Annotated in this window: 205 protein-coding genes, 2 tRNA genes and 1 pseudogene (2 of these 208 running past the window's edge); 102 read left to right on the plus strand and 106 right to left on the minus strand. The window is 64.1% G+C overall.

Translation table 11 applies throughout. The annotated features are described in order from the left end of the window. Positions 1–352: the 5' end (the start) of a DMT family transporter gene (locus ACZYTC_RS16100; protein WP_488990066.1), read on the minus strand. Its footprint begins 557 nt before the window's first position; 352 of the gene's 909 nt are visible here — the first part of the coding sequence; its start codon is at positions 350–352; the stop codon falls past the left edge of the window. Between the two features lie 120 nt (positions 353–472). Here ACZYTC_RS16100 and ACZYTC_RS16105 point away from each other — a divergent pair, with 120 nt between their 5' ends. Next, a complete protein-coding gene (locus ACZYTC_RS16105) occupies positions 473–907 on the plus strand; it encodes an Lrp/AsnC family transcriptional regulator (protein WP_434959482.1) in 435 nt (144 codons plus the stop codon). Positions 908–930: 23 nt separating this feature from the next. Here the strand turns inward: ACZYTC_RS16105 and ACZYTC_RS16110 are convergent, their stop codons facing one another. The 3 genes from ACZYTC_RS16110 to acnA form a co-directional block, all read right to left on the minus strand. After that, positions 931–1,203, minus strand: coding sequence for a hypothetical protein (locus ACZYTC_RS16110; RefSeq protein ID WP_488990067.1), 273 nt, complete (start codon positions 1,201–1,203; stop codon positions 931–933). 356 nt (positions 1,204–1,559) lie between these two features. Beyond that, positions 1,560–2,228 (minus strand): carbonic anhydrase, encoded by a 669-nt coding sequence (locus ACZYTC_RS16115; protein WP_434959480.1) that lies wholly within the window; start codon positions 2,226–2,228, stop codon positions 1,560–1,562. A gap of 178 nt (positions 2,229–2,406) precedes the next feature. Beyond that, complete coding sequence (gene acnA / locus ACZYTC_RS16120; protein ID WP_434959479.1) at positions 2,407–5,088, minus strand: aconitate hydratase AcnA; 2,682 nt, start codon at positions 5,086–5,088, stop codon at positions 2,407–2,409. Between the two features lie 486 nt (positions 5,089–5,574). Here acnA and ACZYTC_RS16125 point away from each other — a divergent pair, with 486 nt between their 5' ends. Further along, positions 5,575–5,862 carry a hypothetical protein gene (locus ACZYTC_RS16125; protein WP_488990068.1) on the plus strand — a complete coding sequence of 96 codons (288 nt, stop codon included), beginning with the start codon at positions 5,575–5,577 and terminating at the stop codon, positions 5,860–5,862. A 38-nt stretch (positions 5,863–5,900) separates the two neighbouring features. Here ACZYTC_RS16125 and ACZYTC_RS16130 read toward each other — a convergent pair whose 3' ends face one another. Beyond that, on the minus strand, positions 5,901–6,803 hold the full coding sequence (locus ACZYTC_RS16130) for a LysR family transcriptional regulator (RefSeq protein ID WP_434959477.1): 903 nt from the start codon (positions 6,801–6,803) through the stop codon (positions 5,901–5,903). 113 nt (positions 6,804–6,916) lie between these two features. Here ACZYTC_RS16130 and ACZYTC_RS16135 point away from each other — a divergent pair, with 113 nt between their 5' ends. Further along, positions 6,917–7,639, plus strand: coding sequence for an SDR family NAD(P)-dependent oxidoreductase (locus tag ACZYTC_RS16135; protein ID WP_441773344.1), 723 nt, complete (start codon positions 6,917–6,919; stop codon positions 7,637–7,639). Continuing rightward, positions 7,633–8,130 (plus strand): RidA family protein, encoded by a 498-nt coding sequence (locus tag ACZYTC_RS16140; RefSeq protein ID WP_441773345.1) that lies wholly within the window; start codon positions 7,633–7,635, stop codon positions 8,128–8,130. The genes ACZYTC_RS16135 and ACZYTC_RS16140 overlap by 7 nt, the downstream gene beginning before the upstream one ends. 24 nt (positions 8,131–8,154) lie before the next feature. On the opposite strand, the gene ACZYTC_RS16145 is transcribed toward ACZYTC_RS16140, so the two are convergent. Next, the gene (locus tag ACZYTC_RS16145) at positions 8,155–9,036 is read right to left on the minus strand and encodes a LysR family transcriptional regulator (RefSeq protein WP_441773346.1); all 882 of its coding nucleotides are present in this window, start codon (positions 9,034–9,036) and stop codon (positions 8,155–8,157) included. Positions 9,037–9,159: 123 nt separating this feature from the next. Here ACZYTC_RS16145 and ACZYTC_RS16150 point away from each other — a divergent pair, with 123 nt between their 5' ends. Both ACZYTC_RS16150 and ACZYTC_RS16155 read left to right on the plus strand, forming a co-directional pair. Further along, a complete protein-coding gene (locus tag ACZYTC_RS16150; RefSeq protein WP_441773347.1) occupies positions 9,160–10,374 on the plus strand; it encodes a YbfB/YjiJ family MFS transporter in 1,215 nt (404 codons plus the stop codon). 160 nt (positions 10,375–10,534) lie between these two features. Further along, positions 10,535–12,202: an amidohydrolase gene (locus ACZYTC_RS16155; protein ID WP_441773348.1), complete on the plus strand. Its 1,668-nt coding sequence runs from the start codon at positions 10,535–10,537 to the stop codon at positions 12,200–12,202. Between the two features lie 176 nt (positions 12,203–12,378). Here the strand turns inward: ACZYTC_RS16155 and ACZYTC_RS16160 are convergent, their stop codons facing one another. The 7 genes from ACZYTC_RS16160 to ACZYTC_RS16190 all read right to left on the minus strand — a co-directional run bounded on the left by ACZYTC_RS16160 (position 12,379) and on the right by ACZYTC_RS16190 (position 18,607). Continuing rightward, positions 12,379–13,773 carry an amidohydrolase family protein gene (locus ACZYTC_RS16160; RefSeq protein WP_434959471.1) on the minus strand — a complete coding sequence of 465 codons (1,395 nt, stop codon included), beginning with the start codon at positions 13,771–13,773 and terminating at the stop codon, positions 12,379–12,381. A 177-nt stretch (positions 13,774–13,950) separates the two neighbouring features. Beyond that, a complete protein-coding gene (locus ACZYTC_RS16165) occupies positions 13,951–14,808 on the minus strand; it encodes a LysR family transcriptional regulator (RefSeq protein ID WP_441773349.1) in 858 nt (285 codons plus the stop codon). 192 nt (positions 14,809–15,000) lie between these two features. Continuing rightward, a complete protein-coding gene (gene irrA / locus ACZYTC_RS16170; RefSeq protein WP_434959469.1) occupies positions 15,001–15,510 on the minus strand; it encodes an iron response transcriptional regulator IrrA in 510 nt (169 codons plus the stop codon). A gap of 113 nt (positions 15,511–15,623) precedes the next feature. Continuing rightward, complete coding sequence (locus tag ACZYTC_RS16175; protein WP_441773350.1) at positions 15,624–16,811, minus strand: lytic murein transglycosylase; 1,188 nt, start codon at positions 16,809–16,811, stop codon at positions 15,624–15,626. 144 nt (positions 16,812–16,955) lie between these two features. Beyond that, positions 16,956–17,540 (minus strand): cob(I)yrinic acid a,c-diamide adenosyltransferase, encoded by a 585-nt coding sequence (locus ACZYTC_RS16180; protein WP_434959467.1) that lies wholly within the window; start codon positions 17,538–17,540, stop codon positions 16,956–16,958. Positions 17,541–17,979: 439 nt separating this feature from the next. Then, positions 17,980–18,309, minus strand: coding sequence for a hypothetical protein (locus ACZYTC_RS16185; protein ID WP_434959466.1), 330 nt, complete (start codon positions 18,307–18,309; stop codon positions 17,980–17,982). 106 nt (positions 18,310–18,415) lie between these two features. After that, entirely contained in the window at positions 18,416–18,607 is a 192-nt protein-coding gene (locus tag ACZYTC_RS16190; protein ID WP_434959465.1) for a twin transmembrane helix small protein, read from the minus strand. 207 nt (positions 18,608–18,814) lie between these two features. Here ACZYTC_RS16190 and ACZYTC_RS16195 point away from each other — a divergent pair, with 207 nt between their 5' ends. Next, the gene (locus ACZYTC_RS16195; RefSeq protein ID WP_488990069.1) at positions 18,815–19,762 is read left to right on the plus strand and encodes a PfkB family carbohydrate kinase; all 948 of its coding nucleotides are present in this window, start codon (positions 18,815–18,817) and stop codon (positions 19,760–19,762) included. Then, a complete protein-coding gene (gene eda / locus ACZYTC_RS16200; RefSeq protein ID WP_434959463.1) occupies positions 19,759–20,400 on the plus strand; it encodes a bifunctional 4-hydroxy-2-oxoglutarate aldolase/2-dehydro-3-deoxy-phosphogluconate aldolase in 642 nt (213 codons plus the stop codon). The genes ACZYTC_RS16195 and eda overlap by 4 nt, the downstream gene beginning before the upstream one ends. Before the next feature lie 87 nt (positions 20,401–20,487). Here the strand turns inward: eda and ACZYTC_RS16205 are convergent, their stop codons facing one another. Together ACZYTC_RS16205 and ACZYTC_RS16210 are read right to left on the minus strand one after the other, a co-directional pair. Continuing rightward, the gene (locus ACZYTC_RS16205) at positions 20,488–21,261 is read right to left on the minus strand and encodes a transporter substrate-binding domain-containing protein (protein WP_434959462.1); all 774 of its coding nucleotides are present in this window, start codon (positions 21,259–21,261) and stop codon (positions 20,488–20,490) included. A gap of 91 nt (positions 21,262–21,352) precedes the next feature. Continuing rightward, positions 21,353–24,403, minus strand: coding sequence for an aminotransferase class III-fold pyridoxal phosphate-dependent enzyme (locus ACZYTC_RS16210; RefSeq protein WP_488990070.1), 3,051 nt, complete (start codon positions 24,401–24,403; stop codon positions 21,353–21,355). A 138-nt stretch (positions 24,404–24,541) separates the two neighbouring features. Here ACZYTC_RS16210 and ACZYTC_RS16215 point away from each other — a divergent pair, with 138 nt between their 5' ends. Beyond that, positions 24,542–24,979: an Lrp/AsnC family transcriptional regulator gene (locus ACZYTC_RS16215; RefSeq protein WP_434959460.1), complete on the plus strand. Its 438-nt coding sequence runs from the start codon at positions 24,542–24,544 to the stop codon at positions 24,977–24,979. Between the two features lie 34 nt (positions 24,980–25,013). Here ACZYTC_RS16215 and ACZYTC_RS16220 read toward each other — a convergent pair whose 3' ends face one another. The 3 genes from ACZYTC_RS16220 to ACZYTC_RS16230 form a co-directional block, all read right to left on the minus strand. Further along, positions 25,014–26,126, minus strand: coding sequence for a DUF4272 domain-containing protein (locus ACZYTC_RS16220; protein ID WP_488990071.1), 1,113 nt, complete (start codon positions 26,124–26,126; stop codon positions 25,014–25,016). Between the two features lie 311 nt (positions 26,127–26,437). Further along, the gene (locus ACZYTC_RS16225; RefSeq protein ID WP_434959458.1) at positions 26,438–29,221 is read right to left on the minus strand and encodes a DNA translocase FtsK; all 2,784 of its coding nucleotides are present in this window, start codon (positions 29,219–29,221) and stop codon (positions 26,438–26,440) included. 369 nt (positions 29,222–29,590) lie between these two features. Next, the gene (locus ACZYTC_RS16230) at positions 29,591–31,135 is read right to left on the minus strand and encodes an OpgD/OpgG family glucan biosynthesis protein (RefSeq protein ID WP_488990072.1); all 1,545 of its coding nucleotides are present in this window, start codon (positions 31,133–31,135) and stop codon (positions 29,591–29,593) included. A 392-nt stretch (positions 31,136–31,527) separates the two neighbouring features. Here ACZYTC_RS16230 and nhaA point away from each other — a divergent pair, with 392 nt between their 5' ends. From nhaA to ACZYTC_RS16245, 3 genes are all read left to right on the plus strand, one after another. Continuing rightward, complete coding sequence (gene nhaA / locus ACZYTC_RS16235) at positions 31,528–32,691, plus strand: Na+/H+ antiporter NhaA (RefSeq protein ID WP_441773359.1); 1,164 nt, start codon at positions 31,528–31,530, stop codon at positions 32,689–32,691. Between the two features lie 101 nt (positions 32,692–32,792). Continuing rightward, the gene (locus ACZYTC_RS16240) at positions 32,793–33,827 is read left to right on the plus strand and encodes an aspartate-semialdehyde dehydrogenase (protein ID WP_434959455.1); all 1,035 of its coding nucleotides are present in this window, start codon (positions 32,793–32,795) and stop codon (positions 33,825–33,827) included. 67 nt (positions 33,828–33,894) lie between these two features. Beyond that, entirely contained in the window at positions 33,895–34,797 is a 903-nt protein-coding gene (locus tag ACZYTC_RS16245; RefSeq protein ID WP_488990073.1) for a DMT family transporter, read from the plus strand. Positions 34,798–34,818: 21 nt separating this feature from the next. On the opposite strand, the gene ACZYTC_RS16250 is transcribed toward ACZYTC_RS16245, so the two are convergent. The 6 genes from ACZYTC_RS16250 to proB all read right to left on the minus strand — a co-directional run bounded on the left by ACZYTC_RS16250 (position 34,819) and on the right by proB (position 38,894). After that, positions 34,819–35,358 carry a YbhB/YbcL family Raf kinase inhibitor-like protein gene (locus ACZYTC_RS16250; RefSeq protein WP_434959453.1) on the minus strand — a complete coding sequence of 180 codons (540 nt, stop codon included), beginning with the start codon at positions 35,356–35,358 and terminating at the stop codon, positions 34,819–34,821. A gap of 34 nt (positions 35,359–35,392) precedes the next feature. Beyond that, positions 35,393–36,286 (minus strand): helix-turn-helix transcriptional regulator, encoded by an 894-nt coding sequence (locus ACZYTC_RS16255; RefSeq protein WP_488990074.1) that lies wholly within the window; start codon positions 36,284–36,286, stop codon positions 35,393–35,395. A 67-nt stretch (positions 36,287–36,353) separates the two neighbouring features. Beyond that, a complete protein-coding gene (locus ACZYTC_RS16260) occupies positions 36,354–36,959 on the minus strand; it encodes a class I SAM-dependent DNA methyltransferase (protein ID WP_488990075.1) in 606 nt (201 codons plus the stop codon). A gap of 29 nt (positions 36,960–36,988) precedes the next feature. Further along, positions 36,989–37,288, minus strand: a complete 300-nt coding sequence (locus ACZYTC_RS16265; protein WP_434959450.1) for a hypothetical protein — start codon at positions 37,286–37,288, stop codon at positions 36,989–36,991. Positions 37,289–37,315: 27 nt separating this feature from the next. Beyond that, positions 37,316–37,741: a VOC family protein gene (locus tag ACZYTC_RS16270; RefSeq protein ID WP_434959449.1), complete on the minus strand. Its 426-nt coding sequence runs from the start codon at positions 37,739–37,741 to the stop codon at positions 37,316–37,318. 4 nt (positions 37,742–37,745) lie between these two features. Continuing rightward, a complete protein-coding gene (proB, locus tag ACZYTC_RS16275; RefSeq protein ID WP_434959448.1) occupies positions 37,746–38,894 on the minus strand; it encodes a glutamate 5-kinase in 1,149 nt (382 codons plus the stop codon). Positions 38,895–39,181: 287 nt separating this feature from the next. Between proB and ACZYTC_RS16280 the strand changes: the two genes are divergently transcribed. The 3 genes from ACZYTC_RS16280 to ACZYTC_RS16290 all read left to right on the plus strand — a co-directional run bounded on the left by ACZYTC_RS16280 (position 39,182) and on the right by ACZYTC_RS16290 (position 42,509). Continuing rightward, on the plus strand, positions 39,182–39,886 hold the full coding sequence (locus ACZYTC_RS16280; protein WP_488990076.1) for a cysteine hydrolase family protein: 705 nt from the start codon (positions 39,182–39,184) through the stop codon (positions 39,884–39,886). Between the two features lie 112 nt (positions 39,887–39,998). Next, entirely contained in the window at positions 39,999–40,958 is a 960-nt protein-coding gene (locus ACZYTC_RS16285; protein WP_434959446.1) for an amidohydrolase family protein, read from the plus strand. 87 nt (positions 40,959–41,045) lie between these two features. Further along, entirely contained in the window at positions 41,046–42,509 is a 1,464-nt protein-coding gene (locus ACZYTC_RS16290) for an aldehyde dehydrogenase family protein (protein ID WP_441773364.1), read from the plus strand. Positions 42,510–42,635: 126 nt separating this feature from the next. Here the strand turns inward: ACZYTC_RS16290 and ACZYTC_RS16295 are convergent, their stop codons facing one another. Continuing rightward, complete coding sequence (locus ACZYTC_RS16295) at positions 42,636–43,670, minus strand: DUF4424 family protein (protein ID WP_434959444.1); 1,035 nt, start codon at positions 43,668–43,670, stop codon at positions 42,636–42,638. A 299-nt stretch (positions 43,671–43,969) separates the two neighbouring features. Here ACZYTC_RS16295 and ACZYTC_RS16300 point away from each other — a divergent pair, with 299 nt between their 5' ends. Continuing rightward, positions 43,970–44,701, plus strand: coding sequence for a FadR/GntR family transcriptional regulator (locus ACZYTC_RS16300; protein ID WP_434959443.1), 732 nt, complete (start codon positions 43,970–43,972; stop codon positions 44,699–44,701). A gap of 85 nt (positions 44,702–44,786) precedes the next feature. On the opposite strand, the gene ACZYTC_RS16305 is transcribed toward ACZYTC_RS16300, so the two are convergent. The 4 genes from ACZYTC_RS16305 to ACZYTC_RS16320 all read right to left on the minus strand — a co-directional run bounded on the left by ACZYTC_RS16305 (position 44,787) and on the right by ACZYTC_RS16320 (position 49,005). Continuing rightward, positions 44,787–46,289 carry a L,D-transpeptidase family protein gene (locus ACZYTC_RS16305; RefSeq protein ID WP_488990077.1) on the minus strand — a complete coding sequence of 501 codons (1,503 nt, stop codon included), beginning with the start codon at positions 46,287–46,289 and terminating at the stop codon, positions 44,787–44,789. A gap of 363 nt (positions 46,290–46,652) precedes the next feature. After that, a complete protein-coding gene (locus ACZYTC_RS16310) occupies positions 46,653–47,534 on the minus strand; it encodes a 3-hydroxybutyryl-CoA dehydrogenase (protein WP_149252375.1) in 882 nt (293 codons plus the stop codon). 217 nt (positions 47,535–47,751) lie between these two features. Then, on the minus strand, positions 47,752–48,483 hold the full coding sequence (locus ACZYTC_RS16315) for an SDR family oxidoreductase (RefSeq protein ID WP_434959441.1): 732 nt from the start codon (positions 48,481–48,483) through the stop codon (positions 47,752–47,754). A gap of 36 nt (positions 48,484–48,519) precedes the next feature. Further along, positions 48,520–49,005: a VOC family protein gene (locus ACZYTC_RS16320; RefSeq protein WP_434959440.1), complete on the minus strand. Its 486-nt coding sequence runs from the start codon at positions 49,003–49,005 to the stop codon at positions 48,520–48,522. A 107-nt stretch (positions 49,006–49,112) separates the two neighbouring features. Here ACZYTC_RS16320 and gcvA point away from each other — a divergent pair, with 107 nt between their 5' ends. From gcvA to ACZYTC_RS16340, 4 genes are all read left to right on the plus strand, one after another. Then, a complete protein-coding gene (gcvA, locus tag ACZYTC_RS16325) occupies positions 49,113–50,006 on the plus strand; it encodes a transcriptional regulator GcvA (protein WP_488990078.1) in 894 nt (297 codons plus the stop codon). A 205-nt stretch (positions 50,007–50,211) separates the two neighbouring features. Then, entirely contained in the window at positions 50,212–50,961 is a 750-nt protein-coding gene (gene map, locus ACZYTC_RS16330; protein WP_488990079.1) for a type I methionyl aminopeptidase, read from the plus strand. Between the two features lie 30 nt (positions 50,962–50,991). After that, positions 50,992–51,384 (plus strand): ester cyclase, encoded by a 393-nt coding sequence (locus ACZYTC_RS16335; RefSeq protein ID WP_441773371.1) that lies wholly within the window; start codon positions 50,992–50,994, stop codon positions 51,382–51,384. Positions 51,385–51,448: 64 nt separating this feature from the next. Further along, positions 51,449–52,078 (plus strand): LysE family translocator, encoded by a 630-nt coding sequence (locus ACZYTC_RS16340; protein WP_488990080.1) that lies wholly within the window; start codon positions 51,449–51,451, stop codon positions 52,076–52,078. 36 nt (positions 52,079–52,114) lie between these two features. Here ACZYTC_RS16340 and ACZYTC_RS16345 read toward each other — a convergent pair whose 3' ends face one another. From ACZYTC_RS16345 to ACZYTC_RS16355, 3 genes are all read right to left on the minus strand, one after another. Next, entirely contained in the window at positions 52,115–52,459 is a 345-nt protein-coding gene (locus tag ACZYTC_RS16345; protein WP_488990081.1) for a hypothetical protein, read from the minus strand. Positions 52,460–52,648: 189 nt separating this feature from the next. Next, positions 52,649–53,866, minus strand: a complete 1,218-nt coding sequence (locus ACZYTC_RS16350; protein ID WP_434959434.1) for an MFS transporter — start codon at positions 53,864–53,866, stop codon at positions 52,649–52,651. Between the two features lie 426 nt (positions 53,867–54,292). Then, complete coding sequence (locus tag ACZYTC_RS16355) at positions 54,293–54,883, minus strand: TetR/AcrR family transcriptional regulator (RefSeq protein WP_488990082.1); 591 nt, start codon at positions 54,881–54,883, stop codon at positions 54,293–54,295. A 167-nt stretch (positions 54,884–55,050) separates the two neighbouring features. Here ACZYTC_RS16355 and ACZYTC_RS16360 point away from each other — a divergent pair, with 167 nt between their 5' ends. From ACZYTC_RS16360 to ACZYTC_RS16370, 3 genes are all read left to right on the plus strand, one after another. Further along, a complete protein-coding gene (locus ACZYTC_RS16360; protein ID WP_488990083.1) occupies positions 55,051–55,452 on the plus strand; it encodes a RidA family protein in 402 nt (133 codons plus the stop codon). A gap of 135 nt (positions 55,453–55,587) precedes the next feature. After that, complete coding sequence (locus ACZYTC_RS16365) at positions 55,588–56,274, plus strand: hypothetical protein (RefSeq protein WP_434959431.1); 687 nt, start codon at positions 55,588–55,590, stop codon at positions 56,272–56,274. A 104-nt stretch (positions 56,275–56,378) separates the two neighbouring features. Then, a complete protein-coding gene (locus ACZYTC_RS16370; protein WP_434959430.1) occupies positions 56,379–56,855 on the plus strand; it encodes a hypothetical protein in 477 nt (158 codons plus the stop codon). Between the two features lie 132 nt (positions 56,856–56,987). Here the strand turns inward: ACZYTC_RS16370 and ACZYTC_RS16375 are convergent, their stop codons facing one another. Further along, positions 56,988–57,875 carry a LysR family transcriptional regulator gene (locus tag ACZYTC_RS16375; protein WP_488990084.1) on the minus strand — a complete coding sequence of 296 codons (888 nt, stop codon included), beginning with the start codon at positions 57,873–57,875 and terminating at the stop codon, positions 56,988–56,990. Between the two features lie 122 nt (positions 57,876–57,997). On the opposite strand from ACZYTC_RS16375, the gene ACZYTC_RS16380 reads away from it, so the two are divergent. Continuing rightward, positions 57,998–58,351, plus strand: a complete 354-nt coding sequence (locus ACZYTC_RS16380; RefSeq protein WP_434959428.1) for an antibiotic biosynthesis monooxygenase — start codon at positions 57,998–58,000, stop codon at positions 58,349–58,351. A 5-nt stretch (positions 58,352–58,356) separates the two neighbouring features. Continuing rightward, positions 58,357–59,559: an MFS transporter gene (locus ACZYTC_RS16385; protein WP_434959427.1), complete on the plus strand. Its 1,203-nt coding sequence runs from the start codon at positions 58,357–58,359 to the stop codon at positions 59,557–59,559. Positions 59,560–59,617: 58 nt separating this feature from the next. Here the strand turns inward: ACZYTC_RS16385 and arsH are convergent, their stop codons facing one another. The 11 genes from arsH to ACZYTC_RS16440 all read right to left on the minus strand — a co-directional run bounded on the left by arsH (position 59,618) and on the right by ACZYTC_RS16440 (position 69,405). Next, positions 59,618–60,331, minus strand: a complete 714-nt coding sequence (gene arsH, locus ACZYTC_RS16390) for an arsenical resistance protein ArsH (protein WP_434959426.1) — start codon at positions 60,329–60,331, stop codon at positions 59,618–59,620. After that, positions 60,331–61,383: an ACR3 family arsenite efflux transporter gene (gene arsB, locus ACZYTC_RS16395; protein WP_434959425.1), complete on the minus strand. Its 1,053-nt coding sequence runs from the start codon at positions 61,381–61,383 to the stop codon at positions 60,331–60,333. The genes arsH and arsB overlap by 1 nt, the downstream gene beginning before the upstream one ends. Before the next feature lies 1 nt (position 61,384). Further along, entirely contained in the window at positions 61,385–62,215 is an 831-nt protein-coding gene (gene arsN2, locus ACZYTC_RS16400) for an arsenic resistance N-acetyltransferase ArsN2 (protein ID WP_475422027.1), read from the minus strand. Between the two features lie 102 nt (positions 62,216–62,317). Beyond that, positions 62,318–62,680, minus strand: a complete 363-nt coding sequence (locus ACZYTC_RS16405) for an ArsR/SmtB family transcription factor (protein WP_434959424.1) — start codon at positions 62,678–62,680, stop codon at positions 62,318–62,320. A gap of 197 nt (positions 62,681–62,877) precedes the next feature. After that, positions 62,878–63,195, minus strand: a complete 318-nt coding sequence (locus ACZYTC_RS16410) for a hypothetical protein (protein ID WP_475422026.1) — start codon at positions 63,193–63,195, stop codon at positions 62,878–62,880. Between the two features lie 193 nt (positions 63,196–63,388). Beyond that, on the minus strand, positions 63,389–63,757 hold the full coding sequence (locus ACZYTC_RS16415) for a helix-turn-helix domain-containing protein (RefSeq protein WP_488990085.1): 369 nt from the start codon (positions 63,755–63,757) through the stop codon (positions 63,389–63,391). A 313-nt stretch (positions 63,758–64,070) separates the two neighbouring features. Next, complete coding sequence (locus ACZYTC_RS16420) at positions 64,071–65,393, minus strand: C4-dicarboxylate transporter DctA (protein WP_488990086.1); 1,323 nt, start codon at positions 65,391–65,393, stop codon at positions 64,071–64,073. Positions 65,394–65,637: 244 nt separating this feature from the next. Continuing rightward, complete coding sequence (locus ACZYTC_RS16425; protein WP_488990087.1) at positions 65,638–66,522, minus strand: LysR family transcriptional regulator; 885 nt, start codon at positions 66,520–66,522, stop codon at positions 65,638–65,640. Between the two features lie 151 nt (positions 66,523–66,673). Next, complete coding sequence (locus tag ACZYTC_RS16430) at positions 66,674–67,471, minus strand: alpha/beta hydrolase (protein WP_488990088.1); 798 nt, start codon at positions 67,469–67,471, stop codon at positions 66,674–66,676. 223 nt (positions 67,472–67,694) lie between these two features. Then, positions 67,695–68,636 carry an electron transfer flavoprotein subunit alpha/FixB family protein gene (locus ACZYTC_RS16435; protein WP_434959418.1) on the minus strand — a complete coding sequence of 314 codons (942 nt, stop codon included), beginning with the start codon at positions 68,634–68,636 and terminating at the stop codon, positions 67,695–67,697. A 19-nt stretch (positions 68,637–68,655) separates the two neighbouring features. Further along, positions 68,656–69,405, minus strand: coding sequence for an electron transfer flavoprotein subunit beta/FixA family protein (locus tag ACZYTC_RS16440; protein WP_488990089.1), 750 nt, complete (start codon positions 69,403–69,405; stop codon positions 68,656–68,658). A gap of 591 nt (positions 69,406–69,996) precedes the next feature. Between ACZYTC_RS16440 and ACZYTC_RS16445 the strand changes: the two genes are divergently transcribed. Beyond that, a complete protein-coding gene (locus ACZYTC_RS16445) occupies positions 69,997–70,647 on the plus strand; it encodes a hypothetical protein (RefSeq protein ID WP_488990090.1) in 651 nt (216 codons plus the stop codon). A gap of 162 nt (positions 70,648–70,809) precedes the next feature. Further along, positions 70,810–72,030: a nucleotide disphospho-sugar-binding domain-containing protein gene (locus ACZYTC_RS16450; RefSeq protein ID WP_488990091.1), complete on the plus strand. Its 1,221-nt coding sequence runs from the start codon at positions 70,810–70,812 to the stop codon at positions 72,028–72,030. Between the two features lie 153 nt (positions 72,031–72,183). Here the strand turns inward: ACZYTC_RS16450 and ACZYTC_RS16455 are convergent, their stop codons facing one another. Further along, complete coding sequence (locus ACZYTC_RS16455) at positions 72,184–72,933, minus strand: rhomboid family intramembrane serine protease (RefSeq protein ID WP_434959414.1); 750 nt, start codon at positions 72,931–72,933, stop codon at positions 72,184–72,186. A 208-nt stretch (positions 72,934–73,141) separates the two neighbouring features. On the opposite strand from ACZYTC_RS16455, the gene ACZYTC_RS16460 reads away from it, so the two are divergent. Then, on the plus strand, positions 73,142–74,446 hold the full coding sequence (locus ACZYTC_RS16460; RefSeq protein ID WP_488990092.1) for a glutamate carboxypeptidase: 1,305 nt from the start codon (positions 73,142–73,144) through the stop codon (positions 74,444–74,446). A 46-nt stretch (positions 74,447–74,492) separates the two neighbouring features. Here the strand turns inward: ACZYTC_RS16460 and ACZYTC_RS16465 are convergent, their stop codons facing one another. Together ACZYTC_RS16465 and ACZYTC_RS16470 are read right to left on the minus strand one after the other, a co-directional pair. Beyond that, on the minus strand, positions 74,493–75,572 hold the full coding sequence (locus ACZYTC_RS16465) for a polyamine ABC transporter substrate-binding protein (RefSeq protein WP_488990093.1): 1,080 nt from the start codon (positions 75,570–75,572) through the stop codon (positions 74,493–74,495). 424 nt (positions 75,573–75,996) lie between these two features. Continuing rightward, complete coding sequence (locus tag ACZYTC_RS16470; RefSeq protein WP_488990094.1) at positions 75,997–76,677, minus strand: TetR/AcrR family transcriptional regulator; 681 nt, start codon at positions 76,675–76,677, stop codon at positions 75,997–75,999. A 377-nt stretch (positions 76,678–77,054) separates the two neighbouring features. Here ACZYTC_RS16470 and ACZYTC_RS16475 point away from each other — a divergent pair, with 377 nt between their 5' ends. Beyond that, positions 77,055–78,479: an aminotransferase gene (locus ACZYTC_RS16475; protein ID WP_434959410.1), complete on the plus strand. Its 1,425-nt coding sequence runs from the start codon at positions 77,055–77,057 to the stop codon at positions 78,477–78,479. Positions 78,480–78,709: 230 nt separating this feature from the next. Here the strand turns inward: ACZYTC_RS16475 and leuB are convergent, their stop codons facing one another. Further along, positions 78,710–79,810, minus strand: coding sequence for a 3-isopropylmalate dehydrogenase (leuB, locus tag ACZYTC_RS16480; protein ID WP_434959409.1), 1,101 nt, complete (start codon positions 79,808–79,810; stop codon positions 78,710–78,712). 126 nt (positions 79,811–79,936) lie between these two features. Continuing rightward, entirely contained in the window at positions 79,937–80,992 is a 1,056-nt protein-coding gene (locus ACZYTC_RS16485) for a suppressor of fused domain protein (RefSeq protein WP_488990095.1), read from the minus strand. Positions 80,993–81,263: 271 nt separating this feature from the next. Here ACZYTC_RS16485 and ACZYTC_RS16490 point away from each other — a divergent pair, with 271 nt between their 5' ends. Further along, the gene (locus ACZYTC_RS16490) at positions 81,264–83,438 is read left to right on the plus strand and encodes a primosomal protein N' (RefSeq protein WP_488990096.1); all 2,175 of its coding nucleotides are present in this window, start codon (positions 81,264–81,266) and stop codon (positions 83,436–83,438) included. Positions 83,439–83,474: 36 nt separating this feature from the next. Here the strand turns inward: ACZYTC_RS16490 and ACZYTC_RS16495 are convergent, their stop codons facing one another. After that, the gene (locus ACZYTC_RS16495; RefSeq protein ID WP_488990097.1) at positions 83,475–84,368 is read right to left on the minus strand and encodes an SDR family oxidoreductase; all 894 of its coding nucleotides are present in this window, start codon (positions 84,366–84,368) and stop codon (positions 83,475–83,477) included. Between the two features lie 92 nt (positions 84,369–84,460). Here ACZYTC_RS16495 and ACZYTC_RS16500 point away from each other — a divergent pair, with 92 nt between their 5' ends. From ACZYTC_RS16500 to ACZYTC_RS16530, 7 genes are all read left to right on the plus strand, one after another. Further along, entirely contained in the window at positions 84,461–85,303 is an 843-nt protein-coding gene (locus ACZYTC_RS16500; protein ID WP_488990098.1) for a helix-turn-helix transcriptional regulator, read from the plus strand. A gap of 283 nt (positions 85,304–85,586) precedes the next feature. Further along, positions 85,587–86,438, plus strand: coding sequence for a DUF1963 domain-containing protein (locus tag ACZYTC_RS16505; protein WP_488990099.1), 852 nt, complete (start codon positions 85,587–85,589; stop codon positions 86,436–86,438). An 86-nt stretch (positions 86,439–86,524) separates the two neighbouring features. Next, a complete protein-coding gene (gene amaB / locus ACZYTC_RS16510; protein WP_434959402.1) occupies positions 86,525–88,060 on the plus strand; it encodes an L-piperidine-6-carboxylate dehydrogenase in 1,536 nt (511 codons plus the stop codon). A 20-nt stretch (positions 88,061–88,080) separates the two neighbouring features. Continuing rightward, positions 88,081–88,842, plus strand: a complete 762-nt coding sequence (locus ACZYTC_RS16515; protein ID WP_488990100.1) for a transglycosylase SLT domain-containing protein — start codon at positions 88,081–88,083, stop codon at positions 88,840–88,842. 177 nt (positions 88,843–89,019) lie between these two features. Beyond that, positions 89,020–89,763, plus strand: coding sequence for a glycosyltransferase family 2 protein (locus ACZYTC_RS16520; protein ID WP_441773399.1), 744 nt, complete (start codon positions 89,020–89,022; stop codon positions 89,761–89,763). Between the two features lie 151 nt (positions 89,764–89,914). Further along, positions 89,915–90,898 (plus strand): TAXI family TRAP transporter solute-binding subunit, encoded by a 984-nt coding sequence (locus ACZYTC_RS16525; protein ID WP_434959399.1) that lies wholly within the window; start codon positions 89,915–89,917, stop codon positions 90,896–90,898. A gap of 208 nt (positions 90,899–91,106) precedes the next feature. Further along, positions 91,107–93,470, plus strand: a complete 2,364-nt coding sequence (locus ACZYTC_RS16530) for a TRAP transporter permease (RefSeq protein WP_488990101.1) — start codon at positions 91,107–91,109, stop codon at positions 93,468–93,470. A gap of 33 nt (positions 93,471–93,503) precedes the next feature. On the opposite strand, the gene ACZYTC_RS16535 is transcribed toward ACZYTC_RS16530, so the two are convergent. The 3 genes from ACZYTC_RS16535 to ACZYTC_RS16545 form a co-directional block, all read right to left on the minus strand. Continuing rightward, positions 93,504–94,436, minus strand: coding sequence for an ATP-grasp domain-containing protein (locus ACZYTC_RS16535; RefSeq protein WP_488990102.1), 933 nt, complete (start codon positions 94,434–94,436; stop codon positions 93,504–93,506). Between the two features lie 10 nt (positions 94,437–94,446). Next, entirely contained in the window at positions 94,447–95,562 is a 1,116-nt protein-coding gene (locus ACZYTC_RS16540) for a glycosyltransferase family 2 protein (RefSeq protein ID WP_488990103.1), read from the minus strand. Between the two features lie 127 nt (positions 95,563–95,689). Next, positions 95,690–95,866 (minus strand): hypothetical protein, encoded by a 177-nt coding sequence (locus tag ACZYTC_RS16545; protein ID WP_488990104.1) that lies wholly within the window; start codon positions 95,864–95,866, stop codon positions 95,690–95,692. A 392-nt stretch (positions 95,867–96,258) separates the two neighbouring features. Between ACZYTC_RS16545 and ACZYTC_RS16550 the strand changes: the two genes are divergently transcribed. After that, positions 96,259–96,972, plus strand: a complete 714-nt coding sequence (locus tag ACZYTC_RS16550; RefSeq protein WP_434959394.1) for an outer membrane protein — start codon at positions 96,259–96,261, stop codon at positions 96,970–96,972. 104 nt (positions 96,973–97,076) lie between these two features. Further along, entirely contained in the window at positions 97,077–98,030 is a 954-nt protein-coding gene (locus ACZYTC_RS16555) for a GDP-L-fucose synthase family protein (protein WP_488990105.1), read from the plus strand. A gap of 18 nt (positions 98,031–98,048) precedes the next feature. Here the strand turns inward: ACZYTC_RS16555 and gmd are convergent, their stop codons facing one another. Then, entirely contained in the window at positions 98,049–99,107 is a 1,059-nt protein-coding gene (gene gmd / locus ACZYTC_RS16560; RefSeq protein WP_488990350.1) for a GDP-mannose 4,6-dehydratase, read from the minus strand. Positions 99,108–99,291: 184 nt separating this feature from the next. Between gmd and ACZYTC_RS16565 the strand changes: the two genes are divergently transcribed. After that, positions 99,292–99,933 (plus strand): YceH family protein, encoded by a 642-nt coding sequence (locus ACZYTC_RS16565; RefSeq protein ID WP_488990106.1) that lies wholly within the window; start codon positions 99,292–99,294, stop codon positions 99,931–99,933. Positions 99,934–99,966: 33 nt separating this feature from the next. On the opposite strand, the gene ACZYTC_RS16570 is transcribed toward ACZYTC_RS16565, so the two are convergent. Together ACZYTC_RS16570 and ACZYTC_RS16575 are read right to left on the minus strand one after the other, a co-directional pair. Further along, a complete protein-coding gene (locus ACZYTC_RS16570; protein WP_434959391.1) occupies positions 99,967–100,299 on the minus strand; it encodes a hypothetical protein in 333 nt (110 codons plus the stop codon). Between the two features lie 92 nt (positions 100,300–100,391). Further along, entirely contained in the window at positions 100,392–101,135 is a 744-nt protein-coding gene (locus ACZYTC_RS16575) for an XRE family transcriptional regulator (RefSeq protein ID WP_434959390.1), read from the minus strand. Between the two features lie 512 nt (positions 101,136–101,647). On the opposite strand from ACZYTC_RS16575, the gene ACZYTC_RS16580 reads away from it, so the two are divergent. The 3 genes from ACZYTC_RS16580 (at position 101,648) to ACZYTC_RS16590 (ending at position 105,452) form a co-directional block, all read left to right on the plus strand. Beyond that, positions 101,648–102,052, plus strand: a complete 405-nt coding sequence (locus ACZYTC_RS16580) for a hypothetical protein (protein WP_441773407.1) — start codon at positions 101,648–101,650, stop codon at positions 102,050–102,052. Between the two features lie 128 nt (positions 102,053–102,180). Further along, positions 102,181–102,687: a hypothetical protein gene (locus ACZYTC_RS16585; protein WP_434959387.1), complete on the plus strand. Its 507-nt coding sequence runs from the start codon at positions 102,181–102,183 to the stop codon at positions 102,685–102,687. 428 nt (positions 102,688–103,115) lie between these two features. Then, the gene (locus ACZYTC_RS16590; protein ID WP_488990107.1) at positions 103,116–105,452 is read left to right on the plus strand and encodes a D-Ala-D-Ala carboxypeptidase family metallohydrolase; all 2,337 of its coding nucleotides are present in this window, start codon (positions 103,116–103,118) and stop codon (positions 105,450–105,452) included. 53 nt (positions 105,453–105,505) lie between these two features. Here ACZYTC_RS16590 and ACZYTC_RS16595 read toward each other — a convergent pair whose 3' ends face one another. Both ACZYTC_RS16595 and ACZYTC_RS16600 read right to left on the minus strand, forming a co-directional pair. Beyond that, positions 105,506–106,096, minus strand: a complete 591-nt coding sequence (locus ACZYTC_RS16595) for a hypothetical protein (protein WP_488990108.1) — start codon at positions 106,094–106,096, stop codon at positions 105,506–105,508. Further along, on the minus strand, positions 106,083–108,314 hold the full coding sequence (locus ACZYTC_RS16600; RefSeq protein WP_488990109.1) for a hypothetical protein: 2,232 nt from the start codon (positions 108,312–108,314) through the stop codon (positions 106,083–106,085). Before ACZYTC_RS16600 ends, ACZYTC_RS16595 begins: the two co-directional genes overlap by 14 nt. Here ACZYTC_RS16600 and ACZYTC_RS16605 point away from each other — a divergent pair. The 6 genes from ACZYTC_RS16605 to ACZYTC_RS16630 all read left to right on the plus strand — a co-directional run bounded on the left by ACZYTC_RS16605 (position 108,298) and on the right by ACZYTC_RS16630 (position 116,494). After that, a complete protein-coding gene (locus ACZYTC_RS16605) occupies positions 108,298–109,620 on the plus strand; it encodes a hypothetical protein (RefSeq protein ID WP_488990110.1) in 1,323 nt (440 codons plus the stop codon). The genes ACZYTC_RS16600 and ACZYTC_RS16605 overlap by 17 nt on opposite strands. Before the next feature lie 30 nt (positions 109,621–109,650). Then, positions 109,651–110,544 carry a DUF4951 domain-containing protein gene (locus ACZYTC_RS16610; protein ID WP_488990111.1) on the plus strand — a complete coding sequence of 298 codons (894 nt, stop codon included), beginning with the start codon at positions 109,651–109,653 and terminating at the stop codon, positions 110,542–110,544. 1,525 nt (positions 110,545–112,069) lie between these two features. Further along, a complete protein-coding gene (locus ACZYTC_RS16615) occupies positions 112,070–112,543 on the plus strand; it encodes a hypothetical protein (RefSeq protein ID WP_488990112.1) in 474 nt (157 codons plus the stop codon). Between the two features lie 256 nt (positions 112,544–112,799). Continuing rightward, a complete protein-coding gene (locus tag ACZYTC_RS16620; RefSeq protein ID WP_488990113.1) occupies positions 112,800–114,035 on the plus strand; it encodes a hypothetical protein in 1,236 nt (411 codons plus the stop codon). 499 nt (positions 114,036–114,534) lie between these two features. Beyond that, a complete protein-coding gene (locus ACZYTC_RS16625) occupies positions 114,535–114,744 on the plus strand; it encodes a hypothetical protein (protein WP_488990114.1) in 210 nt (69 codons plus the stop codon). 19 nt (positions 114,745–114,763) lie between these two features. Continuing rightward, the gene (locus tag ACZYTC_RS16630) at positions 114,764–116,494 is read left to right on the plus strand and encodes a hypothetical protein (protein WP_488990115.1); all 1,731 of its coding nucleotides are present in this window, start codon (positions 114,764–114,766) and stop codon (positions 116,492–116,494) included. Positions 116,495–116,739: 245 nt separating this feature from the next. On the opposite strand, the gene ACZYTC_RS16635 is transcribed toward ACZYTC_RS16630, so the two are convergent. After that, complete coding sequence (locus ACZYTC_RS16635) at positions 116,740–117,666, minus strand: glycosyltransferase family 2 protein (protein WP_488990116.1); 927 nt, start codon at positions 117,664–117,666, stop codon at positions 116,740–116,742. Between the two features lie 733 nt (positions 117,667–118,399). Here ACZYTC_RS16635 and ACZYTC_RS16640 point away from each other — a divergent pair. From ACZYTC_RS16640 to ACZYTC_RS16655, 4 genes are read left to right on the plus strand one after another with little or no spacing between them, the layout of a single operon-like run. Further along, positions 118,400–119,203, plus strand: coding sequence for a glycoside hydrolase family 108 protein (locus ACZYTC_RS16640; protein ID WP_488990117.1), 804 nt, complete (start codon positions 118,400–118,402; stop codon positions 119,201–119,203). Beyond that, on the plus strand, positions 119,200–119,469 hold the full coding sequence (locus ACZYTC_RS16645) for a hypothetical protein (protein WP_441772867.1): 270 nt from the start codon (positions 119,200–119,202) through the stop codon (positions 119,467–119,469). Before ACZYTC_RS16640 ends, ACZYTC_RS16645 begins: the two co-directional genes overlap by 4 nt. Further along, positions 119,456–119,587: a hypothetical protein gene (locus ACZYTC_RS16650; RefSeq protein WP_441772868.1), complete on the plus strand. Its 132-nt coding sequence runs from the start codon at positions 119,456–119,458 to the stop codon at positions 119,585–119,587. Before ACZYTC_RS16645 ends, ACZYTC_RS16650 begins: the two co-directional genes overlap by 14 nt. After that, positions 119,584–119,898: a hypothetical protein gene (locus tag ACZYTC_RS16655; RefSeq protein ID WP_488990118.1), complete on the plus strand. Its 315-nt coding sequence runs from the start codon at positions 119,584–119,586 to the stop codon at positions 119,896–119,898. Before ACZYTC_RS16650 ends, ACZYTC_RS16655 begins: the two co-directional genes overlap by 4 nt. 133 nt (positions 119,899–120,031) lie before the next feature. Here ACZYTC_RS16655 and ACZYTC_RS16660 read toward each other — a convergent pair. The 8 genes from ACZYTC_RS16660 to ACZYTC_RS16695 all read right to left on the minus strand — a co-directional run bounded on the left by ACZYTC_RS16660 (position 120,032) and on the right by ACZYTC_RS16695 (position 128,024). Next, a tRNA-Arg gene (locus ACZYTC_RS16660) sits at positions 120,032–120,108 on the minus strand. 58 nt (positions 120,109–120,166) lie between these two features. After that, positions 120,167–120,889 carry a DUF2461 domain-containing protein gene (locus tag ACZYTC_RS16665; RefSeq protein WP_488990119.1) on the minus strand — a complete coding sequence of 241 codons (723 nt, stop codon included), beginning with the start codon at positions 120,887–120,889 and terminating at the stop codon, positions 120,167–120,169. Positions 120,890–120,965: 76 nt separating this feature from the next. Then, on the minus strand, positions 120,966–122,975 hold the full coding sequence (locus tag ACZYTC_RS16670; protein ID WP_488990351.1) for an ASKHA domain-containing protein: 2,010 nt from the start codon (positions 122,973–122,975) through the stop codon (positions 120,966–120,968). Positions 122,976–123,181: 206 nt separating this feature from the next. Continuing rightward, the gene (locus ACZYTC_RS16675; RefSeq protein ID WP_434959368.1) at positions 123,182–124,081 is read right to left on the minus strand and encodes a methyltetrahydrofolate cobalamin methyltransferase; all 900 of its coding nucleotides are present in this window, start codon (positions 124,079–124,081) and stop codon (positions 123,182–123,184) included. Positions 124,082–124,223: 142 nt separating this feature from the next. Beyond that, positions 124,224–125,153 (minus strand): prephenate/arogenate dehydrogenase family protein, encoded by a 930-nt coding sequence (locus ACZYTC_RS16680; RefSeq protein ID WP_488990120.1) that lies wholly within the window; start codon positions 125,151–125,153, stop codon positions 124,224–124,226. 197 nt (positions 125,154–125,350) lie between these two features. Beyond that, the gene (locus ACZYTC_RS16685) at positions 125,351–126,055 is read right to left on the minus strand and encodes a glutathione S-transferase N-terminal domain-containing protein (protein WP_441772871.1); all 705 of its coding nucleotides are present in this window, start codon (positions 126,053–126,055) and stop codon (positions 125,351–125,353) included. Between the two features lie 65 nt (positions 126,056–126,120). Continuing rightward, entirely contained in the window at positions 126,121–127,212 is a 1,092-nt protein-coding gene (locus tag ACZYTC_RS16690) for a pyridoxal phosphate-dependent aminotransferase (protein ID WP_434959365.1), read from the minus strand. Positions 127,213–127,229: 17 nt separating this feature from the next. Next, on the minus strand, positions 127,230–128,024 hold the full coding sequence (locus ACZYTC_RS16695; RefSeq protein WP_441772872.1) for a chorismate mutase: 795 nt from the start codon (positions 128,022–128,024) through the stop codon (positions 127,230–127,232). Positions 128,025–128,362: 338 nt separating this feature from the next. Between ACZYTC_RS16695 and ACZYTC_RS16700 the strand changes: the two genes are divergently transcribed. Continuing rightward, positions 128,363–128,668 carry a hypothetical protein gene (locus ACZYTC_RS16700; protein WP_441772873.1) on the plus strand — a complete coding sequence of 102 codons (306 nt, stop codon included), beginning with the start codon at positions 128,363–128,365 and terminating at the stop codon, positions 128,666–128,668. Positions 128,669–128,818: 150 nt separating this feature from the next. Here the strand turns inward: ACZYTC_RS16700 and ACZYTC_RS16705 are convergent, their stop codons facing one another. The 3 genes from ACZYTC_RS16705 to ACZYTC_RS16715 form a co-directional block, all read right to left on the minus strand. Beyond that, the gene (locus ACZYTC_RS16705; RefSeq protein WP_488990121.1) at positions 128,819–130,180 is read right to left on the minus strand and encodes an ABC1 kinase family protein; all 1,362 of its coding nucleotides are present in this window, start codon (positions 130,178–130,180) and stop codon (positions 128,819–128,821) included. A 107-nt stretch (positions 130,181–130,287) separates the two neighbouring features. Then, positions 130,288–130,746 carry a YaiI/YqxD family protein gene (locus ACZYTC_RS16710; RefSeq protein WP_434959361.1) on the minus strand — a complete coding sequence of 153 codons (459 nt, stop codon included), beginning with the start codon at positions 130,744–130,746 and terminating at the stop codon, positions 130,288–130,290. A gap of 89 nt (positions 130,747–130,835) precedes the next feature. Continuing rightward, positions 130,836–131,528 (minus strand): hypothetical protein, encoded by a 693-nt coding sequence (locus ACZYTC_RS16715; protein ID WP_488990122.1) that lies wholly within the window; start codon positions 131,526–131,528, stop codon positions 130,836–130,838. A 148-nt stretch (positions 131,529–131,676) separates the two neighbouring features. Between ACZYTC_RS16715 and ACZYTC_RS16720 the strand changes: the two genes are divergently transcribed. The 3 genes from ACZYTC_RS16720 (at position 131,677) to ACZYTC_RS16730 (ending at position 135,479) form a co-directional block, all read left to right on the plus strand. Further along, positions 131,677–133,011, plus strand: coding sequence for an RsmB/NOP family class I SAM-dependent RNA methyltransferase (locus ACZYTC_RS16720; protein WP_488990123.1), 1,335 nt, complete (start codon positions 131,677–131,679; stop codon positions 133,009–133,011). 342 nt (positions 133,012–133,353) lie between these two features. Beyond that, on the plus strand, positions 133,354–135,066 hold the full coding sequence (locus ACZYTC_RS16725) for a heparinase II/III family protein (protein WP_434959358.1): 1,713 nt from the start codon (positions 133,354–133,356) through the stop codon (positions 135,064–135,066). A 5-nt stretch (positions 135,067–135,071) separates the two neighbouring features. Then, positions 135,072–135,479: a hypothetical protein gene (locus tag ACZYTC_RS16730; protein WP_488990124.1), complete on the plus strand. Its 408-nt coding sequence runs from the start codon at positions 135,072–135,074 to the stop codon at positions 135,477–135,479. Positions 135,480–135,594: 115 nt separating this feature from the next. On the opposite strand, the gene ACZYTC_RS16735 is transcribed toward ACZYTC_RS16730, so the two are convergent. Both ACZYTC_RS16735 and ACZYTC_RS16740 read right to left on the minus strand, forming a co-directional pair. After that, positions 135,595–136,287 (minus strand): DUF899 domain-containing protein, encoded by a 693-nt coding sequence (locus ACZYTC_RS16735; RefSeq protein ID WP_488990125.1) that lies wholly within the window; start codon positions 136,285–136,287, stop codon positions 135,595–135,597. A gap of 2 nt (positions 136,288–136,289) precedes the next feature. Beyond that, a complete protein-coding gene (locus ACZYTC_RS16740) occupies positions 136,290–136,583 on the minus strand; it encodes a hypothetical protein (RefSeq protein ID WP_488990126.1) in 294 nt (97 codons plus the stop codon). A 378-nt stretch (positions 136,584–136,961) separates the two neighbouring features. Here ACZYTC_RS16740 and tehA point away from each other — a divergent pair, with 378 nt between their 5' ends. Further along, positions 136,962–137,945, plus strand: a complete 984-nt coding sequence (tehA, locus tag ACZYTC_RS16745; protein ID WP_488990127.1) for a dicarboxylate transporter/tellurite-resistance protein TehA — start codon at positions 136,962–136,964, stop codon at positions 137,943–137,945. Between the two features lie 177 nt (positions 137,946–138,122). Here the strand turns inward: tehA and ACZYTC_RS16750 are convergent, their stop codons facing one another. Continuing rightward, on the minus strand, positions 138,123–138,530 hold the full coding sequence (locus tag ACZYTC_RS16750) for a hypothetical protein (protein WP_488990128.1): 408 nt from the start codon (positions 138,528–138,530) through the stop codon (positions 138,123–138,125). A gap of 294 nt (positions 138,531–138,824) precedes the next feature. Here ACZYTC_RS16750 and ACZYTC_RS16755 point away from each other — a divergent pair, with 294 nt between their 5' ends. Continuing rightward, complete coding sequence (locus tag ACZYTC_RS16755; RefSeq protein WP_488990129.1) at positions 138,825–140,762, plus strand: ATP-binding protein; 1,938 nt, start codon at positions 138,825–138,827, stop codon at positions 140,760–140,762. 417 nt (positions 140,763–141,179) lie between these two features. Here the strand turns inward: ACZYTC_RS16755 and ACZYTC_RS16760 are convergent, their stop codons facing one another. After that, positions 141,180–142,946, minus strand: coding sequence for an RNA-directed DNA polymerase (locus tag ACZYTC_RS16760; RefSeq protein ID WP_488990130.1), 1,767 nt, complete (start codon positions 142,944–142,946; stop codon positions 141,180–141,182). Between the two features lie 243 nt (positions 142,947–143,189). Next, the gene (locus ACZYTC_RS16765) at positions 143,190–144,086 is read right to left on the minus strand and encodes a LysR family transcriptional regulator (RefSeq protein ID WP_488990131.1); all 897 of its coding nucleotides are present in this window, start codon (positions 144,084–144,086) and stop codon (positions 143,190–143,192) included. Between the two features lie 129 nt (positions 144,087–144,215). Here ACZYTC_RS16765 and ACZYTC_RS16770 point away from each other — a divergent pair, with 129 nt between their 5' ends. The 5 genes from ACZYTC_RS16770 (at position 144,216) to ACZYTC_RS16790 (ending at position 148,653) form a co-directional block, all read left to right on the plus strand. Next, on the plus strand, positions 144,216–144,695 hold the full coding sequence (locus ACZYTC_RS16770; RefSeq protein ID WP_488990132.1) for a carboxymuconolactone decarboxylase family protein: 480 nt from the start codon (positions 144,216–144,218) through the stop codon (positions 144,693–144,695). 152 nt (positions 144,696–144,847) lie between these two features. Further along, positions 144,848–145,765: an MBL fold metallo-hydrolase gene (locus tag ACZYTC_RS16775; protein WP_488990133.1), complete on the plus strand. Its 918-nt coding sequence runs from the start codon at positions 144,848–144,850 to the stop codon at positions 145,763–145,765. 226 nt (positions 145,766–145,991) lie between these two features. After that, positions 145,992–146,744, plus strand: a complete 753-nt coding sequence (locus tag ACZYTC_RS16780; protein WP_488990134.1) for an SDR family oxidoreductase — start codon at positions 145,992–145,994, stop codon at positions 146,742–146,744. Positions 146,745–146,841: 97 nt separating this feature from the next. After that, a complete protein-coding gene (locus tag ACZYTC_RS16785) occupies positions 146,842–147,252 on the plus strand; it encodes a cupin domain-containing protein (RefSeq protein WP_434959348.1) in 411 nt (136 codons plus the stop codon). Positions 147,253–147,609: 357 nt separating this feature from the next. After that, positions 147,610–148,653: a mechanosensitive ion channel family protein gene (locus tag ACZYTC_RS16790; protein WP_488990135.1), complete on the plus strand. Its 1,044-nt coding sequence runs from the start codon at positions 147,610–147,612 to the stop codon at positions 148,651–148,653. Here ACZYTC_RS16790 and ACZYTC_RS16795 read toward each other — a convergent pair. Further along, positions 148,559–149,047, minus strand: coding sequence for an RrF2 family transcriptional regulator (locus ACZYTC_RS16795; RefSeq protein WP_488990136.1), 489 nt, complete (start codon positions 149,045–149,047; stop codon positions 148,559–148,561). The genes ACZYTC_RS16790 and ACZYTC_RS16795 overlap by 95 nt on opposite strands. Before the next feature lie 239 nt (positions 149,048–149,286). Here ACZYTC_RS16795 and purH point away from each other — a divergent pair, with 239 nt between their 5' ends. The 4 genes from purH to ACZYTC_RS16815 all read left to right on the plus strand — a co-directional run bounded on the left by purH (position 149,287) and on the right by ACZYTC_RS16815 (position 152,672). Next, positions 149,287–150,876 (plus strand): bifunctional phosphoribosylaminoimidazolecarboxamide formyltransferase/IMP cyclohydrolase, encoded by a 1,590-nt coding sequence (gene purH / locus ACZYTC_RS16800; RefSeq protein WP_488990137.1) that lies wholly within the window; start codon positions 149,287–149,289, stop codon positions 150,874–150,876. Positions 150,877–151,230: 354 nt separating this feature from the next. After that, positions 151,231–151,695: a hypothetical protein gene (locus ACZYTC_RS16805; protein WP_441772888.1), complete on the plus strand. Its 465-nt coding sequence runs from the start codon at positions 151,231–151,233 to the stop codon at positions 151,693–151,695. Beyond that, positions 151,692–152,375, plus strand: a complete 684-nt coding sequence (locus ACZYTC_RS16810; protein ID WP_441772889.1) for an OmpA family protein — start codon at positions 151,692–151,694, stop codon at positions 152,373–152,375. The genes ACZYTC_RS16805 and ACZYTC_RS16810 overlap by 4 nt, the downstream gene beginning before the upstream one ends. A gap of 57 nt (positions 152,376–152,432) precedes the next feature. Continuing rightward, complete coding sequence (locus ACZYTC_RS16815; protein WP_434959343.1) at positions 152,433–152,672, plus strand: hypothetical protein; 240 nt, start codon at positions 152,433–152,435, stop codon at positions 152,670–152,672. A gap of 14 nt (positions 152,673–152,686) precedes the next feature. Here ACZYTC_RS16815 and ACZYTC_RS16820 read toward each other — a convergent pair whose 3' ends face one another. The 5 genes from ACZYTC_RS16820 to ACZYTC_RS16840 form a co-directional block, all read right to left on the minus strand. Further along, on the minus strand, positions 152,687–153,073 hold the full coding sequence (locus tag ACZYTC_RS16820; RefSeq protein ID WP_434959342.1) for a VOC family protein: 387 nt from the start codon (positions 153,071–153,073) through the stop codon (positions 152,687–152,689). A gap of 112 nt (positions 153,074–153,185) precedes the next feature. Further along, positions 153,186–153,551, minus strand: a complete 366-nt coding sequence (locus tag ACZYTC_RS16825; RefSeq protein WP_434959341.1) for a RidA family protein — start codon at positions 153,549–153,551, stop codon at positions 153,186–153,188. Between the two features lie 237 nt (positions 153,552–153,788). After that, a complete protein-coding gene (locus ACZYTC_RS16830) occupies positions 153,789–154,628 on the minus strand; it encodes a carbohydrate ABC transporter permease (protein ID WP_434959340.1) in 840 nt (279 codons plus the stop codon). Further along, entirely contained in the window at positions 154,625–155,494 is an 870-nt protein-coding gene (locus ACZYTC_RS16835; protein WP_488990138.1) for a carbohydrate ABC transporter permease, read from the minus strand. Before ACZYTC_RS16835 ends, ACZYTC_RS16830 begins: the two co-directional genes overlap by 4 nt. A gap of 184 nt (positions 155,495–155,678) precedes the next feature. Continuing rightward, a complete protein-coding gene (locus ACZYTC_RS16840; RefSeq protein ID WP_488990139.1) occupies positions 155,679–156,914 on the minus strand; it encodes an ABC transporter substrate-binding protein in 1,236 nt (411 codons plus the stop codon). Between the two features lie 270 nt (positions 156,915–157,184). Here ACZYTC_RS16840 and ACZYTC_RS16845 point away from each other — a divergent pair, with 270 nt between their 5' ends. The 4 genes from ACZYTC_RS16845 (at position 157,185) to ACZYTC_RS16860 (ending at position 160,283) form a co-directional block, all read left to right on the plus strand. Next, the gene (locus ACZYTC_RS16845) at positions 157,185–157,979 is read left to right on the plus strand and encodes an SDR family oxidoreductase (RefSeq protein ID WP_488990140.1); all 795 of its coding nucleotides are present in this window, start codon (positions 157,185–157,187) and stop codon (positions 157,977–157,979) included. Position 157,980: 1 nt separating this feature from the next. Next, positions 157,981–159,048, plus strand: coding sequence for an ABC transporter ATP-binding protein (locus tag ACZYTC_RS16850; protein WP_434959336.1), 1,068 nt, complete (start codon positions 157,981–157,983; stop codon positions 159,046–159,048). 246 nt (positions 159,049–159,294) lie between these two features. Continuing rightward, positions 159,295–159,783, plus strand: coding sequence for a hypothetical protein (locus ACZYTC_RS16855; RefSeq protein WP_481273554.1), 489 nt, complete (start codon positions 159,295–159,297; stop codon positions 159,781–159,783). 86 nt (positions 159,784–159,869) lie between these two features. Continuing rightward, on the plus strand, positions 159,870–160,283 hold the full coding sequence (locus ACZYTC_RS16860) for a hypothetical protein (RefSeq protein ID WP_488990141.1): 414 nt from the start codon (positions 159,870–159,872) through the stop codon (positions 160,281–160,283). A 51-nt stretch (positions 160,284–160,334) separates the two neighbouring features. Here ACZYTC_RS16860 and ACZYTC_RS16865 read toward each other — a convergent pair whose 3' ends face one another. From ACZYTC_RS16865 to ACZYTC_RS16895, 7 genes are all read right to left on the minus strand, one after another. Then, positions 160,335–161,906, minus strand: a complete 1,572-nt coding sequence (locus ACZYTC_RS16865) for a GMC family oxidoreductase (protein ID WP_434959334.1) — start codon at positions 161,904–161,906, stop codon at positions 160,335–160,337. 188 nt (positions 161,907–162,094) lie between these two features. After that, a complete protein-coding gene (locus ACZYTC_RS16870; RefSeq protein WP_434959333.1) occupies positions 162,095–162,631 on the minus strand; it encodes a twin-arginine translocation signal domain-containing protein in 537 nt (178 codons plus the stop codon). A 94-nt stretch (positions 162,632–162,725) separates the two neighbouring features. Then, a complete protein-coding gene (locus ACZYTC_RS16875; protein ID WP_454812107.1) occupies positions 162,726–163,100 on the minus strand; it encodes a VOC family protein in 375 nt (124 codons plus the stop codon). A gap of 30 nt (positions 163,101–163,130) precedes the next feature. Further along, on the minus strand, positions 163,131–163,511 hold the full coding sequence (locus tag ACZYTC_RS16880; RefSeq protein WP_434959331.1) for a c-type cytochrome: 381 nt from the start codon (positions 163,509–163,511) through the stop codon (positions 163,131–163,133). Between the two features lie 183 nt (positions 163,512–163,694). Beyond that, on the minus strand, positions 163,695–164,006 hold the full coding sequence (locus ACZYTC_RS16885; RefSeq protein WP_068289590.1) for a ribbon-helix-helix domain-containing protein: 312 nt from the start codon (positions 164,004–164,006) through the stop codon (positions 163,695–163,697). Between the two features lie 143 nt (positions 164,007–164,149). Further along, entirely contained in the window at positions 164,150–165,562 is a 1,413-nt protein-coding gene (locus tag ACZYTC_RS16890; RefSeq protein WP_434959330.1) for an MFS transporter, read from the minus strand. Positions 165,563–165,699: 137 nt separating this feature from the next. Beyond that, the gene (locus ACZYTC_RS16895) at positions 165,700–166,449 is read right to left on the minus strand and encodes a sulfite exporter TauE/SafE family protein (RefSeq protein WP_434959329.1); all 750 of its coding nucleotides are present in this window, start codon (positions 166,447–166,449) and stop codon (positions 165,700–165,702) included. Positions 166,450–166,531: 82 nt separating this feature from the next. Between ACZYTC_RS16895 and ACZYTC_RS16900 the strand changes: the two genes are divergently transcribed. Then, positions 166,532–167,437, plus strand: coding sequence for a LysR family transcriptional regulator (locus ACZYTC_RS16900; protein WP_441772896.1), 906 nt, complete (start codon positions 166,532–166,534; stop codon positions 167,435–167,437). Between the two features lie 3 nt (positions 167,438–167,440). Here the strand turns inward: ACZYTC_RS16900 and ACZYTC_RS16905 are convergent, their stop codons facing one another. Then, complete coding sequence (locus ACZYTC_RS16905; RefSeq protein ID WP_441772897.1) at positions 167,441–168,211, minus strand: hypothetical protein; 771 nt, start codon at positions 168,209–168,211, stop codon at positions 167,441–167,443. Between the two features lie 297 nt (positions 168,212–168,508). Here ACZYTC_RS16905 and ACZYTC_RS16910 point away from each other — a divergent pair, with 297 nt between their 5' ends. Further along, a complete protein-coding gene (locus ACZYTC_RS16910; RefSeq protein ID WP_441772898.1) occupies positions 168,509–168,820 on the plus strand; it encodes a hypothetical protein in 312 nt (103 codons plus the stop codon). Positions 168,821–169,018: 198 nt separating this feature from the next. Here ACZYTC_RS16910 and ACZYTC_RS16915 read toward each other — a convergent pair. Continuing rightward, a tRNA-Ala gene (locus ACZYTC_RS16915) sits at positions 169,019–169,094 on the minus strand. A gap of 116 nt (positions 169,095–169,210) precedes the next feature. Between ACZYTC_RS16915 and cbiB the strand changes: the two genes are divergently transcribed. Next, positions 169,211–170,194: an adenosylcobinamide-phosphate synthase CbiB gene (gene cbiB / locus ACZYTC_RS16920; RefSeq protein WP_441772899.1), complete on the plus strand. Its 984-nt coding sequence runs from the start codon at positions 169,211–169,213 to the stop codon at positions 170,192–170,194. A 90-nt stretch (positions 170,195–170,284) separates the two neighbouring features. On the opposite strand, the gene ACZYTC_RS16925 is transcribed toward cbiB, so the two are convergent. Continuing rightward, positions 170,285–171,748 (minus strand): cobyric acid synthase, encoded by a 1,464-nt coding sequence (locus ACZYTC_RS16925; RefSeq protein WP_441772900.1) that lies wholly within the window; start codon positions 171,746–171,748, stop codon positions 170,285–170,287. Positions 171,749–171,753: 5 nt separating this feature from the next. Further along, positions 171,754–172,524: a class I SAM-dependent methyltransferase gene (locus tag ACZYTC_RS16930; protein ID WP_434959323.1), complete on the minus strand. Its 771-nt coding sequence runs from the start codon at positions 172,522–172,524 to the stop codon at positions 171,754–171,756. 241 nt (positions 172,525–172,765) lie between these two features. Here ACZYTC_RS16930 and ACZYTC_RS16935 point away from each other — a divergent pair, with 241 nt between their 5' ends. From ACZYTC_RS16935 to ACZYTC_RS16960, 6 genes are all read left to right on the plus strand, one after another. Then, positions 172,766–175,429, plus strand: a complete 2,664-nt coding sequence (locus ACZYTC_RS16935; protein ID WP_488990142.1) for a TIGR02302 family protein — start codon at positions 172,766–172,768, stop codon at positions 175,427–175,429. 246 nt (positions 175,430–175,675) lie between these two features. After that, positions 175,676–176,275: a DUF2585 domain-containing protein gene (locus ACZYTC_RS16940; protein WP_434959321.1), complete on the plus strand. Its 600-nt coding sequence runs from the start codon at positions 175,676–175,678 to the stop codon at positions 176,273–176,275. A gap of 160 nt (positions 176,276–176,435) precedes the next feature. After that, positions 176,436–177,578, plus strand: a complete 1,143-nt coding sequence (locus ACZYTC_RS16945) for an MGDG synthase family glycosyltransferase (RefSeq protein WP_434959320.1) — start codon at positions 176,436–176,438, stop codon at positions 177,576–177,578. Beyond that, the gene (locus ACZYTC_RS16950) at positions 177,575–178,105 is read left to right on the plus strand and encodes a hypothetical protein (RefSeq protein WP_488990143.1); all 531 of its coding nucleotides are present in this window, start codon (positions 177,575–177,577) and stop codon (positions 178,103–178,105) included. The genes ACZYTC_RS16945 and ACZYTC_RS16950 overlap by 4 nt, the downstream gene beginning before the upstream one ends. Positions 178,106–178,156: 51 nt before the next feature. After that, on the plus strand, positions 178,157–178,852 hold the full coding sequence (locus ACZYTC_RS16955) for a hypothetical protein (RefSeq protein WP_434959318.1): 696 nt from the start codon (positions 178,157–178,159) through the stop codon (positions 178,850–178,852). 14 nt (positions 178,853–178,866) lie between these two features. Next, a complete protein-coding gene (locus ACZYTC_RS16960; protein WP_434959317.1) occupies positions 178,867–179,556 on the plus strand; it encodes a hypothetical protein in 690 nt (229 codons plus the stop codon). Positions 179,557–179,620: 64 nt separating this feature from the next. Here ACZYTC_RS16960 and ACZYTC_RS16965 read toward each other — a convergent pair whose 3' ends face one another. Together ACZYTC_RS16965 and ACZYTC_RS16970 are read right to left on the minus strand one after the other, a co-directional pair. Further along, the gene (locus ACZYTC_RS16965) at positions 179,621–182,047 is read right to left on the minus strand and encodes a GcvT family protein (RefSeq protein WP_434959316.1); all 2,427 of its coding nucleotides are present in this window, start codon (positions 182,045–182,047) and stop codon (positions 179,621–179,623) included. 151 nt (positions 182,048–182,198) lie between these two features. Further along, a complete protein-coding gene (locus tag ACZYTC_RS16970; RefSeq protein WP_434959315.1) occupies positions 182,199–183,752 on the minus strand; it encodes a trimethylamine methyltransferase family protein in 1,554 nt (517 codons plus the stop codon). A 401-nt stretch (positions 183,753–184,153) separates the two neighbouring features. On the opposite strand from ACZYTC_RS16970, the gene ACZYTC_RS16975 reads away from it, so the two are divergent. The 4 genes from ACZYTC_RS16975 to ACZYTC_RS16990 all read left to right on the plus strand — a co-directional run bounded on the left by ACZYTC_RS16975 (position 184,154) and on the right by ACZYTC_RS16990 (position 188,589). Then, positions 184,154–185,314: an iron-containing alcohol dehydrogenase gene (locus ACZYTC_RS16975; RefSeq protein ID WP_488990144.1), complete on the plus strand. Its 1,161-nt coding sequence runs from the start codon at positions 184,154–184,156 to the stop codon at positions 185,312–185,314. Positions 185,315–185,412: 98 nt separating this feature from the next. Beyond that, positions 185,413–186,912, plus strand: coding sequence for an aldehyde dehydrogenase (locus tag ACZYTC_RS16980; RefSeq protein ID WP_488990145.1), 1,500 nt, complete (start codon positions 185,413–185,415; stop codon positions 186,910–186,912). A gap of 19 nt (positions 186,913–186,931) precedes the next feature. Continuing rightward, positions 186,932–188,038, plus strand: coding sequence for a mandelate racemase/muconate lactonizing enzyme family protein (locus ACZYTC_RS16985; protein ID WP_454812082.1), 1,107 nt, complete (start codon positions 186,932–186,934; stop codon positions 188,036–188,038). 182 nt (positions 188,039–188,220) lie between these two features. Further along, complete coding sequence (locus ACZYTC_RS16990) at positions 188,221–188,589, plus strand: hypothetical protein (RefSeq protein WP_488990146.1); 369 nt, start codon at positions 188,221–188,223, stop codon at positions 188,587–188,589. 240 nt (positions 188,590–188,829) lie between these two features. On the opposite strand, the gene ACZYTC_RS16995 is transcribed toward ACZYTC_RS16990, so the two are convergent. After that, positions 188,830–189,252 (minus strand): hypothetical protein, encoded by a 423-nt coding sequence (locus ACZYTC_RS16995; protein ID WP_488990147.1) that lies wholly within the window; start codon positions 189,250–189,252, stop codon positions 188,830–188,832. Positions 189,253–189,350: 98 nt separating this feature from the next. On the opposite strand from ACZYTC_RS16995, the gene ACZYTC_RS17000 reads away from it, so the two are divergent. Both ACZYTC_RS17000 and ACZYTC_RS17005 read left to right on the plus strand, forming a co-directional pair. Next, the gene (locus ACZYTC_RS17000) at positions 189,351–189,671 is read left to right on the plus strand and encodes an MmcQ/YjbR family DNA-binding protein (protein WP_488990148.1); all 321 of its coding nucleotides are present in this window, start codon (positions 189,351–189,353) and stop codon (positions 189,669–189,671) included. 89 nt (positions 189,672–189,760) lie between these two features. Then, entirely contained in the window at positions 189,761–190,594 is an 834-nt protein-coding gene (locus tag ACZYTC_RS17005) for a hypothetical protein (protein WP_488990149.1), read from the plus strand. A gap of 5 nt (positions 190,595–190,599) precedes the next feature. Here the strand turns inward: ACZYTC_RS17005 and ACZYTC_RS17010 are convergent, their stop codons facing one another. Then, positions 190,600–190,974, minus strand: coding sequence for a hypothetical protein (locus ACZYTC_RS17010; protein WP_488990150.1), 375 nt, complete (start codon positions 190,972–190,974; stop codon positions 190,600–190,602). A gap of 103 nt (positions 190,975–191,077) precedes the next feature. Beyond that, entirely contained in the window at positions 191,078–191,968 is an 891-nt protein-coding gene (locus ACZYTC_RS17015; protein ID WP_488990151.1) for a DMT family transporter, read from the minus strand. 529 nt (positions 191,969–192,497) lie between these two features. On the opposite strand from ACZYTC_RS17015, the gene ACZYTC_RS17020 reads away from it, so the two are divergent. After that, positions 192,498–193,436, plus strand: coding sequence for a LysR substrate-binding domain-containing protein (locus tag ACZYTC_RS17020; RefSeq protein WP_434959306.1), 939 nt, complete (start codon positions 192,498–192,500; stop codon positions 193,434–193,436). Further along, a pseudogene (locus tag ACZYTC_RS17025) lies at positions 193,367–194,665 on the plus strand (MFS transporter); the annotation flags it as partial. The gene ACZYTC_RS17020 and the pseudogene ACZYTC_RS17025, both read left to right, overlap by 70 nt. Before the next feature lie 70 nt (positions 194,666–194,735). On the opposite strand, the gene ACZYTC_RS17030 reads toward ACZYTC_RS17025, so the two are convergent. The 5 genes from ACZYTC_RS17030 to ACZYTC_RS17050 form a co-directional block, all read right to left on the minus strand. Continuing rightward, the gene (locus ACZYTC_RS17030; RefSeq protein WP_488990152.1) at positions 194,736–195,689 is read right to left on the minus strand and encodes a glucokinase; all 954 of its coding nucleotides are present in this window, start codon (positions 195,687–195,689) and stop codon (positions 194,736–194,738) included. Positions 195,690–195,938: 249 nt separating this feature from the next. Then, positions 195,939–196,568 (minus strand): glutathione S-transferase family protein, encoded by a 630-nt coding sequence (locus ACZYTC_RS17035; RefSeq protein ID WP_454812065.1) that lies wholly within the window; start codon positions 196,566–196,568, stop codon positions 195,939–195,941. Between the two features lie 365 nt (positions 196,569–196,933). Further along, positions 196,934–197,221 (minus strand): aa3-type cytochrome c oxidase subunit IV, encoded by a 288-nt coding sequence (locus ACZYTC_RS17040; RefSeq protein ID WP_434959303.1) that lies wholly within the window; start codon positions 197,219–197,221, stop codon positions 196,934–196,936. A 98-nt stretch (positions 197,222–197,319) separates the two neighbouring features. After that, on the minus strand, positions 197,320–198,855 hold the full coding sequence (locus tag ACZYTC_RS17045) for a trimethylamine methyltransferase family protein (RefSeq protein WP_488990153.1): 1,536 nt from the start codon (positions 198,853–198,855) through the stop codon (positions 197,320–197,322). 102 nt (positions 198,856–198,957) lie between these two features. After that, positions 198,958–199,545 (minus strand): hypothetical protein, encoded by a 588-nt coding sequence (locus ACZYTC_RS17050; RefSeq protein WP_434959301.1) that lies wholly within the window; start codon positions 199,543–199,545, stop codon positions 198,958–198,960. A 105-nt stretch (positions 199,546–199,650) separates the two neighbouring features. On the opposite strand from ACZYTC_RS17050, the gene leuD reads away from it, so the two are divergent. From leuD to htpX, 3 genes are all read left to right on the plus strand, one after another. Beyond that, entirely contained in the window at positions 199,651–200,256 is a 606-nt protein-coding gene (gene leuD, locus ACZYTC_RS17055) for a 3-isopropylmalate dehydratase small subunit (RefSeq protein ID WP_434959300.1), read from the plus strand. 475 nt (positions 200,257–200,731) lie between these two features. Further along, the gene (locus ACZYTC_RS17060; RefSeq protein ID WP_488990154.1) at positions 200,732–201,430 is read left to right on the plus strand and encodes a L,D-transpeptidase; all 699 of its coding nucleotides are present in this window, start codon (positions 200,732–200,734) and stop codon (positions 201,428–201,430) included. 217 nt (positions 201,431–201,647) lie between these two features. Further along, entirely contained in the window at positions 201,648–202,610 is a 963-nt protein-coding gene (htpX, locus tag ACZYTC_RS17065; RefSeq protein WP_488990352.1) for a zinc metalloprotease HtpX, read from the plus strand. A 130-nt stretch (positions 202,611–202,740) separates the two neighbouring features. Here htpX and ACZYTC_RS17070 read toward each other — a convergent pair whose 3' ends face one another. The 4 genes from ACZYTC_RS17070 to ACZYTC_RS17085 form a co-directional block, all read right to left on the minus strand. Continuing rightward, the gene (locus tag ACZYTC_RS17070) at positions 202,741–203,292 is read right to left on the minus strand and encodes an invasion associated locus B family protein (RefSeq protein WP_441772913.1); all 552 of its coding nucleotides are present in this window, start codon (positions 203,290–203,292) and stop codon (positions 202,741–202,743) included. Between the two features lie 23 nt (positions 203,293–203,315). Next, on the minus strand, positions 203,316–214,037 hold the full coding sequence (locus ACZYTC_RS17075) for a hypothetical protein (protein ID WP_488990155.1): 10,722 nt from the start codon (positions 214,035–214,037) through the stop codon (positions 203,316–203,318). 805 nt (positions 214,038–214,842) lie between these two features. After that, entirely contained in the window at positions 214,843–216,951 is a 2,109-nt protein-coding gene (locus ACZYTC_RS17080) for a CHASE2 domain-containing protein (RefSeq protein ID WP_488990156.1), read from the minus strand. Further along, a complete protein-coding gene (locus ACZYTC_RS17085) occupies positions 216,917–217,660 on the minus strand; it encodes a Crp/Fnr family transcriptional regulator (protein ID WP_441772916.1) in 744 nt (247 codons plus the stop codon). Before ACZYTC_RS17085 ends, ACZYTC_RS17080 begins: the two co-directional genes overlap by 35 nt. Before the next feature lie 179 nt (positions 217,661–217,839). On the opposite strand from ACZYTC_RS17085, the gene ACZYTC_RS17090 reads away from it, so the two are divergent. From ACZYTC_RS17090 to ACZYTC_RS17135, 10 genes are all read left to right on the plus strand, one after another. Next, on the plus strand, positions 217,840–218,610 hold the full coding sequence (locus ACZYTC_RS17090) for a ComF family protein (protein WP_434959294.1): 771 nt from the start codon (positions 217,840–217,842) through the stop codon (positions 218,608–218,610). A gap of 19 nt (positions 218,611–218,629) precedes the next feature. After that, on the plus strand, positions 218,630–219,733 hold the full coding sequence (locus ACZYTC_RS17095) for a DUF1963 domain-containing protein (protein WP_488990157.1): 1,104 nt from the start codon (positions 218,630–218,632) through the stop codon (positions 219,731–219,733). A gap of 131 nt (positions 219,734–219,864) precedes the next feature. After that, positions 219,865–220,122 (plus strand): glutaredoxin 3, encoded by a 258-nt coding sequence (gene grxC / locus ACZYTC_RS17100; RefSeq protein WP_434959292.1) that lies wholly within the window; start codon positions 219,865–219,867, stop codon positions 220,120–220,122. Positions 220,123–220,244: 122 nt separating this feature from the next. Beyond that, entirely contained in the window at positions 220,245–221,087 is an 843-nt protein-coding gene (locus ACZYTC_RS17105; protein ID WP_322433494.1) for a carbon-nitrogen hydrolase family protein, read from the plus strand. After that, the gene (locus ACZYTC_RS17110; protein WP_434959291.1) at positions 221,084–221,554 is read left to right on the plus strand and encodes a DUF1178 family protein; all 471 of its coding nucleotides are present in this window, start codon (positions 221,084–221,086) and stop codon (positions 221,552–221,554) included. Before ACZYTC_RS17105 ends, ACZYTC_RS17110 begins: the two co-directional genes overlap by 4 nt. A 340-nt stretch (positions 221,555–221,894) precedes the next feature. Then, positions 221,895–222,569: a response regulator transcription factor gene (locus ACZYTC_RS17115; RefSeq protein ID WP_434959290.1), complete on the plus strand. Its 675-nt coding sequence runs from the start codon at positions 221,895–221,897 to the stop codon at positions 222,567–222,569. After that, the gene (locus tag ACZYTC_RS17120; protein WP_488990158.1) at positions 222,556–225,099 is read left to right on the plus strand and encodes a sensor histidine kinase; all 2,544 of its coding nucleotides are present in this window, start codon (positions 222,556–222,558) and stop codon (positions 225,097–225,099) included. The genes ACZYTC_RS17115 and ACZYTC_RS17120 overlap by 14 nt, the downstream gene beginning before the upstream one ends. 275 nt (positions 225,100–225,374) lie before the next feature. Beyond that, positions 225,375–226,334 (plus strand): Bug family tripartite tricarboxylate transporter substrate binding protein, encoded by a 960-nt coding sequence (locus ACZYTC_RS17125; protein ID WP_441772919.1) that lies wholly within the window; start codon positions 225,375–225,377, stop codon positions 226,332–226,334. Further along, positions 226,331–226,846 carry a tripartite tricarboxylate transporter TctB family protein gene (locus tag ACZYTC_RS17130; protein WP_441772920.1) on the plus strand — a complete coding sequence of 172 codons (516 nt, stop codon included), beginning with the start codon at positions 226,331–226,333 and terminating at the stop codon, positions 226,844–226,846. The genes ACZYTC_RS17125 and ACZYTC_RS17130 overlap by 4 nt, the downstream gene beginning before the upstream one ends. 154 nt (positions 226,847–227,000) lie before the next feature. Next, positions 227,001–228,070, plus strand: the 5' portion of a protein-coding gene (locus tag ACZYTC_RS17135; protein WP_488990159.1) for a tripartite tricarboxylate transporter permease. The gene runs 445 nt beyond the window's last position; only the first 1,070 of its 1,515 coding nucleotides appear in the window; it begins with the start codon at positions 227,001–227,003; the stop codon falls past the right edge of the window.

Raw genomic sequence — 228,070 nt, forward strand, 5'->3', positions numbered from 1 at the left:
GCTTCTCCGAGAAGAACAGCACGCCGAACCCCACCAGCATGAAAGGCTGGGTGTTGTAGACGGCGGTGGCAATCGAGATCGAGGCGCGCGGATAGGCGGCGAACAGCATCAGCCAATTCGCCACGATGGCGACGCCGCCGATCACGGCGAGCCCGATCTGCCGCACTGTAATGACATCGCGCCTGTAGAGGCCAAGCCCCAGGCAGATCAAGGCGAGCGTGCCTGCCCCGAACAGGCAGCGCCAGAACACTACGTCGATGACGGGCTGGCCCGACAGGATGACGAACCAACCGATCGTCCCCGATATGATCATGGCCGCCGTCATTTCGGCCGTTCCGCGGAGCTTGTCCATGGCATCTACCTCTCAATGGAGGCTCAATTCTATTCGGGCTCTTTGCGAATTTATATGGATCGGATAAGGTTGAATATGGCATCCTCCTAAATTACGAAGGACAAATAACGGATCGACATCATGCTTGATGAAGTGGACAAACGCATCGTCGACATCCTGGTCGAGAATGCCCGTATCTCGCTGAAGGAATTGGCGGGCCGGGTGAACCTGTCCTCTCCCAGCACCTCCGAGCGTCTCAAGCGCCTGGAGGAGCGCGGCGTAATCCGGGCCTTTACCGTGGACGTCGATCCGCACGCCCTCGGCTATACACTACAGGCGATCGTGCGCATCCGCCCCCTGCCCGGCCAGTTGCAGCGGGTGCAGGGCCTGATCGAGGAGATCCCGGAATTCTCCGAATGCGACAAGGTCACCGGCGACGACTGCTTCGTCGCTCGGCTGCATCTGCGCTCGATCGAGCAGCTCGACGAGATCCTCGACCGCCTGATCGACAAGGCCGAGACCAACACCGCCATCGTCAAGGCGCAACCGGTGAAGCGGCGCCTGCCGCCGCTGTGAAGGACTGCCTCATAGCGGCGAAATCACCGCAAGAACAGCAGCGTGCCGGTCGCCACCAGCAGCAGCCAGGCGACGCCGTCCCATTCCGTCAGCGAGGAGGATGGCGCTCGGCGGCGCGCGCCAAAAGCCGCCATCACCTGCAACAGCGCGAGGAAGGTGAGCAGAACGGCAAAGGTCGGCGCAAAGGCCTTCGAGCCGGAAGCCGCCAGCAAAGCCGCGAACAGGACTTCGGCGACAAAGACGTGAATGGTTACTCTGGATACGAGGTCCAGTTTTCTCGAGACTGAATTCGACATGATAGGAGCAGTTCTGAAAATACCTTGTTCTCGCGCCGGCACGCAAAGCATTCGGCCGCGCGAAGGAAGAAACGGTGTCATCTTGCCCCGCGACGATTGTCCGACGAGGCTGACATCCAAGGCATTTTACGAAATATAGAGTATATTTCACAAATAAATATTGTGTATTGTTTTGAGTGCGACACGTAAACAAGGTATAAGGATGCAGACCTTGCTTCACGCGGGCGGCGCAATTCCTGGGGCCACAGGCGTCTCGCCCATAGGCACCAACTCAACGGTGGAGCGAGGAGGCGGGTGGTGTTGCACCTCTCGCCTTAAGTTACACCTATGGGCGTGACGCCCGCAGTCCCAAAGGCTCAATCGCAGCGAAGCAAGGACGGCGGCGTGCCGATCTCGGAAACCACCGGCTCGAAGCGGCGGGTTTTTGGGTCGCGTACCAGGAGATGGCCGGAAGCGATGCCGAAATAAGCGCCGTGGAGCTGTAATTCCCCGGCATCCACGCGCCGGCGCACGCTGCCGAAGGTCGTCAGATTGGCAAGGCTCTGCTCCACTGCGGCAAGGCCAAGCCGAGTGATATAATCCTCGGACGGCGTCTCGCCAGGGTCCTCCAGCGTATCCACCGCCGGGGCGATGATCGACATCCATTTGCCGATGAAATCCCCCGAAGAAAGCGGCGCGCGCTTTTCGGCAAAGGAACGGATGCCGCCGCAACTGGCGTGGCCCATGATGACGATGTGCTTGACCTTGAGCGCCTCGACCGCAAATTCCAGCGCGGCGCTGGTGCCATGGAACTGGCCGCCCGCCTCATAAGGCGGCACGATATTGGCGACGTTGCGCACCACGAAGAGTTCGCCCGGCCCCGCGTCGAAGATCACCTCCGGCGAGACACGCGAGTCGCAGCATCCGATCACCAGGACTTCCGGGCTCTGCCCTGTGGCCGCCAGCGTCTCATAGCGTTGGCGTTCCCGGGAAAAGCGGTCGCCGAGGAAGGACTTGTAGCCGGCTATGAGACTGTCGGGGAACATGGAATCTCCTCGGAACGCGGACATCTCAGCGACATGTTCGCATGTCGCGATGTCCGCTCTTGGGCGTTGACGAATGCGGCAAGAGACGAGGACCGAAAGAGAGGCGAGACGGCCCTCTCTACGAGATGCCGCCATGCCCTCAATATCGGAAGAGCGGGCAGAGCCCGCACTCCCAGGATTACGCCGCCAAATTGCGCAGCACGAACTGCAGGATGCCGCCGTTCTTGAAGTAGTCGAGCTCGTCCAGCGTATCGATGCGGCAGAGCAGCGGCACCTTGACGACCTTGCCGTCGGCGAAGCTGATCTCGGCCTCGATGGTGGCGCGCGGCTTGATCGTCTCGATCCCTTCGATCGTCACCATCTCGTCGCCCTTCAGGCCGAGCGTCTGCCAGGAGGTGCCTTCGGCGAAGGTGAAGGGCACCACGCCCATGCCGACCAGGTTGGAGCGATGGATGCGCTCGAAGCTTTGGGCGATCACGGCGCGCACGCCGAGCAGCTTGGTGCCCTTGGCCGCCCAGTCACGCGATGAGCCGGTGCCATACTCCTTGCCGGCGAACACCACCAAGGGCACGCCCTCGGCCTTGTAGCGCATGGCGACGTCGTAGATCGGGGCTTCCACGCCATCGGGATAATGGATGGACAGGCCCCCTTCGATACCCGGCAGCATCTGGTTCTTGATGCGGATATTGGCAAAGGTGCCACGCATCATCACCTGGTGGTTGCCGCGGCGCGTGCCGTACTGGTTGAAGTCCACCGGGCGAACCTGGTGGTCGCGCAGATATTCGCCCGCTGGGCTCGCCGCCTTGATCGAACCGGCCGGGGAGATGTGGTCGGTGGTGATCGAGTCGAGGAAGAGGCCGAGGACACGGGCCTTGTGCACATCCGTCGGCGGCACAGGCGTCTTGGTCATGCCTTCGAAATAAGGCGGGTTCTGCACATAGGTCGAACGCTCGTCCCAGGCATAGGTCTGCCCTGCTGGTGCCGAGATCTTCTGCCAGTTCTCGTCGCCCTTGAAGACGTCGGCATATTTAGACTTGAACATCGCCTGGGTGACGTATTCGTCGATCACCGCCTGGATCTCGGCGCCATCGGGCCAGATGTCGGAGAGAAAGACGGGCTTGCCGTCGCTGCCAGTGCCGAGCGGCTCCAGCGTCACGTCGACCTGGAGGGAGCCGGCCAGCGCATAGGCGACGACCAGCGGCGGCGAGGCCAGGTAGTTGGCCTTGACGTCGGGATTGACGCGTCCCTCGAAGTTGCGGTTGCCCGAGAGCACGGCCGCGGCGACGATATCACCCTTGTTGACGGCCTCCGAGATCGGCTCGGGCAGCGGGCCTGAGTTGCCGATGCAAGTGGTGCAGCCAAAGCCGACCAGGTTGAAGCCGAGGGCGTCGAGATCCTTCTGCAGGCCGGACTGGCTGAGATAGGCTTCCACCACCTGCGATCCCGGTGCGAGCGAGGTCTTGACCCAGGGCTTGGACTTCAGGCCCTTGGCCGCCGCCTTGCGGGCGAGCAGGCCGGCCGCGACCAGCACGGAGGGATTGGAGGTGTTGGTGCAGGAGGTGATGGCGGCGATCGTCACGGCGCCATGGCCGATGGCATAGTCGGTGCCAGCGACGGCCTGCGCCTTGCCGGCTTCGCCCGGCTTCTTGAACTCACCTTCCAGTGCGGCGAGGAAGCCGGTCTTGGCGTCGGAGAGCAGCACGCGATCCTGCGGGCGCTTGGGGCCGGCGAGCGAGGGGAGCACAGTGGCGAGATCGAGCTCGAGAATGTCGGTGAACACCGGATCGAAGCTCGCCGAGGTCCGGAACATACCCTGTTCCTTGGAGTAGGCTTCGACCAAAGCGATGCGATCGGCATCGCGGCCCGACTTGTCGAGATAGCGCAGCGTCTCGGCATCGACTGGGAAGAAGCCGCAGGTCGCGCCATATTCCGGCGCCATGTTGGCGATGGTGGCCTTGTCCTCCAGCGTCATGGCGTCGAGGCCCTGGCCGAAGAACTCCACGAACTTGCCGACGACGCCCTTCTTGCGCAGCATCTGGGTGACGGTGAGCACGAGGTCGGTGGCGGTGACGCCTGCCGGCAGCTTGCCGTTGAGACGGAAGCCGATCACTTCGGGGATCAGCATCGAATTGGGCTGGCCGAGCATGGAAGCTTCCGCCTCGATGCCGCCGACGCCCCAGCCGAGCACGCCCAGGCCGTTGACCATGGTGGTGTGGCTGTCGGTGCCCACCAGCGTGTCGGGATAGGCGACGGTGACGCCGTCTTCTTCCTTGGTCCAGACCGTCTGGGCCAGATATTCGAGATTGACCTGGTGGCAGATGCCGGTGCCCGGCGGCACCACGCGGAAATTGTCGAAGGCCGACTGGCCCCACTTCAGGAAGCGGTAGCGCTCCTGGTTCTGCTCATATTCGCGGGCAACGTTGTTCTTGAAGGCGTCGTTGTTGCCGAAATAGTCGACAACGACGGAGTGGTCGATGACCAGATCGACCGGCACCAGCGGGTTGATCAGGGTGGGATCGCCACCCAGGGCCTTCATGGCGTCGCGCATGGCGGCGAGATCGACTACGGCCGGCACGCCGGTGAAGTCCTGCATCAGCACGCGGGCGGGGCGGAAGGCGATTTCGCGCTCGGCTTTGCCGCGATTGGTGAGGAAGGCGGCGATGGCTTCGATATCACCCTTGGAAACGCTGCGGCCATCCTCGAAACGCAGGAGGTTCTCGAGCAGGACCTTCATGGAGACCGGCAGGGCGGAAATGCCGGGAAGACCGTTCGCTTCCGCTGCTTTCAAGGAATAATAGGTATAGGTCTTCGAGCCCACCTGAAGTGTCTTGCGGGCTTTGAAGCTATCGAGAGAGGCCATGGCAGGTTCCCTGAAAAAGGCCGGGGAACGCCCCCAAGCCTATGATACGTCAGCGGAATTCGCGCTCACGAGGCGGTTTGTGCGGCGCGGTATGGTGCGTTTATAGAAGGATTCCAGTCAGGCCGCTACTGCCTATTTGACGACGTCTGCCATGCCAGGAATGCGGGGTTTGCCGCCTAAAGCGTTTTGAGATTGGACGAAATCGTCAAGAATCGCAAAGACGCGTCGAAACAAAGAATTAGAGCAAGTGAGCGTTCACGCCTGAACGCCCTTTGCTCTAGCCGACGGGGTGTGGCAGCAACAGACAAATCGGTTCGATTTTTTACGCTTTGTTAAGGCTGATCCGGGATTCCCAGGCCTGACACCACGATTCCTCGCGATTTCCGCCGTGTGACCATCGGCACGGCACGCTCGCGCCGCAATCGGCATCTACTCCGCCAACTTCAATTTTCAGACCGCGGTCGGACTTTCGATCCCGAGGATATCATGCAGCCATTTGCTCCCTTGCTTGCCAAGCTTCGCACCGAATTCCGGCACGCCTGGTTCCCCACCTTGCTGATCTGCAGCATGGTGATCCTGCATGACCTCGCCACGGGCATCCAGCACAGCAGCCTGGTGGTCGCGCTCCTGATCGCCACCTTCATCCTCGCCCGCCCCGCCATGCTGCGCCGGCGCTCGCCACTGCAGAGCTGGCGCCACAGCCTGATCTATGCCGGAACCATCCTGGTTGCGACCCTGGTCTCCCTGGGCACGCTCGACTGGCTGAAGCTGTGAGGCCGATGACGATGACGATCATGCTGCGGTAACCAGCGTCACCGCAGCATGATCCAAAGCGGGCTCTTCCAGGCCTTCAGGGCGTCAAGGAAGACCTGCAGCTTGGCAGGAAGGAAGCGCCGCGTCTGGTAGACGGCGTGCACGAAGATCTCCGGCGAAGACCAAGCCGGCAGGAGGCGCACGAGGTCGCCGCTCTCGATGCGCTCGTCGCAATAGGTCGAGGGCAGGAGACCGATGCCATGGCCCTTATAGGTGAAGGCGCTCACGGCCTGGAAGTCGCGGCTGGCGATCGGCCCGGAGACCTGGACCTTCACCGCCTTGCGGCCGCTGACCAGATGCCATTCGGCTTCGTTGTTGCGCCCGTTCATCAGGACGCAGCGATGGCGCGCGAGATCCTCCGGCCTGTCCGGCACCTCTCGATCCCTCAGATAAGCCGGCGTCGCCACGACATAGCGCACGCTCTTGCCGATGCGCTGAGCGATGATGCTGGAATCCGGCAGTTCCCCGAAACGGATGGCGACATCGACATTCTCGGCGATCAGGTCGAGAAAGACATTGGTGACGACGAGGTCGACCTGGATGTGCGGATAGGCCGTCAGGAAGGACGAGATGAAGTCGTAGAAGGGCTCCTGCCCCATGATCACCGGCACCGAGACCCGGAGCAGGCCCTCCGGCCTTCTTTGTGCCTGGACGAGGACCCGCTCGGCGTCCTGGAGCTGGCCGAGCGGCTCGCTGCATTGCTGGTAATAGGCGCGCCCCTGGGCCGTGAGGGTCAATTTGCGCGTCGTGCGCTGCAGCAGCGTCACGCCCAATTGCTCCTCGAGGGCGCTCACCTTGCGGCTGACGGTGGAGACCGGCATGCCAAGCGCATGGGCGGCCCGGCTAAAGCTGCCGAACTGCGCAACCTTCACGAAAACGGCGATGTCGTTGAGATCCGCCATGTCATTATTTTTGCATGAGTGGAAAATTAATTCCAGATATTTCCATCTAATCAAAGAACCTGCCGCGACGCACATTCCTGCCACGAGAACAAACCAACTCGTGGAGAACGCAAATGACAAACAAGGTCGTCATCGTCACCGGCGCCTCGCAGGGCATCGGTGCAGGCCTCGCCAACGCCTTCCTCGAACGCGGCTACGACGTGGTAGCAACCTCGCGGCGGGTTTCGCAGACGAACGAGATCCGGGCCTCCGATCGGCTGGCCCGTGTCGACGGCGATATCGCCGATCCCGCCACCGCGCAGCGTGTGGTGGAAACCGCGCTGGCCCGCTTCGGGCGGATCGATGCTCTGGTCAATAATGCCGGCATCTTCTTCACCAAGCCGTTCGTCGACTACACGCTGGAGGATTACCGCAGGCTCGCCGCCACCAATGTGGAAGGCTTCCTGCATCTCACCCAGGCGGTGGTACGGCAGATGCTTACCCAGAAGAGCGGCGGCAGCATCGTCAGCATCACCACGCCCCTGGCCGGCCACCCGATCGCCGGTGTCAACGCCTCCGTCGCCATGGCCACCAAGGGCGGCATCGAGGCCCTCTCCAAGAACATCGCCATGGAATATGCGCATGAGGGCATCCGCGTGAACACGGTCGCGCCCGGTGTGGTCGACACGCCGCTCCACAAGGACAGCCCAAGGGATTTCATCAATGCCTTGTCACCCATGCCCGGCATTTCCGGTGTCGGGGAAATCGTCCAGGCGGTTCTCTTCCTGACCGAGGCTCCGCGCGTAACCGGGGAGGTGCTGCACGTCGATGGCGGCGCACATCTGGGCAAATGGTAAACTTCGGCAACGGCCCCACTGGAAAAGGCGCCGGTGCGGAGCAGCGACTTCGGGAGTTCGGCATCACCCTTCCGCCATCACCGACCCCGTTCGGCGCCTATGTCGAGGCAGTCAGGATCGGGAGGCTGATGTTTCTCAGCGGCATGCTGCCGGTGATCGATCGCAAGCCGCAATTTCTCGGATGCCTCGGCGGCGAACTGACGGTAGAGGAAGGCTACAGGGCGGCTGAACTCGCCGCCCGTAGTGCGCTGGCGGCGATCAGGGAGGAACTCGGTTCGCTCGACAAGGTGACCGGCGTCGCCAAGCTCGGCGTCTACATCGCCACGCAAGGTGATTTCCGGGACCACCCGAAGGTGGCCGATGGCGCCTCCGAGCTCCTTCTCAAGGTTTTCGGCGCGGACATGCTGTCGGGCCGGGTCGTGCTCGGCGTCGCCAGCCTGCCCCTAGGGTTGCCGGTCGAAATCGAGCTCGTGGTCGAGATCGCCGATTGAGCGGCTGCCCATCGGAGCGGCGCGTTAGGTGCCGCTCACGCTGAAACTCGCATGTGCCATGTCGAGAAAGGCCGAGAGCGCGCTCGAGACATAACCGTCGGCCCGGCGCACGAACAGCGTGTCGACCTCCGCCCGCTCGGGCGGGAGCTTGTGGATGGCAATCCTGCCCTCCTGCCAGGCGCCGGCGACCACGCTTCTCGGCAACAAGGTGATACCGACGCCGGCCGACACGCAGCTGATGATTGCCTCCAGCGAGCCGAATTCCAGCGGCCTTGCGGTCACGATCCCCCTCTCGGCCAGCAAGGTTTCGAGCCGCTGGCGATAGGAGCAGCCGACCTGGAAAACGATCGTCTTCAACTCCGGGACCGAGGCCAACTCGTCGGGGCTCCGAAGGTTGCGGGCGGTGACGAGGACGAGTTCCTCCCGGAAGACGACCTGCTGGTGCAATTCGGGATGGCTGACGGGGCCGGCAACAAAGGCGCCTTCAAGGCGGCAGGCGATCACTTCGTCCAGGAGCTTGCGCGTAGTGCCGGTGGTGAGGACGAGCCGGACGGCGGGATGGGTCTTGGCAAATCGGCTGAGCAGGCCGGACAGCCGCAGCGCCGCCGTCGTCTCCAGACTGCCGAGGGACAGAGCGCCGCTCGGCGCGCCCTCGTCCTGCGCGGCCGTTCGGGCATCCGCCAGCAGCCTGGCGATACGGCCGACAAAAGGCAGCACACGCTGCCCCGCGGGCGTGATCGACACACCGCGCGCATGGCGCTGGAACAGACTGACGCCAAGGTCCTGCTCGAGGGTACGGATACGGGTCGTCACATTGGATTGGACGGTGTTCAGCTCCTGGGCGGCCCGGTTCATGCTGCCGAGCCGGGATACAGCTTCGAACACCCTCAGATCGGATATATCCATGCCGGTCGCATCCACTGCAAACATAGATATCTCAAATAGAGATATCTCGTATCCTTTATATTCGTTTTTATAGATTGATACGGTCCCTTAAGTTCGTCAAGAACGACAATCGAGGGTCGACGAATGGCCGGTACCATCATCTTGGACCGTGACGGGAATTCCAGCGAGCGCAGCCCGAACATGTGGCGCGCGATCCTGTCCGCCTTCTGCGCCAGCCTGATCGGCATTGGCCTTGCCCGCTTCGCCTATACGCCGCTGCTGCCGGCAATCGTCGATGCGCACTGGTTCGAAGCCTCGACGGCCGCCTATCTCAGCGCTGCCAACCTGGCAGGCTATCTTGCCGGTGCCCTTATCGGCCGTCCGCTGGCCGCGCGTTTCTCGACCATTGCCATTCTCAGGATCATGATGGCCCTGGCTACCTTTACCTTCTTCGCCTGCGCCTATCCGCTCGGCTTTGCCTGGTTCTTCGCCTGGCGCTTCGTCGCCGGCTTGGCGGGCGGCACGCTGATGGTCCTGGCGGCTCCGACCGTACTCGCCCATGTCGCACCGGCGAGGCGGGGGCTTGCCGGCGGCGCCATCTTCATGGGGATCGGCGCGGGTATCGCCGCCTCCGGCACGCTGGCGCCACTGTTGCTGCAACAGGGGCTGCGGCAAGCCTGGTTCGGTCTCGGCGCGCTTTCGCTATTGTTGACGGCTGCCGCCTGGACCGGCTGGCCGCGAGGCGAGAATGCGGTAGGCCAGCCCCCCGCCCAATCCGGCCATGCCCCCAGGACGGCAAGCCTGCGCGCCCTCTATGCCGAATATGCCCTCAATGCCGCCGGCTGGGTGCCCCACATGATCTTCCTGGTCGATTTCGTCGCGCGGGGATTGGGCGAAGGCGTCGAGGTCGGCGCGCTTTATTGGGTCATCTTCGGCATCGGCGCCACCATCGGCCCTCTCCTGGCCGGTCACCTCGCCGATCGCATCGGTTTCGGCGCTGCCTTGCGCACCTCCTTCCTGCTCGAAGCCGTCGCGGTAGCCCTGCCCGCCGGCGTCATGGGCCAGCCATGGCTGATCGCCTCCAGCCTCGTGGTCGGCGCCTTCGTCACCGGCACGGTGCCGCTGGTCATCGGCCGCATCCATGAACTCCTGCCGCACCATCCCGCTCAGCAAAAACGCGCCTGGAGCCTGGCGACAGTGTGGTTCGCTCTGTTCCAGGCCGGTGCTGCCTATGCCTTGTCCTTCCTCTTCGCGCAGAGCGGCGGCAATTACCGCCTGCTCTTTGTGATCGGTTCGGTCGCGATGATCCTGGCCCTGGCGATCGACCTTATCGCAAACAGAAGTGGTCCTCGCCGATAAGGGCGGAGGGAACAAACTAGCCGTTCACTCGCGGAGGCGGGCCGGTCGGGCTCACCGCGAGACGATGCAGGCCGGGTTCTTCCCCGACGGTACCTTTACCTCTCTGCCGCCGCATGGAACATGATCCCTGCGAGGGGAATCACACTGGGGGAAATTTGGCATGAGGAAGGTCGGTTTCGCGACCCTCGTCGCGGCTGCCGCCATGGCGGCCACGCCGACGCTGGCTGCGTCGGTCCTGATTGAAAATATCAGGGGTTATACCATCCGGGACGGCGAACTCGTCCGTTTCGACGCGCTCGTCTTCGGTGAGGACGGCAAGGTCATCGCCACCGGCGCGAGCAAGGAACTCGCCAAGGCCCATGCCGATGCGGCCAGGCGCGACGGTCGCGGCAAGGTGCTGCTGCCGGGCCTGATCGACGCCCATGGCCATGTCGGCGGCCTCGGCGAAACGCTGACGACGATCGACCTGTCCTCGACTGCCAGCCTCAAGGCCGGCCTCAAGCTGGTGAGCGCCTATGCGAGCGCCAATCCCAAGGCAGCCTGGATCCGCGGCGGAGGCTGGAACCAGGTGGTCTGGAAGCTCGGTCGCTTCCCCAACGCCGCCGAGCTCGACGCCGTGGTCAGGGATCGGCCGGTCTGGCTCGAACGGGTCGACGGCCATGCCGGCTGGGCCAACGGCAAGGCGCTCGCCCTCGCCGGCGTGACCAAGGATACCAAGGATCCCGATGGCGGGCGCATTGAGCGCGACGCCCAGGGCAATCCCACCGGGGTACTGGTCGACAAGGCCATGGACCTCGTCGTCAAGGTGCTGCCGGCTAAGACCGAAGCTGATCGTGCCGCCAATCTCACCGCCGCCCTCGCCCACATGGCCAAGCTCGGCCTGACTGGTGCGCATGACGCAGGCGTCGAGGCTGCCGACATTGCGGTGTACAAGCGCTTCGCCGACGAGGGCCGCCTCACCGCCCGCATCTATGCCATGGTCGGCGGCGTCGGTGAGGATTTCAAGACCGTCTCGGCTGGCGGACCGCTGCTCGGCTATGGGCAGGACCGGCTGACCGTGCGCAGCGTCAAGCTCTACGCCGATGGCGCGCTGGGCAGCCGCGGTGCCGCGCTGATCGAGCCCTATAGCGACGATCCCGGCAATCGTGGCCTGCTCTTCCGCAAGCCCGAGGAGATGCAGGCCGATATCGAGACGGCGCTGAAGGCCGGCTTCCAGACCAATGTCCATGCCATCGGCGACGCCGGTAACCGCGAGGTGCTCGATGCCTTCGAGGGCGCCTTCGCCAAGGTGGGCGGACGCGATTTGCGCAACCGCATCGAGCATGCCCAGGTGCTGGCGCTCACCGACCTGCCGCGCCTCAAGAGCCTCGGGCTCGTCGCCTCGATGCAGCCCACCCACGCCACCTCCGACATGAACATGGCTGAGGACAGGGTCGGTCACGAGCGTATCCGCGGCGCCTATGCCTGGCGTACCGTGCTCAACCAGGGCACGGTGATTGCAGGCGGTTCGGACTTTCCGGTGGAATCGGCCAATCCTTTCTTCGGCCTGCACGCGGCCGTCAACCGCACCGACCATCAGGGCAAGCCCGTCGCCGGCTGGCATGCCGAGCAGGCGATGACGCGGGTGGAGGCCTTCCGCGCCTTCACCCTGGACGCCGCCTATGCCGGACACCAGGAGAAGAGCCTCGGCAGCCTGGAACCGGGTAAATGGGCCGATTTCATCCTGGTCGACCAGGACATCTTCGCCGTCGATCCCCAGTTGATCTGGAAGACCAAGGTCGCGGAAACCTGGGTCGGCGGCAAGAAGGTATATCCCGCCGGGAAGTAAGGCGCCTGCGAGCCTGAAAGGCAGCTGAAGCGCCGCCCCTTGTCATCGCCGGGCTTGACCCGGCGATTCAGGGAAACGCAACAACTGCGATGCTGGCAAATAGATGCCCGGGACAAGCCCGGGCATGACAAAACCGGAGTCCCTCGCGGCGCCAAGGCCGCTTTTCGCGCAGAGGCTCAGGCCTGCCCCACGCTGCCATAGACCATGCGGCCCTGGTGGAAGGTGGCCGTGCGCGCCGGCATGCGGGCTACCGCTTCGGCCGAGCAACTGGCGGGAACAAGTGTGAAGGCCGCGTCGTCGCCGGCCTTCGGCCAGGCGCGCTTGCCGCTGTCATCCAGTGGCAGCACGCCACCGGTGGCGATCGACAGGGAGCGAGAGAGATGGAACTCGTCCGAGCCATGGTAGAGCTGCGCGTAGAGATTGGCCTTTTCGAGCATGTCGCCGCTGCCGAAAGGTGACCAATGATCGATCACGCTGTCGGTGCCGGTCATCACGAAGACGCCCTTCTCGCTGAGCTGCGGCAGCGGCATCACCAGGCTGCCGATCGGCACCGTCGAGGCAATGGTGATGCCCTGGGCGGCAAAGCGCGTGGCAATCTCGGACAACGCCTCCGGCGAGAGCGTGGTGAGGGCGAAGGCATGGCTGATGGTGACCTTGCCCTTGAGCGCCGGGTTCTTCTCCACCGTATCGACCATGTAGTTGATCGCGGCCACGCCGGCCGGGCTGGTCTCATGCAGATGGATGTCCACGCCCTTGCCGCTATCGAGCGCGATCTGGAACATGGCGTCGAGCGATTTTTCCATGGCGCCGTCGACATTGGTCGGGTCGAGCCCGCCGACATATTGCACGCCCATGCCCATGGCTTCGCGCATCAGGCCGTCAACCTTGGAATGCAGGAGGCCGTGCTGGGGGAAGGCGACGATCTCGCAGCTGAAGTCGCTTCGATGGTTCTCCAGCGCGCGCTGCAGATGTTCCAGGCTCTTGAGCCCGCTGACCGGATCGATGTTGCAATGGCTGCGCGCCACCGTGCTGCCCTTGGACTGCAACAAGGCAATCAGCCCTTCGGCGCGCTGCTGCGAGGTCGGCAGTAGCTTGGGCAGCAATTTCTGCTCCCGCGCGATCATGTCCATGATGGTCTTGCCTTGGCGCGGGCGCGGGGCCTGCCAGGGACCGCCATAGAAGGTCTTGTCGAGGTGGATGTGCATGTCGCGCATCGCCGGCAGCAGGAGTTGGCCATGCGCCTGGTAACGCGGCAGGCCGTCGTCCAGCTTGGCGCCGGCCGCATGCAGGGCAGCGATCTTGCCGTCCTTGATCTCCAGCGTATAGAGCGCCGTGCGGGTGCCGATCACCGTCTCGCCCTCATATTCGAAGCCTTCTTCGAGGCGCACGTCGCTGAGATAATAATGGCGATCGCTCAGCGTGCTGGCGCCTGCTTCACCGGCCGGACGGCTGGTGCCGGCTGTCGCGGCCATGGCGCTGCCGCCTGCCATGCCGACGACCGCCCAGGCCGTGGTGAGTTTTCCGGTCTGGCTGAGAAAGGCTCTGCGGCTCGGCTGCTGCTGGTTTTCCACGGTGTTTCCTGCCCTCGATTGGTTGCTTATGCTGCCAATTTACGAAAGGGCGGCTGCGGTTGGCAGCGACATTTGCCAATGCTGATCATTCGATTCGGCAATGATGGGACCTGAATGCAGAGCATGAATGAATGGCCAGGCCTTTCATGCCAAGAGGGCGGCGGAGATTTCCGCGCTTTATGCCTCCAACCCGCAGAAGGTGACCAGCCGCTCCGCCAGGGTCATGACAGCATCGGCAGCGCCGTCACGGAAATAGAGCGCCAGCTCGAAATCGGTCACCGGCTGCAGTCCTTCGGCCTCGCCCAATATGCGGTGACTCGGCAGCCGGCAGCCGGCGGGCAACAGGGTGACGCCGAGGCCGGCGGCGGATGCGGCGGTGAGCGCGGCCAGGCTGGCGCTGCTGTAGCCGACCCGCCAGCGCCGGCCGAGAGCGTCGAGTGCCTGGCATAATTCCTCGCGATAGAGCCCGTTGGGCGGGAAGACCGCCAGCGGCACCGGGGCCTGCTCGATGGCCGGGTGGGCCAGGCTATCCAGCCACAGCAGGGGTTCGGGCCTGGCGGCGCGCGGCGGCTGGCTGCGACGCTGCTTGACCAGGATGAGATCGAGCTCCTCGCGCCCATAGGCGCCATGCAGATCCGCACTCAGCCCGCTGGTGACATCCAGCCGCAAATGCGGGTGCTCGCGGCTGAAGGCTGCCAGCAATTCGGCAGTGGGCACCGTATAGTCCTCGGGCATGCCCAGTCGCAGCACGCCATCGCGCCACAGGCCCGTCAGGGCGTCATGCGCCTCCTCGTTCAAGGCAATGATGCGCCGGGCATAGCCCAGCATCTTGATGCCCTCTTCGGTGAGTTGCACCTGATGCGAGGAGCGCTCGAACAGGGGCCTGCCCAGCATCTCCTCCAGCCGGCGGATCTGCTGGCTGACCGTGGACTGCGACAGCGACACGATCTCGGCCGCGCGGGTGAAGCTCACCGTGTCGCACACCGCCACGAAGCTGTTCAGGAGTTGCGGATTGAACATCGGATAGCGATTCATGCACCCACCGCCGGCACCCCTCCGTTCGATCGCTCACTTGTAGACGACAGTCGAGCTTGATTGCAGCGCAGCGACACCGTCAATTTGCCGAATGCACCGTTCAGAACGAAGATGTGCGATGACCAAAACATGCGCAAACGAAAACGGCGCGGCCAAGCCGCGCCGTTTTCATAAAAATCAAGGGATAATGCCTCAGTCCTTGCGGCGCAGGCGCACGATCACGTCGACGCGGGCGACCTCATAACCATCAGGCACCTTCGGCATCTCGGCCATGTTGACCTCGCCGGGAATGTCGAGCACCTCATTGTCGCCTTCGACATAGTAATGATGGTGCTCATGCACATTGGTGTCGAAATAGGTCTTCGAACCATCCACGGCGAATTCGCGCAGCAGACCGACTTCCGTGAACTGGTGCAGTGTGTTGTAGACGGTGGCCAGCGAAACAGGCACGCGGGCCTTGGAGGCCTCGTCATGCAATATTTCGGCCGTGATGTGCCGATCGCCCTTCTGGAACAGCAACCAGCCCAACGCCAGGCGCTGTCGGGTGGGCCTCAGACCGACGTCACGCAGCATAGAACGCACGTCGTGGAACGGGCAGCCCGTGCGCTGGTGGTCGCGAGAGGGAAGCTCGCGCGAAGGCGCTGCATCCGGCGTGGCCGCCTTGGCGGAACGATCGAAGTGAATGACTGTGGTCGCTGACATGATGCGTTTCTACAACTTTTCTCGGCGACATTCTAGGGCAAGTGATGCCGCAGGCGCAATCATCATAATGGCTGATGGCAACTATGCCCTGGAAAAATAGCCCTTTTTGGCGATCACCCCCGTTTAAGGGCCGTCAGGACCTTCAGCCCAGGGTGGCCGGTGACCGGCAGGCCGAGCCGGCGCTGCACATCGCGTATCGCCTGGATGGTCTTGTTGCCGATCGAGCCGTCGGGCGTACCCACATCGTAGCCCTTGCGTGCCAGTAGGGCCTGAAGTTCCTTGCGTTGCGCCCGCGACAGGCCGGGATCATCGGTTGGCCATGGCGTTGCGAAGGGGCTTCCACCCCGGATACGGTCGGACAAATGGGCGATCGCCAGCGCGTAGGACTCGGCGGCGTTGTAGGAATAGATCGCATCGAAATTGCGGAACACCACGAAAGCCGGCCCTTCCGGTCCGGCCGGCAGCAGGATCGCGGCCCGGGCATTGCCGCCCTGCAGCGGAGCGCCATCGATACGGGTCACGCCCATCGCGGCCCAGGAGCCGAGCGGGCGCTTCTTGGTGCGTCCGGCCAGCCCCGCCTTGAAGCCGGGCGGCAGGCGCACCTCATAGCCCCAGCGCGTGCCGGAAGCCCAGCCAGACCGGGCCAGATAGTTGGCGGTGGAGGCGAGTGCATCGGGCACGGAATCGACCACATCGCGCCGTCCGTCGCCGTCTCCGTCCACGGCGAGGCGCAGGAAGGTCGAGGGCATGAACTGGGTATTGCCGAAGGCACCGGCCCAGGAGCCAACCAGATGATCGGGATTGACGTCGCCGCGCTGGATGATCTTCAGCGTGGCGATGAGCTCACCCTGGAAATAGGCCTGGCGGCGGCCGGCATAGCAGGAAAGCGTGGCCAGTGACTGCACCAGCGGGCGCGTGCCCTTGCTCTCGCCGTAGTTGGACTCGACGCCCCAAACCGCGACCACCACGGCCGGGTCGACGCCATAGCGCCGCTGCACGCCCGAAAGCACCGAACCATATTTGGCCAGCATCTGCTTGCCGTCGGCCACGCGTTGCGTATCGACCAGCGAGGCCATGTAGTCCCAGATCGGTGTCTTGAACTCGGGCTGCTTGTTCATCGCATCGATCACGGTCATGTCCGGCTGCAGGCCGCTGAACTGCCGGTTGATCACGGACGACGATACCCCCGCCGCACCAGCGCGCGCGCCGATGGCTGAAAGGCACTGTTGGAAGGAAGCTGATGACGCCGGCAGAGCCGAGAGGGCGAGCAGCGCAAGGGCGGGCAGGACTGACTTTTTCATGGCCTCGATCATGATTCATCAAGGTAAATGAAAGATGGCCAAACCGGCCGAAATGGGGTGGGGCCGGATTAATTACGCGCAATGATTGCGCGGACATGACGGAGGCGGGCGCAAATACCTTCTCCCCTTGCGGTAAAAGGGAGCTCACCCGTTTGCGCCGGGTACCCAGAGCACGTCGCCGCTTGCCTTGTGGTTGAGGTAGCGGCTGGCTACGAACAGATGGTCGGAGAGGCGGTTGACATAAGCGAGCGCCTCGGCGGAAACCAACTCGCCCACAGATTGCGACAGCGCCACCATCACGCGCTCGGCCCTGCGGCTGACGGTGCGGGCCATGTGCAGATAACTGGCGCAAGGCGTACCGCCCGGCAGCACGAAGCTTTTCAGCGGCGCAAGATCGGCATTCATGGCGTCGATCTCCTGCTCCAGCCGGTCGACCTGGGCCTGCACGATGCGCAGCGGCGCCCAGGTGATCTCCTTCTCGCCGCCCTCGGGCGTGCATAGATCTGCGCCAAGATCGAACAGATCGTTCTGGATGCGGGCGAGCATGGCATCGACATCGACATCCTCGCGGCCGGAATACTGGCGGGCAAGGCCGACCACGGCATTGGCCTCGTCAACCGTGCCGTAGGCCTCGACCCTCAGATCGGCCTTGGACCGGCGTTCGCCGGTACCGAGACCGGTGGAGCCGTCATCGCCGGTACGGGTGTAGATCTTGTTGAGACGAACCATTGCGCTTGCCTGACACTGTTTCGATTTCAGGGATCATTGTCATTGCGAGCGCGAGGAAGCAATCCAGGGACCGGGAAACGCAGGGGCTAAAATCGTCGCCCACTCGCCTGCCGTCCGGTTAGTGGCCCGGCCAGGAGAGCATCCGGCCGGGCCTTTTGCCAGCGCCACGTTATCCCCAACAGGCGCCAGCCGGGCGGACCGTAGGGGGCGGAAGTAACTCAAACGTAAACGCAGGAAGATTTACGGCGCCGACCGCGCAATGGATGGGATCCATTGCCGCGCGAAATCTCGGCCCCACTTCCTCTGCCCGGCGGGAAACCAAGCTCCCGACGCTATATATCGATTAGAGTGACGAAATATCGCGCTCTGATGGGGCGATTCCATTGGCCAATGCGGGTGACGCGACGAAGTCTCAGGCCGCCGGGTATCCCAGATATGATCATTGGCTCAGAGCACCGCCAAGAATGGCGCCAAGGGCGAACGCTGCCGCCGGGTACCACAAGCCGTCGCGGTTGCGACGATAACCGGGCCGGTAGTCACGATAGCCGCGATATCCGCGGTAATAGCCGGCGCCATCAGGCCTGCGATTTGGTCCCCAGCCCCTGGGATAACGGTCAGGCCCCCTGTGTTGTCCACCCCATGTGCCGGAACGATGATCTCTCCAGTCACGCTGCTGTTGTTCGCGTGGAAAGAAATTTTGCGCCTGGGCGCTTGCCAATGGAGCAGCAATTACCAATGAAGCCAACGCAATCTTCAAAAAATTCTTCATGAATCGTTCCTCGGTTAATACGCGAGCCGAGGTTACGTTACGAAATCTGAATGTAAGATGAAGCCTATATTCAGGACATCACAGGCCTGAGGAAAATTTCCGTCACTTATTTGTGAGCAAAATAGATCGCCGCCATGATGATGACGATCGCCACGGCCTGCAGCAGCACGCGCAGTTGCATCAGGCGCTGGGAACGCCAGCCATCGCCGCCCTTGAGCATGTTGTGCAGGCCGAGGCCAAGCACGATGGCAACCGCCAGGATGGCGAAGGGCACGAGAATATAGAAGAACTTGGCCATCTGGCGGTTCTATGCCCTCGTTTAGCCCACGTCGAGACCGATCTGGGGCACGGTCGAAAAAGTCGCGGGCCTGACTGTGCCCGATTACGTGCGTGGCCTTTCGTCCCGGGCCGGTGCAATGCTATGACAAATGCGATCATCAGCTCGAACACCGCGCCGCGGCCCCCTTCGTCCGATGACACAGCTTCATCGCGCAGGGAGACAAGGGTGCCCGATTCAGCCGGCAAGGTCGTGCATGTGGTGTGCTGCGGCGCCTCCTCCTTCGATTCGATCTTCCAGCTCGACACGCTGCCGACCGGTCCTGGCAAGGTCCTGCCCAGCCGGGTGACCGAGGTGGCCCACGGCATGGCCGCCAGCGCCGCCGCCGCGATCGCCAGGCTCGGTGGCCACAGCGCGCTGTTCTCGCGTGTCGGCGATGATGCCATCGGCGAGCGCATCGTCGCCGATCTCAGCGCAGCGGGCATCGACTGCCGCTTCATCCGTCGGGCGCAAGGCGCACGCTCGCCGATCTCGACCGTACTGGTCGACCGTCATGGTGAGAGGCTGGTGGTGCCCTATTATGATCCAGCGCTCGGCCAGGATCCGTCCTGGCTACCGCTCGAACTGGTCGCCCGCGCAGATGCCGCCCTCGTCGACATACGATGGCCCGAAGGCGCGGCCGCCGTGCTGAAGGCCGCACGCGCCGCAGGCCGCCCCGCCGTGCTCGATGCCGATACCGGCCCAGCCGTCGTGACGGTGGAACTTGCTGCGCTGGCGAGCCATGTCGTCTTCTCCGAACCGGCGGCGCTGGCGCTAAGTGGTGCTTCGAGCCCCAGTCAGGCCCTGCGCGCGCTGGCCGGACGTTTTGGCGGATTCCTCGCCGTCACCGCCGGCCCGGAGGGCTGCTTCTGGCTCGATCGCGAAAGTGACCGGATCGAGCAGTTGCGCCCACCTGCGGTTGATGCGGTTGACACGCTGGCGGCTGGCGACGTCTTCCACGGCGCCTTCACTCTCGCTATCGCCGAGGGCACCGACATCCCACGCGCCATCGCCTTCGCCAATGTCGCCGCCGCCCTGAAATGCCGCAGCTTCGGCGGGCGGCTGGGCACGCCCGACCGGACCGAGGTGGAGGCGATGCTGTCGAGTTTGAAAAAAACAGGTCTGGAGGAAAGATGACGACCATTGCCGAATTGCGGGCCTGCCTCGCCGAAACCCCGATCCTGCCGGTGATGGCGATCAAGGATCCGGACGAGGGCCTCGCCGACATCGATGGCCTGGTGGCGGCGGGTGCGCCAGTGATCGAGATCCTTTTCCGGACGCCTGAGGCCCCGGCAGCGCTCAAGGCGGCCAAGGCACGCCATCCCCATTGCCTGTTCGGTGCCGGCACCATGCTGCTGGCGAGCCATGTGCGCCTCGCCCTCGACGCCGGCGCGGATTTCACGGTCAGCCCCGGCCTCACGCCCGCTCTGCAAGCGCTGGTGGCGGGCAGTGGCCTCCCGCATATCCCCGGCGTACAGACGGCCTCGGAGACGATGCAGGCCTACGAATATGGCTATACGCTGATGAAATATTATCCCTCGGAGGCCTCCAACGGCCCTGCCGTGCTGGCTGACTACGCCAACATCTTCGAGGGCGCCGGCTTCGTCACCACCGGCGGCATCGATACAACCCTGCTGCCGGCCTATGGCGCGGTGCGCAACATCGTCGCCGTCGGCGGCTCCTGGATGCTGCCCTCGCGCCACACGCCCGGCTCACCCTGCCTGCGACAGCAGGCCGCCATCTTCAAGGCGGCGCGCACTGCCGCCGAGGGATGAGAGGAAGGAAGATTCCCGGATGCGCGGACATCGCAGCACCATGCATGCCGTGACACCCGCGTATCCGGGAATAATGGTGTCTCTATTTCACTTCGGCGGCGTGCCAACCTCGAACTTGAAATATTTCTTGGCCATCGGTTCGAATTCGCCATTCTTGTAGATGGCGCGGATGGCGTCGTCGAAGGCCGCCTTCAGCTTGGTGTCGTCCTTGCGCATGCCGCCGCCGATGCCGGTATCGAAGCTCGGATCCTTGGGGAAATCCTTGACCTCGCAGCAGGCACCGTCAGAGCTTGTGAGGAAGCCCTGCATGCCCACGGCATCGCCGATGATCAGGTCGATGCGCCCGGCCGCCAGGTCCGAATTGGCGGTATCCTGCTGGCTGTAGACCTTCAGGGTCGCCTCCGGATGGGCTTTCTCGATATAGGCGGCATGGATGGTGCTCACCTGCGCGCCGATGCTCTTGCCGGCGAGGCCGCCGGAGCCGAAGTCGAACTTGTCGGCCTTGTTGCCGATGAACACGGATGGTGTGTTGTAGATCGGAAGGGTGAAGGCGATCTGCTTCTGACGCTCCGGGGTGATCGACATCGAGCCCCAGATCACATCGATCTTGCCGGCCTGCAGAGCCGGCATCATGCCGTCCCAGGCCATGGGCGTGATCTGGCAGTCGAGCTTCGCGGTCTTGCACACCGCCTTGGCATAGTCGAGCGCAAAGCCTTCCCACTCGCCCGAGGCATTCTTATAGGCGATCGGCGGGTAGGGTTCGGCAGCGATACCGACCTTCACGGGATCGGCCTGGGCCGTGGCGGTGACGGCGATCATAGCCGCGCCGGCGAGCAGTGTCGCGAGCGTCTTGGTCTTCATGGCAGGTATCCTCTCTCTGGTTTTTCCCGAATACATTCGAGGCATCCGGGTCGTCTTGGTGTCGGATAGCGGTTGACAAAAGCCTTCTCCCCTATCTCCGCGCCGCTACCTCCTCGAAGGTCTCTTCCAGGACCTCCATGAGCAGATCGGCATCGGCCTTGGCGAAGATCATTGGCGGGCGCAGCTTGAGGACGTTGTCATGCGGCCCCTCGGTGCCCATCAGCACGCCGCGCCGGCGCGCGCCGTTGTTGACAGCCCGTGCGAAGTCGGTCGCCGGCTCCTTGGTTTTGCGGCCGGTGACCAGCTCGATGCCGAGGAAGAGCCCCTGCCCGCGCACGTCGCCGATGATCTCGTACCGCTCCTGCAGTTTGCGGAAACGAGCCAGGAGATAGTCGCCCATCCCGAGCGCATTGGCGCGCAGATCCTCACGCTCGATCACGTCGAGCACGGCAAGACCGACGGCACAGGAAACCGGATTGCCGCCGAAGGTGTTGAAATATTCCATGCCGTTGTTGAAGGAGGCGGCGACGTCCTTGGTCGTCACCACAGCGGCCATTGGGTGGCCGTTGCCGATCGGCTTACCCATGGTGACGATGTCGGGCACCACGTCCTGCAGCTCGAAGGCCCACCAATGGCTGCCGACGCGCCCGAAGCCGACCTGCACCTCGTCGGCGACGCACAGGCCTCCGGCCGCCCGCACCATGGCGTAGACCTGCTTCAGATAGCCCTCCGGCAGGAAGACCTGGCCGGCGACGCTGGGGATGGACTCGGCCATGAACAGGCCGGGCGCCTTGCCCTGCCGCTTCATCTCATCGATCTGCTCGGCCACGCTCTGCGCATAGCGGCTGGCGATCTCCTCCACCGGCCAGTCCGCCGGGGCACGATAGCTGTCGGGGATGGCCGCCTCGAAGACATGCGCCTTGCGGCCCTCGCCGCCCTTGCGCTTGTACTTGTAGGGGCTGAGGTCGATCAGGGCCTGGGTGGTGCCGTGATAGGCCCAGTCCAGCACGATCGCTTCGTCCCGGCCGGTATGGGTGCGGGCCATGCGCAGCATCAGGCTGTTGGCCTCGCTGCCGGTGCAGGCAAAGCTCGCCACCGTCAGGTCGCCGGGCAAGGTGGCGGTGAGCCTTTCGGCATAAGCAACGATGTTGTCGTGCAGATAGCGCGTATTGGTGTTGAGGATTCCAGCCTGCCGCGCCAGAGCCTCCACCACCTCGGGATGGGCGTGGCCGAGATGGCAGACATTGTTGAAGCAGTCGAGATAGGCCCGGCCGCGATCGTCGATCAGCCAAACGCCCTCGCCGCGCACGAACTTGATCGGCTCCTGATAAGAGATCGAGAGGTTGGGCAGCAGCCCGCGCTTGCGCTCGGCCACGATCGCCTCGCGGCTGCGGCCGCTCTGGTGGAAGGTCTCGGGCGGTACGCCGGCGAAATCGGCCGGATCGGGGAAAAGCTCGGCCCATACAGGCAGATAGGGCGCTTCGCCGACGCCGAGGATCTCGGTGGCCGTGAGACCGGTCGCGGTTGAAAGCTGCAGGTGCAGATGCGGCGCCCAGCCGCCATTCTCGCTCGGTGCGCCCATTTCACCGACGAGGTCGCCGGCTTCCAGGCGGTCGCCCGGCTCGAGGCGCCCGACCGCCTCATGGGCCAGATGGCCCCAGAGGCTGACGAAGGGCGGGCAGCCCTCCGGCCGATGTTCGAGCTTGATCAGACAGCCATAGCCGAGCGCCTCGGTCTCGATCACGACTTCCTTCACCGTCGCGGCGAGAGGCGTGAACAGCTTGGTGCCGGCAGGCAGGAAGAGATCGAGGCCGAGATGGCGCGTGCGCCGCGTGCCCGCTATCAGGCGGGATTCGAACATCGGGCTGGTGTAGACGGTGCGTTCTTCGCCCCAGGGACCGATGCCGAGATCGATGCCCTCGCTCTGGCAATGTGCATCCCACCAGGCTGTCGCCTTCCCCGGCTCTTCGGCCGCCGAGGCCACGGTCATGGGATTGGCCGGGTCGCCATAAGGCACCAGCCCCTTGCGCATCCGGGCCGGATGCTGCGACAGGACGGAGCGGAAGCGCTTGGCCTCGGCGCGGATCCAGCCGATCGCGGCCCTGGAGCCCGGCACGGCATCAAAGCCGCAGGCCTGGCGCAGGATCGCGGTCGCGAAGACCGGGTTGATGGCATCGAGCCGCTGCAGCAGCGCCCAGGCCGGGGCTTCGCTGACGGTGAGATAGGGATTGTCCGCGACCTTGTCGTGACGCTGGGCCGACATCGTCACACTGGTGGCGAGGCGCATGGCGATCAGGTCGAAGAGGACGTCGATCTCCTGCTCCTGCAACGGATAGGCGCCGTGGAAGCCGGCGACGATGGCGGCGGCGGCCCCGATCGGATCGGGAAGATCGAGGATCGAATAGGCGCAGGCGACGGCGACTTCCGCGATCAGCAGGGAATGCAGGGCATCACCGAAATCGATCAACCCGGCGACGCGGCCCGAGCCATCTGCATCGACAAGCACGTTCCAGTCATTGGCGTCGTTGTGGATGACGGCGGCGCGCAGGGTCGGCAGGCTCGGCGCCACCTTCGCGTCGAAACGGTCGAGGAAGCGGGTCAGCAAGGCCCGCTTTTCAGGATCGGTGACGAAATCGAGGCGCTGGCGCGACTGGCCCGCCGTACGGATGTCCCACTCGAAGGTCCGGAGCGCGCCAGGATGGATGAAGCCCTGCATGGCGCGGTCGAGCTCACCGAGCACGCGGCCGAGATCGGCGAGGGTCTCGAGCGTACGCTCCGCCTTGGCAAGCGGCTCGCCGAGCTGCCAATGCACCATGCGCGCCCGGAACGGACCGCCTTCAGCCTCGATTTCGGCGAGGGCTTTTCCGTCACGCGTGCGCTTGAGCCGAGGCACGGAGAGACCCGGCGCATGCTCGGCGAGATGCTCGAGCAGGGCGGTCTGGAAGTCGCTCTGCTCCTGCGGCTCGCTCGCATTGACGATCTTGAGCACGAAGCCCGGCTCGCCCGGCACGACGATGCGGAAATTCTGGTCGCGCTCGCTGGCGAGAGGGCTGATGTCTCCCTCGACGCCAAAAATGTCCCGCGCGATCGCTTGCGCCTCGGCTGGAGACAGGGACGGCGCGGGATGAGTGAGATCGGTCATGGAAACAGCTTTTCGGCGAGGCTACGATGGCGCCAAGCTTCACCCGGACCGCCCGGCGAGGCATCCGTTTATCGGCCGGTTCGACCGGACGTTTGCCGGCTTTGACCGGCAATCCGTCGGCGGCTATGAAAGGCCGCGATGAAGGATCTCGACGACAAAGACCGCGCCATTCTCAGCATCCTGACGCGCGATGCCAAGATTCCGCTGAAAACCCTGGCGGGCCGCATCGGGCTGTCACGCAGCGCCACCAGCGAGCGCGTGCTGATGCTGGAAAAGGCCGGCATCATCCGCGGCTACCGCGCCGATGTCGGCTCGCTCGACGAGGGCACGGTCGGCGCCTTCCTGATGATCAACCTGGTGCGAACCCCCGCCCCCCGCGTGCTCGACCAGCTCGCCGCCTATCCGGAGGTCAGGCGCGTCTCCTCGATCGGCGGCCAGCTCGACCTCGTCGTCGAGGTAGAGGCCCCCTCGATCGGCCGCCTCAACACCATCCGCGACAGCGTCGCCTTGCTCGAGGAGGTCGACGACCTCACCACCGCGATCGTGCTGCGGCGCGACATCGACAGGACGGGGTGACGGCGTTTTCCGGGTGCCCGGGCATCCCTTCCCCTCAGGTGGGCGTATCCGTATCGTCCCAGGCCGTACCGGGCGGATTATGAAAGCCGGTCAGCCAATTGAGGGCGAAATGGCGTTCCATCACGATGTCGGCGTTGAGGCCCGCCACGGCGGTGCCGCTCTGCTGGGCCTGCCTGACGATCCAGTGCTGGCGCCAGGTCAGATCGAGTGCCTCGAGTATCGCTTCGGCCGGCCGCAGGCTGGCACGTCCAGGTAGGGCATCGTCATGCGCCGCCTCCAGCATCGTTTGCGACAGGGCAGCGGCATCAGCCGGCCGGTCGGCCGGGCCAAGTTCCGCGCCCTCGAGCGACAGGGCCCAGGCCAGCACGTTGAGGGCCTCGTAGCGCCAGCTCATGGCCATGGCCGCCTCACGGTCGGGCTCGGCAGCCTTGATGAAGGCTGTTTCCTTTGGGGTCAGTGCCGCGATGCCGGCGGGATTGCGCTCACGCAACTGGGCCAGCAAGCTCCCCTGGCCGGCGCCGACCGACTCGCCCTGTACCGCCACGCAGACCAAGGCAAGGGCGCGTTGCAGAACCTCGCTCGCCGGCCGCTGCGCATATTCCCCAACGCCGAGAGCGGGCGGCATGCCGCCGGGGGGCTTGGGGGTAAAGCCATCCAGCGCCGCAAGCGTGCGTGCCCGACGCTCCAACGCATCGGGCGGATAGGGCAAGGCAGCATCCACATCGGCGTCGCCATCGGCCGCCATCAGAACATCCATTTCGGGTGTACACACCGAGCCGTCGGGCAGGAACAGCACGGCATTGGCCCGACGCACCCAGTTCCCCATCGCCGGCAAGTCGTCATCGGCAACGGTGAAGCTCGCCTGGTTGCGTACACGCTGGATATGGCGCCACAGGTGATAGCGCAGCGCCGTCATCCTGCCATCGCCGCGGCCGAGGACATAGCCGGCAAAACCTTCGAGATGGCCGGCCATCTCGGGATCGGACAGGTCGCGCCGGTTGATCAGCTGATGCGGAAAGTCGAGCGGCGGCAATTCGCGCAAAGTGGCATAGGCATTGACGAGCCAAGGTTCGTCATCTGCCTCCGCCTCAACCTCCATGGCGGGTTTTGCCGCGCCGCGCCCGAAAATCCGAGAAAGAATGCCCAACCGCCGCGCCTCCCGCCGTCGAATGTCATATCGCAACGGCAGCAGGCCAATCGACTCAGGTCAAGCAGGATTTGGCGATTGCGCCATGCTCAGGTTCCCCGGGATACAGGGCGCCGTTCGATCTGGTGGCTAGCCTCCTCTGGGGTGGGCTTGCGATTCCAGGCCTGTCAGCCGAAACGAATAAGGCTGGTCGCGCCATCCCTCCCGGTGTACGGGCATCGTGCCCGTTCCTGGAATCGCTGCGGTGCGGATCGGAGGAACGAGCTTCGCCACATGCAATCCGGTCGCCGTGATACCCGTGCACCGGCTTCCTATTCCTCTTCCTCCCCGGCTTCCTCCTCGCCGTTCCGCACGTCACGGCTGTAGACCAGGATCTCGCGCTTGCCGGCGTGGTTGGCCGGGCCGACGATGCCTTCCTTCTCCATGCGTTCCACCAGCGAGGCGGCGCGGTTGTAGCCGATCTGCAGGCGGCGCTGGATGTAGGAGGTCGAGCACTTCTTGTCGCGCATCACCACCTTGAGCGCCTGGTCGTAGAGATCGCCGCCCTCTTCGGCACCCATCGCGGTCTTGTCGAACACGGCACCGTCGGCGGCATCGTCGTCGCCTGAATCGTCCTCGTCGGCGGTGACGGAGTCGAGATAGTCAGGCCGGCCCTGGGCCTTGAGATGGGTGACTACCTTCTCCACCTCCTCGTCGGAGACGAAGGGGCCGTGCACGCGCGAGATACGCCCACCGCCGGCCATGTGCAGCATGTCGCCCTGGCCGAGGAGCTGCTCGGCGCCCTGCTCGCTTATGATGGTGCGGCTGTCGATCTTGCTGGCGAGCTGGAAGGAGATGCGGGTGGGGAAGTTGGCCTTGATCGTGCCGGTGATGACGTCGACCGACGGGCGCTGCGTCGCCATGATCAGATGGATGCCGGCGGCGCGCGCCATCTGGGCCAGACGCTGGATCGACCCTTCGACGTTCTTGCCCTCCTGGATCATCAGGTCGGCCATTTCGTCGACGATGATGACGATATAGGGCACCGGCGAGAGGTCCATCTCCTCCTGTTCGTAAAGGGCCTGGCCCGTCTCCTTGTCGAAGCCGGTCTGCACCGTGCGCAGCACCGTCTCTCCCTTGGCCTTGGCCTCGGCGGCACGCTGATTATAGCCGTCGATGTTGCGCACGCCGAGCTTGGCCATCTTCTTGTAGCGCTCTTCCATCTCGCGCACTGCCCATTTGAGCGCGAGCACCACCTTCTTCATGTCGGTGACGACGGGCGCCAGCAGATGGGGGATGCCGTCATAGATGGAGAGTTCGAGCATCTTGGGATCAACCATGATCATGCGGCACTCCTCCGGCTTCAACCGGTAGAGCAGCGACAGGATCATGGTGTTGATGGCGACCGACTTGCCCGAGCCGGTGGTGCCGGCCACCAGCAGATGGGGCATCTTCTCGAGCTGAGCCATCACCGGCTCGCCGCCGATGGTCTTGCCCAGCGCCAGCGCCAGCTTGAACTTCGACCTCTCGAAGTCTTCCGAGGCCAGAAGCTCACGGAAATACACCATTTCGCGCTTCGAATTGGGCAGCTCGATGCCGATGACGTTGCGGCCAGGCACCACGGCGACGCGGGCCGACAGCGCCGACATCGAGCGGGCAATGTCGTCGGCGAGGCCGATCACGCGCGCAGCCTTGATGCCGGCGGCGGGCTCGAGCTCATAGAGCGTCACCACCGGCCCGGGGCGCACATTGATGATTTCGCCGCGTACGCCGAAATCCTCCAGCACGCCCTCGAGCAGGCGGGCATTCTGCTCCAACGCTTCCTGGGAGACGCCGACGCCGCTCTGCTTGCGCGGCTCGCTCAGCAGGGATAGCGGCGGCAGTTCGTAGCGATGCTCGAAAGGAAAGTCGGGCTCGCTCTCGCGCATCAGGCGCTTGCCCGGCTTCACCGCCGCGCTCGGCTGCGCTACCCGCGTCGTGGTGATCGCGGGCTCGATCCGGCGCGCGGCTTCCTCGGCGCTGATCAGGGGCCGGCGCTGCGGCTGCAACGGCGGCAGATCGTCGTCGTCGTCATAGGGCCGATAGTTCGGCTGGTTGCCGGAATATTGATCGATCGCCTCGGGCAATTCCTCGCCATCAAGCGAAACAGCCTCATGCGGGCGCCTGGCATCGGCGCGCGGGGCAGTGCGAGGCATAAAGGCCGGCTCGCGGCGCGCGGGCTCGGGTTCGGCCTGCGCGGAGACGGGACGGGCGATCAGATGGGCCGCGGCCTTCACACGCGCGAAAAGGTCGGAGATGCCGCCGGGGCGGTACATCGGCGGCTCGCGACCATTGCGATCCAGACGCTGGCGGTCGATCCGGCTGGGCGTGACCTTGACGCGCTTGCGGAAGAGCGCGCTCTTGGCCATCAGGCCCCAATGCATCAGGGCACCGAGCACGGCGGAACGCTCGTCGTCCTCGTCCTCCTCCTCGCTCATGCGGCGCGGCTGGCCGCGGATGCGCATCGGCATTTCCGGCGCCGGACGCTCTTCTTCGCGATATTGGAAGAAGAAGCCGGCGGCGATGGCCAGGGTGAAGAAGGCCCCCAAGCCGAGCGCCAGCGTCAGCACGGCCTGGCCGATCACCGACTTGCCGGCGAAGAACAGCGGCGTGAACAGATAGAACACCCAGTCGCCGACGGCGCCACCCAGGCCCGTGGGCAACGGCCAGCGCGAGGTGACCGGCAGGCCCGAAAAAAAGCCGGCCGCCAAAAGAACGCCCCCCACCAGACAGATCAGACGCATGCGCTGGGAATCGAAGGCCTTGTGCGCCAGCAGGCGCCAGCCAAGGAAGGCGATCGGTGCCAGTAGCGCGATCGAGGCAATGCCGAACATCTGGGTGAGGAAATCGGCGGTGACGGCACCGGAAAAGCCGAGCCAGTTGCGGATCGGCAGGGCGCCGCCGACATGGTTGTAGCTGGCATCCTGCACCGACCAGGTCGCCAGCGCGATCGCGGCCAGACCCGACAGGCCGATCAGCGCCATGCCGAGCAGTTCGTTCAGCCTGCGCGTCAGCATGCTCTTCAGTTCGTCGGGAAGAGCGTAGCTTTGTGCAAAGCCGCGTCGCATGGTCCGCATTGCCGTAACCTCAAAGTTGCAAGGTGCGGCAATCCGGATCGGATCGAGATGTCCTCACGGAAATCTGACGGGAACGCAACACCACTAGCCCAGGCTCACGCTAGGCAAGGTGGGTTAAGGGCCGGTTTATGGCAAGGCAGCGCCTATTCGCGGTTGGGCGGCGGTCTTTTTGTGCCGTTTTCCTACCATGTGCAGCGTTTCCAAGAGGCGGATGAGACGTCCGCGCACCCGGGACATGAGCCTCCCCTTCCCCCAACGGAGCCGGAAGTTACGGGGATGGTTTATACGGCGTAAATTTGGTGCCCCTCGGAGCGCGGACATCTTGTCCGCCTCTTCTTCACCCGCGCAGCGCGTCCGCGCTCCACTCCATCACACAGGCTGCGCCGAATCGAGCCGGTAGGTCCAGGTTTCCGTCAGCGTCTCCGAGCCCAGACGCAGGAAGGCGCGCAGGTCGATATCTTCGCCGGGCGGCGGCTCGGCATCGAAGCTGGCGCGTACGCCGTTGATGGCGGGATTGGCCACCACCACCGGGTTCGACACCGTGCCGCTGGAGCCCCAGATCACCAGTTCGACCTTGCTGACGTCGAGGGCGACATCTCCAAGCCGGTCGCCGACGAAATCGATCAGGAAGCGGGTGACGTTGGGCTTGCCGACCGTGGTGGCGGCGGCATTGTGGGTCTCGAACGTGGCGTAGACCTGGCCGCCCTGGTGCAGCGGGCTCGAGACGGCATGGATGACATAGGAAATCTGCGTCTCGCTGCCGGCCTTGGGCTGGATGTCCGGCACCCAGGAAGCCACGACATTGTCGTCGGTCTCGGCGTTCGAATGCAGTTCCACCAGCACCACGCGCCCCTGCCCGAGCCGGTTCTTCATCTCGACCCAATAGCCGGGGCGCTTGTCGTAGAGGGCCTCGAGATCCTGATAGTTGCCGAAGGCGCGGTCACGCTGGATCAGGCCGAAGCCCTTGATGTCCTTGGAAAAGAAATTGGCGACGGAATTGCGCGTGGGATTGCGCAGCGGGCGCCACAACCATTCCCCGCCCTCGGACTGGATGGCCAGGCCATCGGAATCATGCACTTCGGGGCGGAAATCCCGCGGGCGATTCAGGGTATTTTCGCCATAAAGGAACATTGAGGTCAGCGGTGCCAAGCCCATCTCCTTGAGGTCCTTGCGTGCGAAGAGCGTGGCCTGCACCGCAACGTCGTCGCCGGTACCCGGTTCGAAGGTGAAGCGATAGGCGCCGGTGACGGAGGGGCCGTCCAGCAGGGCATGCACGGCGATGCTGCCCTGGCCCGCTGTCGGAGTCTCGACCCAGAATTCGACGAAATCGGGAAATTCTTCCCCCGGTCCGCCCGAACCCAGCGAAAGACCGCGCGCGGAGAGGCCGTAATGCTGGCCCTTGCCGAGGAAGCGGAAATAGCTGGCGCCCAGGAAGGCGGCGAGTTCATCCATCTTGCCGCTGTGATTGAGCGGATAAAGCAGGCGGATGCCGGCAAAGCCCAGCGAGGTCGGCAGGCCCTGAGGCGGCCCCCTGTCACCGAAATCGAACAGATCGGGCGAATATAACAACGGGGTGACCACACCATTGGCCACCAGATTCACGCGGGCCTGATGCTTGAAGATGCTGCCGCGATGGAACAGCTGCAGGCCAAAATTCGAGCCACCATCCCGCAACAGGGTGCGGTCGGTGCGAAAATTGATGCGGCGGAAATCGTCATAGCTCAGCCCCTTCAGGCTCTCCGGCAGGGCTTCGCCCGGGCCGACATAGGGCTTGCCCGCCAACTCCCTCGCCTTGGCGATCACCGTCTCCGGGCCAAAGGCATCCGTCGCCGCCAGGGCGCTGCCCCATCCGCTCGCCAGGCTCGCACAGGCCGTTCCGGCCAGTTGCAGGGTGGCACGTCTGGTGAGGTCCATTTCAAAGCATTCCCATTTCAAGGCCGAAACATCGATGAAGACAGTCACGGCTGCAATTTCACGTTGCAGGAATTGGGCCCTGCCAAAATGGCTGGATTTTGTTGCAAAAATGACGCGGCGGGGGTGCTGTTCCCTAAGGATCGCAGGCATTCTTCGCCGAATAGGGCATAGAAATGCAGTGGGCCGGTCTTTGGACCGGCATCGCGCGCACCAATGGACGCCCTGTGCGGGATATCCGATTTGCAAATGCCGGTCTGAAGACCGTCACACCGAACCCTCCCGAAAACGCTGTCAATTGCGGCGGGTTTTTTCTACCCTTTCAGGATACTCCGACGATTCCTGGGAAATGCGCAGCCTGAGACGGGTTTCCCGAACTGTAAGGACCCTGATTCATGCCTCAGACCCGCCGCCCATCCTTTCTCAGGAGCTTCCTCGCCACCGAGGCGGCCGGCGGCATCATCCTGATGGCGGTGGCGGCGCTTGCCTTGATCGTGGCCAATTCACCGCTGGGCGAAGCCTATTTCCACACGCTCCATCGCTATGTCGGCGGCCTCAGCCTGCTGCACTGGATCAATGACGGGCTGATGGCGCTGTTCTTCCTGCTGGTCGGCCTGGAGATCAAACGCGAGGTGCTGGACGGCCAATTATCGAGCTGGCCGCGCCGAGCCCTGCCGGGCATCGCCGCGATCGGTGGCATGGTGGTACCGGCCCTGATCTTCGTGGCGATCAACTGGCGAGCCGAAGGCACGCTGCAGGGCTGGGCCATCCCCTCGGCCACCGACATTGCCTTCGCCCTCGGCGTGCTCGCTTTGCTCGGCCCGCGCGTGCCGGCCTCGCTGAAGATCTTCCTGACCGCGCTGGCCATCATCGACGACCTCGGCGCGGTGGTGATCATCGCGGTGTTCTATACCGCCTCGCTCAACATCTGGATGCTCAACGGCGCGTTCGCAATCTTGGTCGTGCTTGCCATCATGAACCGGCGCGGCGTCACCTTCCTGCCCGCCTATCTTGCGCTCGGCGCCGTGTTGTGGGTGTTGACCTATCTGTCGGGCGTGCACGCCACCTTGGCCGGCGTGGCCCTGGCCTTCACCATTCCCCTGCGCCGCAAGGGCGGGCATGAACACGACCACACCCCGCTGCACAAGCTCGAGCACGGATTGCACCCCTGGGTGACCTATCTGATCGTACCGATCTTCGGCTTCGCCAATGCCGGTGTCGCCCTCGGCGGCCTGTCACTCGGCAGTCTCGCCGATCCGGTCACCCTCGGTGTCACGCTCGGTCTGTTCGTCGGCAAGCAGATCGGCGTCTTCCTCTTCGCAGCCTTCGCCATCCGGATGAACTGGGCCGAACTGCCGGCCAACGCCAATTGGCGCCATCTCTATGGCGTGGCACTGCTCTGCGGCATCGGTTTCACCATGAGCCTGTTCATCGGTGGCCTCGCCTACGCCAATGCGCCCACCCTGCTCGACGAAACCAAGATCGGCGTGCTGCTGGGCTCGATCCTCTCGGCCGTGTTTGGCGCAATCTTGCTGCGAACGACCAAGCCGGAACATTAAACGTTCAATTGCATGCGGCGGCGCACAATGATATTCCAGCCCGCCGTCCCCATATGGGATCGGTTGTACATCCGACAATTCACGGAGAAGGACTTAAGACAGTGGGTTACAAGGTCGCCGTCGTGGGCGCCACAGGCAATGTGGGCCGCGAAATGCTGAACATTCTGGCCGAGCGGGCATTCCCCGCCGATGAGGTGGTTGCACTGGCTTCGCGCCGCAGCCTGGGCACGGAAGTTTCGTATGGCGACAAAACGCTGAAAACGCGGGACCTTGCGACCTATGACTTCTCCGATACCGACATCGCCCTGATGTCGGCCGGCGGCGACGTGTCCAAGGAATGGTCGCCGAAGATCGGCGCGCAGGGCTGCGTCGTCATCGACAACTCCTCAGCCTGGCGCTACGACGCCGATGTGCCGCTGATCGTTCCGGAAGTGAATGCCGACGCCATCGTCGGCTTTACCAAGAAGAACATCATCGCCAATCCCAACTGCTCCACCGCCCAGCTCGTGGTGGCGCTGAAGCCCCTGCATGATCGCTTCGGTATCAAGCGCGTCGTCGTCGCCACCTACCAGTCGGTCTCCGGCGCGGGCAAGGAGGGTCTCGACGAGCTCTTCGCCCAGACCAAGGCTATTTATGTCAACGGTGCGATCGAAACCAAGAAGTTCCCCAAGCGCATCGCCTTCAACGTGATCCCGCATATCGATGTCTTCATGGAGGACGGGTACACGAAGGAAGAGTGGAAGATGGTGGCCGAGACCAAGAAGATCCTCGACCCCAAGATCAAGCTGACCGCGACCTGCGTGCGCGTGCCAGTGTTCATCTCCCATTCGGAAGCCGTGAACATCGAGTTCGAGAAGCCGGTGACGGCCGACGAAGCCCGCGACATCCTGCGTTCGGCGCCGGGCTGCCTGGTGATCGACAAGCGAGAGCCTGGCGGATACATCACGCCCTACGAGGCTTCCGGCGAGGATGCCACCTATATCTCGCGCATCCGCGAGGACATCACGGTGGAGAACGGCCTGGACATGTGGGTGGTCTCCGACAATCTGCGCAAGGGTGCCGCGCTCAACGCGATCCAGATCGCCGAGGTGCTAATCAACCGCAAGCTGCTCCGGGCCAAGAAGAAGGCGGCCTGAAGGTCTGAGGTTTGAAAGCCGCCGTTCGGGCAACCGGGCGGCGGCTTTTGTTTTTTCGAGAGCGATCATGTCCAGCGCCGATTCCGCCGCTCACCGCCCCGCTTTGCCCTCCTCCGTGCTGGCGGCCCTGTTCGTACCCCTATGGTCGACAGGCTTCGTCACGGCACGACTGGTAGCGCCACACGCCGAGCCCCTGACCTTTCTCGGTCTGCGCTTCGTGGCGGCGGGCTTGCTGCTCGGCCTCTATGCGTTGTGGAGCGGTGCCTCTTGGCCCCAGAGCGGCCGGGCCTGGCTGGATGCCCTCGTCGCTGGTTTCCTGATCCATGGCCTCTATCTCGGCGGCGTGTTCTGGTCGGTGTCGCACGGCTTGCCCTCGGGCATATCGGCCCTCATCGCCGGCCTGCAGCCGCTGCTCACCGGCCTGCTGTCCAAGCCCTTGCTTGGGGAAGAAGTCTCGGGCAGGCGCGCGCTCGGCATCGTCATCGGTGCTGTCGGCGCGGGACTGACCCTGGTTCCCAAGCTCGGGGCTGGTGGCGACGGCGGCATTCCACTCCTGCCGCTCGCCGTCTGCACCCTCGGCATGGTGGCGATCACGCTCGGTACCATCTGGCAGAAACGCCGCGGGCGCGGGGCCGATCTCGCCACCAACACCGCCGTGCAATATGCCGGCGCCATGGTGCCGATCGTCATCGGTGGCCTGCTGACCGAGAGCGGTCATTTCGACTGGACCTCCGCCGCCGCCTGGACGGGCCTGATCTGGTCCGTCTTCGGCATGTCGATCGGCGCCATCCTGCTCCTGATGGTACTGATCAAGCGCGGCGCAGTCGCCCAGGTCGCGGCCCTGCTCTATCTCGTGCCCGGCGTCTCCGCCTTGATGGCCTGGGGCATGTTCTCAGAGGCGCTCACGCCCCTCCAGATCGCCGGCCTCGCCATCGCAGCGCTCGGCGTGGCGGTAGCCAACAAGGGATAAGAGGGCCGCGCCTCGCTCCCTCTACTGCCCATAGGTCGCCGTGAGCGTGGCCGAGGCCAAGGCATTGGCGTGGACCATGAAGCCGATCATGGCGCCACTGGCAGTGGCGGGCAGATCGAGCTTGGCCACCTTCAGCGCGGTGATCGTCAGGACATAACGATGGGCCGGGCCCGGCGGCGGGCAGGCCCCCATGAAGGCGGGCATGCCCGCATCGTTGCGCCCCTGCACGGCGCCCGACGGCAGCGACTTGCCATCCCCAGCGCCGGACTGCAGGGATGTCGCCGAGGCCGGGATGTCGAACACGATCCAGTGCCACCAGCCCGACCCCGTCGGCGCGTCGGGATCGTAGAGCGTCACCGCATAGCTCTTGGTGCCTTCAGGCGGATCCTTCCAGCTCAAGGCGGGCGAGACGTTTCCGCCCGAACAGCCAAAGACATTGGACACCTGTGCCTTGGTGAGGGTAGCGCCCTCGCCAATGTCGGTGCTGGTCAGTTCAAAAGCTGAGGCCGGCTGGGTCGCGGCCAGTCCCAGCGCCAAGGCGCCGGCCAGGATGTGTTTCATGATCAAGCTTCCTTCGTTCAGGGAAGCCATCCTGTCATCCCGCTATGATCGCGGCAGCGCCGTCCAGCTCAAATTTCGTGCTGTTTCGCTCAAAGTCGCGATGATGCCCCCTGATCTCACTAGGCGCAAAACCAAAGCGATTGCGAAACCGCACGGAAAAGCGCGACGCCGACTCATAGCCGACATCGAGGGCAATCTGCGTGACCGGCTGGTCTGTCGACTGCAGCAGATAGAGCGCCGCCGTCATGCGGACATCGATGAGCAGGTCGGTGAAGCTGGTGCCTCGTTCCGCGAGATGGCGGCGCAGGCTCGGCTCGCTCATGCCGATCGAAGCGGCGACAGGGGCCGCGCGCCATGAACGGGCAGGCTCGGCCACCAGCATCCGGCGCAGACGCACCACGAGATCGTCGCCGCCAGGCTGCTCGAAGCGATAGCCGAAGCCGTCGAGCCAGAGCAGTATCTCGCGGACACGGGCAGCGGCCACCGGCTCAGGCAAGGCATCCCGATCCGCGATGGCCCGGATGGCTACGTCACAGGCCAGCCGGAACGCGGCCGGCGAATCAGTGAGAACCTCAATCCTGCGGAGGGGCGGTGCGCCGCCGGCCTGGAATTCACGAGCGAGACCGGGAGCGAAATTCAGGGCAAGGGCGCGATAGGGGCCATCGGCGGCCGGCTCGTTGATCACGTCGAAGTCGCAGCCATCCGGCACGAGCACCACCTGGCCGACGGATGCCGTCAGCTCCACATTACCGCTGCGGATGATCTTGCGGCCGCTCTCGACCAGCACCAGACCGGGACCGTCGGAGGCGAGCCTGCGGCATAAGAGAGAGGCATGCTGCACGACCTCCGCCACGCTGCCGATGCCGGACCGCGAACGGATCGTCCGACCCAGCGCCAGATCGTCCTGGGAGGTGTCGATGTTGCTCACGCTTCTCGCCCCGTATCAAAGCAGCGGCGGCCATCCGGGAATATGGCTTCAAAAGCTAAATACCGGTTCAGGCGAGCCGGGCGAACCAGATTGTCGACCCGCCGCAATCGGGATCCTCCACCATATGTGAGACGATATCAAAGCCATTGGTCTCCAGCAGCCCGCGATAGTCTCCCGGGTCCAGGCTGCCGTGATAGAGCGACGCGCCCTGGAAGGCACCGATTGCCTCGCCATGCCCGGTGCCGCTGGTGAAGATCAGCGCCGCCTTCGGATTCGCATGGCGGCGGAAGATCGGGAACATGCCCCGCTGGTCTTCCGGAGGCAGATGGAAAAAGCTGTTCCAGGCGATGATGCCGTCGAAAGTCCGCCCGAGCGCCAATGTTCGCATGTCCCCAACCAGCCAATCATGGGCCGGGAAGCGCGCCTTGCAGAGTTCGACCAGGGACGGAGCGGCATCCAGGCCGGTGACCCGATGCCCCCGTTCGATACAATGGCGGGCGATCGGTTCACCGGCTCCACAGCCGATATCGAGGACCGAAGCTCTCTCGGCAGGCAGAAGCGCCAGAAAGCGATCGAGCCAGGCGATTTCGGGAAAATTGCGGCGCCGCAATTCGTCCCAGGCACCGGCATGGGCTTCATAAAGGCTCACGACCTGGTCTGCGGCGCCGCCCATTGTTTTGCCTGATGGCGCAGACGGCAGCCTCAGCCGCCCTGGTAGATATAGTAGCGCACGCCGTTGCCCGGGTCGACGAAGCTGGTCTTGGTGCGGTCGCGCACCTTCTGCCCGGCCGTGAAGCGGCGGCAACGGCCATCGGCCATGTGGTTGTCGAACTCGCGCTGGAACTTCTCCCCGGAGGCATGCAGCGTGCCGACATGCTGCTGGGTGCGGCAGGCCACGAGAGGCCGCTCCAGCCCGCGCGTGACCGTCTCCACCTTTGGCGGCGTCGTGGAACAGGCGCCCAGCATGGCCAGGGGGGCGAAAAGCGTGCAGAGACGGAGCATGAACTGTCCTTGAACGAGGTGGGAGGCCTATTCTTCCACAACGGCGTCGTGGCAGCATACGCAGAGCTTGTTGCCGTCGAGATCGCGGAAATAGGCACCGTAATAATGGACATGATACTCGGGCCGCAGCCCGGGTGCACCCTCGCTCGTGCCGCCATGGTTAAGGGCTGCTTGCCAGGCCCGCTCAACCGCCGGCCGATCGGGAGCCAGCAGCGCGATCATCGGACCGTTACCAGGCGCCGGCGCCTGCCCATCGAAGGGCCGCCCGATCAGGAAGATCGGGCGCGAGGCGCCCGGCCTGATCCAGCCTGCCCAAGAGCGTTGATTGGAGCGTTGATTGGGAGGTTCGTCCTCGCGAAAGCGCAGCACCAGTCCGAGTTCCCCGAGCACCGCCTCGTAGAAGCGGAAGGCCGTGTCGAAATCACGGACGCCGAGGAAGGTGTGCGAGATCACCGCCCTACTCCACCGTCACGGTGCTGAGGTCCTCAAAGCGGCTGAACAGCGCCATGTCGTCGCGATGGATCATCTCGCTCGGGCCGGCCCAGCCGAGGATGTCCTCGATGCTGCGGCTCTTCTTGCCGGCGATCTGGGCGGCTTCGCCGATATCGTAGGCCACCAGGCCGCGGCCGACTTCGGCGCCGGAGGGATCGCGAATGATCACGGCATCGCCCTGCGAGAAGGTGCCTTCCACCCGCTTCACCCCGGCCGGCAGCAGGCTTGCGCCGCCCCGCAGCGCCTTGGCGGCGCCGGCATCCACATGCAGCGTGCCGCGCGGTTCGAGATGGCCGGCGATCCATTTCTTGCGAGCGGTAACGGGATTGGAGGGTGTCAGGAACCAGGTGCAGGGCCCGCCTTCCTCGATGCGCAGCAGGGGCGAATCAACCTTGCCCGAAGCGATCACCATGGTGGTGCCGCCGCCCACGGCGATCTTGGCCGCTTCCACCTTGGTGCGCATGCCCCCGCGCGAGAGCTCGGAGCCGGCATCCCCAGCCACGCCCTCGATCGCAGCAGTGATGCGCTGCACAACCGGGATCAGGGTGGCGGCGGGGTCCAGATGTGGCGGCGCGGTATAGAGGCCATCGATGTCGGAGAGCAGCACCAGGCAGTCTGCCCCCGCCATGGTGGCCACCCGGGCGGCCAGCCTGTCATTGTCTCCATAGCGGATCTCGGTGGTGGCGACGGTGTCGTTCTCGTTCACCACAGGCACGCAATGCATCTCCAGGAGCTTGTCGATGGTGCGGCGAGCGTTGAGATAGCGCTTGCGCTCCTCGGTATCGCCGAGCGTGACCAGGATCTGGGCTGCTGTCAGGCCTTGCGCCCCCAGGGTCTCGGCCCAGGCCTGCGCCAGGCCGACCTGGCCGACCGCTGCCGCTGCCTGGCTCGATTCCAGCGCGAGCGGCCCTTTCGGCAGTTGCAGCAGCGTGCGCCCCAGCGCGATGGCGCCCGAGGAGACCACGATCACCTGAGCACCGCGCTCAGTGTGGCGGGCGAGATCGGCCACCAGGGACGCCAGCCATTCGCGGCGCAACTTCCCCTTGGCCTGGTCGACCAGCAGGGAGGAACCGATCTTGACGACGATGCGACGGAAGGAACTGAGTTCGGGCATGGCGGGACGGAGCTGAAGCGTGGCGGGAGGCGCGGTGGCAACGCCACCATGCCTGATAACACGGCCTAATGCGGCAATCGCCGTTCGACAAGCGCAAACACGATGCAGCGGACGAACAGGCAGGCGTGGGAACGCCCTCTCCCGTGCGCAGCATAGCCAGACCACTGTCTTATCTGCGCGAACACCGTGTTCGACCGGCCGACCTTCCGCGCTCCCGCGGGCCGTAGCTAGATATCCCGCAGGATAACCCGCCTCGCGGCGGGCAAACATCAAAAGGTACCCCGCAAATGTCCGCTACCGGTTCCACGGTTCATCTCGACGCAACACCGGCGCCGATTTCCTTCGACCCGGCGAAAAGCGCCGTCATCGTCGTCGACATGCAGAATGACTTCTGCAGCAAGGGCGGCATGTTCGATCTGGCCGGCCATGACATCGGCCTGGCACGCGACACCATTCCCCCCATCGCAAGGCTGCTGGCCGGAGCCAGGCGCGCCGGAATGCATGTCGTCTATCTCGTCCATGGTTTTCTACCCGACCTGTCCGATGCCGGCGGCCCGCGCAGCAGGAACTGGCTGCTGAACAAGGATCTCAATATCGGCAAGGAGATCATTGCCCCGGACGGATCGAAGGGAAGGATTCACATCCGCAACACCTGGAATACCAAGGTCGTGGACGAATTGAAGCCCGAGCCTACCGACCTCATTGTCTACAAGAACCGTTTCAGCGGATTCTATGCCACTGACCTCGACGAACAATTGAGAGCGCTCGGCGTCGACACGCTCTTCCTTACAGGAACGACCACGAGCGTCTGCGTGGAATCCACGCTCCGGGATGCAAGTTTCAGGGATTATACCTCCGTATTGCTGGCCGATTGCATGGGTGAAGCCCTCGGCGAAGAATTTCATGCTGCGTCCCAGACGGTGATCGCGACCCGGTTCGGCTGGGTTTCGCAGTCGTCCGACCTGCTTCGGCAGCTCAGCGGCGCACGCTGAGCGAGCCTGAAGACCCGGTCGGTTCCCGGCCTTGCTTTGCAACATGAGTGGATCATCCGATATGGCGAGCTCCCGGATTTTGAGTCAGGCACCATTGCCCGTCGACGGGGGGATGCGGATAATCGACATCCACCGGCATCCGCTGCCGGAATGGTATCTTGCCAATCTGGCGCGGATTGGCGTTGCCCAGCTCGGCGGACAATCGCTCGCCGACCCGGCCCTGCGGTGGACGCCCGAAATAATGCTGGCGCAAATGGACGAGCACGCCATTGCCGCAAGCATGCTCTCCTTTGCCGGGCCCGGCGTTGCAATAGGGGATGAAGGCTTCCGGCGAGAACACATCCGGCAGTCCAACGAATATCTCGCCTCGCTCGTCGCCGAAATGAACGGGCGCGTGCGGGGCCTGGCGGTACTGCCGCTGCCAGCCATCGGCGATGCCCTTGCCGAGCTTCGCTATGCCATCGACGAACTCCGTCTCGACGGCGTAGCGATCCTGACCAATTACGATGACCTCTATCTAGGCGACCGGCACTTCGAGCCGCTCCTTGCCGAACTTTCACGCCGGCGGCTTCCGCTCTTCATCCACCCGACCAAGCCGGACTATGACGCGCCCCTGTCCTATCAGCCCTGGATTCTCGAATTTGCGGTGAACACGACCCGGGCCGTCATGCATCTCATCTACAGCGGCACGCTCGACCGATATCCCGGTATTCCCATCATCCTGGCCCATGGCGGCGGGGCGATACCCTTCCTCTCCTCCCGCCTCGACATCGGGCAGCGCAATTCCCGTATCGAGCTTGCCCATCCGGTTCGGCATTATCTCAGCCATTTCTATTACGAAACGGCCTTCACGGCGGCACCCGAACCCCTCGCGGCCTTGCTTGCCCTGGTGGAGCCTACGCAACTGCTGTTCGGTTCCGACCTCCCATGGGCGGGCATGGCCGCAGCCGAACTGTGCCTTGCCGGCGTCTCTGGTTCGCCGCTGCTGGGGCCGTCCGAACGGGAGGCCGTCCTGCATGGCTCGGCGCGCCTGCTGTTTCCAAAGTTCGGGCCCCCCGAAAAGGCATCGTGACGCGGCGCCCTCGTCGGGGCGTGCGGCGATACGCCGACGCCCGCACTTCCACTCGAAATATATTGAACCTCATTTGGAGCAATCATTATGAACGGACATTTCCGCACCCCGGCGCGACATTGGATTGACGGCGAGTGGGTTGCGACTGGCTCGGAGGCCGAGAGCATCGACCCGGCAACGGGCGATGTCATCGGCACCTATCTGGACGGTGGGCTGGAGGAGGCGGAGGCGGCCATCCGGGCTGCGGAAAAAGCACTTGGCGACCAGACCTGGACAGGCGATCCCAACCGGCGCGCCGCGGCCTTGTCTCACTTGGCCGATGCCTATGCCGCGCGGCTCGACGAGGTGATCGACACCCTCTGCCTGGAAAACGGCAAGGTCAGGGCCGAGGCAACATTCGAGGCGGAACTGATCGTGCGGGCCCTGCGCTTCGTGGCCGGCCTGGCGACCCAGAGCTTCGGCAGGGCGCTGGACCCGAGCCCGGGCAGAAGCGTCGTCAGCCTGCGTCAGCCGATCGGCGTGGCAGGGCTGATCATCCCGTGGAATTCACCCGCCTATCTCGCCATCCGCGCCCTGGGGCCAGCTTTGGCGGCCGGGTGCACAGCGGTCGTGAAGATGCCCCACAAGGCGGCACAGACCGCCGCCCTCATGGCTGACATCCTGGCGTCGATACCGGACCTTCCCCAAGGCAGCGTCAATATCTTCATCGAGTCGGGAGCGGCGGGCGCGAAGCTTCTGGTGGAATCCGCCAAGGTCCGCGCCATCAGCTATACCGGGAGCACCCATACGGGCCGAGCCATCGCCCAGACGGCTTCGGCGAGCTTGAAGCGGATCAATCTGGAGCTTGGGGGCAAGACGCCGCACCTCATCTTCGACGATGTCGATCTCGACAGGCTCCTGCCCATCCTCACCAAGTCGTCGACGGTGTTCGCCGGACAGTTCTGCATGACCGGCAGCCGGATTCTGGTCCAGCGCAACATTGCCGACCAGCTACGCGACAGGCTGGCCCGCAGCCTCGAGGCGGTAAGGCTGGGCCCCGCCGCCAGCGCCTCGAGCGACATGGGCCCGTTGATCGACAAGGCCTCGGTTTCACGCGTTGACAGGATCGTCAAGGAGGCGATCGCCGCGGGCGCAAAGGTCATCCTGAGAGGCGGCCCCGTCGCCGATGGGCCGCTCGCCAAGGGCGCGTTCTATCGCCCCTGCCTTCTCGAGGTTCCCAATTCCAGGCTCGAGATCGTGCAGATGGAAGTATTCGGGCCAGTGCAGACGCTCCAGCTTTTCGATAGCGAAGAAGAGGCCATCGAGCTTGCCAACGACACCGAATTCGGCCTGAGCGCCTGCGTCTGGAGCAGCAATGCGGACAGGTTGTTCCGTGTTTCGCGCAAGCTCGATGCCGGGCTCGTATCGATCAACAACTGGGCCAATCATGTCGTCGAATTCGAGGAAGGTGGCTTCAAGGCCAGCGGCCTTGGACGGCTGGGTGGAATCGGCGCTATCGACGATTTCACCGAAATCAAGCAAATCGCCTACAACTACGCCACGACCGCCTGAAACGGCCTGCCCGAGCCCGGTCCGATGGTTGCGACACCCTGTCTTTACCCTCTCCCCGCATATAGAGAGGAAAGGGTCAAGCTTGGTAAGGTGATCGTAGCCGGCGCCTCGCTTGGCGATATCACCTCATTTGTGCTCTTCGCTCACCAGGAGCAGCACCTTGATGTCGGTCTTGGGCACGTAATTCTTCACCACCATCTCGAACGTGGTCGGGCCGATCTTCTTCACGCCTTCGCCGCAGAAGGACACCAGCGTCTTGGGATCGCCCTTGTCGACCACCAAGCGAAAATCGCCGATCGGGCCGGCCCAGTTGCCGCCCGAGGTGATGACATAGGCCAGATATTGCTCATAGCTGGCGAAGGTCTTGCCCTCGTCGGCCAAGGCGCGCTTGCGCAACGCTGCCGCCGCCTTGGTGAAAGCCGCATCGGTGCAGAAATCTTTCTGGTAGGACTTTCGCTGCTCGGCATCGAGATCGGGCGAGCCGAATACCAGGGACGACACGCCGCCATGGCTGGGCACGTAGTCCTGCTGGACGATCACGTCCTTGCCGGCCGGGAACACCTGCTTGCGCCAGAATTTCGAGCGCAGAGTCCAGGACGGATAATAGACCTGACGTTCGCCCTTGTCGTCATTGTAGCTGTCCTGATAGACGATACCGGCATCGACGAGCGCCTTGCGGTCGGCTTCGCTGAGGGCGTTGATGGCCTTCTCGGTCGCTTCCACGGTCGGCAGCAGCGGAAGCTTGAGTGCCTTCAGCCTGTCGGTGACTTCGACCTCGGGTTTGCCCTCCGATCCCAGCAGGAAGACGCGCTGCTCCACCTGGGAGTCGACCGCCTTGCCGTCGACCTTGGTGGTGAATTTCAGGAAATTGTCGCTGCTGGGATCTGGAATGTCGGTGATGCCGGCCGGTCCTTGCCCGGAAATGTCCGGCATCGGAAAGGCCACCAGGGCTTCGTAGTCGGCATTGGTGAGATTGCGGAAGCGATAGGAGATCTTCACCGCCTTGATCGAGAGGTAGAGATCTTCCGAGACCAGAGCGATCTTGTCGGTCTTGGTGAGCACCAGCCCGCCCGCATCGAGGGAGGCCATGGTGTCGTCGGCCCGCGCAGGCGAAGCCAGCAGGGCGGCAAGAACGGCAATGGCCGGAATGAAACGGGGCACGGTCGACTCCTTCGGCAATAATATCAAACAAGCGCGGCGAGCATATAGGCGTCACTACACCGGACACAACGTCACCTCACCGCGCCACGGACTGTTTACGCCCGGTAATCGTGATCACAGTCTTTCTAATCTTTGCGACTCTATCTTGTGGCTAAGCTCAGCGGAGCAATCTTAGGGCTTGGCTGTATGGTAGGAGGAATGCAACAAATAGATCGGGGAACATGAAACGTCGGGCTTCGGCGGATAATGATACCGACAAATCGGTCAAAGTCTGTTTCGAACAAAACAAGGGGTCGTCGATGGCACGCAGCGCAAGCCGCTCTCGCTCCGGTGCAACACAAACCCGCCACAGCCAGGCGGCCGCGCTGATCGGCCAGCGCATCGTTGCCGGAGAATGGGCGGTTGGCATGGCGCTGCCGACGGAGGCCGACCTCTCGCGCGAACTCGACGTCTCCCGCGCCTCGCTGCGCGAGGCCATCAAGCTCCTGGCCGGCAAGGGCCTGCTCTCCTCCACCCCGCGCCGTGGCACCATCGTGCAGCCCCACGCCAATTGGAACCGGCTCGATGTCGACGTGCTGGTCTGGCAGACCTCAGGCGGCGCCACCAAGAGCTTCGTCAAGGACCTGTTCGAGCTGCGCCGCATGATCGAGCCGGAGGCGGCGGCCCTCGCCGCTTTGCGTGCCTCGCCGGAGCAGCGGGTCGCCATCGCCCAAAGCTTCGAGGCGATGGCCAACGCTACCGACATCCAGCTTTCGATCGACGCGGACCTCGCCTTCCACCGCGCCATCATGCAGGCCACCAACAACATGCTGCTGGCCGCCTTCCAGCCGGCAATCGAGGCCTCGCTCGCGGTGTCCTTCAAGGTCTCGCGCGCCGGCAACGTGCTGCTGCCCTATACGGTGCCGATGCACCGGGCGGTGGCCGAACCTATTCTCGCCAGCGATGCCGACGGCGCCCGCAAGGCGATGATCGCCCTACTCGACCGCTCCGAGATGGACGCGGAAAGCGCCGCGGTGGATGACAAGAAGTAAGACGGTCTGGAAAAGACGCGACCCGCCTCCTCCACTGCAGGAGAAGGCGGGTCGCGTCTTTTCATTGATCCGGTGACCTGGCCGATCAGTAAGGATTGACCACCTGTGCATCGGCGATGCGCGAGGCCGAGCCGAAGTCGAGATTATAGATGTCCGGGCGGAAATGGGCGGTACCGTCAGGCGTGACATAGGCGGTCATGTAAACCCAATGCACCGGTACGCGGTCCGGAATGGCCTGGTCCTTGCGGGCTCCGGTGGCGATTTCCTGGCCGACGCGCTTGGCGTCCCAGCCCGAGCCGAGCAGCCAGGCGGCGAGATCGTTCACGCCCTGCACGCGCACGCAGCCATGCGAGAAGAAGCGATCGACCGAGCCGAACAGGCGCTTGGAGGGCGTGTCATGCATATAGACCGAATCCGAATTCGGCATCTGGATGCGCAGCTGGCCGAGCGAATTGCCGGCACCATAGGCCTGCCGGACAGTGTAGTTGGCGGCCTTGCCGCTCGACCAATCGATGGACTTGGGATCGACGGTGCGGCCTGAGCCATCGATCACCGACATCCTCTGGCGCGCGAGATAGGAAGGATCGCGCACCATATGCGGGCCGATTTCCTTCTTGATGATGGATTGCGGCACGGTCCAGGTCGGGTTGAAATTGATGGCGCTGATGGTGGCGTCGACCTCGGGCGAGGGGTTCTGCGGGCGGCCGACCACGGCGATGTAGCGGCGCGCCACCTCGCCATTCTCGATGGCCTCGACCTGGGCGCTCGGGATGTTCACCACCACATAGCGGCGGTTGAAATCGATGAAGCGCGCGCCGACGCGTTCCATGTTGTGGCCGATCTGGACCAGGCGGTGCTGCACGGGAACCGCCATCTGGGCCCGGGTGCGCTCGTCGATCTTGCCGGTGGCCTGCAGGCCGTAGCGCTGCTGGAAGCGGTTGACGGCGGCGGTGAGCCCAGCGTCCCATTTGGGGTTGTCGCGCTCGGTTTCCGGCAGATCCTTCTCCATCACTAGGCGCTGGCGCAGCGCCTGCACGGCACTGCCCGTTGCGCCGGCGGAGAGACCGACGGGGGGGGCGGCCGGGAAGCCGCCATTGCGGGCAATCTGGGCATAATATTGCGACAGGCCGTTGAGACGGTCAAGCGAGCCGGCATCGAAGGTCGGCATCGAGGACCAGGGCGTGGCCGGAATCTTGATCGGAGTCGAGGCGGCGTAGGAGGGCCCGGCCGGGACCGGCTTCTTGGCGACCTTGGGCTTGGCGGGCGTGGCGGCGGGCACCGCGGGTGCGGCGTCGGCCGCAGCAGGGGCCGTCGGAGCCGCGGGAGCGGCAGCATCGGGGGCCGCAGCCGTCGCCGGTGCGGGAGCTGCCGGTTCGGGAGCAGCCTGCGCGGCCGGAGCCGGAGCGGGGCTGGCGGGCTGGGGTGCCTCGGGAGTGACAACTGGAGCTTCGGGAGCAGCAGGTGCCGCCGGCGCGGTAACCGGAATGTCGGCCGTGGGCGGGGTGGCCTCCTGTGCCAGTGCTGGCGAGGCCAGAACCAGGGCCAAAACGGAAACGGCGGCCAGAACAAGGGGGGTAGGCTGCTTCATAGCAGGAACTTCCACGCTGGTTGCCGAAACGTAAGGTCCGGCACAAAAAGGGATCATAGGCAGCCCTCTATCACGCGGCCGGGCCGCGCGGTATGGCCGCCACAGTCTTGCCGCACGATTGTCGGACGGCGTGTCCGATTAACCACATCAGCACTATGCGCTCCGACCATAGTCCGAAGTTTTGGCCTCAAAAGGGCAGAGCGTCTTCATAGCCTGATCGAGTTAACAAGAAGATATGCCGATCGAAGGCCTCCTCCCCGCGATATTCCCCTGGCCGATTCCCTTGGCCATGACAAAAAAGGCTGCCTCCTCCCTTGGGAGAGAAGGCAGCCTTCTTTTGAATTGGGAAATGCGGGCGTGCAGTCAGCGGGTGGCGACCGGCTTTTCGCCACGATAATCGTAGAAGCCGCGCTTGACCTTGCGGCCAAGCCAGCCGGCTTCGACATATTTCACCAGCAACGGGCAAGGCCGGTATTTGGAATCGGCCAGCCCCTCATGCAGGACCTGCATGATCGACAGGCAGGTGTCGAGGCCGATGAAATCGGCAAGCTGCAGCGGGCCCATCGGATGATTGGCACCGAGCCGCATCGCCATGTCGATGGATTCGACCGTGCCGACGCCCTCATAGAGCGTGTAGATCGCCTCGTTGATCATCGGCAGCAGGATGCGGTTGACGATGAAGGCCGGGAAGTCCTCGGCCACCGCCACCTGGCGATCGAGCTTGGTGATGAAGGCCTTGGCGGATTCGAACGTGCCGTCATCCGTGGCGATGCCGCGGATGATCTCGACCAGTTGCATCACCGGCACCGGATTCATGAAATGAATGCCGATAAAGCGCTCCGGCCGGTCGGTGGCCGCCGCCAGCCGCGTGATCGAAATCGACGACGTGTTGGTGGCGAGGATCGCTTCCGGCTTCAGATGCGGGCAGACGCCGCCATAGATCTTGACCTTGACCGCCTCGTTCTCGGTGGCTGCTTCGATCACCAGATCGCAGACGCCGAGGCCCTCCACATTGGGTTCGGCCTTGATGCGGGAAAGTGCCTCGTCGTTCTGGGCCTGCGTGATGAAACCCTTGGAAACCTGACGCTTGAGATTGCCATTGACGGTGGCCAGGCCATTGTTGACCCGATCTTCCGATACGTCGTTGAGCACCACGTTCAACCCGGCCAGAGCGGCGACATGCGCGATGCCGCTGCCCATTTGCCCGGCGCCCACAATCCCAACCGTCCTGATATCCACCGTCATTTCAAGTTCCCTGCCATTTGCCCGATCTTATCGAGGCAATCGGCGCGTGGGAAGACCGCAGTCGCAGCTTTCATGCACGCCTGTCGGTCGAAATGGTCGCATTCGGGTGTTGGCACCTTGCGAGCAGGAGCGCCTCCCCATGCGGCCCGAACTGCCGGTAGAATACCACAAAACGAGGGGCCGGGAAAAAGGCAGCTCGATGGAACCGTGATTTTGTCTAGATCAGGCCCTGCCCGCCATCAATATGGATGGTCTCGCCCGTCGTGAAGGCGCTCTCCATCAAATAGAGATAAGCGGGGGCAATATCAGCGGGCTTCGCGATCCTGCCCACCGGCAGGCGGCCGGCCATGCCGGCGAAGAAGTCCGATTTGGCCTCCCCGACGATCTCGTCCCACATCGGCGTATCCACCCAGCCGGGCGAGACGATATTCACGCGTGTCGGCGCCAGTTCCAGCGCCAGGGCGCGGGCGAAAAAGCCGAAGGAGCCGGCGATCGCCGAAACGACCGCGCCGCCGGGAACCGGCGGCCGGTCCTTGTTGATTCCGGAGGTGAAGGTCATGGAACCGCCCCGCCTCAGGGTGGCCACGGCGTGCTTGGCCAGCATGACGGCGCCGATCAGCTTGTTGTCGACGAAACACCGCACCGTCTCCATGTCGGTGCGCCCGATGGGATCGCCCGGTGGCGGCGTTCCGGCCGTCGACACCAGGTGATCGAAAGCGCCGGCCTCCTGGAAGAGCCGGGCAAGACCGGCTTCGTCTGTCATGTCAGCGGCAAAGCTTCGCACGCGCCGGCCTGCATCGAGGCTTCGCTCCGCGGCCTGCAGCCTGCCGGGCGAGCGGCCGACGATCAACACCTCCGCACCGCTCTCGAGGGACGCCTTCGCGACGCCGAGGCCGATGCCGGAACTGCCGCCGACGACGATGATCTTCTGGCCCGTGAGCGCTGCCATGGGAAACCTCCGGTTCTCTACGGTCATGGGAATGAGTTAAGCCCGGCCGGCATAGGCCGCTTCGAGATCGGCGACGACGATCTTGGTCATCTTGTATAAGGCCTGCCTGACCCGATCCGCCTTCTCGCGGTCGGGATCGGCCATCAGCCGCAGCGTGACCTCGGGAATGACCTGCCAGTAGACGCCATATTTGTCCGTCAGCCAGCCGCAGGGCTTCTCGGAGCCGCCATCAGCCGTGAGCGCCCTGTAGTAATAGTCGGTCTCGGCTTGGTCGGAGGTCTGGATATAGAGCGAGAGCCTTTCATTGAAGGCAGGCATCCGCCCGGCATTCAGGGCCGTCAGGTGCAGCCCTTCGAGTTCGAAATCGAAGGTGGCGTGCGGAACCGTCTTGTTCGTGCCGGCGACCCAGTCGGTGAACTCGGTGTCCCTAAGCGCCTTGGCATTCTTGAAGACCGACAGATAGAAGTCCCGGGCCTCTCGAGCGTTCAGGTTGAACCAGAGAAAGGGATGGATCGTGGCCATGTTGTCCTCGTGAGGATTCATCACAAATCATAGCCATTTTGAGCAGTATACTATCGACACACAAACCAAAACTTGGCATATATCTGTGATCAAAACTCACACATGCCATGCCCCGCAAACTTCCACCCCTCCATGCCCTGCCGAGTTTCGAGGCCGCAGCCCGGCATCTGAGTTTCTCCAGGGCGGCGGAAGAGCTCAATGTCACCCATGGAGCCGTCAGCCGGGCGATCAAGCATCTCGAGGACCGGCTCGGCGTCCTCCTGTTCGAGCGCACGAGCCGTTCGGTGCGCCTGACCGCTGTCGGTGAACCCTATGCACGGGCGGTTCGCGACATGCTCGACCAATTGGGGATGGCCACCGCTGCGGCGACGGCCCACCAGTCGAGCTCGACCCTGAACGTCAGCACCTCCGACGGCTTTGCGGGGCGATGGCTGGTGCCGCGCCTCTATCGTTTTCACCGCGCAAACGGCGATATCGACGTGCGGGTTTCGACCACCGGCAGGCTCACCAATTTCCTGGGCGACGGCATCGACATTGCCGTCCGCTATGGCAGCGGCACCTATCCGGGGCTCACTTCGGAATTCCTCACCGACGAGGAAGTCTTTCCCGTCTGCAGCCCGAGACTGCTGGAGGGGAAGCATCCGCTACGCCGCCCCGTGGACCTCAGGCACCACACGCTGATCCATGACGGTTTTCCGATCGATTGGGCAAGCTGGCTTTCCAGCGCCGGGATTGAGGGCGTGGACCCGCATGGCGGCCTCACCTTCGATTCCTATTCCTTTGCCGTCGAGTCTGCCGCGCAGGGCGAAGGCGTGGTGCTCGGCCGAACCATGCTGGTCGCCGCCGATCTCGCCGCCGGACGCCTGGTACGCCCGTTCACACACGCCCTCAGATCCCTCTCCAGTTTCTATGTCGTCTATCCCCCCGACGCCATCCGCCAGCGCAAGGTGAAGGCCTTTCGCGACTGGCTCTTTGCGGAGATGGCGCCGCCGCCCGATTGATGAAGGCCTCGCCCCTTGCAGCCGAGGCCTTGCGTGCAATATTTACGGCTGAGAAGTCTCGGGACGGCGATGCGCGCGGAGCGAGCGGCGAAATAGGGAAGGCTAACGGCCCTCTGCCTGCCCTCGCTTTCCGGCGGAGGGAAGCGGGGACGCCGGTCCACCGCACTTCCTCTTGTTCAAATTCTTTGAGAACGCACGGTATATCATGACGATTTCGAACGAAGACGAATTGCTCAAGCTGAAGGAGATCGGCCGCATCGTCGCCAATACGCTGGCGGCGATGGGAGCGGCACTCGAACCGGGCATGACCACGGCGGAGCTCGACGTGATCGGCCGCAGGCTCCTCGAGCAGGAAGGCGCCCGCTCCGCACCCGAGCTCTGCTACGGCTTTCCCGGCGCGACCTGCATCAGCGTGAACGAGGAGATCGCCCACGGCATACCCGGCCATCGCCGGATCGAGCCGGGCGATCTCGTCAATATCGATGTCTCCGCCGAGAAGGACGGCTTCTTCGCCGATACCGGCGCGTCCTTTGCGGTGGAGCCCGTTTCCAAGGCGGCCCACCGTCTCCTCAGGGACGGCAAGCGGGCGATGTGGACGGGTATCCGCCAGGTGGGCGCCGGCCTGCCGCTCGCCAATATCGGCAATGCCATCGGCGAATTCGCCCGCAAGAACCGCTATACGCTGGTGCGCAATCTTGCCAGCCACGGCGTCGGCCGGTCCCTGCATGAGGAACCCAAGGAACTCGCAACCTGGCCCGACCGCTCCGAGCGCCGGAAGATGCAGGAAGGCCTGGTGTTCACGGTGGAGCCGTTCCTCTCTTTGGGCGCGGAATGGGCGGCGGATGGCGAGGATGCCTGGACACTGTTCAGCGAACCGCGCGCCCCAACCGTGCAATATGAACATACGGTGGTGGCGACCCGCACCGGGCCGCTCGTCCTCACGCTGCCGGCGTGACACCCCGGCGCCATGCGCGGAGCAAGCACGATGGAATCTACAACTCTCGCCGACCTCTATCGCGCATATATCGCTTGCCTCAACCGGCAGGACTGGAGCGAGCTCGGACGCCATGTCGATGAGGAGGTCGTGCACAATGGCCGGCGGCTGGGGCTGTCAGGCTATCGCGGCATGCTCGTCAAGGATTTCGAGGACATTCCCGACCTCGCCTTCCACATCGAGTTCCTGGTCTGCGAACCACCCCTTGTGGCGGCCCGGCTCGCCTTCGACTGCACGCCGAAGCCGGGGTTCCTCGGCCTGAAGCTCGATGGACGCAAGGTCGCGTTCACGGAAAACGTATTCTACGCCTTCAAGGCCGAAAAGATCGTCTCGGTTTGGTCTGTAATCGACAAAGCCGCAATCGAGGCCCAGCTGGGGCGCTGACGACAGGGCCGATATCGGGTGCTATGGTCGCCGCCAGATCCCGCAGCCGATGGAAGACCCCGATATGCCCTCCTTTGACGTGTTGCTCGCCTTCATCGTCACGACGGCCTTGTTTTCCGTGCTGCCGGGTCCCTCCATGCTCTATGCGGCGGCCAGGACCATGGCGGGTGGGCGGCAAGCCGGGCTGATGGCAGCGCTCGGCCTGCATCTGGGTGCCTATGCCCATGTCGCCGCCGCAGCCGCCGGCCTATCGGTGCTGTTCCATGCGGTGCCCATCGTCTATGCTAGCGTCAAGCTCGCCGGCGCCCTCTATCTGATCTGGCTCGGCATCACCTTGTTCCGGGCGCGGCAAAGCGCGGATGCCGGGACGATCGGCGGCACTCGCTCGGCCCGCCAGGCCTTCGCGCAGAGCATCACCGTCGAGGTGCTCAACCCGAAGACCGCGCTGTTTTTCCTGGCCTTCCTGCCGCAATTCGTCGACGGCGCCGCATCTTTCCCGCTCTGGCTGCAATTTGCCATCCTGGGCACGGTCGCCAATGTCCTGTTCGGGCTCGTCGATATCGTCGTCGTGATGCTGGCCGCCGTGATCATCGGCCGGCTCAAGCGCTCCTCCGGCGTGCAGCGGCTGATGCGCCGCGTGGGCGGGGCGATCCTGGTCGGGATGGGCGTCCATCTCGCCTTGCAGAGGGGCTAGCAAGGCCGCGGCGTTGATCGCGCAAACCGGGCGGGCTCAGCCGCATTGCTGCGCGACGAGCCCCTGATAGAAGCCGAGTTCGGTCGCCCGTGCCGACCAGTCGGCATCGGCATTCAGCTGAGCCGTCCCACACCGCCGCATCACGGGAGCCGCTGTTTTCAGCATCTCGACACGCCGCCGGTAGACTTGGCAGATAGCCCCTTTGTCATTCGCGCTGACGGCTCTCAACTCCCGATCCGAAGCATGCATGGCCTGTTCCGCCTCCACGACCTCAGTGGTGCAGGCGGATCTATAGGGCGAGAGGACGACCCACGAGGCCAGGAAGGCGGTCGAGACTGCCGTCACGAGAAGGGGTGTCTTCCACTTCGTGAGTAACGGCATGGAGATGACCTCCGGTTTTGCTTTTTCTCGTCAATCGGATTCGTAACGTTGTTACCCCTTGGATCAAGGACTTCCTCAATGGATGAAATTCCGCCACGCCCCCTATGATGGCAGCCAAGTAGCATGCGGGCGCCGGCGTGCTCAGGGAGCCGAAGGGTCCCCTGACACCGGCGCGGTATCGAAGATCCCTCACCCGGCAGGAGCCAATTGCTCCCTTGTCTTGGAGAAAGGCCGGAAGGTCAGGGCGATCAGCGTGGCCGCGATGCCCATGCCCCAGGAGCCGACATAGAGCCACATATAGGTATTGAAGTGGTCGTAGATCATGCCTCCCAGCAGCGGGCCGAGTGACATGCCCAGGCTGCCGGCCATCGCCGTGCCGCCGATGATGGTGCCCATCATCTTGAGCGGGAAGTTCTCGCGCACGATCACGGCATAGAGCGGCATCACGCCGGCATAGATGAAGCCTACCACCATGGCCACGGCGTAGAACTGGCCAAGCTGGTTGGCAAAGGCATAGAACAGCACGCCGAACGCCTGGGCGAACAGTCCGATCACCAGCATGCGCTGGGCGCCGAAACGATCGCCCATCAAGCCGAAGCCGATGCGCCCGAACATGCCTGCCAGGCCCTCGACACTGTAGATGGTGACGGCGGCGATCATCGGGATGCCGCAGGTCACCGCATAGCTCACCGTGTGGAAGATCGGCCCGGAATGCGTGGCGCAGCAGAAGAAATTGGCCAGCATCAGCACGATGAACTGCGGCGAGCGCACTGCCTGGCGCACAGTCATATCCGATTGCGGCTCGTCGGCCAGTGCCGCCTCATTGCCTTCGATGAGCGCAGGCGGCCGCCGTAGGAACAGGGAGGCAGGAATCATGGTGGCGGCGGCAATGCCGGCAAGAATCAGCATCGAGGTGCGCCAGTCATACTTCGTTACCAGCCATGCGGCGAGCGGCGCCATCGTCATCGGCGCCATGCCCATGCCGGCCGAGACCAGCGACACGGCGAGGCTGCGCTGCGTGTCGAACCAGCCGGTAACGCAGGCCATCATCGGCGCGAACATCGCAGCAGTCGCCGCCCCTACCAGTACGCCGAAGACGAGCTGGAATTCGATCAGCGATCCGGCCTGGCTGGCCAGCGCCAGGCTGGCAACGAGGCCGATCGAACCGGCCAGCACCACCGGACGCGGGCCAAAGCGGTCGGACAGGCCGCCCCAGACCATGCTGGCCAGCGCCATCGCCAGGAAGCCGAAGGTCATGGCAGTGGAAATGCCGGTCACCGACCAGCCCGTCTCCGCCGACATGGGTTTGAGGAAAACCGGCAGCGAAAACATCGCGCCGATCGCAACGCATCCAAGCAAGCCGCCCGCGGCGACGATCACCCAACGATAGGAATTCTTGTCCATCATGGTCCACCCGTTCCTGTGCCGCGGGCCATCGCGTCTCGCGCTCTGCCGCACGGCGGCAGGAAACGCAAAGACGTGGTGAAACGAGGTGCCGGAGCAAACGAGCATTCAAATCTGAACAAGGCCTGCTCCAGGCCACCGCGGCGATACCTCAAGGACGCACGAACAACTGAAAATCCGACATGCGGTTGCAAAAATATTCTGGTTGCAAGATGCTATCAGAATATTCGCCAAGCGCAAACCGGGCATGGCGAATGAAGAGCGAACTGGTCAGTCTCCCCCTGCCGCCACCTCAGACCGGATTCGTCGTCGCAAGCCTCCCATTCGACCGATCCTTGCCCTCGACCGGTGAGCGCGACCCTGCCATTGGCGATCAAGGAGGTGGGAGTAACAAATCCGGCGATATTCCAGGATGAGCGGGAAATAGTTCTAGGGACGGCGCAAGCCCGTCGCCAGGGCGCGGAAAGTCTCCACGGCCTTCGGCAAGACCTTCTCGGGCTCCTCGCTCGCCGCGATCCACAAGGCCGCATTGAGCGCGGACGCGCTCAAGAGCCGGGCCGCGGCCTCGGCATCCACCGGCTTCATGATGCCCTGCCCGATGAGGCGCTCGACGGTTCGTTTGGTCGCCTGCAGGCAATTGTTCTGGCTGGGCCATTGCGAGGGATCGCCAAGGACAGCCGGCCCGTCGCGCAGAACGATGCGCTGTACCTCGGGATCGAGCGCCATCTCGATATAGGCCACGCCCTCGATCAGAAGGCCTTCCCATTCGTCCTGGGCAAGGGCAGCGGCCTCATGTGCGCGCTCTGCCATCTCGGCGTCGATCTGGTTGACCACGGCCGCCAGAAGCCCACGCTTGTCGCCGAAATTGTGGTAGAGCGCCCCACGCGTCAGTCCGACCTCGGCCGTCAGTTCATCCATCGAGGCCGCGGCATAGCCGGTTTTCGCGAAAGCCCTGCGCGCGGCCGTAATCAACTTGGCGCGATTCTTCTCCATCGTCTCGGCCCGGCTTCCGGCAACCATCTCAGTCCCCTTCATATACGCGACGTATTTGGGTTGACATACAGCACGTATGTCCATAGATCCAAATACGGAACGTATATCAAATGCGACAGGGCCATGTGAAGCCCCTGCGGTTGCCGATCGAGGCACCGCACGTCAGCGGATCATGAAAAGAAGAGGACTGAAAAATGGCACAGCGTGAGGCAGTTTTCCCGGCGGATCGGCATGCGCTCTACGAGGCGCATGGCTATTCGGCGGCGATCCGATCGGGCGACCTTCTGTTCGTTTCGGGCCAGGTCGGCAGCCGTGCAGACGGTACGCCGGAGCCCGACTTCAAGCGCCAGGTGCAATTGGCCTTCGACAATCTGCAGGCAACGCTGAAGGCGGCGGGCTGCGGTTTCGACGACATCGTCGACGTGACCACCTTCCACACCGATCCCGAAAACCAGTTCGAAACCATCATGGCGGTCAAGAACCAGATCTTCGACCGGCCGCCCTACCCGAACTGGACGGCAATCGGCGTGAACTGGCTGGCGGGTTTCGACTTCGAGATCAAGGTCATCGCCCGCATTCCCGAAAGCGCAGACTGACTCGGGGGCAATACACGCGCGCGTCACGGCAGGAAGAGTATTCGCAGGATCTCGAAGTGGCTCCGACGCCTTGGGCTCAAGGGCCCAGGGCGTTGAGATGCGACCTCCCCTCACCAGCTAGGCTGCCGGGCGTTCATGAGCATCGCCAAACTCTTGAAATCCTTTTGGGGGCTTCCGGCAACCCTGGGGGCGGGAATCGTTGAAAGCGCAATGCAGCTTTCCAACCTCGGTTTGGAATGGCGGCTTATCCTGGTTGCCTTCATCGATGCCTGCCTGATCATAGCGGTCCTGCAACTGCTTTATCGATGGGCAAGACCAGCTGGAGCAGCCAGCCCTGCTCCAAATACTGCCTTCTTTGTCGTCGCCGCAGGCCTTCTCATGATCTTGGCCAGCACAGCGAGTTATTTTCTGGCCCACGCCGTGATCGCCCGGACGTCGGTGCGCATCATCGAGAGCCCCTCCGCCGTCGGCAATCACCTGGAGATCTTCGGCTCCAACAGCATCGTGCAGGCTTTCATCTCCGTGCCGCCCAACGTGGCCTGCCGCACCTATGACGTTACCGGCTGGGATCGGGCCGCCAGCCTGAAGGTCAACGCCGGCGGACCTGCTCCCGGCTATCAAATCCAGGGCCTGGTTCGTCCGCAGGCGATCATCGTCGACTGCGGGGCAAATACACTGACCGACCAAAGGGTGCAGGTGACACCGGCAGACGCCCAAGTTCTGCGGACTGCGTACGTTGATGGACTAGGCTGGACGATCTGGATGGTGGGAGGGATCATATGGTTTATCGGCATCTGCCTTTCTTGGCGATTTTTCCGATAGTGGCGTCACTGACGATAGTCTCATCCGCCACGAGCGACGAAAATCAGCTCCCTCATCGGGGACGCGTCGTTGACCAGGACACCACACAGCCGCTGCGAGCCGAAGTGCGAGCCTGGGCCGCCGGGGTCCAGGTCGTGCCGGACGGCTCCTGCCAAAAGGAAGCGAGTGCGGACGCCAAGCGCCTGGACGTTGCCCGCACATCCGAACAGGGAAACTTCGACATCCGGCTCGGTTCCCAAACCCGCCTCTACACCGTCGTCGCCTGCGCCGACAACTATCAGCCTGCCCTCGAGGAGAACCTGCCGAACACCAAGAGCCGCAAGACCGTGGTGCCCTATCCGATCACCCTGGCGGCCCTCGGTACCGCCTATGCCAAGAGTGGTGAATTCCAGGACGACGTTCAGCTGACGGTGGCATCCACGCTCAACCGCCTGGCCAATCTGCGCAGACAGAACCCCGAGGGCTTCGATAGCGCCATGGCCGACTACACCAAGCAACTCTCCGAAATCAGGCCCGATTTGGCAAAACAGCTTTCAGTGCTCGGTGACATCGTGCGCAACTGGCGAGGCAAAGTCGAATAAACGCCAAGTGGAATCCCGGATCCGATTAGGGAACGACGAAGCAATCCGGTCTTGGCGGGGTGCGTCGCCTGCGGCCTTGGATCGCTTCGCTGCGCTCGCAATGACTGAAAGCGTGCCCTTCTGCTCCGTTGATCAGGCCGCAAACAGGTTCGCGGCCATATAGTCGACGAAAACCCGCACTTTCGGGGAGAGATAGCGATTGGTCGGCCACAGCACGCGGAAGGTGCCGGCCTCGGCCAGATGCTCTTCCAGCAGCGACACCAGGCTGCCTTGCGCCAGTTCCGAGGCGACGGCGAAGGGCGGCAGGCAGGTGATGCCGAAGGCGCGCTCGGCCAGGTAGATCAGGGGCTCCAGCGTGCTCGCCACCGTGGTCTGGGGCAGGTCGAGCTTGAGTTCTTGCCCGTCCCGCACCAGTGGCCAGGGTTCGAACCTGCCCGAATTGGCGTAGCGATGATGAAGGCAACGGTGGCCGAGCAGGTCTTCCGGCGCTGTCGGCACGCCATGGGCAGCGAGATAGGCGGGCGCCGCGACGATCCGGTGCTTGAAGGTTCCGAGCTTGCGGCTCATCAGGCGGGTATCCCTGACCTCACCCGTCCGGATCACCGCATCGAAGCCCTCCTCGATGACGTCGACCAGCCGGTCGGTGAAGTCGAGGTCGAGATTGATCTCGGGATATTCAGCCATGAAGGCGGCGATCGTCGGCATCAAGAGCATGCCGGCGAGTGGCAGGCTTACGCGCAACTGCCCACGCGGCGTTGCCTGCGCTCGGGACAATTGCGCCTGCGCCGCCTCGAAATCGGACTGGATGCGCCGGCAGGTGTCGAGAAAGAAGCTGCCCTCTTCGGTCAAGGCCATGCTGCGGGTCGAACGGTGAAACAGGCGCACGCCCATCTCTTCCTCGAGCCGCGCGATAGCCTTGCCGATAGCCGAGCCCGACAGACCCAGGCGCTGTCCCGCTGCCACGAAACTGCCGGCCTCCGCGACCTGGATGAAGATACCGAGGGTGCCGAGCTTATCCATGATCTGACGATTGCGGAATAATTTTCCGATTTGATGTGAATACCGGCTCGTTTATCCGCTATTTCGCCACCGATATCCAGATGTCGCTGCGGCCGGCTTGCCGCACCTCATCGGAGACCATCATGGATATCAAATCACCCGCCGCCTTCACGGGCTCCCCCACGCCGACGACCTTCATCGTCAACGTCATTCACGCCAGTCCCGGCAAGCAGGAGGAGGCCTTCGCGGTCATCCAGGACGTGGTGCATTATGTGGCCGAACGCAAGGAAGGCTTCCTGTGGAGCACCCTGGCCAAAAGCGCCGACGGACTGACGGTCGTCAACATCGAGGCGATCCAGGGCGCCGGCAATGTCGAGGAGTTCTTCTCCGACCCCGTCTTCGTGGCAAAGTTCCGTAAGCTCGACGAGGTCTCCAGCAGCGAGTTTCACACCTACACCGTCGGCGACCTTGTCTTGCCGAAGCGCACGGCCGCCTGATCGCCATGACGCATTCGACATCGGGCAGGCCCGTACCCGATCGGGCACTGGCCGGCGGGGGCAGTCTCCCGCTACCGGCCTTGATCGCCCTGGCCCTCGCCGGTTTCATCACCATCCTGACGGAAGCCCTGCCGGCGGGGCTTCTGCCCGAGATCGCGGGCAGCCTCTCTGTTTCACAATCCTATGCCGGCCAGATGGTCACGATCTACGCGCTCGGATCGTTGCTGGCCGCCATACCGCTGACGAGCGCGACGCAGCGCCTGCGCCGCCGTCCCTTGCTGCTGTTCGCCATCGCCGGTTTCGCCCTCGCCAACAGCGTCACGGCGATCTCGCCTTTCTACGGACTGACCATGGTAGCCCGATTCCTGGCAGGCACCTCGGCGGGCCTGCTTTGGGCGCTGCTTGCCGGCTATGCCGCACGCCTGGTGCCCGACCACCAGAAGGGAAAGGCGATCGCCATCGCCATGATCGGCACGCCTGTGGCACTGTCGATCGGGGTTCCCGCCGCCACCTTCCTCGGCAAGGCCATCGGTTGGGGCACTTGCTTCGGTGTGCTCAGCGCCATCGCGGCCCTGTTGATCGTCTGGATTTCGATGAAGCTGCCCGACTTCCCGGGACAGGACGGGGCAAGGCGGTCCTCCCTCGCTGCGGTGCTGGCCATGGCGGGCGTGCGACCGATCCTGTTCGTCACGCTGGCCTTCGTGCTCGCCCACAATCTCCTCTACACCTATATCGCCCCCTTCCTCCGCCTGGCAGCCCTGGCGGACCAGGTCGACATTATCCTGCTCACCTTCGGCCTGTTCTCGCTTGTCGGAATCTGGATCGTCGGTGCCTTCATCGATCGCAAGCCGAGGGCCTTGGCTCTGCTCTCCAGCGCTCTCTTTGTCCTGGCTGCGGCAATGCTGGGGCTGTGGCCGGCTTCCGCCCCCTTCGTCTACGCCGCCGTCGCCATCTGGGGCCTGGCGTTCGGCGGGGCGGCGACCTTGTTCCAGACAGCACTCGCCCACGCAGCCGGTGACGCCACCGACATCGCCCAGTCGATGCTCGTCACCGCCTGGAACCTGGCGATTGCAGGCGGAGGATTGCTCGGCGGCCTGTTGCTCGACCAGGCCGGCGCCGGCAGCTTCCCTCCGGCCCTGCTCGCGCTTCTCATTCCCTGCCTGCTGGTCACCTGGTCAGCGCGGCGGCACGGCTTTCCGTCGTCGTAGCGCTCGCCACGACATGAAGCCGGTAGCTTCGGAGGAAGCGGCCGGCGTGGGGTTCCGGTCATCGCACTTGCGCCAGCTTCAGACGGGCCTCGAGAGCTTCGTGCTCTTCCCTCCGCTCGCTGTAGCGGTCTGTGAGATAGTCCGAGGCATCACGCGTCAGCAGGGTGAACTTGACCAGTTCCTCCATCACGTCGACGACACGCTCGTAATAGGATGAGGCTTTCATCCGCCCGCCGGGCGTGAACTCTTCATAGGCCCTGGCCACCGAGGACTGGTTGGGAATGGTGATCATCCGCATCCAGCGGCCGAGCACGCGCATCTGGTTGAGGGCATTGAAGGATTGCGAGCCGCCAGAGACCTGCATCAGCGCCAGCGTCTTGCCCTGGGTCGGCCGCACCGCCCCGATCGCCAGCGGGATCCAGTCGATCTGTGCCTTCATGATGCCGGTCATGGCGCCATGACGCTCGGGGCTGCACCAGACCTGCCCCTCCGACCACTCCGAGAGCTCCCGCAATTCGCGTACCTTGGGATGGTCTGCCGGTGCGGCATCGGGAAGCGGCAGGTCGAGAGGATCGAAGATGCGGGTTTCCGCCCCAAAATGCTTGAGAAGCCGTTCCGCTTCCAGGGTCAGCAGCTTGCTGTAGGAACGTTCCCGCAGCGAGCCATAGAGCAGCAATATGCGCGGCGGGTGTGTCGAGGCCTTCGGCCGCAGGCGATCGAGCGAAGGGATCCGCAGGCAATCGGGCGTGATATTCGGGAGATCCTCGATCATCAGCGGCGTCCTTCGGCGGCGGCTACGGCAGAACCGCGCTCATACCAATCCTTGGACCGGTTCACGATCCAGACGACGGACAGCATCACCGGCACTTCGATCAGCACGCCGACCACGGTGGCCAGGGCTGCTCCCGAGTGGAAGCCGAACAGGCTGATCGCGGCGGCGACGGCAAGCTCGAAGAAGTTGGATGCCCCGATCAGGGCCGAGGGGCCGGCGACGCAATGCCGTTCGCCGGCAACGCGGTTGAGCAGATAGGCAAGCCCCGCATTGAAATAGACCTGGATGAGGATCGGCACGGCAAGGAGCGCGATCACCAGAGGCTGCGCGATGATCTGCTCGCCCTGGAAACCGAAGAGCAGCACCAGGGTCGCCAGCAGTGCCAGCAGGGAGACGGGGCCGAGGCGGGCGAGCAGATGGTCCAGGGCCGCCTGGCCGCCGGCAGCCAGCAGACGACGACGCAGCCCCTGCGCCACGAGCACGGGAATGACGATGTAGAGCCCGACCGACAGGACGAGCGTGCCCCACGGCACCGTGATTGCCGAGAGCCCCAGCAGCAGGCCGACGATCGGCGCGAAGGCGATAACCATGATCGCATCGTTGAGCGCAACCTGGCTCAAGGTGAAATGCGGCTCGCCTCTGGTAAGGTTCGACCAGACGAACACCATGGCGGTGCAAGGCGCGGCGGCGAGGATGATCAACCCGGCGATATAGCTGTCGATCTGCGTGGCAGGCAGAGAGGACCGGAACAGCCAGCCGACGAACAGCCAGCCGAGCAGCGCCATGGAGAAGGGCTTGATGGCCCAGTTGATGAAGAGGGTCACCCCGATGCCGCGCCAATGCCGGCCGACTTCGCGCAAGGCGGCAAAGTCGATCTTCAGCAGCATCGGGATGACCATCAGCCAGATCAGCACGGCGACCGGCAGATTGACCTTGGCGATTTCGGCAGCGCCGATCGCCTGGAAGGCTGCCGGCATCGTATGGCCGAGCGCGATGCCGGCGAGGATGCAAAGGGCCACCCAAAGCGTCAGATAACGTTCGAATATGGACATATCAGAAGCTGATCTCGCGGCGCATCAGGATGGCGCTGGCCGGGCAGAGGGATGAGGCCTGGCGCGTCGCCAGGACGGCGGTGGGTGCTTCGGCCCGCTCCACCGGCTTGAAGCCGAGGCGCGAGAAGAAATCGGACGCGGACGTCGTCAAAAGCCAGGCACGCTTTGCGCCGGCCTCATGGGCTCGGAACAACAGCAAGGGCACGATGTTGCGGCCGATCCGGGCTCTTCTCAACTCCGGCGAGACCACCACGGATCGGACCAGCGCATCGGCGCCCAGAAGCTCATAGCCGCCAAATCCGACGAGTTGACCGTCGAGCGTTCGGTAAGCAAAGAAAATGCGATCCGTCTCGGCAAGATCGTCGACGGGGAGGTCTTCCGCCCGCAGGGCAGCGATGAGAACCGGATCGCTCGGATCGATCTGTACGTCCTTCAGGAAGGGCGCTCCGTCTTCCTTTTGCATGCTTGACGGCATGGCTGCTGGCGGAAGCAGATCGAGCACGACATCGGAAGGGCGGCAGAGCTTCACGCCCAACGGGCTGACGACGATGGGGCGGTTGATCAGCAGCGGATGCGCCATCATCGCATCCAGGAGTTGGGCGTCCGTCAGATCCGGAGCCTCCAATCCGAGCTCGGCATAGGGCGTGCCCTTTTGCCGGACGAGGTCCCGGACGCCAATGCCCATGCGCGCGACGAGCTGGGCCAGCAAAGTGCGCGAGGGCGGCGTCTTCAGATATTCGATGACATGGGGCTCGATACCCCCCTGCCGGATCAGCGCCAACGTATTGCGCGAGGTGCCGCAATCGGGGTTGTGATAGATGACGATATCCATGTCGGCGTTCACGCCGCGCTGTTGCGGGGCGAGGTTGCCCCCTTGGATTGACCGATCTCGGCAAGCGAAAACGCGCTGCGCGCCGGCGAAGGCGCATGCGGATCAGGCATGGGTGGTTTCCTTTCGAGGGGCGCAGCAGGCGGAAAGCGCAGCGACGGCGGGATTGCAGACTTCCGGATGCCCCTGGCAGCAATCGCGCATCAGGAATTCGATCAGGCCGGCGAGGGCGGGATAGGCGGCGCTGTAGAGGATCGAGCGCCCTTCCCGGCGCGATTCGACCAAGCCGGCCTGTTCGAGGTGACTGAGGTGGAACGACATGCGCGAGGAGGAAGCCCCATCCATAGCCTCGCCGATCACCCCGGCCGCCATGCCGTCCGGTCCAGCCGTCACCAGCAGCCGGACGATTCGAAGCCTGGTTTCCTGCGAAAGGGCCGCAAAGGCATCGAGGGCTTGCTTTTCATCCATCTTTATCTCAATATCTCAAGAGTCATTGAAATATTCAATACAACAACATGAACGCGACCGCTAGCCCCCTGACGATCGAATTGGCGGCGATGCCTCACTGGGACATGTGCCTGCCGCCCTCGAACCGCATGCCGGCAAGGCACGGGTGCTGCACTATGGCGAGAGGATGGTATGGCCCGGCTACCATGTGACCGAGGTCAAGGCGGCTCCTTCGTCACCTTGGATTGCGGTGCAGCCCCGATTCCTGGCGCGAGACGATCCTGCAGGTCGAAGATCTCGCTCCTGCCGGCACTCACGAGTTTCTGGCCGTCGAGAAGTTCCGGAGCATCCTTCGGCAGGTCGATCGGCATCTCCCCCTGGACCCCGATGCGCGCCTCACTTTCGAGATCGGCCCGCCCGGCGCGGCGATGCAGGTGTTCGATGTAAACAGCATGCGGGTCGACAAGGATAGCATCGTCCAGGCGCTCGGCGCCCGGTCGGCGATTTGCAAACCCAGGTACAGATCGCAGCAGCAAGCTGGTCAATCTGCTTGCTGTGCGCCCTCGCAGACGGCACGGTCAGGATGCTGTTAGGCGGAACAAGCCAGTGCTGAAGACACGCCCGGCCGGATCTCTGCCGAAAACCTCCATCGATATCGACCGGGCCGATGGACGGTGCGCGGAGGAGAGCTGACATGCCAGTCGTAAGGGAGAGGCGACGCTCAGCCTTTTACGAAAACACCCGCCGCCTCTGCGGGTGGCAGGCGATACCGACCAGATGGGCGCTGGGGCCGACGAACCAGCGCAAGGCCGCAGCCTCGAATTGCACGAAGCCCTCGCTCTGAAGCGTGGTGAGCAGGCGATGCGCCGTCGATGGAGCCAGGCTGGTGCCGCGAACGACTTCCGCAAGCGTCATGCCGCGCTGGTCCTGAGCAATGCATCGGAGAATCGACAGGGCCCGCAACACGGCCTGGACGCAACCATGAGCGACAGGAATGTCGCGATCTTCACGAAATTCCGGAGAATGACCGAAAGGCAGCCCCGGCGTTTCTCCAGCGACATGGCCAAGATGGTGCTCGATTGCTTCCAAAGCAGACACCGGTTCTCCCTCCCGTTGTTTTGTGGATGCCTCCCGGTTATGTTGCTATTCCTCTTATACGTCCAATATATCATTTGGATCGGGTGATATTCCTAAGATATTTATTGGCAGGACAATCGACCCGCCGCGCAGCCGTCGTACGGACCGGATCATCCCTATCAGCCACGCAATGTCCCCAAGAAAAAGCCCCCCTTTGCTGGACGCAGAGGGAGGCTCGAGAAGCGTTGAGGCAAAGTGCGTTCAGCGAAGTGCCGCTTCTTCCAACGCCTTGTTTTCGGCGCGCCTTTGCGAACCCGCTGGAACGAAGAACGTTCTAGCGGGTCGATGAAGCCTCTTTGCTGGGCCGGGCGGCCTCCTGCGCCGCTTTTTCGTAGGGATCGGAGCGCTCGCCGTTCAAGACGCGGTTGGCCTGAGCCCTGTCGATATCACCTTCCCAGACGGCGATGACGACGGTGGCGACGCAGTTTCCAATGAGATTGCCGAGCGCCCGCGCCATTCCCATGAACCAGTCGACCGACAACACCAGGACCAGGCCGATCACCGGAATGACGGGCAGTGCGGACAGGGTGGCGGCAAGAACGACGATGGCCGATCCCGGCACGCCATGCGCCCCTTTCGAGGTCAGCAGTGCGACGCCCAGCACGACCAGAAGATCGGTTTCCGAAAGCGGCGTGTTGGTAGCCTGCGCAATGAATACCGCGGCCAGCGTGAGATAGATGGAAAAGGCATCGAGATTGAAGGAATAGCCGGTCGGGATGACCAGGCCGACAGTGGAATCCTTGATCCCCATCTTCTCGAGCTTGCGCATGACCTGCGGAAGCACAGCGTCGGATGAGGCGGTGCCCAGGACGATCGTCAGTTCTTCGCGCAGATAGACCAGGAACTTGAACAGGCTGAAGCCGGCAAGCCGCATGATGGTGCCAAGCACCGCCAGCACGAAGAAGATCACGCTGACATAGAACAGGAGGACGAGATAGCCCAGTTGCTGCAGGGAACCGACCCCGTATTTGCCGACCGTGAAGGCGATGGCGCCGAACACGCCGAGCGGAGCAAGCCGGACGATGAAGCCGATGATCTTGAAGAGAACGTCGGTGGCGATGTGGATGAAGTCGGCCACGGGCCGGCCACGTTCGCCGAGCAGGGACAGCCCGGCGCCGAACAGGATGGCAATCAGCAGGACCTGGAGAATGTCACCCTTGGCGAAAGCGTCCGTGACAGTCGTCGGGATGACGCGCAGCAGAAAGTCGACCCCGCCGGTGACTTCGCGCACATGATCGGTGTAATTGGCGAGCGCGCCGCCATCGAGTGCCTTGGGATCGATGTTCATGCCAACGCCCGGCTGGAAGAAATGGGCCATCAGCAAGCCCAGGCACAGGGCGATCGTCGTCACCACCTCGAAATAGACGATGGCCTTGACGCCGACCCGGCCAACCTTTTTCAGATCCCCCGCCCCGACGACACCATGGACGACGACGCCGAAAACCAGGGGCGCAATCACCATCTTGATCAGCTTGATGAAGGCATCGCCAAGCGGCTTCAACTGGCTGGCAAAGCCAGGCCAGAGGATGCCGACCACTATTCCCAACACAAGCGCTATGACCACCTGCCCGAACAGGGATCTGAAGAATCTGAGCATATATTTCCTCCACGGTCGGCACCGTTGTTGTTTCTGATTTTGCCGAAGTAGCTGTCGGTTCCCGGGAAGGGTCCGGCGACGGCACGTTCTCCCAAACGTCCGCCACACTCCCGATCTCAATGGTGCCGTATGCAGCAATGCTTAGAGCATAAAATCTCCAGGTCAGAAGGCGCGATTCCGCATCATGGAATCGGATGCCACAGCACCGCCGCCGAGAGATTACGCCAAGGCATCCCCGCTGCGCCTAGGGCGAGCTTTGAAAATATTCGCGCGTTTCACTCAGGAATCGGGTCACGACAGCGCTGCGATCCGGTCGATACAGCATGATGACATCGGCAACCGGCGCCGGCTCCACCAAGGCCCGGTAGACGACACCGGGCCGCAGCATTTCCTTCGCCGCCTCCGGCACGAGCGCAACACCCAGGCCCGCAGCAACCAGGCTGAGCAGCGAATAGGATTCGACGACCTGCTGGGTAATATTGGGGTCAAATCCCGCCTCGATGCAGCATTCCTTGAGATAGCGGGCAAACCGCGAATTCTTCATCCTCAGAAAAACGAACTGCTCGTTTCTCAGTTCGGACAGCTCGATCCGGCTATTGCCCGCCAGCGGATGCGATTGCGGTAAGGCCACGCCGACTTTTTCCTTCCATGCCAGTTCGGTGACCAGATCGGGGTCGCCGACCGGCCCGCGCAAGAAGCTGATGTCGATCTTGCGGGTGTGAAGGGCAGCCTCCTGCTCGAGCGGCGGCATCTCGCGAATGCGCACCTGGACCTCCGGCACTTGCAGGCGAAACCTGGCGATCAATCCGGCCAGCGGCCCCATCAGCACCGATCCGGTGGTGGCGAGGTCGAGGGTTCCGATCTGCCCCCGGCCAATGGCGAGGGTCTGTTCGGCGGCCTCATCCACCTGCGCGATGATCGCGGTCGCATAATTGCGAAAGGCCAGGCCTGCGGTGGTCAATTCGACACGCCGCTTGTTTCGCAGGAAGAGCTGGGTTTTGAGTTCGTATTCCAGGTCTTGAATCTGCGTACTGAGAGGCGGTTGGGAAACGCCGAGCCGAGCGGCGGCTGCCCTGAAATTGAGCTCTTCAGCGACAGCGAGGAAATAGCGCAGATGACGCAGTTCCATGGTCTCCCCCTGTCCGGCAGCTTGGCCACCCCTCGTTGAATCGAGGCTAGCGCGTCATCTTCGAGTCTTGTTGATATTTCACAACACTACCCGATCCTATTGCTGCCCAGTGCGCGATGGGCGGCTCGCCAGTTCTGTGTGAGGAAATCGATCAGCGCGCCATCACGCCGCCGATCCATGCCCGCACCTCGGGCAGGACATAGCCGAGGCTAAGATGGCCGGCCCCTTCCACGGGCACGAAGGTCTTGGGCTGGTTGGCGAGTTCATAGAGAGCCTTGCCGAACTCGAAAGGAATGACGCCGTCGGCAGTGCCGTGGACGACGAGCAGCGGCACCTTCACCTGGCCGATGCGCTGGTCGGAGGGAAAGGGATCCAGCATCACCCAGCGCACCGGGAACATGCCGTAGAGGCGGGAAGCCACGGCGAGAGCCGAGGTAAAAGGCGAATCGAGCACCATTGCGCCCACCTTGTGGCGGGCCGCCAGGGCGACCGCCACGCCCGAGCCCAGGGATTGGCCGACCACCACGATGCGCTCGGGCGCGATGCCGAGGGCGAGCACCTTCGCATAGGCAGCCTCGGCGTCGAGCAGCAGCCCCTGCTCGGAGGGCGAACCGGTGGAACCGGGATAGCCACGATATTCCACTGCCATCAAACCGTTGCCGCCGGCGGTCAGCGCCTGCAGCAGCTCGGTCTGCAAGGTGAGATTGCCGCCATTGCCGTGGAAATAAAGCAGGAGGGGCTTACCCGGCGCGGGCGCGACATGCCAGGCGATCAACGTCTCGCCGTCTTCGGTGCGCAGCTTGACGACTTCGGCACCGGCGATGGCGGGCGCGAGTACCTCGCCGCTCGGCTGAAAGACGAAGGAGCGCTGGGCAAAGGCCAAAGCGGCAAAGGCCGCCAGATAGAGCGCCGCGGCCAGGGCGGCGATGACAATCAGGAACTTCGACACCAGACAGACTTCCCAGGACGGCACAGGAAGCGCAATTCGCCATGGGCCGGCAGGGAACGCAAGGGCGAAGGGAACAACGGAGGAAAACCTTTCAACTCCACTGCGGGCGCTGCAATCGAACAGCGCGTGGGCCTGGCTGGTCTTCCAAAGATAATGTGCCGGCCCGCGAGGACCGGCACATCGAAATCATCCGATGAGGACGGGCGGATGCCGCCCGCTCTCCTTACTTGCCGAGCTTGGCGAGTTCGTCCTTGAGTTCCGGCAGGGCCGTGTAGAGATCCGCCACCAGGCCATAATCGGCAACCTGGAAGATCGGGGCCTCTTCGTCCTTGTTGATGGCGACGATGACCTTGGAGTCCTTCATGCCGGCCAGATGCTGGATGGCGCCGGAGATGCCGACGGCGATGTAGAGGTCGGGAGCGACCACCTTGCCGGTCTGGCCGACTTGCCAGTCGTTGGGGGCATAACCCGCATCGACCGCGGCGCGCGAGGCACCCATGGCGGCGCCGAGCTTGTCGGCCACCGGCTCGATATAGGTGGCGAAGTTCTCGCGGTTGGCCATGGCCCGGCCGCCCGAGATGATGATCTTGGCCGAGGCCAGTTCCGGACGGTCGGATTTGGCCAGTTCCTCGCCCTTGAAGGTCGAGAGGCCGGGATCGGCTGCGGCCGCCGCCGGCTCCACCGCCGCCGAACCGCCCTCGCCCGTCGCGGCGAAGGAGGCGGTGCGCACGGTGATCACCTTCTTGGCGTCGGCCGAGGTCACGGTCTGGATGGCGTTGCCGGCATAGATCGGCCGCTCGAAGGTATCGGGCGAGACGACCTTGACGATGTCGGAGATCTGCATGACGTCGAGCAAAGCGGCAACGCGCGGCAGCACGTTCTTCCAGGCCGCAGTCGAGGGCGCGACGATGGCGTCATAGCCGCCGGCCAGACTGACGATCAGGGCGGCCGTCGGCTCGGCCAGGCGATGCTCATAGGCGGCATCGGCCACCAGGACCTTTTCGACCCCGGCGAGCTTGGCAGCAGCCTCGGCGGCAGCCTGGGCGTTGGCGCCAGCCACCAGCACATGCACCGGGCCGCCGAGCTCGATGGCCGCGGTGAGGGCGCGGTTGGTAACGTCCTTGAGGCCAGTGGCGTCGATTTCTGCGATGAGAAGAGTGGTCATGATATCAATCCTTCTCGGCTCAGATGACGCCGGCTTCGTTCTTGAGCTTGTCGACCAGCTCGGCCACCGAGGCGACCTTCTTGCCGGCCTGGCGTGCCGGCGGCTCCACCGTCTTCACCACGGTCAGGCGCGGCGCGATGTCGACGCCGAGCGCTTCGGGGCTGGTCTCGTCGATCGGCTTCTTCTTCGCCTTCATGATGTTGGGCAGCGAAGCATAGCGCGGCTCGTTGAGGCGCAGATCCGTGGTGATGATCGCCGGCAGGTTGAGCGAGACGGTCTGCAGGCCGCCATCGACCTCGCGCGTGACGTCGACCTTGTCGCTGCCGACATCGAGTTTGGAGGCGAAGGTGCCCTGCGGCCAGCCCAGCAGCGCCGCCAGCATCTGGCCGGTGGCGTTCATGTCGTCGTCGATCGCCTGCTTGCCGAGGATGACCAGGCCCGGTGCCTCATTGCCGATCACCGCCTTGAGCAGCTTGGCCACGGCGAGTGGTTCGACGGTGGCGTCGGTCTTGACCAGGATGCCGCGGTCGGCGCCCATGGCAAGACCCGAGCGCAGCGTCTCGGCCGCCTGGGCCGGACCGATCGAAACAACCACGACCTCGGTCGCCTTGCCGGCTTCCTTCAGACGCAGCGCTTCCTCGACGCCGATCTCGTCGAAGGGGTTCATCGACATCTTCACATTGTTGAGATCGACACCCGTGCCATCGGCCTTGACGCGGATCTTCACATTGTAATCGACGACCCGCTTCACGGGCACGAGCACTTTCATGGAGCTTCTCCAGACGGGGAACCGGAACGATGAGCGATATGAAACGACCGCATAATGGCCTTGCCCCTCCCGCGCTGTCGGCGAACCGACACGTCACGTCGCGGCAAGACCGCCGCCGCTGAACTTGATGACGCAAGTCAGCTAAAGGGCGCGGCTTTTTGTGTCAACGCGACATTTGTGTGAAGCGACCGCGCGAGCGCCAGTCACGGGCTTTCTCGGCGGCGAGTGGGTCGCATCACCGACCGCGATAGGCGAGACAAGTCGAACACGGGTATCCCGCCCAACCCGATCGGCTTCTCCCAATGAAGTAATACCGTACCATTATATGTTTTTATTGTCGAACAACCTATCTCTCGCATTCCTCATACCCAATTGAAAACAACAACAAGCTGTTGATAAGCAAACATCCTGCAAAACACGGCTTGCGCGAAGCATAGTCGATCGCTGTTTTCGGACTCAGGTTTGCTCGCTACTCCCTAACCTACGCAATGACTGGCGCGGTGTCTCTTCACCGCGGCTTTGGCGGCAAAGGCATGGAGCACGAACAAGAAGACGATCTCCAGCCCCGCTCCCAAGGAAAGCACGTTCCCAATGTTTGATACAGGTTTGAAAGTCGTCGGCGCCCTTTTCGTTGCAACCAGTCTCGCCAGTTGCTCAACCGCCGGCATGTTTCCCAAGCCCGGCGAGGCCTATGTCAAGGACGTGACGGTGACGACCATTGCCTCTGCGCGCAATCCAGTGCCGGCAAGCTTCGCCCCACGGCTGACCGAAGCTGTGCGCCAGGACGTGCGGCGCCTGCCGCAAACCGGCGCGGCCAAGCACCTGTCGATCACCCTGACCGATTATCATTTGAAGAATCCCGCCCTGTCCCTGCTGGTCGGTGATGCCAATTACGTCAAGGGCACACTGACGGTCACGGATCTGGCAGGCGGGCCCGCCAAGACGGCGCCGTTCACGGTCGGCAATCAAGGACAGGTCAATGGCGTGGTCGGCGCCATCGTAGCCGCCAACCAGGATCCGGGCCTGATCGAAGGCGTTCTGGTCGTGCAGTCGAGCCGCAAGGCGCTGGAAAATTTCTATGGTTCCAAGCTCTTGAAGACCTATGCGGAAAACCCGCCGGCGGCCACGCCTGCTGCCACCGCTGCGCCGGCTCCAGCCAGCCCCGTCAAGGTCAAGGCCTCAAAGCCTCCTGCCGCCAAGACCAAACCCGTTGCACCGGCGGCCGCACAGCCCGGCGCCTAAACAAAACGGCGCCCTGGGGCGCCGCGATATCGCATGGAGATCCGGAGGAGGCAGTCTGCCTTCCTCCGTTTCTTATATGTAGCGCACAAGGGCCTTGCGGCAAGCCCCCGTTCCGGCGCTATCAACCCAACCCTCGACCGCAATCAAGGGAAAGGGTGCCGGATGCGTGTATTGTTGACGAGCTTTGGATCGCGCGGCGATGTCGAACCGGTGGCGGCGCTGGGGGCGCGGCTCGGCGATCTCGGCGTCGAGGTGCAGGCCTGCGTGCCGCCGGATGAGGAGTTCGAGGCAGTCCTGGCTCGCGCCGGTGTAAGGCTGGTGCCGGCCTTCCGGGCATTGCGGCCCTGGCTGGCCGAAGTGCGCGAGGGACCGGTCGACTTGCCCCGGGTGGCGGCAGAGGTCCTGGAGGGGCAATATCGGGTGATGGCCGCGGCGGCCGAGGGTTGCGATGCCGTTGTAGGCTGCGGTCTGTTTCCCTCCACCGCCGCGGCACAGGCGGTGGCCGAAGAACGGGGCCTTGCCTATGTCCATGTCAGCTATTGCCCGCTCTTCATCCCCTCCCCGCATCATCCGCCCTATGCGTATCCCGGCCACCCCCACCCGCCGGGGGTCACCGACAACCGGGCCTTGTGGGACCACAATATCGGCGTCATGAACGCCCTGTTCGGTGGTGCCGTGAATGGCCTACGTACCCGGATCGGCCTGCCGACGCTCACCAATGTGCGCGACCACGTCTTTACCGACAGCCCCTGGCTGGCTTCGGACCCGATCCTGAGCCCCTGGCCGCCGGCCGCAAGCACGGTGGTACAGACCGGCGCCTGGATCCTGCCGGACGAGCGCCCGCTGCCGGCCGATCTCGAGGCCTTCCTGGCTGCCGGTCCCCCGCCGGTCTATGCAGGCTTTGGCAGCATGTCGATGCCGACGGCCCAGGCGGCCGGCCCCGTGGCGATCGCGGCGATCCGCGCCCAGGGCCGCCGCGTCCTGCTTGCTCGCGGCTGGGCCGAACTCGCTCTGGCGGAGGCAGATGACGATTGCTTCCTGGTCGGCGACGTCAACCAGCAGGCCCTGTTCCCCAAGGTCGCGGCGGTGGTGCATCATGGTGGTGCCGGCACCACCACGGCGGCGGCGCGGGCGGGCGTGCCGCAGGTGATCGTGCCACAGGTGGTGGACCAGCCGTTCTGGGCCGGACGGGTGGCGGCGCTCGGCATCGGTGCGTCCCATGACGGCCCGGCCCCGAGCCTCGACTCGCTCTTGGCCGCGCTCGCTATTGCACTGGCGCCGAAAACCAGCGCCAGGGCCACCGCCTTCTCAGCCACGATTCGCCGCGATGGAGCGGCAGTGGCCGCAAGACTGCTCCTCGACATGAAGCGTTCAGCGACCTGAATGAATCACTTTGAATCGCAAAGATGCGTCGAAACAAGGAGTTAGAGCAAAGCGGCGGAGGGATGCAGGAAAGTCGTCGAACCGCGCCCGTTCAAGCCTGCCCGCAAGCTTGATCATTCCAGGCGCATTTGCAGGCTCGTCTTGCGGACCTGCTCAATCAAACGTGTCGCGCCAGTCGTTCTGCGCCTGGGGCGGCGCGTTATCGAACAAGGGCGCGTCCGCGCGCTTGAGCGGCAGCACCAGAATGGCGCCGGCGACCAACCCACCAAGATGGGCGAACCAAGCGACATCGTCGGTCGAGGTAATGAAATAGGCATAGAGGGCGAAATAGGCCTGGTAGAGGATCCAAGCCCCGATCGCCCAATAGGCCGGCAGCTTCAGCGGAATGCGGAAGAACAGGAGCACCCAGATCTTCACCTTGGGATGGAGCAGCACATAGGCGGCCACCACCCCCGATATCGCCCCGGAGGCTCCGATCAGAGGGCTGGTGGAGTCCTGCGCGGTGAGGGCGTAGGCGAAGGAGGCCAGCACGCCGCAGGCGAGATAGAAGAACAAATAGCGCCAGCGCCCGAGATCGTCCTCGACATTGTCGCCGAACACCCACAGGAACAGCATGTTACCGGTCAGATGCATCCATGACCCGTGCACGAAGGACGAGGTGATCGGCGTCAGCCATTCCGGCACCCTTATATATTCGGGCGGGAGCTGCATCTTCTGGAACAGCACCACCGGAATCATGCCGTAGGAATAGGTAAAGCCGGCCGTATCCGCCACGAAGGTGCCGGGCACATAGCCGGACTGAAAGAACACGAACACCAGCACGTTGGTGGCGATCAGGCCCCAATTCACATAGGCTCGGGTGATGCGCCGGTGCGGGTTGTCATCGTAAAGCGGTATGATCATCTCGCGCCCCGTATCGCATGCCGATGCAAGTCGCGTGACGGCAACACCAATGTAAGGCGAGAAGCAGCGGGAATAAAGGTCGGACAGCGGGCAGAACCGTTGGCACAGGCTATTTACCGTCATCCCGCATACTATTTTGATAATGCGCGGCATTTATGCATCATCCGCCCAGGTCATTGGAGGGTGATCGCAGTCCGAGAGGAACCAGATGCTTCGTTGCTCGCGATCTCGCGCCGCTGCCCTTGCCGTCGTCATGGCCGCGCTGCCGGCCCTGGCCATCACCGCCGAGACCCTCCCCGCCTCGGCCGCCCCACAGGAGGCCGTGCTCAAACAGGCCAAAGCGCAGCGCCAGTCCTTGATCGATACCATGAAGGCACTGGTCTCGATCGAATCGGGCAGCAAGGACCCCGATGGCCTGGCTGAGATCGCGACCCTGATCGCGGATCGCCTCAAGACCCTGGGCGGCGAGGTCCAGCAGATCGAGCCGAAGGACGTCTACCGCATGCAGGATACGCCCGAGAAGCTCGGCAAGATCGTACTTGCCCGCTTCACCGGCACCGGTACCAAGAAGATCGCCCTGATCGCCCATATGGATACGGTCTATCTGAAGGGCATGCTGGCCCAGCAGCCCTTCCGCATCGACAGCGACAAGGCCTATGGCCTCGGCATCGCCGACGACAAGCATGGCGTCGCCCTCGCCCTCACCACCGTGGCACTGCTGAAGGCGCTCGATTTCAAGGACTACGGCACGCTCACCGTGATGATCAACGGCGACGAGGAAATCTCCTCGCCCGCCTCGCGCGCACTTCTCACCGAGATCGGCGCCGAGCAGGATGCCGTGTTCTCCCTGGAAGGCGGAGGCACCGGCACGGACAAGGTCACCCTCGCCACCGCCGGCATCGGCGCAGTCGCCCTCAAGGTGGAGGGTAAGGCCTCCCATGCCGGTGCCGCGCCCGAGCGCGGCATCAACGCACTCTACGAACTGGCGCACCAGATCCTGCAGATGCGCGGTCTCTCCGATGCCAAGCTCGGCCTCAAGCTGAACTGGACGGTTGCCAAGGCCGGCACCAATCGCAACGTCATCCCGGCCGAGGCGACCGCCCAGGCCGATGTGCGCATGCTGCGCACGGCCGATTTCGACCGCATCGAGAAGACGGTGAAGGAGCGCATCACCAAGAAACTCCTGCCCGATGCCAAGATCGAGGCCGTGTTCGAGCGCCGCCGCCCGCCCCTGCAGCCCACCGATGCCGGCCGCGCCCTGGCGGCGCGGGCCGGCGCCATCTATGGCGAGATCGGCCAGAAACTGACCATGATCGACAAGGCTTCCGGTGGCGGCACGGACGCCGCCTTCGCGGCGTTGAAGGCCAAGGGACCGGTGATCGAGGGCCTGGGCCTGCGCGGTTTCGGCGCCCATTCCAACGATGCCGAATATGTCGAACTCGATTCGGTAGTGCCGCGCCTCTATCTGCTGGCGCGGCTGATCATGGACGTCTCGGCCGGCCAGGCGAAATAGGCCTGCATCGAGAGGAGACAGGAGGCGCGGCGAACTTTCGCCGCCCCTACTCGTTGGTCTTGATGTTGGTCCAGGTCCGCGTCCACAGCTTCTGAATCTTGGCGTCCGGCGCCGTGGTGGTAAACAGACGCGCCATGGTGGCCTCATCCGGGAAGATGGCGGGATCCTTCAGGATCTCGGGCTTGATGAACTTCTGTGCAGCGAGGTTGCCGGTGGCGTAGGAGATGAACTCCGTGTTCCTGGCAGCGACCTCCGGGCGCATCACATAGTCGATGAAGGCGTGGGCTTCCTCGACATGCTGGGCATCCTTGGGGATGGCCCAGCCGTCGACCCAGATCAGGGCGCCTTCCTTCGGGACGACATAACGGATATCGACCAGAGGGCTATCGGGAGACTTGGCATGGGCCTCGATGGCTCGGTTGCGCGCCTGAATGACGTCTCCGGCCCAGCCGACCACCAGGCAAAGATCGCCGGAGGAGAGTGCGCTCAGATAGCCCGAGGAGCTGAAGGTACGCACATGAGGCCTGATCGCCTTGAGCAGTTCCCCCGCCTTGGCGATATCCTTCGGGTTCTTGGAATCGGGATCGAGCCCGAGATATTTCAGGGCGGGCGGGATCAGTTCGTCCGGGGTATCGAGAATGCTGACGCCGCAATCGGCGAATTTGGCTAGGTTTTCCGGCTTGAACACGATACTCCAGCTGTCGATCGGCGCCTCGCCCAGGCGCTTCCTGGCCATGTCGACATTGTAGCCGATGCCGGTGGTACCCCACATGTAGTTCACGGCGTATTGGTTGCCGGGATCGTAGAAGGCCAGGCGCTGGAACACCTTGTCCCAGCCATGCTTGAGATTGGGGATCCTGGCCTTGTCCAGCGGCTGGAACACGCCGGCGGCAATCTCCCTCTTCAGATTGGGGCCGGTGGGGTCGACGACGTCATAGCCCGAATGGCCGGCATAGAGCTTGGTCTCCAGCACCTCGTTGGAATCCATGGTGTCATAGACGACTTTGATGCCGGTCTCCTTGGTGAAGCCTTCCAGGGTAGAGGGGTCGATATAATCGGCCCAGCTATAGACGTTGACCACCTTCTCGTCCGCCGACGCGACCCCCGCGACCAGGAAAGCGGCCATGGCCGCACCGGCCAGAGCCAGCAACTGGGACGGTTGAAAGCGGCTTCGACGAGAATGTGATCTCCAAATCGGTGTCGGGCGAGACGGCATGGGTATCTCCTCTGGACGTGCGTCATCATTGCCGCCGACGCCAGACGCCGACGGATGGGGATTGCGACCCTGCACGAAAGGCCGCTCTTGCGGTGGTGGGGCCTGGGCGATCCCGCGGCGCCTCGCTTCTGTCAGAAAAGCGCGGCTGCTCGCACCGAGAAAGGCCCGCTCGGCGTCACTCAGGATCCGGACAAGCGGGAACCAGCGCTCTTCGGCGCATCCGCCCCGGCTGTCCGGGTAAAAAATTGCATCGCGGTTGTCGCGCTACGAGCAGGCCCGCCCGAAAGCGTCTTCGTATCCGTGCTCGCGGTGGCGCTTCCTCCTTCTTGCTCGCTCAGGACGGCTGGGCTTCCGGCATGGGTCGGCCCAGGGATGAACGCACGGCCGGGATAGGTCCCGATGACGTGAAATGGTCAGGCAGTACGATGGCAAGATGCGATGCCGCGACCTCGCGCGCCTCCTCCCGCGACAGGTTCTTGGGTGCGATCATCAGATGCAGCCACAGGCCTTCGAGCATGCACACGATTGCCCGCGCCAGCTTGTGCGCATCGATGCCCGGCGGCACCAGTTCGGCACAGAGATCGGCAACGACACCGAGATTCTCCAAGTCGGTCTCGTTGCACATGCTGCGATAGGTCGGACGGGCCTTCGCCTCGCCGCGAAAGGCGCACCAGGCCGCCAGCTTGCGCGGCGTGCAGATCCTGCGGTCGAAATCGGCCAGGACCATCGCCCAGAGTCGTTCAGCGGTCGACGGCCCGGCCTGGGCAAGGGCGGCGCGCCAATGATCGCGATATTCGTCGGACAGGAAACGCAGCGTCTCCAGCAGCAATTGTTCCTTGGTCTCGAAGTGAAAGTTCACGATCCCGCGGGACATGCCGACCGCCTCGGCGACGACGCCGATCGTAGTGCCTTCATAGCCGTAGCGGGCCAGGCAGTCGATCGTCGCGTCGATCAACTCGCTCCGGCGTTCAGCCCGGTTGATCCGTGTACGGCCCGTGCTCGTGGAAGTGCTCATCCTGATGCGACCACCCTATAGCATTTTACAGAAAAGCTGATCGGCTTTTCGATTAAGAAAATGCGTCAAAACAAATAGCTAGCGAGAAATTGCGATTCATGAAAATCGCAAATTTCCTCAAGCCTCGCCGCGCGATCCCAGCCGGCGTCTTTCGAGCATGTTTGGCGAGAACGGTGGGATTGTCAATGCGATTTTTTGCTATACGTTCGTTCAGTATAATGATTATAACCGAACGAACGTATAGCAATTATCTGATCGGATATCCGTGACAGGAATGCTGACGGACCTGCGTTTTGGTGGTGCCGACGAGGGAATTTCCGTCCCTCCCCGGCACGACCAAAGGACATGTCCCGGCTGGTGAAGACGAGGTGACGACGATGGCGACTATTGGCTCGACGGCAGTGGCGATGGCGGCAGCGGAGGAGGACCTGACCGAGCGCGCCAGGCGCCATCTCATCCAGCCCTGGCCCGTAGCGGAAACCGTGGGCGACGAGGCTCGCCCGCTGATCGGCGAGGGCGACGGCATCTACATCACCGATGCCGCCGGCAAGCGCCTGATCGATGGGCCCGCCGGCATGTGGTGCACCAATATCGGCCATCGCCGGCGCGAACTCGCCGACGTTATGCACGAACAGGCGATGGCGCTGTCCTACAGTTCACCCTGGTACACCACGAGTTCGCCCTCTGTGGCGTTGGCCGAGCGGATCGCCGCCCACGCACCCGGCGATCTCAACCATGTCTTCTTCACCACCGGCGGGTCCTCGGCCGTGGAGACGGCGCTGCGCTTCATGCAGTTCTACAACAATGTGCGCGGGCGCCCGGACAAGAAGCTCATCCTCAGCCGCGGCAGCGCCTATCACGGCTCGACCTATCTTTCCGCCTCGCTCAATGCCCGCCCGCGCGACAATGACTGGATGGACAGCGCCGGCGACCTCGTCGTCAAGCTCTCGGCGCCGAACCCGTTCCGCCGCCCCGACGGCAAGACGGTGGCCGAATTCGCCGATGTCCTGGTCGACGAGTTCCGCGACACCGTCGCCCGGATCGGGGCCGAGCGGATCGGGGCCTTCGTCGCCGAGCCGATCCAGGCCTCGGGCGGCGTCATCGTGCCACCGGAAGGCTATCTCCCACGCATCCGCGAGATCTGCCGGGCCAACGACATCCTCTACATCTGCGACGAGGTAGTTACGGCTTTCGGCCGCCTCGGGCATGTCTTTGCTTCACGAGAGGTGTTCGAGCTCGATCCCGACATGATCACTTTCGCCAAGGGCGTCACCTCGGGCTATTTCCCGCTGGGTGGCGTGGTGATCTCGGACCGGTTGCTCGAGGACCTCCGGCGCTCCAACCATCCCGAGGCGATGTTCGCCCATGGCCTGACCAATACCAGCCATCCCATCGGCTGCGCTGTCGCCCTGAAGAATCTCGATATCCTGGAAGGCGGCGTCCTCGACCATGTGCGCGAGGTCGCGCCCTATTTCCAGGCCCGGCTCAGGAGCCTCATGGACCTGCCCTTGGTCGGCGAGGTGCGCGGCGTCGGCATGATGGCCTGTATCGAATGCGTCGCTGGGCCTGCCGGCGAGCTCGACGAGACCATCGGCAAGCGCATCGACGGCCACTGCCAGGAGCTCGGCCTGCTGGTGCGGCCGATTGTCAATATGTGCGTGATGTCTCCGCCGCTCACCATCACGCGCACCCAGATCGACGACATGGCGGCCATCCTGCGCGAGGGCATTTCGCGCACGATGGACGATCTCGAACGCGAAGGCCTGTGGCGGCGACCGACGAACTCGCAAGCCTTTTCATAATAGGGCGCGGATATCCTTCCCCGGTTTCGGGGAAGGTGCCGCGAAGCGGCGGAAGGGGAGCGTGGCGCCAGCGGGCTAACAGACCTAAGGCTGAGCCATCCGCCCCCACCCGGCCCGCCGGGCCACCCTCCCCGAAACCGGAAAGGGATTACCGCGCCTCGTTGACTTGATCGAGACGGATGAGACGTCCGCTGGCACAGATGGGGCAGCTATTTTTCGCCCAGGCGGCCTTACCCCATCGCCTTGATCACGGCCGCGCCCATCTCGCTGGTGGAGACGGCGTTTTGGCCGGCACTGGCGATGTCCTTGGTGCGCAGGCCCTCGCTCAGCACCGCCGAGATGGCGGCGTCGAGGCGATCGGCCGCTTCGCTGAGCCCGAAGGAATAGCGCAGCGCCATGCCGAAGGAGGCAAGCGTGGCGATCGGATTGGCCAGGCCCTTGCCGGCGATGTCGGGCGCTGAGCCGTGTACCGGCTCATACATCGCCTTGCGCTTGCCAGTCTTGGCATCCTCGGCGCCGAGCGCGGCCGAGGGCAGCATGCCGAGCGAGCCGGTCAGCATGGCCGCGACGTCGGAGAGCATGTCACCGAACAGGTTGTCACAGACGATCACGTCGAACTGCTTGGGCGTGCGCACCAACTGCATGCCGCAATTGTCGGCTAGGATGTGCTCGAGCTTCACGTCGGCATATTCGGCCTTATGGACCTCGGTGACGACCTGCTTCCACAACACGCCCGACTTCATGACATTGTGCTTTTCAGACGAATGCACCTTGTTGCCGCGCACCTTGGCGAGGTCGAAGGCGACGCGGGCGATGCGCTCGATTTCATGGGTGGTGTAGACCTGGGTGTCGACGGCGCGCTTTTCGCCGTTCTCCAGCGTGACGATCTCCTTGGGCTCGCCGAAATAGACGCCGCCGGTAAGCTCGCGCACGATCATGATGTCGAGGCCCTCGACCAGCTCGCGCTTGAGCGAGGAGGCCTCGGCCAGCGCCGGATAGCACACGGCGGGCCGCAGATTGGCGAAGAGGCCGAGATCCTTGCGCAGGCGCAGCAGGCCGGCTTCCGGGCGCGCCTCATAGGGAACATCGGCCCATTTCGGGCCGCCGACCGCGCCGAACATAACCGCATCGGCCTGATCGGCGAGCTTCATGGCGTCCTCGGAGATCGCCTTGCCATGGGCGTCATAGGCAGCGCCGCCGACCAGATCCTCTTCCGTCTCGAAGGAGGCGAGACCGGTCTTGTTGAGGAAGGCGATCAGGTGTTTGACCTCCGCCATCACCTCGACACCGATGCCGTCGCCAGGAAGAAGGAGGAGCTTTTGCGTCGCCATGACCTGTCACCTTTGATTGGAATGCCGGCTGATTAGACGAGCAAGGGGGAAGGTGCAAGAAAAGCGCTACAAGAAAAGCATGGCGAGCGAAGGCTGCCCGGGATCGTAGGCAGCCTCGCCAACCCTTCAGCCTGCTGCGCCGATGCGGTAGACGACTTTGCCCTCCGCATTCCGAATTTCCGTCGCCTCGACCTGAAGGCTGAGCCCGGGAAGGGATGGCACTGCGTAGTTGCCGGCGACGGGGCGCAGGGTCGCCAAAAGTTCGCGGTAGCCTCGATCGTCGAGGGTGGCATGCGTATGGATACCGTGGTTGCGGACGGCATTCGCATCGCCTTTTCCCCAGACCACGACACACTCCGGATGATAGAGCGACAGCTCCCGACCGAACGGCCAGCGATAGGGCAGCACCGCCAGCAGGGAGCGCATCGTGGTGGCGCTGAAGATCAGCGTGGTGGTCGAACCGTCCCTTTCGGCCTCGACACGATCGCCATAGATGACTTCGGTGGGTGAACCATCCTGCCGGGCTCGATCCTCGACAGCGCCCAGCACAACGGGATCGGCGAGGATACTGGTCCTGGCAATATCCGTCACTCGTTTGGTCGAGCGGCGGGCCAGCAGGGATTCGATCATGTCGACGCCGACATTCCAGACGGCATCCATCTCGTCGCTGGTGATGCCGACGGCCTGGACGAAACGCACCTTGCCGTTTGGGGTGTCGAGATCGGGCAAGTCAGGATCGGCAATGAAGATCAGGCTGAAAATCTGCGTCTCGATTTCCTGCACGATCGGGGCGAGGCGCTGGCGGTAATGTCCCGGTTCGAACACATTGCCGGTGTTGAAGACATAGCGGCCCAGCCCCTGCAACATCTCGAACGGCCATTTCGGTGGTTCCGTCTCCTCACCGCGCCTGAGGCGAAAGGTGAGTTCGAAACCAAAACCACTCTCGTCCGGATCGCTGGATTCCTTGCCGAACAGTTCGGTCAAGCCATAGGTGACATAGTGCCAATGCGGCGTGTCGCCGGCGCCCTGGTAGACAGAAACACCGTTGAGGACGCTGGAGCCCCCCAAGCCTGGCGGCGGCACCGCGGCGACATGGACTTCCTTCTGCCCGGGATAGAGACGCTCACAAGCTGCATCGATGGCATGCCAGCCTGGAGCCTCATCCTTGTCGATCTGAGCCATTTCCGCACTCCCACGGGTTTCCTTGCAGCCGCATCGATCCCCATAAGCGGCACCTCTTGCTTCTCGATTAGCCTCCCCGCCCTCAAACGAACCATAGCGATGAGAGATCAGGCCAGCCAAGCTTTTCATGCCGCCACGTCACCCTGCGAGCGTCGGCATGTTCTGAAGGGCAGGTCCTTGACAGACTCACCCCCCTCCTCGACCTGTCAGGGTATGATCGAGGCCGAACCAATGACAGCGGGCGCATCGCCATGGCACCGCAGGCGTGCTCATGGCTAACCCGGGCGAAGTCGTCGAGGTGCTGCTGCCGGTGGCGCTGGAGCGCACCTACAGCTACCGCGTGCCCTTCGGCAACACGCTGATGCCGGGCGATATCGTGCGCGTCACACTCGGGCCGCGCGAGGTGGTCGGCGTGGTCTGGGACGGCGACGGCGTGCTGCCTGCCTCCTCTAACCGGCTGAAATATGTCGAGGAACGCCTCGACATACCTCCGCTCGGCGCCGAAATGCGCCGCTTCATCGAATGGGTGGCGAACTGGACGCTGACGCCACGCGGCATGATCATGCGCATGGCGCTGCGCGCCCCCGAATTGCCGCCTGAAAAGCAGAGGCTCGGTTATCGCCTGGGCAAGCACGAGCCCGAGCGCCTCACGGCGGCGCGCCGGCGCGTGCTCGACCACCTGTCCGATGGTTTCGTGCATGAAAAGCGCGCGCTGATCGAGGCGACCGGCGTATCGCCGAGCGTGGTCGACGGCCTGGTCGATGCCGGTGCCGTCGAGCCTCTGGCTCTGCCGCCCGAGCCGGTGGCCGGCACCCCGGATCTGGCCTATGGCAGCGCCAGCCTGAACGAAGCGCAGGCGCTGGCCGCCGCCAGCCTCTGCCAGGCCGTGGCGGCGCGGCGCTTCTCGGCGATGCTGCTGGAAGGCGTCACCGGTTCGGGCAAGACCGAGGTCTATTTCGAGGCGGTGGCCGAAGCCGTCAAGCAGGGCGGCCAGGCGCTGATCATGCTGCCCGAGATCGCGCTGACCAACCAGTTCCTCGACCGCTTCGCCGAGCGCTTCGGCGTGCGCCCGGCCGAATGGCATTCAGGCGTATCGGCCAACAAGCGGGCCAAGCTCTGGCACGGCATCGCCAAGGGCGAGGTCGCGGTGGTGGCCGGCGCCCGCTCGGCCCTGTTCCTTCCCTTCGTCGATCTGAGAGTCATCATCGTCGACGAGGAGCATGACAGCGCCTACAAGCAGGAGGACGGGCCGCGCTACAATGCCCGCGACATGGCCGTGGTGCGGGCCCGGCTGATCGACGCGCCGGTGGTGCTGGCCTCGGCCACCCCCTCGATCGAATCGAGGGTGAATGCCGATCGCGGCCGCTACGGCCATATCACTTTGCCCCAGCGTTATGGCGGGCGGGCGCTGCCCGCGATCGCCACGGTCGACATGCGCGAGGGCGGCCCCGAGCGCGGCAAGTTCATCGCGCCCCGCCTAGTCTCGGCCGTGAAGGAAACCCTGGTGGCAGGGGAGCAGGCCCTGCTCTTCCTCAACCGGCGCGGCTATGCCCCGCTCACCCTCTGCCGCAAATGCGGGCATCGCTTCCAATGCCCGAACTGCACGGCCTGGCTGGTGGAGCACCGTTTCCGCAAGAGCCTGGTCTGCCACCATTGCGGCCACACCGCGCCCGTGCCGCGCCAGTGCCCGAGCTGTGAGGGCGAGGACACGCTCACCCCGTGCGGGCCGGGCGTGGAGCGCATCGCCGAGGAGGTCTCGGGTCTCTTCCCCGAGGCTCACACGGTGATCCTGTCCTCCGACATCCATGGCAGCGCCGAGCGCCTGCGCCAGGAACTCGACAGCGTGGCCAAGGGCGAGGCCAACCTCGTGATCGGCACGCAGCTCGTCGCCAAGGGGCACAATTTCCCTTTTCTGACGCTGGTCGGCGTTGTTGATGCCGATCTCGGCCTTGGCACCGGCGATCCGCGCGCGGCAGAGCGCACCTTCCAGCTCCTCGGCCAGGTCACCGGCCGGGCCGGGCGCGGCGAGCGCCCGGGGCGCGCTTTGCTGCAGAGCTACGACCCCAGCCATCCAGTGATGCAGGCGCTGGTCTCAGGCGACAAGGAGAGCTTCTATGCGCGCGAGATCGCAGTGCGCGCCAAGGCCGGCTTGCCACCCTATGGCCGCATGGCCGCGCTCACCATTTCCGATGAGGATCGCGGCAAGGCGGAGGGTTTTGCCCGCCAGCTCGTCAAATCGGCGCCCTTCGATGCCGCCCTGCGCGTGCTCGGCCCGGCCGAGGCGCCGATCGCGGTGATCCGCGGCCGCCACCGCATGCGCCTGATCCTGCAGGCCCCGCGCGACTTCGCCCTACAGGACTATATCCGCGCCTGGCTCGCTGCCGGACCGAAGGTGAGCGGACAACTGGCCGTGGACATCGACATCGACCCGATGAATTTCGCCTGAGCCCCCTCCCCCAACTTGGGAGAGGGGAATTGCCTCTCACACCGCGTAATCCATCGCCTCGAGATCGGCGATCAGGCCGGGGCCGGCGGGCTGCCATCCCAGCGTCCTGCGGGTCTGCTCACTGGAAGCCGGCATGTCGTGCCCGGCAAACAGGCCGAGCCAGCCAAAATGGGCTCCGGCCTCGCTGAGGGGAATCGACCTGGCCGGCACCTTCAGGCCCCGGCCGATCACCTCCGCGATTTCTCGCTGCGTCACACCTTCCTCCGCCACCGCATGGTATTTCGCACCGGGCTCGGCCTTCTCCAGCACGAGGCGGTAGAGGCGGGCGACATCGAGGATATGGGCCGCCGACCAGCGGTTCCGACCCTCCCCAATATAGGCCGACACGCCCTTTTCGCGGGCCACTGCGATTGCATAAGTGACGAGGCCCTGCCTGACAGTATCGTGGACCTGGGGAAGGCGCACGACCGAGACGTTCCCGCCCTCCGCGGCCACGGCCGCAGCGGCCTCCTCCGAGGCGGCGCGCGGGATTACTTTCGAACTGACTACGGCGCCGTCCTCCCGGGCCAACTCGCCAGGCACGGTACTGGCCATGGCGGTGCCCGAGGTCACGATCAGGGGCCTGTCAGAGCCGGCAAGTGCGGAGCCGAGCGCCGCGATCACGCGGCGATCATCCTCGCAATTGGCGGCGAAAGTCGAGAAATCATGGTTGAAGGCGAGGTGGATGACGCCATCCGAGTTGTTAGCGCCGACCCTGAGGCTGTCGAAGTCTTCTAGCGAGCCCCGATGGGCTTCGGCGCCCACCCCGGCCAGGGCAGCGGCCTTGTCTTCCGAACGGACCAGGCCGAGCACCTGATGGCCTGCCCCGATCAATTCCTTCACCACGGCCGAGCCGATGAATCCGGTTGCGCCGGTCACGAATACGCGCATGAGCAAGTCTCCTATCTGGGTAGAAGACAAGCATCGGTGCCTACGCTATCCTGGTAAAGTAGTGATCTTATCGTATTATAATGGCTAACAGGATGAGTGGGCAGCTCACGCAGGAAATCAGACTCGGCAGCTATCTGAGGGATCGCCGCGCCAAGCTCGACCCAGCCGCCTTCGGCTTTGGCCCGGCGCGCCGGCGCACGCCTGGCCTGCGCCGGGAGGAGGTCGCCCAGCGGGCCAATATCAGCCCGACCTGGTACACCTGGCTCGAACAAGGGCGCGGCGGGGCGCCCTCGGCCGACGTGCTCGACCGTATCGCCCGCGCCCTCCTGCTGACCGAGGTCGAGCGCGAGCGCCTCTTCCTACTCGGCCTCGGCCGCCCACCCGAAGTGCGCTACCGCAAGGGCGAGGACGTCACGCCACGGCTGCAGCGCGTACTCGACGCGTTGGAGCCGAGCCTGGCCCTGGTCAAGACGGCGACCTGGGACATCGTGGCCTGGAACCGGGCCGCCGCCGCGATCCTGACCGACTACGGCGCGCTGCCGCCCCATCAGCGCAATGTCCTGCGCTTCATGTTCCTCGATCCGCACGTGCGCGCCGCGCAATATGACTGGGAGAGCGTGGCTCGCTTCGTGGTTGCGACCTTCCGGGCCGACACGGCGCGCGCCGGTGCGGCGGCGGAAGTGGAGCCCCTCATCGAAGAACTCTGCCGGCTCAGCCCCGAATTCGAGGCGATGTGGCGCGACAACGACGTCCGCGCCCATGGCGACGGCGTCAAGCGCCTGCGCCACCCCGTGCTCGGCCCGATCACGCTGGAATATTCGGCCTTTACCGTCGACGGCCGGCCCGATCTGAGCATGCTGGTCTACAACCCGACGCCGGAAGATCGCGACAGGATCAGGGCCTTCCTCGACGGGCAGAACACAGCTTCGGCGTGAGACACGCAGGATGTGCGAGGGTGGCCGCGCGTAGCGAGGTCGGGTGGGGGAGAGTGGCGCCGTTCGGCACTATTTAGGCACTTCCCGTGCCATTCGCGCCCTTCCGTCGCTGCCCTGCAGCGACACCTTCCCCGAAACCGGGGAAGGATATCCCGCACTTTACTCATCACGGTTGGATTAATACGCGGGTATGTCAGCCTATTGGGAGGAAGAAGCGCCGAGGTTTCTCGCGACGGCTACAGACGGTATGACGTTTCCAAACCATCCCCTCCTGAGAGCTCCCATGCCCGATCCCGTCCCCTCTCCCCGCCAATTACTCGAGAATGTTGGCCTCGGCGCCCATGCCGAACGCATCCTGCCCCATGAGCTGCCCGCCATTGCGATCCTGCTGGGCACGGGGGCCGGAGACGCCGGCCAGAGCCGGATTGGCGGCTTGCCGGACCTGCCGGCCTCCTTGGCCTGGCCACGCACGGCCAAGGGCGAGGCCATGGAGTTCGCGCTCCAGATAGCCCTCGCCGAGCTCCCCGCCGCCGCCAGCGCATTGCCACGGACCGGCATGCTGTATGTCTTCATCGGCCTCGACGAACCGGCGACCAATGTCGAACACCGCATCCTGCTTCACACCGGCACGGAGCCCCTGCATCCGGCCGCACTGCCCACCGAGATTGCCTTCGCCAACGACATGTTGGCCGATGTCGAGCCGCGCCGCCTCGAATTTGTGGCCGTCCCCGACTTCCCGCGCTGGGCCACGCAGGATTTTTCAACAGTGACCCGCGACATGAGCGAGGACGAGCACGACACCTACAACGAGGATTTCATGTGGTCGCTCGAGCCGAAAACGGCGAGCCCCATCCTCGGCAAGCTGTTCGGCCACGCCGCCGGCATCGGCTCGGACCCGCGCGAGGACGCCTATGTGGTGCGGGAGGTCAATCCGAAGTGGCTCTACAACGCCCGGGAACGCGCCAAGCTCGATCTAGCGCCGGCGCGTAGCTGGCGTCATCTGCTCACCATCGATTCCTGCATGCCCCTCGGTCTCGGCGTCTGGGACGCCGGTTATCTGCAATTTCTCCAGCACGAGAACGACCTCGAAAAACTGGACTTTTCCAGGGTCTATGCCGCCGTGGAGAGCAGCTGAGAATCCGCTCGACGTGCAAGGGGTTCCCCACGACGGCCAAAAAAGGTATGAGCGTCGCCATATCGCGTTGAATTGAGCGAGTCATCATGACCAGTCCTGCCGCCGAAACCCGCCAGCTTCTCGAGGCTCTCGGGGTTCCGGCCAACCGCTTCACCGGCGGCTCCCGCACCGTTCGCACCCCCCTTACCGGCGAGACCATCGGCGCCGTTCAGGAAGACAGTCCGGCTGAAGCCAAGGCCGCCATCGGCAAGGCGCAGGCCGCTTTCGAAGCCTGGCGCAAGGTTCCCGGTCCGCAACGCGGCGAACTGGTTCGTTTGCTCGGTGAGGAGCTGCGCGCCGCCAAGACCGAGTTGGGGCGCCTGGTCTCACTGGAAGTCGGCAAGATCGCCTCCGAGGGCCTGGGCGAAGTACAGGAGATGATCGACATCTGCGACTTCGCTACCGGCCTGTCGCGCCAGCTCTACGGCCTCACCATCGCCACCGAACGCGGCGACCATCGCATGATGGAGCAGTGGCACCCGGCCGGCGTGGTCGGCGTGATCTCCGCCTTCAACTTCCCGGTCGCGGTGTGGAGCTGGAACGCGGCACTGGCCTTCGTCTGCGGCGACAGCGTGGTGTGGAAGCCCTCCGAGAAGACCCCGCTCACGGCGCTCGCCGTCGAAGCCATCTTCAACCGTGCCGCCAAGCGCTTCGGCGGCGTGCCGGACGGCCTGCTCACCCTCATCCTCGGTGCCCGCGAGGTCGGCGAGGTGTTGGTCGACGATCCGCGCGTCCCCGTCGTCTCGGCCACCGGCTCCACCGCGATGGGCCGCATCGTCGGCGAGCGCGTCGCCCGCCGCTTCGGCCGCTCGATCCTCGAACTCGGCGGCAACAATGCCTCCATCGTCACGCCCTCGGCCGATCTCGATCTGGCCTTGCGCGCCATTGCCTTCGCCGCCATGGGCACCGCCGGCCAGCGCTGTACCTCGCTGCGCCGCCTGATCGTGCATGACAGCGTCTATGACGCCCTCATCGGCAAATTGAAGAAGGTCTACGCCGGCATCAGCGTCGGCAATCCCCTCACCACCGAATCGCTGGTCGGCCCGCTGATCGACAAGGCCGCCTTCGACGGCATGCAGAAGTCGCTCGACGAGGCCCGCAAGGCCGGCGGCACCGTGCATGGCGGCGCCCGCGTCGCGGAAGCCGGCCCGCAGGAGGCCTATTACGCCCGTCCGGCCCTGGTCGAGATGCCGGAGCAGGTAGGCCCCGTCGTTAACGAAACCTTCGCCCCGATTCTCTATGTGCTGAAGTACTCGGCGTTCGACGACGCCCTGGCACTGCAGAACGGCGTGCCGCAGGGCCTGTCCTCCTCGATCTTCGCCACCGACATGCGCGAGGTCGAGCGCTTCGTCTCCGCCCAGGGTTCTGATTGCGGCATCGCCAATGTCAATATGGGCCCCTCGGGTGCCGAGATCGGCGGCGCTTTCGGCGGCGAGAAGGAAACCGGCGGCGGGCGCGAGAGTGGCTCGGACGCCTGGAAGGCCTATATGAGGCGCCAGACCAGCGCCATCAATTACGGCCGGACCCTGCCGCTGGCGCAGGGCGTGAAATTCGATGTCGACGACGGAGGGACGAGCCCTTGAGGATGGCGGAGACGAGACGCTTGAGAAACCTTAAATTCGCGCTGGCCGGCTGTGTGACAGCCGGTTTCCTCACCCTCCCCGGTCTGGCACAGGCGCAGACGCAGGCACACCAGGCCCCCTCGCAGGCCGTGGCGGTTGAAGCGCCCGGCCCGGTCCTCAAGGCCAAGGCCAAGCTCGAAAAGCGCGCCAAGCGTTCCGGCACTGCGGCTATCTCCGTTGCCAAGGCTCCCGAGACGATGAAGGCCGGCGAAACCACGCTCGCCGTCATCCCTCTGCCGCCCTCCCGCCCGCGCGACATCGCCGATACAGGCCAGGCAGCGCCCGCCGCACACGAGGCGGAGATCCAGACCGCCAGCATCCCCGCGGCGGCACCGGCAGCCATACAGAAGACTGCTGCCGAGCCTTTGAATCTCAAGCCCCTCGGCAATGTCGATTCCCTCATCACCAAGCATGCCGCCCGCTACAATGTGCCGGAAAGCCTATTGCGCCGCGTGGTCAAGCGTGAAAGCGGCTTCAATCCCGGCGCACGTAACGGCCCCTATCTCGGCCTGATGCAGATGCGGCTCGATACCGCCCGCGGCATGGGCTATCAGGGTGGCCCCACCGGGTTGTTCGACGCCGACACCAACCTCACCTATGGCGCCGCCTATCTTGCCAATGCCTGGCGTGTCTCCGGCGGCAGCCAGGACAGGGCTGTGCGGCTCTATTCCAGCGGCTATTACTACGAGGCCAAGCGCAGGGGCATGCTGCCGCATCTGATCAAGGGCAAGCCCAGCCGCTAGAGCATAATCCAGAAAAGTTGCACGACTTTTCGGCCAAGATCATGCGTTGAAACAAAAACTTGGAGAGCACGATCCGATCAGTTTGATCGGATCGTGCTCTCCAAGGAGGGAACAACCCTTCTCCGCGAAACGGAGAAGGGTTTTCAACCTTCAGTAGCGACCCGCGCCATATTCGACATGTCCCAGCCCGAACTCAGCATCATCGTTCCCACCAAGGACCGCCCCGACCTTCTGCGACGGGCGCTGGCTTCGGCGCAGACTCAATCCTTCCGGGATTTCGAGCTCGTCGTGGTGGATGACGGCGACGGCAGTGGCGCGCGGCTGGCCGAGGAACTCGGCCTCGATCGCTTCCAGGCCCTGCTCACCGGTGGCAGCGGCTGGGTTCCGGCCCGCAATCTCGGCGTCGCAGCAGCGCGCGGCCGGCGCATCGCCTTCCTGGACGATGGCGACTGGTGGGCCGAGCCGGACCACCTCGAGCGCATGCTCGCCAAGGCCGATAACCGAGGCCTCCTTTATGCATCCGGCTGCATCGTCACCGAGGGCGATCGTACCGATGCCGGCAGCGAACTCACCTTCGACGCCCATGCCGACAGCCAGGCGATCCGTCGCGACAACCGCCTGCTGGTTTCCGGCGTGATCTATCCGCGCAGCCTGCACCAGAATCTCGGCCCCTTCGACGAGAAATTGCCCTATTATTGGGACTGGGACTGGTATTTGCGCCTGTTCGCGGCCGGCGTACCGTTCTCCGGTCCCCTGAGCGGGGCCGTGCGCATCTCGGCCCGGGAGGACAGTGTCTCCGCCGCAGCCAAGCTCGCCACGCGCCAAGTCAATCTCGCTCGCTTCTCGGCCAAGCACGGACTCGGCCAACTGGTGCTGCGCAACCACGAGTCGATTGCCCGGGAGGGCGGCCGGCCTTCGTGAGGAAGCTCCGGCTGGAACTCTACTCTCGCCCTCATGAAAAGTCTCCCGATTGCCGTAGCGTTTCGGCAAGGCGTCTCGGCATGCTTGCGGATCGACGATTGCTCCCTATGATCTGATGCAACCATAACGAACATCATCCAGGGAGATCCACATGTCCGCCATGCTCCTCAACCGTCGTCACCTGCTTTCCGCCGGCGCCGGACTTGCCTTCGCCACCATCGCGGGGCCTGCAATGGCGCAAAAGCGCATTCGCATGGTAATCGCCACCGGCGGCACCGGCGGCGTGTTCTATCCCTATGGCGGGGGCCTGGCCAAGATCCTGTCGGAGAAGGTCCCGAACCTGCAGGCGACCGCGCAGGTCACCGGCGGTTCGGTCGACAATGCCAAGCTGCTGCATGCTGGCGAGGCGGAACTCGGCTTTTCCACCCTCGATTCCACCTATGACGCAGTCGAGGGCCTCGGCGCCTATGAGCAGGACGGCAAGCAGGACATACGCGTGCTCGCCGTGCTCTATGATTCCTTTCTACACGTGGTGGCCGGCAAGGATGCCGGCATCACCAGCATCGCCGATCTCAAGGGTAAGCGCGTCTCCATCGGCTCGGCAGGCTCCTCTACTGAATCGATCGCCGACCGCGTCCTCCTCGCCGCCGGGCTCGATCCCAAGACGGACGTGACGCGCGACAATCTCGGCGTCGCCGAATCGGTCGGCGCACTCAAGGATGGCAAGGTCTCCGCTTTCTTCTGGATCGGGGGCGTGCCGACCTCGGCGGTGCGCGACCTTGCCACCACCGGCCAGCCGCCGATCAGCTTCATCCCTGCCGATGCCGAACTCGCTGCGGTGGAGAAGAAATATCCAGGCCTCTATCGGCCCTTCCTACTCAAGAAGGACGCCTATGCCGGCCTGAGCGGCGACGTGCCGGGCCTCGGCATCGCCAATGTCCTGATCGTCTCGGCCAAGGCCGAGGACAGCCTGATCACCACCATGCTGGACGGCATCTTCAACAATCTCGACGACGTGCACAAAGTCCACCCGGAAGCGCGCAAGCTCTCCCTTGCCACGGCAGCGACCAAGACGGCGGTACCCTTTCATCCGGCGGCGGAAGCTTATTACAAGGCCAAGGGCGTCTTGAAGTGAGGGGTTGGCTTTGAAGCAGCAGACGCGACCTTTGTCATTGCTGGGCTTGACCCGGCAATCCAGCCTTTCTTTCAACGTGAGGCCGGCGGAAGAGCTGGATGCCCGGGTCAAGCTCGGGCATGACAAAGATTGGAGCCTTTAATCACCCTCTATCTTCCATCGAGGAGCGGGGTTCACCGGCATTGCGCCCCATCACAAAGCAACCAGCATGCGTGAAACCGAAACCAGGGTCGAGCTGACCGAAGAGGAATTCGAGAGGCTCGCTTCCGACAATGAGGGCGGCCCGGCCGCGCATCTTTCCGGCTGGCTCGGGCGGGTGACCGGCCTTTCGCTCTTCGGCCTTTCTGCCTATGTGCTCTATTGGACGCAGTTCGCCGTTAACACCACGATCTACCGGGTCAGCTTCCTGGCCATCGTGCTGGCGCTGGTCTTCGCCCTCTTCCCTTTGGTGCGCGACCGCGCGCCGCGGGCCGCCTCGATCGAAGAATGGCTGGCCGGGCTTCTCGGCGCCCTCGCCTGCATCGCTTTGGCGCTACAGAGCGGCATCTTCGCCCGCAGCCTGCCGGCAGCGCTGCAGCTCGTTGTCGTGGGTCTCAGCTTTGCCCTGATGCCGCTGGCAACGCGCAGCCGGCTCTTGATCACCACCCGCGTGCTCGACTGGATCCTGGTCGCTCTCTGCGTCGGCACGGCGCTGGTGCTGTGCCTGACCATCGAGGACTACAAGGCCCGACCCACGCGCCCGACGCCGGAAGAACTGGTGCTCGGCGGCGCGCTGATCCTCCTGGTACTGGAGGCAACCCGCCGCACCGTCGGCTGGATCCTGCCGGCGATCGCCATCATCTTCCTGATCTATTGCTATTTCGGGCCATCGATACCCGAGCCCTTCGACCATCGCGGCTTCTCCCTGCAGCGCATCATCGGCCAGAACGCCTTGACGCTGGAAGGCTTGTTCTCGACGCCGCTCGACGTCGCCGCCACCTTCATCATCCTGTTCACCATCTATGGCGCGGTGCTGGAGCGTGGCGGCGCCGGCAAGTTCTTCATCGATTGGGCCTTCGCCCTGTTCGGCAAGAAGCCATCGCCCTCAGCGCCCGGCCGTGCCGTGGTGACCTCGGGCTTCCTGCTCGGCACCGTCTCGGGCTCGGGTGTCGCCACCACCGTGACCATCGCCTCTCTTGCCTGGCCGATGCTGCGCCGCTCGGGCTATACGCCCAACGTCGCCGGCGGCATGCTCTCGGCAGCCGGAATCGGCGCCACCCTGTCGCCGCCCACGCTGGGGGCGGCCGCCTTCATCATCGCCGAATATCTCAATGTCGATTATCTCGACATCCTGATCTACGCCACCATTCCGACCCTGCTCTATTACCTCTCCTGCTGGCTGATGACGGAGGCGGATGCCCGTCGCCTCAAGGTCACGCCGGTGAAGACATCCGACGCCTCGTTGTGGCAATTGACCCGCAGCGAGGGCTATCACTTCCTCTCCCTGGGTGCGATCGCCGTCTTTCTCATTCTCGGCTTCACCTCCTTCCTGGCGGTGTTCTGGTCGATCGCCATCGCCTTCGGCCTGTCAATGATCCGCGCGCATTCCCGCCTGGTGACGCCGCGCGCCTTCGCAATCGGTGTGGTCGCCGTCCTCGCCGCCTATGGCTTCGGCAAATCCGGCCTGCCGGCGCAGATCGGCTTGGTCAATCTCTTCGACGGGCGCATCTCGGTCTGCGTGTTCTGGGGCATGGCTGCAGCGGTGCTCGCCTCCGCGCTGGAAGCCTGGCTGGCCCTGCGCGCCGGGCGCACACCGACCCCGGCCTCGACGCGGATGATCGAGGCCTTGATCGACGGTTCGCGCTCGGTGCTCGGCATCGCCTCGATCTGCGCCTGTGCCGGCATCATCGTCTCCGTGGTCAACCTCACGGGTCTGGGCCTCACCATCTCCTCGATCATCGTCACGCTCGGTGGCGGCGAGCGGGTGGTGGTGATCATCCTCGCGGCCATCGCCATGTGGATCCTCGGCACCGCCGTGCCGGTTACGGCGAGCTACATCATCGCAGCGGTGATGCTGGTGCCGGCACTGACCGGCGTCGGTGTCCCGGAACCGGCCGCCCACATGTTCCTGTTCTATTACGCGGTGCTGGCGGACGTCTCGCCGCCTACGGCGCTGGCGCCCTTTGCCGCCGCCGCGATCACCGGCGGAACGCCCTTCCGCACCATGATCCAGGCTTGGAAATACACGCTGCCTGCCTTCCTGGTGCCCTTCATGTTCTGCCTGACGCCGGACGGCCTGCGCCTGCTCATGCTTACCCCCAGCGGCGGCTGGCCTTCCGATCTCGGCGAATGGCTGCAGGTGCTGCTGACCACCGCGACCTCCTGCCTCGCCCTCGTCGGCCTCGCCATAGGCGCGACAGGCTATGCCCTGCGCCATGCCAAGGCACTCGAACGCATCTTGGCCACCATTGGCGGTGCTCTGCTGCTTGCCGCCGACGCCTTGGCCGATCTCGGCGGAACCGCCTTCCTCGGCGTGGCTCTCCTGCTGCACTGGCTGCGCGTGCGTCCCACACTCGGCGAGAAGGAAGCGTAGACGGGGCAAATACCCCTCGAAGAATTCCTCCGCCTACTCCGCCTCGGCCCGCGTGCGCTCCACCAGCAGGCGGGCACAGGTGCGGAAGGCATCGAATTCGGCGGTGAGACTCTCAACACCAAGGCGCTCGCGATAGCGGTCCGCCAGCTTGCTGGAAAACATCCAGGTGCCACCGCCCGGATTGACCTCGATGATATAGAGTTCGCCCGTCTGCGCCCGCAGGATGTCGCAGGCCTGCAGAGCCACTTCCGGCATGGCCCGGTAGGCCTCGGCAGCCAGGGCCAGGATGTCGGGCTCATGGGTGGCATAAACGAAAACATCGGGCGGCGCCGGCATGAAGTCGGCAACCTCATAGGTCTCTTTGGTAAGATCGAGCGCCAACGGTCTGGTGGATTCGCGCCCGAAGGTAAAGATGGTCTCGCCGAACAGAGTCAGCACACGGCAGGTCATGGCATGGCCGCAATCGACGAATTTCTGCGCGATCATCGGCCCCTGGCGGCCAGGATGGCCAGAGGGATAGTCTCCAGGCTGCCTGTAGCGAATTTTATCGCTGTGCTGGAGCTCGACGCCCTGGCCCCAGGAGGCGAAGGGGTAGGACGGCTTGACCACCGCCAAGGGACCGTAAATCTCGGGCGAGAGCACCGTATCGGGGCCGATCTCCTCGAAGGGCGGCACCGGCACGCCGGCCGCAGCCAGCCGCTGCACTTCGACCAGTTTCGACATCGGCTGGCCCTGATAAATCCTGCCGCGATCCGGCTTGAAGCGCTGCAGTCGAATCGGCGAAAAGATCAGGGCAGGACGCGACGCCGCTTTCTTGCGCGTATAGGAGGAAGGGGCGTCGTTGGAAGCGATGAACACCTCGATATCGGGCGCTATTTCCTCAACGAAGCCCTTGATGGCTTCGAAATCAGCCACGCTCTGCCAGCCTTCGCTATGCACCAATACGAGATTGCGGCTCGGTTCCATCCGAAGGCTCTCACACGTTCACTGGCGAGCCGCCGCCAAAGGCTGCGGCCTTGACGCGATAGGCCAGCACCTCGGGAGCAAGGCGCGATGCATCCGCAAAATATTTGCCGGCTTCGGAATGCCGCTGCAGATCAAGGCAGGCGAGCGCCGCCAACTCACAGGCCTTGTCGGTAAACAGCGCACGATCGAAGGCGAGCCAGCCATCGGGCAACCTGTCCGGGTCGATATCGCGCAGGAAATGAGCGACCTCAAGCGCCTGCTCGGCCCGACCAGCCGCCAGGAGTGCGCGGCCCCTGAGAAAATGCAGGGCATAGTCGTCCGGTTGGCGCGCCAGCGCGGATGCAATCAGGTCAAGCGGATCGCGTCCGTGCTGCAGTTCGGTCCGCGCCAGGAATTGATAGAGCAGGCTCGCGGTGGCGCTGCTATTGTCGTCATCCTGCCCTTCGGCCCGCGCGAGGCCTTGCCAGGCGGCATTCTCAGCCTCTTCCAGCCGGCCGAGCCCGGCATAGGTCTCCGCCAGATGATGCCAATAGAACAGCCGGTCGGGATCAAGCGGCAAGGCCTGCTCCAGCAAAGCCAGATTGCGCGGATGCTTGTGGGAGATGTCGCCGTCATAGCCCAGATGATCGATCTCGACATCCGTCTGCACCACCGGCCACCCTTCCTGCCGGCTCACCGCCTTGATGGCGGGTACCATGGTCTCATGAATCATGCCGGCAAAGCGGATGCGCGGATCGGCCCGGAACAAGCGCCATTCGCGATAGCGGGTGAAATTGGTCTTGGGCTGGAAGCGCACGAAGCCGGCGACGGCCTCGGGATCGATATAGTCAGCGAGGCGGCCGCCCCGCGGCAGGCCCAGGCGCTCATCGGCATCGATATAGAGCACCCAGTCGGTGCGGACCTGATCGAGGCCGAAATTGCGCGGACCGGCGAAGTCCCCTCGCCAGGCCTGGTGCAACAGCCGCACACCGGCGCTTTCGGCGATCTCGATCGTGCCGTCGGTTGAGCCGGTATCGACGATGACGATCTCGTCGACCTTTTCAGCCAGCGTTTCCAGGCAGCCCGGCAGAAAACGCGCTTCGTTCTTCACGATCATCGCCGCGGATGTGGTGATCGCGCTATGCATCTTGATAAGCCGATTGCTTTGGACAAAACAAAGCCTCCGATACGACAGACCGTGTCGCCGGAGGCTCCTAATAGACAATGCAGTAGAGACGGGTGGGTCACACCGCTCCTGCGAAACCTTGATACGATCAGGTATTGCCCATCATCGACAAGGCATTGTCGGTCGACATTTCCTTGACGGACATCGACAGCACCTTGGGAGCCTCGTAGGGCGCACGGGCGGCGAGGACGCCAGCCTTCTTGACGGAGGCCGTCGGAGCCGAGTTCGCGGCATTGAGCTTCATAGCGGTGGCAGTGGCGGCCATCTTAAACCTCGTCGTTTCTTGCAGCAGGCGGTATGCCATTTTGGAAACCGATGGATTCACGTGTAGGTAGAAGATCGGGAGCTGTCAATCGAGGAGAGGGCAGCGGCGACGACGGCCCACCGCTTCCTCCGGGGAACTGTCACGGAAACGCATTCCGTGCCCATATTTCTATGACTGGCCAGGGCTTTTTCCAGTGCATGAGAGGTATGATTCGGTATCGGTACTCAAATACTGTTACCGATCTGCCACATCCCATGGCGAAAATATGGCTGGCGACCGTAATGCCGGGCAATTCCTTTGACTTGGAATCGCGGTTCTCCCATAGCTTCGCATATAGGAATGTTTCGGTGCCGAATAGAGTCGCGGGGCCGGGTTAAGAGCGAGGGGCGTTGATGTTTAAGGCAGTTTTCGTACCGACCGTAATGGCCGTGGCCCTGTTTGCGGGTGCAGCCAGCGCTGCCGATCTCGCGCCCCAGGCCGTCGAGCCCGTGGCTCCCGTCTACACCCCCTATAATTGGTCCGGCCCTTATATCGGTGTTCACGCCGGTTATGGCTGGGGCCGCGAGGACGACAACCAGAGCCGTCTGTTCTCCGAGAACGGGCCAATTCCCCAAGCTGCTGACAAGTTCAACATGAACGGCTTCGTCGGCGGCGCGCATGCAGGCTACAACTACCAGATCGACCAGTTCGTGATAGGCGGTGAAGCCGACATCGACTACGCCAATCTCAAGGGCAACCATCGTTACAGCTATTCGGGCGGAGGCGTTACCGGGCGCCTGCAGATGAAGAGCGAGTGGCAGGGTTCGCTGCGCCTGCGCGCGGGCTACGCCTTCGATAATCTGCTGGTCTATGCCACCGGTGGCCTTGCCTTCGCCAATGGCAAGCTGTCGGACCGGGGAGTGAACGGTGCGTCGAGCGACGACAACACCCATATCGGCTGGACCGTGGGTCTGGGCGCCGAATATGCCTTCACGCAGAACTGGATCGGCCGCGCCGAGGTGCGTTACTCCGACTTCCAGAAAAAGGGCTACGACACGCCCAACGGCAGGGTCAAGGCTGGCTGGAACCAGACCACGGCAACGCTCGGCGTCAGCTACAAGTTTTGATCTAATCGACCAGAATTCGACGAGAACCCGGCCATGTGCCGGGTTTTTGTTTTGGCGGGCCTGCTATAGAGGGGTAGCGGGAACCGAACCGAGGTGAAATCCCCATGATGTCGCTGCACGGCAAACGGGTCTGGGTCGCCGGCCATCGCGGCATGGTCGGGGCCGCGTTGATGCGGCGGCTGCAGGGCGAGGGCTGCACCCTGCTGACGGCGAGCAAGGACGAGCTCGACCTCCGGCGTCAGGCCGTGACCGAGGCCTGGATCGAGCGCATGCGCCCTGAGGTCATCTTCCTCGCCGCCGCCAAGGTCGGCGGCATCCTTGCCAATGCCAGCCTTCCGGCTGATTTCCTCTATGACAATCTCGCCATCGAGACCAATGTCGTGCATGCGGCCGCGCGGGCCGGCGTGGCCAAGCTCGTCCTGCTCGGCTCAAGCTGCATCTACCCGCGGGAGGCTGCCCAGCCGATTGGCGAGGACCAGTTGCTGTCGGGCCCGCTCGAACCGACCAATGAATGGTATGCGATCGCCAAGATCGCCGGTCTCAAGCTGGTCCAGGCCTATCGGCGCCAGCATGGCTGCGACTTCATCGCCGCCATGCCCTGCAATCTCTATGGCCCGCACGACAATTTCGACCTGGCGTCGAGCCATGTCCTCGCCGCCTTCATCCGGCGGGTGCACGAGGCCAGACTGCGCGAGGCGCCCTCCATCGAGATCTGGGGCAGTGGCACCCCTCGGCGCGAATTCCTGCATGTCGACGACTGCGCCGACGCTTTGGTGCACCTCGCCACGAACTATTCCGACGAAAGGCCGATCAATATCGGGACCGGACGGGACATCACCATTCTGGAGCTTTTGGAAACGGTAAAGCGCGTCGTCGGCTATACCGGCGCCACCACGCATGACCGCAGCAAGCCAGACGGCACGCCGTGCAAGCTGATGGACTCTTCACGAATTGCCGCATTGGGCTGGCGCCCACGCATCGGGCTCGAGGAAGGTATCGCCGAAACCTATGCCTGGTATCTTACCCAGGAGGACAGGCTCAAACCTGCGCGGCCCTAGCCTTCTCGATCTCCGCCTTCATCCCGCCACATTGTTGCCGCGCGCATCTTCGAGATCGGCAGCCATCATCTCCGCCACCAGCGCCTCGAAAGTGGTATAATGTTGCCACCCAAGTACGCTCTGTGCCTTGGCTGCATTGCCGATGAGGCAATCGACCTCGGTGGGCCGGAAATAGCGCGGATCGATGGCGACGAGTTCACGCCCGCTGGCACGGTCGAGCCCCCTCGTCTGCGCCCCCTCGCCGACCCAATCGAGCGAACGGCCGACATGGGCAAAGGCCAGTTCGACGAAAGCGCGCACCGAATGGGCGCAGCCCGTCGCCAGCACATAATCATCGGGCTGATCCTGCTGCAGCATGCGCCACATGCCTTCCACATAGTCGCGGGCATGGCCCCAGTCGCGGCGGGCTTCGAGATTGCCGAGATAGAGCCTGTCCTGCCGGCCTGCCTCGATCGCCGCCACCGCCCGGGTGATCTTGCGACTGACGAAAGTCTCGCCGCGCTGCGGGCTTTCATGGTTGAACAGGATGCCATTCGAGGCGTGCATGCCATAGGCCTCGCGGTGGTTCACCGTGGTCCAATGGGCATAGAGCTTGGCGATGGCATAGGGGCTGCGCGGATTGAACGGCGAGCTTTCGTCCTGCGGCTGGTCGCTCTGGCCGCCATAGAGTTCGGAAGTGGAAGCCTGGTAGAAGCGGCAATGCTTTTCCAGCTTGAGGGTGCGGATGGCCTGCAGCAGGCGCAGCGCCCCGACGGCATCGATGTCGGCGGTATATTCGGGCATGTCGAAGCTGACACGCACATGGCTCTGCGCCGCCAGATTGTAGATCTCGTCAGGCTCAACGGCATCGACGACACGGATGAGGCTCTGCCCATCCTGCATGTCGGCATAATGGATATGCAGGCGGCGCCCCTCGACATGCGGGTCCTGGTAGATCGCGTCGAGCCGCGCTGTGTTGAAGGAGGAGGACGGCCTCTTGATGCCGTGCACCTGATAACCCTTCGTCAGCAGCAGCCTGGCGAGGTAATAGCCGTCCTGGCCCGTCATGCCCGTGATGAGTGCCGTCTTGCCGTTCATGCCGCCCTCCCCTGCCGGCCTTGCACCCGTCGCAGAGGCAGCCATTTCACACATCCGGTATGGATCAGAGCGCTTTCCCCTGCAAGCCGCGAGGGCAGGAATGGTTGCCGCCCAGTTGAGTTATGGCCGGCAAGCGGGTAGCACTCGAAGCTGAACACCTTCGCGCAAACAGGCTGCTTTTTGCATGTCCCAGGAACCGCCCTTTCTCAACGCCATGGCAGCCCGCATCTTCGGCTGCCTGATCGAAAAGCAGCTGCTGACGCCGGATGCCTATCCGCTGACGCTGAACGCGCTGCAGGCCGCGGCCAACCAGAAAACGTCGCGCGAGCCGGTGATGGCCCTGGAGGCGGGGGAGATCGGCCACACGCTCGCAACGCTGGAACAGCAGGGACTGGTGCGCCGCGCCTTCGGCTCACGCGTGGAGCGCTATGAACATCTCGCCGGCCAGCGCTTCAACCTGACCAAGCAGCAATCGGCCCTGCTGGCGGTGATGCTGCTGCGCGGGCCGCAGACCCTGAACGAGTTGCAGAGCCGAACCGACCGCATGGCGAGCTTCGGCTCGGTCGACGACCTCAAACAGGAGCTCGATCTGCTCGCCAGCGCCCGCCCGCCTCTGGTCAAGGAGATCGGTCGTGCGCCCGGCCAACGCGAGGACCGCTTCGCCCATCTGCTTTCGGGCGATGTCGAGGCCTCCATGATCGCCAGCCCAGCCCCTCGCGCCGCCGCGCCATCCTCTTCGGCCCTGACCGAACTCGAAGAGCGCGTGCGCATGCTGGAAGAGCAGGTTGCCGACCTCAAAGCCAGGCTCGACGCGGTGGGCGCCTGAACGGGAGGGGATGGATCAAGGGGAAGGCGCGCATCACGCCGCCTCCCGGCGATCACGGGCGCGATCATAGGCGCTGGGCTTTTGCCGCCAGTACCCTTCCACGGCCTCGGCGATCAATGCGCCATAAACGGCATCGACGATGAGGGCGTTGCAGATTTCGTCAAACCAGGGATCGTCCTCTCTCAGTGTGACGAAAGAGGCCTTGCGCTCCTGGCGGTTCCAGACATTGAGCTTCAGGCTGTCGAAACGCATCGCGGTGCGGGAAAGGCCGAAGCCGATGTGAGCGGCGCCATCGAGAGGTCCGGCCAGCAGGCCGCCGATCCGGACGAGATGAAGCTCCTCGAAGGCCAGGGTATAGTCGGACATGGCTGACAGCTCCCATCACGGGCAAGACCCGCAGTGCATGGGAGAAATGTTCCCAATATGGGTACATTTTGTCAACCCATAATGGGGCTAAATCAGAAAAAATGCCAGCCGGCGACGACCTTGCCGACGATCTGCAGCTCGTCCTCGCTGCGGGCGATCTGGACGTGGCCGCCATTGTCGCTGATCACCCGAATGGCGTTGTCGCCGAGGATCTTGGAAGTTTCGATACGCTTGGCCTGGATGTCGCCCCAGCGATCGCGGATGGCATAGATTCCATCGGGCGAGGGAATGCGATGGCGGGTATCGATGATCAGCGGCGTTCCCGGCGCGATGGTTGGGCGCATGGAATCGCCCTTGGCCTCGATGATCAGAAGTTCCCCGGGCTTGGCACCGATGCCGCGTAGGAACCAGGGCGGGAACACCCAGGCATCGGGCTTGACGGCATCGCGCGTCTCGAACTTGTCGCCGTCGCGGTAATAGGCATGCGCCACCTGCCCACCTCCGCCCATGCCGGCGCGGGCGTCCACCTCGACGATGCCATTGCTGGGAATGCGCGGCGGCGCATCGGGGTCCAGTGCTTCGGGCGCCTCCGGTTCGAAGAAGCCGTCGGGCTGGTGCTCGTCGGGATCGAAGGAGGCGAGATGCAGGCGGTTCGACATCAGGTCGCCGGGATCGACCTTCAGCGCCGCGGCGGCCCGCACGATCCATATGTCCGACAGGCGCCGCTCGCCCCGCTCCAGCTTCACGAGCTGGGACCTGGTTGTACCCATTGCCTGGGCCAGCGCTTGCTGCGACAGGCCCTTGGCGTTGCGCAAGGTTTTGAGATTGTTCCCCATACGGGTACAATGCCTTAGAAACCAAACCTTGGCTAGAATTATTTTTGGGAACATGCCTCTTGCTTAATGAACCCATAATGGGTACATTAGGGTTATAGCCATTGCACGTTCCCTCGCGGACCAATCGCCCCCGAGCCCTTCGCATCGGGAGCCGATGTCTCCCGCCAGGCCGTGCGGAAAAACAAACCAGGCAAGTATTTTGCGCGCGCCGCGCCGCCTCCGGAAGTCCGGAGGCAGTGCGCGGCACCGTGACGCCCGACGGCCTGACGACAGGAAGAAGGAGGCAGCCTCATGCAGCAGCCGGACGACCCGGGCTTCGCCCGCCACGACGTCGCAGGGGACGGATAGCCCGGCCCCAACCACGACGGCGGCACCCGCCTCCTCGGCCTCGCTTTGTGTGCCCTCTCCGGCGCCTTCCTCGCAGCAATCGTCAGCCTCGTCACCGCCTGGCTGCGATGAGCGCTCCCCTTTTCAGCCCCTTTTCCTCGCAGCCCCTTTCATCGGAGACCGACATGGCGATGCCGAACAGCAAGCCCCGGCACTATCGTGCGGCGGACCAGCTCGAAACCGCGCGCGCCCTGCGCGCCAAGGGTGCCAATCTGCGCCAGATCGCCCGGGCCCTCGGCCGCAGCCATCGCGCCGTAACAGCTCTCCTGGCCCAGCTCGGCCCATCCCCAAACCAGGTCGAAGGCGACGAGAGCGAGGAAACGGGCGAGCAGGATCGCCAGGCGCAAGCGCTTCGCCGGGCCACGCTGCAGCATCTCAACGATATCCGGCGCGAACACGGCTTCGACAAGCGCTGGGAAAGCTACGCCCTGCGGCCGGAGACGGCGCTGCCTCTCGATAGCTGGCGCTTCCTCGACTTCTCTCCCATCGGTTCGCCCGCCGAGATGTGTGCCGGTCAGCTCGAACACTAAAAACTGGAAACGGGTTCAAAGTGCCCCGCCCAATCATAAGCCGGCTCGGTAATTCCACTCCAGAGCGCCTGGCTTGCACCGCTATCTGCACCCTTTTCCTTTCTCCCCTAGCCAGGAGGTCGCCCGAAATGCGCCCCTCTCCTTTCTTGAAGATCCGCCAACGCGAACCTTCGGGCCGGCTCCAGCGCGAGAGCGTCGCCGAAATCACCGCCACGGCCACAAGGAACCGTATTCGCATGGGCGTCCGGCCCGGGGACGCGCGCAGCCAGCTCGCCGGCTCTGTGTTCGGGCGCCTCAGCCTGCAGCAGGAAATCAATGCCCGGCAATATGAGGCGGGCTGCCGCTTCGGCGTCGCCGTCATCCGCTACGCCAAGGTCATGGGCTTTGCCTCACCCAACCCACGCTCGCTCGACATGCTGATGCTGGGTAGTGGCAGCCACGGCGAGGAGGCTGGCGATGCCGAAGCGATCGCCAAGGCGCGCCGGCGCTACGAGGACATGTTCACCGCTCTCAACGACGCCCCCGACGGCAAACGCTATCTCAGGGCTCTCAAGACCTGCATCCTGCAGGACCAGCACGTCGACCTCGGCGATCTGCGCTGCGGATTGAATATTCTTTGCCGACTATGGGGTTGACGCCGCCCAGCCGATATGGCAAATTAAGACCCTGAGAAAAAGCGCCCGACCGAAAGGTTCGGGCGCTTTTTTTTGTGCCCTGCGCACGCCTTCGCGGCTGCCTTTGTCATTGCCGGGCATGACAAAAATTGGTGTCTCGCTTGTCTCCGCACAACGGCAGAGCGCCACACCACGCGACATCCCGCTGCGCCGAAGCCGACGCGCCCAATACCGCAACACTGTGACCGACTGACCCGCGGCCCCGCCGGAGGCTGACGGCCCCCCTCCCGGCACGCCGATCACGGCGACATGCGAGCCTGTCGCGAGACCCATTCCGCTTCCGGCGCATGCAATGGTTCCGGGGGGCGCAGCTGTAAGCCCCCCATTCCTCATCCTTGAACATTCCCCCCGCCTCCGGCGGGGGATTTCTTTTGCCCGATGGATCCCCCATGCCCCGTTTTCCCGACTATCGCGCCGAGATCGGCCTCAACCCCGGCTCCACGCCGCAGGTGCGCACCGGCGCCGAGGCGATCGGCCAAGGCCTGCAGGCCCTCGGCAGCGGCCTCACCGCCGCTGGCGAGGGTCTTGCGGCCTACCAGGCCAAGGCCGCGCGCGAGAACGCCTTCGACGACGAAGCCCGCTTCGCCCAGCGCAACCGGGAACGCCAGGCCGAATTCGAGGCGGCGACCCGGAACATGCCTCCGGGCGGCGGCGGCTTTGCCGCTCGCTATCTGCAAGCCACTCAGAAAGGCGACAGCGCGCTGATCGCGAAAATTTCGCCGGGCAATCGCCCCGCCTTCGCCGCCCGGCTCTCCGCCCAGCGCGACCTCGAAGCCGAGAAGGCCGCCATCTACGAGCAGCAATACCGCGCCGGCTACGAGGCCCAGGAAATCGAGGGCTCGCGTGCCGAGGCCGAACAGGCCATCTCCCGCAATCCTGCCGCGCACCCCGATGAGCAGCGCCGCTATTTCGAGCAGATCGACCGGTCCGGCCTGCCCCTGGCGCAAAAGAGCGCGCTCAAGCAAACGGGCCGGCAGGGCTTCGCCGCCACGGCCTGGAATGCCCGCTATGGGGAGGATCCCGAAGCCGGCGCCGCCGCCTTCGGCCGCGGCCCGGTGCCGACGGGGCGATTCCAGACCCGGCTGGTCAGCGGCGCCGGGACGGACATCGACGGACTCAGCCCCGCCACGAAGGCCCTGCTCGACGGCATGGTGGCGGCCGGCGTCGTCCCCGAGCTCAAGGTCAAGTCGGGCCGGCGCGACCAGGCCGTCAATGCCGCCGCGGGCGGTGCCAGGGGCTCGCAGCATCTTGCCGGCAATGCGCTCGACATCGACATTGCCGGCAAGTCGGACGCTGAGAAGGCTGCCATCCTGGCGGCCGCCGTCGCCAGCGGCGCCCGCGGCATCGGCCTTTATGCCGGCGGCAGGTCCCTGCATGTCGATACCCGTCAGGCGCCCACCGTGTGGGGGCTCGATGCGGCCGACGCCTATCGCGGCCTGAAGAAGCCGGACGGCACGCCCGATATCGAGGCCACGCTCGCCAAGGCCCCGGCCTGGGCCAGGCCGACACTGCAGAGGCTTTATGGCGAACCGGCGGCCACCCTGCCGCTTCCCGCCTTCGGCGAGACCCCGGTCGCCGCTTCGCCCGGCGCCCTCGATTATTTCGGTCTGGTGCGCCAGCACGAAAGCGGCGGCAACGACCAGGCGGCAAGCCGGGGCCCGGACGGGCAGACCGTCGCCGTGGGCCGCTATCAGTTCACCGCCGGAACCTGGGAGGCGCTGGCGCAAAAACATCCCGGCCTCGAGCTTTCCGCCGATGGCCGCAGCGATCCCCGCCAGCAGGAAAAGGCGATGCGCGCCCTGACGGCCGACAACCAGGCCGCTCTTGCCAAGGCCGGGCTGCCGATCACCGGCGCCAACACCTATATGGCGCATTTCCTCGGCGCCGCCGGCGCGGTGAAATTCCTGCAGGCCTTGCAGGAACACCCAGAGCAATCGGCCGCCGAGCTATTCCCGGCGGCGGCGGCCAGCAACAAGGGCGTGTTCTACGACCACGACAGCGGCGGCGCCCGCTCGCTCGCCGAGGTCTATCGGCGCCAGACCGCGATGTTCGGCGCCGATGCCGGCCAGCCCATCTATTCCGCCGGCCCCGGCTATGCCGACGCCCCGGCCGATCCCGCCTTTGCCGACATCCCGCCACGGGACCAGGACCGGCTGCTCAACCAGGCTTCCGCCCGCGGACGCGAGGGCGAATCCCTGTCGCGCGGCGCCCTCGAATCCGGGGTACGGGATGCCACGCGGGACTTGACCACCATCGGCCGCCATGACGGCCCGCTGCCCGGCATCGCCGATTTCACCAAGGCCTATGGCCCGCAGGCGGGCGCGCGGCATTATGCCGATTTCCAGAGCGTCGTCAGCCTTGGCGCCGATATCGATGCCATCAAGGCAATGACGCCGGCCGAGCAGAGTGCCTGGCTCGCCCGCTTCACCCCGCAGGGCGATCGCCCCGATCTGGATGGCGCGCGGCATCGCTACGCCAGGGCCCGGCACGCCATCGCCCTCAATCTCGCCTTCCGATCGAAGGACCCCAATGCCTATGTGCGGGCGCTCAATCCCCGGATCGACCGGCTCTGGACCGAGGCAGGCAATTCGCCCGAGCGGTTGAAGGCGGCCCTGTTGCTGGCGGCCGCCGCCGGGAAGAGATCGGCGGCCGATCGGTCGGGATCTTCCTGTAGCGCCTGCAGGAACTTCACCGCGCCGGCAGCGCCGAGAAAATGCGCCATATAGGTGTTGGCGCCCGGCTTTCCTAGTAGTATTTACACAGTAAAGCTCTCAATTTCTTAGATTTCGTGAAAAGTGAATAAGCCAGGTGTCGAATTTAGTTGCTCAGGCTTTATGATGCACATGCCAGGAGAAAAGATTGGACATTGAATTTTCCAGCCGATAATTAGGCTGCGGCCCTTTTCGTTTGTGATCCGGAGTCCTCTCTCATTTCGGCGCGCTCCACGCCGACCAGTTTCGTGAGCTTGAATGGTTTCGAGCTTAACTACGTGTGTCCCTAGAAAATCTGCAAAATAAGCTTCAGAATAGACCGGATCATCGGCTTTTATGACTGTAAAGGGTCTATCAGTATACAGATCTCGCGAAATAATCTCAACTGAAGGAGCTTCTGGTAGGTGGGCGACAGCGAGTGAGCGATGGTCACGCCCTCGATTGGCAAATGCAAGAGTGCCGAAATCTTCAAATAAAACGTATATTCTAGATGGACAGAACGAAAATTGACATTCTTCTTCCGATTTTATTTCAGTTGAGTATTCGCTTTGAGAGGAATTTCGGTGTACCGAAAGAATTTCTTCAATTTTCTTGTCAGCAATTCTCTTTAGTTTTGTAGTGCTTTCTGAGATAAATTTATAGATTTCATCGTGATTCATTGATGTTTTTCCTGGCCATGTCTATTAAATCGTCTATATGCTCCTCGTTTGATTTTTCTAGAGTGTTCGAATTTTCAATTCCCATTGGGTCGTTAATAAAAACTCTCCCATCGCGCCTCACCATGAATTGCAGGTCATCAACGTCAATTTTTGCTGCTTTTAAGCTTTTTCGGATGAATTCGAGGTCTTTAATGCTGTCCCCATTTAGGAATTTGGCCGCTCCAGGGTTGGTTATTTTTCCTGCCCATTGTGCCATATTTTTTGAAGATTCTCCATCAATGTAATCTAAAACAATAGCGGGTTTTCCGTTGACATTTGTGAATCCGTAATTTTTAATTACTGGAATTCCGAGTTTTGATAATCTATTCAGGCTATCAATTTCGTTTAAAATTTCCTTAAGTAGTGTGTTGTAGCTAAGGCGTTCATATCTTATACCGATGATTTTTGTTCTGTCCTGGCCATAAAAGTATATTTTTTTCTCAGATCCTCTATTTATATAAGGGCCAATGTCATTTTTATTCAATGATGGTGGTATTGTCGTAGGATTATTGTTCGAATTCAGTTTTGAATTGATGGTTTTTAAATCTGAATTACTGAATTTCTTTTGGTAATTCTCCTTAGCTAATACAAGAGCCTGAGTTTCGGTCAAGCCGGCCTTCACGGCGGCGTCATAGTCGGCCTTGTCGTAGGGCTCGTTCTGTCCCGTGGCCGGTGCGGGCTGAGCTGCATAAGCTGGCGGCGCCTTGCCGTCGGAACCGCTGGCGGTGAAGGGGTGGCCGCGCTGCGAACGAGCAACTTCCCGAGCCGTGGCGTGGGCAAGGTTGCGGTCGCCAGTGCTGCGGAGGATCGCATCATAGGTGACCACATCATAGGGATCGTCTTCGGTCCAAGTCGGACGTGGGAACTCATGCTCTTTGGTCGGCGAGGCATTGGGGATGCCTGGTGTACCGATTGGGATCGGATCCGATTGCGGCGCATCGCCCTCCCATAAAGGTTTGGGCGGCGTCCCCCACCCCCCTCCGGGCAACGGGTCTTTTTGGCCGATTGCCTGCTGAGCCCAGTTGGTCAGTCGTCCACGTGGGCGTATGGCTGTGATCGTGACCGTGCCATCTGCTTCTTTGTCAGGTGCAAACGCGATATCGTAGCTGAGGCCGTCCCAGCTGGTCGCCGTGTAGTAGGGCTGCGGATCTCCCTGACGTTCGGCACGCATGAGCTGGAACCGCGCATCCTGTATCGCGGAGTTCACATTGCCGATTTCGATGGAGAGGGAGCGCTCCTTGAATTCCGCCGGAAGATCGGGAGCAAAATCCTTCTGGCCGTCCAGGAAGAGGCGCGTTATCGCAGGCGGTACAAGAACCTTGCCGAGCGGATCGACCGAGACGTGATAGCTTTTGCGAATTGAGGTATCGGGATAGTTCTCGGAGCCCCCCTCGGGCTGAGGCCATATGCCGTTGCTGATCTCACTGCCAATCAGGCCCGGGAGCCCTGCTCCCAGCCCCTTGCCGATATTGGACTTCCCTCCCGGGAGTGGAGCTGGCATTCGGCTTGCGCCATCGCTCTGGGTCGCACCAGGAAAGGCCGGATTGTTCTCGGTGTTCTGGAAGGCGAACTGTGTGCCGGCGCCGGCCATGGGTGCCCGCATGAACATCCCCGGCGCCCAGCCATCCCCTTGCAGGCTGGCAAGATCCCGGTCGGTCTGCGCGATGGCGGCGGGGCGGTCGCCGCCATTGATGCGCATGGCGTCCTCGATCATGCGGGCTCGAACGGTTTCGGCGCGGCTGGTGCGCTCGTCGCCGGCAAGGCTGGAGCCGAGGGCCTGGGCGGCGGCGGGGCCGAGATCGATGGCGGGGCCGGAGAGGGAGCGCATCGGGGCTGGGCCGGCGGGGGCGTTGGCTGCGGCGGCCGGGCCGCCCGTCGTCTTGCCTCCGGCGTCGGGGCTGCCGAGCGCGGCCGTGGCGAAGCGTTCTGCCAAAGGCGCGTCGCCCCTGGCATAGGCGATGGCGGCATATTCCAGCATCGGCGGCAGGCCCGCCGATACCATCTGGCCGAAGATCGCCCGCTGCGCTCCGGGATCGGCGCCGGCGACGATCGCGGCACGCAAGGGCGCCAGCCGCTGCGCCATCGGCTTGCCGGTGTCGCCGAAGGCGGCGAGCGCCTGTTCGACCATCGCCTTGGGTATGAGGCGGCGCTCTTGCACCGGCATGCCCAGCCTGTCCATGGCGGCATTGGTGGCCGACAAGGGCGTCTTCTACGACCACGACAGCGGCGGCGCCCGCTCGCTCACCGAGGTCTATCGCCGCCAGACCGCAATGTTCGGCGCCGATGCCGGCCAGCCCGTCTATTCCGCCGGCCCCGGCTATGCCGACGCCCCGGTCGATCCCGCCTTTGCCGACATCTCGCCGCGCGACCAGGAGCGGCTGCTCGATCAGGCGACGACCCGCAGACGCGAGGGCGAATCCCTGTCGCGCGGCGCCCTCGAATCCGGGGTGCGGGAGGCCACGCGGGGTTTGACCACCATCGGCCGCCATGACGCCCCGCTGCCCGGCATCGCGGACTTCACCAAAGCCTATGGCCCGCAGGCGGGCGCGCGGCGCCATGCCGACTTCCAGCGCGTCGTCAGCCTCGACGCCGGCGGCAAGACGACGGGCGGCCCGACAGATGCCTCCTTCGCCAGCCCGGCCGCCGCAGCCAACGCCCCCGCCGGCCCGGCCCCGATGCGCTCCCTCTCCGGCCCCGCCATCGATCTCGGCCCCGCCGCCGCCCAGGCCCTCGGCTCGGGCCTTACCGGCGACGAGCGGAGCAACCGCGCCGAAACCGTTCGGACCCGCATGATCGAGGACGCCATGCGCAGCAATGGCGGCGACCGCCCCGCCGCCGTCGCCCAGACCGACCGGGATCTTGCCAGCCTGCAAGGGGATGGCTGGACGCCGGGGATGTTCATGCGGGCACCCATGGCCGGCGCCGGCACGCAGTTCGCCTTCCAGAACACGACGAACAATCCGGCCTTTCCTGGTGCGACCAAGAACGATGGCGCAAGCCGGATACCGGGTCCACTCCCGGGAGGGAAGTCCAATATCGGCAAGGGGCTCGGCGCCGGGCTCCCGGGCATGATTGGCAGTGAGATCAGCAACGGCATCTGGCCTCAGCCCGAAGAAGGCTCCGGAAACTATCCCGATACCTCAATTCGCAAAAGCTACCATGTCTCGGTCGATCCGCTCGGCAAGGTCTTCGTACCGCCCGCGATAACGCGCCTCTTCCTCAATGGCCTGAAGGATTTTGCCCCCGATCTTCCGGCGGAGTTCAGGGAGCGTTCCGTCTCCATCGAGATCGGCAATGTGAACTCCGCGATACAGGACGCCCGGTTCCAGCTCATGCGTGCCGAACGTCAGGGAGATCCGCAGCCCTATTACACAGCGACCAGTTGGGACGGCCTCAGCTACGACATCGCGTTTGCGCCGACCAGAGAAGCGGACGGCACGGTCACAGTCACGGCCATACGCCCACGCGGGAGGTTGACCAACTAGGCTCAGCAGGCAATCGGCCAAAAAGACCCGATGCCCGGGGCATGGTGGGGGGCACCGCCCAAGCCTTTGTGGAAGGCCGATGCGCCGCAATCGGATCCGATTCCAATCGGCCCACCAGGCATCCCCAATGCTTCGCCTGCTCCGGAACCTTCGTTTGCGCCCCCGGTCTGGAGTGAAGTCGATCCCTACGACAAGGTGACCTTCGACGCCGAATTGCGCCGGACCGGCAACAGAGCACTGGCTCTGGAAACGGCCAAGGCGGCCCATCGAGCGCAGGTAGCAAAAACTGCGATAGAGAAAAAGCCCATCATCGGAAAGAACGACAAGCTGCCCAGTGGGCAATCCCCTTCTGCCGCCCCACCCCTCATCAATTCCCCCTCTAACATTAGCCAAACCCGGCCTGATGCAGGCATTACGAGCGGAGATGTTGACAAGAACAAATTAGCAACGAAAAATAGGCCCGTCTTCCAACTCCCGCCCCCTAGCGTCAACGAACCATATGATCCGAACGACTTTCAACAGCTAACTGGCATAGGCAAATCACCGGAACTGGCGTTCGAGACCGCGAAAGAACTTCACCAACTGAAAAAAGAAGGTTTAGGTAAGATTTCTGTCACTGGCAAAGGTCTCACTGCCCCAAATATTCCGAAAATTCCGCCGCCAGAACCAGTCAATGGATTAATAAATCCAAAATTTGGAAAGGTAGTTATACGATGGGGAGACACCCCTGAAGATGCACTTGATCGGCGATCTGAAATCGACGCGGCAGAAATAGCTAAATTTAAATCTTTCGGAATAACCAAAGATACAATTATCGGCTGGGAAGCAACATACAAGAACGACTTTAAGAGAAATCATAATAATTATATGGCACTCGCAAGATACAAGCTCATGAGCAAAATTCTGGAACAGTGGGGAGATTAAAAATGTCCTACAAAATGACTTTACCTATTTTCAATCATTCAAATAGGAACTTACTCCTCGTGATTGAACCATGGGTGGAATTTTACACCCTACACCCACAGAACAAAATAGAAATAACCGGACAAGGTGGAGCACCTGGAAGTAACTTTATCGTAGAATACAATAGAAAATACATATCAATACACGCGTGGCCCGGAAGCATTGCGACTGCATACCAGGATGGCGTCGAACTGGAACCTGAAGAGCAGAACATTCCAGATAATGAAATATAGAATATATAAATAAAAATATCCCCTTATCGTAAATTACGGGGACAGTTTACCAATTTCGTTGCCTCTCCAGTGTGGATGGCGCCCTATCGGTGAATGACGAAATTGGTAAACTATCCCCGTAATTCTACCTTGAGGCAAGAACATTAAAGTTTTGGATTGGAGATTTTTAGATGACAGTGGAATCCAAAATTAAGATCATCCGACTTTTATTCGTTTTGACTTTTGCTTTTGTGGTAATTTTTGCAAATTATCTAATTTATTCTCTGTTTTATTACTATGAAAAAATGAGAACATATGATATTTTAGTTTTATATGTTTTGTATATTCCACTTTTAATATTGGCTTCCGCAATATCAATTATTTCACTATACTTATATCGTAGATATGGTAGCAAAAAGCTATTTATTATATCCATTTCTACAGGTATGCTATCAATATGTTTGGGGGCATACAAGGCATTTGAGATTTGTAGATACATAATTGTTGAATCTATTTTTGGAGAATACACAATATTGGAATTTATAAACGATTCAATAGTTTTATTTATAGCTTATATGTTATTTATTTTTCTAATTTTTACTTGCTTTGTGCTGTTCATCAAATCTATCCCTCGCGTTATCGGTACATTGGAGGGAATTATTCTAGAATACTGGGCGAAACCCCGTCGAAACCCAGATCGTTGAAAGGCGGCGTAACCGGAACACCTCCCTTTGATGAGACAGCAGGCTTGGCCTCTACAAGTAGCAGCGGCAAGCCGCGCTTGCCGAGGCCGCCAAGACGATGCCGGCGGAAGCGACCTGTTTTATCGCCGGCTTCGCCAGGGACGGCACCAAGGCCGACGCCGCTCTTCTCGGCACCATTTCAGCCAGCCATCGCAAGCGTGTCGCCGCCGACCCGTTGTCACCGCCTATTTCCAACGACAGCCGCCGACAGGGGCTTCTTCTATCAGCGCAGAAGCGGCGGCACCCGTTAGACCCCAATGCCGCCACTATCACAGGGCGGCAGTGGCAGTTGAGGCAGCGATACGGCTTGCTGCCCGCCTTCGAAGGCCAGCCATAAAATTGCCAAAACTTTGCCGACTACGAGATTGACGGGCGCCGGCATTCTTGGCATACTATGATTATAAGAAATTGCGCCCGGCTCACAAGGCTGGGCGCTTTGCGTTTGGAGTGCCTGGGCTCTCGTGCCCAGGCCCTGTCGCAGCATTCGTCCTCCCCGTGAGCGCGGAGGTCTCAAGCAAGGCTTCCGATAGCATGCCCGTCGCCATTCGCCCCGCCACGCTGCGGGACATGACCTTTATCGCCACCACCATGCGTGACCAGGACAGGCGGGAGATCCGCGCCGTGATCGAGGAAAGCGACACGGCCATCGGCACCATGCTGTTCCATTCCTCCACCGATCTCGCCTGGACGGCCTGGATCGACGGCGATCCCGTCGCCGCCTTCGGCGTCACGCGCCTGTTTCCCGGCCTCGGCTCGGGCTGGGCCTATGGCACGCGCCGGATGCGCCGGATCATTCCCGCCGTCACCCGCTTCGCCAGAAGCAGCGTGCGGCCGCTGCTGATGGCGGAGGGCTTCCGCCGCATCGAGGTGCGCACCGCCATCGACCACGATCTCTCGCATCGCTGGCTGGAAAGCCTGGGCTTTCGGCGGGAAGGAATTGCCCTCGATTACGGTCGCGGCGGCCTCGATTTCGTGACTTACGCGGCGACAGGAAGTCGCTCCTGAATTCGAGGCACGGACTTCTTAGCCGTTCCAGCAAACGCTGTACATGCAGGATAGGGAGCACGGGCAAGATGCCCATGCATCCAGAGGACTGCTTCGTGCATTCCGCCTTCCTGGCAGGCTCAATGTCCCCAAAAACGGGCGAGACGCTCGTGCATCCGGAAAAGTCCCCCGACGAAAGGTCCGACCGTGTGCCCCCGTGCTTCAGCGCCTCCCCTGGCCCTCGTCGCCCGCACAATTTGTTTTACGGAGAACCAACATGACATCCTGTAAAATGACGTCGCTTACAACCTTGATAGCTCGGTCTTTCATTCTGATCATTGTAAGTGGATTATTTTCCGTGCCAGTTCGGGCACAAGATGCTTCTACAATCACATACACGCAAGCGGGATCAGGAGCGGTAACACAGACGGTTCAATCGAAACTGCAAAAGGGAGTCTGTGCGAGCCCTTATGATTTCGGGGCTGTAGGCAACGGCTCGGCGGACGATACGACCGCAATCACGAATTGGCTGTCGCTGGTAACCTCGGCACCGGCACAGCGAGCGCCCTGCCTCTTCCTCCCCACCGGCATCTTCCGGGTTACGTCGGATTTAGTGGTCACAATGCCCGCGCACTCACACGGTCCACGCATCTGGGGCACATGTGCCGGCAACTCCCGCATTGCTTTCGATCCCGGTTACAGTTTTAAGCTCACTTCTTCAACAGCTATGTTCTACGGGGATTTTCGCTGTATCGGATTTACTGGCAGCATCGACGGACCGCTGGTAACCTTCGCCACATCGTTGACGGATGCATTGAACGGCTTCAATATCGACAATGTTACGGCGAATAACAATTCGTCGAGCCCCGCGAACATCGGTATGCAATTCAACGCCATCTACACGAGCAGGGTTTTTGGCACGGCGAACTGTGACGGCGCCCGCCATGGAACAGGCATCCAGATCACTGCCGGCGCCATGAATACGATGAAGCTTGCGGGCGGCAACTGCAATGTCGGTCTGCATTTGACGAATAACGTCAACAGCGTCAACGGTAATGTCTTCGATGCGGTTGATCTGGAGGAAAACAACATCCAGCTCCTGATTGATGGCAGCGCAGTCCAGGGCAATCTGTTTCTTGGCGGCATTCTCGCTTCCAATCGTGCAGGCGATGTCGGCGTGAGCGCAACCGCGGGTATCGGAAACATTCTGAAGAATATGGCCTATGGCGGCCTCGGGACGTTGTTCGGCAGTAAGATCGGAATCATTTGGGAAAATCCGCTTCAGGATTTGACATCGACGCCAGCCATCCCGGCAAGCAATACGGCCTTGACGAACAGCTTCGCACAACCCGTTACGGTGAACCTCTTTGGCGGCACCGTGAGCAATGTGAAGGCTGGCGGAACCCAGGTCTGCAACATGACACCATGCATGGTGGTCCTGATGCCAGGTGCCACCATTACCCTGACTTACACAACCGTCCCCAGTTGGACGTGGCGTGCCCTGCAACTATAGCGGCGGAACATCAAAGATTACTCGACCAACCCGCCTCATTGAGGCGGGTTTCTATTTGCTCCTAAATGTTTGATGAGACGCGAATATTCCTCCTAGCGGGGCGATCCGATCATTGATTGACGGAGCGTGTCAACGGCCACAATTGTTGGATGTGCCGCATGCGGCAGGTATGTTCGACTACGGTCGCGACGGCATTGATTTCCTGACTTACGCGGCGACGGGACGAAGCCGCCCCTGAATTCGGGCGCACGGACGCTTCGCGCATTCCGCCTTCCCGGCGATCGCGATGTTTCCAAGAGGCGGACGCCGCGACATGCAGACATGTCGCTGTGACGTCCACGGTCCCAGTCGTATCGCTTCATCCGCGATGCCGGGAAGGTTCGCACCGAAAACGCCGAGGCTGGGACCGCGGACGTCCCGTCCGCCTCTTCCCGTCATACACATCGCTTCCAAGAACGGGCGAGACCCCGTCCACCCGCCACCAACGAAAGGCCAGACCATGTGCTTCAGCGCGCCCAAGCCCCCGCCTCTGCCCCCGCCGCCGCCGGTGCCGAACCGCCAGGACGACGCCAACCAGGCCGCCGTGCAGACGGCCCTGCGCCGCGTGCGCAACCAGAACGGCGCCGCCCAGACCCAGCTCACCGGCGGGCTCGGCGATCCCAATTACGGCCAGAGCGTCAATGTCCAGCAGCTCGGCCGCACGCAATAGAGCAAGTGAGCACCACACCATGAGCATCGAGAACGACCTCGTGCAGCGCCTGGATGCGCTCGCCAACCAGCGCACGCAATGGGAGACGGTCTGGCAGGAGATCGCCACTTTTTGCCTGCCCGACACCTATCGCTTCCTGCCCGGCTCCTCCTCCCTCAATCCCAGCGCCTATGACAATTTTGCCCAGGCGCCGGTTGCGGTGGAGCGCGGGCGCCAGCGCTTCGACGACACCGCCAACCCAGCCGCTCCGACGCCATCTGCCGGCGACAACGACACCAGCATTGCCACGACTGCATTTGTAAAAGGGGCAGTTGGCAATTTCGCCGGTTTTGTCTTTGCCAGCTCCAACATCACCCTTAACGCGGCCGACCACGGAAAGGCCATTCAGGCGAGCGCGGCCAGCCCGTTCAACATAACGCTACCCCTTGGCGGCACATGGGGGGCTGGTGTCGCGGGCCCTGCCGTTCGCGCGTTCAATCATGGCACGGCTGACGTGACGATTGTTCGGCAGGGTGGCGATTTCATCTATTGCCCACCGGCCGGGCTAGGCGGGGCCAACACCTCCTTGACACTCCGCCCCGGCGAAGATGTTGAACTGATCAATCGCGGCGGGACGGAATGGGATGTCTGCGGCGGCAGCTGGCTTGCATCCAACGCAATAATCATCCCCCCAAGAGCCCTTGCGGGGCTTAACGCCGGGTTTGCCGTCGGTGACATGCTTTATGCCGACTCCACCACCACGCTTGCTAAGCTGGCTGATGTTGTGGGTGGAAATGTGCTTCGCTCCGGCGGTGTGGGAGTGGCGCCCTCATGGGGCAAGGTTGGCCTGACCACACATGTGAGCGGAACATTGCCGATCACGAGCGGCGGCACGAACATCACCACTTTTGCAACGGGTGATATCCTCTACGCCAGTGCCGCCAACACGCTCAGCAAGCTCGCCATTGGTTCGACAGGACAGGTACTCGCCATCTCAGGCGGCGTGCCGACCTGGACTTCAAGCAGTTCCGCATGGCCAACTGGCACTCTCAACGGCCTGACTCTGTCGCAGGCATCCACGACAAGTGTCGGCATCGCGGCTGGCGGCTGTGCCAATGAAGATGGCGGCGCTGCCTATAATATGGCGCTGGGCATTGCCATCACGAAAGGGCTCGGAGCCTGGACGGCCGGCACCGGCAATGGCGGCCTCGACACCGGATCGGTCGCCGCGACCACTTGGTATCATGTCCATCTGATCCGGAAGGACAGTGACGGGTCGATCGATGTGCTGCTATCGATCAGCGCCACCGCGCCGATGATGCCGGCGGGATACACAGCTCGTCGACGTATTGGCGCGATCAGGACGAACGGCAGCTCGCAGATGATGCCATTTGTTCAAGTGGGGGATCAATTCCTTTGGGATATACCGGTCGCCGATGCATTGTCGGCGGTCTCGTCGACCTCGGCCCAATTGGTCGCTCTTTCGGTTCCTCCGGCGATAAATGCCGAAGCTGAGATCGAGTTCAGCGCTGAAAGCACAACCTTCGGCTATGTCCTTGTATCGTCCCCCTTGACGTCCGATCAAGCGCCTTCCTCCACGGCTGCTCCCTACTTTACGGTGATCGCGGCATCGGCAGGGAGCCGGGGTTACGCCCGACTGCGCATTCGAACCAATGGCAGCGGCCAGATCCGGCACCGCAATACCAGTAGCGCCTCGACCACGGTCATTATCACCACCCTCGGGTGGATCGACACACGGGGAAGGGTGTGATGCCATTCGTCAAACGAGAGAGCTGTGCTATCGGCAGCGTCTATCGCGCCATGCAGTCTGGGTCCGCTGAAGAATGGTTGAAGAGCTGTATGCTGAGACAGCCACAACCGACGCCCACTTGAACTCACAGCCTATTGGGTTACGGCGCATGTGGCGGGACGGCCAGATATTCACAACATCGGATGCAATGTACCCGATCGTGAAAAACCCTCGTATTATCAGATTGTTGGCGCCCGCAGCCTAGGTCAATAACGAAACAGAGTGCGCTTGATGATCTTTCGCATCGGATAGACGCGTTTTCCTGCATAGGCTCGATTGGCGATCTTGAGTGCGACTCGTGTGAAGGGATCAAAATCACGCTCGTCAACTAGGCTATCGCAATAAATGCGGAACTTCCTTCGCAATTCGATGAGATCTTCCAGGGGTTGGCGCTGACCTGGGCGTGGTCCATATGCTTTAGGCGTCTCACGCTGAATGAATACAGCATCCGGCGCCATGGCAACCTGACGGTCCAAGAAGGTGGGGTAGAGGGTTAGGTGATCGGCAGACCACGCATGGGGAAACTCTTCCCAAATGCGACTAGCCAGTTTTTGTATCGTAAGGGTATCCCACAAGCCATAGAACCAGCCCGCGTGAGATCCAAACATCAGACTAAGGATATCTAACAAGGCTACGGAGTGGCGGTGGGTCGTTGGACTGATACGTTGAATTCGGTGCCCCTCAGTTCTTTCGAACTGGATTGTTCCAGCAGCCAGGCAGGTGCCGGATTCGCGCTTTAAAGCCGCAACGAGTTTCTCAACATAATTCAGTGACGACAGATCATCATGGGCACGCCACATAAAATAGGGAGTCGTTGCGTGATTGAGAGGGTCGCTGAAATTTCGAAACGCTCCCACGTTTTCGGGGCGCCGAATGTATTTAATCCGGTGATCTCTGGCAGCGAACTCTTCAATAATCGACTGGGTGCGATCAGTTGACGCGTTATCATAAATCAGGATTTCGATATCCTGAAAACTCTGATTGACTATACATGCCAAGCACTCAGGAAGTTGTGCTTCTCCATTGTACACCGGAATTCCAATTGTAACTTCCGCCAAGGGTTCAACTTTCCATTCTAAAAATGCTGGAGATTTCCCTAGCGCGCTTACCGAAACAAGCCAAGGGGATTCCAATTTCGCTTCCGTTACCCGAGGCAGCAGTTCAACCAGACACTCACGGTAAATCAAACACTTGCCGGTGTTCTCACTGAAATTTTGCCTCCTCGAATGAATTAAACATCGAAGATGATCGGCCTCCGTCGTGGGAGCAAGAGTAGTGAAAAACACAAAAACGGTCGGTTCTGAGTATGTCTTCGACCACCAAAGGGGTCTGATTTTTCTTCATCTGGCCATTATGCGTCGGGATGTAGCTCTGCGAGCGATGCGCTGAATGTGTTCGAAAGTACGAGCGATGAAGCCATTTTTAGTTGGATTGCTCGCAGAAGTAACGACGGCGTTTTCCTTGTGATTGCCGAGGCGAGGACCGATGCGCCTCTCGAATTTGTTCAACTCACAGACATCTATCGCAGAAATGGAACCTGCGTGACAGGGATCGCTCTGTTGGAAGAGGCCTGCGTCAAGGGGTTTGGCTGAAAAGTCATGGGCATGCTCATGGGAAGAATGTTTCGAAGATATTTGGAAAATTAGATCCGAATATATGAGCGCCGTAACGTTGTATATATTTCAAATATTTATATAAATTGATCTTATTGGACCATATTTCTTCAAAAATTTTCATATATTTTGTATATATTTAGTAAAAATATCAAAAAAACGTGATATATATAAATATATCGACAATTTATATATATAAAATTTTATTGAACCTAGCAATTCCGCTTCTTTTGAGTTTTTTATTGAGGTTATCATGAGCGACACCCTCGCCCAAACCATCAAGCTCGTCTTTGGCTCCGAAGGCGACTATGTGAACCATCCGCGTGATCCGGGCGGCGCCACGAAATATGGGATCACGGCTGCCACCCTGGGCGCCTCGCGCCGGCTTGGCCGCAAGGCCACGCCGGATGAGGTCAAGCGTCTGACGCTGGCGGAGGCGGCCCGGATCCTGGACAAGCAGTATGCACAGCCCCTGCGCTATCCGGAACTGCCGGTCGGCCTCGATTATGCGTTATTCGATTATGCCGTGAATTCCGGCCCAGCCCAGGCCGTGAAAACACTGCAGCGCCTCCTCGCTGTCGAGGCCGACGGCATAGTGGGCCTGAAGACGCTGGAGGCCATCCGCAGGCGCGATATAGCCGACCTCATCGACAAATTGCAGGACGCCCGCTTGCGGTTCCTGCGCGGCCTTAAGACCTGGCCAACCTTCGGCAAGGGTTGGAGCGCCCGAGTTGCGCATGTGCGGGAAAGTGCTCTCCGCCTGGCCGATGGCGTCGCCACCGCCATTCCTCCGTCTCCTCTTGGCCTGGAGACCGCCACGCCCGCAGATGCCAAGGTCTCCTCGACCATCGCTGGCAAGGGCACCATCGTGGCCACGATCGGCACGGCCGGCGCCACCATCGGCGCCGCCAAGGACACGCTGCAGCCGATCACCGGCAATGGCGGCGTGGTCGACATCGTCTTTGCCCTGCTGGTCGCCGGCGGCAGCATCGCGGCGATCGCGGGCCTCGCCATTATCGCTTATCGGCAGGCGAAACATCGGGAGGCAGCAGCATGATCGCCACCGCGCTCGCCTTGTTTCGCCTTATCCCACCGCCCCTGTTGCTGCGAGCGCTGGCAGTTGCCGCCGCCTTGGTAGCGCTCTGGCTTTTCATCCAAGATCGCGAGCGAGCCGCAACGGAGCGAGCCGCCGCCAACATCGAAAGGGCAAATCATGCAGCCAAGGAGCGCTTCGTCGATGCCAGCGGTGCGGTCAATCGCTGCTACAGCACTGGTGGCGACTGGGATCGCTTTGAGCGGGTGTGCAAGCATGGCCCCCGTTGATCGCCCCTGCGGCGTGATTACCGACAGCCTGCGGGACGTGCAGGCCATCTCGCGCGAGAGCAATCGCCGCCTGGCCGTTCACTACGAAGGTGGCCGGGCAGCGGGGTGCTGGCCATGAGCGAGAGAGAACATTGGAGTGTGGACAAGAAGATCCCACTCGCCCTGGTAATCACCCTGTTAATCCAGACTGGAGGTGTCGTTTGGTGGTCGAGCCAGCTCAACAGCCGTGTCACCGTCGTCGAGGAGCGCAACCTCAAGCTCGAGATAGAAATAGGCAAGCTCAAGGATGGCAGTTTCGAAGTTCGCGAGCGCTTCGCAAGGGCCGAAACCACGATGCAGGCCTTCGTCGAAACGACACGCCGCATCGAGGCCAAGCTCGATCGCCTCATCGACGACAAACAACCATCGAGAACCGCCAGTCCTCGTTGATCGATTGGCATCTTTTCGGCGAACATGCCTCTTGCGGTCTTCGATCGGTGGAAATTTTGGTTTCGGATAGCGCAGACCATAGCTCGGGAACCCGGCTCGCGACCGAAGAATACAGAAAAATCAAGAGTTTGCGTGGCGTCCCGGAAGGGATTCGAACCCCTGACCTACGGTTTAGGAAACCGTTGCTCTATCCTGCTGAGCTACCGGGACAGCCTTGGCGCCACGAAAACCCGTTTGCGGCGCAAAGGTCAAGCCCTTTCCGTGTCATTCAACCGCGTTCCAGCTCCAGCACCGCCAGGGCTGCCCAGCCGAAGTCGAGCAGCGGCAAGGCATCTTCGATGAGGCCGGTGCAGGCATCGACGAGCTTGGGGCTGCGAATCAACGTGTCCGGCAGGGGCCGCTTCACCACGATCGATTTCAGCTTCAGGGCGGCGATGAGATCGGCATCCTCGATGCCAGTGGCTTCACGCGGCGGGCGCTTCAGGCTCCATTGCGGATCGAAGGCGAGCCCCGCAGCGCCAAGCTTGGCGTTCATGGCACGGAAACGTCCGGGGGCGCCGACGATCGCCTGGCGAAAGGCGGCGAGTTGCTTCGGCTCCAGATCATAGAAACCGACGGCGGCAAAGCAGCCTTCGGGCGAGACGTGAAAATAAGTGAGGCCAGGGTCGTTCTTGGCGCCTGAACGCGTCATCACCGCGCCGGCGTGGGTCTTGTAGGGGCGCTTGTCCTTGGCGAAGCGTACGTCGCGATGGATGCGGAAGAGTGCGCTCCTCGGCGTGCCGCGCATCGGCAGGCCCTTGGCGATGCAGGCCGCGTTGACGGCTTCGATCAGGGCCGAAAAGGGCGCCAGCACGTCGCTGTCATACAGGCCCCGATTCTCCTGGAACCAGTCGCGGTTCATATGGAATTCGAGCGCCTTGAAGAAGGGCAACGCCCTCTCGCCGAAGCCGGTGAAGGAAGCGGGCATGGGCAATCCTTGGAGTGCTGACATCACCCCTTCCTATCGCGGAAGGCCTGATGTTTCCAAGAGAGGGGCTGATATCACGACATGAGGCATTTCACTGCCATCAGCCCCTTCGGCGCCGACGCTCACGGCCCCCACCCCCCTCGCCATCGCCGCTGCCACGCTTGAAGGTGACGCCGAGCGCCGCCTCCAGATAGGGGAACGGGTCGGATTTGTGCGGGATCGCCATGGCGCCGACGAAGTGGGCCTGGAAGGAAGGCTCGATCGCGGTCTCCACCTTCTCGATACGGCGCACCACATCCTCGATCTCCGTGCGGGCCGAGGCATTGAGCAAAGCGATGCGGGCTCCGGTGCCGGCGGCATTGCCGGCCGAGCCGACCTTGTCGAGTTCGCAATCGGGCACCAGGCCGAGGATCATGGCGTGCTTGACGTCGATATGGCTGCCAAAGGCGCCGGCCAGGGTGATGCGGTCGACAGCGGTGACGCCGTAGCGGTCCATCAGGAGGCGCACGCCGGCATAGAGCGCGGCCTTGCCGAGCTGAATCGCACGCACGTCGTTCTGGGTGATGGCGATGCGCGGCTCACCCTCGCGGACAAGATATTTGAAGGTGCGTCCATCTTCCTCGACACGCGGCGAACGGGCCGCCATGGCGCCGTCAACGACGCCATCGGGCGTGATCAGGCCCGTAAGCAGCATCTCGGCGATCGCCTCGATGACGCCTGAACCGCAAATGCCGGTGACGCCGGTACGCACCACCGCCTTGTCGAAGCCCGGCTCGTCCGACCACAGATCCGAGCCGATCACCTTGTAGCGCGGTTCCAGCGTGGCGGGATCGATGCGCACGCGCTCGATGGCGCCGGGCGCAGCACGCTGGCCCGACGAGATCTGGCCGCCCTCGAAGGCCGGGCCCGTGGGCGAGGAGCAGGCGAGCAGGCGCTCGCGATTGCCCAGCACGATCTCCGCATTGGTGCCGACATCGACCACCAGCGACACTTCCGGCCTGAGATAGGGCCCTTCCGAAAGCACGACGCCGGCGGTGTCGGCCCCGACATGGCCGGCGATGCAGGGCAGCACATAGACATAGGCGCCGCTGGAGAGCGGCAGGTTGAGATGAGCCGCCCGCGTCTGGTAGGCGCCATCGATGGTGAGCGCAAAGGGTGCGCCGCCGAGCTCGGTCGGGTCGAGGCCGAGGAAGAGATGGTGCATGATCGGATTGGCGACCACCGTCATCTCCAGAATGTCGTTGGAGTTGAGGCCGACCTCCTTGGTGACCGACACGGCGAGCTCAGCGATCGCCTCGCGCACCGCCGTGGTCAGCTCGACATCGCCGCCCGGGTTCATCATCACATAGGAGACGCGGCTCATCACGTCTTCGCCGAAGCGAATCTGCGGGTTCATGATGCCGGAAGAAGAGAGCACCTCGCCGCTGGCGAGATCGCATAGATGCGCCGCGATGGTGGTGGAGCCGATATCGACGGCCAGCCCCACCCCCTGCTCATGCAGGCCGGGCCAGATCCCAACGATCTCCCGCTTGTGCCTGATAGCCACCGTCACCGACCACTGCCCCTGGCGCAGCGACCATTGCAGCAGACGCAGCGATTCCAGCGGCGCCGTGACGTCCTTGAGTCCCCATTGCTGCTCCAGAGCCTCCTGCAGGCGGCGGAAATCACTGGAAGGCTCGTGCATGTCGGGCTCGCGTACCTCGACATAGTGCAGCGCCACGACCGGCTCGATGGCGATGTCGCGGATCGCCGCACTCTTGCGCACGACCTGGCGATGCACCTGGCTGTCGGGCGGTACGTCGATGACGACGTCGCTGCATAGTTTGGTCTGGCAGCCGAGGCGCCGGCCCTCGGCGAGCGGCCCACGCTTGGAAACGTAGCGCTCCTCCACCGCGTTCCATTCGGTGACGTGCTCGGGTGCCGAAACGATGCCGAGCTTGGGGAATCTGCCGTCACCGACCTCGATCTGGCAGCGCCCGCAAATGCCGCGCCCGCCGCAGACCGAATCGAGGTCGACGCCAAGCTTGCGAGCCGCTTCGAGGACGGAGGTACCTTCGGGAAAACGGCCGCGCTTGCCGGAGGGTGCGAAGAAGACGAGCGGATTGGTCATCGGCGGGGCCTTGAATGTCTGCCGCAACGGCCGATCCTCCTTCTCCCCTTGCGAGAGAAGGTGGCCGAGCGAAGCGAGGTCGGATGAGGGGAGCTTCGCGACCTTCTAATCTGGCTCTTCGTTTCTTGGCAACAAACCGATAGGTACGTCCACCCCTCATCCGCCCCTATCGCGGCCCCTCCCCACAAGGAGGGAGGGTGAGATCGTCAGCCGCGCGCGCGACGTCGTTCGCGGCGGCCGGCGCCTTCGGCGGCTTCCGGCTGCGGCTCGCGGAACTTCTTGATCCAGCTCATGCAGTTAGGATCATGGCCCATCACGACGTCGGCGCCGAGAATGGCCTGGATGTCTTCAAGATGCAGCGGATTCATGATCGCCGAGGTCATGCCGGCGCCGATCATCATCGGCAGGAAGGAGGCGTTGAGGCCGCGGCGGTTCGGCAGGCCAAAGGAGAAATTGGAGGCGCCGCAGGTGGTGTTGACCTTCAGTTCTGTCTGCAGGCGGCGCAAGAGATGCATCAGCTTGCGGCCGGCATCGTTGATGGCGCCCACCGGCATCACCAAGGGATCGACCACGATGTCCTCGCGCGGGATGCCGTAATCGGCGGCGCGCTCGACGATCTTCTTGGCAACCTCATAGCGCACATCGGGATCTTCGGAGATGCCGGTCTCGTCATTCGAGATAGCAACGACGGCGGCATTGTATTTCTTCACCAGCGGCAGCACGCGCTCCAGGCGCTCTTCCTCGCCGGTGACGGAATTAACCAGCGGCTTGCCCTTGTAAACGGAAAGACCGGCTTCCAGCGCCTCGACGATGGACGAGTCGATCGAGAGCGGCACCGGCACGGTGTCCTGCACCAGCTTGATGCATTCGGCCAGGATCTTCGGCTCGTCGGCAAGCGGGATGCCGGCATTGACGTCCAGCATCTGGGCGCCGGCCTCGACCTGGGCGATCGCGTCGGAGACGACACGCGAATAGTCGCCGGCCGCCATCTCGGCGGCGAGCAGCTTACGGCCCGTCGGATTGATGCGTTCGCCGATCATGACGAAGCGCTTGTCGAAGCCCAGCACGACCTTTTGCTTTTCCGAAGTAATAACCGTTTCGGTCATGGTCTTTCCGTTCCGCCTTGGAGAGAAGTCACCTGTTAATTAAGGTCGCAACCGGGCCAGCCGCTAGCCTGCAAACGACAGGATTTGGCGGCGTTGACGAGGCTGATGGCGGCCGTGCGACAGGCCTCATTGGCGACAGGCTTCATTGCTTGCCATGCGGACGACCGAAATCGGGAGCGGCCGTCTCCTGGCCCTGGTCGATGATCGAGCGGCGCACGGCGCGGGTGCGGGTGAACAGGTCGAACAACTTGTCGCCTTCCCCCCAGCGGATCGCCCGCTGCAGATAGGCCAGGTCCTCCGAGAAGCGGCCGAGCACTTCCAGCACGGCCTTCTTGTTGTTGAGGAAGACGTCGCGCCACATGGTGGGATCGGAGGCGGCGATACGCGTGAAGTCGCGGAAGCCGCCGGCTGAGAACTTGATCACCTCCGACTGCGTCACCGCCTCCAGATCGTCCGCGGTGCCGACAATGTTGTAGGCGATGAGATGCGGGACATGGCTGGTGACGGCGAGCACGAGGTCGTGATGCTCCGGCGTCATGCATTCCACCTTGGAACCGAGTCTTTCCCAGAACGCGCGATAGCGCGCCAGGGCCTCGGCGTCGATGTTCTCGGCCGGCGTGAAGATGCACCAGCGATTCTCGAACAGTTCGGCAAAGCCGGCATCGGGACCTGAATGCTCGGTGCCGGCCACCGGATGGGCCGGGATGAAATGCACACCCGCGGGCAGGAAGGGCGACATCTGCGCCACCACGGCGCCCTTGACCGAGCCGGTATCCGAGATGATGGCGTCGGGCTTGAGATGCGGAGCGATGATCTCCGTCACCACGCCGAAAGCGCCCGAGGGCACGCAGAGGATGACACAGTCCGCGTCCACCACGGCGGCGCCGAAATCCGTGGTGGCGACATCGGCGATGCCGAGCTCTTCAACGCGATCAACTACATTCGGCGAAAGGTCCGCCGCCACCAGCGTCCGGGCAAGCCTATAGCTGCGTGCCGCCCGCAGGATGGAGGAGCCGATCAGGCCGATCCCGATCACGCAGAGCCGGTCAAAGAGAAAGGGAGCGTCAGACATGGGAACCCTGGAATTTTCGCCTTCTGTGCACGATGAGACGGGGGAAGGCAAATCCTCCGCAAGAGCGCGGAGGATTTGCCTTCCCCCGAACCTTAACGTCTCGAATGAAAAGCGACGCGGCTGTCTTTAGCCGCGTCGCTTTTTTCTGTATCAATAAAGGTTGAAGAGACGGCAGGAGGCCGGTTGTCCCGGGAGCGTCAGTCCCGTTTCGGGATCTCCAGCCCGCGCTGTACCGCCGGGCGGGCGAGGCCGCGCTCGAGCCAGGCCGGCACGCGCTCCAGGCTGGCATAATCAACCAGTTCGCCGGCGCCGTAGAAGCCGACGAGGTTGCGCACCCAGCCAAGCGTGGCGATGTCGGCGATGGTATAGTCGGCACCCATCAGCCAGTCGCGGCTCTCCAGGCGTGTTTCGAGCACGCCAAGCAGGCGCTTGGATTCGGCTCGGTAGCGTTCGAGCGGACGCTTGTCCTCGATCTCCCGGCCGGCGAATTTGTGGAAAAAGCCGACCTGGCCGAACATCGGTCCGATTGCCGCCATCTGGAAGAACACCCATTGGATGGTCTCGTAGCGGGCAGCGGCATCAGCCGGCAGGAACTTGCCGGTCTTCTCGGCGAGATAGAGCAGGATGGCGCCGGATTCGAACAGGCCGAGTGGCTTACCGCCCGGGCCATCGGGATCGATGATAGCCGGGATCTTGCCATTGGGATTGAGCGAGAGGAATTCGGGACCCCAGGTCTCGTTCTTGCCGATGTCGATGAGATGCGGCTCATAGGCGAGCCCGGTCTCCTCCAGCATGATCGATACCTTCACACCATTGGGCGTGGGCAGCGAATAGAGCTGGATGCGGTCGGGATGCTGGGCGGGCCAGCGCTTGGTGATCGGGAAGGTGGAAAGATCGGACATGAAGGCTCCAGACTGGCTCCCCTTTCCCAGCTCGGAAAAGGGGTTGGGGTGAAGAGGAATCCGCTTTACTGGCCCAGAAACGCCCGCAGCGTTTCGACCACCAGCCGATTGGCTTCCTCCGGGCCGATGGTCAGGCGCAGGGCGTCGGGCAGGCCATAGGCGTCGACGCGCCGCAGGATTAGGCCGCGTTCGGTCAGGAAGGCGTCGGCGTCCCTGGCACTCTTGCCGGCTTCCTTCGGGAAATGCACCAGCAGGAAATTGCCGACCGAGGGCGTCACGCCCAGGCCGAGGCCGGTGAGCTCGCTGGTCAGCCAGGCCAGCCACTCGTCGTTATGGGCAATGGCGGCTGTGACATGGGCTTGGTCTTCGATGGCGGCGATGCCAGCCGCCATGGCTGGGCCGGAGACGTTGAAGGGACCACGGATGCGGTTGACCGCATCGATCACCGCGAGCGGGCCTACCATCCAGCCCAGGCGCAGATTGGCGAGGCCGTAGATCTTCGAGAAGGTGCGGGCCATCACCACATTGGCGCTGGTCGCCACCAGCTCGAGGCCGGACTCATAATCGTTCGCCCGCACATATTCGGCATAGGCGGCATCGAGCACCAGGAGGATGTCGGAACGCAGGCCGGCATGCAGGCGCTTGACCTCGTCGAAGGGCAGATAGGTACCGGTGGGATTGTTGGGATTGGCGAGGAAGACGATCTTCGTCTTCGCGGTCACCCGCGCGAGCAGGGCATCGACATCGGCCGTGTAGTTCTTCTCGGGCGCTACCACCGGCGTGGCGCCAGCCGCAAGGGTCGCGATCTTGTAGACGAGGAAGCCATGCTCGCTATAGACGGCCTCGTCGCCCGGGCCGAGATAGGTATAGGCCAGCAACGAGAGAAGTTCGTCCGAGCCGGCGCCGCAGATCAGGCGGGCAGGATCGAGGCCGTAGCGTCCGGCAATCGCGGCCCGCAGGGCGGAGGAAGCGCCGTCGGGATAGAGTTCGAGCTTCTCGCTCGCGGCGGCATAGGCTGCCTTGGCCTGGGCGCTCGGACCGAGCGGCGTCTCGTTGGACGACAATTTCCAGAGCCTGACGCCAGCAGGCGCAGCGGACTTGCCGGGCACATAGGCATCGATGTCGAGGATGCCCTTGCGGGGAACGGGACCGTTCATATTTGGGGATTCCAAGATTACTTGAGAGGCAGGACGAAAGCCGGCGCGTGAGAGCCGACCGGCTCGAAACTGGTGCCCATCGGCAGGGCTTCGGCGAGCGCGACGACGGTCTGGCCAGGATGCAGGGCGACGAGCAGCGCCGCACCGGCATGAGCTGGAATGCTCCACCCCTGCGGCAGCTTGGGCAGGGCAGCCGGCAGCACGGCTGAGACCAGCCTGATATCGCTGGTCGAAGGAGGCTCGTCGATCGGCTTGGACAGCACATAGGTCGGTAACGCGGCCGGATGATCGGCCCGCTCGACGAAGGGGAGCCTGGCGATGATTTTGGGCGCTGTCTCCCCTTCAAGGGCACGCCACCAGGCACCAGGCGCCGCTACCGGCACCAGGCCGAGATCGCCGCGCGAATGGCTCAGAGCGTGAATGACGTCGCCGGCATCGTCATGCGTCTCGTAGGGCACGACGAAACCGAAATGGAAGCGGGCGACGTCGCGCATCGCCGCATTGCCGAGCGAGATGTCGCCATGCACCGTATAGGGCGCCTGCACATGGGTGAAGGTGGCGATGATCACCCGCCAGATCGATTCGACGATGTCGACCGGCAGGATGCCGTGATGGCGCCCGACGATCTCGCGCATCATCGAGGCTTCGCGTCCCGGCCGGAAAGCGGAGCCCGAGGCCTGGGAGCGCTTGATAGCGATGAGCTGGTCAATGATCTCCCCACGCTCCATCAGAAGCCCATGCATGGCGGCGTCGATGCGATCGATTTCTTGGCGGAGATCGGCAAGGCTGGCAGCCGGTTGCGTCGGGGTCATGGCGGAATCGGAGCATCGAGGGTGGGAAGCCTGTCATAGGCGGATGGGCCGGGGATGGCAACCGCCTGCCCGATCGGTGGACTTCCCCCCACAGACATGGCCATCGCCAATACGTTGAATCCTCCGTCATCGCACAACCATAAATAGTTTTCGATCTTCAATGAAAAGTTGCAACCAAAAAACCAAACAATCATTGATAAATATCTTAGCAACACTGCAGAAACAAATTTCAAAACTTCGCGAACACTATGTTGATGCCTTACTTATGGCAAAGCTAGGCTCTACTTCTGACATCGCGATGACACGAGAGCACCGCAATATTCCAAAGGGTAAACACGATGAGAATTTTGATCACTTCCGTCTTGGCCGCATGTGGACTGGCAGCGGCAGCGTCCTGCGCCCAGGCCGATGGCATCACCGACTTCTATTCGATCCAGCGCGGCTTCGGTTATGACGAAGCCAAGACACCTGTCGCGCCGGCGGCCATGCCTTTGTGGAACGCCAATGCCGGACAGGGCGTCGATCCAGCGGTGGAGGCGGCGCCCGGCGTGGAAGCGCCCACTGCCCCGATGACGACGCGCCGGGTGCATCACGCCGCCATGCGGCATCCGCTGCATCACCGGAGCGAAGCCCCAGCTTCCTGAATAAGGGGGCAGGAGCGTCACAATGGAGGCTCCTGAGACCTGACTAACCTCCCGTCATTGCGAGCCCAATCGATCCTGAGGATCGATTGGGCGAGACAACTCGGGAGTGGCAGGCTTCACGCTCGGTGACACCTGGAGCCGGTTTCGGCTTTACAAACCAACCTTGGCGAGCGCGGCCTGTTGCCGGGCTGCCACGGTCTCGATCGAAAAGTCCTCGATCGCCGCCTCGAACAGGCGGTGGAAGTTCAGTTCCGCGCGCAAATGCAGGAACACGCCGCCGAGCCCGATCGCGGCGCGATCCATGAACACGAATTCGCGCGGCACCGTCACCGGGCCTTTCTGCTTGAGCGCCTGGTGCACGGCATAGGCTTCCCTTCGGCCATATTCGGACGGGGCTACGCCATCGGCGATGGTGCGCACCCGATCGTCGAGCAGCGGGCCGAAGATGAAGCGGGCCCACAGGTTCAGCGTCTCGATCAGATCCTTGCTCAGTTTTTTGAAGCCCCAGCTCTCATAGGCATGCACCACGCGCTCGGCCTCGCCGTGCAGGAGGCCGCGATAGAGTTCGACCACACCGCCTACGAAGGCCGGCGGGAAGATGCGGATGCAGCCATAATCGAGCAGGTTGATGCCCGCGGGCTCGCCCCCCTCGCTGAACACGGTGTAATTGCCCAGATGCGGGTCGCCGTGGATGATGCCGATATGGGCATAGGGCTGCCACCAGGCCGCGAACATCGACGCCGCCAGCCGGTTGCGCACGGCAAGGTCCTCCTCCTTGAAGGCAAGGATACGCTCACCCGTGAGCCAGTCCATGGTGAGCAGCCGGCCAGTGGAAAGCTCGGGCCATACCCGCGGCGCCCGCACGTCGCTGATGCCGAGCGAGGCGAAGGCGTTGCGGTAGAGCGCGGTATGCTTGGCCTCGCGGCGATAGTCGAGCTCCTCGCGCACCCGCTCGCCGATCTCCTGGTAGATTTCGCGCGTGTCGATGGCCGGATCGAAGCGCCGGTGCAGGGCGAACAGCACCTGCAACTGGGAAAGATCGGCCTCCACGGCCGACTGCATGTCGGCATATTGCAGCTTGCAGGCCAGCGCGGTGCCGTCCTTGGCGGTGGCGCGATGGACCTGGCCGAGCGAGGCGGCCGCCGCCGGTTCGTGCTCGAAGCTGGCGAAGCGCCCGGCCCAGTCCGGCCCGAGCTCGGCCATCATGCGCCGCCTGACGAAGGCCCAACCCATGGGCGGTGCCTGGCTCTGCAGCTTGGAGAGTTCGGCGGCATAATCAGGCGGCAGCGCATCGGGAATGGTGGAGAGCAGCTGGCCGACCTTCATCAGCGGCCCCTTCAGCCCGCCGAGCGCCTTGGCCAGCGCCGCCGCATTGGAGCTCGAGGAAGCCCCGCCCCCCATGAGCCGCGAACCGGCCATGCGGGCCGCCACGCCGCCGACATTGACGCCGACCCGGGCATAACGCCTCGCTCTGGCCGAAAGCCGGTTCGCCTCGTCGTCATGCTCGGACATGAAAATCTCCTGGCTGCCCCACTCTAGATAGGCGCACGCCGCCGAAGCGCCAAGCGACAGGGTGGCGCAGGGAATGCGGGAGCCCTTCTCCCCACCGGACGGAGCCGTTACCCGCCCGCCCGCTTCAGCCGCATGATCGCCGTGTCGAGGGCCTGCAGGAAGGCCGAGCGGTCCTTGGCGGCAAAGGGCCTCGGGCCGCCGGTCATCTCGCCGGTGGAGCGCAGGTGCTCCATCAGGTTCCGGGTGGCGAGCGCCATGCCGATGGAGGCTTCGGTGAAGGGCTTGCCGGTGGCGCCTATCACCTGGGCACCGACCGCGATGCAGCGGCTGGCGAGCGGGATGTCGTTGGTGATGACCACGGCCTGCGGCGTCGCGCGCGCCGCAATCCAGTCATCCGCAGCGTCAGGGCCGGCCTGCACCAGCACGAATTCGATGAGGGGATCGCGCGGCACGCGCATGAAGCTGTTGGCGACGACATGGGTCTTGAGCCCGTGCCTGATGGACACGCGGAATACCTCGTCCTTGACGGGGCAGGCATCGGCGTCGACGAAGATCTCGATGGGCATGGTGAGGCGATAACGCCTTTTCGGCCTCAGGGCAAAGCGCGTTTTGGCGAAGAGCCCGTTTTGCCCTCACGCCTCGTTTCGGCGCGTCTTCAGGTGCCATGGCCCGAAGACGGGTCGTCCTCGTGCCCGAGGGATCCCAGCCCCAGGCCCATTCCTCCTCCCATGCCGCCGCCACCGCTCCCACCTTGGCGGCCCTCCTCCTTGCCGCGCTCCCCCTTGCCGCCGCCCGAGGCGGAGGGGCGTGCCGGCCCCTGCGCCGGCAGCTCGATATCGGCGGGGATCGGGGCGAGGTCGAGGGCCTCGCGGATGAAGGCGCGCAGGGAGATCACCAGTTCCTGGGTGTGGACGGGATGGCCGGCGACCAGTTCGCGCGCCGCGCGGCTGGCGAGGCGCACATGCTCCTCGGTGCCGAGCAGGACGATGTCCGACAAGGCCGCCTCGACCGCGTCGCGGATGCGGCGGGCCCTGTCGGAGCGCGCGACCTTGTCGGCGCTGAGGTCGAGCACGTCCGCCGCTCCCTTGGGCGGAGCAGAGGGCCGGCGCAGATCGCGCAGATGCATCGGATCGACGGTAAGGTCGCCGGTAAAGGAGCCGCCGAGCGTGCGATAGGCCGCGATCAAGGTGCGGACCCGCTCGTTGATCTGCCGGTTCAGGCGTTCGCGCCGCTGCTGGATGGTGACCATCGCCAGCAGGCGAATGCCGACGCCGATCAGCGTGAAGAGCGCGAGGCCGATCACCGTTGCCAGCAGGTTCTGCCAGGAGGTGAAATCAATGTTGCGCAAAAGCTCCTCCTCGCCCGCCCGGCATGCCGCTGCTTTTGATGATACGGATTGCCGGATGAGGCAAGGCGCGCGGCCGGCGATAGCCTGACAGGGGTTCCGCCTTGCGGCCAAATCCTCTATTGAGGCGGCAAATCGGATTGATAGCCCCTTGAACAAGCCCCCCTTTCCCGCCCGCCGCCCCTCCTCCGGGCCCGGCGTTCCCGGCCTTGCCGCCCGCGCCCTCGCGATGAAGGCCGTGGAAGGCGTCCTCGGCCAGGACCTTGCCCTGGAAGATGCCTTCGACGATGCCTCGCTGGACGCGCGTGATCTGGGGCTCGCCCGCATGATCGCCGGCGTCTCGATGCGGCGCTACGGCACCATCGGCACCATCCTCAGCGACCTGCTCGCCAAGGGCATGCCGCGCAAATCCGGCCCGCTGGAAGCCATCCTGATCACGGCGGCCGCCCAGATCCTCTTCCTCGACGTGCCCGACCGTGCCGCCGTCGACCTCGCCGTGCGCCTCGCCCGCGGGGACGATCGCGCCCAGGCCTTTTCCGGCCTCGCCAATGCCGTGCTGCGCAAGATCTCGGCCGGCAAGGAAGAGCTGCTCGCCGCCCTCCCGCCCGAGGCGGATACCCCCTCCTGGCTCTACAAGCGCTGGTCGGCCCAGTATGGCGAGGCGACCGCCGCGGCCATCGCGGCGGCCCAGCGCGTCGAGCCCTCGCTCGACCTCTCCGTGAAGGCGGATGCCGCCGGCTGGGCCGACAGGCTCGGTGGCCGGGTGCTGCCCACCGGCTCGGTACGCACGGCCCATAACGGCCCCGTCCGGGCACTGGAGGGCTTCGAGGCCGGGCAATGGTGGGTGCAGGATGCCGCCGCCGCCCTGCCCGCTCGCCTGCTCGGCGATGTCGCGGGGCTCCGGGTCGCCGATCTCTGCGCCGCCCCCGGCGGCAAGACCGCCCAGGTCGCCGCCGCCGGCGCCAGGGTCACCGCGGTCGACCGCTCGGCGGCCCGGCTGCAGCGCCTCACCGAAAATCTGAAACGCCTCGATCTCAAGGCCGATGTGGTGACGGCCGACATTTTGGCTTGGAAGGCCGAGCCCTTCGACGCCGTCATCCTCGACGCCCCCTGCAGCGCCACCGGCACCATCCGCCGCCATCCCGACGTCGCCTGGAGCAAATCCGCCCGCGACATCGGTGCGGTGGCCGATCTGCAGCGCCGCATGCTCGGCCGCATGGCCAGCCTGGTGAAGCCCGGCGGGCTCCTCGTCTACTGCACCTGCTCGCTGGAGCGGGAGGAGGGCGAAGAGCAGATCGCCCGCTTCCTGGAGGGCAACCAGGATTTCACCCTGGAGCCGGTGCGGCCGGATGACATCGGCGGCATCGAAGGTGCCATCACGCCTGAGGGCTTCCTGCGCACGCTGCCGAGCCTCCTGCCCGATCCCGATCCGGTGATGGCCGGCATGGACGGCTTCTTCGCCGCACGCATGCGGCGGAAGGGGTAGGAGAGCGTGTCATACGCCTCGGCCGTCATCCCCGGCCGAACCGCTCATGAGCGTAGCGAAAGAGGGTGAGGGTATCGTCACAAGCTTCGCTTGTGACTGGGATCCAGGGGCTAGGGTCGAGACCGTTGGCCCCTGGATCCCCTTCCCGCGGCCTTCGGCCGTGCCGGGGATGACATGTCCTGCCTCCTCCCTCGTTTAAAACTGGGGCCATGTCGCTGAAAACACCGGCCCGAGGCTTGCGCGAAGCTCACGCAATGGCCACAAGGAGCCTATCGCCGACGTCGGCATGCCCGCTCCGGGCGCCCGTCCCTTCGTTCCCTTCTCTGGAGGTCCGCGTCAGGAATGAGCCGAGGCACTCTGGGCCCCAAGCTCCGTCTCTCCCTCACTGCTGCCGGCCAATCCGGCCGCGCCGTGCTGACGCGCCTTTACCTCCTGCCTTTCATGCGCTGGCGCTTCGGCCGCGGCGATCCCGAAAAGCTGGTGCTGGCCCCGCAGGACCTGCGGGCCGCCGACCCCACCCGCGCCGCCGAGCTGGTGGACGGCCGCTTCACCTTCGTCGCCAAGACGATCGTGCTCAACGAGGTCTCCCCCTTCGCCATCGCCCCGCCCTCGCCGGCCTGGCGCGAGACCCTGCTCGGCTTCACCTGGCTGAGGCATCTCAGGGCCGCCGACGGCAGCGCCGGCAAGCAGGTGGCGCGCCGCCTCGTCGGCGATTTCGTGCGCTCGAACCTGCGCTTCCAGCCCGAGGCGCTCGACCCGCTGCTGACCGCGCGGCGCCTGCTCGCCTGGGTCTCGATGGCGCCCATGGTGCTCGACGGCGCCGATCGCGGCTTCTACCGCGCCTTCCTGCGCTCGGTCGCCTGGCAGACCAGCTATCTCCTGCATGCCGGCCGCTCCACCACCGACGGCATGCCGCGCCTGCTCTGCGCCATCGCGGTGATGCAGGTGAGCCTCTGCCTCTCCAACAAGGCGGGCCTACGCCGCCCCGCCCAGCGCTGGCTCACGGCTGAGCTCAACCGCCAGATCCTGGCCGACGGCATCCATATCTCCCGCAACCCGCAGGCCAATATCGAGCTGCTGCTCGACCTCTTGCCGCTGCGCCAATCCTTCGCCGCCCGCAATGCCGTCGCCCCGCCCGAACTGATCGGCGCCATCGACCGCATGATGCCGATGCTGCGCTTCTTCCGCCATGCCGACGGCGCCTTCGCCGCCTTCAACGGCATGGGCTACACCCAGAGCCATTTGATCGCGACGCTGCTCGCCTATGACGATGCCCGCGGCAAGCCGGTGCAGAACGCCCCCCATGGCGGCTATCAGCGCCTGGAGGCCAATGGCGCCGTGCTGCTGGTCGATACCGGCAAGCCGCCGCCGGTGAACGTCTCGCAGGAAGCCCATGCCGGCACGCTGGCCTTCGAGTTCTCGGCCGACAATTTCCGCATCGTGGTCAATTGCGGCGCGCCCGCCCCGGGCCGCGAGAACTGGCGCCACCTCGCCCGTTCCACCGGCGCTCATTCCACCGCCATCGTGGCCGACGCCTCCTCCAGCCATTTCGCCGGCGGCACCAGGAAGCCCGGCGCGACCGCGCCGAGCCTGGGCGGCCGGGCCATCCTCTCCGGCCCCAAGCATGTGCCGGTGCAGCGCGAGAACTCGCCGGCGGCCAGCACCATCACCGCCTCCCATGACGGCTACCGCCATGACTTCGGCCTGATCCACCAGCGCGAGCTGACGCTGAGCCAGATCACCGGGGCGCTGGAGGGCCGCGACAGCTTCCTCGACCACAAGGCCGAGCCCTGGAAGGGCAAGGAGCCGGTGCTGCTGCGCTTCCACCTCCACCCCGCCGTCGCCGCCCGGCCCGCCAATGGCGACACCCAGATCGTCATCACCCTGCCGAGCGGCAAGGAATGGCTGTTCCTGGCCGACGTGCCGTTCACGCTGGCGGAAACCGCGCATCTCGCCAACCCCGAGGGGCCGCGCCGCAGCGTGCAGATCGTGATGACCCTGCCGGAGGGCGAGCACACCATGAGCTGGGCCTTCCTGCCGGCCGATCCGGTATGAGGGGAATGGGCTTCATCCCGGCTGCCGCAGTGGCGGCCCTGCTGGCCGGGCCGGCAATGGCCCAGGACCGGCCTGATGACTACATGACCTTCTCCTGCACCCATCTTCCGGCGATGAAGGTCACCCAGCAATTGGTGGCGCTCTATGGCGCCAAGGGCGACAAGCTCGTCGTTGCCTCGGATCTCGAGAACTACCTGGCGCTCGTCTCGATGGACAATGTCGCCAGGCTCAGGAAGGATAAGCAGGCCTACGAGAAATTCTTTCCGGCCCAGCAGGTCGGCGGACAACGCAAGGCACCCGTCACGCTGCACTATTATCTCGGCAAGGACGAGAAAAGCGGAAAGCAGCGCCTGGAGGTGACGAATTCCGCCAATGGCAGGAAGGTGATGGACTGCACGCCGGTGCAGAAATGAACCGGGCTTTTCGATTAAGAAAACGCGTCACAACAAGGAGTTGGTGAGAAAGTGCGATTGAGAGAAATCGCACTTTCTCTAGCGGGTCATCGCGCCGCTACTCTCTCCGGGGAGGCTACTCGTAGCGGTCGTGGCGGCGCACCCAGTCCATGCCCTCGGCCTCGTTGCGGCCTTTTGGTGCGAGATCGAGCATGGCGTAGGTGCCCATCATCACCTCGACGCCGCGCCCATAGGTGGAGTAGGTGCGGAAGACCTCGCCCGCCTCGTTCTTGTAGAAGGCGCTGACACCGGGCCATTCCCCGCCGGTTTCCCGCCATTCCCCGAAATTGTAGTCGATATGTCCGCTGGCGACCTCCTCGGGCGTGAAGCTGACGCGGAAGTCAAAGTTGAAGTCGCTGCCGAAAGACGAGACCCATTTGAACTGCCAGCCCATGCGTGTGCGGTAGCGCTCGATCTCGGCGAGCGGCGCACGCGAGACGGCGATCATGGTGACGTCGTGATGCGCCAGATGCCTGTTCATGCCGTCGGTGTGATCGGCCATGTAGGAACAGCTCGGGCAGCCTTCCTTCCATCCCGGCGCGAACATGAAATGTTGCACCAGAAGCTGCGATCGACCGTCGAAGAGATCGGCCAGCGCGCGCGGACCATCCGGCGTGTCGAACACATAGTCCTTGTCGATGCGCACCCATGGGAGGGCGAGCCGCTCCCTGGCGACCTTGTCGCGAAGATGGGTAAGTTCCTTTTCCGCCTTCAGGAAATTCCGGCGGGCGGTCAGCCATTCACCGTGTGAAACGACAGCGTTCTGCATCGTCAGTCTCCTTCGGTTTGGGGGGTGGGAAGGTTGCGGCGCTGCAAACGGGCGGAAAGGAATTTCAGCCACGCCGAACCGTGAAAAAGGCTCATCAGCAGGTACATCAGGGCCATGTCGTTGATCGGCACGAAGGTCGAGACGGTGGAGCACATCGCCATGGCCGGCGAGCCCGCGGCAGAAATCCCGGCCATCAATGCGAAAGTCGGGGCAGCGGCGAGCCCGAGCCAGCCGGCCATGTCGGTCGTGGGCCCTCGCAACGAGGCGACCATCCCTGCTGATGCAGACATCGTCATTTCCGCTCCTCCGACATTTGCCGTTTCCGGCGTTGCGATACGAAGACGTTATCCCGGCCGATGAGCCCTGCGAGAGTTACAAGTGTGACGGGATTTCAATGGCCTCGCTTGTCACCGCCACCGTACGGCCTCCGCCGAAGGCGGCGGGAAGGAGATCCGGGGCCAAAATCTGCCCCGCAAAAGCAGAGCGTGTTTGGGCGCTAACGCCGATTTGCTCCGGCTCTTTGGTGCGGCGCGTCTTGGCGATTCCGCCAAATCGCAAAACGCTGTAGCCCCTGGATCCCGTTCCCCTCGCTACGCCCGGGGATGACGTGTCACCTATTCTGGTGTTGATACCAGAACCCCTCCTTTGAATTGCCACCTCGTGGGACACAGGCCATGACGCCTTCCGGTTTTCGCTTTCCGCCCGCCGCCTTCTTCGGCATTCCGCTCGGCCTGCTGGCGCTCGGGCTGCTCTGGCGCGGGGCTGAGCGCCTCTGGCTCCTGCCGGCCGGCATCTCCGAGGCGATCCTGGCCATCGGCGCCCTGGTCTGGGCGCTGCTGATCGTGCTGTTCGCCGGCAAATGGCTATTTGCATCGGGCGATGCGCGCGCCGAATTCGCCGATGCGATCCAGTGCTGCTTCATCGGCCTCGCGCCGGTGACGACGATGCTTACCGCCCAGGCCTTGCTGCCCTATTCCCGCACGGGCGGCCTCGTACTGGCGCTCATCGGCACCCTCGGCGCCATCGTCTTCGCCGTCTACCGTTCGGGTGGCCTGTGGCGCGGTGAGCGGGACATCGGCACGGCGACGGCCGTGCTTTATTTGCCAACCGTCGCCGCCAGCTTCGTATCGGCCTCGACGCTGTCCGCCCTCGGCTGGCCGGAATGGGGCCAGTTGGCCTTCGGCGGCGGCGTGTTCTCCTGGCTGGCGCTGGAATCGGTCTTGATCAACCGCCTGCTGCATGGGCCGGCCCTGCCGGAAAGGCTGCGCCCCACGCTCGGCATCCAGCTCGCGCCGCCGGCGGTGGGCGCGGTGGCCTATCTCAATGTCAGCGGCGGGCATGGCGATGTCTTCGCCATGGCGCTGATCGGCTATGCCATCCTGCAGGGCCTGATCCTGCTGCGTCTGCTGCCCTGGATCATGGCCCAGCCCTTCTCCCCTGGCTATTGGGGCTTCAGCTTCGGCGTCGCCGCCCTGCCGACCGCCATAATCCGCCTGGCCGCGGAGGGCACCAGCCCCCCGGCGCAATTGCTCGCGCCGTTCCTGTTCGCCATCGCCAATATAGTGATCGGCCTCCTGGCTGTGGGCAGCCTCTATCTCTTGGCGCGGGGCAAATTGCTGCCGCCTCCTCCCACCCAGCCGACGGGGGCGAAGGCTTGATAGCGCCGGCCTCTTGCAGGGTACCAGCCTGCTTGAGTCTTTACGCTCGACGAGGAGGAGACTGCCTCCGGCACGGCGTCGAGGGCAGGGTTACGTCCTCTGCCAGGACCAGACGCCAGCGGCCACAAGGGAGCGGCAGACGCGATTGGCTGGTCGTTCAAATCGTTGCCGACAGTATCAGTCAACAGTGACGAAGGGGCTTCCAAATACCGCGTCAACCTCACAGGCCAAGCCGTTCAGCGCGGCCGGCAAGGTTCGGAGGCTGGCTTGTATGGTTGGGACACTCACAAGCTCATAAGCGCGCACAGCTTCAGCGCTTAGTCGGTGAAGATCTGTCCAATCATAGACAAACAAGCCGCGCAGGCTCAGTGCAAGGAAGCTCGAAGGATCTGGAATCTGCTCGATCAATCGGGCCTGTCCAATGACCGGTAGATCGAGGAGAGCCCCTTCGATACCCATCATATCGAAATCATGAGCGAGGACGCTCTTCGGGATTGGTCCCTCGCCGGCGGTTATCATCGCCGCGAGTTGACCCATCGAATTCGTAGCCAGCCAAACACAGTCGATTTGATGAGGGTAGTCCATGCGATAGTTCCCGAATACGGTGATGGTGTGTTTAATTTCAATTGAATTCGGCATCGCCAATTAAAGGCACTGTCACCGTAATGACTCGTTTGCCGGGAAAGCGGAAATCGCTCCTCCGATCCACAACGCGGGTGGCGCACTGTCCTCTGAGAGTGTTGAGACCTCGCGCTTAGGAAGGCTAGGCTCTGCGCGATCTTTCGAACCGCTGGTCAGTGCGAGCCCCCTCTGCTTTGAATGCGTCAAGAATACCCTTGATAGTGCGATAGTTTCTGCCTTACGTCTAGGAAAGCGAGCGTGGGGGATATCGTGAACCAGAATAATCTTCTTTACGATGAGCGTTTTTTAGAGACTTACGCTGGGTCGATCATCAACGATCCGCCCACTGCAATAATAGAATTGGTAGCCAACACCTGGGATGCTTATTCGACCAAGGTCGACATCACCTGGCCGGATTTTAAGGAAGGCCAAGTCTTTGAGATCGAGGACAATGGTCATGGCATGACACGCGATGAGTTTCAGCATATCTGGAGAACATTCGCTTACAATCGTATTGCTCATGGCGGTCACAGAGTGAACCCTCCCCCAGATACTGAAGGGGCACCGCGCCAAGTCTTTGGTAAAAATGGAAAAGGAAGATTCGCAAGCTTTTGCTTTGCCTACGAATACCTGATCATTTCAAGAAAAAGCGGCCAAGAATTCGTATGCCGAGTGCGTCGTACTGACAGTGCCCCCCTTGTTTTAGATGAAATCTCGTTCACACCGAAAGGTATTCAAGGCCACGGCACCAAAATTGTCGGCCAAGGGGCTCCTCGAGCTATCCGCCTGACAGAGGATAAAGCGCGCGAAATTATCGGCAGCCGCTTCCTTGCCAATCCGGCATTCAAGGTGAGCATCAATGGTCGCCCGATAACCTTTAGCGACATTCCCAATCTCATCTCGAAAAGCGAAGTAGTGGTCGAAGGGTTGGGCACCGCCGAAATCCTCCAAATTGATACCAAGAAATCAGATAAGAGCACGAGACAACATGGCATCGCGTGGTGGGTTCAGGGTCGAGCGGTCGGCAACTGCAAATGGAGCGGCAGCGATTACGAACGGGTGCTAGATGGCCGAACGTCGGAGGCAAAGCGTTTTACCTTTATCGTCAAGGCGGATTTCCTAAATGAAAAGGATGCGATCCTTGCTGATTGGAGCGGTTTCAATGATGACAACAGCGCGTGGCGTGCCACTCGTGCGATGGTCCAAGACCGCATCCGGCAAATCATTCACGCCGTCGGACAAGGTGAGCGGGAGCAAACCAAAAGCGCGGTGTTCGAGAAGCACGGCAATTCGATCAACCGACTTTCGCCTGTGAGTAAGCAACGTGTTTCAGATTTTATCGATGAGATCGTCGAGAAATGCCCAAATTTAGGGGAGACTGAGGTCTCTCAGCTTACAGGCATATTGACCAAACTTGAACAGTCTCAAACTCAATACGGTTTACTGGAATTGCTGCATAACTGCGAGCCGACGGATTACGACAAACTTCACGAGATACTCAGTCAGTGGACGATAGGCATGGCAAAGGTCGTGCTTGACGAAATCCAAACCCGCTTAAAACTGATCAATGAGCTTCGAATGAAGACTAAGAAAGTCGGAATCGACGAGGTGCACGAACTTCAGCCCCTTTTCGAGCGTGGTCTCTGGATGTTTGGCCCACAATTCGAGAGCATTGAGTACACGTCAAATGTCGGAATGACGAAGGTCATCCAAACAATATTCAAAGATCCGGAAGGTAAGGGCAGTCGCAGTCGCCCGGATTTTGTAGCACTGCCTGACGGTAACGTTGCCTTTTATGGGCGCCCTTCCTTTGACGAAGAATTTGAACAAGCCGGCATCGACCATGTGGTTATAGTTGATCTGAAAACCACCGGTCTACCTCTAGGAAGTGCCGAAAAGGACCAGATCTGGCGATATGTAAAGGAACTGCGGGCTCGGGGCGCTTTGAACGTTCACGCTCAGGTTACCGGCTTTGTTCTGGGAGATCGTATAGCGCCAGGAGAAACCGAGCCGACGAAGCACGGGGAGAACGTCAAGATTGTCCCCATGCTATACAGTATGATCCTTGCGCGGGCGGAAAAACGCCTCTTGAGTCTACATGAACGCGTCAAGGGCGCACCGTTCCTCGTTGAACAGCATGAGGAATTGAAGCGTTTTTTGGAGCCAATTCCGGTCCTACAGACAGAGATGCTCTAACTGTCGCGAAGCGCCAGGAAGACTGTAAAGGGTCGAAACAAGACATTTGCCAGCGAAATCCTCATCAGGCATCCTTCGTCCCTTCGCATCCCCTCTTACCGCCTCTGACGTTGCCTCCAAGTTTTATCCGACTCTGAGTTCGCTCCGGCGGTTGGAGTGGCCCTTCTGGGCGGTGTGAGCCACGGGAATTACGGAATTGCGGTGACAGTGCACGTATTTAATCAGTCCGCTGTCACCGTAATTCAGACACAGTCGACTTGACGATGATAATCCACACAGTAGTTCAAAAATACATCGACAGCGCTTCTAATTTCAATCTAATTCAGCATCGTCAATTAAATGCACTGCCATCGCAATCGCAATGCCAAAAATTAACAGATGACCTTCTTCGGTTATCGTCGCTTGAGAGCGCGCTTTTCACAACACATCATCAGATATGTCGGGGAATTCATCATCCCACCCACCTAAAAGAATGGACAAGCCTGAATCATCACTGCCATAATCTTCTCCCAGCTTCTCATATCGACGCTGGCGGCGCGGCGTGCGGGACTCAACATGGATTGCGCCATGAAGCAGCGCTGAGCGACGCCCATCCAAGCTTGCTTCGAGCAGATGATTGATTGTCGGAAGCTCAAGAGCAATGTTAGTTGCTGTCGTATCGAAAAACGAAATGCGTTGGTCGCGCAACACTCGAAAATGTGGATCGGCGTCAACCGCCGCTTCAGCACCTGGTAGTCCCCAACTCTTGCGAATACCGCTTTCATAAACCAGCATCCAATGCTCTCCAAGGAGATCGTCCGCTGTAACCGTGCCAGTCCAGTCTGAGACCGCACCGCGGCCAGTCAGCAATCGGCGACTTCGCAACATTAGGACAAGACAGGCGCAAAGACTGTTTTCAACCTTTGCGACCAGTTGAGTCGCGCGTTCCCCCAAGCGAATCGAAAGTGAGCGGCAGAGCCACAGCGTCCAAACAACTTCATAATGGTGATTGTAGGGAGCGTGTTCCTCAATCATGCCTTCGGCAAAAACCTTAATACGCTCGCCGAGCGGATAGCCAGCAGCCGCATAGGTGCAAAGGATTTTGACAACCGAATCTAAGCAATTGGAATTTTCTCGAGCAACCCGCAGAAGAAAGGACTCATAGATATCCCAGTTGGCGCGCTGGATCAGACTATGGGACGTCTTGCGGACGGCAAAAGAGGCGATGCTTTCGTCAGGCAAGGTTTTGGACAGACGAACGATCTCGGTAAAGAAACGGATGAGGTCCCGTCGCTGACTGTCGCTTGAATGACTTAATTTCAGCTGCGCAATGTCACCTGGCCAACCTTCTTCATTGAAGCCTAGTGCATCTATAATGTGAGTTTTCGAGGCGTTGAGCTGAAGATCAAAGCTCAGCACAGCATCACGAAGCGCGGCAAGGAATGCTTCCGCGTCGATATGCGAGCCAAAACAGAGGAAGAAATCATCCATATAGCGGTAGCCGCCGGTAAGACGCTTGAAATGGTCCACTCCTATCTGCCGCTCGATGGCGCACAAGATGAGTTCAGAGATAATGCGCGAGCTGTCGGGACCCACTGGGATACCGATTGTCTGCCCGTCCTGGCAGGACCGAAGCAGTGCATCGATCTGGTTGCCATAAACAGAAGCGTCAGTTGTGCTGCGGTTACGTTTGGCGACTCGCTTGCCGTGCAGGGCCCAGGGGATCGAGTGGGTATATATGGAATGATAGAAGCTGAGCACATCGGTCTGTAGTATGGCGCGCGCGGTCGCATAAGCTCCAATGCGCTTCTCACTCAGCAGCGACAGTTTGGGCATGTTAACCGCTCGGTTGCCGGTACTGCTAATCTCGACGGATGTGAGACTGATTGGTGAACGAGCCGAGATCGCCTCGAATTCATCTTGGTGGTCAACAATCGCGCTCGCCAAATAATATTGATTGACTGGATTTGGCACGCCAAGCATGCGCCGGGAATGACCTTTTCGGGCCATGTCGAAGCGCGCATAGCTACTGACACGTGGGTAGAGGCGACGCTGTTGTGCAGAGAGGCCCGCCTCATGTGCCGCCCAATGAGAAACTACATTGGTGATATTACCGGCAAAGACCGCACTGGTGAAGGGTGGTGGCAGTTCCTTAGCGAAATACCCGCGAGCTAGCAGCCCCTCTAGGCGTTCATCACGTGTCATCGGCAAAGCTCCCTCGCGTCTCTTACATTGGGTAATAGGCGAACACGAAGCAAGACTGCTGATGAAGGCAATGCTCTATCCCATATATCTACGAATGTGTCCTCTCCTGACAGGCGATTTTCACATCCTGAACGCAGAAGAATCCGGTCCGATTCAGCTCTTATCTTGATCGCTCAACCCAAGGTGACTGGCCTAACTAAAATCGGATGTTGCGAGCATCTGTTGCCGTCGTCGACCTCCCCCTCACCCCATCATCGCATCACCCCGCACCGCCTCCACCACGAACTCCATCACCGCCTTCACCCGTTGCGGCAGGTTCCGCCGCGAGGGATAGACAAGCGTGATCGGCAACCTGGCCGGCGGGAAGTCCGGCATCAGGCTGACGAGGCGGCCGGCCGCGATGTCGGGGCCGGCGAGGATGTGGGAGAGGATGGCAAGGCCCCCGCCCGCCAGGGTGGCGCGATGGATGGCGACGGCGCTGTCGGCCGTCAGCCGCGGGGCGATGCGAAGGCGCGTCTCGTCGGCGCCGTCGGAGAAGGACCATTGGCGCCCGTCGCCGGCGCGGGCGTAGCAGATGCAGTCATGGAGCGGCACCTCCTCCGGCCGCGCCGGGGCGGCGCGCCTGGCGAGATAGCAGGGCGCGGCCACCAGGAAGGCCGTGGTCCAGCCGATGCGCCGGCCCGTCAGGCTGGAATCCTCGACGGCGCCGAGCCGCACTTCGAGATCGATGCCCTCGCCGACGAGATCGGAGGGCGCCTCGCGCAAGAGGAGATCGACGCTGAGGCCGGGATGGCGGGCAAGCAGTTCCGGCAGGCGCTCGGCGAGGGCAAGGCCGAGCGGGGCGGGCAGAGAAAGCCGCACCTTGCCGGCGACGACAGCCTCGCCGGTGCCGGCGCTCTCGCCCAGCGCCTCCACCGCCTCGATCACGCGCAGGGCCATCGGGATCAGTCGCTCGCCCTCGGCCGTCAGCGCCAGGGCCACCGTGGTGCGGTGGAGCAGGCGCACCCCGAGCCGCGCCTCCAGCGCCGAGACCTGGCGCGACACCGCCGGCTGGGTGAGGTCGAGATCGGCAGCCGCCGCGGTGAAGGAGCCGGTCTGCGCCACGCGCAGGAAGGTCCGCAAGGCGCCAACGATGTCCATTCCCCACCCCCATACTTTTGCGCATAGGCCTTATGCCCGGAGTTTAGGCAGGTAAGGCTTTACTGTCCAGCTATTACGGATATTTTATATCCATAAGGATATTATATATCCTTAATAAGGGAAACGGACATGAGCCAGCGCCTGAATTACGCCCAGCAATCCCCGGACCTCTTCAAGAAGCTCTCCGATCTCAGCATGGCCCTGAAGGGCAGCGTGATCGAGGAGAAGCTCCGCGATCTCGTCAACATCCGCGCCTCGCAGCTCAATGGCTGCGCCTTCTGCCTCGACATGCATGTGAAGGAGGCCAAGATCCACGGCGAAAGCGAGCTGAGGCTCTACCATGTCGCGATCTGGCGCGAATCCAACCTGTTCGTGCCGCGCGAGCGCGCCGCTTTGGCCTGGACCGAGGCGGTGACGAAGCTGCCGGAGGGCGGCATTCCCGACGAACTCTATGAGCGCGTGCGCGGCCAGCTTTCGGAGAAGGAGGTTTCCGACCTCACCTTCGCGATCGCCATCATCAACACCTGGAACCGCGCCTCCATCGCCTTCAAGGCGGTGCCGGGCTCGGCCGACAAGCTCTACGGGCTGGATAAGGCCGGGCTGAGCTGAGGACGGAGCGCGGACTTCTCAGCGACATGCCTGCATGTCGCAATGTCCGCTCTTGGAAGCGTTGCGCTCACGAGAAAGGAAAATGCGGACTGGAAGTCCGCGCTCCAGAAAACATCCACCGGCGCCAGAGCCACACTCAACAGGAGGCCAGCATGAGCCTGAACGACACCTTGACGCCCGCCAGGGCCAAACCCGACGACCTCGTGCCCTCGCGCTATGCGGTGCAGATCGGCGAGATCGACGTGCTGATCGTCAGCGACGGCGTGCTGCCGCTGCCGACCCAGATGCTGGGCCACAATGCCGACCCGGCCCAGCGCGCGGCCTGGCTCGACGACATGTTCCTGCCGCAGGACGCCTTCGACTGGGCGCTGAACGTGGTGGTGGTGCGCAGCGGCGCGCAGACCATCCTCATCGATGCCGGGCTGGGGCTCGACCCCGACCTCAACCTGCCGCGGGCCGGCCAGCTGATCAAGCGCCTGGAAGCCGCCGGCATCGATCTCGGCGCCGTGACCGACGTGGTGCTCACCCATATGCATATGGACCATGTCGGCGGCCTGCTGGTCGATGGCGTGAAGGAGCGGCTGCGGCCGGACCTGAAGATCCATGTGGCAGCGGCCGAGGCCAAGTTCTGGGAGGCGCCCGATTTCTCCCATGTCGCCATGCCGGAGGGCTTCCCGGACGCGCTGCGGGCGACCGCCACGCGCTTCGCCAAGGAATATGCCAGCCAGTTGCGGCTGTTCGAGGAGGAGCACGAGGTGGCGCCCGGCGTGGTCGTCTCCCGCACCGGCGGCCATACGCCGGGGCACAGCGTGGTTCGCCTCGCCTCCGGCGGCGACAAGCTGATGTTCGCCGGCGACGCCATGTTCGCGGTCGGCTTCGAGCATCCCGACTGGTTCAACGGCTTCGAGCACGATCCCGAGGAAGCGGCCCGCGTGCGCGTCCGGCTGCTGCGGGAGCTGGCGGGGAGCAACGAGCTGCTGGTCGCCACCCACTTGCCCTTCCCCTCGGTCGGGCGCGTGGCCGTCGACGGCGAGGCCTTCCGCTGGGTGCCGGTGTTCTGGGATTACTGAGCGCTTTGCCCCGGTAGCGCAGCGCCTCCGAGTGCGGACACCCCATCATACGCGCCAAGATGCGGTGAAAGGTGCAACGCCAGCCACTCCTTCGCCCCGTTCTTACGGGGAGAGGGGGCACAGACGTCGAGCCCTATCGGTATCCGGTCATCTCGCCCGCCCCTTCGTCTCGCGTGCGTCTAGGCGAGACGTCCGCGCTCCCGGAACCATCACAAAGGAGATCCCCATGAAAATCGTCATCATCGGCGGCACCGGCCTGATCGGCTCCAAGACCGTCACCCGCCTCGTCGCCAAGGGCCATGAGGTGATCGCCGCCTCGCCCAACACCGGCGTCAACACCATCACCGGCGAGGGCCTCGCCGAGGCGCTCAAAGGCGCGCAAGTGGTGATCGACCTCGCCAATTCGCCCTCCTTCGAGGACAAGGCCGTGCTGGCGTTCTTCGAGACCTCCGGCCGCAACCTGATCGCGGCAGAGAAGGCGGCCGGCGTCGGGCATCACATCGCCCTCTCGGTCGTCGGCACCGAGCGCCTGCAGGACAGCGGCTATTTCCGGGCCAAGCTCGCCCAGGAAAAGCTGATCAAGGCCGCCGGCATCCCCTTCACCATCGTGCACTCCACCCAGTTCATGGAGTTCCTCGGCAGCATCGCCCAGTCCGGCGCGGTGGATGGCAGCGTGCATCTGTCGCCCGCCTTCGTGCAGCCGATCGCCTCCGATGATGTCGCCGACGCCATGGCCGAGGTGGCGCTGGCCGCGCCGGTCAACGGCACGGTGGAGATCGCCGGCCCGGAGCGCTCGCGCCTCAGCGACCTCGTCGCCCGTTATCTCAAGGCCAGCGGCGATCCCCGCACGGTGGTTGTAGACCGCGAGGCCCGCTATTTCGGCGCCCGCCTCGAGGACGGCTCGCTGGTCAGCGACGACAATCCCCGCCTCGGCCGCATCGGCTTCGAGGAGTGGTTCGCCAAGAATCCGAGGAAGTGAGCAGCGGCACCTCGCCGCGAAGAACGCAGGTAGCCTTCTCCACGCAGTGGGGAAGGCTTCCCGCGCCAGATCATCCCCCCAACCAGGAACCCCAGCCATGATCCGCCCGCTTCTCGCCGCCTTCGCAATCTCCGCCTTGCTCACCGCCCCGGCCGCCGCCGACGGCAAGGCCGCCAAGGTCTCGCTCGTCTATGAGCATGAGCTGCCCAATGTCCCCGGCAAGAGCCTGAAGGGCGTGCTGGTCGAATACGGCCCCGGCGGCTTTTCCGAGGGCCACACCCATCCCGCCTCGGCCTTCATCTACGCCACCGTGCTGGAAGGGGCGATCAAGAGCCAGGTCAATGACGGGCCGGTGAAGGTCTACCGCGCCGGCCAGAACTTCTCCGAAATGCCGGGCGACCGCCACGGCGTCAGCGCCAACGCCAGCAAGACCCGGCCCGCCAAGCTGCTGGCGGTGTTCGTGGTCGACACCGCCCAGAAGGAACTGACCTTCCCGCTGCAGAAATAAGGCGTTGCGGCTGGGCTTGGCGCAGCGCGAAAAGCCCCCTCCCCACAGTGGCCGATGCACACATCTCCGCATTGCCAGTCTATGGCGCCGGAAATCCTTCCCCGACTTCGGGGAAGGTGTCATTTCGCAGAAATGACGGAAGGGGGAGAGTGGCACCAATAGGCCGGAAAATGGTGAGAACGCGCACCCTCCCCCACCCGAGCCGGCTTTACCGGCCCGGCGCGCACAAACTGTGCGCGCGACCTCCCCGAAACCGGGGAGGGATTCCCGCGCTTTACCTGTCCTGGTCGAGGGCTTTTCGAGCCGTTCTCGACACGGCCGAGATACCCGCATTTCCCCCCCACCGAGCCCCCAGCCATGGTCGATGATCCCGCCTTCCTGCCCCTCGTGCTGATCGACCTGCTCGGACTTGCCGGCATCATCGTCTGGCATCTCCAGGGGCGCCGGCGCCCGCGGGCGCGCCTGATCGTGCAGATCCTGTTCTTCGCGGCGATGACGGCCCTCGTCGCGTTCAACGGCATCTGGCCGCATCAGCTCGGCGCCAACGAGACCACCGGCCTTGCCGCCTTCGTCGCGAAATCGGCGCGGGTGCTGTGGTGGACGCATCTGGCCTGGGCCGTCATCGGCGTGATGCACATCTATATCGCCATCGACCGCCGGCCCCGCGAGGCCCATCTCCTGCAGGATCTGTTCGTGGCCCTCGCCTATCTCGGCGTCGCCCTCTCGATCTTGGGCTTCGTGTTCGGTGCGCCGGTCGGCACGCTGGTGGCGACCTCCGGCGTGGTCGCCGTCATTCTCGGCCTCGCTTTGCAGAACACGCTCGGCGACGTCTTCTCCGGCATCGCGCTGACCGTGGGGCGCTCCTATGCCATCGGCGACTGGATCGTGCTGAGCGACGGCACCGAGGGGCGCGTGGTCGAGACCAATTGGCGCGCCACCAACCTGGTCACCGGCGCCCATAACCTCGTGGTGCTGCCCAACAGCCTGCTGGCCAAGCTCAGCCTGACCAATCTCAGCCGCCCCGACGAGACCCACTGGATCAGCCAGAGCGTACGGATCGCGGCCAGCCACAACCCGCACGACAGCATCGAGACGCTCAGGGCCGTGCTGCGGGCCTGCGACGAGATCCTCAGGGATCCCGCGCCGATCGTGGCGCTCAAGACGATCGATGCGCTGGCGATCGAGGCCGAGCTGCAGTTCTGCGTGGCCAGTCCGGCGCGCCGCACCCCGGCGCGAAACGAAGTGCTCGACCGGCTCTACCGGACCTATGGCGCGGATGGCCTCGCCTTCGCGCCGGCAGTGGCTCTCATCCAGCCCGCGCCAGCACCCATTCGAAGCTATCCTTCCACAGCTGCTCGGGAATCTCCTGCGACAGGATGCCGACCAGATCGGACAGCCTGACGCTGCGCAGCTTCTCGCGCCAGGCCTCGTCCGCCTCCCACATGATGCGCGCCACGGCGCAGGGCCCGCTCTCGCAATAGCCCTTGGGGCGACAGGGATTGTTGGCGCGGATATTGCTGCACACGAAGGTGCGCGCCGGCCCTTCAACCGCCTCGACGATCTCGAGGAAGGTCAGCTCGGCCGGGGGCCGCGCCAGCCGGTAGCCGCCGGAGGGACCGAGCGTGGTATCGACCAGCCCGGCCTGCGACAAATGCTGCAGGGCCTTGGAGAGATATTCCTTCGGCACGCCGTGGAACTCGGCCAGCGCCTTGGTCGAGAGGTAGCGCCCCGCCGGCAGGCCGGCGAGGATCGCACAGCAATGCAGCGCCCATTCGACTTGGCTTTTCAGGATCATGCGTTCATTCCGCAGCGGCAGTACGCGCCGATAATTACGGATATACGATATCCCTATTGATGCAGCGTGTAAATGCGGGGTGTCCCGGGTGCTCGGACGTCTCGTCCGCTCTTCCTTTCTTTCCTTCCTGCCTGCACAGCGTTTCCAAGAGCGGACTGGAAGTCCGCGCTCCAAAAATCTCCCCCTTCCCCTCATCTTGCGCTATCAAGCGGCCAAACCCTGCCTCGGAGATTTCAACCTTGACCGCTGCCGCCCCCATCGCCCGCGCTTTGCTGTCCGTTTCGGACAAATCAGGCCTGATCGACTTCGCCAAAGGCCTCGCCGCCCATGGCGTCGAGCTGGTCTCGACCGGGGGCACGCGCAAGGCGCTGGAGGAGGCCGGCCTCGCCGTCAAGGACGTCTCCGACCTCACCGGCTTTCCCGAGATGATGGACGGCCGCGTCAAGACGCTGCATCCCAAGGTGCATGGCGGCCTGCTCGCCATCCGCGGCAACCAGGAGCACCGCGCCGCCATGGCCGCGCACGGCATCGGCCCGATCGACCTCCTCGTCGTCAATCTCTACCCTTTCGAGGCGACGCTGGCCCGCGGCGGCAGCTTCGAGGACCTGATCGAGAACATCGACATCGGCGGTCCCGCCATGATCCGCGCCGCCGCCAAGAACCATGACGACGTCACCGTCATCGTCGACGTCGCCGACTACGACGACGTGCTGGCCGAGCTTGCCGAGAACGAAGGGGCGACCAGCCTTACCTTCCGCCGCCGCATGGCCGCCAAGGCCTATGCCCGCACCGGCGCCTATGACGCCGCCATCTCCAACTGGTTTGCGGCCACCCTGGAGGAGGACACCCCCACCTTCCGCGCCTTCGGCGGCACGCTGGCCGAGGCGTTGCGCTATGGCGAGAACCCGCATCAGAGCGCGGCCTTCTACCTCACCCCCGAAAAGCGCCCGGGCGTTGCGACCGCCCGCCAGCTCCAGGGCAAGGCGTTGTCCTACAACAACCTCAACGACACCGACGCCGCCTTCGAATGCGTGGCCGAGTTCGACCCGGCCAAATCGGCGGCGGTGGTGATCGTCAAGCACGCCAATCCCTGCGGTGTCGCCGAGGCGCCGACGCTGCTCGAAGCCTATGAGAAGGCCTTTGCCTGCGACCCCGTCTCGGCCTTCGGCGGCATCATCGCGGTGAACCGCACGCTCGATGCCGACACGGCCCGCAAGATCGTCGAGATCTTCACCGAAGTGATTGTCGCCCCCGACGCCAGCGAGGACGCCATCGCCATCATTTCGGCCAAGCGGAACCTGCGCCTGCTCGTCACCGGTGCCCTGCCCGATCCGCGCGCGGAGGGCCTTACCGCCAAGACGCTGGCGGGCGGCCTGCTCGTGCAGTCGCGCGACAATGCCGTGGTCGACGACATGACGCTGAAGGTGGTGACCAAGCGCGCACCCACGCCCGAGGAAATGGCCGACCTTACCTTCGCCTTCCGCATCGCCAAGCATGTGAAGTCCAACGCCATCGTCTATGTGAAGGACGGCGCCAGCGTCGGCATCGGCGCCGGCCAGATGAGCCGCGTCGATTCGGCCCGCATCGCCGCCGCCAAGGCAGTCGACGCCGCCAAGTTGGCGGGCCTACCGGAAACCCTGACCAAGGGTTCGGTGGTGGCGTCGGACGCCTTCTTCCCCTTCGCGGACGGCCTGGAGGCCGCGGTGGCGGCCGGTGCCACCGCCGTGATCCAGCCGGGCGGCTCGCAGCGCGACGCCGAGGTGATCGCCGCCGCCGACGCGGCCGGCCTTGCCATGGTGTTCACCGGCACGCGCCACTTCCGGCATTAAGGCCCACCGAACGGGGCGCAAACGGCCTTCTCCGCACGGTGGGAAGGCTGTTTGCTCTTTATGCGTGGTGGCAATAGGCAAAGCGGCGGCTGACCAGCTCGCGCCGCCGACGTCTCCTGCCTGTTCCCACAGGTATAGCTGCCCGGCCTCGCAATGACGCATCCAGGCTGTCGTAATGCCCTGGCCCGGTCGCAGCCTCAACCCTTCTGTCCACAGCCTATAGCTGTAGATGATCCCACAGTTGAACTGCCGACAGGCCCGGTGATAGTTTCGCTCTGAAATCCATAAGCTTGCAGCAATCTTTTGGATTTCATTGGGGTACTGAGGAGACTTGGGGTGCCGGAAAAGTTTGGAATGAAGCCATTTTTTGCGCGCGTGGTCGCGGCCGCCGGCTTGGCGTTGGCGATGGCTGCCCCATCGGTAGCCGAGGAGGCAGCCCGGGTGGTGCATCAGGGCAGCGTGCAGACCAGCGTTCCGGCCGGCGTCACGGTGATCGTCAAGAAGATCACGCTGGGCGATGACGCCACGGTGGTCAGCCTCGTCGCCTCCTTCGACAGCCGGCAGACCAATCGCGTCAATCTCAACGACGTCAACGCCTTCCTCGACATCGGCAACGACCAGAAGCTCAGCCTGCGTCAGCCCGAGGACAATCCCTATCTGATGATCCAGAACGGCCAGAGTATGGATGGCGAACTGGTGTTTCCCGGCCGCATTCCGGCCGATGCCGGCGAGGTCCGGCTGGTCTTCAACGACGGCAATGCGGGCGATGACCTCAACGCCCCCGGCCTGACGCTCAAGATCCCGGTCAAGGCGCAATGAGGCGCCTCGGCGCCGCCGCGGCGCTGCTGGGCCTGGCTCTTCCGGCGCTGCCGGCCTCGGCCCTCATTATCGAGCATCGCCGCGAGCCGATCGGCGGGCAGCCGACCGCGTTTCGCCCCAGCGATATCGGCGCGAGCCGCTGGGACCCCTATGCCTTGCCATCCACGCGCTTTACGCCGCAGGCTCCGGCAAGCCGGCTCGGCCCGGCCGGCAGGGCGACCAGCCTGCGCCTCAGGGAGGTGCCGGCCAAGCTGCGCAGCCGCACGCAGGCGTTGCTCGAGCAGTTCGGTGCCCGCGAGAGCGAGGGCAAGATCCTGATCAGCCTGCCCGGCGACGTGCTGTTCGACTTCGACAAGACCGCCATCCGCGCCGATGCCAAGCCCGTGCTGGCACGGCTCATCGAGGTGCTCAAGGCCTTCCCCAAGGCGCCTGTAGAGATCGGTGGCCATACCGACGCCAAGGGCGAGGACGACTACAATCTCGCTTTGTCCGAACGCCGGGCCGCCTCGGTCAAAGCCTATCTCGCCCGCGGCAAGATCGGTCCCGCGCGCCTGGCCATCAAGGGCTATGGCGAGACTCGCCCCATCGCGCCCAACCAAAAGGCCGGCGGCGCCGACGATGCCGAGGGCCGCCAGCGCAACCGCCGGGTCGAGTTCGAGATCGGCAAGCCGCCCGAATAACGGGCGCTTGCGTCCCGGCGACCAAGCAACCATCACGATCAAGCGAAAGGCGACACCATGGCATTGATTCCCTGCCCTGCCTGTACCCAGCGCGTCTCGGAACAGGCGCTCGCCTGCCCATCCTGCGGGCATCCGATAGCCGCCGTCGGCGAGGGCAAGCAGACGGCCATCCGCGTGCTGGGCGGCGTCGCCGGCACCTATGTGTCGGCCAACGCCCTGGTGCAACTCGTGCTCGGCGTGGTGTTCTGCATCAGCGTGGCCGCGGTGATCATGACGGTCATCATCGTCAACGGCTGAACCGCGGCACCGGCTCAGACCGCCACCTTGGTGCAAATCTCGACCAGGCAACCATTGTTGTCGCGCACATAGGCGACGATCTGGCCCCAGGGCTTCTGCGCCGGCGGCGACACCGCCTGCGCTCCTGCGAACAGGGCCTTCTTGCAGGCGAGTTCGACATCGTCGACCACCAGCGCGATCTCGATGCCCGCCGGCGGCGCATCCGGCCGGTTGGGCTGGAAGGGGCCGGTCATGTCGGTGACGAAGCGTTCATCGGCAAAGCACAGCGAGGTCTCGCCGGTGACGAGTTCGGCGAACTGCCCCTCGGCGATGAAGCGTGTCTCCAGCCCGAAGGCCTGCTTGTAGAAGGCCGAGGTCTCGACGACGTCACGGACATAATGGACGACATAACCGAGCTTCATGGACGTGTTCCCTGTTTGTTCACTTAAGCGATAAGACAAAGAGCCAGTCTTGTCCAGTCCGAGAAGCGGGATTTTGGGGTGAGTCGAGAGACACTCCCTCACCCCTGGCCTTTCACAGCGGCTTGTAGGCGATCGCCTCGATCTCGATCTTGATGTCGATCATCAACCGGGCTTCCAGCGTGGTGCGTGCCGGCGGGTTGGCGGGGAAATAGCTGCCATAGACCTTGTTGAAAGCACCGAAATCGCGGGCATCGGCCAGGATCACGGTGGTCTTGACCACGTCCTCCAGCCCGGCCCCGGCCAGGGCCAGTGCCTTGCCGAGATTCTCCATCACCTGGCGGGTCTGCGCCTCGATGCCACCCGGCACCACCGAACCGTCCGGCAGGGTCGGCACCTGGCCGGAAATGTGAATGCTGTCACCCGCCCGAACGGCCGGGGACAGGGGGACATGGGAGGTGCCGAAATGCTGCTTGGTCATGGGAATTCCTTCAGAGCGATCAAAGACACGGCACTTGCCGCCCCCTCGCCCCACCTGCGGGGAGAGGGTAAGGGTGAGGGGCAGCATGGATGTCTGCCAAAACAAACGCTGAGCCGCCCCTCACCTCTATCCTCTCCCCGTAAATACGGGGAGAGGAGGCGCAAGCGTCGCGCTCATTTGTCACTCTTATCATCTCGCCCCACCGCTACGAGGCAGCAACACACGCGGATCGCTGTCTTACTTCACCGCACCTAGCGCCAGGCCGCGCATCAGATAGCGCTGCAGCCAGGTGAACAGGATCGCGATCGGGATGGTCGCCGCCAGGGCGGCCGCCATCACATAGTTCCATTCCACCGTGTAGCGCCCGGCCACCAGGTTCACCACCTGCAAGGGCAGTGTATAGGCCTCCTGCTTGCGCAGCATGGTGAGGGCGATGACATATTCGTTCCAGGCATTGATGAAGGTGAAGATCGCCGTCACCGCCATCGCCGGCAGCGCCAGCGGCAGGAATACCTTGACCAGCGTGGCGAAGGGACCGGCGCCCTCGATCCAGGCCGCCTCCTCCAGATCCTTGGGGATGGTGGAGAAATAGCTCTGCAGCATCCACACCGCGAAGGCGAGGTTGAAGGCAATGTAGATGAAGGTCACGCCGCTCAGGCTGTCGATCAGCTGAAAACCGAGGCGGTTGCCGAGTTCCACCAGGAGACGGAACAGGCCGAAGACCAGCACGATAGGTGACAGCATCTGCGAGATCAGCAGGAACTGCCGGAAGGCCCCGCGCGCGGCGAAGCGGTAGCGGCTGAGCGCATAGGCGGCGGGAATGGCGACGAGCACCGTCAGCACGGTGGTGACCAGCGACACGATCAGCGAATTGACGAGCGCCGGCCCGAAGGCGGTCTCGGTATACATGGTGATGAAATTGCTCCAGACCGGCCGGCTCGGCCACCAGGAGGAGGACAACATCTCCTCCGTCGGCTTGAGCGCAGTCACCAGCATCACGGCGAAGGGAAAGAGCGTGAGGACGACCAAAGGCGCCAGCAAGACCCAGTAGAGGATGGAGCGTTTGAGCTTGCTCATGCCTGTTCCTCCTCGCGCATGGCCAGCCGCACATAGATGATGGCGAAGACGAGCAGCAGCCCGAACATGATGATCGACACCGCTGCCGCCTCGCCGAACTTACCCAGGCGGAAGGCGAGCTTATAGAGATAGGTCACCAGGATGTCGGTGGAATTGGCCGGGCCGCCCTGCGTGGTCACCCAGATGATCGGGAAGGAATTGAACACGTTGATGGTGTTCATCACCAAGGCGATGTTGATGAAGGGCTTCAGCAGGGGCAGCGTGATGTGGGTGAATTGCTGCCAGCGGCTCGCGCCCTCCACCGCGCCGGCATCGTAGAGATCGTCGGGCACCGAGGAGAGGCCGCCGAGGAAGATCGTCACCGTGAAGGGAATCGAGACCAGGATGCCGATCAGGATCTGCATCGGGAAGGCGGTGGAGGCGTCCGCCAGCCATTCGATATTGCCGTCGATCAGCCCCAGGCCCCGCAGCCCGGAATTGAGCATGCCGCTCTCGCCGTTGAGCGCCCAGCGCCAGACCACCGCCGTCATGGCGAGCGACACTGCCCAGGGCAGCATGATGATGACGCGGGCCAGGCTCCGCCCGTAGAAATCGTCGTTGAGGATGAGGGCGATCGGCACAGAGACGATCAGCGTGCCAGCCACCACGCCCACAGTCCAGACCAGCGTGCGCCACAGCGCCGCGAGAAAATCGGGATCGGCGAACAGGGCCTGGAAATTGGCGAGGCCCGAAAACTCCCTGAGCATGCCGAAACGGTTGACGTCATGCAGCGAAATCTGGCCGATCTGGTAGAGCGGCCAGAAGATGATGAAGGCCGCCATCAGGAAGCTCGGCAGGATCAGAAGATAGGGTGTCGCACGCCCCATGCAGTGTGTGTCTCCTCGGCGCGAAGGGAATGGCTGATTGGTCTTTTACAGCACGAACTGTGCTGCCCCTCACCCTTACCCCAGTCCACTCCAAAAAGGAGTGGACTGGGGTAAGGGTGAGGGGCAGCGTATCGCTTACCCATGGAGCAGCGATCATTCGCTGCCGCCTCCACCCGTCATCCTGTTACTTCTTGGCGAGGATGCCGTTGACCTTGGCGGCAGCTTCCTTGAGCGTCGGCTCGATCTCGCCCTTGCCCAGATAGATGGTCTGGATCGCGTTGGAGGTCGTCTGGGCAATGTCCTCCCAGCCTGGGATCACCGGCGCGAAGATGGCGTTGGGCAGGAGGGAGGCGAACACCTTCAGGTCCGGATCGTCGGCGAAATGGGGATCCTGGGCTTCCTTGGCGTTCACCGGCAGGAAGCCTTCGTTCTTGTCGAAGGCGGTGCGCTGCTCGGTGGAGAACAGGAAGACGAGGAATTTGAAGGCCTCGTCCTTTACCTTGGAGTTCTCGAACAGCACGATCGAATCGGTCACGCCATAGGTAAAGGGCTTGCCTTCAGGCCCGACCGGGATCGGCGCCACGCCATATTTCAAATTGGGCGCTTCCTTCTTGATCTGGCCGGAGAGGAAGGGCGCGGTGATCACAGTGGCGACCTTGCCCTGCTTGAACAGGTTCTGCACGTCCTCACGGGCATAGGAGGTCACACCCGGCTCGGTGAGGCCGCCGTCGATGAAGCCCTTATAGAGCTTGGCGGCATCAATAGCCGCTTGGCTGTCGAGGCCGGACTTGCCGTCCTTGACGATCGTCCCGCCATTGGCCCACAGCCCGTAGTAGAAATAGACGTCCGTCTCGATTTCCTTGCCCTGCAGGCCGAAGGGAGCCACGTCAGGCGAAGACGCCTTGATCTTGGCGGCGGCGGCCTGGAAATCGGTCCAGGTCTTGGGGAACTCGGTCACGCCGGCTTTGGCGAAGACGTCCTTGTTGTAATACATGCCGCGGGCGGAAGCCGCGATCGGCAGACCGTAGGTCTTGCCGTCCATCACCGAAGGCGACAGGAAGGTCGGGATGAAGCTGCCCTTGAACTCGGGCGTGATGTAGCTGTCGAGCGGAGCGACCACACCCTGCGAGACATAATCGAGCAGCCAGCGCGTGCCGATGATCGAAAGATCGGCATTGGTGCCGGCCGAAATGTCGGTGGTCAGCTTCTGCTGAAGATTGTCCCACGGCACCACTTCGATCTCGACCTTGGTGTCGGGATTGGCTTTCTGGAACGCCTCCGCGGCTTCCTTGAAATAGGGGCCGGTCGCCTTCGAATATTCGGCGATGGTCACGCGCACCGTGCCCGCCTGTGCCGTGGCGGCGCAGGCCAGGAGACTGGCGCCTGCGAGCAGCATCGCCATCCGTCCGATCATTGTCATGAAACGTCCCCGTCCTTGTCATTGCTGCGGTCGTTGCCGCGCCCCCGCGCGCCTCGCCGCAAGAGGGCGCTAATGTTCCCCGTAATCGAAAACCGCGCAAGCAGATTTGACCAATCGGCACACAGCCGACGTGGAATTGTCAGTCCTATCGCATTACCCCCAATCTTCACTGGCGGGAGGCGGCATGCGGCTTTGCCTTCGCGCCATCGGCATGCATAGATGGCGCCTGTTTTCGTTCGCAAAGAACCATCCGTTCTCACGAGTCTCCCGATGTCCGATCCTGCCAGCCACCCCGATCCCTTCGGCCTCTCGGGGCGCCATGTCCTGGTCACCGGCGCCGGCGGGGGCATAGGGCGGGCAATGATCGAAGCCTTCCGCCACGCCGGCGCCATGGTCTCCGGCGCAGACAGGGATGCGTCCCTCCTGGAAAGCCTGCCTCTGCAGCACCGACTCGTTTTCGACCTCACCGACGCCAAGGCCTGCACCGATGCGATCACCGGATTGGTGGCACAGGGCAACACGCCTGACATCCTGGTCAACAATGCCGGTTTCACCCGCGCCGAGACGCTGGATGACGTCGACGACGCGGTCTGGGAAAGTGAGTTGGCCATCAACCTCACCGGCGCTTTCCATGTCACCCGGCCCGTGATGGAAGCGATGGTGGCGCGCGGCGGCGGCTCGGTCGTCTTCATCGCCTCGGTCAACGGGCTCGGCCATTACGGCAACCCGGCCTATTCGGCCGCCAAGGCCGGGCTGATCGCCTATGCCAAGTCGATCGCGGTGGAAGCCGGCCGGAACGGCATCCGCGCCAATGTGGTCTGCCCCGGCTCGGTGCGCACACCGGCCTGGGACCATCGCCTTGCCAAGGATCCGACGATCCTCGAAGATGTCGTCTCCCATTACCCTCTCGGGCGGATGGTGCGCCCCGAGGACGTCGCCAATGCCGCCGTCTTCCTGGCCTCCCCGCTCGCCGCCGGCGTGACGGGGGCGGTCCTGCCGGTCGATGGCGGCCTGACCGCCGGCAATCTGCGCTTCGTGCGCGACATCATCGAGAGGAGGTCGTGACATGGCGGGCCTGCAGGTCAAGGCGCTGCAAAAGCGATATGGCTCGGCCGTGATCCTCAAGGGCATCGACCTCGATGTCCGCGACGGCGAATTCGTGGTGCTGGTCGGCCCCTCCGGCTGCGGCAAGTCCACGCTGCTGCGCATGATCGCCGGTCTCGACGAGATTTCGGACGGGGAATTGTGGATCGGCTCGAAGCTTGCCAACAAGCTGTCGCCGCAGCAGCGCAACATCTCCATGGTGTTCCAGAGCTACGCTCTGTTTCCGCACATGACGACGCGCGCCAATATCGGCTTTGGCCCGCGCATGCGCGGCGAGAGCGCCCAATCGATCGAGCCGCGCGTCAAGAAGGCCGCCGGCGTGCTCAATCTCCACGACTATCTCGACCGCTATCCCCGCCAGCTCTCCGGCGGCCAGCGCCAGCGCGTTGCCATGGGCCGCACCATCGTGCGCCAGCCCGAGTTGTTCCTGTTCGACGAGCCGCTCTCCAATCTCGACGCCAAGCTGCGCGTGCAGATGCGCACCGAGATCAAGGCGCTGCACCAGGACCTGAAGACCACCATCGTCTATGTCACGCATGACCAGATCGAGGCTATGACCATGGCCGACCGCATCGTGGTGATGAATGCCGGTCATATCGAGCAGGTCGGCACGCCGCTCGAACTCTACGACCGGCCGGCCAACCGCTTCGTGGCGAGCTTCCTCGGCTCGCCCTCGATGGGCTTCATTCCCGGCACGGTCGAGAAGGGCGACGGCATACCCCGTTTGCGAACGCAGAACGGTCTCTCGCTGCCGATGGGCGACAGCACCGCTACCTCCGGCCAGGCCGTCGAGATCGGTATCCGCCCTGAGCATTTCCTGCTCGGCAATGAACAGAACGGCTTTCCCTTCGTGGTCGGCGTGGTCGAGCCCACCGGGGCGGAGACCCATCTGTTCGGTACCATCGACGGCATCGCGATGCGCGCCGTGTTCCGCGAGCGCCTGTCGCCCCAGCCGGGCGAGACGCTCCACCTCAATGTCGACCGTGCGAATGTCCACGTCTTCGATCCGCAGAGCGGTGCGCGGTTGTAAGGCGGGAGGCTAGGGATTTCGTGCCTCTGGTCTCGCTGAGGGTCGTGCGAGACGGGGTGGTCAATGAAGAGACTCGACGCTCGCGCCCACTCGCCCCGCTTCTTGCGGGGAGAAGTAAGGTGAGGGGCAGCGATAAGTCCGCACATACTGCACAGCCCCTCACCCCTGCCCTCTCCCCGTAAACGGGGCGAAGGGGGTCTCAGTGTCGCGCCAGCTATTCAAACCGTTTTCCTTTCAGGACCTTGCATGCCCTTCGACACCAATCCCTTCCCCGACGATCCCGAACGCCACGCCCTGTGGGAGATGCTGGTCCGCCGCGACATCGAGGCCTATCTCAAGGCGGACTGGCCGGCGGTGGAGGGCGATTTCCTCGCCGAAAGCTTCTTCGGCCTGAGCGGCCTCAAATCCGCCAATCCGGACGAATGGCGCATGATCTTTCCGCGCCTCGATGATTACCGCGACCGCTGGCTGAGCCAGGCCAGGCTCTCGGCGGCCACCGCCTATGCCGAACCGCGCCGCGAGGCGCTCTATCGCATCACTTCGCTGCAAGAGATCGACATCAACGGCGAGCGGGCGGTGGCACACAAGAAGTTCGACGGCACCATCGCCAAGGCCGACGGCAGCATCGATGCCATCAACTGGCAGACCCTTTATCTGTGCAACCGGGTCGACGGAAACTGGAAGATCGCCGGCTTCGTCGGTTACCTGCCCAATCCGATGGGGACAGCAAGCTGAGCAGGGCGGGCTGACATCGACGCTATTGCCGCCCCGTGCCATGGTTTGGGCTGAAGCCTCCGACAACAACGAAAAGATGGCCGGGAATGCGCGTCAATCATGAAAGTCCGTCCCTCCGACGCAAGCTGCCCTTCTCTATCGCCCTCCTCTTCGTTGTAGGCAGCGGCATCGCCCTGGCAGCCTGCGCATCGGGAAGCGGCATCGACAAGCGGCAGGTCCGTCAGGACGCCGCCGCCAGATGCGCCAGCGCCCAGGACAAAACCGGTTGCCAGCAAGCCCAAAGCCGGCGGCTTGTCGACGAGGGGTACACCTCGATCTGCCGCGCCAAGGGGCTGGCGGACCATTCCCCGGCGATGAAACGCTGCAGGGGCGAACTTGCCTATGCCGACTGCGTCCGCACCATCAGCGATTATCAGGGCTACGCCGCCCAGATGAATCCGCGCGGCCCCTGGGAAGCCCCACCCAGCGCCGTCTGCAAGAGCCATCTGGTCGCGGATTGAGCAGGATTTTACGGTGCGGGAGGCTCACTCGGCGCCTCCCGCGCCTCGTCCCTACAGCTCCCCCTTCTTCAGGCTGGAAGCGATGAAGTCGGCCTGCCGGATGGCGAGCGCCACGATGGTCAATGTGGGATTCTCCGCGCCTCCGCTGGTGAACTGGCTGCCATCCGAGACGAACAGATTCTTGATGTCGTGCGTCTGGCCGTGCTTGTTGACCACGCCATCGGAAGCCTTGGCACTCATGCGGTTGGTGCCGAGATTGTGGGTGGAGGGATAGGGCGGCGTCGGGAAGGTCCTGACGGCGCCCACAGCCTCATAGATCGCCCGCCCCTGCCGATAGGCATGGTTGCGCATGGCGGTGTCGTTCTCGTGGTCGTCGAAATGCACATTGGCGACCGGCATGCCCGCCTTGTCCTTGGCGCTTGCATGCAGGGTGATGCGGTTGGCCTCGCTCGGCATGTCCTCGCCGACGATCCACATGCCGGCCATGTGGTCGTAACTGTCGAGGGCGGAGGTGAAGGATCGCCCCCAGGCGCCGGGATCGAGGAAGGCTGCCATGAAGGGCAGGCCGAGCGACAGCGTCTCCAGCTCATAGCCGCCGGCGAAGCCGCGCTTGGGGTCGTGGCGCGCCTCGTCCCGCACGATGCCGGCCATGGTAGTGCCGCGATACATGTGCACCGGCTTTTCGAAAACGCCGTAGACCGAGCCGGTGGTATGGCGCATGTAGTTGCGGCCGACCTGGCCGGAGCTGTTGGCCAAGCCGTCCGGGAACAGGTTCGAGGCCGAGTTGAGCAGCAGACGCGGGCTCTCAATGGAATTGCCGGCAACCGCGACGACGCGCGCCTTCTGGCGCTGCGTCTTGCCGTCCTTGTCGAGATAGACCACGCCGGTGACCTTGCCCTTCGCATCATGCTCGATCTTGACGGCCTGGCTGTTCGGCCGAACCTCGAGATTGCCGGTCTCCTCTCCCTTCGGGATCTCGGCATAGAGGGTCGACCATTTCGCGCCCGATTTGCAGCCCTGGAAACAGAAGCCGATCTGCTGGCAGGAGCCGCGCCCGTCGCGCGGCTGGCTGTTGATCGCCATGCGCCCGGTATGCACTTCCTTGTAGCCGAGCTTCTTGGCGCCGGCTTCCAGCACCTTGTAGTTGTTGTTGCCGGGCAGGCCGGGAATGTTGTTGGTGCGTGTCACCCCCATCTTGTCCTCGGCCTTGGCATAATAGGGCTCGAGTTCGGCGAGGGTGATCGGCCAATCCAGAAGATTGGCACCCGGCAGGCTGCCATAGGTGGAACGGATCTTGAACTCGTGTTCCTGGAGGCGCAGCGAGGCGCCGGCCCAGTGCACGCTCGATCCGCCGACCGCCTTGACGATCCAGGCCGGCAAATTGGGGAAGTCCTTGTGCACGCGCCAGCTTCCGGAAGTGGTGCGCATGTCCTTCCAGGCGAGTTGGCCGAAGCTCTCCCACTCGTCGTTGACGAAGTCCTCGATCTCGTAGCGGCCGCCTGCTTCCAGGATCACGACCTTCACGCCCTTGAGGGCCAGTTCGGTGCCCAGCGTGCCGCCGCCGGCGCCGGAGCCGACGATCACCACGACGGAATCGTCGTTCAGATCAAAAGGAGCTGCCATGGTTCTGTCTCCTCCAGGGCGTCTTGCGCATGGACGGGCTCGTCTCAGGCCGCAAGGACGCGTCGAACCAAAGAATGAGAGTAAAAATGCGTTCTCGCTGAAACGCGCTTTGCTCGGGAATGGGTGCCGCCGGCAGGAAGACCCGGCCGGTCAGAATGATCGAGGGAATCCGGTTTCTGCAGGCCGGGTCAGAGCCACTCGATGTCGGAGAAGCCACGGTTGATGTAGCCGCCCTTGTCGGCGGAGGAGCCCTCATAGCCGAAGAGCGGCCAGACCTCCTTCTGGTTGTAGAGGCCGACCACGAGGCCTGAGCGCACGGCACCGAAGAAGGGCGATGCCTCGACCTTTCGAAGGATCGCAAGCCTCTCCTCTTCCCAGCCGAGATCGGCGTAGCGCTTGCCCCCTGCTGCGGCGGCCAGCCCGTCCAGCGTGGTCACGCCATCCTCGAACAGCGCCTTGCTGGCCGCATCCTTGCCCGCCTTGGCATCGAAGTCCTTGACGGCAATGGCGTAATAGCGATCGGGCAGCCGGTCGTGGGGATAGATGTCGCGCGACATCCGGATCAGCGTTTCCAGCGTCTCCGGCTTCAGCGTGGTGGCGTCCAGCGCCCAGGCCTCCCGCGGGCAATAGAGCGCGCCGCCGGAGACCACCAGCGCAACGCCGGTCGCAGCCGAGACGATAAAACCGCGACGGGACAGTTCACCCGCCTGCCTGGCTTTCTTCATGTTGTCCTCCCTGCATGTTGCGCCGGGGCTGCCATCGGCGCCCCGGTCTGCCGTTCTTGTGACGCCGAGCGGCCGCCTACAGGCGGCCGTTGGGCTATTTGTAGCGCCCGCCCCGCTGCAGCACCTCGATCTTGTAGCCGTCCGGATCCTGGATGAAGAAGAAGCGAGCGGCTCCCGAGCCATCCGGGAAGGACAGGGTCTTCAAATCGCCGGGTGCGAGGCCGAGGGCCGAGATCTTCGCATGCGTCGCAGCAAGGTCCGGCACGGAGATCGCCAGGTGGCCATAGCCGTCCCCGAGCTGATAGGGCTCGGTACGACCCTTGTTGACCGTCAGTTCCAGCTCGAAGCCGGTCTCGTCGCTAAGATAGATCAGGGTGAAGCTCTCGAAGGCGAAGCGGCCGGCGACATCCAGCCCAAAGGCCTTGCGATAGAAATCGACCGAACGCTCCTCGTCGAGAACGCGGATCATGCTGTGAATCATGCCCATGGGAACTGGCCTCTACTTTTGAACGCTGAGTGACTTGAGATAGGCAATGATCCGCGCCCGCTTGGCGGGATCGGCCTGGCGATAGGGCATGGTGGTGCCCGGCTTAAAGGCCTGGGCATTGGTGATCCACTTGTCGAGGCTGTCGCCATCCCAGGCGAAGCCGGCATTGGCGAGGGCCGCCGAATATTTGTAACCCGGATAGGTTCCCGCCTTGCGGCCGACGATCTCGGCCAGGTTCGGCCCCTGGCGTGGACCCGCCTTGGGATCGACGACATGACAGGTGCCGCAGCTGGTGACGAACTGCTTCTGGGCGGCGACGAGATCGTCGTCCGCCTGGGCGGTGGAGATGCCGAGCAGCCAGGCTCCCGCCATGACGGCAAGCGCCTTGCCCATCCCTCCTTGCGTCCCACCCATCATGACCGCCTGTTTGGTTTGCGACTATGGACAGGAGGTTAGGTGCCGGCTTCAGACACCGGGTAGTAATATTGCATTACACGTCGAGAATTCGGAAAATAGGTTGTCTTCAGCCAAAGCAGCGCGAAGCCCTGGCAGAACCGAGAGCAACGGCTGCCGGCCCTACTCCGCGGCGACGAGATCGAAGGCGGCAGGCCGGCGCGAAGCGGCCGGTCGCAGCTCGGCGACATATTTCAGGCAGCAGCAGCGCAGGAGCGAGGTAAAGTTGCGGACGTCGCCGTGAAGGTCCAGCACTTCGTCATGCAGGCGGGTGACGAAACGGCCGAGCGACATGCCCTGGTCGACCGCAAGCTCCTCCAGAATGTCCCAATAGACGGCTTCGAGGCGAATCGAGGTCGCGTGCCCGCCGATACGCACCGAACGCGTATGCGTCTCATAGGTCTCCGGCGGCTGGGAGGCGAACAGATGGCACATGGCATTCCCCCGATCGGTGCGTCCTTGCAATGCCTGCCGATTGCGGCACGTCGCAAAACGCTTTGCTTTCTTTGACTCTTTCCAAAGAGAGCGGGTCTGTCAATCGATGAACGTCGCGCCCGGGCGTTGCTGGTATCGGGATGCTATTTCGCGCCTGCTCGCCGAACCCTGAGCTCGTTGCCGGCCTTGGCATCGAGGCCGATCATGTCGAGGATGGCGATGAAGGCGATCAATCCGATCACCGCGAAGGCGATCTGGAAATCGATCAGCGGCAGCGAGCCGTTCGTGCCCGGGAACCACAGCTCGGCAAGGCGCAGTGCTGCGGCAGCCACGCCGACGCCCAGGCCCATCGACATCTGTTGGGCGACGTTGAAGAGGGTGTTCGCCCCGCTCATGCGCGCTTCCGGCACGTCGGCGAAGGCGATGGTATTGAGGGCGGTGAACTGCATCGACCGCGTCAGGCCACTGGCGAACAGCAAGGCGCAGATCAGCGGGAAGGGCGTCGCCGGTGTCAGCAGCGCATAGGAAGAGATCAGCACGGCGTTGGCGAGGCCGTTGCCGAGCAGCACCTGGCGGAAGCTGAAGCGCCGCAGCACCGGCGTGGTGAAGGGCTTCATCACGATATTGCCGGCAAACACCCACAGCACCAGCAGGCCGGCCTGGTAGGCATCGAGCCCGAAGGCGAGCTGGAACATCAGGGGCGCCAGGAAGGGCACCGCGCCGATGGCGACGCGGAACACTGAGCCGCCCAAGATGGTGATGGAGAAGCTGCGGATGCGCAGGGCCCAGGGATCGACCAGGGGATGCTCAGCCCGCCTTGCATGGAGAACGGCGACTGTCGTGACCACGGCGCTCGCCGCCAGCCAGATCGCCGCCAGGGACATCGAGCTGTCCTGTCGCGAGATCAGGTCGAGGCCGTACATCAGGCCGAAGCAGGCAACGCCGATCAAGACGAAGCCGGTCCAGTCGAACGGCTTGGCGCCATCCGGCTTGCCGGCGGGGATCAGCTTCATGGTGAGGATGAAGCCGATGATGCCGAGCGGCACGTTGAGGAAGAAGATCCAGTGCCAGGTCGCATAGGTGGCGAGGAAGCCGCCGATGGGCGGGCCGAGCACGGGCGCCGCCAGGCCCGGCCAGGTGATGGTGGCGATCGCCCGCATCAGGTCCTGCTTGGCGGTATTGCGCAGCACGATCAGCCGCCCCACCGGCACCATCAGGGCGCCGCCGACGCCCTGCAGGATCCGCGCCGCCGTGAAGACCGGCAGGCTGGAACTGAGGCCGCACAGGATCGAGGCCACGGTGAAGATTACGATGGCCCAGCCGAACACGGCACGCGGGCCATATCTATCGGCGACCCAGCCGCTCGCCGGGATCAGCACGGCCAGAGTGAGCAGATAGGCAGAGATGCCGATATTGAGGTCGATCGGCTGCACGCCGAAGGATTCGGCCATCTGTGGCAGGGCGCTGACCACCACCGTGCCGTCCAGCATCTCCATGAAATAGGCGCCTGCGACGAGAAAGGCCAGGATGGAACTGCTCGCCGGCTTGGATGTCATGAAAGTCGGTTCCGAAGGCTGAAGGCGGCGGAAAGTTTCTGCCGCGCCATTGGTCGGACCATAGAAAAAGAAGACGAGACTGGAAAGGAAAAGCTGAAGATGGACCTAAAAGAGAACGATCGTTTCCAAATTCATTTTCACGCATAGGCCCTGACGAAGAAGGCTACGGTCATGCCGATCGCGATCACCAACGTAGCGAGGCGCACGGCGGCGGATGGCAGACGGCGGCCCGCCTGGGCACCGAGATAGCCGCCCGCGAGCGCCCCGCCTCCCACCATCAGCGTCTGCGTCCATTCCACCGCCCCGGCGAGCGCGAAGCAGAGGACGGCGGCGCTATTGGCGGCGGTGACCATCAGCGTGCGCGCTGGGTTCAGCGCCTTGAAGTCGGCTCCATCGAGCAGGCTCCAGGCCGCGATCATCATCAGCCCGACGGCGCCGCCGAAATAGCCGCCATAAAGGCCGAGCAGGACCTGGATCGCCAGCACCACGGCAGGTCCCGCCGTCAGCCGCGCCCGCAACACAGCGCCGAGCCGAGGCCCGGCCGCCAGCATGAGGGTGGCGACCAGCAAGAGCCAGGGAAGCAGCTGGTCGAACATCGAGGTCGGCGTCCACAAGAGCAGCAGCGCGCCTGCCAAGCCGCCGGCCAGCGTAACCGCGAGCATCCATCCAGCCGGCGCGCCGCAGATCGGGTCAAAGCCGCTGCGATAGACATAAGCGCTGGCCGCGCCGCCGGGATAGAGCGCCACCGTACTCGAAGCATTCGCCGCAACCGAAGGCACGCCCGCAGCGATCAGGGCCGGCAGCGTCACGAAGGAACCGCCGCCCGCCATGGCGTTCATCGCGCCAGCAAGCAGCCCGGCACCAGCAAGCAGGAGAAAATCGGACATGCAGGCTTCCTGACATTCGGCCGTCTGCTTGACAATCGGGAAGATCCGATCCCTTCCTTCGGATAAAACGAAGGAAAGGATCATGCGTTTCGATCTCACGGATTTGCGCCTGTTCGAGGCAGCGGTACGGGCTGGCAGCATTTCCGGCGGAGCCGAGCGCATGCATATGGCACTTGCCTCCGCCAGCGCCCGGGTGAGCGGCATGGAGGCCGCGCTCGGCACCGCCCTCCTCACCCGAAGCCGCCGCGGCGTCGAGCCGACCGCCGCCGGGCGGGCGCTCCTGCATCACGCCCGCACCATCACCGCCCAGGTCGAGCAGATGCGCGGCGAGCTGCTGTCCTTTTCCTCCGGCCTCAAGGGCGAGATCCGCATGTTGTCGAACACCGCCGGGCTGGTCGAGCTGGTGCCGGCGGCACTGCGCGTCTTCCTGGCCAGCCATCCCGGCGTCGATATCGATCTGGAGGAAAGAACCAGCGCCGAGATCGTCGAGGCTGTCAGCGCCGGCACGGCCGAATTCGGCGTGATCGCTGCTACCGCCGATCTGGCCGAACTGGAAACACGCGCCCTCGGCGTTGATCGCCTGGTGGCCGTAACGGCCAGCGCCAGCGCTCTCGCGGCCCGGCCGGAGATCGGCTTTGCCGAACTGATCGGCGAGCCTTTCGTCGGCCTCGCCGGGGGCGCCCTCACCGACCATCTCGCCCGCCAGGCCGGCCGCCTGGGACGGCGCATCGCCTACCGCGTCAGGCTGCGCAGCTTCGATGCCGTCGCTCGCCTGGTCGAGGCCGGCATCGGCGTCGGCGTACTGCCGCTCGCCGCCGTCGAGCGCTATGGCAGCCCGCACCTTGCCACGCTGCGCCTCAGCGACGGCTGGGCCGACCGGCACCTGGTGGTCTGCGCCAAATCCCTCGCCGGCCTGTCGATGCATGCCCGCCTGCTCATCGACGAACTCGAGCGGCAGGGGGCGTCTCCGCGAGATTTGACTGGCTAGATCTCAGGCAAACACCACCTCGACCGTGCCGAGTTCTCCGAAATCGGCAGTGAAGGCCTGGCCGGCCACCGCCTGCAGGATCAGCGGTCCCCCGCCGATGGCGATGAGGTTGCCCGGCGGCACCTGCCGGCTGCGGCGCGCCAGATAGAGCGAAAGATCCGCGATGGCTGCCCTGACATCGGCCATTACACCTTCGCCATGGCTGCGGCCAACCACGGCGCCGTTCATGCTGGCGACGACCTCCATTCCCTTGAGATCGGCCAGGTGCCGGTCGTAGACGGGCACGCCCCTGGAGGTCGCGACATGCAGGCCGAAATCGGCCGTCGCTGTCCAGGAATTGAGCGGCACCGCGCCCTTCACCCGTCGGCCGAGGATCGTGATCATCGGCACGCAGCCGATGATGGCCTCCTCGATCTGCGCCGATGTCACCGGATGGTGCGGATCGGGATAGGAATCCCCCATCAGCAGGCCGAGGCTCCATTCGGCGCCCAGGACACCCGGCGGCAGGCGCAAGAGGGTGTGACTGGGCAGCATGCTCGCACCGAGCAGCGGCCCGAACACCGGACCGTCGCATTGCAGGACGCGCCGGGTGGCCGGGATCGTCGCCGTTGCAAAGTAGCCCACGACATTGTCGTCCATGGCGGCAAGCGCCGCATCCTGGACCTCCTCCGCCATCTGCTCCGATGAAATCAGGTGAAGCGGAAGATCGCCGATGCCGCTGCCTGAGCGATTGGAAGCCAGCGCCTCACCGAGTTCGGCAACCGACGCTCTCATTCTCATCCTCGATCGGTTCAAAGCCCTGCCCAGCAGCGCATTATACGGCTTTCCAAAGCTGGCCTTCAAATCAAGAGAGCATAATATTCCGCCCGCGTTTCATAAACGCCGCATAAGGAAAATGGATCGAGCGAAGACGATCGCCTGCGTGGGTGCCGTCCCTGCGGACAATGATACTTGCGAACGATACCCTGTTCGCCGGGGAACACTTGTCTGCCGCCAGGTCTGCTTTGATTGCTCCGGCACCTCAGGGCAATCCGCGTTGTGGCGAAAATACACTGGGCGCCGGTGGATCGAATGAACATGCGCGCCTTCCTATCCGTCGCCCTCCTCGCCAATCTGGCAGCGGCCTGCACCTACGGTCCGGCTTCGATCGAGACCGTCAAACCCTTCACCGGAAACGTACCGAGAATTCCCGGTAATTACGCCACTGAAGCCAGGCTGCCGAAGCCGGCGCGGGATCTGCCCACCATCGGCGTGCGAAGCACCCCGGAGTACCCGAGCGCATCGAACGACTATCAAAGCTGCGTGAATGGAGCGACCCGGCACGAAGTCAACAATGTTGCCGGTGTCGAAGCCTGCAACGGGGCCTATGCCTACGCACAATGAGCCGAAATCGCACCCGGCCAGCCTGAACGCGGCGGGACGATGGCGCGGGCGGGAACGGTGACGCCGCTCGACCTATGCCATTAAGTAAACTTAATGTGAGTCAGATCGCCTGCCGGAATGCGATTGCGGGTGCACAAAAGGCGAAGACTTTACCGGGTATTTAAGGTTTCCCTGCCACGCATGGAGCGCGAAGCGGGATGGTGGAGCTGATGAGATTCGAACTCACGACCTCTGCAGTGCGATTGCAGCGCTCTCCCAACTGAGCTACAGCCCCGGCTGCCCGGAAGCGTCGCCATTTAGTGTTCGCGCCTCCCTCCTGTCAAGCGGCCTTGCCACGCATGCTCGTTCGGAGCGGGGTCGGAATCGATCAAGTTTGGTTTTGCCGTATCGATGGATGTTTTCTCTAGAATTCTCAGTCTGGCGATCGCCTGGGCTTTCGAAATGGTCTTCGGCTATCCGCGCTGGCTTTATGCGCGGATCGGCCACCCTGTCACCTGGATGGGCACCCTCATCGGCTGGCTCGACCGGCGGCTGAACTTCGCGGAGGACGCCCCTTCCACCCGCCGGGGCGCCGGCATCGTCGCCACCGGCATCCTGGTGCTGATCGCCGGGCTCGGCGGCTACATCGTGGAGCGGCTCTGCCTTTCCGTCACCTACGGCTTCATTCCGCTCGGCCTGATCGCCTCCTCGCTGATCGCCTCCAAAAGCCTGGGCGACCATGTCGAGGATGTCGCGCACGGGCTGGAGGTCGGTGGCCTGGCCGGCGGACGCAAGGCGGTCTCGATGATCGTCGGGCGCAATCCCGAGACCCTGGACGAGCCGGGCGTGTGCCGTGCCGCGATCGAGAGCCTGGCCGAGAATTTCTCCGACGGCGTGGTGGCGCCGGTGTTCTGGTATGCCCTGTTCGGCCTGCCCGGCATCGCCGTCTACAAGATCATCAACACGGCCGATTCGATGATTGGCCACCGTACCCCGCGCTACCAGGCCTTCGGCTGGGCCGCCGCGCGGCTCGACGACTGGCTGAACCTCATCCCCGCCCGCCTGACCGCCCTGATCATCAGCGCGGCCGCCTTCATCAGCCATCGCCGGGGGCGGGCCGCCATCGCCGCCGTGCGGCGCGACGCCGGCAAGCATCGCTCGCCCAATGCCGGCTGGCCCGAGGCGGCCATGGCCGGCGCACTCGACCTGCGCCTCGCCGGCCCGCGCATCTATGGCGAGACCCTGGTGGAAGACGCCTATATGGGCAATGGCCGGGCCGATGCCGGCGCGACCGATATACGCCGCGCCCTCGATCTCTACCACATGGCCTGCGTGATCCTGTCGGCCGTGATCGGCCTGCTGACCTTCTACCTGATCTACAAGCAGTATCAGTGAGCGCATCCCCTCTCCCGGGTGGAGGGAGGGGTTGGCGTGAGGGCTTGCCGGCGCACGTGCACCCGCGATGAGCGATTTGGCGCCTCCGCCCTACAGCCCGGCAATCCGCGCGATCGCCGCCATGTCGAGATGGCCGGCGAGATGGGCGGCGAAGACGTCCAGCGTCTCTTCCACCACGGCTTCATAGGCCAGCGTACTGCCCTGCCCGCCGAGGCGGGTGAGCCAGGCGGCGCGCTGGCGGTCGTCGGCGAACAGGCCATGCACATAGCAGCCGGCGATACGGCCATCCGCCGAGGCAGCCCCATCGGCGCTGCCGTCGTCGAAACGCAGCAGCGGGCGAGCGAGCGCCGGCCCCTCGGTGACACCGACATGCATCTCATAGCCCGAGAAGGGTGCATCGTCCGCGCAGCTCTTCCCGCTTACCGCCACCAGACGCTTGTCGCCGCCGAGGCGCGTGACGGCGTCGAGGAGACCGAGGCCGTCGACCTCGCCCGGCGGCCCCTCGATGCCGTCGGGATCGGCAATGCGCCTGCCGAGCATCTGGTAGCCGCCGCACAGGCCGAGGACATGGCCGCCGCGCCGGACATGGGCGGATATGTCGATGTCCCAGCCCTCACCGCGCAGGAAGGCGAGGTCGGCGATGGTCGCCTTCGAACCGGGCAGGATGACGAGATCGGCCACCGGCAGGGGCTGGCCGGGCTTCACCATGACGAGATCGACCTCCGCCTCCTGGGCTAGCGGATCGAGATCGTCGAAATTGGAGATGCGCGGCATCATCGGCACCGCAATGGTCAGCTTGGCACCGGCACGACGGGAACCGTAGGAGCCGAGCGCCAGCGCATCCTCGGCCGGCAAGCGAGCGGCCTGCGGAAAATGCGGCACCAGGCCGAGGGCCGGCCAGCCCGAGCGCTCAGCGATGAAGGCCATGCCGTCGGCGAACAGGCTGGCATCGCCGCGCATCTTGTTGACGATGAAGCCCCGGATCAGGGCGGCATCCTCCGGATCGATAGCCGCCTGGGTGCCGAGGATCTGCGCGATCACACCGCCGCGGTCGATGTCGCCGGCCAGCAGCACGGGCGCGTTCACCGCGCGGGCAAAGCCCATATTGGCGATGTCGCCGGCGCGCAGGTTGACCTCCGAGGCCGAACCCGCTCCCTCGACGAGCACGAGATCGGCTTCGGCCCTCAGACGCTCGAAGCTGTCGAGCACATCAGCCATCAGCGCGGGCTTGAGCGCCTGGTAGTCACGCGCGCGAGCCGAGCCGCGCATGCGGCCCTGCACGATGATCTGGGCGCCGATCTCCGATTGCGGCTTCAGCAGCACCGGGTTCATGTGCACGCTGAGCGCGACCCGCGCCGCCCGGGCCTGGAGCGCCTGCGCCCGGCCAATCTCGCCGCCATCCTCGGTGACGGCGGCGTTGTTCGACATGTTCTGCGGCTTGAAGGGACGGACCCTCAGGCCTTGGTCGGCGAAATGGCGGCAGAGCCCCGCCACCAGCAGCGACTTGCCGACATCCGAGCCCGTGCCCTGGATCATGAGGATTTTGGCGGTCATCGGCGTCACGAACTCCTGCGCAGCCGCCCCAAGGGAATGAAGTCCGGCGACGTCGGCGTACAGGGCCGGCGCTCCCAGTCACCATACCAGGCCTCCACCTCCAGGCCCGCTTCGTCCAGCGCCTGTTCCAGCTCGGAACGCGAGGCAAAGGCAATACGCGAATGGGACGACAGCATCCGCCCCTCAGCAAGGATGCGATAGTGGGTGCCGTAGGTCACGATATCGGTGGCGGGGTCATGCGCGACGTCGTTCCAGGCCTCCACGGGCCCGAAACGTGGATGCTCGATCCGCCGGCTCGACTGCTCCGGCGTCCATTCGCGCCATTCGGCCACGGCCGGGTTGCGGCTATCGAAGATGAAGCGCCCCTCGGGCTCCAGATGTGCCGCGATCGTGCGCAGGGCGGCGATACGATCCTCCGGCGTGAGGAAGACCTGGAAGGCATGGCCGGTCATCACGATGAGGTCGAAGCGGCGGCCGAGACGCACGGTCCGGCCGTCGCCCTGCACCCAAGTCACCCTATCGCCCCCCGGGCGGCGGCGGGCAATATCGAGCATGGCAGTGGCGGGATCGACGCCAAATACGGTGCACTCAGGCTGAAGCGCCACTTCCGCCGCAAGATCGCCCGTGCCGCAGCCGAGATCGAGCACCGAAGCGCAGGCCGCCGCCAGAGACGCGCAGCATGCGCGATCGGCGCTCCACTCGTTCTCGACGTCATAGAAGCTGGCGATATCCGGATCCTCATAGAGCCGGTCGGGGCGGGCATTGTCGTGGTTCACGGGCTTGTCGATCCTGCTCAGCTCACGGGAGGAATTGCCTGCCTATCACCCCTATCCGGTGCCGCAAAGTCCGCCGATTCGCGACGCGTATTGCAACACCCTGTGCCCGACTGAACAGGCTTTGGTGCCAAACACGCATTTGGACATGGATTCGCCACGCACAGGCTTATGATGGGCGGGTACTGGAATCACCCGGCTGGGCTGTTTATCCTGCCGCCGATCGAGATATTTGGATGATGGCATGGCTGATCCCAAGGCAGGCATGAGCGAGGAAGCGGCCCGCGACGCGCGTGCCTTCGATACGCTCGTGCTGCGTGCAAGGCTTGCCCTATTCTGGGAACGAACCTGGCCGCGCCTGGCCGTGCCGCTGGGCATCGCCGGCCTGTTCGTGGCGCTGAGCTGGTTCGATCTGTTCGCCGTGCTGGCGGGCCTGCCGCGACTTCTCCTCTTCCTGGTCTTCCTTGCCGGTCTCCTCGCCTCGCTCTGGCCGCTCACCCGCTTGCGGCTTCCCAATCGGGATGCGGCGCTGCAGCGCATCGACCAGGCTATCGGCCTGCCGCATCGGCCGGCCACCACCCGTCAGGACAGGATGGTGCAAGGAGGCGGGGACCCGCTCGCCGAAGCGCTATGGCGCCGGCATCTGCGCCTCGCCTTGGAGGCGAGCCGCCGCGTGCGCCTCGGCCTTCCCTCGCCGGGCCTGCCGCAGCTCGATCGCTATGGCCTGCGCGTCGGTGCCATCCTGGCCCTGTTCGTCGGCTTCTTCTATGCCGGGGCCGAACGCCTGCCGCGCCTCCTCGACGCTCTTGCCTCCCCCAGACACGACATCGCTGCGCTGTTCTCAGGCGAAAACGGCGAACAGCCTGGCATGCGCATGGACGCCTGGGTGACGCCGCCGCCCTATACGCGCCGCGCGCCCCAGGTCCTCTCGCAGGCCAATCAGGGCGCGCCGATCCCGGTGCCGCAGGGCTCCGTCCTGGTCGTGCGCCTTGCCGGCGACAAAGGCGCGACAATCTCGGGCACCGAGATCGCGGCACAGGCCGGCACCGAGGACGTCCCCTCTTCGGCGGCGACGGATCAGGAAGCGGCCGTCGTCGAAAAACGCCTCAAGCTGATGGCCGATACCGGCGTCGATATCAGGCATGGCGACGGCAGCCTGACGCGCTTTGTCTTCACCGTCATCCCCGACAGGCCGCCCACCATCGCCTTCGAGGGGCCGGTGAAGCCCGACGGCAAGGGCGGCATGATCTTCAGCTACAAGATCGACGATGACTACGGCGCCACCGCCGTCGAAAGCCAAGGCACGCTGTTGACGGATGGCCATCCGCTCTATCAGCCGCCGAAGATCGCCCTCTCCGCGCCGGCAGGCCATGCCCGCTCCGGCACGGTGACGGCGACGCGCAATCTTTCGGCCGATCCGCTGGCTGGCGCGACCGTCAAGATGACGCTGGTGGTGCGTGACGATGCCGGCAATGAAGGTCGCAGCGAGCCGCAGGACGTCACCCTGCCCCAGCGCGAGTTCCAAAATCCGCTCGCCCGCGCCCTGGTGGAGCAGCGCCTCAACCTGGCCGTCGATGCCAACCAGGCCCGCGAGATCAAATACGCGCTGGAAGCGCTGATGATCGCGCCGGAGGACTTCACCAAGGACGCCGGCCTCTATCTCGGCCTGCGGACCGTGCGCGACCGGCTCGACCGCGCCAATTCCGATGACGCCTATCGCGACGCCGCCGACTATCTCTGGCAGATCGCGCTCGCCATCGAGGAGGGCGACGGCACGCTCGCCGAACGCCGACTCAAGGCCGCGCGCGAAAAGCTGAAGGAAGCGCTGGAACGCGGTGCCTCGCCAGAGGAGATCGAAAAGCTCACCCAGGAATTGCGACAGGCCCTCAACGATTTCCTGCAGGACTATGCCAAGCGCCAGCAGCAGGCCCTCAAGCACAATCAGAAGCCCGGCGACAAGCCCGCGCGCAACATCACCCCGGAGGAATTGAACAAGCTGCTCGACCAGCTCGAGAATTCGGCCAAGAACGGCAAGAAGGACGATGCGCAGAAGCTGCTCTCGCAGCTCGACGACATCCTCAACAACCTGGCCAATCCCGAGGACAGCGTCGGCCAGGGCGATCCCTCGATGCAGCAGATGCAGCAATCGCTCAACGACATGGGCAAGATGATCCTGCGCCAGCAGCGCCTGCGCGACCAGACCTATCGCCAGAACCAGCCCTTCGGTCAGGGACAGGAGGGCCAGGGACAGGACGGACAAGGGCAAAACGGACAGGGCCAGGAGGGCCAAGGTCAGAGCGATCAAGGCCCGGGTGATCAAGGCCAAGGCGGACAGGGTCAGGGCGGACAGGGTCAGGGGCCGTCTGGCCAGGGGCAGCAAGGCCAAAACGGGCAAGGGCAGCAGGGCAACCCGGATCAAGGCGGCCAGGGCGAGGCTTCCCCCTCCCTCGACCAGCTGAAGGAGCGCCAGCAGGCGCTGCGCCAGCAATTGGAGAAGATGCAGAAGAATCTGCGCGAGAGCGGCGCGGAGACACCCGGCTCCCTGGGTGAGGCCGGGCAGGCCATGCGCGATGCCGAAAACCAGCTCGGCGAGCAGGATGGTGAAAACGCCGTCAATTCGCAGGGGCGGGCGATCGAAGCCATGCGCAAGGCGGCAAAGGGGCTCGCCGAGCAGATGGCGCAGGCCCGCAAGAACGGCAAGGGCCCGCAGCAGGGCAACAACCGTGGTGGTCGCGATCCTCTCGGCCGGCAACTCAACGGCCCCGACCCCGGTGCGGACGGATCGACCGAAGCCTCCCCCTCGAGGCGCGCCGGTGAAGTGCTGAACGAACTGCGCCGCCGCCTCGCCGATCCCAACCGCCCCAAGGCGGAGACGGATTACCTGGAGCGCCTGCTCAACAAGCAGTGAACGATCACTCGAAAGCAGGCGGAGCGCCTGCGTTCGCCCTTAACACTGGCTTGCTCCTGGGACGGCTTCGAAGGCGGGAAGGAAGACACCTGCCAAGGGCCTATTCGGCTCGGCCGAGCCTGGCGCAAACCTTCAATGCCACGGCGCCTCAATGCATGGCGATGCCCGTTGCGCGCGCCGGCGCCACCTTGCCAAAGTCGGTCAATGGTGGGACACACGCCCGGTCATAAAGGAACCGGCCGCGCCATGAATCCCTCCTCCGAAACGGTCGCAGGAAGCGCCAATTCTACCTCGGCGCTGCGCTACTGGCTGGCCGGCGCGGGCCTGATCGCCCTCGCGGCGCTGATTCTCTTCGCCATGGGCCGCAATCCGATCTGCACCTGCGGCACGGTGAAGCTCTGGGTCGGCGATCCCAACACCGCCGACAATTCCCAGCACATCGCCGACTGGTACACGCTCTCGCACGTCATCCACGGCTTCCTGTTCTTTGGCCTGTTCTGGCTGGTGGCGCGGGGTCGCCCGCTGGGCTTTCGGGCCCTCTTGGCTCTGGTGGTCGAGGCGGGCTGGGAGATCCTCGAAAACAGCCCGCTGATCATCAACCGCTATCGCGAGGGCACCATCGCGCTGGGCTATGAGGGCGACAGCATCCTGAACTCGGTGAGCGACATCCTGTTCATGCTGGTGGGCTTCCTCATCGCCTCGCGCCTGCCCGTCTGGGTGACGGTGGCGCTCGCCATCTTCTTCGAGCTGCTCGCGCTCTATGCCATCCGCGACAATCTCACCCTCAACGTCCTCATGCTGGTCTACCCGATCGCCGGCATCAAAGCTTGGCAGGGCGGACTGTAAGGCTTCCCGGCCGGTTGACAAATCGGCCTCTCCCTCCCCAAGTCGCAGCATTGCGAAGGGAACCGACCGCCTCGGCCAAAGCGTTTTACGATTTGACGTAATCGGCAAGAATCGCAAAGACGCGTTGAAGTGATGAGCTAGAATAATAGGGTCTTCGGTCATGAACGCGCTTTGCTCCGGCGCACGCCGCATCCTCTTCCTCAGCGTCTCCGCTGGAGCCGGCCATATGCGGGCAGCCGAAGCGCTGAAGGAAGCCACGCTCTTGCTGGCGCCCGATGCCAAGGCGATGCATCTGGACGTGATGGACTATGTGCCGTCGACCTTCCGCAAGATCTACACCGATTATTACATCAAGCTCGTCACCAAGCATCCGGCCCTGTGGGGCATGCTCTACCAGGCGAGTTCGGAAGCCCAGCCCGACGCGGTCTCCCAGAAATTGCGGCGGGCGGTGGAACGCCTCTCGACCCGGCCGCTGCGCAGCGCCATCGACGATTTCGCGCCCGACGCCATCGTCTGCACCCATTTCCTGCCGGCCGAACTCCTGATGCGCGAGATCGGCAAGGGGCGGCTCGACGTGCCGGTCTTCGTGCAGATCACCGATTTCGACCTCCACCGCATGTGGGTGATCCCGCGCATGTCCGGCTTCTTCGCCGGCAATGAGGAGGTCGCGTTCCGGCTGCGTGCCCATGGCATCGAGGCAGACCATATCCACGTTACCGGCATTCCGATCATGCCGGCCTTCGCGCAGAATCATGACCGCGCCGCCTGTGCCGCCGCCTTCGGGCTCGATCCCGCCAAGCGCACCTATCTGTTGATGGGCGGCGGTGCCGGCCTCGGCGTCGGGCCGGTGGCCAAGCGCCTCATCGCCGCCGATCCCGAGCTCCAGCTCGTGGTGCTGGCCGGCAAGAACAAGAAGACGCTGGAGGAACTCGAGGCCCTGGCCGCGAGCCAGCCCGGCCGGCTCTTTCCGCTCGGCTTCACCAATGAGGTGCCACGCCTGATGGCGGCGGCGGATCTCGTCATCACCAAGCCCGGGGGCCTGTCCACCTCCGAATGCCTGGCGATGGGCGTGCCGATGCTGCTCAGTTCCCCCATCCCAGGGCAGGAGGAGCGCAACGCCGATTATCTCATGGAGAACGGCGCGGCCATGAAGGCCATCGACGAGATCGGACTCGAGTACCATGTCGCCCTGCTGAAGGCCGAGCCGGGGCGCCTGGAAACCATGCGCCGCCAGGCCGGCACCCTCGGCCGCCCCGAGGCCGGGCGGGACGCCATGCGCATCGTGCTGGAGGCTCTGGCGTGACCGGCCTCGACCTTCCGCACGCCCCGGCCGTAGCGCGGCGCGGCGGCCTCGCCCAACCGCTGGTGCTCGTCGTCCTGGTGCTCGTGCTCGCCTTCTTCTTCGCCAATGTCGAGATCCAGATCGAAGGCGGTCATGGTTGGGCTACCAGCCTGCCGACCTGGCGCATCGAGCATCACTGGCTGCTCGACATCTTCTGGGGCGGCCGGCCCATGACCGGCTATCACGCCTGGGTGTTCCCGTTCATGGCGATCTTCTTCCATTTTCCTCTGGTGTTCGCCTGGGCCTGGTCCTGGCGGCTGGAAGCGCGCGTGATCGCCTGCATCATGATCTTCTGGCTGAGCGAGGACTTCCTGTGGTTCGTCCTGAACCCCGCCTTTGGCCTCGCCCGCTTCAGCCCCGAATTCGTGCCCTGGCACATCCACTGGTTCTGGGTGGCGCCGGTGGACTACTGGACGATGTCGACTGCGGGCATCGTACTGCTTATCTGGTCTTATCGGGGCTGGGAACGCCTGTTTCCGAAGGCATAGACGAAACCGCGAAAATCGGCTCCAAGGACGATGTTCCTTCAGGGTTGCACGATGATTCGCCGCTCACTGTCCTTTGCATTGCTTTGCGTTTTACTTGCCGCCTCGCCCGCCCTTGCCCGAGACGCCGGCATCTGCCGCGGCTTCAATATCGAGGACGATCCGCTCGGCGTCGATCTCTACGAAGTCACCGCGCCGGGCCGGACCTATTTCGTCAAGAGCGCCTCTTCGGACGGCGAGGATTGCCCCTCGACCTCGGCCGAATGCCAGGCCCGCAGCTTCCTGATCACCGGCGACCGCGTGGTGGTGAACCGCACTTCCGGCGGCTTTGCCTGCGCGAGCTATCTCAACCGCAAGGGTTCGGACGTGGCGCTGTGGCTGCCCCTCTCGGCCCTGCGCAAGAGCAATGTCCAGCCCGATTGGAAAGGCAATTGGCGCAACGCCGAAGGCAACGCCATCCTCGATATCAAGGAAATCAAGGGCGGTGACATCTCGGTGAACGGCTCGGCCTCCTATAACAACGGCCAGAGCGTCAATACCGGCGAATTCAACGTCTTCGGCGAGGCGCGGGAGTCGACGCTCACCTTCGCCTATGACGGCGAAAAACAAGGGCGCATCGAAGATGCCCGCAGCGGCGACGGCACCTGCACCGTGCGCATGGCCCAGCTCGGCCCCTATATCGCGGTGGTCGACAACAATGCCTGCGGCGGGTTGAACGTCACCTTCACCGGCCTTTATTTCAGGCAATGATCAGAGAAAGAGACATGTTCCGTTCCAGTCTGGCCGCCGTAGTGCTGCTCGCCGCCGCCACCGGTTCCGCCTTCGCCGCCAACGGCGTCTGCCGCGGCTTCAACTTCCAGAACGACCTTTCCGCCATCGGCCTCTACGAGGTTGCCGAGAGCGGACGCACCTTCTTCATCAAGGGACCAACCAGCCAGCGTGAAAGCTGCCCGTCCCTCTCGCCGGCCTGCCGGCAGCGTTCCTTCCTGGTCGAGGGCGACAAGGTGGTGGTGAACGAGATCGAGGGCGATTTCGCCTGCGCCAACTATGTCGACCGCAAGGGCACGGACATTGCGAGCTGGCTGCCCTTGTCATCCCTCTCGCGGGTCCAGGTCCAGCCGCGCTGGGACGGCCGCTGGAGCACCTATGACGGGCGCTCGGTCATCACCATCAAGACGACCGGCAACGGCCGCATGTTCGTGCGCGGCAACGCCACCTACGATGCCGGTTCCTATGTCAACACAGGCGAATTCGAGGTCGAGGGCGACGCCAACGAGCAGGACTTCGCCTTCGGCTATTATGGCGGCCAGCAGATGGGCTATGAGGAGGCCAATGCGGGCCCCAAGCGTTGCGCGGCCCGCATGGTCCAGCTCGGGCCCTATATCGCGGTGATCGACAACGATGCCTGCGGCGGCGAGAACGTGCGCTTCACGGGGCTTTATTCGCGGCAGTGATTGGAGCGCGAACATCTCAGCAACATGAATGCATGTCGCTGAGATGTTCGCGCACCAGATTTGCCTACCCCCGCATCCTCAGCCCCTTGGGATCGAACAGCGGCTCGGGCGCCACCCTGGCCGGGCGGCGGTCACCGATGATCTCGATCTCATAGGGCGCCGAGGCGTCGAAGGCCGCCGCCTCGACATAGCCGAGCGCCACCGAGGCCTTGGCGTGATGGGCATAGCCGCCCGAGGTGACCCAGCCCACCACCTTGCCATCGAGCCAGATCGGCTCGTCGCCGATGACGTCGGCATCAAGGGCGTCGACCACGAAGGTGGCGAGGCGGCGCCTGGGGCCTTCATCGCGGGCGCGCAGCAATGCATCGCGTCCGATATAATCGTTCTTCTGGGTCGAGACGAAGCGCTCGAGCCCAGCCTCCCAGGGCGTATATACAGGCCGGTATTCGCGCGACCAGGAGCCGAAGCTCTTTTCCAGGCGCAGCGAGTTGAGGGCGCGCCCGCCGAACAGCCTGATGCCAAGACCGGCGCCTTCCTTCATCAGCAGATCGAACAGCGCGCGCTGGTGCTCGGGCTTGACCCAGATTTCATAGCCGAGATCGCCCGTATAGGTGACGCGCCCGATCAGGGCGGGCAGGATGCCGACATTGAAGCGGCCGACCGCCATGAACGGGAAGGCCTCCTTCGAGAGATCGGCGTCAACGAGGCGGGCGAGGAGTTCGCGCGACTTCGGGCCGGCGATCTGCAAGCCGACGAGGTCGAGGCCATGGGCGCGCAAATTGACGCCGGCCTCGGGCAGGCGGGCCTGGAACCAGCGCATGTGATATTGCTCGGCAAGCCCCGAGCCGAAGATCATGAAGCGGTCGTCGGCCTCGCGAGCCAACGTGAAATCGCCGATCAGCATGCCGTTTTCGTTCAGCATGGGCGTGAGCACCATGCGCCCCCTCGCCGGCAGGCGGTTGGGCAGGATGGTATCGAGCCAGGCTTCCGCCCCCTTGCCTGAGATCTCGTATTTGGCGAAGTTCGAGATCTCGAGCAGGCCGACGCCCTCGCGCACCGCGGCACTCTCGGCGGCGACATGCGGGAAGTCATTGGCGCGGCGGAAGGAGAAATCGTCCTTGGCCTCTTCCTTGGAGGGCGCGAACCAGAGCGCGTGTTCCAGGCCGTTCATGTCGCCGAACACGGCGTTGTGGCTCTCCAACCGGTCATAGACAGGCGTGGTGCGAAAGGGACGAGCCGCCAGCAGTTCCTCGTTGGGGAAGCGTATCCGGAAGCGGCGGGCGTAGTTCTCGCGCACCTTGGCGTTGGTGTGGGAGAGCGTGGTCCAGTCGCCATAGCGGGCGACATCCATGCCCCAGACGTCGAAGCCGGGATCGCCATGCACCATCCAGTTGGACAAGGCGAGGCCGACGCCGCCACCCTGGGAGAAGCCGGCCATGACGCCGCAGGCCACCCAGTAATTGCGCAGGCCCCTGATCGGGCCGACCAGCGGGTTGCCATCCGGCGCGAAGGTGAAGGGTCCGTTGATGACGCGGCGGATGCCGGCATTCTCGAAGGCCGGGAAGTGACGGAAGCCGACTTCCAGCGACGGGGCGATGCGGTCGAGATCGGGTTCGAGCAGGTTCTGGCCGAAATCCCAGGGCGTGGTCTTCTCCGACCAGGGCACGCAAGCCTGCTCATAGGTGCCGAGCAGCATGCCGCCGCGCTCCTGGCGCATATAGATCTCGCCCTCGAAATCGAGCGCGGTGATCACCTCCTTGCCGGTGGAGGCGTTGATCTCGGCGACCTCTGGCATGTCCTCGGTGAGGAAGTACATATGCTCCATGGCGAGCACGGGCAGCTCGAGGCCGACCATGCGGCCGCATTCGCGCGCCCACAGCCCGCCGCAGTTCACCACATGCTCGGCGTGGATATTACCCTGCTCGGTGACGACGTCCCAGCTGCCGTCCTCGCGCTGGGCCATGTCGACGACGCGGTTGCGCAGCACGATCTCGGCGCCGAGGATCTTCGCCGATTTCGCATAGGCGTGGGTGGTGCCGTAGGGGTCGAGATGGCCCTCCAGTGGATCGTACATCGCACCGGCGAACTGCTTTTCGTCGATCAGCGGCATCAGCTTCTTGGCTTCGGCGGCTGAGATGATCTCGGTGTGCATGCCCAGATACCGGCCCTTGGCATGGGCCATCTTCAGCCAGTCCATGCGTTCCTTGGTGCCGGCCAGCATGACGCCACCGGTGAGATGCAGGCCGCAGGACTGGCCGGACAGTTCCTCGATCTCCCGGTAGAGCTCCACGGTATATTGCTGCAGCTTGGCGACATTGGGATCGCCGTTAAGCGTGTGGAAGCCCCCCGCGGCGTGCCAGGTCGAACCCGCCGTCAGCTCCGCGCGCTCGATCAAGGTGATGTCCGTCCAGCCGGCCTTGGCGAGATGGTAGAGCACCGAGCAACCGACGACGCCACCGCCGATGACGAGGACACGGGTGTGGGATTTCATGGGGGAGTTCCTTGGTGTGGGATTCCCATCTCCCAGGTTGGGAAAGGGGCCAGGGGTGAGGGTTGGGACCAACGCCTATCCCCTCCCCCCCAGCCCCCAGGCCATTCCAAGTGGAATGGCCGATACCGACTCGGGAGAGGGGAGTAACGTTTCAAAAATCCGTGGGCGCGCCGCCCTCTTCCTTGCGCTTCGCCACGAAGGCCGCGAGTTCCTCGCGGATGGTCGGATCCATCGGCGGTTCCTCATAGGCAGCGAGGCGTTCCTTGTAGATCCGGTTGGCGCGGTCATAGCCGGTGGGCGATCCCGCCTCCTGCCAGGTCTCGTAATTGCGCCAGTCGGAGATCATCGGAGCGAAGAAGGCATTGCGATAGCGCGCCTGGGTGTGGGCGCAGCCGAAGAAATGGCCGCCGGGCCCGACCTCGCGGATCGCCTCCAGCGCCAGTTCGTCGTCATCGACCTGGAAGGGCATCAGGAAATGCGTGATCATGTCGAGAAGGTCGGCATCAACAACCATCTTCTCGAAGCTCGCATGCAGGCCACCTTCCATCCAGCCGGCGCCATGCATCAGCAGGTTGACCCCGCCCATCACCGCGCCCCACAGCGAGAACACGCTTTCATAGGCGGCCTGTACGTCAATGGTGTTGGCCGCGCAGGTGTTAGAGGAACGGTAGGGCAGGCCGTAGCGGCGGGCGAGCTGGCCGCCCACCAGCGCCGCCTTCATCTGCTCAGGCGTACCGAAGGCGGGCGCGCCGGTCTTCATGTCAACATTGGAAGTGAAGCCGCCATAGGCGAAGGGCGAGCCCGGCCGCACCGACTGGGCCAGCACCAGCCCGGCTAGCGCCTCGGCATTCTGCTGGGCCACGGCGCCGGCTATCGTCACCGGCGCCATGGCGCCCGCCAGGGTGAAGGGCGTCAGCACAGTAACCTGGTTGCGGCGCGCCATCTGGATCACGCCCTCCATCATTGGCGTATCCAGGCGCAACGGCGAGGAGGAGTTGATGATGGTGAAGAGCGAGGGTTCGCGCTCCAGCGTCTCCTGGTCGATGCCGCGGGCGATGCGCGCCATCTCGATGGCGTCGAGATTGCGCTCGCGGCCCAGCGAATAGGCGTGGATCGGCTTGTCCGACAGGGTCAGCATGTCCGAGAGCGCATCGAGATGGCGCACGGAGGCATGGATGTCGGCCGGCTCGACCGGATAGCCGCCCCACAGATGGATAGTGTCGAGCGTCTGCCCAAGCCGGATGAGGTTCTGGTAGTCCTTGCGGTTGCCAGGCCGGCGGCCGCCCTCGCGGTCGGCCACATTGGGGGCGCTCGCAACCGAACAGAAGGCGAGATGATCGCCGCCGAGCACCACGTTGCGGGCCGGATTGCGCGCATGCAGCGTGAAGCTTTCAGGTGCGAGGCCAATCTTGGCCTCCACCAGACCGCGGGGAAAGCGCACCCTGTCGGAACCCGGGTCAACCTCGGCGCCTTCGGCCTTGAGAATGGCCTTGGCCTCGGCATGCAGCACGTCGAGGCCGATCTCTTCCAGGATCTGCAGCGCGGCAAGATGGATGGCCTCGAGCTGGTCGTCCGAAACGGCCTTCACCGCCGGAAACGGACGCCGGGGCTGGGGCTTGCGCGCCGGGGCCGCACCACCGGCACGCTGGCGCTCCTCGCGGCCACGGCGGCGCGGCCGCTCCGAGGTTTCGAGCGAAAGTTCCATCGGAGTTTCCATGGCGTGCCATTCCCCTGTCCGAAGAGCACGGGCCCGTCATCCCCGGCCGGGCCCTTTATGGGCGAGTGGAAGGGGATCCAGGGGCCACGAGGCATTTTGGGCTCCTGGATCCCCTTCCCGAGGCCTGCGGCCTCGCCGGGGATGACAGCACTCTTCGATTCACGAATTCGAAGAGAGCCTAGCGCGCACCTGGACCTGCCGCCACGGCGAAACGGCGCTATCGTTTTTTTGGATCGGGCCATCGAATAAAGGCGCACACGGCGCGCAGGGAGCGGAGATAGAGTTGGTGTGCCGGTCTGCTCAGCTCCATCGAAATCGATGGAGCGGGACCGGCATCTTCCGGCCTCCCATGCCGGTCTGAAGACCGGCACACCGAAACAGAGTTCCCCATGTCCCGCTACCAGCTTTCCCATCTGCCACGCATCACCGGAGGGCCGGGGGCCCGGGAACTCGCCGGCGAGCTTGCATCCGCCAGGCTCGGCAAGGGGGCGCAGGTGCTGCTGGTCGCCGATCCCGGCCTGAAGGCGACCGGCCTGATCGACGATGTCGAGGAGTCGCTGCGCAAGGCCGGGCTCGGCGTCTCCGTCTTCACCGAATTCGGTGGCGATCCCACCATTGCCTCGGCCGATGCCGCAGCCGCCCAGGCACGGCGCACCAAGGCCAAGGCTGTGATCTCGCTCGGCGGAGGCTCCGCTCTCGACCTCGGCAAGGTGGTAGCCGCCGTCGCGACCACGGCCGCCACGGCCCGGCGCTCCGCGCAGGACTACGAATTGTGCAAGCGCCCCTTTCCACGCAAGCGCCTGGTCTCGCTGGTCATCCCCACTACCTCCGGCACGGGCTCCGAATGCACCCGCACCGCCATCCTCACCCGCTCGGACAAGGCCAAGGTCTGGCTCTGGGGCGAGGAGCTCAAGCCCGACGAGGTGATCCTCGATCCGGAAACCACGCTCTCTTTGCCGCCGGTGCTGACGGCCTGGACCGGCATCGACGCCCTGGTCCACGCGCTGGAGGCCACCACCAACGGCAACGCCACGCCGGCCAACAACGTCTATGCACATGAGGCCATCCGCCTCGCCGTCGCCAACCTGCCCGATGCCGTCGGCAAGGGCAGCGACCTCGCCGCCCGCGAGGGGCTGCAGCGCGCCGCGGCGCTGGGGGGCATCGCCATCGACAATTGCGGCACCGCCGTCGCCCATAATATCGGCCATGCGCTGGGCTCGCTCCGCCCGGTCCAGCATGGCCGCTCGGTGGCGCTCGGCATGATCGCCACGCTCGATTGGAACATCGAAGGCGATGACGGGCGCTTCGCCGCCGCCGCGCGGGCGATGGGGCTCGCATCATCAGCCGCCTTGCCCGCCGCCTTCGAGAAGCTGGTGCGCGCCATCGGTATCAAGGTCTCGCTTGCCGACGAATTCGCCGGCATCACCTCGACGCGCCTCGCCGAGCAGATGGCCCGGCCCGAAAATGCCGCGATGCGCACGTCCAACCGTCGCACGATCGAGGAGGCCGACCTGATCCGCTTCGCCGAACGCGTGCTGACGCAGGCCTAGGAGCGCGGACATCTCAGCGACATGCAAGCATGTCGCGATGTCCGCCCCTCGTTTCCAAAAGCGGACAGGATGTCCGCGCTCCTCCCAGGATCCTCCCCATGCTCACCACCCCCCTCACCCGCTCCGACTGGGAAGCCAAGGCCGCAGCCCTCAAGCCGGAAGGCCGCGCCTTCATCGGCGGCCGCTACGTTCCCGCTCTTTCCGGCAAGACATTCACGAAGACCTCACCCATCGACGGCCGGACGATTGCCGAGGTCGCCGATTGCGGCGCCGAGGACATCGAGGCGGCCGTGACATCAGCCCGCGCCGCCTTCGAGGATGGGCGCTGGCGCCTGAAGCCGCCAGCTGAGAAGAAACGCATCCTGCTACGCTTCGCCGAGCTGATCCGGGCCGATCTCGAGCATCTGGCTTTGCTTGAAACCCTCGACGTCGGCAAGGTCATTGGCAACTCGCTCGCCGTCGACGTGCCCTTCTGCGCCGACTGCATCCAGTATTACGCCGAGTTCGCCGACAAGAGCTTCGACGAGGTTGCGCCAACCGGACCCAACGATCTCGCCATTGTCAGGCGCGAACCGCTCGGGGTGATCGGCGCCATCGTGCCCTGGAACTACCCGCTGATCATCACCGCCTGGAAGATCGGCCCTGCCTTGGTCGCCGGCAACTGCGTGGTGCTGAAGCCGGCGGAGCAGTCGCCACTCTCGGCGCTGCGTCTGGGCGAACTCGCCCGACAGGCCGGCCTGCCGGACGGCGTGCTCAACGTTGTGCCCGGTTTCGGCGAGAAAGCCGGCAAGCCCCTGGCACTGCATCCTGACGTCGACATGATCTCCTTCACCGGCTCTACCGAAGTGGGCAAGCTGATGCTGCGCTATGCCGGCGAGAGCAACATGAAGCGCGTGGCGCTGGAATGCGGCGGCAAGAGCCCGCATGTCGTGCTTGGTGACGCCGATCTCGACGCCGCCGCTTCCGGCATCGCCTGGGGCATCTTCTATAATCAGGGCGAGACTTGTCACGCCGGCTCGCGCGTGATCGCCCATGCCTCGATCAAGGACGAACTGGTCCGGAAGATCGGTGAGGTCGCCAAGAGCCAGATCCCACTCGGTCATCCGCTCGATCCAACAGCCCAGATGGGCGCCCTGGTCGAAAAGGGCCATATGGAGCGCGTGCTCAGCTATATCGACATCGGCACACGCGAAGGCGCGACGGTGGCCCATGGCGGCAGCCAGGCGATGGCAGGGAGCGGCGGCTACTATGTCGAGGCCACCATCCTCGACGGTGTCGAGCCGCAGCACCGCGTGGCTCGCGAAGAAATCTTCGGCCCGGTCGTGGTCGTCAGCACCTTCACCGGCGAGAGCGAAGCGCTGCGCATGGCCAATGATTCCATCTACGGCCTCGCTGCCGCGGTGTGGACCGGCAATATGAACGCCGCGCACCGCTTCACCTCGGGCATTCGCGCCGGCACGGTGTGGGTGAACTGCTTCGACCGCTCTTCGCTCGCCACACCTTTCGGCGGCTTCCGGCAATCGGGCTTCGGCCGCGACCGCTCCCCCCACGCCATCGAGAAGTACATGGATTTCAAGACAGTGTGGACAGCGTACTGATTTGGAGCGCGGACATCCCATGAAAATCACCGGCATCGAGATCACCCATCACCGCCTGCCCCTCGACCCGCCCTTCCATGCGAGCTGGGATTCGAAGCCGCGCACCGCCTTCGACGCCACCATCGTGCGGGTGACCACCGATGAGGGCCTCACCGGCTATGGCTCCGGCGACACCATGACCGGCTTCGAGGGCCATGAGCGCTTCTTCATCGGTCAGGATCCGATGGCAATCGAACGCCATTACCGCATCCTCTCCAACATCCAGTTCCATTACGGCCGTTGCTGGCCGCTGGACCTGGCATTGTGGGACCTCGCCGGCAAGATCACCGGCCAGCCGGTGTGGAAGCTGCTCGGCGGCCTTTCGAACAAGGTGGCCGCCTATGCCTCCTCGGGCACGCTGCGCAAGCCCGAGGAACTCGCCGACGCGGCCGAGGCCTATCTCGGCCAGGGCTTCAAGGCACTGAAGATCCGCTTCCATCGCGGCGACTGGCGGGCCGACATCAAGGCGTTGGAGGCGGTGCGGGCCCGTATCGGCAACCGGCTCGACCTGATGGTCGACTGCAACCAGGGCTGGCGCATGTCCTGGGACGCCTATGCGCCCTGGACGCTCAAGGAGGCGATCCCTGTGGCCCGCGAACTCGAACGGCTCGGCGTCTACTGGATGGAGGAGCCACTGCACCGCTCCGACCGGGAAGGCATGCGGCGCCTGCGCGAAATGGTCGACATCCGCATCGCCGGCGGCGAGATGACGCGCGAGCTCTACGAGTTTCGCGACCTCATCCGCGATGGCTGCCTGGACGTGCTGCAGCCCGACGCCGCCTTGGTCGGCGGCATCACCGGCCTGCGCCGCGTCGCCGCGATGGCGCAGGAGAACAATCTCACCTTCACGCCGCATACCTGGACCAATGGCATGGGCGTCGCCGCCAACTGCCACCTGACCGCGGGCCTCGCCGACGCGCCCTTCATCGAATTTCCCTACGACCCGCCGGAATGGAGCCTGCCGCGCCGCGACTTCATGATGGCCGAGCCCCTGGCGGTCGACGCCGAGGGCATGATCACGCTAAGCGAAACGCCCGGCATGGGCTACGCGCTGGATGAGAAGATGCTGGAGAAGACGCGGATCTGATTTGCCACCGCATGCATCCTTGCTTGCCCTCAGGAACACCCTACTCTCCGGCAAGGGAAGAGCTGGCGAGACGCCGAGCCGTAGGGCGGTCTCCTGCAACGCCTTTCCATCGAACCATCATTGGGCCATCGGTCGGAGCCGTGCGAAAGAGCAGCATTGAGGCACTCGTAGCAAGGAATGGCATGTCGCCAGGCACACGAACTACCACCACATTCGCCCAGATCTGGACACGCTTCCACGGGCGCCTCCTCCTCATTCTCCTGCTCGGCCTCTTGCAAATCTGCATCGCCACCGCGACCTTGCTTTTCCTGACCATGGTGTCCTGGGCATACACCAGCGGCGACATTCAAGCCGGATTGGCCGGGGGCCCGGAAGACTGGATGCCTTTCCCAGTGATCGCGGCGGTCCTCCTCGTCATCATCGGCACCGCGATGATCATTCTGATGCGCCGCGAGTTCCCTCTACTCACGCTTTGGTGGCGTCTGTTTCTATGCGCCATGCCCATGCTGATCGCATGGGGACTCTGCGCCTCTATAATCCGTTCTGGCTAGTCGCAGGCAAGGCCGGTCGTCTCAGGTGCCATCAAAACCTCAGCGCGAACATGCCCTCGGACCGTTGATCAGGCAGATGAGAGCGCACCCCAAGGCCCGCAGAAGACGACGAACAGCCCGCATGGGCTACATGCTGGATGAGGTGATGCTGACGACGATGCAGTTGGGCTGAGGAGCGCCCTTTTTTTGCGCCGGTTGGCTCTACCGTCGACTAGGCAAAGCCACTATAGGCTCCGCCCTCTACCGCCCCCGATGCCGCGATAGCACCAGGGTTGCTCGTGCCCTGATACCGGGAAAGCGGGTGTTCACCCCGCTCCAGCGCCAGAACAGCCGGTTGCCTCGCCGCCAGGCCGTCACCATGCCGCCGTCGACGCAGGTGCCGCGGCCGTAGCGGATATGCTCGCGGTAACGCACGATGGCGCCGTGCTGGCTGCGCCGGATCAGCACCCCGCCGCAATGCAGGCTGGGATAGTCGATGCGGGCGTTGCCGTTGATGTCGAAGACGAGATGGATGCGCCAGCGGCTCGGCGGCGCGCCGCGCTCGCTCTGCACGCCGGTACCGACCCAGGCGAGAGGGCGCTTGGCCGGCAGCGTGGCGGCAAGCGCCGGAACCGTCGCGGCGACGAACAGGAAAGTGAGGACGAGACAGAGCATGGTCTTCATCCCCTTTGCCTAGCCAGAGCCGCGGGCCTTGGCAAGACGATGTCACTCATGGTTGCGAAGAGGTAAGCTCGACTTCGAAATAGCGGGGAAAACGCATCATGGCCGATGCCGGTGATTTCAGGCGGATCGCCCTGTCGCTCGCGGGCACCAGCGAGGCGCCGCATTTCGAGCGCACCGCCTTCAAGGCCGTGCGCATCTACGCCACCCTCGCCCCCGACGGCCTGAGCGCCAATCTGCGCTTCACGCCGGAAGAGCAGGAATTCAAATGCCTGCTTGCCCCTGATGTCTTTCGCCCTGTTGCCAATGCCTGGGGCCTGCAGGGCTGGACCACGCTCACTCTCTCAGCCGCGAGCGAAGCGGAATTGCAGGACGCGCTCGCGATGGCGTGGAGGCATGGTGCTGCAGCCAAGAAGAAGTGATGCGATTGCGTATCCATCGTCTTGTACGGCTTGCTTCCGATCCCATCGCATGAGAAGTAGCGGCGGAGAGTAGCAAGCGAAGGGCTGACGTGACCGAACATATTGCAATTGGGGCTGTCTATGCGCGTGCCTGGGAATTGTTCCGGCGACGCTTCGTTGTCCTGATATTGCTCAACTTGCTTCAGATCGCTGGCCTTATAGTAAGTCTATTCCTGCGTGATTTTATTGCTCTAACCTATTTCTTCTCGAAATATCCCTCTTACTATTTTCTATTCGTCCACCCCGCCAGCTTGATCGGCCTGCCAATAGCCGGCAGCACCCTGTTTCTGCTCGCCAGCATGAGCATGGTACTGGTAACAGGTCGGGACCGTTTTCACGGCGGGCATGGTTTCTGGCGTTCCCTGTTGCGGCGTTTCGTACCGGCCCTCCTCGCCGTCATACTTTGGTTCGTAGCGCTTGCCCTCATCCATTACGGCTGGAGGCTTGTGATCGGCAGCGTGTCGCAGACCTTTCCGAGCGTCACGATGCGTGTCGGCCTCAGCCTCGCGTGGCTCGTGCTGCAGACTGCCATCTCGACCTTCTTTTTTGCGGCTTTACCGGCCGCCACACTGGAGCAAGGCGGCCCGCTCAGGGCCATTCGCCGCAACCTGTCTCTCACGGCTGGGCAGCGCTGGCGGATCGGCGCCATCATCTTGATGTTGATTCTCGCTTTGGTCTTGATCTTGGCGATACTTCTAACCGCCATCCGGCTGATTGGGTTTGGGCTCAGCCTCTACGATTTCAAGATACTTTTCGTCGTATTCTTGATTGCTCTCAGCCTCATCATGCTCTGCCTCACCCTGGTGATCACGGCAGCCTATCAGCAGATGGCGCGCCTCAAGGACGGCATTTCGACTGAGGAAGCCGCCAAGATTTTCGAATAGGGCTTTCAGGATTCCTTGGCCCGCGCCACGCGCGTTTCCCCCTCTGCCACCGTCTGCGCATTGGAGAGTTCGTCAACGCGCAGAGGCACGCGGTACCAGCGCCCCGCCAAGGCTACGACGAGAAAGGCGGCGGCCAGCAAGGCGGAGACGGGCACGAAATCCAGCTCCAATCGTCCCAAGGCGAGTTTGAGCAAGACGAGGAAGAGCAGCAGAAAGGGCACCAAGGCGGTCGCGGCCGTCGATGTCACGGCGGGGCCGAGGGTGAGGCCGACCTTGCAATCGTACTGGAGGCAGCGCGCCGAGCCCGTCGGCCCGAGCGTCAGCTCGCGCCAGAAGGCGAGGCAGGGTGCTTGCCCGCAATGCGTACACCGATTGATCATTGCGTGCCCCCGAAGCAAAGCGTTCACGACAGAACGGCTTTAAACGCTGTCTCTTGGCTTCAGGACAAATCCAACGAATTGGCCGGAACGTATTTGAGATTTGTCACACCGTCCTCAGCCGCGCCGCCCGTGCCTCCCACCAGACCAGGCCGAGGCTGGCGACGACGATCAGGGCAGCACCCGCGAAGACGTGGGGCTTGGGAACATCCTGCCACAGGAGGTAGCCATAGATGAAGGCCCAGACCAGACCGGTATATTCCACCGGCGCCAAGGCCGAGGCCGGAGCGTAGCGATAGCCCTCATAGAGCAGGTACTGGGCGACGCCCGACACCAGGCCGAGGCCGAGCATCAAGCCCCACCCCATGGCATCCGGCGTCTTCCAGATGAAGGGCAGCGCCGCCCCGCACACCAGCACGAACAGGCCCGATGTGGCGATCATCTGGTTGGCGGTGCTTTCGGAGCGGTTGATCAGGCGGATCAGCACGGTGCCCCACGCCCAGCAGAAGGCGGCGAACAGCACCATCGCCGCCGGCAGGAAGTCGGGCCGGCCCGAGGGATCGGCCGCCACGATCACGCCGAGGAAGCCGGCAAGCACGGCAAGCCAGCGCGCGACGCTGACTTTCTCCTTCAGGATCAGGATGGAGAGCACCACCGCCATCACCGGCGCGCCGAAATACATGGTGGTGAGATCGGCGAGGCCCAGATAGCGCGAAGCGTTGTAGAAGCTGAGCCAGGCCACCAGCAAAAGCACGCCGCGCGAGGTCAGCGCCCATTTGTTGCGGCTCTGCCAGATCGGCGGCTGGCCCTGGCGCCAGGCGATCGCCATGCCCACGACCAGGATGACGACCGAACGCAGGAACAGGATCTGCGGCACCTCATAGCTCGCCACCAGCCATTTGACGGCGGCATCCTGGATGGCGAACAGGCAATAGCCGACCGAGGCCAGCGCGATGCCGGTCAAAGGGCGTGAATCGGGGGGAGAAAGGGGAGGCATGAAGGGGTACGCGAGGCAGCAAAACGGAGCTGATGGACTGGCTATACCATCGTCCCCGGCCCGACGCGAGCGAGAGCCCTGTGCTCAGATGTCGCGACTAGCCTTCTCCCTGATACCAGCCCACAGAATACATGACTCATCATCCCCGGCCGAGCGCAGCGAGGGGAAGGGGATCCAGGGGCTAGCGAGCGTAGACCCCGGCCCTGGATTCCCTTCCCGCCGCCTTCGGCGGCGCCATCGCCCCGACTTGCATCGCAAGTCGGGGGTTGAGAATGACAGCGTTCTATCCACACGCACCGGTCACGATTCATGAAGGTTGGTATAAGTGGCTCGGAGCCCTCCCGCCGGCATCGCTCGCGAGCCGAAACGTCGAGACCGACAGACTGCCCCTTCCTTTGGCGCCCCTAACCTCCATGCGTCATCATGACCCTCGTCCAGGTCGCGCAGGGAACATTGAGTTTGGCCGAACCGGATGATGTAAGAGGATGCGATTTTCTCCCGATCGCCGCGATCAACGGGGTTCGACATCATGGACAGGCGCTGGCTGCCGCTGAACGCTTTGCGGGCCTTCGAGGCGGTGGGGCGGCAGGGGAGTTTCACCGGCGCAGCCCAAAGCCTGCTGGTCTCCCAAAGCGCCGTCAGCCGCCATGTCATCGGCCTGGAAGATTTCCTCGGCGTGCCCCTGTTCGATCGCAAGCCGTCGCAGCCGGCCCTGACCGAGGCCGGCAAGCGCCTCCTGCCTGTCGTCGAAAAGGCCTTCGAGCGCATCGACACCACGCTGGAGGAGATCATGCGCGAGCGGGGCGAGCCGCAGCGCTCTCTCAGGGTGCTGCTGCCGACGACCTTCGCCCAGCGCCTCGCCGTGCCGATCCTGCGCCATTTCCGGGCCGAATTCCCGGATCTCCGGCTCGACATCGATTCCCGCCCCGTGCCTGGCAATGCCGAGCGGGAGGCCGACGTCGCTGTGATCTACACGCCGCCGCGGGTAGCGCCGCAGGTACTCGACCTCCTCTGGATGGTGAAGCTGACCATCCTGTGCCATCCCGACGTCGCCGCGCGAGCCGATAGCACCGACATCGCCGGCTTCCTGGCCGCCAACGATCTCCTCCACGTCAAGCTCGACAGCCGTCCTCCAGCCTTCCTGTGGCAGAATTTCGCCAGGGCCGCCCATGTCGCACCGGGATCGCTCGATCGCGGCCTCGTCTTCGATACCGCCCAGCTCGCGGTGCAATATGCGCTATCGGGCGAAGGCCTGGCGCTGGTCGATCCCGTGCTGTTCGAGGACGAGATCCGGGCCGGCCGCCTGGTACGCCCCTACGACATCCATGTCGATGATGGCTATGGCTATTACCTCTCCATCCACCCCGACGACCTCGACCGCCCGGAGATCGCTTTGTTCCGTTCCTGGCTGATCCGCCGTTTTTCGCGACCGCCCTTCCTTCAGGAAAGCACGGCGCCGGCCGTCTGAGCTGCCTTCTCCACACCCCCTTCCACCCGCTCTCCTGCCACGAGTTCGCTGCCTTGCGTTCCTCCTACGCTTCCATCGCCGCCCTGCTGGTCGCCGTCGCCGGCGTGCTGGCCGGCAATGGCGTTCTCACCACGCTTTTGCCGGTGCGCGCCGAGCTCGAGCATTTTCCGGCGCTGGCCATCAGCCTGATGGGCTCGGCCTATTTCGGCGGCATGCTCGCCGGCGCCTTCCTGACCCCGCGCCTCGTCCAGCGCTTCGGCCATATCAAGGCCTTCGGCCTGTCCTCGATCTGCGGCGCGGCGATGATCCTGGTCGCCGGCACCCTGGTCGAGCCGCACGCCTGGGTGATCATCGGCTTCCTGCGCGGCTTCTTCCTGGCCGGCATCTACGCCATCGTGGAAAGCTATCTGCAGGGCAGGGCGGAGAACCGCATCCGCGGGCGCCTGCTCGGCCTCTACTCGATCACCCAATATGGCGGCTGGGCCATCGGCAACCAGTTCATGCGGCTGGGCGATCCGGCCGCCTTCACCATTTTCGGTATCGCTGCGGCGGTGGTGATCGTCTGCCTGGCGCCCTTGCTGCTGATCGAGGACGGCCCGCCACCCAGGGACGGCCGTCGTCCCGGCATGCGTCTCCTCTGGCTGCTGCGCACCACGCCGGTCGGCTTCGTCTGCGCCACGCTGATCGGCTTTGCCAACGGCCCGTTCTGGTCGCTGACGCCTGTCTACGCCACCAAGCTCGGCATGGACGGCGTACAGACCGGCACGCTGATCTCGGCCATCACCTTGGGCTCGGCCGCCTTCCAATTTCCGGTCGGCCGGCTCTCCGACGCCTTCGACCGGCGCAAGGTGCTGATCGGCCTCACCCTCGTCACAGCTCTGGTCGAGATCGGCATCTACTGGTCCGGCAAGCTCCTGGTCGGCTGGCCCTTCGTGATCACCGGCTTCGTGCTCGGCGGCATCATCTCGACGCAATATTATGCGAGCTCGGCCTATACCAACGACATCACCGGCCGCGACAATGCCGTCGGCGTCGCCGCTGCCCTGCTGTTCCTCTATTGCATCGGCGCCGTGCTCGGTCCGATCACCGCCTACTCCATCATGCAATGGCTCGGCGATCCCGGCCTCTACCTCCACAATGCCGGCATTCACGCCGCCATGGCGGTGTTCATCCTGCTGCGGGTGCTGAGGAGCCCCGGTCCCGACAAGGCTGGCACGACCACGATCTGATCAGCCATCTCACAAGGATCTTCTTCTCCCCTCGCGGGAGACGGCTTGTCGCGCCCCCAATTTGCCATCCCTACCAATGCGCCGCCACTGCCGCGCAGCCGATCAGGCCCGGCGTTGGATGGGTGATCAGCCGGATCGGGATCTCGCGCAGGAACTTCTCCAGCGGGCTCTTGGCCTCGAAGGCAGCGCGGAAGGCGCCCTCATCCATCAGCGGCGAGAGCTTCTGCACCACGCCGCCATAGAGGAAGACGCCGCCCTTGGCCGCGAACATCAGGCCGACGTCGCCGGAAAAGCGGGCGAGATAGTCGAAGAACAGATGCGTGGCCTCCACCGCCACCGGATCGCTGGCCGCCACCGCCGCCGTGCCGATCTCGGCGGCACTGCGCTCGGCGGGATGGCCGGCAAGGGCCGCGAGCGCGGCGTCGATGCGCTGCAGTCCCGGCCCCGACAGCACATGCTCGCCCGAGACGCGGCCGATCCTGCTGCGGATGAGCTCATGCGCCTTGCCCCAGTCCCCGGCCGGCGCGCCGATCTCGGCATGCCCCCCCTCGGAAGGCACCGCGATCCAGCGCGAGCCACCACGCACCAGGGCACCGACGCCCAACCCGGTACCGGGCCCGAGCACCGCCATATTGCCGCCGGCCGCGCTGGCGGTGACATTGCCGATCACCGTGGTGTCGGCCTGCGCCAAATGCGGCAAGGCGTGGGCGACGGCCTCGAAATCATTGATCACGTCGAGACGCGCAAAGCGCAGTTCCGCCGCCAGGGTCGGCGGATTGAACAGCCAGCTCTGCCGGTTGGTCGGCCCGACCATCTCGCCCGCCACCGGCCCGGCAATGGCGACGACCCCGGCATTGGGCCGCTCGCCGACATCGGCGATGTAGGCTTCGATCGCATCGCGGAAGGTAGGAAACCGCTTGTTCTCGTAATGCCGCTCGCTGCGATAATCGGTGCGGCCCTGAACGACGAGGGCAAACCGGCTGTTGGTGCCGCCGATATCGCCCAGCAAGGTCAGGTTCGTCATGAGAATCTCGTCTCCCCGAGCAGCGCGTTCACGACTGAACGCTTGTTTGCTCTAACTTCTTGTTTCCAGCCAATCCAACGGACTGGCTAAAGCGTCTCTGCGATTCTCGACGATTCCGTCAAATCGCAAAACGCCGTTGGTTGTTGCCGGTGAGGCTGACAGTTGCGGATGAGATTTTCAAGCCTGCCCGCACCAAGATGTAGCGCCTGCATTCCCCCCGTCAAAGCCCTTTGAAGAACCGAACACGGATCAATCCGGCCGCCCTTCGTGCCGCCGCCAGGCCGGCCCGATCACCGGATGGGCCATCAGGGCCTTGTACAGCGCCCGGAAAGCCGGCAGGGCACGCGCCTGCTCGTGCCAGCCGGCAATCATGGCGGCATAGACATCGACGATGGTGACATTGTCACCCAGCAGGAAGGGCCCGGCGATCTCGTTGGCGAGCAGGGTGAAGATGCGGTCGGAATCCCGCCGGGCCGCTTCGGCGACCGCCGCCCGCGCCGCCTCGCTGGCATCGGTGGTGAAGCGATCGGCGTAATAGGTCCGCAATGCGGCCGGATAAGCATTGGTCGCCAGGAACATCAGCCAGCGCAGCGAAACGGCCCGCGCCGTAGAGCCGGCGGCCGGCAGCAGACCGGCCCCGGCGGAAGCCTCGTCGATGGTGAGCAGGATCGCCGCCGTCTCCGTCAGCACGGTGCCGCTGGGCAGGATCACCACGGGGACCTGTGCAGCGGGATTGACGGCGAGGAAGTCGGGCGCCTGCTGCTCGCCCTTGTCAGTATCGATCAGGATGCGCTCGGGCGTGATTCCCGCCCAGGCAAAGGCAACGTCGACGACCAGGGAGCCGGTGCCGGGACACCAATAGTGCCGCCACTGCCGCATCGCATGTTCCTCCCGAGCATTACCATTGCCGTTTTATTGTTAGGCCGGATTCCGCCTCATTGCGAGCCGGATGATCAATGCGGACGAGACGCCATGGACTGCTTAGGACAGCGGGATGGATCGGGAAGGCCCATATCGGTCTTGCCAGCCTAATGGCCGCCGATGGCGAAGGCACAGCCCCTATAGTGCCTCTTACACGGGAAAGTGCCGGGCTCGCGCCGGCTCGTACCTGGCTGCAGGCAAGCCAGAAGGCCCGCACCTTGCGGACCACGATCATTCATCGAGAGGCAAGGCGGGAACGGCATCCCGATATCGCATGCCGGCACCGAAGGTCGGGACGTCCCCGCCCTTCGGCAGCGGCCACCTCAGTGGGAGAGAAGCAGCAGAATGAGGAGTCCCAGGATCAGCACGAGAGCGCCGGGCTTCCAGCTCCAGCTCTTCACCGCCATGCCGAACACGGTGGCGATGGTCGACAGGATCGCGATGATCGAGCAGATGCCCCAGCGTCCGCTGGTGCCACCGATGGCCAGCGCAACCACGATGCCCAGAGTCCAGGCCATTCCGATCGCGGAAAAACGCAGGAACCCCTCATAGGTGTTCTTGTGATCAGAAAAGTCGTGCGAGGTCATCGTGTCGTGATGTGCTTCGGCCATTTTCATCCCCAGAATTGGACAAGCGGCTTTAACCCGAAGAGCTGCTTTATGCAATGCGGCGATTTGTTGGCAGGCCCCAGCCGACGGCGAAGCTGGCATCAATACCAGGCATCGGGCATGGCTGCCTTGCGCTCAGCCACGAAGGCCTCCAGAGCCTCGCGCTTGCCCGCATCGAGCGGCGGCGGCGCGTAGGCTGCCAGCATCGCCTTCCATTTGCGGTTGGCACGCTGGACGATGTCTTGGCTACCCTCCTCGCTCCATTGCTCGAAGGAATTGTTGTCCGAGAGCGGGAAGTCATAGAAGGCGGTTTCATAGTTGCGCATAGTATGGGCACTGCCGAGGAAATGCTTGCCCGGCCCGACCTCGTGAAAGCCGTCGAGGGCGAAGGCGTTGTCGTCGACCGGCATGCCTTGCGCAAAAGTGTGGAAGGCACCGAGTTGGTCCGCGTCGATCACGAATTTCTCATAGGACATCGCCAGGGCGCCTTCGGCCCAGCCTGCCGCATGCAGGATGAAATGGGCGCCGGCCAGAAAGGCCGGCCACATCGAATTGGCGCTCTCATAAGCGGCCTGGGCGTCGGGGATCTTGGAGGCGCACAGATTGCCGCCGCAGCGCAGTGGCACGCCGAGCCGGCGCGCCAGCGCGCCGATGCCGAGATAGCCGAGCGCCGGCTCCGGGGTGCCGAAAGTGGGAGCGCCGGATTTCAGCGACATCGAGGACAGGAAATTGCCGAGGATGGCCGGCGCTCCCGGCCGTTCGAGCTGGGTGAGCGCCACGCACATCATGGCCTCGGCAAAGCACTGCGCCAGCGCCCCCGCCGTGGTCACCGGCCCCATGGCTCCCCCGAGGATGAAGGGCACGCACACGGCCGCCTGATTGGCCCTGGCATAGGTGCGGATGACGCGGGATGCCTCGCCGTCCAGCACCAAAGGTGAATTGGTGTTGACGTTGCCGAGGATGACGCAATTGGCGTCGACGAACTCGGCCCCGAACAGCACCCGGCACATCTCGATGGAATCGGCGGCTCGCGGCGCCGTGGTCACCGACCCCATGAACGCTTTGTCCGACAGGGTCATATGCGCCAGCACCATGTCGAAATGCCGCTTGTTGACGGGCACGTCGACCGGCTCGCAAACCGTGCCGCCGGAATGGTGCAGCCAGGGCGTCAGATAGGCCAGCCGCACGAAATTGCCAAAATCCTCCAGCGTGCCGTAGCGCCGGCCGCGATCGGCATCGGAAACGAAGGGCGAGCCATAGGCCGGCGAGAACACCGTATTGGGCCCACCGATCACCACCGAACGCTCGGGATTGCGGGCGTGCTGGACGAAACTCGCCGGGCAGCTCGCCTGGATGATCGAACGGATCAGGCCGCGCGGCGGGCGGATGCGCCAGCCATCGGTGTCGGCACCGGCCAGGCGGAAGAGGTCGACGGCTTCCTGGTCGCCGCGGATCTCGAAGCCGATCTCCTCGAGGATGCGGTCGGCGTGCTCCTCGATACGGACGAGGGCTTCCTCCGACAGGATCTCATAGGGCGGAATCCGGCGCGTGATATAGGCGGGTGCCGCCGGCCCGCTGCGCACCCCGCGCCGTCCCGAACGGGACCGCCTCGTCTCGGCCGCTACTTCCGCCCCCATCGTGCCACTCCTGAGTTGGACAGAGTGATGCTAGCTGGACGAAAATGTCTCAAAGACTGAAACCGGACATTCCCTGTTCTGCAGGCGACAGTTTCTGGCCGTTCAGTGCACGGGGGAGATGATGGTGACGGAATGATCAAGCGAAAGCCGCCGGATGGCGAGTTCCGCCGCCATGACATTGTCGAGCCCGGTCAAGGTCGTTTCGGCCTCGTCGCCCTTCGCCTCATGGCGGATTTCCAGCGTGCCGAAGCCGCGTTCGATGCTCTTGCGCTCGACGCCCAGAATGGCTCTGCCGGAAAGGACTTCCTCGATGCCGCTGCGGATGGAGATCAGCACCAGGCGCCGATCCGTGATCAGCACCACCCGATCCTTGGCGCGCCGGTAGGCGGCCCAGGGCGCGCAGGTGAGGTAAAGCCCGAACAGGAAGGCCGGCACGGCGAGGAGGCTGAACAGGGCCGGCAGGATCAGCGAGCCGCCACTGTGGACAGCCTGCCAGACGGCCACGAGGCAGGCCCAGGCGATCGGCAGGCTGAGAACCGCGAGAAGGACGCCGGCGCCGAGGGTCGGCAAAGCGTTGCGCGCGGCCTCGCGCGGATCCGGCGCAGTGACGTAGACGATCGGCTCGGCGGGCGCCAAAGCCTTCACCGTCGCGCGTCGCGCCGCCTCGCTCAGCGTCAACAAGCCAGACATGGTTCCTTCCGGTCCAATTCACTGTCACCCAATTTGCTTGTCACTTGCGCCGTCTAGCCATAAAAGACCGGGCAACAGGGCCTTATCTCACACGGTTTGAACACAATGGACAAGTTCGTCACGCTCACGGGCGTCGCTGCGCCGCTGGAAATCATGAACGTAGACACGGACATGATCATCCCCAAGCAATATCTCAAGACCATCAAGCGCACGGGCCTCGGCGCTGGGCTGTTTTCCGAGATGCGCTTCAACGATGACGGCAGCGAAAATCCGGATTTCGTGCTGAACAAGCCCGCCTATCGCCAGGCCAAGATCCTGGTCGCCGGCGACAATTTCGGCTGTGGTTCCTCGCGTGAGCATGCCCCCTGGGCGCTGCTCGATTTCGGCATACGCTGCGTGATCTCCACCTCCTTCGCCGACATTTTCTACAACAACTGCTTCAATAACGGCATCCTGCCGATCGTCGTCTCCGAGTCCGATCTCGAAAAATTGTTCGACGATGCCCGGCGCGGCGCCAATGCCACGCTGACGGTGGATCTCGAAGCCCAGGAAATCCACGGCCCGGATGGCGGCAGCGTCAAGTTCGACATCGACCCGGCCCGCAAGAACAAGCTGCTCAAGGGCCTCGACGACATCGGCGAGACTATGGAGAAGACCCCCTCGATCGCCACCTTCGAGCAGAAGACGGCGGCGTCGCGCCCCTGGATCTGACCTCGCGGCCCTGAAGCCTGTCTCCGCCCCTTCGCGCCCCCCGCGGCGGCGCTGTTCAATTGGGAAAGGACGACACCGAACGAGGCCCGGCAATCTCTTCTCGAAACCGGGAGGGACTGCCGGGCTTTCTCTTGAAAGCGCAAGATGTCTGAAGGTCGGCCGCTTGCGGGCCTTCACAACGCCGTAGGCTTTGCTCGGGGGCTCAGGGCGAGAATGAGGGCTGCATTTCAGCCGCCGGCAACCGGGCGGCTGCGCACCTTCGTCTACCTGCCACGCACGGCTGCAAAGCACGCCCGAGACTTACCTCGACATCGTCAACTCTTGCACACTACCACGGGTGACGTTGGGAAATGACCGCTGGAGCATGATTTGCGCCAGCCTTACTGTGCCGAATAATGAAGAATTAACGATGATCAGCTTGTAGTAGGCGCGCGATTCGCATGCTCATTCTGATTCCCGGTTTGGAAGGTCCGTGATGCCCCAATTGTCCCGCCGCCTGTTCATGCTCGGCGCACCGCTCCTTCTCGCCGGCTGCGCCTCTTCGAAGCGCCTGTCAGCCGACTCGATCTTCGATGGCTGGGGCGGCAGCGATTATGACTATGGCGAAATCTATGCGGGCTTCGAGGACAACGGCAATCCGGTCCCGGCGATCGATCTGCGGCGGATCGATTCAGCCTTCCTGCGCCGGGAAGTCTCGGACCCGACCGGCGAGGCGCCGGGTACCGTGGTCGTCGACCCGGCCAATCACTATCTCTACCACGTGCATGAAGGCGGCAACGCTACGCGCTATGGCGTGGGAGTCGGCCGCGAGGGCTTCGCCTGGAACGGCCGCGCGACGATCAAGCGCAAGGCGGTATGGCCGCGCTGGACGCCGCCCTCCGACATGGTGAAGCGCGACAGCGAAGCGGCCAAATGGGCTGGCGGTATGCCTGGCGGACCGGGAAATCCCTTGGGCGCACGGGCTTTGTATCTGTTCCAGGGCGATCGCGACACGCTCTACCGCCTGCACGGCACCATCGACCCCTCCTCGATCGGCAAGTCGATGTCGTCGGGCTGCATCCGCCTGCTCAACCAGGACATCATCCACCTCTACAACAACACCCCCGTCGGCTCCCGCGTGGTGGTGCTCGGCAGCGGCAGCGGGGACGTCGACGACCAGGAAGCGGCGATGTAATATCGATGCCTTGCGAGCGGAGTGAAGCCGTCCAGCATTGCGCCGAATATATCGATTGCCGGGCCGCTTTGGCGTCCTCGTAACGACGTCCTCGCCAGTCAAACCTATCGCTGACTGACATTACAGCTTCCACGTGACGAAATTTTCATGCGCAACCCTCTTGCGCATGGACCATCGCAGACCCGATTTTCAGGCCATGACGAACGGGTTCCTTCCGATGCATTACGCGCGCACCGCCCTGCTCCTCGCCGGCATGACGGCCCTGTTCATGGTGATCGGGCTCATGCTGGGCGGCAAGGGCGGCATGATGATCGCCCTTCTGGTGGCCGTGGGCACCAACCTGTTCGCCTATTGGCGCTCGGGCGACATGGTGCTGTCGATGTATGGAGCCCGCGAGGTCAGTCCCGCCAGCGAGCCGGGGCTCTACAAGCTCACGGCCGGGCTTGCCCGCAATGCCGGCCTGCCGATGCCCAAGCTCTATCTGATCGACGATCCGCAGCCCAATGCCTTCGCCACCGGGCGCGATCCCGCCAATGCAGCCGTTGCCATCAATACCGGCCTGCTGCAGTCGCTGTCGCGCGACGAGGTCGCGGGCGTGATCGCCCATGAGCTTGCCCATATCAAGCATCGCGACACGCTGCTGATGACCGTTACGGCCACGCTGGCCGGCGCCATTTCGATGGTGGCCAATTTCGGCATGTTCTTTTCCGGCAATCGCGAGCGCAATTCGCTCGGCCCAATCGGCAGCATCCTGCTCGCCGTGCTGGCGCCGCTGGCTGCCATGGTGGTGCAGATGGCGATCTCGCGCTCACGCGAATATGAGGCCGACCGCCTGGGCGCCGAGATCAGCGGCAACCCGCTGGCGCTCGCCTCGGGCCTGGCGCGCATCCAGAATGCCGCCCATGCCATTCCCAACGAGCAGGCCGAGGCCCATCCCGCCACGGCGCACATGTTCATCATCAATCCGCTGTCGGGACGGCCGATGGACAATCTTTTCTCGACCCATCCCGACACCCGGAACCGCATCGCCGCGCTGGAGGAACAGGCCCGGCGCATGGGCGGGGGACGACAACCGCCCCGTCGGGGCGGTTTCGTCGAGGGCGTCAATCCCGACGACCTCGGCCCTCGCGGCCCGCAAAGCCCGAAAGGCCCGGAGAATCCGAAAGGCCCGTGGGGCTGAGCCGACGTACCAGGAAGCATTGAAAATGCCTCATGGATCCGTCCCGCGGTTTTCGCCGGATCCTTGATCCGGTGCCGGAAATCGCGGGGTGTTCAAGTCTCGGATGCATCGGCATCGTCGAGCCTCGATATCACTGGATCTTGGCGTAGCTCTCGGCAAAGCCCGTGAGCGGCAACTGCACGCTGACATCGTTGCGCTGCAGGTTCTGGAAGGTCGTCTTGAGCTGCTTGCCCGTCTTCATCCGGGCCAGCAGCCCGGCATCGAGCGGCGTGCCGACATAGCAGCCCGCGCCGTCGCAGGTCTGCAGGGGATAGCTCACCGGCTGGCCGTCATCGACCTGCAGCTTGAGGCCGGCTGGCAGATAAAGCCCGAGCGGCAGGCGCACCAGCACCACGGGAGCGCGGGTGTCGCTGGGAACGCGTACCGAGAAGCCGACCACGAGTTGGCCGGTATTGTTCATCACCGCATTCTCCTCGACCACGCAGTCGAGTGGCCCCTGCCGGGCGTCCGCGGTGCAGCGCGTCACCCAGCCGGGTGCCGCGGGAGCCGGTGCCGCGGAAGGCGCCGCAGCTGCCGCCTTGGGCGCCTCGGGGGCGGCAGGCTTCTTGGCCTGCGCCTGTGCGCTGCCCGCCAACAGGCAGGCCAGCCCCGCAGCCACCGTCATTTCAACCACACGATGCATCGTCGCCTATCCGTCCTTCGATCTTACCAGCTGTAGCGAAGCCCGCCCGACCCGGTAAGATCGTGCGAGGATTTGGAGAAATTGCCGCTGAACTTGCCGTAAACCGACAGGCCCGAGGCCGAGACCAGGTTCACGCCCGCTTCCACCAGGGCTGAATCCCGCGGCGCCGAAGCGCCGTAGACCACGAAATTATAGCCGGGCGCTGCGGTGAAGCCAGCCTCGACCGAACGCCGGTTCGCGAACTCATGCACCCATGAGGCGCGCAGGAAGGGTTCGAGATAGGTCGTCTCGCCGAAATAGAAGCGGGTATCGATCTGCGCGCCCAGGAAGGATGGGAACGAGTTGATGGTCCGCCCGGCATAATTGAGGGCGAGCCCGCCATTGGTGCCCTGGGCGTGCTCGGTCGAGCCGTCCAGATGCAGGGAAGAGAACTGCAGCGCCGCGAACGGCGTGACGTTCACGCCGGAGAAATTGGCCTTGTAGCCTCCCTCCAGACGCCCGCTGATGGCGCGGCCATCGAAGCTGTTACCGAGCGCGTCATAGGCGCCCGCCACCGGATTGACCGGGGCATCCGTGCCCTGGATCATAGCGTAGCGCTGGATGGTGGCGTGCATCACATCGAAGCCGAGCAAGCCGTTGGCGTAGAAATTGCCGTATTTGGCCGCCCCGTACAGCGCGAAATGGCCGGCATCCACCTTGCCGGTGGTGGCGCGCTGCTCCACCCCGAAGCTCGAATGGCCTCCGCCGACCGACAGGCCGATCAGATAGTTGGGATCGAGCTGGTAATCGATGCCCGCCGCGAGGCCCTGGTTGTGGGTCTTCAGATTGCCCGAGCCGACGACGGTGTTGCCGTCGAAGGAGGAACTGCCGCCATAACCGGTGACCCAGGCACGCCACAGGCGGGTGTCGCAGAAGGAAGCGCCCTTTTCGGTCTTCCCACCGACATCGGCGCTGCAGCCGCCGACGGTCTTGCCGGTAAGATCGACCGCATTGGCGTTGCGCCAGAAATCGGCCTGCTGCATCACCGAGCGCATGAAGGCCCCACTGTCGGAGAACAGCGTCTGCTGCACGCCGGCCGTGCCTTCGCCGTCGATGGAGTCGTAGGTCTTCTGCAGGGAGGCCAGGTCCGGCTGGAAGAAGATGGCAGCCGCCAGCGGCACGAATTTGGGCGAAGTCTGGTCGGTCTGGATTGCATTGATCGCATTGCCGACGGCATGCCCGTTCCTCGTCAGGCCATCTGCCGAGAAGTCGATCTTGGTGCGCAGGATCGCATCATAATCGGTGAAGATCAGGCTGTACTTCGCCACCGCCGTGGGGATGGCGTCGATGGTCATGCCGTTGTCGCTGACACCCTTTTCGGTATGCACGATGACATGGTCGCTGGTGCCCGGCGTCGCCTTGCCGGGATTGAGGAGGTTGATCGAGACCTTGCCGGCGAGATCGGCCGCACCCGAGACGTTCACCAGATCGGTGAAGCCGGGATTGTTCAGAGCCGGCACGGCCGCCACCAGCGTTGTCGCCGACGACGTCGTCGTGCTCCAATTGGCGTTCCGGTCGAGATCGAAGTCCAGCATATAGGTGCCGTCGGCCTTCTGGGAGAAATAGCCGGTCTCGTTGGTGGCGAAGACCCGATTGATGCCGCCGATGGCCATGAAGCCGGAATTGCTGAACAGATGCGCCGCGGTATCGCCGAGCTGGATGGTGTCGCCGGTGACGAACCAGGCGCCGTTCTTGTTGTCGAAACTGTTGAGGCCGGTGCCGAGCTTGACCGAGCCGGTGACCAGGTTGGTGTTGGTCACCGCCTCGTTGCCGGCAGTGCCATAGATGGCGAGGCCATCGATCCAACCGGTCCCGATCAGCTTCCTGTCCTTGTCGAGGGCGAGACCGACGGTCTTGCCGAGATCGGCTATGACGCCGGCATTGGCGAGCGTGTTGGTCGCACCATCGAGGAAGCCGACACCGGCGCCCACGCCGGTGCCGCCGACGATCCTGCTGTCTGCGTTGACGGTGATGGCGATGTTGCCATTGGTCTTGCCCGCGCTCTGGGCCAGGATGGCGAAGGAACCGGAGCCTGCCGTCGTGATGTCCCCGGTCTGGTTGATGGTGACATCGCCCGCCTTGCCGTCGCCGCCGGCGGAGCCGGCAAAGCCGATGCCGACGCTCTTGCCGTCGAGCAGATTGGTCACCACGCCCTGCGCGGTTTCCGGCAAGGCATCGATGAAGGGCTTGGGCACCGTGAGGCCGCCCAGCGAATTGACCACGCCGCCGCCACCGCCGATCGACTGGGCGAAGATGCCGTGTGCATTGGTGCCACTGGTCGCGATCAGTTCGGCCGTGTTGGTGACGCTGACGTCACCGCCATTCCCGCCGCCGCCGGCATCCGCGCCCCAGGCGCCGAGGCCGGTCGCCGCGGCAGCATAGCCGCCGCCACCGCCGACCGACTGGGCAAAGATGGCCGTGGAATTCTGGCCGAAGGTCAGCAGCGAACCGGCATTGGTGACCTTGACCGTGCCGCCATCGCTGCCGGCCGCCGCGCCGCGCTCGAAGGAGACGAGGCCGTAGGTTTCGCCGGACGAACCGCCGCCACCGCCGACTGATTGGGCCATGATGGCATTGGACTGGTCACCGGTGGTGATGATGCTGATCTTGGTCGGATCATCGTTGGTATCCCCAGGGGTCAAATCGACGTTCTGGCCGCCCGCGGCATTGCTGACGGTCACGTCGCCACCCTTGCCGCCGGCACCGGACTTGCCGCCGATCGCCACCGCGCCGAGACCGCCGCCGCCGATGCCGCCGCCGCCACCGACCGACTGGGCGAACAGGCCGTTGGAAAAGTCTCCCCTGGTCTGCACGAAGCCGGCATTGGCGATGCCGACGCTGCCACCATCGCCCGAGGCGCCACCGCTGCCGCCGACCTGCACGAGATTGACGCTGCCGATGAGGCTGCCGATGCCCTGCTTGTCATAGAGGAAGCCGCCACCGGTGCCACCGCCGCCACCGACCGACTGGGCGGTCACGCCATTGGACTCACGGCCCTCCGTGAAGATCTCGCCGGCATTGGCGACAGCCACCGTACCGCCATTGCCCGCAGCGCCGCCAGCGCCGCCGATGGCGAGCGCACTGAGCGAACCGCCGCCGCCGGTGCCACCGCCGCCACCGACCGATTGCGCGGTGATACCAGTGGAGAACAGGCCCTTGGTGCCGAGATGGGCGAAATTGGTGACAGTGACAGCTCCACCATTGCCCGCCGCTCCGCCATCACCGCCGATGTCGATCAAGCCAGAGCCGGCACCGCCCTGGCCGCCGCCGCCGCCGATCGACTGGGCGAGGATCGAGCCGGAGGAGATGGTGCCGTTGGCCCAGATGGCACCAACACTGACGTCACCCGACTTGCCGTTGGTCACCGTGACGATGCCGCCATCACCGGCCGAGCCACTGTCGACGCCGAGGAGATTGGCGAGCGCACCGCCGCCGAGGCCGATCGTACCGGTCAGGCCCGCGACGGCATTGCCGCTGTTGCCACCACCACCACCAACCGACTGGGCGAAGATGCCCCATGAATAGATACCCTGGGTCAGGATCTGCCCCTGATTGTCGATCGAGACCGTATTGCCATTGCCGGCCGAGCCGCCATAGCCGCCGACGGCGACCACGTAGTTCTTGGCGATGCCGACGGCACCGAAGGGCATGGCCGCGAGCGTGGCGTAATTGTAGGGACTAGGCACCACGTCCTGCAGGCCGATGATGGCGCTGCCGCCCTGGCCGCCGCCGCCGCCGATCGATTGGGCGAAGATACCGCTGGAGGCATCGCCCTTGGTGACGATCACGCCGTCATTGCCGACGGTGACCGTGCCGGCATCGTTGCCGGTGCCGCCGAAGCCGCCCACCGTCGCCTGGAAGGAGAAGTTGTTCTTGGTCTCCTCTGGCGCCGTGCAGACGACCGGCAGGGTGCAGGCCTTGGTCAGGAGCAGGGCCAGAGAATTGGCCTGGCCGCCATTGCCGCCACCGCCGCCGATCGACTGGGCCTGGATGCCATGTGAGCCATTGCCATCCGTCTGGATCGAGCCGGACTGGTCGACGGTGACATTGCCGGCGGTATTGCCGTCGCCGCCGAGGCCGCCCACGGAGAAGCTGACATTGATCGTGCGGCCCTGGCTGGCGCCGCCGACGCCGAGCACGCCCGAGAGGCTCGAGCCGCCATTGCCGCCGCCGCCGCCGATCGACTGGGCGAGGATGCCTTGCGCCGCATCGCCCTGCGTCTGCAGAATGCCGTTGCTGGTGACCTTGACATCGCTGCCGGTACCGCCGCTGCCGCCCTTGCCGCCGACGGCCGCCCCGAAGTTCAGATTGGTGTTTTCGCCGCCGACGCCGAACACGGCCGAGCCCGCGAGCCCGCCATTGCCGCCGCCGCCGCCGATCGACTGGGCGAGGATCGCCTGCGAGCCGATCCCCGTGGTGCCGATATTGCCGACATTGCCTATGGTCACCAGGCCTGCACCGGTGCCGGCACCACCGAAGCCGCCTAGCGAGGCACTGATGTTCTTGGAACTCGTACCGCCGAAGGCACCGGTGATCGACAGGCCGCCATTGCCGCCGCCGCCACCGATCGATTGGCCGGCCAAGCCGACCGAATAGTCACCCGCCGTGATGATCGTGCCGTTGCGCGTGACACTGACATTGCCGCCGGTGCCCCCCGCGCCACCAAAGCCACCCATGCTCAGCGAGACGTCGACCGCATTCTGGCTGACGCCGACCGCACCGGCAAAGCTCATGCCGCCATTGCCGCCACCGCCGCCGATGGACTGGGCCAGCACGCCATCGGCATGGTCACCCCATGTGGTGATGAGCCCTGTCGAATCGACCATCACGGCACCACCATTGCCGGCAGCGCCGCCGAAACCGCCGAGGGAGAGGGAGACACCGGCTTGCGTCGATCCGGACGCCCCGCCGGTGATCGTCGCGGCGCCGCTGAAGCCGCCATCGCCGCCGCCACCGCCGATCGACTGCGCCAAGATGCCGTTGGATCCTTTGCCTGTTATCCGAATTTCGTCTCCAATCTGGGTTTTGCTTCCCGTCAGGATATTGTCGACGCTGGTCACCTTGACCGCACCGGCATCGTTGCCGGTACCGCCGAAGCCACCGACGGAGATGCCGAAACCAGCGGTCGCTCCCTCGCTGAAGGTCAGTGACAGTGCACCGGAGAAGCCGCCAGAACCGCCGCCGCCGCCGATTGATTGGGCATAGATACCATTGGAGCCATCCGCCACGGTTTGGATGGTGGCGCTGTTGTCCGTCGGCAGGACCTTGCCGACGTTCGACTTGATGGCGACGTCGCCGCCGGTGCTGCCCGAACCGCCGCCGCCGCCGACGCTGACGGACGCGCTGCCGCCCGTGCCGGTGCTGACATTCAGGTTGCCGGCGACCGAAAAGCCGCCATTGCCGCCACCGCCACCGATCGACTGGGCTGCAAGGCCATGGGCGAGAGCCCCCTTGGTGTAGATCAGACCGGTGCTGTCAACCTCGGCCGACCCAGCCTTGGCGCCATCGCCACCGAAGCCGCCGACGGAAATCGCCAGGCTGACATTCTGTTGGCCGACGCCGATGGCGCCCGCCACGCTGGCACCGCCATTGCCGCCATTGCCACCGATCGACTGGGCCAGGATGGCCGTCGAGCCAGCCCCGAGCGTTGCGATATTGCCGATATTGCTGGCCTTGGCGTTGCCGGCCGTGGCGCCGCCGCCGCCGAAACCACCCACCGAAACGCCCAGGGCAACGCCCTCGCCGATGGTCGCGCTGAGGCTGCCGGCAAAACCACCATTGCCGCCGCCGCCCCCGATCGATTGCGCCAGGAGGCCGAGCGACAGGTCACCCTTGGTCTGCATATTGCCGGTATGGCTGACATTGACGCTGCCGGCCTTGCCGCCATCGCCGCCGAAGCCGCCGATACTGGCATTCAGGCTGCCGCCCTGCCCGATCTGCAGCGAACCGGCCACCGAGAAGCCACCATTGCCGCCGCTACCACCGATCGACTGGCCGACAACGCCACTGGACAGGATGCCATCGGTCGAGACATCACCGTTGACGGTGACTTCGACCGCATCGGCCTTGGCGCCGTCGCCCCCCGAACCACCGACGCTGGCGCCCAAAGCGACGCCATTGCCGATATTGGCCGAGAGCGTGCCGGCAAAGCCGCCATTGCCACCGCCGCCGCCGATCGACTGGGCCAGCACGCCGGTCGACTGATCGCCTTCGGTCGCTACAGCGCCGGTCTGCAAGACCGTGACCTTGCCGGCCGTACCGCCATTGCCACCGGCGCCGCCGACTGCAACCGCGATGCTCGCGCCGCCCTCGGGCGACACCGTGATGGCGCCCGCGGCGGCAAAGCCGCCATTACCGCCACCGCCCCCCAGCGATTGCGCCAGGATGCCGGTGGACGAGGTGCCGAAGGTCGCCACGATGCCCTTGTTGGTCACGCCGACATTGCCTGCCGTCGCGCCGCTGCCGGCAGAACCGCCGACCGCCACGGCCGCGCTGCCACCGCCTTCGGGCGCGAGGGCGATGCTGCCGGACACCGCAAAGCCGCCATTGCCGCCACCGCCACCGATCGATTGGGCCGCGATACCGGCAGAGAAATTGCCGAAGGTGACGATGTCGCCCGTGCTGCCGACGGTAACCGCACTGGCCGTGTTGCCGGAACCGCCCTTGCCGCCGACGGAGGCCGAGAGGGAAACGACGCCCGAACCGGACACGCCGATGCCGAAGCCGCCATTGCCGCCGCCGCCGCCGATCGACTGCGCTGTAATGCCAGCCGAGAGATCGCCGAGCGTGGTGATGTTGCTGGCCTGCTGCGTGCCGTTCTGGACGTTCACCGTGCCGGCCGTACCGCCATCGCCACCGCTGCCGCCGAGCGACAGGGATAGGGCGCCGGCGCCACCGAGAGCCAGCGAGCCGCTGAAGCCGCCATTGCCGCCGCCACCGCCGATCGACTGGGCCAGAATGCCGCCGCCATTGGCGGTGGTAGCCTTGTAGCTGCCGTCGGAAACGCTGCCCGTGCCGGCCCCGTTGACGATCTCGCCATTGCTGGTGACGTTGACCGCGGACGCGGTGCCGCCGCTGCCCCCGCTGCGGCCGACGGCGACCGACAGGCCGGCCGATCCGCCCAGGGTCGCAGCGATGCTGGAGCCGCCATTGCCGCCGCCACCGCCGATCGACTGGGCAAGCACACCGGCGGCATTGGTGCCGGTAACCTGGACCGCGCCCTGGTTGGTCAGGCTGACGCCGCCGCCATTGCCGCCATTGCCACCGGTGCCACCCACGGCAACACCGATGGAAACGCTGGTCGACAGCGAGGCGGAACCCGAGAAACCACCATTGCCGCCGCCGCCGCCGATCGACTGGGCGACGAGGCCGTTGGAAGCCTCGCCCTTGGTGAGGATCGGGCCGGTGCTCTTTACCGTCACGAGGGAGGCATCGGCACCCGCGCCACCGCTACCGCCGATGGCAACGGAGGCAGCCCCGACGCCGCCGACATTGAAGGAACCGGAGAGCCCGAAACCGCCATTGCCACCACCACCGCCGATCGACTGCGCCAGCACGGCGTCGGAACGATCGCCCTCGGTCTGGATCGCGCCATTGCTGGTGACGGAAACCGTGCCGGCATTGTTGCCGGCGCCACCCTTGCCGCCCAGCGACACCGCCGCCGAACCGGAGACGCCGACCAGGGGAACGCTGCCGCTCAAGGTAGCGGCAAAGCCGCCATTACCGCCGCCACCGCCGATCGATTGCACCAGGATGCCGGCCGAATTGTCGCCCTTGGTCAGGATGTTGTGGTTCTGGTCGACCAGGACGGAAGCGCCGCTGCCGCCGCTGCCACCGCCACCGCCGAGGGAAATTCCGGCGGAAACGCCGCCCGAAAGCGCGAGCGCGCCGGCAAAGCCGCCATTGCCACCGCCGCCGCCGATCGACTGCGCCAGGATGCCGGCCGAATTGTCACCGTCGGTCTCGAGCGTGGCCGTATTGCCCGTCGCGCCCGCCGGCTTATAGGCCTTGACTGTTACGGCGCCGCCATTGCCGCCACCGCCTGCCGTCCCGCCGAGGCCGACATTGACATTGCCGGCGACCGAGAGCTGGCCGGCCACCGTGGAACCGCCATTGCCGCCGCCGCCACCCACCGACTGGGCCAGGATGGCCGCCGAATTGTCCTCCTTGGTCAGGAGGTTGCCGGTCGAGGTCACCGATACGGTATCGCCATGCCCCGCTTGCGCACCGCTGCCGCCGAGGCTCACCGACGCACCGACCCCGCTGATCCCCGCGCCGACGGCCAGGCCGCCATTGCCGCCACCGCCGCCGATCGACTGGGCCAGGATGGCGGAAGAGTTCTTGCCGCCGGTTGCGATGTCACCGTTGCTGTCGACCGTGACGCTCTTGCCCGATCCGCCCTTCTCGCCGCTGCCGCCGAGACCGACATTGGCACTGGCAAGGCCGAGGCCGGCCGCAACCGTCACGCCGCCATTGCCGCCGCCGCCGCCCACCGACTGGGCCAGGATGCCACTGGCATTGTCGCCTGCCGTCGTAATCACGGAGAGGTTGGAGACATTGACCGTGCCGGCATCGCCGCCCTTGCCGCCACCGCCGCCGAGCGCGATCGAGGCCTGGACGAGCCCTGCGGAACCAGCCACCGCCAGGCCGCCATTGCCGCCACCGCCACCCACAGATTGGGCGAAGATGCCGGTCGAGCCACCGCCATGCGTCTGGATGCTGCCCTTGGTGTCGACCTGGACATTGCCGGCGCCACCGCCGTCGCCGCCGCTGCCGCCTAACGCAACACTGGCGCTGATCAGCCCGCCATTGGCGCTGATGCCGAAGCCACCATTGCCGCCGCCGCCGCCCACCGACTGGGCAAAGATACCGGCCGAGCGGTCACCCCAGGTGATGATCGAGGCGCTGCTGGCCTGAGAGGGATCGGCATTGTCACGAAGGACGCTGACATTCGCGCCCGTACCGCCGACGCCGCCCTTGCCACCCAAAGCCACCGTGATGCCGGTACCGACGGCCAGGGCATTGCCGCCATTGCCGCCGCCGCCACCGACGGACTGGGCAAAAATGGCGGCCGAATCGGTGACAAGGCTCGAATTGTTCTTGGCATTCACACCCGTTTCGATGAGGCCGGCGCTGGTGACCGTGACGGTACCGCCATTGCCGCCCGAGCCACCCTGGCCGCCCACGGTGAAGAGGCCGCCTGAGGAGCCGCCATTGCCGCCGCCACCGCCGACTGATTGCGCGAAAATGCCTTGCGAGAAGGACTGGTAGGTCGTGATTGACCCGCCGGCCGCATTGGTGACGTTGACCGATCCGGCATTGCTGGTGGTCGAGCCTTTGCCGCCGATCGCCACGAGACCGCCGGAGGAACCGCCGTCACCGCCGCCGCCGCCGATCGACTGAGCGAAGATGCCGGTGGAATTGAACCCCTTGGTGGTGATGCTGCCGCCATTGACCGCGGTGACATTGCCGCCCGCGCCACCGGCTGCACCATCAGCCCCGAGCACGACGAGGCCTCCGCCACCCGAGCCCGAACCACCGCCGCCACCGATCGATTGGGCCAGGATGCCGAAAGAGTGGGTGCCGCTGGTGGTGACATCGCCAAAATTGCGCGCATCGACGGTACCGGCGTCGCCGCCTGTGCCACCCTGGCCACCAATGGCGCCGAGACCACCGGCGCTGCCGCTGCTGCCGCCGCTGCCGCCGATCGATTGGGCGAGCAAGCCATGCGAATTGGCGCCATGGGTGACGATGGTCAAGCCTTCCAGCGCCGTGACCGAGGCCGAGCCGCCGCGACCCGCGCCCGATGCATCGCCGCTGGAGGCGACGATGCCGCCGGCGCTGCCGCCCGCACCGCCCCTGCCACCCTGGCTGATAGCCCCCAGACCGCCCGAATTATCGCCATAGGTGGTGATCGTGCCTTCGCCCGCGGTCACGCTCGCCGCGCCCGCGGCGCCGCCCTTGCCGCCCTCGCCGCCGCTGCCGACCACCGTATAGGAGCCGCCGCCATGGCCGCCGCTACCACCGATGGACTGCGCCATCACGCCATAGCCATTGGTGACGGTGATATTGCCCTTGCTGGTCACGGTGGCGCTGCCACCGGCGCCACCGCTGCCGCCGCGCGCGCCGCCGCCACCGAGATAATAGTCACCGCCATCGCCACCGTCGCCGCCCCGGCTGATGGCGATCACCCCAGGCTGTCCCGAGGTCGTCAGCGTCTGGCCCGTGCCGGCATAGTTGAGATTGAGACCGCCGCCCGTGAGGCTGCCGCCACCGGCGCCCGGCTTGATGGTCATCGTGCCGGCATCGCCATTGGTGCCGAGTGAGATGGTGATGGAACCATCGGCATCGTTGGGGGTGATGGCGGCGGGAATATCGACGGAGGTTGTATCGTAACCGCCACCGCTCTTGGGTGTCTGAGTCTGTTTCGTATAGACGTTGCCCGATCCAGCCTTCGGCGTCAGCGTGATGATGGAACCGTCGCTGTAATTGATGACGGCGACGCCCGTGGTCTGGTTGAAACTCTGGCCGGTGACGGTCGGCGCACTGCCGCCGCCCGAACCGCCGCCGCCACCCGATGCCGGCGGCACGAACAGCGCGCCGTCATGGCCGTTGCCGCCATCCCCGCCATTCTGCTGCAGGCGGACCTGCCCGTTCACGGGCCCGCTCAAGGTGTTGACGTTGAGGGTGGTCGGGCCCGCATTCACCTGCACACCCCCGGATAGGTCTCCGGTACAGGTCTGCGTCGAACCACTGGTGGAGCAAGCCGCGAGAGCGGGCGTCGCCGCGCCGATGGCCGCCAGAGAGACGCCTAGCAGGCTGGACTTGAGTGCCCATATCCATCTCGGCGACGCCCCGTGCAAGATCTTTCCCTGCTCGGCAACGCAACTCAGGTCACGACGATGACGCGTCATTCGAAATCCCCACCCACTCAGACATCGGCGGGGATCTACGGCATGCTGATACCGCCTGGCCGCGACGCAGGACGTCGATGCCGGCCGGTGATTCCAACAAGTTGAGATAACGAACCCCGCCGCGGGGATACTGCCTCCGCCCCCTCACCAGACCCGGCACATCTTACCCCCCGGTAAGGCCGAATCGGCTTAGGCGCGGATTTTTGGTCCCCGCGGACAAAAACTAACCCAACAATCCTTTCCATTCTATACGGCGAATGTCGTATTTTTAGGTTTTTACTTCACATTTCACGCTCAAGTCACGACTATATAAAATTAATCTCTACAATGTATAGATATATACTTACACAGATGGAGGACCTCTATAAAGTTTTAATATTTAAATTACCTATACATAAATTGAAACAGATTAAAAATAATATGCGAGCAATATGAAACATAGACTAAAGTTAAAACGTATCATTTACTTTGTTTTTTAATTCAAACTAATCAAAAAGCCGATAATGCCGCAAGTATCTGACGCTCATCTCGGCAAACGCCCTGAGGGGTATTTTATTACTCCGCGCGACGCTGCACCGGAGGCGGCATTCACCCGATCTCAGGCGAGCGTCCTGACCCAATAGGCCACCGCCGGATCCTCGGGCCAGGTCGATGCAAGCGCCTGGAACAAACCTCTGGCCTCTGCCGGTTCAGAGGCCATCCGGTCATAGGCAGCCATATAGGCCTGACGTCGCTCGGATGTCGCGTCATCGGGCCAAGGGCTGAAGATCGCCGTCTGCGCCGCGCGGCCGCGTAGCACGACATTGCCGAGAGGCCGCAGCCGCTCCGGCTCGCCGATGGCCGCCGCTGCACGCGCCCCGAGGCAAACCGTGGTACCGAACTGCTTGTTGAGGGCTTCCAGCCGCGCCGCCGAGTTCACCGCATCGCCATGGGCGGTGTAATCGAGATGGCCGAGACCACCGACATCGCCCACGATCACCGGCCCGGTATCGAGCCCGATACGGGTGCGCCCGAAGCCGAGGCGCTTGGCATCCTCGCGCTGGCGGAATTCGGTGGTGAAGCGGCCGATCTCGATGGCGCAGTCGAGCGCCGCCCTGGCATGCCCTTCCACGTTGAGCGGCGCGTTGAACAGCCCGTGCACGGCATCGCCGACGATCTTGTCGACCATGCCGCCATGGCGGATGACGATGGCACAGACCCCATCGAAATAGGCATCGAGGGCGCCCACCAACGTACGCGGCTCGGCGTTCTCGGACATGGTGGTGAAGCCTTCAATGTCCGAAAACAGGGCCGTGACCTCGCGCAGTTCACCCTCGATCTTCAACTCTTCCGGGGCCGCGGTAAGCCGGCGAACGATCTCGGGCGAGAGGTAGCGCCCGAACTTGCGCTCGATCGCCCCGCGCAGCTTGCGGGTATGGGCGAACATCACCACCAGGGCCGAATTGGCGGCGGCGATCGCCGGGATCAGCGGGCCGGCCGGATCGATCAACAGGCGCGTGCTGGCAAACAGGCCGGCACTGAAACCGATCCAGCCCAGCATCAGCACCGCCAGCACCGAGCTTGCGGCCAAGGGGCCGAGCCACAACGCAGCCGCCAGGGCCACGAGGCCGATGGCGGAGGCGGCGAGCGGCTCGATCAGCCGCGGATTATGGATGCGCTGCGGGATATCGCCCGACCGCAGGCCCTCGATCGCCTCGGCCTGGACCTGCACGGTCGGTGTCAAGGGGCCCACCGCAGTGGGAAGAAGTGCGCCCGCCTCCGGAGCGCTGGCACCGATCAGCACGACGCGCCCGGCAAAGCGTTCGGCCGGCACCTTGTCATCAAGCACATCGGCAGCCGAAACGGTCCGCGCGCGCCAATTCGAGGGAGCGGTGAGATGGAGCCGCACGGCAGCCCCCTCACGCAACGGAATGTGCGTGTCTCCCACCGATGCGGAAGTGCCGTCGGGATCGAGCAGGAAAGCGGATGCGTGCTGCGCGCTCCGGAAGACCTCCATGGCAAAACCCGCATAGATCTCGCTACCACCTCGCACGAATACCGGCACATGGCGCACTTTCGTGCCGGTCACAGGCGCGAGGGACAAGGCGCCGATTGCGACGGCTCCATCCACGAGCGCGGTGGATGGCGCAACGACGCCGGCAGCCTTCTGCGACAAGTCCTGCTGCGGCGCCGGAATGATCGGAGGCGGAAAAGGCAGCGCATCCTTGCCGGCCTCGTCAGGCAGCAGGCCAAGCACGACATCTGAACGGGCGATCGCTTCGGCGAGCTGCTTGTTCTCATCGGGCAGGCTGTCGGCCACCGTCGCCAGTTCCGTCCGGCCGGTCGATTTGGCGTAGACCCTCAGCATCGGCCCCGGCGAACGCCGGTCCGGGCCATCCAGCAGGATATCGACGCCGATGACCTGCGCTTGGGCGTCCTGCAATTTGGTGACCAGATCCGTCAGCCCCCCTCCTCGCCGCCAGGGCCAGGCTCCTTTGGCGGCGAGGCTGGGCCTGTCGATGTCAACAACCACGACGCCGTCCGGCAGGCGCTTGGGCGGGATCACGCTCTCGATGAAGTCGAAGGCTTCTTCGCGCAGGGAGTTGGCGGCCCCGCCGGGATTGTAGACAAGAAAGCAGAGACCAAGGATGAAGGCCGCCAGGCCTGTGGCAATCGCAGGCTTGAAGGCCGGATCAGCCACGCGCACCATCCAGGCCGGCGCTGCCATGCGCCTCCCCGGGCGCCGTCTCGGCCTGAGCCAGTTGGGTGAGCGCGGCGACGTGGCAATGCACGATGGCACCGCGCCGCTCGATCGCACCGCGCTCCTCGAAGGCTGCGAGCAGCCGGTTGACCTTGGGACGGCTGGCGCCGACGAAGCTGGCGATGGCACTTTGCGAGATCGTCAAAGGTGCGCTGCGGGCACCATCGGCGCGGGTGCGCCCGTACCGCTTGACATGCCAGAGCAGGAAGCGCGCCAGGCGGGCCTCGAGCGGATAGAGCGCGATCGATTCGAGCTGGTCGGTGGTGTCGCGCAGCCGGGCGCACAGCACCTGCAAAATCGGCATCTGCAGCGCCGGACGCGTGGCCAGCAGCCGCACGAAAGAAGCCTGCGCAATGAAGCCTGCCACCACCGGCCCGACCGCGGTGGCGTCCGCCGTGCGCCGGCCGCTGTCCAGCACCGCGATCTCGCCGATCACGTCGCCGGGAGCCGCTTCACGCAGGATCAGCTCGCGTCCCTCGACCGAAACGATGGAAAGGCGGATGGTGCCTTGCAGCACGATCAGCATGCCCTCGCCCGGCGCCCCCCGCGAGAAGATCGATTCGCCGTCGCGAAAACGCTGTTCGACGGCGAGATTTGCGACCGCGTCGATGTCCTCCGGGCTGGCGCCGGCAAACAGGTCAAGGCGGGAAATAGCGTTACGGAGCGGGACGGACATTGACGCAACTATTCCGATCTGGGGCATAAATATGGCGGGTATAATGGCGATGTCGAGCCCGCTCGGCAAATCTGGTTGCTTGGCGTTCTCATAATACCGCCACGACTTCCATAATATCAGCTGGACTTCAACCGTAATGTCCTGATGACAGGCTCGGCAATCTTTGTCACTTTGCCGGCATGTCCGCTTCCGCCACCGCCTCCTCTTCCCTGTCGCGCCTGCTCCTGCGGGCGGGAGGCCGGCTGGCGGACATCATCCTGCCGCCGCGCTGCCTGAGCTGCCGGGAGACCACCGCCAGCCACGCCAATCTGTGCGTGGCCTGCTGGCAGCAATTGTCCCTGATCGAACGCCCTTATTGCGAGAGACTCGGCATTCCCTTCGTCTATGATCACGGCGAGGGCATGGTTTCGGCTCAGGCGATCGCCGACCCGCCCGCCTATGGCCGGGCCAGGGCCGCGGCCCGCTATGATGGCGCCGCCATCGAGCTGGTGCACCGGCTCAAATATGGCGACCGCGTCGAGATCGCGCCTTTCATGGGCCGGCTGATGGTCCAGGCCGGGCAGGATGTGCTCGCCGGCGCCGACATGCTGGTGCCGATACCGCTGCATCGCCTGCGCCTGTGGCGCCGGCGCTTCAACCAGGCCGCCTTGCTGGCGCGCGAGATCAGCACCCGCAGCAGCGTGGCCTATGAGCCCCTGCTGCTCGGCCGTTCCAGGCGCACAGCCCATCAGGTCGGCCTCAGCCGCAAGGAACGGGCCCGCAACGTGCAGGGTGCCTTTACGGTCTCGCCGGGCGCCCGGCCGGCGATAAAGGGCAAGCGCATCGTGCTGATCGACGATGTGCTCACCTCGGGCGCCACGGGCGAGGCGGCGGCGCGCACCTTGCTGCGGGCCGGCGCTGCCACTGTCGACATGCTGGTGTTCGCCCGGGTGGCGACGCCGATCGAGTAACCGAACGGGACTACCTGTCTTGAATCCGATACCGCAATCGCCCCCTCTCGCCTGGCCCGACAGCCGCGAGACCCTGCAGAGTTCCCTGCTCGAAGCCGGCCTCGCTCCAGCGAGTATCGCCCGGCTCGCCGAACAGGCCCGGCCGGCGCTGGTGCTGGAGACCACGCCTTGCGACGAAAGCCGGATTCCGCTCGGCGCCAGCAAGATCGGCGGTCTGCCCGACCTGCCTGACGGCATGGCCTGGCCAGAACGCCCGCCCTATGGCGATGCTGTCGAACGTGCCCAGATCCATCTCACCGAGGCCGATCGTCTGGCCAGCGAGGCCACGCGGCCGGGCTCGTCGCTGACGGCCGAGCACGCCCGCGAGGCCAGTCGCGAGCAGAGCGATCTTGCAGCGGCGGTCACATCGGCCTTTCCCCTGGCTTTCATCGCCCAGCTCGATCTGGCTTCCCTGTCGCTGACCCCCGGTTTTCCCGCGGCACTGCCACATCATGGTCGCCTGCTGCTGTTCTGCGACTATTGGGCCAAGCCGAAATCCTATGACCCCCATGCCGCGGCCGGGCTGCGCCTGATCTGGGACAAGACACCGCTCGAGCGTCTGGAACGCAAGGCCGAACCCGCCGCCCTGGCGGCTCTGGCGCAGGAGCGATGGAGCAGCCGCTTCAAGCCGGCCGCCGTGGCGGCGCGCCCGGTCGTCACCGCCATCCCGCCGAGCGACAAGGGTTTCGACGCCTTCCCACATGGCGAGGAGGCTTCGACTTTCTGGGACGAGGACAGCGAGGAGATCCGCTACGAGACCTGGCTCGGCCGCTATGGCATGCCTGATAGCAGGGAGGGCGCCAATCACCAGCTCGGCGGCTGGCCGCGCCCCCTGCAGAACGGCATGCAGGCTCAAGCCCAACTGGCCTCGCACGGTATTTTCTGCGGCACGGGCGAAGCCTTTGCCAGCGCCGAGGCTCGCAGGCTGCTGCGCGCGGCGGATCGCTGGCGCCTGCTGCTGCAGATCGGCCGGGACGATGCCCTCGGCCTGCTGCCCTCAGGCGCGCTCTACATCCTCATGCGCGAGCACGACATGCGCATACGCGCCTTCGACCGGGCCTGGATGGTGTTCCAGAAGCAATAAGCAGGAACACAGCCATGCAGGCCGCCGCGCCCCTGCTTGTCGGCCTGCCGCAACTGCTTATAATGCCGATTGATTTTGGCTCCGTGCCTTCCCATCTGTGGGCGAGGTTGTTTGTGGATGGAATGAAGGCAATGCCGCCCGTCGTCGTGTATTCGAAATCCTGGTGTCCCTATTGCAAGGCGGCCAAGGCCCTGCTCACCCGCAGGGGCATTCCCTTCGAGGAGATCGACGTTGACGGCAAGCCTGAACTGCAGGAAGCCATGAGCCTGCGCGCCAATGGGCGCCGTACCGTGCCCCAGATCTTCATCGGGGAGACCCATGTCGGCGGCAGCGACGATCTTCATGATCTCGAAGCAGCCGGTGGCCTCGACAAACTTATCGCCGCCTGAGAGCACCAGAGCAAAGCGCGTTCACGACTGAACGCTTGTTTGCTCTAACTCTTTGTTTCGACGCATCTTTGCGATTCTTGGTGATTCCGCCAAATCGCAAAACACTATGGGGAGACGGATCCATGCGTTTCAAAGCCGCCGTTCTGCAGATGCGCTCGGGCTTGGTGCCATCGGACAATGTCGCAACCGTCGCCGCCGCCGCCCGCGAGGCCAAGGCCGCCGGAGCCGAATATCTGCAGACACCCGAGATGACCACCGTGGTCAACCGCGACCGGGCGGCCATGATGGCCGCCATCGGCGACGAGCAGAGCAATCCTGAGCTCGACGCCTTTCGTGCGATCGCGCGCGATAACGGCCTGCATCTCCATATCGGCTCCATGGCCGTGCGTGTCGGCGACAAGGCTGCCAACCGCGCCTTCGTCATCGATCCCAAGGGCGAAGTGCTCGCCTCCTACGACAAGATCCATCTGTTCGACGTCGATCTTGCCGGCGGCGAATCCTGGCGTGAATCCAATGCCTATGTCGGCGGCGATCATGCGGTTACGGTCGACCTGCCCTTCGCGCGGCTGGGCCTGGGCATCTGCTACGACGTACGCTTTCCCCAGCTCTTCCGCGCCTATGGCGATGCCAGCGCCGACGTGATCAGCGCACCGGCCTGCTTCACCAAGCAGACGGGCGAAGCCCATTGGCATGTGCTGCAGCGCGCCCGCGCCATCGAAAACGGCGCCTGGATGATCTCCGCCGCCCAGGTCGGCCATCATGACGACGGCCGCGACACCTATGGCCATTCCGTCATCATCGATCCCTGGGGACGCGTGGTCGCCGATGCCGGCGACACGCTCGGGCTTGTTTATGGCGAGATCGACGTGCACGCCGTGGCGGCGACGCGCGGCAAGATCCCCAATCTCAAGAATGCGCGCTCCTTCACGGTGAAGACGGAACCGGCGCTGAGGGCTGCAGAGTGATTCGTTTTTCGCTCGTCTGCGACCAGGGTCACGAGTTCGAAAGCTGGTTTCGCGACAGTGCCGCCTATGACGACCAGGCCGAGCACGGACTGCTGAGCTGTGCCCATTGCGCCTCCACCAAGGTCGGCAAGGCCATTATGGCACCGCAGGTGGCCCGCAAGGACCGCGAAAGCGGGAACCCCGACACCAAAATTCGCGAAAACCTGCCGGCCTTGCCACAGCCGGTGGCTCTGACCTCTCCGGAGGAACAGGCTTTGCGTGCCAAGGTGCGCGAATTGCATGCCATGCTGACGGCGAAATCCGACTATGTCGGCGACAAGTTCGCCGCCGAAGCGCGCAAGATGCATGACGGCGAGAGCGAGCATCGCACCATCCATGGCGAGGCGACCGGCGAGGATGTCCGCAGCCTGCTCGAGGATGGCATCGACATCCTGCCTCTGCCCATGCTGCCGGACGATCGAAACTAGACGCGGATCGCAGCACCGGACCGCTCCCAATCAAGCACGGCAAGCCTTCTCCACGCAGTGGGGAAGGTGTCATTTCGAAGAAATGACGGATGGGGTGTGCGGGTAGTGCGCTCTGCCAACCAACAACGGCACAACCGTCCTGCCATCCACGTCCGCTCGGCACATTGCCCTCCACACCCCATCCGACCCGACTTCGTCGGGCCACCTTCCCCACTGCGTGGAGAAGGCAGGTCGCGCCTCAATCATCGTGGGTCCGGCGTTCCTTGGGTCCGCCGCCCAATCCCGCCTTCCCTATGCGCCCGCTCGGCCCTACAGTCTCCCCAACGAAAAGGGAGGTCGATTGCGCATCCTGCTGGTCGAGGACGCCGAGGATCTGGGCGATGCCATGGTGGCGAGGCTGCGCAGCTCCGGCCATGCCGTGGAATGGCTGCGCGACGGCACGCTCGCCTCCGAGCGCCTGCGCGAGGAAACCTTCGACGCGGTGGTGCTCGACGTGATGCTGCCGGGCCGCGATGGCTTCGCCATCCTGTCCGATCTGCGCCGGGCCGGCCACGGCACCCCGGTGCTGGTGGTCACCGCCCGCTCGGAGGTCGACGACAAGATCAGCCTGCTCGACCTCGGCGCCGACGACTATCTGGTCAAACCCTTCGATCTGCGCGAATTCGAGGCGAGGCTCCGTGCGGTGATGCGGCGGCCGGCCGGCATGCGCGCGAGCACCATCGAGGTCGAGGCCCTGACGATCGACCTCGCGGCGCGCACGGTCGCGATCCAGGGCAAGCCCATCGATTGCGGGCGACGCGAATTCCGCCTGCTCGAAATTCTCGTCGCCAAGCTCGGCCAGGTGGCGCCGAAGGAACGGCTGATGGACCAGGTGTTCAGCCTGGACGACGAGGTCACGGTCAACGCCCTGGAACTGCTGGTCTCGCGGCTACGCCGCAAGCTGCAGGGTGCCGGCATCGAGATCGTGACGATGCGCGGCGCGGGTTATATGGCGCGGCGGCATGACGGTCCCTGATCCCGTCACGCCCGTGACCGTCGCATCCGCACCCGTCTCCCTGGCGACCCCCGCGCGCGCAACCGCCTCGATCCGCCGCCGCGTGCTGGCCGCGGCCCTGCTGGTGCTCGCCATCGCCGCGCTCGCCTTCATCGTCTTCATCCATTCCTATGCCCGCCGTGCCGCCGACCAGGCCTATGACCGCCTCCTCACCGCCTCCGCGCTCACCATCGCCGGCGCCGTGCTGGTCGAGGAAGGCCGTGTCACCGTCGAACTGCCCTATGCGGCCCTCGCCATGCTCGGCTCGGGGGGCGACCGCATCTATTACCAGGTCGAGGCTCCCGATGGTGCCCTGGTCACCGGCTATGGCGATCTCGCCGAGGAATTGCCGGCCGTGCGCTCGGCTGAAACCGCCTTCGCCGATTCGCGCTATCACGGCGAACCCGTGCGCGTCGCCAGCATCGGCCGCCTGATCTCGGCTAGCAGCGCCGCCGGCTGGGTGACCATCCGGGTCGCCGAAACCCGCGGGGCACGTACCGCTCTCGCCTCGGAAATCGTCTCGCGGGCGGTGCTGCCGCTGATCGGCATCCTCGTGCTCGCCTTGGCCCTGGTCTGGTTCGGCGTGCAGCGGGCCTTCGCCCCGCTCACCACGGTGGAGGCGGCGCTGCGCGATCGCGCGCCGCAGGATCTTTCCCCTCTCACCGTGCCGGTACCGATAGAAGTCAGCCAGCTCGTCGCCGCCCTCAACGATTTCATGCGCCGCCTCGCCAGCGTGATGAACGCGCTGTCGGGCGTGGTCGCCGACGCCGCCCATCAGGTGCGCACCCCCCTCGCCTCCCTGCGCGCCCAGGCCGAAGTGGCGCTGGACGAAAGCGACTACCAGGCCCTGCACGAACGTGTGTCCAAGATCCATCGCAACGCCGTGCATGCCAGCGAGCTCGTCAGCCAACTCCTGATGGAGGCGACGCTGACCCACCGGCTCGAGAGCCGCGAATCCGCCCTCATCCCCATCGCCGACATCGTCGAGGACGTCGCACGCCGCTTCGATCCGGACGAGACCGGGCGGCTCACCGTGACCGTCGCGCCCGCCCTGGCCGGCGCCCGTCTCATGGGCGACCGCCTCGCCTTGCAGGAAATGCTGCGCAACCTCGCCGGCAATGCCCTGCTCTATGCTCCTGATAGCGTGGTGGAGATCGTGGCTGATACGGCGCCGGGCGAACGCTTGCTCATCATGGTCCGCGACCACGGCCCGGGCATTCCCGATACCGAGAAGGACATCGTGCTCCAGCGTTTTCAGCGAGGGAAGAGCGGTGCCGGCACCGTGGGCTCGGGGCTCGGTCTGCCGATCGCCCGCACCGTGGTGCAGGCCCATGGCGGCAGCCTGTCATTGCATGACCGGCCCGGCGGCGGGCTGGAGGTCCGTCTCGAATTGCCGCTGGTGCCGGTACAGGCGAGAGGGCGCGCCGTCCTCAGACGCGGCATGGCGGCGCTCGCTCTGGCCCTCGGCATCGCCATCGGCGGCGGCTGGAACGACACGGCCCAGGCCGCGGCCAAGCTCTATCCGGCGCCGGTGCCCGGCGGGCCAACACTCTCGATCCTCGGCACCACCGACACGCCGCAGTTCGAATTGCTGATCCACGACTTCCAGGAACTGCGCCCCGACGTCAGCGTGCGCTATGAGGAGACCGACACGCTGCCGCTCTATCAGCGCACGCTGGAGAGCCGGCTGGATATCGATGTCGATCTATTGGTTTCCTCGGCGGCCGATTTGCAGGTCAAGCTCGCCAATGACGGCCACGCCCTTGCCCATGCCTCGCCCTTGCTGCCGGCCCTACCGGCCTGGGCCAGTTGGCGTTCCGAAATCTTCGGCTTCACCTTCGAGCCAATCGTCATCGTCTACAACCGCACCCAGGTGCCCGACGGCCAGGCCCCGCACTCCCATCTGGCTCTCACCGAGCTCCTGGAGAAGGAGACAGAGCGCTTCCGCGGCAAGGTCGCGACCTACGACATCGGCCAGAGCGGGGTCGGCCATCTACTGGCGGCGCAGGATGCCCAGATCTCCTCGAATTTCTGGCGCCTGACCCGCGCGCTCGGCCGGGCCGATGTCAAGCTCTCCGGCTCCAGCCCGGCCATCCTCGAGGGTATCGCCTCGGGTTCCCTGGCGCTGGGCTACAATGTGCTGGGCTCCTACGCCTACGCACGCCAGCGCTTAGACAAGCGCATCGGCATCATCATTCCCGACGATTACGCCCTCATCCTCACCCGGGTGATGCTGGTGCCGCGCTGGGCCAACCAGCCCGATCTCGGGCGTGCCTTCATCGACTATGTCCTCTCCCCCCGGGGCCAGGCGGTGGTGGCCGGCCAGGCCGCCCTCGGCTCGATCGTGCCCGGCACGCCGGGCGGCTGGACGGCGGAACGCATCAGCGCCGCATCGCGCGGCGTGCTGCAGCCGATCACGCTCGGCCCGGCCCTGCTGGTGGCGCTCGATCAGGAGCGCAAGGCCCGTTTCCTGGCGACCTGGCGCCAACTCGTCACCGACGGCTCGCGCTGACAGGTCGCTGACAGGAATAATTGCTATCGTCTCTGCAACCGGACCTTGCAAGGCCCGGAGCGAGACGTGGGACCAGGGGGGACGGCTGCTCATCGAGCGGCCCGTGGGCATGTATCCATTCCTCCTTTCCTACCGACACGATCATGACAAGGCGGCTGGCCCGCCAAAGCGTTCTGCGATTTGCCGCCGTGCTTCAAATCGCAAAGACGCGTCGAAAAAAAGCGTTGGAGCAAACAAGCGTTCAGCCATGAACGCGCTTGCTCAAGGAGGAAATGATGAAGAAACTCTTGCTTGCCTGCGCCACCGCGGGCGCCCTGGCTTTTTCCAGCCTCACAGCTCTTGCCCAGACGGCGGGATATGAGATCATGGCTCCGGCAGCGCCGGGCGGCGGCTGGGACCAGACCGCCCGCACCATGCAGATAGCGCTGCGCACCGAAAAGATCGCCCGCAACGTGCAGGTCAACAATGTCGCCGGCGCCGGCGGCACCATCGGCCTGTCCCAGTTCGTCAACCAGTCCAAGGGCAGCCCCTCCGCACTGATCGTCGGCGGCTATGTCATGGTCGGCGCCATCCTGACCAACAATTCCGCCGTCAGCCTCGCCGACGTCACGCCGATCGCCCGCCTCACCGGCGAGAGCGAAGCCATCGTCGTGCCGGCCTCCTCGCCGATCAAGACACTGGGTGACCTGGTCGAGGCCCTGAAGAAGGATCCCGGCGCGGTATCCTGGGCCGGCGGCTCGGCAGGCGGCACCGACCACATCACTGCGGGCCTGTTCGCCAAGGCCGTGGGCGTCGATCCCTCCAAGATCAATTATGTCGCCTTCGCCGGCGGCGGCGAAGCCGTCGCGGCCGTGCTCAGCGAGCAGGTGACGGCCGGCATTTCCGGCTATGGCGAGTTCGAAAGCCAGATCAAGGGCGGTGCGCTGCGCCTCCTCGCCGTCTCCGGCACCAAGCGCATCGACGGCGTCGATGCCCCCACCTTCAAGGAAGCCGGCGTCGACGTTGCCCTGGAGAATTGGCGCATGGTCGCGGCCGCGCCCGGCATCACGCCCGAGCAGAAGGCCGCCATCACGGCCGATATCGAGAAGATGGTGAAGTCGAAGACCTGGCAGGACACGCTCAAGACCCGCGGCTGGACCGACACCTATCTGTCCGGTGATGCCTTCGACGCCGCGCTGAAGAGCGACATCGCCGCCACCGGCACGGTGCTCAAAGACATCGGCCTGGTCAAATGAGCAGCGCCGGGAGCAAGACGGAGCGCGGGCGTCCGCCCGGCTCCACCGTCGCCGGGCTGGTGATCGCAGCCAGCCTGGTGATATCAGCCGTCGTCATCGGCACGGACGCGGCCATGCTCAACACCAAGGTCGCCAGCGACCCGCTCGGGCCGGCTGCCTTCCCCTACGCCGTCGCGGCGGGATTGCTCGTCCTCGCCGTCGCCACGCTGGTATCGGCCCTGCGCGGCAAGACGCCGGCGCCGGAGGAAAGCCAGGATTTCACGGCGGTCGCCTGGGTGATTGCCGGCCTGCTGGCGCAGATCCTGCTGATCGCGGTCAGTGCCGGCTTCTCGCTGGCCAGCGGCCTGTTGTTCGGGCTGGCCGCCCGCGGCTTCGGCAAGCCGCTCTGGCTGGCCTGCCTGGTCGGCGTGGTGCTGTCCTTCCTGACCTGGCTGGCTTTCTCGCAGCTCCTGCAATTGTCACTGCCGCAGGGACCGCTGGAACACGCCGTCTCCGCGCTCCTGAACAATTGATTCCAGGATCGGCCTCCCGGAGCAAAGCCCGTTTCAACGCGTAGGCGCCATAGCTCCACCTCTCATTGTTCCGGAATTCTTGTTGTTTCGACGTGGCTTTGCGGTTCCCGGCGATCTCGCCGGCTCGCACGACACTTCAGGCTAGGACCCTTCGATGCAGACATTCGGTCATCTGGTCGACGGATTGGCGGTCGCCCTGCAACCGTTCAACCTCATCTGCGCCTTCATCGGCGTCACGCTGGGCACGCTGATCGGCGTGCTGCCCGGCATCGGCCCGGCGCTGACTATCGCCCTGCTGCTGCCAGTGACCTTCCAGCTCGACCCTTCGGGCACCGGCGCGCTCATCATGTTCGCCGGCATCTACTATGGCGGCATGTATGGCGGCTCGACCACCTCGATCCTGCTCAACACGCCGGGCGAGAGTTCCTCGATGGTCACCGCCGTCGAAGGCAACAAGATGGCTAAGGCCGGGCGGGGTGGCCCCGCTCTGGCGACGGCTGCCATCGGCTCCTTCGTCGCCGGCCTGCTGGCGACGCTGGCCTTGGCCTTCATCGCGCCCTGGGTGGTCAAGTTCGCCCTGGCCTTCAAGTTCATCGACAAATTCGCCCTGATGGTGCTCGCTTTCGTCACGGTGTCGGCGGCGTTCGGCAATTCGGCGCTCAGGGGCCTGACCTCGCTGTTCATCGGCCTCGTCATCGGCCTGATCGGCAAGGATATCGTCAGCGGCCAGAACGGGCGCCTGACCATGGGCCTTGCCGATCTGCGCGGCGGCGTCGAGGTCACCATCCTCGCCGTCGCCCTGTTCGCCATCGGCGAGGCGCTGGCAGTGGCGGCCACCCACCAGCTCAGCACCGGCACGGTCGAGGCGATCAAAGGCTCGCTCTGGATGAGCAAAGAGGACTGGCGGCGTTCCTGGAAGCCCTGGCTGCGCGGCACCTTGTTCGGCTTTCCGATCGGAGCGATGCCGGCGGGCGGCGCGGAGATCGGCACCTTCCTCTCCTATGCCGCCGAGAAGCGCCTGGCGGAAAAGCCCGAGGAGTTCGGCCATGGCGCCATCGAGGGTGTCGCTGGACCGGAGGCTGCCAACAACGCCTCGGCCGCGGGCACGCTGGTGCCGTTGCTGACGCTCGGCCTACCGACCTCGGCGACCGCCGCCGTCATGCTCGCCGGCTTCCAACAATTCGGCCTGCAGCCGGGAGCCCAGCTCTTCACTTCCAATCCGCA

This window comes from Labrys sp. F242 (assembly GCF_057813875.1).

Excerpts from the sequence above, each read along its gene's own strand:
- ACZYTC_RS16895 (WP_434959329.1), bottom strand. The coding sequence starts at position 166,449 with ATGTCCGATTTTCTCCTGCTTGCTGGTGCCGGGCTGCTTGCTGGCGCG.
- ACZYTC_RS16490 (WP_488990096.1), top strand. The coding sequence starts at position 81,264 with ATGGCTAACCCGGGCGAAGTCGTCGAGGTGCTGCTGCCGGTGGCGCTG.
- ACZYTC_RS17000 (WP_488990148.1), top strand. The coding sequence starts at position 189,351 with ATGGCCGATGCCGGTGATTTCAGGCGGATCGCCCTGTCGCTCGCGGGC.
- ACZYTC_RS17015 (WP_488990151.1), bottom strand. The coding sequence starts at position 191,968 with ATGCCTCCCCTTTCTCCCCCCGATTCACGCCCTTTGACCGGCATCGCG.
- ACZYTC_RS16675 (WP_434959368.1), bottom strand. The coding sequence starts at position 124,081 with ATGACCGAAACGGTTATTACTTCGGAAAAGCAAAAGGTCGTGCTGGGC.
- ACZYTC_RS16420 (WP_488990086.1), bottom strand. The coding sequence starts at position 65,393 with ATGCTCAGATTCTTCAGATCCCTGTTCGGGCAGGTGGTCATAGCGCTT.
- ACZYTC_RS16135 (WP_441773344.1), top strand. The coding sequence starts at position 6,917 with ATGACAAACAAGGTCGTCATCGTCACCGGCGCCTCGCAGGGCATCGGT.
- ACZYTC_RS16215 (WP_434959460.1), top strand. The coding sequence starts at position 24,542 with ATGAAGGATCTCGACGACAAAGACCGCGCCATTCTCAGCATCCTGACG.
- ACZYTC_RS16830 (WP_434959340.1), bottom strand. The coding sequence starts at position 154,628 with ATGAGCAAGCTCAAACGCTCCATCCTCTACTGGGTCTTGCTGGCGCCT.
- ACZYTC_RS16615 (WP_488990112.1), top strand. The coding sequence starts at position 112,070 with ATGCCCGTCGCCATTCGCCCCGCCACGCTGCGGGACATGACCTTTATC.
- ACZYTC_RS16935 (WP_488990142.1), top strand. The coding sequence starts at position 172,766 with ATGGCTGATCCCAAGGCAGGCATGAGCGAGGAAGCGGCCCGCGACGCG.
- ACZYTC_RS16855 (WP_481273554.1), top strand. The coding sequence starts at position 159,295 with ATGCCCTTCGACACCAATCCCTTCCCCGACGATCCCGAACGCCACGCC.
- ACZYTC_RS16840 (WP_488990139.1), bottom strand. The coding sequence starts at position 156,914 with ATGACAATGATCGGACGGATGGCGATGCTGCTCGCAGGCGCCAGTCTC.
- ACZYTC_RS16385 (WP_434959427.1), top strand. The coding sequence starts at position 58,357 with ATGACGCATTCGACATCGGGCAGGCCCGTACCCGATCGGGCACTGGCC.
- ACZYTC_RS16810 (WP_441772889.1), top strand. The coding sequence starts at position 151,692 with ATGAGGCGCCTCGGCGCCGCCGCGGCGCTGCTGGGCCTGGCTCTTCCG.
- ACZYTC_RS16105 (WP_434959482.1), top strand. The coding sequence starts at position 473 with ATGCTTGATGAAGTGGACAAACGCATCGTCGACATCCTGGTCGAGAAT.
- ACZYTC_RS16465 (WP_488990093.1), bottom strand. The coding sequence starts at position 75,572 with ATGGCCGCTTTCCTGGTCGCGGGGGTCGCGTCGGCGGACGAGAAGGTG.
- ACZYTC_RS16630 (WP_488990115.1), top strand. The coding sequence starts at position 114,764 with ATGAGCATCGAGAACGACCTCGTGCAGCGCCTGGATGCGCTCGCCAAC.
- ACZYTC_RS16705 (WP_488990121.1), bottom strand. The coding sequence starts at position 130,180 with ATGTCCGAGCATGACGACGAGGCGAACCGGCTTTCGGCCAGAGCGAGG.
- ACZYTC_RS16545 (WP_488990104.1), bottom strand. The coding sequence starts at position 95,866 with ATGGCCGCCACTGCCACCGCTATGAAGCTCAATGCCGCGAACTCGGCT.
- ACZYTC_RS16730 (WP_488990124.1), top strand. The coding sequence starts at position 135,072 with ATGGGCTTCATCCCGGCTGCCGCAGTGGCGGCCCTGCTGGCCGGGCCG.
- cbiB (WP_441772899.1), top strand. The coding sequence starts at position 169,211 with ATGGATGTTTTCTCTAGAATTCTCAGTCTGGCGATCGCCTGGGCTTTC.
- ACZYTC_RS16150 (WP_441773347.1), top strand. The coding sequence starts at position 9,160 with ATGGCCGGTACCATCATCTTGGACCGTGACGGGAATTCCAGCGAGCGC.
- ACZYTC_RS16345 (WP_488990081.1), bottom strand. The coding sequence starts at position 52,459 with ATGCCGTTACTCACGAAGTGGAAGACACCCCTTCTCGTGACGGCAGTC.
- ACZYTC_RS17130 (WP_441772920.1), top strand. The coding sequence starts at position 226,331 with ATGAGCAGCGCCGGGAGCAAGACGGAGCGCGGGCGTCCGCCCGGCTCC.
- leuD (WP_434959300.1), top strand. The coding sequence starts at position 199,651 with ATGGACAAGTTCGTCACGCTCACGGGCGTCGCTGCGCCGCTGGAAATC.
- arsH (WP_434959426.1), bottom strand. The coding sequence starts at position 60,331 with ATGATCGAGGATCTCCCGAATATCACGCCCGATTGCCTGCGGATCCCT.
- ACZYTC_RS16960 (WP_434959317.1), top strand. The coding sequence starts at position 178,867 with ATGTTCCGTTCCAGTCTGGCCGCCGTAGTGCTGCTCGCCGCCGCCACC.
- leuB (WP_434959409.1), bottom strand. The coding sequence starts at position 79,810 with ATGGCGACGCAAAAGCTCCTCCTTCTTCCTGGCGACGGCATCGGTGTC.
- ACZYTC_RS16380 (WP_434959428.1), top strand. The coding sequence starts at position 57,998 with ATGGATATCAAATCACCCGCCGCCTTCACGGGCTCCCCCACGCCGACG.
- grxC (WP_434959292.1), top strand. The coding sequence starts at position 219,865 with ATGCCGCCCGTCGTCGTGTATTCGAAATCCTGGTGTCCCTATTGCAAG.
- ACZYTC_RS16525 (WP_434959399.1), top strand. The coding sequence starts at position 89,915 with ATGTCCGCCATGCTCCTCAACCGTCGTCACCTGCTTTCCGCCGGCGCC.
- ACZYTC_RS16595 (WP_488990108.1), bottom strand. The coding sequence starts at position 106,096 with ATGAATCACGATGAAATCTATAAATTTATCTCAGAAAGCACTACAAAA.
- ACZYTC_RS16605 (WP_488990110.1), top strand. The coding sequence starts at position 108,298 with ATGCCCAGCCTGTCCATGGCGGCATTGGTGGCCGACAAGGGCGTCTTC.
- ACZYTC_RS16940 (WP_434959321.1), top strand. The coding sequence starts at position 175,676 with ATGAATCCCTCCTCCGAAACGGTCGCAGGAAGCGCCAATTCTACCTCG.
- ACZYTC_RS17020 (WP_434959306.1), top strand. The coding sequence starts at position 192,498 with ATGGACAGGCGCTGGCTGCCGCTGAACGCTTTGCGGGCCTTCGAGGCG.
- ACZYTC_RS16850 (WP_434959336.1), top strand. The coding sequence starts at position 157,981 with ATGGCGGGCCTGCAGGTCAAGGCGCTGCAAAAGCGATATGGCTCGGCC.
- ACZYTC_RS16535 (WP_488990102.1), bottom strand. The coding sequence starts at position 94,436 with ATGGAACCGAGCCGCAATCTCGTATTGGTGCATAGCGAAGGCTGGCAG.
- ACZYTC_RS16760 (WP_488990130.1), bottom strand. The coding sequence starts at position 142,946 with ATGACACGTGATGAACGCCTAGAGGGGCTGCTAGCTCGCGGGTATTTC.
- ACZYTC_RS16620 (WP_488990113.1), top strand. The coding sequence starts at position 112,800 with ATGACATCCTGTAAAATGACGTCGCTTACAACCTTGATAGCTCGGTCT.
- ACZYTC_RS16815 (WP_434959343.1), top strand. The coding sequence starts at position 152,433 with ATGGCATTGATTCCCTGCCCTGCCTGTACCCAGCGCGTCTCGGAACAG.
- ACZYTC_RS16210 (WP_488990070.1), bottom strand. The coding sequence starts at position 24,403 with ATGACCGATCTCACTCATCCCGCGCCGTCCCTGTCTCCAGCCGAGGCG.
- ACZYTC_RS16610 (WP_488990111.1), top strand. The coding sequence starts at position 109,651 with ATGCCCGGGGCATGGTGGGGGGCACCGCCCAAGCCTTTGTGGAAGGCC.
- ACZYTC_RS16685 (WP_441772871.1), bottom strand. The coding sequence starts at position 126,055 with ATGTCCGATCTTTCCACCTTCCCGATCACCAAGCGCTGGCCCGCCCAG.
- ACZYTC_RS16495 (WP_488990097.1), bottom strand. The coding sequence starts at position 84,368 with ATGCGCGTATTCGTGACCGGCGCAACCGGATTCATCGGCTCGGCCGTG.
- ACZYTC_RS16360 (WP_488990083.1), top strand. The coding sequence starts at position 55,051 with ATGGCACAGCGTGAGGCAGTTTTCCCGGCGGATCGGCATGCGCTCTAC.
- ACZYTC_RS16460 (WP_488990092.1), top strand. The coding sequence starts at position 73,142 with ATGCTTCGTTGCTCGCGATCTCGCGCCGCTGCCCTTGCCGTCGTCATG.
- ACZYTC_RS16785 (WP_434959348.1), top strand. The coding sequence starts at position 146,842 with ATGATCCGCCCGCTTCTCGCCGCCTTCGCAATCTCCGCCTTGCTCACC.
- ACZYTC_RS16335 (WP_441773371.1), top strand. The coding sequence starts at position 50,992 with ATGGAATCTACAACTCTCGCCGACCTCTATCGCGCATATATCGCTTGC.
- ACZYTC_RS16995 (WP_488990147.1), bottom strand. The coding sequence starts at position 189,252 with ATGAAGACCATGCTCTGTCTCGTCCTCACTTTCCTGTTCGTCGCCGCG.
- ACZYTC_RS17050 (WP_434959301.1), bottom strand. The coding sequence starts at position 199,545 with ATGTCTGGCTTGTTGACGCTGAGCGAGGCGGCGCGACGCGCGACGGTG.
- ACZYTC_RS16205 (WP_434959462.1), bottom strand. The coding sequence starts at position 21,261 with ATGAAGACCAAGACGCTCGCGACACTGCTCGCCGGCGCGGCTATGATC.
- ACZYTC_RS16450 (WP_488990091.1), top strand. The coding sequence starts at position 70,810 with ATGCGTGTATTGTTGACGAGCTTTGGATCGCGCGGCGATGTCGAACCG.
- ACZYTC_RS16650 (WP_441772868.1), top strand. The coding sequence starts at position 119,456 with ATGGCCCCCGTTGATCGCCCCTGCGGCGTGATTACCGACAGCCTGCGG.
- gcvA (WP_488990078.1), top strand. The coding sequence starts at position 49,113 with ATGCCCCGCAAACTTCCACCCCTCCATGCCCTGCCGAGTTTCGAGGCC.
- ACZYTC_RS17060 (WP_488990154.1), top strand. The coding sequence starts at position 200,732 with ATGCCCCAATTGTCCCGCCGCCTGTTCATGCTCGGCGCACCGCTCCTT.
- ACZYTC_RS16925 (WP_441772900.1), bottom strand. The coding sequence starts at position 171,748 with ATGACCGCCAAAATCCTCATGATCCAGGGCACGGGCTCGGATGTCGGC.
- ACZYTC_RS16225 (WP_434959458.1), bottom strand. The coding sequence starts at position 29,221 with ATGCGGACCATGCGACGCGGCTTTGCACAAAGCTACGCTCTTCCCGAC.
- ACZYTC_RS16285 (WP_434959446.1), top strand. The coding sequence starts at position 39,999 with ATGCGGATAATCGACATCCACCGGCATCCGCTGCCGGAATGGTATCTT.
- ACZYTC_RS16880 (WP_434959331.1), bottom strand. The coding sequence starts at position 163,511 with ATGGGCAAGGCGCTTGCCGTCATGGCGGGAGCCTGGCTGCTCGGCATC.
- ACZYTC_RS16980 (WP_488990145.1), top strand. The coding sequence starts at position 185,413 with ATGCTCACCACCCCCCTCACCCGCTCCGACTGGGAAGCCAAGGCCGCA.
- ACZYTC_RS16645 (WP_441772867.1), top strand. The coding sequence starts at position 119,200 with ATGATCGCCACCGCGCTCGCCTTGTTTCGCCTTATCCCACCGCCCCTG.
- ACZYTC_RS16575 (WP_434959390.1), bottom strand. The coding sequence starts at position 101,135 with ATGGGGAACAATCTCAAAACCTTGCGCAACGCCAAGGGCCTGTCGCAG.
- ACZYTC_RS16870 (WP_434959333.1), bottom strand. The coding sequence starts at position 162,631 with ATGAAGAAAGCCAGGCAGGCGGGTGAACTGTCCCGTCGCGGTTTTATC.
- ACZYTC_RS16740 (WP_488990126.1), bottom strand. The coding sequence starts at position 136,583 with ATGACGATGTCTGCATCAGCAGGGATGGTCGCCTCGTTGCGAGGGCCC.
- ACZYTC_RS16500 (WP_488990098.1), top strand. The coding sequence starts at position 84,461 with ATGAGTGGGCAGCTCACGCAGGAAATCAGACTCGGCAGCTATCTGAGG.
- ACZYTC_RS16125 (WP_488990068.1), top strand. The coding sequence starts at position 5,575 with ATGCAGCCATTTGCTCCCTTGCTTGCCAAGCTTCGCACCGAATTCCGG.
- ACZYTC_RS16820 (WP_434959342.1), bottom strand. The coding sequence starts at position 153,073 with ATGAAGCTCGGTTATGTCGTCCATTATGTCCGTGACGTCGTCGAGACC.
- ACZYTC_RS16485 (WP_488990095.1), bottom strand. The coding sequence starts at position 80,992 with ATGGCTCAGATCGACAAGGATGAGGCTCCAGGCTGGCATGCCATCGAT.
- ACZYTC_RS16455 (WP_434959414.1), bottom strand. The coding sequence starts at position 72,933 with ATGATCATACCGCTTTACGATGACAACCCGCACCGGCGCATCACCCGA.
- ACZYTC_RS16695 (WP_441772872.1), bottom strand. The coding sequence starts at position 128,024 with ATGACCCCGACGCAACCGGCTGCCAGCCTTGCCGATCTCCGCCAAGAA.
- ACZYTC_RS16300 (WP_434959443.1), top strand. The coding sequence starts at position 43,970 with ATGGCACGCAGCGCAAGCCGCTCTCGCTCCGGTGCAACACAAACCCGC.
- acnA (WP_434959479.1), bottom strand. The coding sequence starts at position 5,088 with ATGGCCTCTCTCGATAGCTTCAAAGCCCGCAAGACACTTCAGGTGGGC.
- ACZYTC_RS17090 (WP_434959294.1), top strand. The coding sequence starts at position 217,840 with ATGTCCGCTTCCGCCACCGCCTCCTCTTCCCTGTCGCGCCTGCTCCTG.
- ACZYTC_RS17085 (WP_441772916.1), bottom strand. The coding sequence starts at position 217,660 with ATGTCCGTCCCGCTCCGTAACGCTATTTCCCGCCTTGACCTGTTTGCC.
- eda (WP_434959463.1), top strand. The coding sequence starts at position 19,759 with ATGACGACCATTGCCGAATTGCGGGCCTGCCTCGCCGAAACCCCGATC.
- ACZYTC_RS17010 (WP_488990150.1), bottom strand. The coding sequence starts at position 190,974 with ATGATCAATCGGTGTACGCATTGCGGGCAAGCACCCTGCCTCGCCTTC.
- ACZYTC_RS16355 (WP_488990082.1), bottom strand. The coding sequence starts at position 54,883 with ATGGTTGCCGGAAGCCGGGCCGAGACGATGGAGAAGAATCGCGCCAAG.
- arsB (WP_434959425.1), bottom strand. The coding sequence starts at position 61,383 with ATGTCCATATTCGAACGTTATCTGACGCTTTGGGTGGCCCTTTGCATC.
- ACZYTC_RS16475 (WP_434959410.1), top strand. The coding sequence starts at position 77,055 with ATGGCGACTATTGGCTCGACGGCAGTGGCGATGGCGGCAGCGGAGGAG.
- ACZYTC_RS16890 (WP_434959330.1), bottom strand. The coding sequence starts at position 165,562 with ATGACATCCAAGCCGGCGAGCAGTTCCATCCTGGCCTTTCTCGTCGCA.
- ACZYTC_RS16365 (WP_434959431.1), top strand. The coding sequence starts at position 55,588 with ATGAGCATCGCCAAACTCTTGAAATCCTTTTGGGGGCTTCCGGCAACC.
- ACZYTC_RS17070 (WP_441772913.1), bottom strand. The coding sequence starts at position 203,292 with ATGCATCGTGTGGTTGAAATGACGGTGGCTGCGGGGCTGGCCTGCCTG.
- ACZYTC_RS16180 (WP_434959467.1), bottom strand. The coding sequence starts at position 17,540 with ATGGTTCGTCTCAACAAGATCTACACCCGTACCGGCGATGACGGCTCC.
- ACZYTC_RS16790 (WP_488990135.1), top strand. The coding sequence starts at position 147,610 with ATGGTCGATGATCCCGCCTTCCTGCCCCTCGTGCTGATCGACCTGCTC.
- ACZYTC_RS16945 (WP_434959320.1), top strand. The coding sequence starts at position 176,436 with ATGAACGCGCTTTGCTCCGGCGCACGCCGCATCCTCTTCCTCAGCGTC.
- ACZYTC_RS16155 (WP_441773348.1), top strand. The coding sequence starts at position 10,535 with ATGAGGAAGGTCGGTTTCGCGACCCTCGTCGCGGCTGCCGCCATGGCG.
- ACZYTC_RS16130 (WP_434959477.1), bottom strand. The coding sequence starts at position 6,803 with ATGGCGGATCTCAACGACATCGCCGTTTTCGTGAAGGTTGCGCAGTTC.
- ACZYTC_RS16835 (WP_488990138.1), bottom strand. The coding sequence starts at position 155,494 with ATGGGGCGTGCGACACCCTATCTTCTGATCCTGCCGAGCTTCCTGATG.
- ACZYTC_RS16965 (WP_434959316.1), bottom strand. The coding sequence starts at position 182,047 with ATGAAATCCCACACCCGTGTCCTCGTCATCGGCGGTGGCGTCGTCGGT.
- ACZYTC_RS16670 (WP_488990351.1), bottom strand. The coding sequence starts at position 122,975 with ATGACCAATCCGCTCGTCTTCTTCGCACCCTCCGGCAAGCGCGGCCGT.
- ACZYTC_RS16690 (WP_434959365.1), bottom strand. The coding sequence starts at position 127,212 with ATGAACGGTCCCGTTCCCCGCAAGGGCATCCTCGACATCGATGCCTAT.
- ACZYTC_RS16765 (WP_488990131.1), bottom strand. The coding sequence starts at position 144,086 with ATGGACATCGTTGGCGCCTTGCGGACCTTCCTGCGCGTGGCGCAGACC.
- ACZYTC_RS16340 (WP_488990080.1), top strand. The coding sequence starts at position 51,449 with ATGCCCTCCTTTGACGTGTTGCTCGCCTTCATCGTCACGACGGCCTTG.
- ACZYTC_RS16550 (WP_434959394.1), top strand. The coding sequence starts at position 96,259 with ATGTTTAAGGCAGTTTTCGTACCGACCGTAATGGCCGTGGCCCTGTTT.
- ACZYTC_RS16985 (WP_454812082.1), top strand. The coding sequence starts at position 186,932 with ATGAAAATCACCGGCATCGAGATCACCCATCACCGCCTGCCCCTCGAC.
- ACZYTC_RS16520 (WP_441773399.1), top strand. The coding sequence starts at position 89,020 with ATGTCCCAGCCCGAACTCAGCATCATCGTTCCCACCAAGGACCGCCCC.
- ACZYTC_RS16625 (WP_488990114.1), top strand. The coding sequence starts at position 114,535 with ATGTGCTTCAGCGCGCCCAAGCCCCCGCCTCTGCCCCCGCCGCCGCCG.
- ACZYTC_RS16115 (WP_434959480.1), bottom strand. The coding sequence starts at position 2,228 with ATGTTCCCCGACAGTCTCATAGCCGGCTACAAGTCCTTCCTCGGCGAC.
- ACZYTC_RS16580 (WP_441773407.1), top strand. The coding sequence starts at position 101,648 with ATGGCGATGCCGAACAGCAAGCCCCGGCACTATCGTGCGGCGGACCAG.
- ACZYTC_RS17040 (WP_434959303.1), bottom strand. The coding sequence starts at position 197,221 with ATGGCCGAAGCACATCACGACACGATGACCTCGCACGACTTTTCTGAT.
- ACZYTC_RS16845 (WP_488990140.1), top strand. The coding sequence starts at position 157,185 with ATGTCCGATCCTGCCAGCCACCCCGATCCCTTCGGCCTCTCGGGGCGC.
- ACZYTC_RS16910 (WP_441772898.1), top strand. The coding sequence starts at position 168,509 with ATGAACATGCGCGCCTTCCTATCCGTCGCCCTCCTCGCCAATCTGGCA.
- ACZYTC_RS16655 (WP_488990118.1), top strand. The coding sequence starts at position 119,584 with ATGAGCGAGAGAGAACATTGGAGTGTGGACAAGAAGATCCCACTCGCC.
- ACZYTC_RS16145 (WP_441773346.1), bottom strand. The coding sequence starts at position 9,036 with ATGGATATATCCGATCTGAGGGTGTTCGAAGCTGTATCCCGGCTCGGC.
- ACZYTC_RS16290 (WP_441773364.1), top strand. The coding sequence starts at position 41,046 with ATGAACGGACATTTCCGCACCCCGGCGCGACATTGGATTGACGGCGAG.
- ACZYTC_RS16310 (WP_149252375.1), bottom strand. The coding sequence starts at position 47,534 with ATGACGGTGGATATCAGGACGGTTGGGATTGTGGGCGCCGGGCAAATG.
- ACZYTC_RS16445 (WP_488990090.1), top strand. The coding sequence starts at position 69,997 with ATGTTTGATACAGGTTTGAAAGTCGTCGGCGCCCTTTTCGTTGCAACC.
- ACZYTC_RS17120 (WP_488990158.1), top strand. The coding sequence starts at position 222,556 with ATGACGGTCCCTGATCCCGTCACGCCCGTGACCGTCGCATCCGCACCC.
- ACZYTC_RS16185 (WP_434959466.1), bottom strand. The coding sequence starts at position 18,309 with ATGAAGAATTTTTTGAAGATTGCGTTGGCTTCATTGGTAATTGCTGCT.
- htpX (WP_488990352.1), top strand. The coding sequence starts at position 201,648 with ATGCATTACGCGCGCACCGCCCTGCTCCTCGCCGGCATGACGGCCCTG.
- ACZYTC_RS16440 (WP_488990089.1), bottom strand. The coding sequence starts at position 69,405 with ATGAAAGTGCTCGTGCCCGTGAAGCGGGTCGTCGATTACAATGTGAAG.
- ACZYTC_RS16955 (WP_434959318.1), top strand. The coding sequence starts at position 178,157 with ATGATTCGCCGCTCACTGTCCTTTGCATTGCTTTGCGTTTTACTTGCC.
- ACZYTC_RS16230 (WP_488990072.1), bottom strand. The coding sequence starts at position 31,135 with ATGGACCTCACCAGACGTGCCACCCTGCAACTGGCCGGAACGGCCTGT.
- ACZYTC_RS16565 (WP_488990106.1), top strand. The coding sequence starts at position 99,292 with ATGTCCCAGGAACCGCCCTTTCTCAACGCCATGGCAGCCCGCATCTTC.
- ACZYTC_RS16680 (WP_488990120.1), bottom strand. The coding sequence starts at position 125,153 with ATGTCTGACGCTCCCTTTCTCTTTGACCGGCTCTGCGTGATCGGGATC.
- arsN2 (WP_475422027.1), bottom strand. The coding sequence starts at position 62,215 with ATGGATATCGTCATCTATCACAACCCCGATTGCGGCACCTCGCGCAAT.
- ACZYTC_RS16780 (WP_488990134.1), top strand. The coding sequence starts at position 145,992 with ATGAAAATCGTCATCATCGGCGGCACCGGCCTGATCGGCTCCAAGACC.
- ACZYTC_RS16600 (WP_488990109.1), bottom strand. The coding sequence starts at position 108,314 with ATGGACAGGCTGGGCATGCCGGTGCAAGAGCGCCGCCTCATACCCAAG.
- ACZYTC_RS16175 (WP_441773350.1), bottom strand. The coding sequence starts at position 16,811 with ATGAAAAAGTCAGTCCTGCCCGCCCTTGCGCTGCTCGCCCTCTCGGCT.
- ACZYTC_RS16825 (WP_434959341.1), bottom strand. The coding sequence starts at position 153,551 with ATGACCAAGCAGCATTTCGGCACCTCCCATGTCCCCCTGTCCCCGGCC.
- ACZYTC_RS17035 (WP_454812065.1), bottom strand. The coding sequence starts at position 196,568 with ATGCGGCAGTGGCGGCACTATTGGTGTCCCGGCACCGGCTCCCTGGTC.
- ACZYTC_RS16805 (WP_441772888.1), top strand. The coding sequence starts at position 151,231 with ATGAAGCCATTTTTTGCGCGCGTGGTCGCGGCCGCCGGCTTGGCGTTG.
- ACZYTC_RS16975 (WP_488990144.1), top strand. The coding sequence starts at position 184,154 with ATGTCCCGCTACCAGCTTTCCCATCTGCCACGCATCACCGGAGGGCCG.
- ACZYTC_RS16905 (WP_441772897.1), bottom strand. The coding sequence starts at position 168,211 with ATGAGAGCGTCGGTTGCCGAACTCGGTGAGGCGCTGGCTTCCAATCGC.
- ACZYTC_RS16110 (WP_488990067.1), bottom strand. The coding sequence starts at position 1,203 with ATGTCGAATTCAGTCTCGAGAAAACTGGACCTCGTATCCAGAGTAACC.
- ACZYTC_RS16375 (WP_488990084.1), bottom strand. The coding sequence starts at position 57,875 with ATGGATAAGCTCGGCACCCTCGGTATCTTCATCCAGGTCGCGGAGGCC.
- ACZYTC_RS16250 (WP_434959453.1), bottom strand. The coding sequence starts at position 35,358 with ATGAAACACATCCTGGCCGGCGCCTTGGCGCTGGGACTGGCCGCGACC.
- ACZYTC_RS16710 (WP_434959361.1), bottom strand. The coding sequence starts at position 130,746 with ATGCCCATCGAGATCTTCGTCGACGCCGATGCCTGCCCCGTCAAGGAC.
- ACZYTC_RS17105 (WP_322433494.1), top strand. The coding sequence starts at position 220,245 with ATGCGTTTCAAAGCCGCCGTTCTGCAGATGCGCTCGGGCTTGGTGCCA.
- ACZYTC_RS16165 (WP_441773349.1), bottom strand. The coding sequence starts at position 14,808 with ATGAATCGCTATCCGATGTTCAATCCGCAACTCCTGAACAGCTTCGTG.
- ACZYTC_RS16735 (WP_488990125.1), bottom strand. The coding sequence starts at position 136,287 with ATGCAGAACGCTGTCGTTTCACACGGTGAATGGCTGACCGCCCGCCGG.
- ACZYTC_RS16190 (WP_434959465.1), bottom strand. The coding sequence starts at position 18,607 with ATGGCCAAGTTCTTCTATATTCTCGTGCCCTTCGCCATCCTGGCGGTT.
- proB (WP_434959448.1), bottom strand. The coding sequence starts at position 38,894 with ATGCCCGAACTCAGTTCCTTCCGTCGCATCGTCGTCAAGATCGGTTCC.
- amaB (WP_434959402.1), top strand. The coding sequence starts at position 86,525 with ATGACCAGTCCTGCCGCCGAAACCCGCCAGCTTCTCGAGGCTCTCGGG.
- ACZYTC_RS16990 (WP_488990146.1), top strand. The coding sequence starts at position 188,221 with ATGTCGCCAGGCACACGAACTACCACCACATTCGCCCAGATCTGGACA.
- ACZYTC_RS16795 (WP_488990136.1), bottom strand. The coding sequence starts at position 149,047 with ATGATCCTGAAAAGCCAAGTCGAATGGGCGCTGCATTGCTGTGCGATC.
- ACZYTC_RS16885 (WP_068289590.1), bottom strand. The coding sequence starts at position 164,006 with ATGTGCCATCTGTTCGCCTCCCAGCCGCCGGAGACCTATGAGACGCAT.
- ACZYTC_RS16505 (WP_488990099.1), top strand. The coding sequence starts at position 85,587 with ATGCCCGATCCCGTCCCCTCTCCCCGCCAATTACTCGAGAATGTTGGC.
- ACZYTC_RS17030 (WP_488990152.1), bottom strand. The coding sequence starts at position 195,689 with ATGACGAACCTGACCTTGCTGGGCGATATCGGCGGCACCAACAGCCGG.
- ACZYTC_RS16865 (WP_434959334.1), bottom strand. The coding sequence starts at position 161,906 with ATGGCAGCTCCTTTTGATCTGAACGACGATTCCGTCGTGGTGATCGTC.
- ACZYTC_RS16435 (WP_434959418.1), bottom strand. The coding sequence starts at position 68,636 with ATGACCACTCTTCTCATCGCAGAAATCGACGCCACTGGCCTCAAGGAC.
- ACZYTC_RS16590 (WP_488990107.1), top strand. The coding sequence starts at position 103,116 with ATGCCCCGTTTTCCCGACTATCGCGCCGAGATCGGCCTCAACCCCGGC.
- ACZYTC_RS16665 (WP_488990119.1), bottom strand. The coding sequence starts at position 120,889 with ATGTCAGCACTCCAAGGATTGCCCATGCCCGCTTCCTTCACCGGCTTC.
- ACZYTC_RS16770 (WP_488990132.1), top strand. The coding sequence starts at position 144,216 with ATGAGCCAGCGCCTGAATTACGCCCAGCAATCCCCGGACCTCTTCAAG.
- ACZYTC_RS16265 (WP_434959450.1), bottom strand. The coding sequence starts at position 37,288 with ATGCTCCGTCTCTGCACGCTTTTCGCCCCCCTGGCCATGCTGGGCGCC.
- ACZYTC_RS16140 (WP_441773345.1), top strand. The coding sequence starts at position 7,633 with ATGGTAAACTTCGGCAACGGCCCCACTGGAAAAGGCGCCGGTGCGGAG.
- irrA (WP_434959469.1), bottom strand. The coding sequence starts at position 15,510 with ATGTCAGCGACCACAGTCATTCACTTCGATCGTTCCGCCAAGGCGGCC.
- ACZYTC_RS16900 (WP_441772896.1), top strand. The coding sequence starts at position 166,532 with ATGCGTTTCGATCTCACGGATTTGCGCCTGTTCGAGGCAGCGGTACGG.
- ACZYTC_RS16725 (WP_434959358.1), top strand. The coding sequence starts at position 133,354 with ATGAGCCGAGGCACTCTGGGCCCCAAGCTCCGTCTCTCCCTCACTGCT.
- ACZYTC_RS16700 (WP_441772873.1), top strand. The coding sequence starts at position 128,363 with ATGAGAATTTTGATCACTTCCGTCTTGGCCGCATGTGGACTGGCAGCG.
- ACZYTC_RS16530 (WP_488990101.1), top strand. The coding sequence starts at position 91,107 with ATGCGTGAAACCGAAACCAGGGTCGAGCTGACCGAAGAGGAATTCGAG.
- ACZYTC_RS16260 (WP_488990075.1), bottom strand. The coding sequence starts at position 36,959 with ATGGGCGGCGCCGCAGACCAGGTCGTGAGCCTTTATGAAGCCCATGCC.
- ACZYTC_RS16555 (WP_488990105.1), top strand. The coding sequence starts at position 97,077 with ATGATGTCGCTGCACGGCAAACGGGTCTGGGTCGCCGGCCATCGCGGC.
- ACZYTC_RS16320 (WP_434959440.1), bottom strand. The coding sequence starts at position 49,005 with ATGGCCACGATCCATCCCTTTCTCTGGTTCAACCTGAACGCTCGAGAG.
- ACZYTC_RS16245 (WP_488990073.1), top strand. The coding sequence starts at position 33,895 with ATGTCCAGCGCCGATTCCGCCGCTCACCGCCCCGCTTTGCCCTCCTCC.
- ACZYTC_RS16350 (WP_434959434.1), bottom strand. The coding sequence starts at position 53,866 with ATGATGGACAAGAATTCCTATCGTTGGGTGATCGTCGCCGCGGGCGGC.
- nhaA (WP_441773359.1), top strand. The coding sequence starts at position 31,528 with ATGCCTCAGACCCGCCGCCCATCCTTTCTCAGGAGCTTCCTCGCCACC.
- map (WP_488990079.1), top strand. The coding sequence starts at position 50,212 with ATGACGATTTCGAACGAAGACGAATTGCTCAAGCTGAAGGAGATCGGC.
- ACZYTC_RS16750 (WP_488990128.1), bottom strand. The coding sequence starts at position 138,530 with ATGGACTACCCTCATCAAATCGACTGTGTTTGGCTGGCTACGAATTCG.
- ACZYTC_RS16405 (WP_434959424.1), bottom strand. The coding sequence starts at position 62,680 with ATGGATGAAAAGCAAGCCCTCGATGCCTTTGCGGCCCTTTCGCAGGAA.
- ACZYTC_RS16640 (WP_488990117.1), top strand. The coding sequence starts at position 118,400 with ATGAGCGACACCCTCGCCCAAACCATCAAGCTCGTCTTTGGCTCCGAA.
- ACZYTC_RS16585 (WP_434959387.1), top strand. The coding sequence starts at position 102,181 with ATGCGCCCCTCTCCTTTCTTGAAGATCCGCCAACGCGAACCTTCGGGC.
- tehA (WP_488990127.1), top strand. The coding sequence starts at position 136,962 with ATGACGCCTTCCGGTTTTCGCTTTCCGCCCGCCGCCTTCTTCGGCATT.
- ACZYTC_RS16775 (WP_488990133.1), top strand. The coding sequence starts at position 144,848 with ATGAGCCTGAACGACACCTTGACGCCCGCCAGGGCCAAACCCGACGAC.
- ACZYTC_RS16280 (WP_488990076.1), top strand. The coding sequence starts at position 39,182 with ATGTCCGCTACCGGTTCCACGGTTCATCTCGACGCAACACCGGCGCCG.
- ACZYTC_RS16570 (WP_434959391.1), bottom strand. The coding sequence starts at position 100,299 with ATGTCCGACTATACCCTGGCCTTCGAGGAGCTTCATCTCGTCCGGATC.
- ACZYTC_RS17080 (WP_488990156.1), bottom strand. The coding sequence starts at position 216,951 with ATGGCAGCGCCGGCCTGGATGGTGCGCGTGGCTGATCCGGCCTTCAAG.
- ACZYTC_RS17125 (WP_441772919.1), top strand. The coding sequence starts at position 225,375 with ATGAAGAAACTCTTGCTTGCCTGCGCCACCGCGGGCGCCCTGGCTTTT.
- ACZYTC_RS16315 (WP_434959441.1), bottom strand. The coding sequence starts at position 48,483 with ATGGCAGCGCTCACGGGCCAGAAGATCATCGTCGTCGGCGGCAGTTCC.
- ACZYTC_RS16305 (WP_488990077.1), bottom strand. The coding sequence starts at position 46,289 with ATGAAGCAGCCTACCCCCCTTGTTCTGGCCGCCGTTTCCGTTTTGGCC.
- gmd (WP_488990350.1), bottom strand. The coding sequence starts at position 99,107 with ATGAACGGCAAGACGGCACTCATCACGGGCATGACGGGCCAGGACGGC.
- ACZYTC_RS16875 (WP_454812107.1), bottom strand. The coding sequence starts at position 163,100 with ATGATCCGCGTTCTCGACGAGGAGCGTTCGGTCGATTTCTATCGCAAG.
- ACZYTC_RS17045 (WP_488990153.1), bottom strand. The coding sequence starts at position 198,855 with ATGGGGGCGGAAGTAGCGGCCGAGACGAGGCGGTCCCGTTCGGGACGG.
- ACZYTC_RS16470 (WP_488990094.1), bottom strand. The coding sequence starts at position 76,677 with ATGAGCACTTCCACGAGCACGGGCCGTACACGGATCAACCGGGCTGAA.
- ACZYTC_RS16540 (WP_488990103.1), bottom strand. The coding sequence starts at position 95,562 with ATGCATAGCGCGATCACCACATCCGCGGCGATGATCGTGAAGAACGAA.
- ACZYTC_RS16425 (WP_488990087.1), bottom strand. The coding sequence starts at position 66,522 with ATGGAACTGCGTCATCTGCGCTATTTCCTCGCTGTCGCTGAAGAGCTC.
- ACZYTC_RS16860 (WP_488990141.1), top strand. The coding sequence starts at position 159,870 with ATGCGCGTCAATCATGAAAGTCCGTCCCTCCGACGCAAGCTGCCCTTC.
- ACZYTC_RS16970 (WP_434959315.1), bottom strand. The coding sequence starts at position 183,752 with ATGGAACTTTCGCTCGAAACCTCGGAGCGGCCGCGCCGCCGTGGCCGC.